The organism is Erythrobacter sp. BLCC-B19, from assembly GCF_028621955.1.
In the GTDB taxonomy this organism is placed as follows: Bacteria; Pseudomonadota; Alphaproteobacteria; order Sphingomonadales; family Sphingomonadaceae; genus Erythrobacter.
Genome location: NZ_CP117516.1, coordinates 2432966 through 2659106, shown reverse-complemented (window position 1 = coordinate 2659106; position 226141 = coordinate 2432966). Strand labels below are relative to the sequence as shown.

Genomic DNA, 226141 nt, shown 5'->3' with positions numbered 1-226141 from the left:
TCAGCGCGGTCGGCATCCCGGCGCGGGCGAACAAGTCTGTCTGGGTGCGCGCCCCCCGCGGGGGCGTGACGCACCGGGTGCGCAAGAGCGGCGCTCCGGTGAGGAAGGGCGATCTGCTCGCCCGCGTGGCCGGGCTGTTCGGCGAGGATGCGCAGGATCTGGTCAGCCCGACCGACGGCATCATCATCGGCCATGCGACCCTGCCGGTGGTGCATCAGGGCGACGCGCTGTTCCACATCGCGGCCATCGCGCACCCCGAACGGGTCGGCCGCCAGATCGACACCATCACCGACGCCATTCTGGCAAGCGAGCCGGAGGGCAGCGCGGAAAAACTGCTCGACGAAGACGAAGTGGTCTAGGCCGGGAGCACGCCCGCCGACACCAGCGCCTCATCGACCGCGCGCTTGGCCTCGTCCGAGCATTCCACCAGCGGCAGGCGCACTTCGGGCTCGATCCAGCCGTGGACGCGGGAGAGCGCATATTTCACCGGTGCAGGGGAAGCGTCGGAGAACATCGCGTAGTGCAGCGGGAACAGGCGGTCGTTCAGCTGGCGCGCCTTCTTCAATTCGTTGGCGGCAATGGCCTCGTGGAATTCCGCGCACAGCTTGGGTGCGACATTGGCCGTCACCGAGATGCACCCGCGCCCGCCTGCGGCCGCATGGGGCAGCCACAGCTCGTCATTGCCCGACAGCTGGCAGAACTCGCGCCCGATCCCCATGCGGTGATCCGCCACGCGCGACAGGTCGCCCGACGCATCCTTGATGGCGATAATCCGGTCGGGATACTTGCGCACCAGCTCGACCACGGTGTCGTCGAGAATGTCGGTCACGGTGCGCGCGGGCACGTTGTAGAGCACGATCGGCAGGTCGCAATTCTCTGCCAGATAGCTGAAATGCGCGATCAGCCCGCGCTGGCTCGGGCGGTTGTAATAGGGCGCGACGCACAGGCCTGCTGCCGCGCCTGCCTTCTTGGCGAAGGTCATGTGGAGCTGGGCGTTGCGCGTGTCGTTCGATCCGCAGCCCGCGATCACCGGCACGCGGCCCGCGGCCTGTTCGATGCACACCTCGATCACGCGGTGATGCTCGGCGTTGGAGAGGGTCGAGGCCTCCCCCGTCGTCCCGCACGGCACCAACGCCGCAGAACCGTTTTCGATCTGCCAGTCGACCAGCCGCCGGAAGGCGACCTCATCGAACGCTCCACCGCGAAAAGGAGTCACCAGAGCGGGTATCGAGCCGCTGAACATTGCCTTTGTCCTGCCTTCATCTCTAGATAGTCAGCCAAGTGGGCACCCCCGCCCCCTCTCGTTCACCGCCTGATAAGGAGCCGATCGGCACTATGTCCAGCATGGTCCGTAACATTGTCATGTCTTCACGGATTTATGCGGCGGCGCTGGGCCTTGGCGTGAGCATGGCGGCGGGCGCTCCGCTCGCTGCGCAAGGGACAGGTGGGAACGATCTGGTCGCGCGCCAGCCGGGTGCGATGGACGCCGCGATTGCCCGGTGGGAAGTGCTGCAAGCCAGCCGCACGCACGCCTTTGCCGACTATGCCGGGTTCGTGATGGCCTACCCCAGCTTCCCGCGCACCGATATCCTGCGCCTCAGGGCCGAAGCGGCGCTGGATAACGAAGCCCCGCCGCAGGCCGATCTGCTGGCGTTCTTCGATGCCTACCCCCCGCTCACCAATCCGGCCCGCGCGCGCTATGCCCTTGCGCTCGCCGCAGCGCAGCGGCCCGAGGCGCTTGCCGAGGCGCGCAAGGCGTGGCGCGGCGGGCAGATGGCCGACGCGGTCGAGCTCTATATCTCGCAGATCTACGGGGCCGCGTTCACGCCTGAGGATCACGCCCTGCGCGCCGACGCGCTGCTGTGGCAGGGCAAGGCCGATGCCGCCGGGCGGCAGATGCTCAACCTTGACGATGCCGACCGCCCGATGGCGCTTGCCCGCCTGTCGCTGGTGCGCGGCAGCAGGCCCGAGGCGGCCGGGATCGCTGTCCCCGCCGGGGCCGAGGCCGATCCGGGCTATGTCTTCAACCTCGTGAAGTTCCTGCGCGCCAGCGGCCAGACGGGCGAGGCCGCGCGGGTCTTCTCCAACCGCCCGGCCTTCAACCGCCCGGCGCGCGATCCTGAGGCCTTCATTGGTCAGCTGCTCGATCTGGCCGAGGCCAGCGGCAGTCAGTGCGCGCTATGGCGATGCCGCCAAGACCCCGCTGACCAAGGCCAAGGGCTATTTCTGGGCGGGCCGTGCTGCGCGCGCCGCAGGCGATCAGGCCGCGGCCACGCGCTACTTCGAAATGGCCGCACGCTGGCCCGATTACTACTACGGCCAGCTTGCCCTGTCGGCGCTTGGCCGCCCCATGCCGGGTTTTGCCGGCCTGCCCCAGCCCGCCATGTCCGCGGGCGAGCGCGCCGATTTCGAAGCGCGCCCGCTGGTCAAGGCGATCCGCAGCCTCGCCCGCAACCGCCGCGACTGGCGCACCGAGCGCCGCTTCTTCGAGGCCTTGGGCGACGAGGCCAAGACCCCCAACGAAATGCTCATGGCCGCGATGCTCGCCAACGAGGTGGGCCTCGACGAAATGGCCGTGGTGCTCGGCATGAAGGCGGGCGAGAACGGGATCTCGGGGCTTGAACGCATCGGCTTTCCGGTGGTCGGTACCCCGCCCATCGTCAACGACTGGGTGATGGTCCACGCCATCGCGCGGCAGGAAAGCGAGTTCGACCAGACCCGCGTCAGCCATGCCGGCGCGCGCGGGATGATGCAGCTGATGCCGGGCACCGCGCGCGAGCAGGCAGGCAAGCTCGGCGTGCAATATCTCGCCGCCGATCTGACCGCGACGCCGAACTACAACATCCAGCTCGGCGATGCCTATTTCGCGCGGATGATGAACTATTACGGCGGGGCCTATCCGCTGGCCGTGGGCGCATACAATGCCGGGCCGGGGCGCGTGAACGAATGGCTGCGCAAGAACGGCGACCCGCGCACCGGCGCGATCGACTGGGTTACCTGGGTCGAGAAGATCCCCGCCAATTTCGAAACCCGCTATTACATAATGCGCGTGATCGGCAATGCGGTGACCTATTCGCATATGTATCCCGAGCAAGCCGGTCTGCCGCGCCCGGTCGATACCTTCCTGCGCTGACGGAGCACATGGGGGTGAAACCGGCGGGGCCACCGATCACGCCAGCGGGGATGGCGGCCTTGAAGGCGCGCTACGACCACCTGCTCGGCACCGAACGCCCGGCGATTGTCGAGATCGTCAGCTGGGCGGCGGGCAATGGCGACCGTTCCGAGAACGGCGACTATCTCTATGGCCGCAAAAAGATGCGCGAGATCGACCGCGAGCTGGCGCACCTCGCCCGCCGGATGAAGGTGCTGCGGGTGGTCGATCCGGCGGCGGCGGTGGACCGGAAGCGCGTGTTCTTCGGCGCGCGCGTGACCATCGCGGACGAGGATGACAACCACCAGACCGTGCAGCTGGTGGGCGATGATGAACAGGACGCTGCCGCAGGCCGGATCGGCTGGAACGCACCGCTGGCGCGCGCGCTGCGCGGCGCGGCTGTGGGCGATGTGCGAGTGGTCGCCCTGCCCTCGGGCAGCCGCGAGTGGGAAGTGATGGCCATCGCCTATGACTAGGTTCGTTGCCCTTGCCCTCCTCGCCCTCGCCGCGCCGCTGGCTGCGCGCGAGAGCCTTGGCGTCTATGACAGCTGGGCGGCGTTCAAGGATGCCGCGCCGCTGCGCTGCTATGCCATCGCCAAGGCGCAAGGGACGCCTGCCGCGCCGGCCTATGCCACGGTCTCGCACTGGCCCGACAAGGGGGTGCGCGGCACGGTGCATCTGGTGCTCTCGCGCGAGGTGCCCGCCAAGGCCGCCGTGCGCCTGACCGTGGGCGACAAGCGTTTCGATCTCGTCGCCAAGGGCCGCAATGCGTGGGGCGCGGATACGCGCGCGGACGCGGCGATTGTCGCGGCGATGCGCTCTGCTGCCCGCATGAGCGTTTCGGGGCCGGGCTTCACCGATCGCTACACGCTGGCAGGCGCGGCAACCGCCATCGACGCAGCCACCGTGGGATGTGCCAAGCGCTGACTCGCCAAACCGGCGAAGGCGCACTATATGGCCGCCACCCATGGCCGATACCGCACTCATGTCCATTCCGGGCCTCGTCGACCCGGTTCCCGCCGCGCGCGACATCACGCCGCGCGCCGATGGCCGCGTCGACCTGATCGGCCTGCCCCGCCCGCGCATCCGCGAACTCTTTGCCGAGGCGGGGCTGGACGACCGTCAGGCCAAGCTGCGCGCCAAGCAGGTGTTCCACTGGCTCTATCACCGCGGCGTCACTGATTTTGAGGCGATGACCGACATCGCCAAGCCGATGCGCCCCTGGCTGGCAGAGCGCTTCGTGATCGGCCGCCCCGACGTGGTCGAGGCCCAGCACTCGGTCGACGGCACCCGCAAATGGCTGCTGCGCACCGCTGACGGCCACGATTTCGAGATGGTGTTCATCCCCGACGAGACGCGCGGCACCCTGTGCGTCTCCAGCCAGGTGGGCTGCACCCTCACCTGCTCCTTCTGCCACACCGGCACGATGAAGCTCGTCCGCAACCTCACCCCCGGCGAGATCGTCGGTCAGGTGATGCTCGCCCGCGACGCGCTGGGCGAATGGCCGCGCGGGACGATGGTCTCGGACGCCGACGCGATCGACGAGGATGACGAGGCGGGCCACTACACCGCCGATGGCCGCCTGCTCACCAATATCGTGATGATGGGCATGGGCGAGCCCTTGTATAACTTCGACCACGTGCGCGATGCGCTGAAGCTGGTGATGGACGGCGACGGCCTCGCCCTTTCCAAGCGCCGCATCACGCTGTCGACCAGCGGCGTCATCCCGATGATGGAGCGCTGCGGCGAGGAGATCGGGGTGAACCTCGCGGTCTCGCTCCACGGCGTGCGCAAGGAAGTGCGTGACGAGCTGGTGCCGCTCAACAAGAAATACGGCATCGACGATCTGCTTCAGGCCTGCGCCGACTATCCGGGCGCGAGCAATGCGCGGCGGATCACCTTCGAATATGTGATGATCAAGGACAAGAACGACAGCGACGATGACGCGCGCGAGCTTGTCCGCCTGCTGCGCGAATACAACCTCCCGGCCAAGGTGAACCTGATCCCGTTCAACCCATGGCCGGGTGCAGGTTATGAGACCTCCGCGCCCGAACGCATCCGGCGCTTTTCGGAAATCGTGTTCGAGGGCGGCTTTTCAGCCCCGGTGCGCACTCCGCGCGGGCGCGACATTGACGCGGCTTGCGGCCAGCTGAAGACCGCCGCCGAGAAGAAGTCGCGTGCCCAGCGTGACCGCGAAGCCGCTGCTGCGGCTGCGGCTGCCGAGGGCGCTTGAGCACCGACCCCGACACCATCGCCTTCTATCAGGCCCGCGCGCCGCACTGGGTGTTCCATTCGGGCGAGGCGCCCAGCCACCAGCTCGATGCCTTCCTTGATCGCCTGCCGCCGGGTAGCGCGGTGCTGGAACTGGGCTGCGGCGGCGGGCGCGATGCCGACCATATCCGCAAGCGCGGCTTCATCATCGATGCCACCGACGCCACCCCCGCCCTCATCCGGCGCACCAACGAGGCCTTCGCGCTCGGTGCGCGGGTGATGGCGTTCGACGAATTGGACGCCGAGGCCGCCTATGCCGGGGTCTGGGCCCATGCGAGCCTGCTCCATTGCCCGCGCGCCATACTGCCCGATGTCCTCGCCCGCATCCACCGCGCGCTGATGCCCGGCGGCTGGTTCTTCTCGAGCTACAAGCTCGGCGACTCGGCCAACCCTTCCGAGGGCCGCGATCTGCTCGGCCGCCTGCATAATTTCCCCTCCCCCGAATGGCTCTTTGCCGCATACGCCGATGCCGGTTTCACCATCGAGTCGCACGAGACCTACGCCGGCAAGGCCAGCGACGGGACGCAGCGCGACTGGATCGATCTTATCGTGAGGAAAGCATGACCCGCTGGACTATCGAAGCCGTCTGCACCGGCACCGCCCGCCCCTTCCACGGCGCCGAACTCAGCGCCTTTGCCAAGCGTCCGCGCGAGGGCGCGGTGCAGGTGCTTGAAGAAGGGCTCGCCCCTGACGAACAGGCCGACCGCACGGTTCACGGCGGGCCGGAACAGGCGCTGCATCTCTATCCGCTCGATCACCATGCCTGGTGGCGCGAGCGGATCGGCGATCATCCGGCCCTGGACGAGCCGGGCGGCTTCGGATCGAATCTCGCCGTCACCGGGTTGACCGAGGAACACGTCCACATCGGCGACCGCTTCGCCTGCGGCAGCGCGCTGATCGAAGTCAGCCGTCCGCGCAGCCCGTGCTGGAAGATCGAGCACCGCTTCGGCCACAAGGGCATGGTCGCCGCCATCGTCCAATCGGCACGTTGCGGCTGGTATTTCCGGGTGATCGAGACCGGCACCGTCGCAGCGGGCGATTCGCTCGAACGGGTGGCCATCGGCGCGGCCGAATGGAGCGTGGCGCGGGTGTTCCGGGCGTTCAATGGCGGCAAGGCCAGCCCGCAGGACTATGCCGCGCTGACTGATCTCGAAACGCTCTCGCCCTATTTGCGGGCCAAGGCCGCAGCCAAACGCAGCTGAGGCACGGTTCATCCCGAACCCGCCTAATCTGAACAAATCCTTCTGTTTCCTGACCGCATCGTTCAGCCAAGGTTCGTCCAACCTGAACGAAAAGGGGGTCGCTCCATCGGGGAGCCGCTACAAGGAAACGACCATGAAGAACCTCCTCCTGATCGCAGCAGCCGCCGGCTCGATGCTGGCCGCCACTGCCCCCGCGCAGGCCGCCGAACTCCCCGCCGCGCCGTCACCGCTGTTCGCCAGCTACAACGCCGCGCCCGCGGGTTTCACCCAGGTCGCCGCCTTTGGTGACGACTGGCGCGAAGACCGCCGCGACTGGAAGCGCGAACGCCGTGCCGACCGCCGCGACTGGCGCGAGGATCGCCGCGACTGGCAGCGCGAGCGTCGCCTGAGCCGCAATGACCGCGTGTGGCGCGGCAATGACGGCCGCTATTACTGCCGCCGCGACAACGGCACCACCGGCCTGGTGGTCGGTGCGGTCGGCGGGGCTCTGCTGGGCCGCACGGTCGACACCCGCGGCGACCGCAGCCTCGGCACCCTGCTCGGCGCCATCGGCGGCGGCCTGCTCGGCCGCGAGATCGACCGCGGTGAGGCCCGTTGCCGCTAATGCGTGACGGGGCGGGGCCGGACAGCGCCTAGGGCGCACCGGCCCCGCCCTCTCACACCCGCTTAACCTCCTACCCTTCCAATGCAGACAAACCGAAAGGACCTGTCATGAAGAAGCTCGCCCTTATCGTTGCCACGGCCAGCATGGCCTTGCCGATGGGTGTCCCCGCCGCTCAGGCTGCCGAACTGCCGCGCGCGGCTGCACCGGCCCCGTCCGCCTTTGCCGCGACCGATGCCAACTCGCTGCCGCTGACGGCCGACATCGCCGAACACCGCAAGCGCAAGCGGATCTACGATGATCGCGGCCGCTACTACGAGCCGCGCCGCCTGGGCCGCAATGACCGCATCTGGCGCGATGGCAACCGCTACTACTGCCGCCGCGACAACGGCACCACGGGCCTTGTGATCGGCGCCGGTGTCGGCGCGCTGCTCGGCCGCACGGTCGACACCCGCGGCGATCGCACCGTCGGCACGCTGCTCGGCGCGATCGGTGGCGGTCTGCTCGGCCGCGAGATTGACCGGGGCGAGCTGCGTTGTCGCTAAGCGCGCCGTAATCGGCAGGAGGGCCGCGCGCCGCTCCCCGATTGAAGCGCGGCCCCCGCACTGATAGCGCTGGCGTCATGCCCGACATGACCGCCGCAGCGCCCCACACTCCCCGCCCCGCCGTTCTTGTGACCGGCGGGGCGACCCGTATCGGCGCAGCGATCACGCGCCGCTTTGCCGAGGCCGGATGGCACGTGGTGATCCATTACCGCGCCTCTGCCACCGCTGCCGATGCGCTGGCCGCAGCGCTCCCCTCTGCCGAGACGATCGGCTTTGACCTGCTCGACGATGACGCTGCCGTCGCCGCCATCACCGCGCTGGCCGCGCGGCTGCCCGGTTGGCGGTGCCTCGTCAATTCGGCATCAGTTTTTGATTATGACAGTGTAACCGCACTCGATCCCGCAACGAACCGGGAGGCGATGCAAGTCAACGCTCTCGCCCCGGCCCGGCTGGCCCAGGCCTTTATCGCCCTCACCGGGGGGCGTGACGGCGTGCGCAGCGTGATCAATGTCACCGACATGAAGATCGAGAACACCAACCCCGATTTCTTCAGCTACACCATGTCCAAACACGCACTGGCAGCGACAATCGGGATGCTGGCCAAGGGCAACGCTGGCAGCGGCGCCAGGATCTACGGCATTGCCCCCGGCGCCATTCTCGCGAGCCACGACCAGCGCGAGGAAGAGACCGAGATTTCGCACCGGCTCAACCTGCTCGGGCGCAAGACCGGCCCGGACGAGATCGCCGATGCGGCGCTGTTCCTGGCGAGCGGCGCGCTGGCGAGCGGGCAGAGCCTGTTCATCGACAGCGGACAGCACCTCATGGATCAGCCGCGCGACGTGATCTGGCTGGCGCGTGAGGAGGGACAAGGGGGAACGGCATGAAACGACCGAAGCACGCTCTATCGACACGCCTGTGGCACTGGATCAATGCCGCCGCGATCATCGTGCTGTTCATGACCGGGCTCAATATCTCCAACGCCCACCGCCACCTCTATTGGGGCGATTACGGCTTCGATCCCAAGGACGCATGGCTGCACGTCATCAAGTTCCCCGGCTGGGGGACGATCCCGCAGCATTACAACCTCGCCGTGGCGCGCGACTGGCACATTACCGCCGCCTGGCCATTCGGGCTGGGCGTTGCCTTCATCTGGATCGCGATGCTGGTGAATGGCCATTTCCGCCGCGATCTCACCACCCGGCCCTCCGACTGGACTCCGCGCGCCGTGCTTGCCTCGATCAAGGCCCATGCGCCGGGAGGGGCCGCGCATGGCTACAACCCGGTGCAGCGCATCCTTTATGGCATGGTGTTCGGCGTGCTGCTGCCGCTGATGCTGTTCACCGGACTGGCGATCAGTCCCGGCTTTCAGGCGGTCGCGCCGTGGCTGCTCGACCTGCTCGGCGGCCGGCAGAGCGCGCGTTCGCTCCATTTCATTGCCGCCTGGGGGATTTTCGGCTTCTTCGTCATTCACCTGTTGCTGGCGCTGACCGATTGGCGGCTGATCGTTGAAATGTTCACCGGAGGCAAGCGTGACGAGACGGCGCCCGCGCCCCCGCCGCCTGCCCCGCCTCCACCCGTCGCCGACACCCAGGAAGGAGTGCCCGCTCATGGTTGATCTGCCGCGCCGTTCACTGCTTGCCGGGATTGCCGCGCTGGGCGCGAGCGCCTGTTCCAAGATCAACCAGAGCGAGACAACCCAAAGCCTGTTCGAGGCTGCCGAGGACGGGCACCGTGCCGTCCACCGCGCGCTGGCGGGCAAGCAAGGCCTCGCGCCGGAATATACCCGCGCCGAACGTTCGCCCACCTTTCGCGGCAATGGCTCGGTGACGGTTGAAGACCCGTTCTACAAGGCGCAGCTGGCCAGTGGCTTTCCCGATTGGCGGCTGGAGGTGCGCGGGCTGGTGGAGGTGCCGCTCGCCCTGACGCTGGCGGAGCTCAAGGCCATGCCGCAGCGCACCCAGATCACCCGCCACGACTGTGTCGAAGGCTGGAGCGCGATCGGCGAGTGGCAGGGGCCGCAGCTTTCCGCGCTGCTCGATGCCGCCAAGGTGAAGCCCGAGGCGAAGTTCCTCGTCTTCCGCTGCGCCGATACGCTCTATGGGCGCGACTATTACGAGAGCATCGACATGGTCGATGCCTATCACCCGCAAACGATCATCGCGCACAGCCTCAACGGCGAACCCCTGCCCGAGAAGAACGGCGCGCCCTTGCGGATGCGGATCGAGCGGCAGCTGGGCTACAAGCAGGCGAAATATGTGAAGGCGATCGAGGCCGTCACCAGCTTTGAACAGATCGGTCAGGGCAAGGGCGGCTTCTGGGAGGATGTGGCCGGATACCAGTGGTACGCGGGCGTCTAGCTTTCGGGAAACAGCCGCATCATCGCGGCCCAATCGGCAGCGATGATTTCCTCCAGCACGCCGAGGTCGATATCGCCCAGCTTGTTCACGTAAAGACAGCTCTTGCCGGTGGTGTATTTGCCCAGCCGCATCAGTTTTTCATCACGACCCGACCCGGTCACGGGATCGCAATATCCGCCCATGAAATAGAGCGAATGCTTGGCCTTTCTCGGAGAAAAGCCGGTGCGCATCCAGTGCACGGCGCGCCCGCTTTCGTAGGTGGTGCGATATTGGCCATAGCCGATGATGGTCGGGCCCCACATTTTGGGCACCTCCCCCGTGACCTTGCGGAACAGGGCATCGAGCAAGCGGCCCTCCTCGCGCTTGGCCGGTGGTTCGACGCCCTCAAGAAACGCCTCGACCGTTACCTCGGTGATCTTGGTCTTGGCTTCAGCCATTCTCGCCCTCCCCCCGCAAGCGCGCGTCCGCGTGGCCGCGCCGATGTGAAACCACAATAACACGCGCGCGTTTCATTCACGAGCCACGAAAGGAGCCCCATGAGCAAGCCTCTCCTCGACCGGTTTCTCGCCCGTGCCGTCAAGCAGGGGCGGCTCGGCGTCGTCTTTGCCGATGGCAGCGCTGCGACCTATGGCCATGCGGCTGACGGCTTTCCGGACATCGTGATCCGTTTCACCGACGCCCACGTTCCGCGCGACATCATCCTCGATCCGCGGCTGGGCGCGGCAGAGGCCTTCATCGCTGGGCGTCTGGTGATCGAGGAGGGCGACGTGATGGGCCTCGTCAGCCTGCTGCGTGCCAACAACCCCTGGGACAAGGGCGGTGATCTCGGACGGCCCAGCCGGATCAAGCGGCTTATCGGCCGCGCCAGCTTTGCCGCCGAGCAGATCAACAATGCGATAAGCTCCAAGCAGAACGTCGCGCACCATTACGACATCGGCAATGATCTCTACGCGCTGATGCTCGATGCCGAGCACTGGCAGTATTCCTGTGCCTATTGGCGCGAGGGTGTTACCTCGCTGGCCGAGGCGCAGGGGGCCAAGCTCGCGCATATCGCGCGCAAGCTGCATCTGTCGGCAGGGCAGGAGGTGCTCGACATCGGCTGCGGCTGGGGCGGCATGGCGATCCAACTCGCACGCGAACACGGCGTGCGGGTGACCGGGATCACGCTATCGGAAGAACAGGCCGCGCTCGCCCGGCAGCGGGTGCAGGCGGCAGGGGTGGCCGACCGGGTGACGATCCTGCTGGAAGATTACCGCGATACCGCCGCCAGTGGACGGCGGTTCGACCGGATCGTGTCGGTCGGGATGTTCGAACACGTCGGCCGCGCGCAGTTCGACACATTCTTTGCCGCCTGCGCAAGGATGCTGGCCGACGACGGGGTGATGCTGCTCCACACCATCGGCCGCTTCGGCGGGCCGGGCACCACCGATGCCTTTACCCGCAAGTACATCTTCCCCGGCGGCTATATCCCGGCCCTGTCCGAGACGCTGGCCGCATCGGAGAAAGTGCGGCTGATCGCGGCGGACGTGGAGACGCTACGGCTCCACTACGCGAAGACGATCCGCGCCTGGTATGCCAATTGCCTCGCTCACCGCGATGCAATCATCGCCCTCCATGACGAGACGTTCTTCCGGATGTGGACGTTCTATCTCGCCGGTGCTGCGACCGTGTTCGAGCACGGGGGGATGGGCAATTACCAGATTCAGTACGTGCGCAGCCGCCACGCCCTGCCGATCACGCGCGACTATCTGATCGGCAGCTAGGCCGGCTCGCCGCTCGATCCGGGCCGGTTGCGCGGGCGATAGACCGGGCCGAAGCCCATCATCGCCGCGCCCAGCAGCGGCAGGGCGATCACCCACAGGCGCACGCCGGTGACGCCTTCGGGGCTGGCAATCGTCAGTCCCGCGGTCGCTCCCAACCCGGCGCAGATCGCTAGCACCCCCAGCACCGCGCGCAGGCGCGGCACCGTGCGCCCGCCGCGGATCGGGCCGAAGCTGCGCTCATGCCGCGCGAAGATCGCGATCATCGGCAGCAGCGCGAGGATATAGATGCCCAGCCACAAGGGGCGCGAGAGCCACCACGCCGCGCTCCCCGGCACGGTATCCAGCCCCGCTCCGCCAAAACCAAGCCACGCCACCGTCATCACCAGCACGAAGGCGGTGAGGTGCCACAGGAACACCGTCATGATCATGCCGTTCATCAGCACGGTCGCGGTCCACAGGCGCACGCTGCCCAGCATCCGCCGCCCCAATGGCTCCAGCCCCAGCACAAGCCCCACCTGCACCATCCCCAGCGCCAGCAGCGCCAGCGTCGGCGGCAGCGAGTTGGAAAAGCCACCGGGCGCACTCACCATCGACACCGGGTAGAACCCGAAAACCGTGATCCGCACCAGCACCGCAAGCCCCACGCCAAACCAGCCCCATGCCAGAAGGCGATTGTCGAACTTGCCCGCCCGCCACGCAAAGCCGAGCTGGTGGATCGCGAGGAACACCCAGAGGAAATTGGTGAAATTGACCCATGGCACCTTGGCCGTGAAGGTCAGCCAGTCGGTCAGCATCGCAAGCGGGATCAGCGCGGCAAAGCTCAGCCACCCGAAGCGTTGCCATGCGCGGAACATCACCGGGGTGCAGGCCGTGACCAGCAGATAGACCGCAAGGAACCACACCGGGATCAGCGCCGCCTCGGTCGCCATGCGGATCTGTGTCCGAGGCAGGCCTACCTGCGTCAGGATCAGCGCCAACGCGGCCCACAGCAGCAGCACCGGAAAGGTCGGGGTGATCAGGCGCTGCACCCGGCTCGCCAGCCAGTCGCGATAGACGCCCGGCTGATCGGGCGCAGCCTTGCGCGTCACCGCATCCCAGCTGACCGAGTTGGAATAGCCGCCGACAAGGAAGAACACCGGCATCACCTGGAACCCCCAGGTCAGCCAGTGCGCCCATTGCGACACCGACAAGAGATCGCCGCGCGTCAGCTCGCCCGCTTCGTTAACGTAGAGCCCGGCCATCAGCCAGTGGCCGAACACCACCGCCAGAATCGAGACCGCGCGCAGAAAATCGACCCAGCGATTGCGCTCCGGCGGGGTTGCCACCGCCATCTCGCGCGCCTTGCTCCACATTGTCAGCATCAATGACCCCTGATTGACCGCGCGGATAATACGCCATCGCGCGAAGCTCTTAACAGGTAATCCTTAGCGGCCGATTGCCAAGATGCCGCGCCGCGTAGCCCGCGCGCGAAAGCGCGATTGCCCCCGCGCGCCCGCGCTGTTAGGGGCGCGCCGCGCATTCATTCCCCAAGGAACCTCTCCCATGACCCAGCCCCAGAAAGTCGTCCTCGCCTATTCGGGCGGTCTCGATACCAGCGTCATCGCCAAGTGGCTGAGCGTGGAGCGCGGGCTGGAAGTCGTCACTTTCACCGCTGACTTGGGGCAAGGCGAGGAAATCGAACCCGCGCGCGCCAAGGCCCGCGCCATGGGCATCCCCGATGATCACATCTTCATCGAGGATGTGCGCGAGGAATTCGTGCGCGATTTCGTCTTCCCGATGATGCGCGCCAATGCCCGTTATGAAGGCGACTACCTGCTCGGCACCTCGATCGCGCGTCCGCTGATCTCGAAGCGCTTGGTCGAGATCGCGCACCAGACCGGCGCAGACTTCATCGCCCACGGCGCGACCGGCAAGGGCAATGATCAGGTGCGCTTCGAGCTGTCGGCCTATGCGCTCGATCCCGACATCAAGGTGATCGCCCCGTGGCGCGAGTGGAACCTCACCAGCCGCACCGCGCTGATCGCCTGGGCCGAAGCCCATCAGATCCAGGTGCCCAAGGACAAGCGCGGCGACAGCCCGTTCTCGACCGATGCGAACCTGCTGCACACCTCGTCCGAGGGCAAAGTGCTGGAAGACCCGTGGGAGGAGACCCCCGACTACGTCTACAGCCGCACGGTCAATCCCGAAGACGCGCCGGATCAGCCGGAATACATCACCGTCGATTTCGAGAAGGGTGACGGCGTGGCCCTCAACGGCGAGGCCATGTCGCCTGCCACCTTGCTCGCCGCCCTCAACGATCTCGGCCGCAAACACGGCATTGGCCGGCTCGACCTCGTCGAAAACCGCTTCGTCGGCATGAAATCGCGCGGGATGTACGAAACCCCCGGTGGCGAAATCTACGCCCGCGCGCATCGCGGGATCGAGCAGATCACGCTGGATCGCGGCGCGGCGCATCTCAAGGACGAGCTGATGCCGAAATATGCCGAGCTCATCTACAACGGCTTCTGGTTCTCGCCCGAGCGCGAGATGTTGCAGGCGGCGATCGACCATTCGCAGGACAAGGTCACCGGCACGGTGCGCCTGAAGCTCTACAAGGGGTTGGCGAGCGTGGTTGGCCGCAAGTCGCCCTACTCGCTCTATTCCGAAGCGCACGTCACCTTTGAGGATGACGCGGGCGCCTATGACCAGAAGGACGCCGAGGGCTTCATCAAGCTGAACGGCCTGCGTCTGCGCCTGCTCTCGCGCCGCAACCGGGACGCCTGATCGCCCATCCGAGCCGTGGAAAACCGAGTCGCCGCGCTCGTCGCGGCGGCGGGTGGGCATTAACGTGACAATTTGAGGGCGGTTTCGTTCCCGCTCTTCGCGCGCGTCGTGACAATTGCGACGAAGCGTTGAGTTATCCACGCGTGTCCACAGGCTAAACTGCCTGAAGTGGAAAAGTCGCCAGCCGGAATGTTGTCAGAACGCCGATTCAGGCGCACTTTGAACCTGTCTTCGGGAAACGAGACAACCGGAACGGAAAGCCGCAAGGCCTTGAAGAACCGGAGGTTTTTATCCCAAGGATGGCGGTGACATCTGTCCACGCGCCGATCTGGAGACGGTTTGCAGAAGGCTTCGGCCAAAGGCAAGTCGGCCCCATTCAAGGATCGGAGCGACGCGGTGGCACCGGACAGGCTGAGAACCTGGCTGATTGGAAGTGCAACGGACACGGCGAAAGCCCCCAAACCGCGGCTCTTGTGAACAGTAAAGGGACGAAAGCCTCGGCGGACGCGAACCGCACGGCAGCGAAAGACGAAGGGCGAAAGCCGGACGACGGACGCAGCGGACGGGGAGCGAAAGCCGGATGCCGGCGCGAGCGCCGGTGACAAATCTCTTGGCAGCCAGCCGCAAGGCCGGGCAGCGAGAGGCTAGACATCGGGCGCCAAGCATGGCCCCACGCGGATGAAGCGGAAGGTTCGCCGGACGCAGCACGAGCGAGGGTCATCCACACGCCGGTGAGAGTGGGGTCGGCAGCAATGCCGGCCCCATTTGCATTGCGCACTGGTTGCATTGCGCACTGTGCGCCGGCCACCGACTACCAGCGACACCCCATTTTGGGTCCAAGACCCGAGTCGCCCCCTGCCCGCACCCGTATTTCTCCCAGCTGCGGCGCCGCGTCATTCAACGCTTCGTCGCGTTTCCGGCTCGACTCGTTCCCGAGTGGACGGTTCACGGCGATGAATGAAGCCGCCGGTTTGCCTTCCGTAAACCCGGCCCTGTAACGGCGCTCGTCATGCGGAGGGAAAATCGCATACATGGCCTCGGTGCCCGCAGCCTCGCTCAGCGCAGCGTGCAGGCCGCCGCGATTGCCGCGCTGTTCGGCCTTGCGCCGATCGCCGCTTCCACCGCCGCGACCACCGAAACCGCGACCGCTGCCGCGATCGAGCCTGCCGCGAGCGCGGCCCTCATCGAACTGGTGCCGGTGCAACCCGCCGCCGACGTTACCCTTCCCGCCGCGATCGTCGAAGCCCCCGCCCCCTCGGCCCCGCAGGAAACCGTGCTCGGCCGGGGCAGCGCGTCCTATTATGCCGCCAAGTTTGACGGTCGCCGCACCGCCAGCGGCGAACGCTTCGACAATGACGACATGACCGCCGCGCACCGCACCCTGCCCTTCGGCACGCTGGTGCGCGTCACCAATGTCGCGACGGGGCGCAGCGTCGTGGTGCGGATCAATGATCGCGGGCCGTTCACCCGCGGTCGCATGATCGATGTCAGCCGCGCCGCCGCCGAAGAGCTCGGCCTCGTCGCGCGCGGCCATGCCACGGTCGAACTTGCCGTCATCGAGGATTGATCCGGCGCGCTTACGGGTTGGCCGAATAGGTCATCCCGAGGCTCGACGTGTCCCCCGTCACCTTCAGCTTGAGCCGGGCCATCTGCTGGCCTGATGTGTTGCGCAAGAGCGCCATCTCGCCCGCCGCGAATTTCGCATCGATCTTGCCGCCGGGTTGAACCGTCCCGCGCACCTCGGGCGCACTGCCCTCGCGCTGGCCGAGCACCACCACTGCGACCGGCCCTGTGTTGGTGCCCGTGACGACAAAGCCGCCCTCCTGCCCGCCGCCCAGCTCGAAGGTCTTTCCCGCTTCGATCTGGAGGTTGGAATTGATCGTCCCGGCCTCGGCCACCGCGGTGAGAGAGAGCGCGGCGGCGAGGATGAATGCGGCAGATATGCGAGCCAATGACATAAGCGGCGCTTCCTTGCGCTTGCCCCGTCCGCATCGAGCTACGCCGCCATGCGCAAGGCGGATGCAGCGGGCTGACGATAGCGCCTGATCTGGGCCTTGCGATCATGCGGCGCGCGGTTAGGGTCTGGCGCCAAACTGATCGACACCGCCGTGCCAGCGACAGGGGCTGACCGGCGGGACAAGTGTGGGGGCCACCGCCATTTCGCTGACGCTCGTGCTGATCCTCGCCTATGTCGCGGCCCAGATTGCGCTTGCCATCTGGGCCGGACGCGGGGCCAAATCCGATGCCGATTACCTCGTCGCGGGCCGCAGCCTCGGGCCGTTTGCGGTGGGGATGAGCCTGTTTGCGACCTGGTTCGCCTCGGAAAGCCTGATCGCCACCTCGGGCGAAGTCGCGCGCGATGGCCTTGCGGGCGCACGGGCCGAACCCTTCGCCTATGCCATCGGGATCCTCGCCATCGCGCTGTTCTTCGCGCACCGCTTGCGCAGCGGCGGGTTCATCACCATTGCCGATTTTCTGCGCGACCGGTTCGGGCCGGGCACCGAGAGCCTTGCCGCCGCCGTGATCGCCTTGTCGGCCACCACCTGGTCAGCCGCGCAGCTGTTCGCCTTTGCCACGATCATTGCGAGCGCCTCGGGCCTCGACTTCACCCCTGCGCTGATCGGGGCGACGCTGCTGGTGATGGGCTACACCCTCTATGGCGGACTGGCCGCTGATGTCGTGACCGACATCCTGCAAGGCATTGTCATCATTGTCGCAATCCTGATCATGTTCGCTCTGATGGTGGCGGCCCACGGCGGGTTCGGGCCGATGTGGGCAAGCACGCCGCCAACCGTCTGGAGCTTCACAGCACCGGGGGAAAGCTGGGTCGACAGGGCCGAGCTGTGGCTCATCCCCATTGCCGGCACGATGGTGAGCCAGGAGGCGCTCGCCCGCACGCTGGCCGCGCGCTCGCCTGAGGTGGCGCGCACCGGAGCGTTGTGGGGCGCGGGGATCTATCTCGCAGCCGGGCTGATCCCGGTCAGCTTCGGCCTGTTCGGCCCGCAGCTTGGCCTGTCGCTGGGCGCTGACGAGGCCTACCTGCCCAGCCTTGCGACAGCGCTGCTGCCTGAATGGCTGATGGTGGTCTTTACCGGAGCGCTGGTGTCCGCGATCCTATCCTCGGTCGATTCCGCGCTGCTGGCCGTTTCCGCCGTTGTCACAGAAAGCGGCTACAAGCGCTTGAATCCGAACGCCTCCCCCCTCGCCCTGCTGCGCGCCGCGCGCACCGCGACGGTGGGCGCGGCGGCGCTCGCAGCGTGGCTGGCGATGCAGGGGGAGAGCTTGCGCAACCTCGTTCTCGATGCAGGCGCGATTGCCGCGGTGCTCGCCGTGCCGATCATCGCCGGCCTTGCCGGATGGCGCCGCCCCCGCGCGGGACTGGCTGCGATCGTGGTGCAGACTGGCGTGCTGGCAGTGCTCGACTGGAGCCTTGGCCTGCCCGGTGCCTTCTTGTGGATGATCGCGAGCGGGACGCTTACCTTCGCCGCCGTCAGCGTGCTGGATCGTCCGGCGGCTGCCAGCGCGGATTGAGGCTCAGCGGATCGTGCGGCACGCGGACGCGGCAAGCCCCGCCGCTGTGCCCCGCCGCCAATAGGCCGTGCCGGCCTTGGCGCGCTCCGCCGGCCCGTAGTGCGCCGCGAGGAACTCCCGCAGCGCCGGGTCGCGCAGCAGGAACGCCTCGAAACTGAACGCCCCGTCCGCGCCGCGGGTCCCCGGGGTTGCCTTGAACAGGATCAGCTGCGGCGGATGGCAGCGGATGTCCTGCGATGTCGCCGCGAGCACCTCGCCCCGCAGCCGGGCCAGCGCTGGAGTCACCCGCCCCTCGGCCTCAGCAGCGGTGATCGCCTGCACCATCCACAGCGAATAGGCGCGCGAGACCCACACCAGATCCTCGCGTCCGCGCCGCCAGATCGCGCCGGCGTTGAAGTCGGCGATGAATACGCCCTCGCCCGGCGCGACCCGATCCAGCAACGGCTCCTCGGGAGCGGGGCGGGGATTATAGGGGTACATCAGCCACACCAGCGCGGCCAGCATCGCCCCCCCGATCGCGCGGGCAGGCCATGCCTCGACCCGCCACGCCCGCAGCCCCACCGCCACGCCCATCGTCCCGGTCGCCGCGATGCTGTGATAATTCCACCCGCGGCTCTGCAGAACATAGCCCAGCGCAAAGGCGCCCCACGTCAGCACCAGCGCCGGGATAGCGGCTTCGGCGGCAGGCGACACCGCGCGCAGGGGCAGCTTGCGCGTCGCCCACAGGAAGCCGCCCGCCACCACCCAGAACAGCACATAGGGCTTCACCAGCGTGAAGACGAGCGTTGCCTGCGAGCTGAAATAGGCGGCCTCGACCATCGGCAGGATCACCGAGAAGAACGCCGGGGTAAGCACCACCACCGCCGCCGCATAGGCCGCCGCCAGCCCCGCCAGCACCGCGACCTCGGGCCGCCACGGACGCCATGCGCCACGCTGGCGGGCGATCAGCCACAGCTCGAGCACCAACGGCACCGCGACAAAATAGTGTTTCAACGCAAAGCCATAGGCCGCCAGCAGCGCCACGCCTGCCGCGAGCAATCCGGGCACCGCCACCCCGGCATGGCGCCGCGCGATCAGCGCCGCATAGGGCAGGCTCACGATCAGGGCGAGCGGTTCGCGCTGGCCGGTCTGGCTGGCGGGGAGGATCACCGTCATGGCGAAGACCAGCAGCCCCCACACCGCGCGCTCCATCGCCGAGCGGGGGCCGAGCAGATGCGCCGTCAGCCCCGCGCACAGCGCCCCCAGCCCCGCCACCGCGCCTGCCAGCACCGCGCCCCACGGCGCCCCGGTCTGCTCGGCCACCCACGCCAGCGGCATTGCCGACCAGAACCACAGCGGCGGATTGACCTCCCAGATCTCGGCGTAAAGCTCTGTTCCGCCGAGCATTTGCCGCGCCGTCCAGAATTGCCAGCCGACATCATGGGGCAGCACCATATCGCGCAAGGCCCACCACGCCCCCAGCATCGCGAGCGCGAGGAGGATCGCCGGATAGGTCTTGTCCGAAAGGCGTGTCACCGGCCCCGCTCCCCTGGCGCGCCCTGCCGCCTGCAAGGCCAGCGCGGGCTATGCAGCCCCCCGCCCGAGGGGTCAAGCAGCCCGCGCCAGCGCCGCACAGGCCTTGCGCAAAACCGGTTATGGGAGGGGAAAACCCGCACAAGGGCGCGCAAGGACAGTCAACAGCTGCGCAAACGCCGGACCGAATTCCGCACCCGTGGGAGAGGCCGCAGCGGCGCGTTACCTCCCGCCGAGCGACGCAGACCGCCCCCGCCGCCCGCCCCCGGCCTCAGCCAAGAATGGTGCGTTGCCGCCCGAACATCAGCCGCTCATTGGCAAGCACAATCGCCCGCGCCTCGGCATTGAACGCCCGGGCCTCGGGTTGCTCTGGGGTAGGCGCACGGGGATCGGCCTCAGGTCGCGAAACGGTAGGCCCACAAGAACCCCCGCCGATCCGCCCCGCCTCGACATGGCCGAGCCATGCGGCGACAAACCCAACCTCCCCGGCATCGCCCACCGGCGCAGACCCGACAGGCAGCTTGCGCGTGTTGTCATAGGGCTGCGGATCGAAGGAGGCTTGGTTGATGCGGTTCATGGGCGGAGGCTCCTGCCAGGCGGCAAAAACGCCGCAACGCGCGCCGAACCTGCTGGCTCTCTGTGTCACCACGCGCCCGAGACCCCTGCCCCCGTGGCAGCGCGCCGAGGGGCTGGCGGGGAGGAAGGCTTGGCGGGAGAGAGCCGCACAGGGCCGACGCTTGGGTGGGAGGGTATGTTGGGGTGGGGGTGTAGGAAAGGGGGGATGGAACGAGAGGACAGGCAAATGTCATCGTAGCCAGCACCAAAAATCCTCCACAGAAAATCGATAAAAATCGAACCTTCGCGGCATGGATCTACAGCAACTGCTTGACAGAACGAATCACAACTAAGCTAATGTACCAACCATGATTGATACAGTTAACCTACAACCGGTAACCCTCGGCGTTGTTGAGTTCCTGACGAATTCTGGACCTGCCAAAATCCCTATCAAAACTGGCGACGCCTTCATGGTCGCCGGGCCAAATGGGGCAGGTAAATCAGCCTTACTCTACACCATTTATCGTTCAGTCGGAGCCGGACGAGCAGAGTATTATCCCGGGCATAGACAAATTACATTCAATAACGGCTGGGACAACCTTGCTCAAGATATTAATCAGCTCCGCACAAATATGTTCACTCACGTTGATGTATTTAATAGATATAAGAATCAGTGGGCCGAAGATTTATTCAAATCTGTCGTGAGGCGACTCGCCAACACTGACGCGGCTTACAATGCGGAACTCGTACGCTTGCTCGGGAATAATCCTGATGAGGCGCAAGCGGAACATAAGGCCCAACCCGGCCCGGTGGAGACGCTCAATCGCGTCTTTCAAGCTGCCCGCATGGCAGTCCGCTTTAAATCTAGTGGGCGCGGATTGCGGGTGGTCAGAGAAAACAATGAATACGACATTGACCAACTTTCTGACGGAGAAAGGGCAGCACTCTTTGTTGCCGGAGCTGTTATTGTTCAAGACCCGTATACTGTCATCGCAATTGATGAACCGGAGCGCAATCTTCATCCAAGTATAGCAGCACCACTTGTTAACTCCCTTATCACAGCAAGGCCTGATGTCGCATTTCTTTTTGCAAGTCATGATGTTAATCTAATTTCAGGCACCAACGTTGACAGAATATTATATGTCAAAAATTCGAGTGTGATCTCTACCCGCCCCGAAACAAGAAGCTTCGATGTCGAAATTTTATCAGAACTAGAAAATATTGATGAGTCGATTAGACTTGATCTCCTAGGTAGTAGGCAGAAATTATTGTTTGTTGAGGGAACAACAAACTCTATTGATTTCAAGATTTATAATTGCCTCTTTCCCGACTGGAAAATCACTCCCAAGGGCGGTGCACAAGATGTAATTGATGCCGTAAAGTCGCTCAGAAGAAACCAGCAGCTTCACTGGGTTGAGGCTGCGGGCTTGATTGACCGCGATGGTCGCACCGAATCCGAGGTTCAGACTTTAGAGAGTGAAGGAATTTATGCCCTGAGATGCCCAACGTCTGAGAACCTACTCTTCCTTGAGAAGGTGTCAGAGACTGTGGCCACAATTCTCTTTCAAAGCGAGGGTGGCTTAGAGGTTCAAGCACGCCTCGCTGCGGCACAGTCTGCCGCCCAAGAAGCTCTGAATATTGCAACTCCTGAGATTTCTGCGCGGCTCGCAGCTTGGCGTATCAATAGGGAATTGGCAGAAGCTAAAGTCAGCGTATCCCAAATTCGCGAAAGCGAGACCATAAAAGAGTCATTCGATTTTTCATCAATTATTGAAAATACAAATGACGAAATCTCGAATATTGCAGCATCCTCTGTGGGAATAGACGGCATACGGGGCATTCCGATTAAGAATACCATCATTGGCAGCCGGATTTCAGCGGCTCTGGGATGCGATCTGAAACGTTATCAAAAAATAGTTTTTCGGCAACTTGAAATAAATAACGATCTAGGAGAATCAATAAAATTTGAAATGTTGAAATATATACCGACATTCTAAAATAAAATTTTCTTCATATAAAATTTATAGAAATATTCCTTCAGTTTATTAACTATGTTTTCGTTCTATCTCTATAATTTTCTATAGAACCATTCTTCCCCTAGCGACGCGAACGTTTGCTGCAGATTGGATGAAGAAACTAGTTAAGCATGACGAGGCTTGTGAACAGGAGCGTCCTGATCAGCGGCGCTCACCGCTCCACCATCAGTTCGACAGGCTCAGGACTGCCCCCTCTCCGTTCCGGGAAGGATTACCCCCCAACAACGGCGCCAGATACCGCCCCGTGAACGACCGCGGCTCCTTCACCACCTTCTCCGGGGTGCCCTCCGCGACAATCTCCCCCCCGCGCACCCCGCCCTCGGGGCCCAGATCAATGATCCAGTCGGCGGTCTTGATCACGTCGAGGTTGTGTTCGATCACCACCACCGAATTGCCCTGCTCCACCAGCCGGTGCAGCACTTCGAGGAGTTTGCGCACGTCCTCGAAATGCAGGCCGGTGGTCGGCTCGTCGAGGATGTAGAGCGTCTGCCCGGTCGAGCGCCTTGCCAGTTCCTTCGCCAGCTTCACCCGCTGCGCCTCGCCGCCTGACAGCGTGGTCGCCTGCTGGCCGACCTTGACGTAGCCGAGGCCGACCTCGTTCAGCATCCGCATCTTCTCGCGGATCGGGGGGACGGCCTTGAAGAATTCCTCGGCGTCCTCGATCGTCATGTCGAGCACGTCGGCGATCGAGTGACCCTTGAACTTCACCTCGAGCGTCTCGCGGTTGTAGCGCTTGCCGCCGCATTCCTCGCAGGTGACGTAGACGTCGGGGAGGAAGTGCATCTCGATCTTGATGAGCCCGTCGCCCTGGCACTTCTCGCAGCGACCGCCCTTGACGTTGAAGGAGAAGCGCCCGGGCTTGTAGCCGCGCGCGAGGCTCTCCGGCAGGCCGGCGAACCAGTCGCGGATCTGGGTGAAGGCGCCGGTGTAGGTGGCGGGGTTGGAGCGCGGGGTGCGGCCGATGGGGGACTGGTCGATCTCGATGACCTTGTCGCAGTGCTGCAAGCCCGTGATCTCGTCATGCGCACCCGCGATCACCCGCGCGCCGTTGAGCACGCGCGAGGCGCCCGCCTGCAAGGTGTCGATGGTGAGCGAGGATTTGCCCGAGCCTGACACGCCGGTGATGCAGGTGAAGGTGCCGAGCGGGATCTTGGCGGTCACGCCCTTGAGGTTGTTCGCCCGCGCGTTCTTGACCACGATGTGATGCCCGTTGCCCTTGCGGCGCTTGGCCGGCACGTCGATCTTGCGCTTGCCGGTGAGGTAATCGGCGGTGAGAGAGCCCTTGGCCTTGAGGATCTGCTTGAGCGTCCCTTCCGCAACCACCTGCCCGCCATGCACCCCCGCACCGGGGCCGAGGTCGACGATATGGTCGGCGGCGCGGATCGCGTCTTCATCATGCTCGACCACGATCACGGTGTTGCCGAGATCGCGCAGGCGCTTCAGCGTTTCCAGCAGCCGGTCATTGTCGCGCTGGTGGAGGCCGATGCTGGGCTCGTCGAGCACATAGAGCACGCCCGACAGCCCGCTGCCGATCTGGCTGGCGAGGCGGATGCGCTGGCTCTCACCCCCCGACAGCGTGCCGGAGGTGCGGTCGAGGTTGAGGTAATCGAGCCCCACGTTGTCGAGGAAGCCCAGCCGCTCGTTGATCTCCTTGAGGATGGCCTTGGCGATCTGGCTCTGCTGCGGGGTGAGATACTGGTCGAGATCGAGGAACCACGCCTTGGCATCGGCGACGCTCATCTGCACCGGGGTGGCGATGTCGGTCGGCCCGTTCGCGCCGGGGATCTTCACCGACAGCGCCTTCTCGTTGAGGCGCTTGCCGCCGCAGGTCTCGCAGGGCTGCGCGGTCTGGTACTTGCCCAGCTCCTCCTGCATCCACGCGCTTTCGGTCTGGAGCAGGCGGCGATTGAGGTTGCCGATCACGCCCTCGAACGGCTTGTGGACGGTATATTCGCGGCGCCCGTCCTTGAAGGTCAGCGGCACCGGCAGCCCGCCCGTGCCGTGGAGGATGATGAGCTTCTGTTCGGGCGCGAGGTCTTTCCACGGGGTCGTCAGGTCGAAGCCATAGGCCTTGGCGAGGCTGGCGAGCACCTGCATGTAATAGGGCGACGGCGGGTTGGACTTGGCCCAGGGCACCACCGCGCCCTGCTTGAGGGTCAGCGCCTCGTTGGGCACCACCAGCTGCGGGTCGAACAGCATCTTCTCGCCGATCCCGTCGCAGGCCGGACACGCGCCTTGCGGGGCGTTGAAGGAGAACAGCCGCGGTTCGATTTCCTCGATCGTGAAGCCGCTCACCGGGCAGGCGAATTTCTCGGAAAAGACGATGCGGTTCGCGGGCAGGCCTGCACCCTTCATCGCGCCGCCCTGTTCTTCGGCCTCGCGCCCCGGCACCACGCCGTCGGCAAGGTCGACATAGGCCAGCCCCTCGGCGAGCTTCAGCGCGGTCTCGAAGCTTTCGGCGAGGCGGGTCTGGAGGCCGTCCTTCACCGCGATCCGGTCAACCACCACTTCGATGTCGTGCTTGAACTTCTTGTCGAGCGCAGGCGCGTCCTCGATGGCGTAGATTTCGCCATCGATCCGCACGCGGGTGAAGCCCTGCCGCTGCCATTCGGCGATTTCCTTGCGGTATTCGCCCTTGCGCCCGCGCACCACCGGCGCGAGCAGATAGGCGCGCGTGCCCTCGGGCAGCGCCATCACCCGGTCGACCATCTGGCTGACAGTCTGCGCGCTGATCGGCTCGCCGGTGGTGGGTGAATAGGGCGTGCCGACCCGCGCCCACAAGAGGCGCATATAGTCGTAGATCTCGGTCACCGTCGCGACCGTGGAGCGCGGATTGCGGCTCGTCGTCTTCTGCTCGATCGAGATCGCCGGCGAGAGCCCGTCGATATGCTCGACATCGGGCTTCTGCATCATCTCGAGGAACTGGCGCGCATAGGCGCTGAGGCTCTCGACATAGCGCCGCTGGCCCTCGGCATAGATGGTGTCGAACGCCAGCGAAGACTTGCCGCTGCCCGAGAGGCCCGTGACCACGATCAGCGCATCGCGCGGCAGATCAATGTCGATACCCTTGAGATTATGCTCGCGCGCACCGCGCACGGAGATTTTGGTGAGGCTCATGGGCGTGACGTGTTCCGGAAATGTTCGCGCGGGTCAAGGGCGGGGTGTGGGAAAAGACACAGGACCGATGTGGCCCCACATACGCGACTTAACGCGGCAGATGAGGGATTGATCCGGGTGGGGTGGCTGACGACTGCACGCACGCAGTCCGCGTTCGTGGCGCGAAGATAGCAGCCTAGGTTGAACAATCAGGGGGCGTCATGAAAAAGTCGGTACTGTTCGTCGCAATCTCAAGCGTCATCCTGCAAGGCTGCACCACGCTGAAGGTGCATCACTTTAACGAGGGCAAAGCGCCCTCGCGGCAGGGTATCGCCTATTTCTTGCCCGTCACACAATTTGAGACGAAGCTGTCCTGGACAGCGAGCTGCGGAGAGAACGACAAGGCCCTTACGTTAACGCCGAAGGCCGAAATGACATCGGCGACCGCTGCGGATCCCGATGGCCTCTACGTCATTGATTATGCGTCGCTTGATGCCTTCACCAAGACGAGCAGCGTCAAGGTCGATTTCTATGACAACGGCGCGATCAAGAGCATCAACGCGTCGGCCGACGACAAGACCGGCGAATTGTTGACCACATCGCTCACGGCTGTCGGCGCGCTTGGCCGAATGATGGCCTTTGGCGACGGGCGTGATGGTCAGAAACCGATCCAGCTTGTCTGTTCAGCTGAACTCATCGACGCCCTCAAAAAGGTCAAGGAGGCCAAATCGGGCAAGACCTTGGATGGCGGTCGCTTCGTTGATGGCGTTGACCAGAAGACAGATAAACTGAAGGCAGCCACACAGAGTCTTGAAGCATATGGCAGCGTCATTATCAGGGCAGGAGCATCAATTACCGATGCCCAGAGGAACGAGCACTTCAGACTGATCAACGAGGTTTCTGCTGCACAGCACGAACTCGACGGCGCATCGAAGGTTTTGGCTGAAGCCCAGAAGGGCATCACCTACACCAAGACCATCCTTGTCTCTGAAACAAAGGCGGGATCAGCAGGTGCTGAGGAGCACATGATCGATCCCGACAAGCTGCTGAAATGGATCGAGACTGATCCGCTCAAGTATTGCTCTCAAGATGACAAGATTTGCGCGGCAGCGATCAAGAATGTCAATTTTGACGACGAGGCCAAGAAGCTGGCGACGAAAAACTCGCTCTACTTGGATTTGGCTGTCAATTCGCGTTTCGCTGATCGCTACACCGGGGGCGAAAGAGGAGACGCTGCAAGCGGCGTGAGGTATAGGATCGCCGTTCCTGCTACCCTGACGGTGTGTGCGGCATCAAAATGTAGCAAGCCAGTGGTAGGCGGTGCCCCTGGCGACGGCGGAGCAGCGAAGGCCAATGTCGTCAAGGCGTTTCCCGTTCAGATGATGAACGCCGACACTACGTTTTTCCTGCCGTTCAAGAGCGCCATGTTCACCAACGCGACGCTATCTGCCACCTTCTCGCAAAGCGGCGTGCTTACCAGTGCGGGTTACGAACAGAAGCGCGCGCAGAGCGACGCTGCCGCCGGCGTTGTCAAAACACTGCTAGGCGAAGTCGAGACAACTATCGGGCAATCCCGCAAGGCCGACCTGAACGAAGTCAAGCGCCAGGAGGAACTCGCAAAGGCCAGAGAAGCGCTGGCCAAAGCAAAAAAGGGACAAGCGGACGCCGAGGCTGCGCTTGTTGAAAAGACCCTCGACCCGAATGACGAAGCCATCAAGGCGCTCGCTGCTAGTACCGCATTGCGGAAGGCCGAGACCGCCAATTCCGAGGCCGCACTCGCCAAGCTTGAAGCGGAGAGGCGCTATGCCGAAGCGACCGCGCCAAAGTAGCGCGACGCCATAACAGGTGACGATCAGACCAAGTGGGCGAGTGTGGCAATGACAGACGAACAACCATTATCCGGCGCTGGGTGGGCAAGAGTTGAAGGCATACCCGAATTCGATCCGGCAAAGCTACGGTTCAAGGCTGTGCCCTTCGGTCGAACATCAGGCCGCAAATTCAGCTGGAGGAACCGGGGCGTGCTGCCGCCAGTCGCGGATCAGGGAGAACACCAGACTTGCTTTTCTCATAGCCTGGTTGCGGCGCTTCGTGCCCGGCGGCAGATTGTGGAAGCACCCATTCCTCCCCTTGATGCGGAGATGTTCCACGCCTGCACCATGGGCCTACCGCTTTCTCAAGGGAACTATCTGGTAAAGCGCAGCCTGGACAATCTTTGTGATGTGGGCGCGCCGCGCGCGGGATCCGGATATGCGCCGGGGCTCGCGTGCAAGGACTTCACGCCCAGTGTGGTGCGCGCAGCCAGCTATAACTCAGCAAGCACCCCGGAGTTGGTGAAGGGTATTCTCGCCACATATGCGCCCTTGGTCGCTCTCGTGTCCGCAGGTGAAAGCTTGAAGCACATCAGAGATGACAGCATTTATCGAGACCAGATCGGCGAAGCAAAAACATTCAACCACGCCATGTTGCTGATCGGCTACGACGATGAGGAGCAGTGCTGGATCGTGCAGAACAGCATGGGTTCGCGATGGGGCCAGAAAGGATTTGGACGCATCGCATATGGAAGCGCCAGCATCCTCGTCGGTGATTTCTGGTGCTACGTGGTGGAATGAGATCATCCGGTCAAAAAGCTGCGGCTTGAACCGCTGAACCTCAAGGTTTCATTTTTTTCAATGGTTTGCAACAAATCCGCCCACCCTACAGAAAATCTGAAGTCGCCAGAATCCCCTAGGCCCGCCATAAGAACCCCCTCTTCGCGGTTCTCCCGCCGGGGCCTTCAGGGTCGCATCCTGGCTTGGCTTGAGAGACCCGGTCTGGGGCCGGGACATGGTTGATGGGGCCCCGAAATCCCCGCCTTCCTGTTCCGGTTTCCCGGCCTCTTTTCCCGGGCTTGGGGTGCTAGCCGGTCACCAGCGCCATCGCGCCGGGTGTGCCGATCCAGCGGGCCTTCACGTCCCAGCCTTGCGCAATCATCTCCGGCGCCAGTGCTGTCTGTGGCGGGCCGTCGGCGATCAGCGCGCCGTCCTTCAGCACCAGCACCCGGTCGGCATGGTTCATCGCATGGGCGAGATCGTGGAGCACCACCACCACCCCCTGCCCTGCGCCGGCGCAGGCCTTGAGATGGGTGATCAGGCGCAGCTGATGGGCAAGGTCGAGCGCGGCGAGCGGCTCGTCGGCGAGGATCCAGCGCGGGCTTCCTGCCAGCACCCGCGCAAGCAGCACCCGCGCGCGCTCGCCGCCCGAAAGCTGGCTGACGGGGCGATGGCGCAAGTCCTGGCAATCGAGTGCAGCGAGCGCGGCGGCCACCTCGGCCTCGCCCCGGTCACCCCATGGCAGGCGGCCCAGCGCCACCAGCGCCTCGGTCGCGACGTCCCAGGCGATCTCGGGGCTCTGCGGCAGATAGCCGACGGCCCGCGCCCGATCGCGCGGATGACGCGCGGCAAGGGCGGCGCCGTCCAGCATCGTATCGCCGCCAGCGGGGCTAATCAGGCCCGCCAGCCCCAGCAGCAGCGATGATTTGCCCGCACCATTGGGACCGACGATCGTCGTGATCTGCCCCGGCAGAAGCGCCGCCGTGACATCGCGCACCACCGCGCGGCCGCCGCGTCGCAGGGTCAGGCGTTCCGCTGCGAGGGTCATAGCTGCCCCTTCCGCATCTGCAGCAGCAGCCAGCCGAAAAATGGCGCGCCGATCAGCGACAGGGCGATGCCGAGCCGCAGCTCGGTCACCAGCGGCAGCACCCGCACCACGCTGTCGGCGAGCAGCACGAGACAGGCTCCGGCGAGCGCGCTCGGCAGGATCAGGCTGGAGGGCAGCCGGTCGGTCAGCGGGCGCACCAGATGGGGGACGACGAGGCCGACAAAGCCGATGATCCCCGCCACCGCCACCCCCGCGCCAACCGTCAGCCCCACGCCTGCCACCAGCAGCGCCAGCAGCCGCCCCGGCGCAACGCCGAGCGAGCGGGCCGTCTCCTCGCCCAGTGTCAATGCATCGAGGCTGCGCGCGGCGAGCGCCAGCACCGCGACCCCGCCAAGCGTCAGGGGCGCGGCGATCCACACCTCGCGCCACGACCTGTCAGTCAGCGCGCCGTTGAGCCACATCACGATCTCGGAGAGGGCAAAGGGATTGGGCGCGAGCGTGATCGCGAGCGCGGTCAGGGCGCCTGCAAGGCTCGCCAGCATCAACCCCGCGAGCGTGAACAGCGCGATGCCGCCCCCTGCCCCGCCCGCCGCGTCGCTCGACGTGCGCCCGGCAATCAGCGCGAGGGCGGCCATGCCCAGCCCTGCGCCTGCGAGCGCCATCAGCGGCAGGCTCCACGCCGCCCACGCTGGCGGAATGGCGCTGCCAAGCCAGAAGCTCGCCACCGCGCCCAGCGCTGCCATCGGCGCGATGCCGAACAGGCCGGGGTCGGCGAGCGGATTGCGCAGATAGCCCTGCATTGCGGCACCCGCGGCCCCCAGCCCCGCGCCGATGGTCACCGCCAGCACCGCGCGCGGCAGGCGCAGGTCGGCAAGGATCAGCAGCGTGTTGCCAGGGCCGAAGTCAGCGGGCGCAATCCACACCCGCCCCGCCAGCAGCGAAAGCGGGAACAGCATCGCGAGCAGGGTCGCGAAAACGAGATTGGCGCGGGTCATATCCGCGCCTCGGCCCTGGCGCGGATGGCACGCAGGCGGGCGCGCGCCTTGGGGATCGTCGGCCCGCCGCAATAGATCAGCGAAGGGTCGAAATCGGCGACCACCATGCTCTTGTAGACATCGGCGACCAGCGGATGGCGCTGCCCCGGCGCATCGCCCGCCACCAGCAGCACGCGCGGCGGATCGGCGAGCAGGGCTTCGAGGCTGACCCGGTCGGCCTGTTGCAATCCGCGCGCGGCGGCATGGCTGGCAAAGCCTTCCTGCCGCAGCAGTTCGGCAATCAGGGTCTGCTCGCCCGCGACGATCTCGCCCTCCTGCCACAGCAGCGCGTCGATCGGCGCGCCCGCCGCCTGGGATGGCGCGGCAATGCGCTCTGCGAGCGCCTCGCCCGGTTGCGCGCGCCCCGCCAGTCGCGCAACCTCTCGCACCTGTTCGGCACTCTCGGCGATGGTCAAAGGGCTGCCGAAGGTTTCGACCCTGAGCCCGGCGCGCTCCAGCGCGGTGCGGGTCGGCTGGGGGAGGAAGATCGAGGCGAGCACGAGATCGGGCCGCGCGGCGATCACTTCCTCGGCGGTGCCCCCGGTGACGCCATAGCGCGCGGCGACTTCGGCCGGGATCGAGCTGGAGGCGGTATCGCGGCTGTAGTGCGACAGCGCCAGCACCTGCCCCGGCGGGGCGATTTCGACCAGGATCGCATCGAGGCAGGGGTTGAGGCTGACGATGGTCGGATGCGCCGGATCGTCGCCGCGCACCGATGCTGCGGGCGCGCAAGACCCCAGCAGCGCCGCCGCCAGCAGCACGCCTGCCCCCCAAAACCTGATGCGATCCCGCGCCATATCTCGCCCTCGCGATAGGGCGGCGCTGGTCGCTGCGCAACGGATTAACGCCTGCCCGCGCGCTGTCCTGAAACGGGACGCGGGGGTGCACCGCCCTCGCCCCGCGGCGCCCCGGCGCGTAGAGCGGGCCGCGAACATGGCTGCTGCGCGCTCCCCTTCTTCTGGCTTCATGCCCTCGGCTTCGGCCAAACGCCCGGCCCGCCGCTGGCGGCTGCCCGCGGCCTTCAGCAGCACGCTGTGGCGCAAGCGGATCGCGGTGCTGATCGCGGCCATCGCCGTGCCCGCAATGGCCGCCCCGGGCCTCACCGATCGCGGGATCACGACCCTTCCCGGCAACGCGGTCGAAAGCACCGCCGCGCTCGCCACCCGCAAGGCGGCCGAGGCTGCGCTGCCGTTCGAGCGGCCCGGGATGAGCTTTCCCGGCTCCGCCTATTTCTACATGGCCGACCCTGCGGGCACCGCGCTGGTCGCTCTGCCGACCGACGATCCGATGGGCCTCGGCGCGGAAAGCGGGCGCGAGCTTGGCGCGCTGATCGATGTCGGCGCGGCGGCCAAGCCGTTCTTCGGTGCCGGCAGCGGCATCACCCAGATGCGCGCCGCCGAATGTCTTGCGCAGGCCATCTGGTACGAGGCCGCCAGCGAGAGCGAGGCCGGACAGCGCGCCGTCGCGCAGGTCGTCCTCAACCGCGTCGCCCACCCCAGCTGGCCCTCGAGTGTGTGCGGGGTCGTCTATCAGGGTTCGGAGCGCAGCACCGGGTGCCAGTTCACCTTCACCTGCGACGGCAGCCTGGCGCGCCGTCCGGGCGGGGCGAGCTGGGCGCGCGCGCAAGCGATTGCGAACGAGGCGCTGAACGGCGCGGTCTATGCCCCCGTCGGCCTTGCGACCCATTACCACACGCTCTGGGTCAATCCCTATTGGGCCGCGAGCCTCGACCATATCGGCACGATCGGCGCACACCGTTTCTACCGCACCCGCGGGGCGAGCGGGCAGGCGGGCGCCTTCAGCAGCGGCTATGCCGGGCTTGAACCGGTGGTGAGCGGGCGGACCTCTCCTGCCCCTGCGGCTGCCACGCCGCTCCCCGCCAACGCGAGCGCCGGAGCCAGCCGCCCGGTGATCGCCTATGATCTCGGCCCCGTGCCGGTGCGCGCGCAGGCCGAACGCGCAGGCAAGACCCCCGCACCCGCCGCCGCCCCCACCTCGGCTCCGGCCGAAGCCTATGCCGGAACGGGCGCTGTGAAGAGCGAATATGCCCGCGCCGGGCAGTGGAAAGCCCAGCCGGGCGCCGCCCCCTCGCCGGGCAACTGACGCACCGCGGAACACGGTTAAGACGTTGGCAACCCTGTTGCCACACCAAGCCTTAGCGGCACGGAGCCTAGAGAATTGTGACGCGCCGGCGCATTTTTGTTGCCAGCGCTCACAAAAAACAGGAACCGCCCGCCGAATGTCTGTCCGCTTTGCCTCCGCCAATAATCCCGCCCGCCGTCTCGGGTGGCGCGCGGCAGGACGCGGGCTGGTCGCCCCGGCGCTGGCGCGGGCGGCCAATGACAATGGCGACACGGCAGTCGGCGGCGTGCGGTTCGATCCGCTGCTGACAGAGGCGCTCAAGCACTTTGCCGTCCACGGGCTGGCCGCTGCCGAAGCCGCGGTCGATCTCGCCGCCGAAGCCGGCGCGCGCGACGATGCCGATGCGCGCGATCATTGGCTGGCGGTGACCCGGATGTTCGACCGCCGCCTCGCCGCGCGGGCCGAGCGCAGCCTCGAACCGGCCTGATTGCTCCCCCCACTGCCGCTTACCTTACGGCACCGCCTCAGGGCGTTCCCTTAGTGCGCCCGCTCCACGCATTAATGCAATTGCGAACTGTTTGCAAAGATAGTTGCCGCTTACGACTTTTTGACGGTTGCAATCGTGTTTTGAGCGGCCTACCGCGCCTCATGTAACGGGTGCCCAGCCGCTTGGGACGGGGGTGGGCACTGGCGCCACGCTTGTTCATGCGCGCTTCATCGCTTCGTCCCGAGGATCAGGGAAGGAAGTCCTAAAAATGGCCCGCAAGAAGATCGCCCTCGTCGGCGCCGGCAATATCGGCGGCACGCTCGCTCACCTCGCGGCTCTGAAGGGCCTTGGCGACATCGTCCTGTTCGACGTCGCGGAAGGCATCCCGCAGGGCAAGGCGCTCGATCTCAGCCAGTGCGGCCCGGTCGAGGGCTTCGATGCGAGCATCACCGGCTCGAACGACTATGCCGACATCGCGGGCGCGGACGTCGTGATCGTCACCGCGGGCGTCGCGCGCAAGCCCGGCATGAGCCGCGACGACCTGCTCGGCATCAACCTCAAGGTGATGAAGGCGGTCGGCGAAGGCATCCGCGACAACTGCCCCGATGCCTTCGTGATCTGCATCACCAACCCGCTCGACGCGATGGTCTGGGCGCTGCGCGAGTTTTCGGGCCTGCCCGCGAACAAGGTCGTCGGCATGGCGGGCGTCTTGGACTCGGCGCGCTTCGCCACCTTCCTTGCGTGGGAATTCGGTGTTTCGGTGAAGGACGTGAACGCCTTCGTGCTCGGCGGCCACGGCGACACGATGGTGCCGGTGTTGTCCTACTCGACCATCAACGGCATCCCCGTTGCGGACATGGCCAAGATCAAGGGCATTTCCGAAGCGCGCCTCGGCGAGATCGTCCAGCGCACACGTTCCGGTGGCGGCGAGATCGTCGCGCTGCTCAAGACCGGCTCGGCCTTCTATGCCCCCGCCACCAGCGCCATTTCGATGGCCGAAGCCTACCTCTACGACCAGAAGCGCATCCTGCCCTGCGCGGTGCAGGTTGACGGCAAGTATGGCGTCGACGGGCTCTATGTGGGCGTGCCGGTGGTGATTGGCGCAGGCGGCGCGGAAGAGGTGATCGAGATCAACCTCACCGATGAAGAGAAGGCCAACCTCCAGGTTAGCGTCGACGCGGTCAAGGAACTGCTCGAGGCGTGCAAGGCGCTGGATAGCAGCCTTGCTTGATTTTCTCCCTCGTCATCCCGGCGAAGGCCGGGACCCAGTTCTGCCCTCGCTTCTGGGCCCCGGCCTGCGCCGGGGAGGCGACTAAGGACTACGATGGAATACGGCGGCTACGTCTACATCATGGCAAGCCGCCGCAACGGAACGATTTACATCGGTGTCACCAGCGATCTTGCGAAGCGCGCGTGGGGGCACCGGGAAGGACTGATTGACGGCTTCACGAAGAAGTATGGCTGCAAGATGCTGGTCTGGTTCGAACACCACGGCACCATCGAAGCAGCCATCCTCCGCGAGAAGCAGATGAAGGAATGGCGGCGGGCGTGGAAGCTGCGCCGCATCGAAGAAATGAACCCCGACTGGAACGACCTGTTCGAGTTGGTTTGCCACTAAACTGGGCCCCGGCCTTCGCCGGGGTGACGATAATGGAGAGATGAGTTGAGCATCCTCGTAAACAAAGACACCAAGGTCATCACCCAAGGGATGACCGGCAACACCGGCACCTTCCACACCCAGGCCGCGCTCGATTACGGGACGCAGATGGTCGCGGGCGTGACGCCGGGCAAGGGTGGCACCACCCATATCGGCCTTCCGCAGTATGACACCGTGCGCGAAGCCAAGGCCTCGACCGGGGCGACTGCCTCGTGCATCTACGTCCCGCCGCCGTTCGCCGCCGACGCGATCTGCGAGGCGATCGATGCCGAGATCGAGCTGATCATCTGCATCACCGAGGGCATCCCGGTGCTCGACATGGTCCGCGCCAAGCGTGCGCTCGCGGGCTCCAAGTCGCGCCTGATCGGCCCCAACTGCCCCGGCGTGCTGACCCCCAACGAGTGCAAGATCGGCATCATGCCGGCCAACATCTTCAAGAAGGGCAGCGTCGGCATCGTCTCGCGCTCGGGCACGCTCACCTATGAAGCCGTGCACCAGACCACCATGGCGGGCCTCGGCCAGACCACCGCGGTCGGCATCGGCGGCGATCCGGTCAACGGCACCAACTTCATCGACGTGCTCGACCTGTTCCTCGACGATCCGGAAACCGAGAGCATCATCATGATCGGCGAAATCGGTGGCTCGGCCGAAGAGGAAGCCGCCGCCTTCATCAAGGCCGAGGCTGCCAAGGGCCGCAAGAAGCCGATGGTCGGCTTCATCGCCGGGCGCACCGCCCCTCCGGGTCGCCGCATGGGCCACGCGGGCGCGATCGTCTCGGGCGGCCAGGGCGGCGCGGAAGACAAGATCGCGGCGATGGAGGACGCGGGTATCCGCGTCTCGCCCTCGCCCTCGCTGCTCGGCGAGACGCTGGCGGCGATGCTGAAAGAAAACGCCTGAGTTAACGACGCGTGCTCCCCGGCGTTCTGAGCGCCGGGGGACCGCCCTCCCCTTATTGCTTCCTCCTCCCCAGGAGTCCCCCCGATGGGCAACGAACCGCAGAACTTCATCCCCGCCTTCACCGATCAGGAAGGCCCGCAGCCCGGCCCCTCGTGGGCGAAGCGCGGCTGGCTCGACACGCTGGCTGACAGCGGCGCGGACCTCACCGCCGCGATGGACCCGACCGAGATGAAGCTCGCGGTCGCCAAGGCGGCGAAGGATGCGGGCAAGGCCTCCGACCCCGCAGCGGTCGAGAAAGCCGCCAAGCTTTCGATCGCGGCGATGACGCTGGTGCGCCTCTACCGTGTGCGCGGGCACATGGCGGCGGACCTCGATCCGCTCGGCCTGTCGAACCGCGAAGGCCCGGCTGACCTCACGCTCGAATGGCACGGCCTTGCGGGCAAGGAGAACGAGGAAGTCTATGTCGGCGGCGTGCTCGGCATGGAGTGGACGACGGTCGGCAAGCTGCACCTGCGCCTGCGCGAAGTGTACTGCGGCAAGGTCGGCCTCGAATATATGCACATCGCCGACACCGAGGAACGCCGCTTCCTTCAGGACAAGTTCGAAAAGCCCGGCGAGACGATCCAGTTCACCCCAGAGGGCAAGAAGGCGATCCTCGCCGCGGTGCTGCGCGGGGAAGGCTACGAGGAATTCCTCGCCAAGAAGTATGTCGGCACCAAGCGCTTCGGCCTCGATGGCGGCGAGTCCATGATCCCGGCGCTCGAAGCCGTGATCAAGCACGGCGGCAGCGCGGGCGTGCGCGAGATCATCTACGGCATGGCCCACCGCGGGCGTTTGAACGTGCTCGCCAACGTGATGGCCAAGCCCTACCGCGTGATCTTCCACGAATTCTCGGGCGGCTCGGCCAACCCCGACGATGTCGGCGGTTCGGGCGACGTGAAGTATCACCTCGGCACCTCGACCGACCGCGAGTTCGACGGGATCTCGGTGCACATGAGCCTTGTGCCCAACCCCTCGCACCTTGAAACGGTGAACCCGGTGGTGCTGGGCAAGACCCGCGCGCAGCAGGCGATCCGTGACGACCTGAAGAAGAAGGACCAGGTGCTCCCTGTGCTGATCCACGGCGATGCGGCCTTCGCGGGGCAAGGCGTGGTGTGGGAGAGCCTCTCGCTCTCGGGCGTCCCCGGCTACGACACCGGCGGCTGCGTCCACTTCATCATCAACAACCAGATCGGCTTCACCACGAGCCCCAAGTTCGCGCGCTCCTCGCCCTATCCGAGCGATGTCGCCAAGGGCGTGATGGCGCCGATCCTCCATGTGAACGGTGACGATCCCGAGGCGGTGACCTTCGCCTGCAAGCTCGCGGTCGAATATCGTCAGACCTTCCACCGCGACGTCGTGATCGATATGTGGTGCTACCGCCGCTTCGGCCACAACGAGGGTGACGAGCCCAAGTTCACCCAGCCGGTGATGTACGACAAGATCCGCCAGCACCCCAAGGTCAGCGTCAGCTACGAAGCGCGCCTGATCCGTGAAGGCGTGGTCGAGCCCGGCACGCGTGATCGGATCGCCGCTGAATTCACTGCGCTGCTCGAAGCAGAATTCGAGGCCGGCAAGAGCTACAAGCCCAACGAGGCCGACTGGTTCGGGGGCCGCTGGGCCGGGCTCAACAAGCCCGCCGACCCTGAAACCGCGCGCCGCTCGGTCGAAACCGCGATCGAGCCCAAGACCTTCGACGCATTGGGCCGGGTGCTGACTGAAGTCCCCGCCGATCTCGAAGTCCACAAGACGCTCGACCGAGTGCTCGCCGCCAAGCGCGAGATGTTCGCGACCGGTGAGGGCTTCGACTGGGCGACCGCCGAGGCGCTGGCTTTCGGCAGCCTCATCATGGAAGGCTACGGCGTGCGCCTGTCGGGGCAGGATTCAGGTCGCGGCACCTTCTCGCAGCGCCACGCGGTGTGGGTCGACCAGAAGTCCGAGCGCAAATACGTGCCGCTCTCCACCCTGCCCCACGGCAAGTTCGAGGTGCACGATTCCACCCTGTCGGAATATGGCGTGCTCGGCTTCGAATACGGCTTTGCCATGGCCGATCCAAAGAGCCTCGTGCTGTGGGAAGCGCAGTTCGGCGATTTCGCCAACGGCGCGCAGATCATGATCGACCAGTACATCGCCAGCGGCGAGAGCAAGTGGCTGCGCGCCAACGGCCTCGTGATGCTGCTGCCGCATGGCTATGAAGGCCAGGGGCCGGAGCACTCGTCTGCCCGTCTGGAGCGTTTCCTCCAGCTGTGCGCCGACGACAATATGTGTGTGTGCAACATCACCACGCCGGCCAACTACTTCCACGTGCTGCGCCGCCAGATGCTGCGGTCGTTCCGCAAGCCGCTCATCATCATGAGCCCCAAGTCGCTGCTGCGCCACCCGATGGCCAAGAGCGAGAAGAGCTCGTTCCTCGGTGATCGTCAGTTCCGGCGCATCCTGTCCGACCCCAAGCCGATCGCCGACGACAAGGTGCGGCGTCTGGTGCTGTGTTCGGGCAAGGTCGCCTATGACCTGATCGAAGCGCGCGATGCGGCGGGCAAGGATGATGTCTCGATCGTGCGGATCGAGCAGCTCTTCCCCTTCCCCGGCGATCCGCTGGCACTGCGTCTGGAACGCATGACCAATCTCGAAGAGGTCGTGTGGTGCCAGGAAGAGCCGCGCAACAACGGCGCTTGGTTCTTCGTCAACGAGCGGATCGAGGAATCGCTGACCAAGGCGGGTCATGCAGGGATGCGGCCGAGCTATGCCGGACGCGATGCCGCCGCCTCGCCCGCCACGGGCCTCGCCAGCCGCCACAAGGCCCAGCAGGAAGCGCTGATCGCTGCCGCGCTGGGGCTGTAACCGGCCCGCCCTTTCTTCAGACACGATGTAAGCAAGTTTCAGGAACCCATTCCAATGGCCACCGAAATCAAAGTTCCCGTCCTCGGCGAATCCGTCACCGAAGGCACCATCGCCGAATGGCTCAAGCAGCCCGGTGAGGCTGTCGCCGTGGACGAACCGATCGCCAGCCTCGAGACCGACAAGGTCGCGGTCGATGTGCCCTCGCCGGTCGCAGGCGTGATGAGCCAGCACGTGGTCGCTGTCGGCGACACGGTCGAAGTCGGCGCGGTGATCGCGATCATCGAGGATGGCGCGGCCGCCCCGGCTCCCGCCGCTGCCAAGGCTGACCCGGCCCCGGCCCCGGCGGCCACCGGCGAACTGCTCACGCCTGCCCAGACCATGTCGCCCGCAGTGCGCCGCGCAGTGCTCGAACACGGGGTTGATCCCTCGACCATCAAGGGCACCGGCAAGGACGGCCGGTTGACCAAGGAAGACGTCCTTGCCGCGGCTGAGGCCAAGGCCAAGGGCGGCGCTGCCCCCGCTCCGGCGCCTGCCGCCGCCCCCGTGGCGCCAGTCACCAGCGGCTCCGGCGCACGCGGCACCGAGCGCGTCAAGATGACGCGGATGCGCCAGACTATCGCCAAGCGCCTCAAGGCCGCGCAGGACAACGCAGCGCTGCTAACCACCTTCAACGACGTCGACATGAGCGCCGTCATCGAAGCGCGCGACAAGTACAAGGACCTCTTCGCCAAGAAGCACGACATCCGCCTCGGCTTCATGGGCTTCTTCGCCAAGGCCGCGTGCCTTGCCCTGAAGGACGTGCCCGCGGTCAACGCCTATATCGACGGCGACGAGATCATCTATCACGACTATGTCGACATCTCGGTCGCGGTCTCGGCCCCCAACGGCCTCGTCGTCCCCGTGATCCGCGACGCCGACAAGAAGGGCTTTGCCCGGATCGAGCAAGACATCGCCGATTTCGGCGCGCGCGCGAAGGCGGGCACGCTGACGATGGAGGACATGACCGGCGGGACCTTCACGATCTCGAACGGCGGCGTGTTCGGCTCGCTGATGTCGACCCCGATCATCAACCCGCCGCAGAGCGCGGTGCTGGGCCTCCACCGCATCGAAGACCGCCCGGTGGTGCGCAACGGCCAGATCGTGATCCGTCCGATGATGTATCTCGCCCTGTCCTACGACCACCGCCTGATCGACGGGCGCGAGGCGGTGACCGCATTGAAGATCATCAAGGACGCGATCGAAGATCCTACCCGGATGCTCATTGATCTTTGATCATTCGACCAAATATCCGTTCGGGCTGAGCTTGTCGAAGCCCTGTCCTGCTTCATGGACCGACGGACAGAAGAAAGTGCAGCCCTTCGACAAGCTCAGGGCGAACGGAGTTTTTGGAAATGGCTGACCATTCCTACGATTACGACGTCCTCATCATCGGTGCCGGCCCCGGCGGCTATGTCGCGGCGATCCGCGCGGCGCAGCTGGGGCTGAAGACCGCCTGCGTCGAAAGCCGCGCCACGCTCGGCGGCACCTGCCTCAATGTGGGGTGCATCCCCTCCAAGGCGCTGCTGCACGGCTCGGAGCTGTTCGAGGAAGCCGCGGGCGGGCATTTCGCCACCTGGGGCATCACTGCGACCCCCACCCTCGACCTCGGCAAGATGATGGCCGAAAAGACCAAGGCCGTGGGCGAGCTGACCGGCGGGATCGAGTTCCTGTTCAAGAAGAACAAGGTCACCTGGCTCAAGGGCCATGCGGCCTTCGAAGATGCGCACACCGTGGATGTGGCGGGCCAGAAGGTCACCGCCAAGGACATCGTGATCGCCACCGGCTCTTCGGTGACGCCGCTGCCCGGCGTGACGGTCGATAACGCGGGCAAGCGCATCGTCGACAGCACCGGCGCGCTCGATCTCGATGAAGTGCCCGAACACCTCGTGGTGATCGGCGGCGGCGTCATCGGGCTGGAGCTTGGCTCGGTGTGGCGCCGCTTGGGCGCGAAGGTCACCGTGATCGAATTCCTCGACCAGCTGCTCCCCGGCATGGACGGCGAAGTGCGCAAGGAAGCGCAGAAGATCTTCAAGAAGCAGGGCATGGACATGATGCTCGGCCACAAGGTCACGGCTGCGAATGTGGACGGCAAGACCGTCACCCTGACTGTCGAACCGGCAGCGGGCGGCGAGGCCAAGACCGTCACCGCCAGCCACGTGCTGGTTGCCATCGGCCGCCGCCCGAACACCGAGGGGCTGGCGCTGGAAAAGGCGGGCCTCACCCTCAACAACCGCGGCCAGATCGAAATTGACCACGACTTCGCCACCGCCGTCCCGAACATCTGGGCGATCGGCGACGTCGTCCCCGGCCCGATGCTCGCGCACAAGGCCGAGGATGAGGGCATCGCGGTCGCCGAGAACATCGCGGGCCTCACGGGCATCGTGAACCACGATGTGATCCCGAGCGTCGTCTACACCGCGCCCGAAATCGCGGGCGTCGGCATCACCGAGGAGCAGGCCAAGGAGCGCGGGCTCGCGGTCAAGGTCGGCAAGTTCCCGATGATGGCCAACAGCCGCGCCAAGGCCAACCGCGACACCGACGGCTTCGTCAAGGTGATCGCCGATGCGGAAACCGACCGCGTGGTCGGCGTGTGGATGATCAACTCCCTCGCGGGCACGATGATCGCTCAGGCCGCGCAGGCGATGGAATTCGGCGCGACGTCCGAGGACATCGCCTATACCTGCCACGCCCACCCCACCCATGCCGAGGCCTTCAAGGAAGCGGCGATGGCGGTGACGGGCAAGCCGATCCATATGTAATGGCGAAAGGGTGAGCGGGCCTGCCTTTGATCGCTGGCGGCTCACCCTGCCCCTTGCCATCCCGGTGCTGGCCGGGCTGCTCTACCTCTGGGCCTTTGGTGCGCCCGCGCGGCTGATCGCGGTCAATGCCGCGGCCCTGGCGGCTGGTGTGGCGTGGGTGCTGGCCGGACGGGCGCCTCGAAACGACACCACCCGCCTTGCACTGGGCATACTCGCGGCGCTTGCACTCAATCTTCCTGTGATCCTCGGCCCCGTGGTTGGCGGGGTATCGCGCTGGTTTCCGGCAGGCCCGATGATGCTGCAATCCGGGCCGCTGCTGCTGCCGCTGATCGTCGTGCTGGCTGGGCGGCTCTCGCGGTGGGTCAGCGCAGCGCTGCTGGGGCTGGCGGGCGCGGCGCTAACGCTGCAACCGGATGCGGCGGCGCTGGCCGCCCTGGGGCTCGCGGGCGGGGTGCTCGCTGCCATGTGGCGCAGCCCCGCCCACGCCCTTGTGAGCCTTGCTGCATTGGGTCTGGCGATGGCAACCTTCGATGCAGGCACGCTCGAACCCCAGCGCTTTACCGAGGGCGTGCTGGCCCATATCGCAGAGCATTCGCCATGGCAGGCGGGGGTGCTCGCGATCCTGTTGTTCTTGGTGCCCGTGTGGTTTCTGATGACCGCCCCCCGGCTTGCGCCCGAACAGGGCTGGCCGCTCGCCGCGCTGCTGATCGGGCTTGGCGCGGTTGCGGTGATGGCCCCCTTCCCCTTTCCCTTGATCGGTTACGGCGCTGCCCCGATCCTGGGCTTTGCGCTGGCGCTGGGCGTCGCCGAACGCCTTCCCCCACCACAGGTTTAGCGCACTTTCACGCAAGGTCTTGATCCGCTATCGCTTATTGCGACAGGCCAAAGCGGGGAGGATGGCGTGGGCGCGCTCGGCAGAATGATGATCGCGGGCGCAAGCGCGGCCCTGCTGCTGCTGGCGGGGTGCGGCAATGCTGCCGATCCGGCAGGCGGTGGCCCGCCGCGCGCGACCGACCCGATCATCTTTCCCAAGGAAACCTCGCAAGTCGCGGTCGATCTCAAGGTCGATCTGGCGCAGCTCGAAGCCGCGCTCGAACGCGAGGTGCCGCGCAAATTGTGGCAGATCGACCGGCCGGGGAGCGAATGTGTCGCCTCGAAGAAGGTCGATCTTGAACTGTTCAAGATCAAGTCGCCGCGGATCGAGTGCCACATCATCGGCACGGTCACGCGCGGAAAGCTGCGGCTGAGCGGCAAGGGCGAATCTCTGTTTGTCACCCTGCCGGTGAGGGGCACGATTGCCGCGCGCGATGTGGCGGGGATCTTCAAGGGGGAAACCGCTACCGGCGCGGCTGAGGTCACGCTGGCTCTCACGCTCGATCTGGCCCCCGACTGGCGGCTGATGAGCACCACCCGGCTCGATTACCGCTGGACGCGCGAACCGGGGATCGACTTCATGGGCCAGCGCATCACCTTCACCTCGGAAGCCGACCGCGAGCTGCGTCCGGTCAAGCGCGAGGTCGAGCGTATCGTTGCGCGCGAACTGGCGCGGCTGCCGGTGCGCGATACGGCCGCGGAAGGGTGGAAGGAAGCGCACAGGGTGTTCGTGCTCAATCGCAAGAATCCGGCGGTCTGGGGCCGCATGACCCCTGAGCGGTTCCGCTTCGGTGGCTACGCCGTTGAGGGGCGCGCCTTGACGCTGCGGCTTGGGCTCGATGCGCTGCTCGAGACCTTTGTCGGCACCAAGCCTGAACGCCCTGCGATGAGCGATCTGCCTGCCCTTGCCCGGCGGGAAAAGTCGCTCCCCCTGTCCGACCTCCATGTGCCGGTGATCGCCGACTATGCCGTCCTCGAGCCCGTCATCGCCGAGGCGCTGGCCAAGCGCGCCCAGCGGCCCTTCGTCATCCCGGATTACGGCAGCGTGACCGCGCGCTTTGAGGAGATCAGGGTCTACGGCACCGGCGAGGGCCGCATCGCGGTGGGCGCGCAGATCAGCGCCACCTCGGACATGGCGATGATCGACAAGGCCTCGGGGCGGATCTGGCTGAGTGCGCGCCCCCTCACCGAGGCCGGATCGCGCATGGTGCGCTTCGCCGATGTCACGATCACCGGCAGCACCGACCTTGTGGGCGAGGAGTTTCTCTTCGCGCTCGCCAATTCGCCCGGCTTTCAGGACGCCATCACCGCGGCGCTGACCCAGAATTTCGAGAAGGACTTCGCCGAACTGCGCGGCAAGATCGACCGCGCGCTGGCAGCGCCAAGGGGCCGGCTCACCGATACCAGAGCAACGATCCTCTCGCTCCAGACCGGAGAGATTCGCGCGCATGGTCAGGGGCTCTATCTGCCGGTCGACCTTGTCCTGCGGGTTGATTCCCGGTTGCAGCGATTGAATTAGGCACCCCCTCAATTATCAGTCTTCCAGCCTGCCGCGCGTCCCGATAGAGCCTGCTGCGGGAGACAGGGGAAACATCGCCGCATGGCCTATCCGCAACTGACTGACAAAGCCGGGGTTCTGCAAACCGCGCTGGCGATCCGCACGCGCAAGCTGAGTGTCGCGGAAGCCGTCGATGCGGCGATCACCCGCGCCGGCCGGCTCGATGCCGAACTTGATGCGATCGCCGTCACCGATTTCGAACGCGCGTATGAAACCGCGCGGGCGATGGACAAGCTGCAGCGGCGGCTCGACCAGCCACTCTTCGGCGTGCCGATGACGGTGAAGGAGAGCTTCGATGTCGCGGGCCTGCCTACCACCTTCGGCCACCCGCAATATCGCGACGCCATCGCCCCGCGCGATGCGCTGCTGGTGCGGCGGCTGAAGGCCGCAGGTGCGGTGATCATCGGCAAGACCAACGTGCCGGTCGACCTCACCGATTGGCAGAGCTTCAACCCGGTCTATGGCCGCACCCGCAACCCGCATGATCCCGAGCGTTCCCCCGGAGGATCGTCTGGCGGCAGCGCCGCGGCGGTCGCGGCCGGGATCGTGCCGGGGGAATATGGCACCGACATCGGCGGATCGGTGCGGGTGCCCGCGCATTTCTGCGGGGTGTGGGGGCACAAGACGACCTGGGGGCTTGTCCCTAAGCATGGCCATGATTTCCCGGGAATGTCGCGCGCTGATGGTTTCATCGCCGCAGCCGACAGTCCGCTCAGCATCGCCGGGCCGCTGGCCCGCAATGCACCCGATCTTGCCGCGCTGGTCGAGGTCGGTGCCGACATGCCGCTGCGCCGCCGCCCCAAGCCGCTGAAGGACTGCCGCCTGCTCGCCGTCACCTCCCTGCCCGGCGCAGAGGTAGACGCGAGCGTCGCCGGCCCGACCGAGGCGGCGCTCCAGGCCCTTGCACGCGCAGGCGTGACAATCGACAGGGCCAGCGATCTGCTGCCCGATCAGGCTGTGCAATACCGCGCCTATCTCAAGATGATGAACATCGTCATGGCGCGCGGCGCGCCTGCCCCCGATGGCAAGCGGGCCAGCGCGACCGACTGGTTCGACCTGCTCGACGCGCAGGCCGCTTCCATGGCGCGGTGGGAGGCGCTGTTCGAGCTCTATGACTTCGTGCTCGCCCCGCCCGCACCGGTGCTGGCCGTCCCCCATGCCGATACTGCGGTGTTTCGCGGCACTCTGACGATCAACGGAGCCGAACACCCGGGCAGCAGCGGGCTGGTGTGGTCAGGCATGGCGACCTTCCCCGGTCTGCCCGCGACCATTCTGCCCATCGGCAGCGGCACCTATCTCGGAAGCGAATTGCCGTGCGGGATGCAGGTGATCGGCCCGCGCTGGCGCGATCTCGATTGCATCGCGGCGGCAGAGGCGATCGGCCAGGTGTTGCACCACTGATCGGCCTCGGCCATGGCTCGCAGCATGAAGATCACCATGCGCTCGCTTGCAAAATGGCACGTCTGGCTCGGCTGGCTGGTCGGTGTTCCGATCGCGATGTGGCTGGCGACCGGCCTGTTCATGGTCTCGCGCCCCATCGAGGAGGTGCGCGGCGAGCATCTGCGGCGTGAGATCGCCGCGCAGCCACTCGCCATTCCCGGCAGCACGCTCGCCGGTGCCGAGGCGAAGCTCGCTGCCATGCACGTCACCATGCAGAATGGCCGGGCCGTGGCCATCCTGACCGGGCTCGACGGGACCACCCGCCGGGTCGACTTCGCAACCGGCACGCCCCTGCCCCCGCTCGATGCCGCCGCCGCCCGCGCGCTGGTGGCGGCGCGGATCGTGGGTGGCGACAAGACCGCGCGGGTCACGCTGTTCCCGGCTGACCAGACCCCCTTCGATTTCCGCCGCCCGCTGACGGTGTGGCAGGTCGCGCTGGCGGACGGGACAAATGTCTATGTCGGGCGCGACACCGGCGAAATCGAGGCGGTGCGCACCCGCTGGTGGCGCGCCTTCGACCTCGCATGGGGCTTGCATATCATGGATCTGTCGGAGCGCGAGGATACCAGTCACCCCCTGTTGATCGCGTTTGCCGCCCTGTCGCTCACGGGCGCGCTGATCGGCTGCGTGCTGATGTTCCGCCGCCGCAAGGCCCGGCCTGCTCCCACCACGCCTGCCGCATGACGCCAGCTGCCGTCCTCACCCCGATCCTCGACTGGCTCGACATCGCCGGGATCGCGCTGTTCGCCCTGTCCGGTGCCGTGCTGGCCGCGCGCCTGAAGCAGACCTTCGTGACGATGGGCTTCTTTGCACTGGTGACGGGTGTCGGCGGCGGCACGGTGCGCGATCTGCTGATCGGGGCGCCGGTGTTCTGGATCACTGACGCCTGGGTCGCGGTGGTCTGCCTCGGCACGGCGCTGATCGCATGGTTCACACCTGTTCGCTGGTGGCAGGGCAAGGGCTTCGACTATGCCGACGGCGCGGGGCTCGCCGCCTATGCGGTGCTGGGGAGCGCCAAGGCGCTGGCCTATGGCATTCCGCCGGTGCCCGCCGCGCTGATGGGGGTGATCACCGGCTGCGTCGGCGGCATCATCCGCGACGTGGTGGCCGGCCGCCCGTCGATCATCATGAGCCCAGAGCTCTACGTCACGCCCGCCGCACTCAGTTCGGCGCTGTGCGTGGCGGGGATGCTGGCCGCACCGTCGCTGGGCTTGCCGGATTCGGCCGCATGGAGCCTTGCATTTGCCTGCGGCTTTGCACTTCGCAGCGCTGCGATCCGCTGGGAATGGGGGCTGCCGAGCTACGGCGGCCCCGCACAGTCAAGCTAGCCGCCGATATCCTCGTCGATCGTTTCGGGGATCACCTCGCCCGGGATCGGCCCGCCCGGATAGGCAGGCATCGCGGTGCTGGCGGCGCGGCGCGGGATATCGACCGACGCGCTCATATCGGCTTCGCTCACCGCAATATCGGGGCGCACCGTGCCGCCCACTGCCGCACGCGCGCTGGCATAGCGGGCATCATCCCACTGACCGGGAGCGGGCACCGCTGCGGCCTGACGATCATCGCGCCAATCGGCTGCGCCAAAGCTGCCGCTGTAATCGATCGTCTCGATCCGCCCGTCATTGCCGATGCGGCAGGTAAACCCACTGCCATTGAACAGCGAACCGGTGACCTGCCAGCCCGCACCGGTGCGCTGCACATTGTCGACCGCATCGACACGCACGTCACGCTCGATCCGGTCGAGACACATATTCACCGCATTATCGAGGCCCGCCGATCCGGTGCCGCGCGGTGCCGCGCGCCGATCATCGCGGCGTTCGTCACGGTCGCGGAAATCGGCGTCGCGCTCGACAATCACGACATCGCGCTCCCGCTCGCGGCGGTTGTTGGAGCTGAGGATCGCGGCAATCCCGCCGATCACCACCGCACCCAGGATCACGTCGCCCGCATCAACCCGGTCGCGCCGCCAGCCCCGGCGGCCGCAGCCCCAGCCCCGGCAGCGCCAGTCGGCAACCGCGTCGGCGGGATCGTAGCGGCTTGCGGCCAGAATGTTCTGGGGCGCGCTGAAGGACGGCGCCGAAGATAGCGGCGCTGCCAGAGCAGGGGATGCGATCAAGGTGGAACCCACAAGCGCGCCCGCCATCGCAGCCGCGCGAACCATCAGAGCCATTGCGCTCTCTCCTGTTGCCGTGTGCGGCGCCCACCAACGCCCCGATACGCGCAAGACTAACCGTGCCGAGCTTGCGCTGGGCTGAACCGTTCACACGAAAAACCGCCCCGCGCCGGGTGTCGGCACGGGGCGGCAAGGATGCGCGCGCCGAGGCAAAGGGGGGAGAGGGCGGCGCGCGGCAGGGAACAGGGCGATCAGCGCAGGCCGCGGATGCCGCTGAAGTCGATCAGAGGGGCGCCCCGACCATCGAGGCGGCAGGTGAAGTTGCCGCGATCATTGCGGTTCCAGCCACCACCGACATCGATCCGGCCCCGCACGCGGAACCCGTCACGGGTGCGGTCGATATCGCGCACGTCGATCACATCGGCATAGCGATAGCCGCCAAAGCGCCGGGCCTGGTTTTCGGCGGCGCGCACGCAGCGATCCACCGCCGCGCGGGGGCCACCGGCAAAGCCGTATCCGCCGCGATCCCAGCGGTCACCGCGATCCCAGCGGCCGCGGTCGTCCCAGCGGTCGCGGTCACGGTCGCCGTCGAAGGCCCCGGCCAGCGCCGCAATGCCGCCGATCACCACTGCGCCAGCGATGATCTCGCCCGCGCTGATGCCGTCGCGGTCACGATCGCGCGCCTGCGCAGGCGTGACGGAAGCAGCGGTCAGCGCAGTCGCCGCGACCGCGCCGAGGACAAGCCGGGCCGATTTGCCGGAGGCCAGCCGGTTGGTCTTGGTGGTCATCGAAACATTCCTCGTCTGGCACCTGAGGCGGGATTGCCGTGGGTGTCGAGGATGCTTTTGCGCGATTCGGACTGATGCGAAGCTGAATTGGCTTGGCAGGAATTGTTAATGTTGGAGGCTCTTTTACTGAACGGCGCCTATTAGTCGCCCCCCAGCCCCGCCAGCACATCGCGGGTAAAGGCGGCAATATCGAACCCAGCCCCCGCCGGATCCTCACCCCGCCGCACGATCACCACCCCGCGCGACGGCACGATCACCACATATTGCCCCCGGTTGCCGATCGCCGCGAAGGTATCGGGGGGAACGCCCTCTTCCTTGTTCAGCAGCCAGAACCCCGCCCCATATCCGAAGGTGCCGGTGGGCGGCTGCGGGCCGGACGGGGTGCTGACATACTTCACCCAGCCTTCCGGCAACACCCGCTCGCCCGAAGGCAGCTTGCCGTCATTGAGGTAAAGCTGCCCCAGCTTCGCCAGATCGCGCGCCGTGGTCCAGACCTGCGAGGAAAGGATGTAATTGCCCTTCCAGTCGGTCTCCGCGACCGTGTGCGTCATCCCGAGCTTCGCGAAGAAACCGGCCGGCGGATAGAACTCGAGCCACTGCTCGATTGCCTTCACCGCAATCAGCGTATCATTGTTGGCATAGCGGAACACCGTGCCTGGCGGGTGCAGGATCGGCCAAGCGGTCGCCGTTTCATCCACGCTCGATCCGCCATAATAAAGCGGATCGGTGCGATTGCCCGGCGTGTCGGAATAGCGCCCGCTCGCCATGCGCAGCGCGTGATCAATGGTGATGGCATTGCGCGGATCAATCCCGCCGCCTCCGCGCCAGTAATTCAGCCCGACCGGGTCTTCAACGCTCGCATCCCCAGCCTTCACTGCTGCACCAACCAGCGTCGCTGCGATGCTCTTGGCGACCGACCAGGTACGCTGCGGCACATTCTCTTCGAAGTCGGACTGGTATTGTTCGACGATATTGCCCCGATGCGACACCAGCACCGCCGTGGTGCGCGTGCCCGTGCCGTAGCGATCCTCAAAGGCAGAACCGACCGCATCGACAAGCGCTGGCGACACTTCCTGCGACGCTGCGAGCGCAAGCAAGGTGCTGGGTCTGGCAGGCTTCGTCGCGGCTGAAGGCTCGCCACCCTCGACCTTCGCGCCGATCGGGAGCGCGGAGCAACCGGTGTCTGCGCCATAGTTGACCGCCACCCTCGGAGCCATGTCTGTCGCCCATTCGACCGCCACCTGCGCGACCTCGCCCTCGGGCCCGCGCCGGATGGTGAACGGCAAATCACGGATCACCGCATCAAGCGGCGCCTGCACGCCGGTCAACTCCCAAGCCGCGACGCTCTCGGGCGACCGGCTTGCTCCGTTGCGCTCGGCAATAGCGATGGCGCTGCACAGCATCAGCGCCTTGTATCCCGCCGCCAGCGCGCGGTCGTGGCGGGTCTCGAGCGCCTCCTGCTGGGTCTGGGCAACGGCCGGGGAGGCAGCGATAAGCAGCGTGGCTGCGGCAAGGGCGGTGCGGATCATGGCGCACAGCCTAGGCTGGCGCGCACAAAAGAAAAGGGCCACCCGAATGTTTCGGGCGGCCCTTCTGATACGTTCGTCGAAGCGCGGCTTACGCGTCTTCGTATTCGTCTTCCGACTGCACCGGGCCAGAATCCTGACCCTTGGCATCTTCGTCACGATCGACAAATTCGATGATCGCCATCTGCACCGCATCGCCCGCGCGCACACCGGCGCGCAGCACGCGGGTGTAACCGCCTTCACGGTCGCTGTAGCGCTCGGCGAGCACTTCGAAGAGCTTCTTCAGCTGGGTCTCGTCACCCAGACGGCTCATGGCGAGACGACGGTTCGAAAGACCGCCACGCTTGGCCAGCGTGATCAGCTTTTCGACATAGGGACGCAGTTCCTTGGCCTTGGGCAGAGTGGTGGTGATCTGCTCGTGCTTGATTAGCGCAGCCGCGAGGTTGCGCAGCAGCGCGTGACGGTGACCCGTCTTGCGGCCAAGCTTGCGGCCCGAAATACCATGACGCATTCTTCTTACTCCGTTCGAAAAGGGGCCGTTTCAGGTACCCCAGTGCTGGTCGAAAAGGGTCCGACCTTCCCTGAATTGTCATTCCCGCGAAAGCGGGAACCTAGAGCGGCTAGGCACTGGATCCCCGCTTTCGCGGGGATGACAGTGGTGATCAGCCGAGCAGCTCCTGCTCGAGCTTCTTGGCCATCTCTTCGATGTTCTCGGGCGGCCAGCCCGGGATGTCCATGCCGAGGCGCAGACCCATCGAGGAGAGCACTTCCTTGATCTCGTTGAGCGACTTGCGGCCGAAGTTCGGCGTGCGCAGCATCTCGGCTTCGGTCTTCTGGACCAGATCGCCGATGTAGATGATGTTGTCGTTCTTGAGGCAGTTGGCCGAACGCACCGACAGTTCCAGCTCGTCCACCTTCTTGAGAAGGTAACGGTTGAGCTGGTTGGCGTCGCTTTCTTCCGGCTGCACGGCATGGCCGATCATCTGGCCGACCGGCTGCGGGATGCCGTCTTCGAAGTGGACGAACAGCGTCAGCTGGTCCTGAAGGATGCGCGCAGCATAGGCCACGGCGTCTTCCGGGGTGACGGTGCCATCGGTCTCGACGGTCAGCGAGAGCTTGTCATAGTCAAGCTCCTGCCCGACGCGGGCGTTCTCGACCTTGTAGCTCACCTGACGCACGGGCGAGTAGAGCGAGTCGACCGGGATCAGACCGATCGGCGCATCGACCGGACGGTTCTGCACAGCCGGCGCATAGCCCTTGCCGGTGTCCGCGGTCAGCTCCATGTTGAGCGTCGCGCCTTCATCGAGGTGGCAGATCACGAGGTTCTTGTTCATCACCTCGATGTCGCCGGTGACGGCAATGTCACCCGCGCGCACTTCGCCCGGGCCGGTCGCCGAAAGCTGGAGCCGCTTCGGCCCTTCGCCTTCCATCTTGAGCGCGATCTGCTTGACGTTCAGGACGATGTCGGTGACGTCTTCACGCACGCCGGCGAGCGACGAGAATTCGTGCAGCACGTTCTCGATCTTGATCGAGGTGATCGCGGCGCCCTGCAGGCTCGACAGGAGCACGCGGCGCAGCGCATTGCCGAGCGTCAGGCCGAAGCCCCGCTCGAGCGGTTCGGCCACGAAGGTCGCCTTGCGTTGACGATCGCCGCCATCCTTGATTTCCAGGGAGTTGGGTTTCTTGAGTTCCTGCCAGTTCTTGGTGTTGACGGACATGGATTTCCCCTAATTCGCCTTGTGGGCGGTTCAAATTTGGGCGGGCCGGATGCGCAGCAGCGACGCGGCATCAGACCCGTTCGGGCGGCGGAGGCGACACGCACCCCCGCCATCCCGGCGGATCAGACGCGGCGACGCTTGGAGGGACGAACGCCGTTGTGCGGGATCGGCGTAACGTCGCGGATCGAAGTAATGTTGAAACCGACAGCTGCAAGACCCCGCAGCGCGCTTTCGCGCCCCGAACCCGGGCCCTTCACTTCGACTTCGAGCGTGCGCACGCCATGTTCGGCGGCCTTCTTGCCGGCATCGTCCGCTGCCACCTGAGCGGCATAGGGGGTCGACTTGCGGCTGCCCTTGAAGCCCATCATGCCGGCCGACGACCACGAAATGGCGTTGCCCTGTGCATCGGTGATGGTGATCATGGTGTTGTTGAAGCTGGCGTTGATGTGCGCAACGCCGCTGGTGATGTTCTTCTTGTCACGGCGCCGGATACGGCCTGGTTCGCGTGCCATCTTAGATTGTCCTTGTGCTCGTCAGAAGGAAAAAGCCTGTGCGGAAGTCCCGCTGGCTTACTTCTTCTTGCCCGCGATGGGCTTGGCCTTGCCCTTGCGGGTGCGGGCGTTGGTGTGAGTGCGCTGACCACGGACGGGCAGACCCGCACGGTGACGCAGGCCGCGATAGGCGCGCAAATCCATCAGGCGCTTGATGTTCATCGCGGTGTTGCGACGCAGGTCGCCTTCCACGGTGAAATCGGCATCGATGGTTTCACGGATGCGCAGGATTTCCTCATCCGAGAGATCCTGAACGCGCGCGGTGTGCGCAATGCCCAGCTTGTCAGCAATCTGGACGGCGGTGGTACGACCAATACCGTGAATATAGGTCAGCGCGATGATCACGCGCTTGTTGGTGGGGATATTGACCCCGGCAATACGAGCCACTTATTTCTCCATGCTCCACAGGGGCTTGAGGCCATCGGTGGGCCACCCCTATCTCAACGCTCAATTCATTCTCGTGTTCGCTTGCCGAGTGGCCTGCAGGTCGCAAGTGCACAAACGGCAAAAAGTCCGGTCGGCACGCGCAAGGCGATGCCTGCCGAACTTGGTTCGAACGTGTCGAATGAGGCGCGCGCATAGGCTGATTCGCGCGGGCCGTCAACCGCCAGCGCCCTTGCCGGGTGATCTCACCCTTGGCGGCTTGCGTTTCAACAGAACAACGCCCTGTGCTGCGTAACGCGATCTGGCCAGTAATCAGCGCTTGGGCGGCTTGTCCGCAAGGTCACCGAAGGCCTCTGCCACCGACGGCGATTTGGTTGCCGGCTTCGTCTCGGGTTTGGCTGCAGGCTTGGCTGCCGGAGCAGGCGTGGGTGCTGTTGGCTTGGCCGCAGGCGCACTCACCGGCTTTGGCTCCACTGGCGCAGGCACAGCGCCGGCCTTGGGTGCGGGTGTCGCTTGCGTCTGGCCTGACGGTGTCTTCGCAGGCGCCGTGGAAGCCGAAGCGCCGGGCACAGCAGGCGGCGGCGCAGCGGCGGGCTGCGGCGTGGGCGCAGGCGGCGGCGGGGGTGCCGGCACTTCGACCACCTCAAGTGGCTTGGCCAGCGCCATGAGCTGCGCGCCCATCACCCCGTCCACTGCCTTGGAAATGACCGGCACCTCATAACGCATCGGCCCGCCGACATTATACTCCCAGACAATCCGCGTGCCCTTAGGAGTCTTGCTGATCGCGATCGTCAGCACGCCACTCACCGGCTCGCTTTGAAGTGGCCCCAAAGCGCCGACCATCCGCAACGCGGTTTCTGGATAGGCTTGCACCACGCGCATATGCTCGACGCTGCCTTCGAGCGTAAAGCGGCCCGGCTCGTCGACTTCGGGGATCGTCTCGCAGAAACACCCACCAGCCTTGGGCATGAGCGACAGGTTCTTGGCATCGCCTGACCAGGTATGTTCGGATGTCCACCAGTCAGCCGGAGAGATCAGCGCCAGCCACACGTCCTTGGGACTGGCCTTAACAATCACCTCATGGCGCGAGACAAAGCTGGTGTCGGTGGCCCGCGTGACCTCAGCCGAAGCAGGCGCGCAAAAAGCAAGACCCGCCGCGAGCAGCGCCGCACTGGCCGCCTTCAATTCCGCCTTCATCGAACAACCTCCCAAGCGCCTTCATCGCAGGCAAGGCTGCGCGAAAAACACGGCCGCTGCAAGAGGCCTGCCGCCTGCCTTCAGCCCTTGAGGATCGCGTCGATCTGATTGGCGACCGTATCGATCGCCGCCATCCCGTCGACCCGGGTCACAATCCCGCGGGCTTCATATCCGGGCAGGATCGGTGCGGTCTTGGCGCGGTATTCCTGCATCCGCATCCGGACGGTTTCCTCGTTATCGTCCGGACGACGCTTGAACTCGGTGCTGCCGCAGGTGTCGCACACGCCTTCCTTGGCAGGCGGATTGGCCGTGTCGTGGTAGAGCGCGCCGCAGTTGCCGCAGGAAAAGCGCCCCGTGATCCGCTCGACCAGCGCATCCTCGTTCACTTCAAGCTCGATCACATGATCGAGGCTCCGGCCATTGCGCGCCAGGATCGCATCGAGCGAATCCGCCTGCGCTGCGGTGCGCGGATAGCCGTCGAAAATCGCGCCGGTTTCAGGGCCCATTGCGGCCAGCTCGGCATCGATCAGGTCGGAGACGATCTCATCCGAGACCAGTTCACCGCGCTCCATCACGGCCTTGGCCTTGAGACCGACGGGCGTGCCGGCCTTGACCGCCGCGCGCAGCATATCGCCCGTGGAAAGCTGGCGCATCCCGTGCCGCTCCACCAAGCCTGCGCTTTGCGTGCCCTTGCCTGCGCCCGGAGGACCAAGAAGAATGATATTCACGAACCGTCCCCCATAATCACCCCGGTTCTGGCCGCGGCGTATGCTTTCAGACAAGTGGGTTCAACCAACAGGCGAGCCGCGTCAAGCCGACTATTGTCGGATATCAGCGCATCCGTCCCTTGAGCTTGGCCTTCTTGATGAGATCGCCATATTGCAGCGCCAGCAGATGTGACTGGATCTGGCTGATGGTATCGACCGTCACGTTGACCACGATGAGCAGGCTCGTGCCGCCGAGGAACAGCGGAATCTTGGTCTGCGCGATCATGTATTCGGGCAGCACGCAAACCAGGGTCAGGTAGAGCGCGCCGATCACCGTGATGCGGGTGAGAACATATTCCAGATAGTCCGCAGTCCGCTTGCCCGGACGGATTCCGGGGATCGAGCCGCCGTTCTTCTTCAGGTTATCCGCCGTCTCCTCCGGGTTGAAGACAACCGCCGTGTAGAAGAAGCAGAAGAAGATGATGCCGATCGCATAGAGCGTCATGTAGAGCGGCTGGCCATGCGCCAGATACTGGTTGAGCGCCTGCAGCACCGTGTAGAACTGGCTGTTGGTATCGACCGAGTTGCCCGCGAACTGCGTGATCGTGAGCGGCAGGAGCAGCAGCGAGCTCGCAAAGATCGGGGGGATCACGCCGGCGGTGTTGATCTTGAGCGGCAGGTAGGAACGCTCCGCCTGCATCATCCCGCGCTGGGTCGCGCGCTTGGGATACTGGATCGTCAAGCGGCGCTGGGCGCGCTCCATGAAGGCGATCAGCAGGATAAGCGCCACCACCATGGCGATGAAGCCGATGATCACGAAAGACGAGATCGCCCCCGTGCGGCCACCTTCGAACAGGTTGGAACCGAAGCTCGGGAACTGGGCGACGATGCCCGCCATGATGATCAGCGAAATGCCGTTCCCGATCCCGCGGCTGGTGATCTGCTCACCCAACCACAGCAGGAACATGGTGCCGCCAACGAGGTTGATCACGGCGACGATGCGGAACAGGTAGCCCGGATCGACGACCGCTTGCAGTCCCTGCTGCGAGGCGAAGCTTTCAAGCCCCACGGCAAGGAAATAACCCTGGATCGCGCAGAGAAGCACCGCGCCGTAACGGGTGTACTGATTGAGCTTCTGCCGCCCGCTCGCGCCTTCCTTCTTCAGCGCCTGAAGTGCCGGGTGCAGCGCCGAGGCCATCTGCACCACGATCGAGGCGGTGATATAGGGCATCACGCCGAGCGCGATGAGGCTCATGCGCTCAAGGCTACCGCCCGAAAAGGCGTTGAAAAGATCGAGGATCCCGCCGCGGGTCTGGCTGTAGAGCTCGCTCAGGATAAGCGGATTGACACCCGGCAGCGGCACGAAGCTCAGGAAGCGGAAGACAATCAGCGCCCCGATGGTGAACCAGATGCGCTGCTTGAGCTCGGTCGCCTTGGCGAAATTGCCGAGGTTCAGGTTGCTCGCGATATTGTCGGCGCGTGATGCCATGTCGTTCTGTCGATCCTAGCTCTTGATCCGGCGCTGGCGACCGCTTGTCGCCCTTCCCGAACCCATCATCGCGCGCCTGACTTGGTGCCAGACCGACCCCTGATCGAAGTCGCTGCGGCGCGCGGGAGCGTAAATAGGGAGCGCGGGGGCTCTTGTCGAACCCCCGCGCGCCACCTTTTGTCGATTACTTCGCGCGTGCCGCCTTGTTGGCGTCGCGGCGGGCGAGCTTCTTTTCGTGCTCGGGCGTCGCGGCCGGGGCCACTTCAACGCTGCCGCCGGCCTTTTCGACCGCGGCAATCGCGCCCTTGGTCGCGCCGGTGACGGCGAAGGCAACCTTGGCGGTGATCTCACCCTTGCCGAGCAGACGCACGCCGTCCTTGCCGCCGCGCACCAGACCCGCTGCACGCAGCGCGTCTTCGGTCACGGTCGCCTTGGCATCGAGCTTGCCGGCGTCGATGAACTTCTGGATCATGCCGATGTTCACTTCGGCGTAGTCCTTGGCGAAGGGATTGTTGAAGCCGCGCTTCGGCAGGCGCATGTGGAGCGGCATCTGGCCGCCTTCGAAGCCCTTGATGGCCACGCCCGAACGGGCCTTCTGGCCCTTCTGACCGCGTGCCGAGGTCTTGCCCTTGCCCGAGCCGATACCACGGCCGACACGGATGCGGCCCTTGCGGGCGCCGGCATTGTCGCGGATGTCATTCAGTTTCATTGTGTGCACTCGCTTTCGCTTTTGTCGCGCTGAGAGAAAGGAAGGCCCCGACTTAGCGGGGCCTTGCCTGGTTTTAGTCGATCACCTGCACCAGATGCGGGATCTTGGCGATCGCGCCGCGCACCTCGGGGGTGTCCTGACGCTCGACGATCTTGTGCATCTTGTTCAGCCCCAGACCGATGAGGATCTGGCGCTGGCTGGCGGGGCGACGGATCGGCGAGCCGATCTGCTTGATCTTGATGGTAGCCATCTGGGATTACTCCGCAATCGCGGCAGCGTCGGCTTCCGCCTCGGCTGCGCTGGCCCCGCCGCGACCCAGGAGGTCGGCAACCTTCTTGCCGCGACGCTGGGCGACAGACTTCGGCGAAGTCTGGTCCGAGAGCGCGTCGAAGGTGGCGCGGATCATGTTGTAGGGGTTCGAGGTGCCGACCGACTTGGTCACCACGTCGGCAACGCCGAGGCTCTCGAACACGGCGCGCATCGGACCGCCGGCGATGATGCCGGTCCCCGGAGGCGCGGTGCGGACGGTCACCTTGCCCGCGCCGAAACGGCCATTGCCGTCATGGTGCAGGGTGCGGCCTTCCTTGAGCGGAACGCGGATCATCTTCTTGCGCGCCGAAGCGGTCGCCTTGGTGATCGCTTCGGGCACTTCGCGCGCCTTGCCGTGGCCAAAGCCGACGCGGCCCTGGCCGTCGCCGACAACCACGAGCGCAGCAAAGCCGAAGCGCTTGCCGCCCTTCACGGTCTTGGAGACGCGGTTGATGTGCACCAGCTTCTCGATGATGCCGTCATCTTCTTCCTGCTTGGGCCCGCGACGGTCGTCACGACCCCCGCGACCACGACCGCGGCCTTCGCCGCCTTCGCGGTTGCCGCCACGGCCCCGGCCACGACGACCCTGCGCCTCACCGGCGTCGCCGCCGATGTCGCCGGCAACGTCCGGGGTTTCGATGGTGTTTTCGTCAGCCATGATCAGAACTCCAGCCCGCCTTCACGGGCGGCATCGGCCAGCGCCTTGACGCGGCCATGGAACAGGAACCCGCCGCGATCGAACACGACAGTCGTCACGCCAGCCTTCTTGGCGGCCTCGGCGATCGCCTTGCCGACTTCGGCAGCGGCATCGACGTTCGCGCCGCTGGTCTTAGCGCCAAGCGTCGAAGCGGCAGCAACGGTCTTGCCGGCCGCATCGTCGATGATCTGGGCGTAGATGTGACGGCCGGTGCGATGCACGGACAGACGGGGCTTGCCACCGGCACGCGCACGAAGCGCAGTGCGAACCCGGCGACGGCGACGTTCGAAAAGGGAAAGCTTTGCCATCTTATCTCTTCTTCCCTTCCTTGCGGAAGATAAACTCGCCCTTGTAGGCAATCCCCTTGCCCTTGTAGGGCTCGGGCTTGCGCCAACGGCGGATCTCGGCGGCAAACTGGCCGACGGCCTGCTTGTCGGTGCCGGAAATCTCGATCGTGGTCTGATCCGGGGTCTTCACCTCAAGACCGGCGGGCACAGGCAGATCGACATCGTGGCTGTAGCCGAGCTGCAGCTTCAGGGTCGAACCCTGCGCATTGGCACGGTAGCCAACACCCTTGATGACGAGCACCTTGGTGAAGCCGGCGCTGACGCCTTCCACCAGGTTCGACACCAGCGTGCGCTGCATACCCCAGAAAGCGCGGGCCTGCTTGCTGTCGTTGGCCGGCTTGACCGAAATCTCACCTTCGCCAAGCGAATAGGTGATGAGATCGGACAGGCCCATGGTGAGGGTGCCCTTGGGCCCCTTCACGCTGAGCGTGCCATTCTCGATGCTGGCCGTCACCCCACCGGGGATCGCGACCGGCTTCTTACCGATGCGGCTCATCAGAACACCTCCGCCAGCACTTCGCCACCGACGTTGTGGCTGCGCGCTTCGGCATCCGAAAGCACGCCGCGCGGCGTCGAGACGATGGTGATGCCAAGGCCGTTGCGGATCGTCGGAAGTTCCTTGGAACCCGAGTAAACGCGGCGGCCGGGCTTCGAAACGCGCGCCACGTGCTTGATCGCGGGCTCGCCTTCGAAATACTTCAGTTCAATTCGCAGCGCCTTGTGCTTGCCCGAATTGTCTTCGCTGAAGCCACGGATGTAGCCTTCACGCTGAAGCACTTCGAGCACGCTTGCACGCAGGTTGCTCGCCGGGGTCAGGACGGAGTCCTTCTTGGCGCGCTGGCCGTTGCGGATGCGGGTGAGCATATCACCCAGAGGATCGGTCATTGCCATTGTCTTGTCCTCACCAGCTCGACTTGGTCAGGCCCGGAATCAGGCCCTTGTTGCCGAGGTCGCGCAGTTCGATACGGTTGATGCCGAACTTGCGGTAATAGCCGCGGGGGCGGCCGGTGGTGGCGCAACGGTTGCGCACCCGGGTCGGGTTCGCGTTGCGCGGAAGCTCGGCCATCTTGAGCCGGGCCATGAGGCGCTCGGTCTCGTCGAGGCTTTCATCATCGGCAATCGCCTTCAGCTTCTCGTACTTCGCAGCGTACTGCTTGACGAGCTTCTTGCGACGCTCATTCTTGTTGATGGAACTCAGTTTCGCCATGGACTTAAGCTCTCTGCTTTCGTGTCACTAACGGGAGGCGGCTTACGCCGCTTCCTTCTGTTCGGTCTTGGCTTCGCCCGCGAAGGGGAAGCCGAAAAGACGCAGCAGCTCGCGCGCCTCTTCGTCGGTCTTGGCGGTGGTGGTGACGATGATGTCCATCCCACGCACCTTCTCGATCTTGTCGTAGCTGATCTCGGGGAACACGATCTGTTCCTTCAGCCCCATCGCGTAGTTGCCGCGGCCGTCGAACGACTTGGCGTTCAGCCCGCGGAAGTCGCGGATGCGCGGCATGGCGACAGTGACGAGACGGTCGAGAAATTCGTACATCCGCTCACGGCGCAGAGTCACCTTGCAGCCGATCGGCATGCCTTCACGCAGCTTGAACTGCGCGATCGACTTCTTGGCGATGGTGATGACCGGCTTCTGGCCGGCGATCAGCGCCATTTCCTCGGCGGCGGTCTGAACCTTCTTCTTGTCCTGGCTCGCCTCGCCTACGCCCATGTTGAGCGTGATCTTCTCGAGCTTGGGCACTTCCATGCGGTTCTTGTAGCCGAACTTCTCGGTCATGGCCTTGACGATTTCGTTATCGTACTTGGCCTTCATCCGGGCGGTGTAATCAGCCATCGATGGTCTCCCCACTCTTGACAGCAACGCGCACCTTCTTGCCGTCCTTCATTTCGAAGCGGACGCGGGTGGCCTTGCCGGTCTTGGGATCAGCGAGAGCAACCTTCGAAATGGCCATCGGCGCGGCGAAGCGATCGATGCCACCCTGAGGGTTGGCCTGGCTGGGCTTGCGGTGACGGGCGACGATGTTGACGCCATCGACAACGACTTTGCCGTCCTTCGGCATGACCTGAGCGACCGTACCGGTGCGGCCCTTGTCCTTGCCCGACAGCACGACGACGCTGTCACCCTTCTTGATCTTAGCGGCGGCCATTACAGCACCTCCGGCGCGAGCGAGATGATCTTCATGAAGCCCTTGCCGCGCAGTTCGCGCACCACCGGGCCAAAGATACGGGTGCCGATCGGCTCCTCGTTCTTGTTCACGAGCACCGCAGCGTTGGTGTCGAAGCGGATGACGGTGCCATCCGGACGACGCACGTCCTTGCGGGTGCGCACGATCACCGCACGGTGAACGTCACCCTTCTTGACCTTGGTGCGCGGCTGCGCCTCCTTGATGGAGACGACGATCACGTCCCCAACGCCTGCGGTACGACGCTTCGAGCCACCCAGCACCTTGATGCACTGGACGCGCTTGGCGCCGCTGTTGTCCGCGACGTCGAGATTGGATTGCATCTGGATCATTGATCCGTCTTCCTTCTCATTGGCTTACCGGGACGCCCGATCCGACCGGGGCCCGGCAGTTCCGTCTACGTTTCAGTTACCGGCAGCTGCGACGTCGAGGTCGGCTTCCACCGCCTGCACGCCACCCGCCACGACCCGGTCCTTGACGATCCAGGTCTTGGTCTTCGACATCGGGCGGGTCTCTTCGATCCGCACCACGTCACCCACGGTGTATTCGTTCAGCTCGTCGTGCGCGTGATACTTCTTCGAACGACGGATGATCTTCCCGTAGAGCGGGTGACGCACCTTGCGTTCGACCTTCACGGTCACGGTCTTGTCAGTCTTGTCGGAGGTCACAGTCCCGACGAGGATGCGCTTGGGCATTGTGCTTACTCCTTACGCCTTGGCGGCGGCGGCCTTGGCCGCACGCTCGCTCTGCAGCGTCTTGATCTGCGCGATGGTCCGGCGCACCTGACGGATGCGCGAGGGAGCCTCGAGCTGGTTGGTCGCAGCCTGGAACCGCAGATTGAACTGCTCGCGCTTGAGCTCGGTGAGCTCGGCGGTCAGCTGATCATCGGTCTTGGTGCGAAGGTCCGCGATATCGGCCATTATTCGCCTCCCAGGTGGCTGGTGTCGCCGAGACGGGCGACAACCTTGGTCTTGATCGGCAGCTTCATCGCTGCGCGCTCGAACGCTTCAGCGGCCAGCGGGCCGGCAACGCCGTCGAGTTCGAACAGGATGCGGCCCGGCTTCACCTTGGCAGCCCAGTATTCGACCGAACCCTTGCCCTTACCCTGACGGACTTCGGCAGGCTTCTTCGACACGGGCACATCGGGGAACACGCGGATCCAGAGACGACCCTGACGCTTGATGTGGCGGGTGATCGCACGGCGAGCCGCTTCGATCTGGCGGGCGGTGACACGCTCGGGTTCCAGAGCCTTCAGCCCGTAGGAACCGAAGTTCAGGGTGGTGCCGCCCTTGGCATCGCCCTTGATCCGGCCCTTGAACTGCTTGCGGAACTTGGTCTTTTTCGGTTGCAACATGGCTATCTACCTCAGCGAGCCGGACGGACGCCGGAAGTCTGGGCTTCCATCATCAGGCGGTCCTGCGCGGTCGGATCGTGAGCGAGGATCTCGCCCTTGAAGATCCACACCTTGATCCCGATGATCCCGTAGGCGGTCAGCGCCTCGGTCTCGGCGTAATCGATGTTCGCACGCAGGGTGTGAAGCGGCACGCGGCCTTCGCGATACCATTCGACGCGGGCGATTTCCGCCCCGCCGAGACGGCCACCGCACACGATCTTGATGCCTTCGGCACCCAGACGCAGCGCCGACTGCACCGCGCGCTTCATCGCACGGCGGAACGCCACGCGGCGCACCAGCTGATCGGCAATGCCCTGCGCGACGAGCTTCGCGTCAATTTCCGGCTTGCGGATCTCGACGATGTTCAGCTTCACGTCGCTCGCGGTCATGGTCGCCAGCTTCGAGCGCAGCTTTTCGATGTCCGCGCCCTTCTTGCCGATGATGACACCCGGACGCGCCGCAAAGATCGAAACGCGGCACAGCTTGGCCGGACGCTCGATCACCACCTTCGAAACCGCCGCCTGCGGCAGGTTCTTCATGATGTACTTGCGGATCGCGATGTCTTCCTTGAGCAGCTGGGCATAGTCACGCCCTTCGGCGTACCAGCGGCTGTCCCAGGTGCGGTTGATCTGCAGGCGCAGACCGATCGGATTGCTCTTCTGACCCATCTTAGGCCTCCTCTGCTTCGCGAACGACGATCCGCAGACGCGAGAACGGCTTGAGGATCCGGGTCGACTTGCCGCGACCACGGGTGTGGAAGCGCTTCATCGTCACCGACTTGCCCACGCTCGCTTCAGCGACGATCAGCGCGTCGACATCGAGGTTGTGGTTGTTTTCAGCGTTGGCGATCGCCGAAGCGAGCACCTTGCTCGCATCGCGCGCCATCGCCCGCTTCGAAAAGGCGAGGATGTTCATCGCCTCTTCGGCCTTCTTGCCACGGATCAGGGCCGCAACGAGGTTGAGCTTCTGCGCCGAACCACGGATCGTGGTGCCGACGGCCAGCGCCTCGTTGTCGCCCACGCGGCGGGGTGCCTTAGCCTTGCCCATTAGCGCTTGCCCTTCTTGTCGGCAGCGTGACCGGGGAAGGTGCGCGTGGGCGCAAATTCACCAAGCTTGTGGCCGACCATTTCTTCCGAAACCGAAACGGGAATGAACTTGTGCCCGTTGTAGACATTGAAGGTGAGCCCGACGAACTGCGGCAGGATCGTCGAACGCCGCGACCAGGTCTTGATCGGCTTGGCATTCGTGGTTTCCTGCGCCGTTTCTGCCTTCTTGAGCAGGCTCAGCTCGACAAACGGACCTTTCCAGACGGAACGTGCCATCGTCTCTTACCTCTTCTTCTTCGCGTGACGCGAACGGATGATCATCTTGTCCGTCTGCTTGTTGTGGCGCGTGCGGGCACCCTTGGTCGGCTTGCCCCACGGGGTCACCGGATGGCGACCACCGGAGGTCCGGCCTTCACCACCACCGTGCGGGTGGTCGACCGGGTTCTTCGCAACGCCGCGAGTCAGCGGACGCTTGCCCATCCAGCGCGAGCGGCCGGCCTTGGCAAAGTTCTGGTTGGCGTTGTCGGGGTTCGACACCGCACCCACCGTGCCCATGCAATCGGCGCGCAGGTAACGCTGTTCGCCCGAGTTGAGGCGGACGATCACGAAAGCGCGGTCACGGCCGACGACCTGCACATAGGTGCCGGCCGAACGGGCGATCTGGCCACCCTTGCCCGGCTTCATCTCGACGTTGTGGCAGATCGTGCCGACCGGCATCTGACCCAGCAGCATCGCGTTGCCCGGCTTGGTGTCGACCTTTTCGCCGGCCACAACCTGGTCACCGACAGCAAGACGCTGCGGCGCGAGGATGTAGGCCTGCTCACCGTCTTCGTACTTCACCAGCGCGATGAAGGCGGTGCGGTTGGGGTCATATTCCAGACGCTCGACGGTGGCCGGCATGTCCCACTTGCGACGCTTGAAGTCGATGAAGCGGTACTTCTGCTTGTGGCCCCCGGCGATCCCGCGCGAGGTGACGTGACCCTTGTTGTTGCGGCCACCGGTCTTGCGCTTACCTTCGGTCAGAGCCTTGACGGGCTTGCCCTTGTACAGCGCCGACTTGTCGACCAGAATCAGGCCGCGACGGGCGGGACTGGTCGGCTTGTAGTTCTTGAGTGCCATTGTTCGTTTCCTGTCCCTTGGCCTCAGATACCGCTGGTGATGTCGATCATTTCACCCTCGGCGAGGGTGACAATGGCCTTCTTCACGTCGGAACGCTGGTAGGCCTTGCCCTTCCAGCGCTTGGTCTTGCCCTTCTGGACCAGGGTGTTCACGGCGACGACCTTCTTGTCGTAGATCGCCTCGATCGCTTCCTTGATCTGCGGCTTGGTCGCGTCCTTGGCGACCTTGAAGACCACGGCGTTGTTTTCCGACGCGAGGGTCGACTTTTCGGTGATGTGCGGCGCGATGATCACATCGTAGTGACGCGCGTCGACGGTCTGCTTCTTAGCCATTGAAACGCGCCTCCAGCTTTTCAACCGCAGCCTTGGTCAGCACCAGGGTGTCGTGGTTGAGGATGTCGTAGACATTGGCACCGATCGCGGGGAGCACGTTGATGCCCGGCAGGTTGCCGGCGGCCTTCTTGAAGCCCGCATCGACCTGCTCGCCGTCGATCACCAGCACCTTGCCGGTCAGGCCGGCCTTGGTGAGGTGACCCTTGAGCGCCTTGGTCTTGGCGTCGGCGAGTTCGAGGCTGTCGACCACGACGAGGCCGTTCTTGGCCTTGGTCGAGAGCGCCATCTTGAGACCCAGCGCACGGACCTTCTTGTTGAGCGACTGCTCGAAGTCACGCTTGCGGGCGCCGTGGGCCTTACCGCCGCCGATGAAGATCGGAGCCGCGCGGTCGCCGTGACGGGCGGTGCCGCCGCCCTTCTGCTTGCCGAACTTCTTGCCGGTGCGGGCCACGTCCGAACGCTCGCGCGTCGGGCGGGCGGTGCCGCGGCGGTTTTCGAGCTGCCAGGTCACGACGCGGTGCAGGATGTCGGCGCGCGGCTCGATGCCGAACACGTCATCCGACAGTTCGATGTCGCCCGAGGCCTTGCCGCCTGCGATGTTCTGAACCTTGATCTTCATGGCTCAGCCTTCCTTGTTTTCTTCGGTGGCCGCGGTGTCGATTTCGACAGCCTCGACAGCCACGGGGGTCTCGTCAGCGACGGGAGCCTTGTTCTTGTCGAGCACAGCACCCGGGAACGGCAGATCAGCCGGAGCCTTGAGCTTCACCGCGTCGCGCACGAGCAGCCAGCCGTTCTTCGCGCCCGGGACCGAGCCCTTGACGAACAGCAGACCGCGCTCGGCGTCGGTGCGGACGATTTCGAGGTTCTGCTGGGTGCGCTGACGGTCGCCCATGTGGCCGGCCATCTTCTTGCCCTTGAACACGCGGCCCGGATCCTGACGGTTACCGGTCGAACCATGGGCACGGTGCGAGATCGAAACGCCGTGGGTGGCGCGCATACCGCCGAAGCCCCAGCGCTTCATCGCGCCCGCAAAGCCCTTGCCCTGCGTGTGGCCGGTGATGTCGACCATCTGGCCCGCGACGAAATGTTCGGCGCTGATCGTGGCACCGACGGGGACGAGCGCATCTTCGCTGTCCACGCGGAATTCCGCGACCTTCTTCTTCAGGCCGACATCGGCCTTGGCGAAATGTTCACGCTGCGGCTTGGCAACGTTCTTCTGCTTGGCTTCGCCCGCGCCGAGCTGGACGGCGTAATAGCCGTCGCGGTCTTCGGTGCGATGCGAGACCACCTGGCAATCTTCCAGCGACAGAACGGTCACAGGCACGTGCCGTCCGTCCTCCTGGAAGAGGCGGGTCATCCCGACTTTCTTTGCGATAACGCCGGTGCGCATCGTCAGTTCACTCCTCAACAGAGGCACCTGACAGACCATCCGCCAGGTGCGTGTGAGACCGCAGACACAAATGCGCCTGCGGCCCCGTTCAGCCCATAATTTGATGCATCGCCCCGTCCGGGCTGAGTGCCTCCGCTGGCCGGGTGGCCGCTGGAAGCGAGACGGGGGACGCAGCCCGGAGAGTTTCTCCGGCGGTATCCACCCTATCGTCAGGCGGGGCGCTTATGGCCCCAACGATAGAGGCCCCTTGCCGAAGCGAGGGGCATTTCGGCTAGCCTTAGGCCAGCTTGATCTCGACGTTCACGCCGGCAGCCAGATCGAGCTTCATCAGCGCGTCCACGGTCTGGGCGTTGGGCTGCACGATGTCGAGCAGCCGCTTGTAGGTGCGCACCTCGAACTGCTCGCGCGACTTCTTGTCGACGTGCGGGCCGCGGTTCACGGTGAACTTCTCGATACGCGTCGGCAGGGGAATGGGGCCGCGAATAAGCGCGCCGGTGCGGCGGGCCGTGTCAGCGATCTCACCAGTGGCCTGGTCGAGAACGCGGTGGTCGAACGCCTTGAGGCGAATACGGATATTCTGAGCTTCCATGTCCTACTACCGATGCGAAAGAGCCAAGGAGCAACCGGTTGCCCGGCATTTCCCAAAAACAAAGACCGCCCCGCTTGCTTCGGTTTCCCGTGAGCGGGCGGCCTTCCTCAAAACTCGTGCCGTCGAGAGACGAATCTCCGTCAGGGATGCGCGCCTATACGGGGCGAGTTGGATTCTGGCAAGGGCGTTCCGACCGAAAATTACATGACCGTGAAACGACTGCAATTTCGGGCCAAAAAGGCGCCCTGCCCTGCCCTTTTTGGTCGCGCGGTCGAACCGGAAAAGTGGTTCCCACTTTTCCTGACCGCACTCCCACACAAAAAGGCCCGGCAGCTCGTGAGAGCGCCGGGCCTCTTCATGTTCAGTTTCGCCCCTTAGCGGAGCAACACCTTACTTGGTGATCTTGGCGACGACGCCCGAACCCACGGTGCGGCCACCTTCGCGGATCGCGAAGCGCAGACCTTCGTCCATGGCGATCGGCGCGATCAGCTTGACGCCGATGGTCACGTTGTCGCCCGGCATCACCATTTCGGTGCCTTCGGGAAGGATCACTTCGCCGGTCACGTCGGTGGTGCGGAAGTAGAACTGCGGGCGGTAGTTGGCGAAGAACGGCGTGTGACGGCCACCTTCGTCCTTCGACAGCACGTAGACCTCGGCCGAGAACTCGGTGTGCGGGGTCACGGTGCCCGGCTTGGCGAGAACCTGGCCGCGCTCGACTTCTTCACGGGCCACGCCGCGGATCAGGGCGCCGACGTTGTCGCCAGCTTCACCGCGATCGAGCAGCTTGCGGAACATTTCCACGCCGGTGACGGTGGTCTTGCGGGTGTCCTTGATGCCGACGATTTCGACTTCGTCGCCGACGTTCACGATGCCGGTTTCGATACGGCCGGTCACCACGGTGCCGCGACCCGAGATCGAGAACACGTCTTCGATCGGCATCAGGAAGCTCTTGTCGACCGGACGGTCGGGCTGCGGGATGTAGCTGTCGACGGCTTCGATCAGGGCGATGACCGAGTCCTTGCCGATGTTGTCATCACGGCCTTCGAGAGCGGCCAGAGCCGAACCCTTGACGATCGGAATGTTGTCGCCGTCGAAGTCGTACGAGCTCAGCAGCTCGCGCACTTCCAGTTCGACGAGCTCGAGGATTTCCTCGTCGTCAACCTGGTCGACCTTGTTCATGTACACGACCAGCGCCGGCACGCCGACCTGACGGGCGAGCAGGATGTGCTCACGGGTCTGGGGCATCGGGCCGTCAGCGGCGTTCACGACCAGGATCGCGCCGTCCATCTGGGCGGCACCGGTGATCATGTTCTTCACGTAGTCAGCGTGACCCGGGCAGTCGACGTGCGCGTAGTGACGGGCAGCCGATTCGTACTCGACGTGCGCGGTCGAGATGGTGATGCCGCGCTCGCGCTCTTCCGGAGCCTTGTCGATGTTGGCGAAGTCCACGGCGCTGCCGCCGTAGGTTTCAGCCATCACCTTGGTGATCGCGGCGGTCAGGGTGGTCTTGCCATGGTCAACGTGACCGATGGTGCCGATGTTGCAGTGCGGCTTATTCCGCTGGAACTTTTCCTTGGCCATTTCTCTGGTGTACCTTCTTGGATGAAAACTGTGTGTTCGCGGGAGAGTGGCGGCACCCGCAGAATCAGGCGCCGCCCCTAGACTGCCGAGGCAGCTTAGGCAAGTTTCTCCTTGACCTCGGCTGCGACGTTGGCCGGAACCTCGTCATAGTGCGAGAACTGCATGGTGTACTGCGCACGCCCTTGCGTGAACGAACGCAGTTCATTGACGTAGCCGAACATATTGGCGAGCGGCACGAAGGCTTCGACCGCCTGGGCATTGCCGCGCGTGTCGGTGCCCTGGATCTGGCCACGACGGCTGTTGAGGTCGCCGATGACGTCACCGAGGTAGTCATCGGGGGTGACGACTTCAACCTTCATGATCGGTTCGAGCAGCTTGATGCCCGACTTCTGGGCAACTTCGCGCATGGCACCGCGGGCGGCGATTTCGAACGCGATCGCGCTCGAGTCGACGTCGTGGTAGGCACCATCGGTCAGCTTGATCGAGAAGTCGATGATCGGGAAGCCCACGAGGTGGCCGCTTTCGGCCTGCTCGCGGAAACCCTTTTCGATCGCCGGGATGTATTCGCGCGGAATGTTCCCGCCCTTGATCTGGTCTTCGAAGATCACGCCCTGGCCGCGTTCACCCGGGGTGACCGTGACCTTCACGCGGCCGAACTGGCCCGAGCCGCCCGACTGCTTCTTGTGGGTGTAATCGACTTCGACTTCGCGGGCGAGGTATTCGCGGTAGGCCACCTGCGGCGCGCCGACATTGGCTTCGACCTTGAACTCGCGGCGCATGCGATCGACGATGATGTCGAGGTGGAGTTCGCCCATGCCCTTGATGATCGTCTGACCGCTTTCGTGGTCGGTCGACACGCGGAACGAGGGGTCTTCCTGCGCCAGACGATTGAGCGCGATGCCCATCTTTTCCTGGTCGGCCTTGGTCTTGGGTTCCACCGAAAGCTCGATCACGGGCTCGGGGAATTCCATGCGCTCGAGGATGATCGGCTTGGACGCATCGCACAGGGTGTCCCCGGTGGTGGTGTCCTTCATGCCGGCCAGCGCGACGATGTCGCCGGCAAACGCCTCATCGATGTCCTCGCGGTTGTTCGAGTGCATCAGCAGCATGCGGCCGATCTTTTCCTTCTTGTCCTTCACCGAGTTCAGGACCTGGCCCTTGGTGAGCTTGCCCGAATAGATGCGGGTGAAGGTCAGCGAGCCGACGAAGGGGTCGTTCATGATCTTGAACGCCAGCGCCGCGAAGGGCGCATCGTCGCTCGAAGGACGCTCGTCTTCCTGATCGCTGTCGGGCAGCACGCCCTTGATCGGCGGAATGTCGAGCGGCGACGGCATGTAGTCGACCACGGCGTCGAGCAGGGGCTGCACGCCCTTGTTCTTGAACGCCGAGCCGCAGGTCACCGGCACGAAGGCGCGCGCGATGGTGCCCTGACGGATCAGCTTCTTGATCGTCGGGACATCGGGCTCGTTGCCTTCGAGATAGGCTTCCATGATCTCGTCGTCCTGCTCGACGACGAGCTCGATCAGGCGCTCGCGATATTCGGCGGCCTTGTCGGCGAGGTCAGCGGGGATTTCGATGAACTCGTACTTCGCGCCGAGGCTCTCGTCCTTCCAGACGATGCCGCGGTTGTTGACGAGGTCGACCACGCCCTGCAGCTGGCTCTCAGCTCCGATCGGGAGATAGAGAACAAGCGGCTTGGCACCCAGACGATCGATGATCGACTGGACGCAGTAGTAGAAATCCGCGCCGGTGCGGTCGAGCTTGTTGATGAAGCACATGCGGGGGACGCCGTACTTGTCGGCCTGACGCCAAACAGTTTCGGACTGCGGCTCCACGCCGGCCACGCCGTCGAACACCGCGACGGCACCGTCCAACACGCGCAGCGAGCGTTCAACTTCGATGGTGAAGTCGACGTGGCCGGGGGTGTCGATGATGTTGATGCGGTGCTTGGGCTGGCCCTCACGCAGCGCGTCGGGATCGCTCATCGGGTCCATCGAGGAATCTTCGGCGGTCCAGAAGGTCGTGGTCGCCGCCGAGGTGATGGTGATGCCGCGCTCCTGCTCCTGCTCCATCCAGTCCATCGTCGCGGCACCATCGTGCACTTCGCCGATCTTGTAGGACTTGCCGGTGTAGTAGAGAATACGCTCGGTCGTGGTGGTCTTGCCGGCATCGATGTGCGCCATGATGCCGATATTGCGATAGCGCTCCAGCGGATACTCGCGGGCCATATCAGGTTCCTTAGGTATGAGAGGGCCGCCGGGGTGCGGCACGGCCCCATATAGGGAAGATTGTGACAGCCGGAAGACCCCGTCCCCCGGCTGCCCACAATCCGCGAGGGTTTACCAGCGGTAGTGCGAGAACGCGCGGTTCGCATCCGCCATGCGGTGCGTGTCTTCGCGCTTCTTCACCGCGTTGCCGCGGTTGTTCGCCGCATCGAGCAGCTCGCCCGACAGACGCGCGGCCATGGTGGTTTCCGGACGACCGCGCGCGGCATTGATCAGCCAGCGGATCGCGAGCGCCTGGGCACGCTCGGGGCGAACCTCGACCGGCACCTGATAGGTCGCACCACCGACACGGCGGCTGCGCACTTCGACCTGCGGCTTCACGTTGTTCAGCGCATCGTGGAACAGCTGGATGGGATCGGCCTTGGCCTTGGCTTCGACCGTGGCGAGCGCGCCATAGACGATCTTTTCGGCAACAGCCTTCTTACCGTCGAGCATGAGGTTGTTCATGAACTTCGACAGGATCTGATCCCCGTACTGGGGATCGGGCAGGATGACCCGCTTTTCGGGACGACGACGACGTGACATATCTGAAAACTCCTTCGGAGTGGTCGCTCACCTCCGTGAGCGCCCTGCGGCTCCGGCCCGCTCCGTTCTCCGGCCCTTTGGCCGGCCACCCAAATGCCTACCTCGTTAGGGTAGCCGGGTGGGGGAACGTGCCGAACCCGCGCCTGAACCTTACTTGGGCCGCTTGGCGCCGTACTTCGAGCGCGACTGCTTGCGGTCCTTCACGCCCTGCGTGTCGAGGACGCCGCGCAGCACGTGATAGCGCACGCCCGGAAGGTCGCGCACACGCCCGCCGCGGATCAGCACAACGGAGTGCTCCTGCAGGTTGTGGCCTTCGCCCGGGATGTAGCTGATGACTTCGCGCTGGTTGGTGAGGCGGACCTTGGCCACCTTGCGCAGCGCCGAGTTCGGCTTCTTCGGGGTCGTCGTGTAGACGCGGGTGCAGACACCGCGCTTCTGCGGGTTCTGTTCCATCGCAGGGACCTTGCTCTTGGCCTTCTGCGGAACGCGGCCCTTGCGGACCAGCTGGTTGATCGTCGGCATTAAGTTCTCACTTCACCAGGTTGATGGTGAGCACGGGTGCCGGACGATGGGGGAGAGAGTGCGTTGGCCTCAGCCGTCATCCCGGACTTGATCCGGGACCGCTCGCCGCCAGCACATTGCCAGCGGGAAAGAACCGGCCGAAGCCGGCATGACGTCCAAGCCGAAACGCTCCACCCACATGGTCAGGCCCTTCGGCCACCGGGTTACTTTGACGGCTGCCCCTCTGCTGGAGAGAGACGAGGCCGCCAATGTTCAGCTCGCTTTCCGAGGGAGACCCCCGAAAGGATGCGCGCCCTTAGGCGGGTTTGGGCGGGGGGTCAAGGGTGTGGGCAATTAGGGCACGACAGTTGCGGGAACGGCCAGAAAGAGCAATTCTGCAAGCATGCTTTACGGCTTTGATATCTCTCGGTTCCGAAACTTTGGCTCAGAACCAGACCTCGTTGGGCCCCTCGGGAAAATTAACGTCTTCATTGGCGCCAACAATTCAGGAAAATCGAACATCCTACGGTATGTCAGAGATTTTCTGGTGCCCACGCTAAACGTGCAGAGAGGATCTCCGCCATCTCTCAGCGCGGTAAATCGCCCACTTCTATATGACGGCGAAGCGACCCATTTCAGTCTTCTCGTTCCATTGGAAGAAGGATTTCTCGTTAACCGATTTCCGTTTTCAAGGCCATTCCAAAAGGATGAGATGCTTTCGTTTTTTCGAAGTTTGCCAAACTGTATTGGCGGAGAATACCTAAGAATTTCTCTTACTGTGTCCGCAGATAGTGGGAGAAAGGTATTCGTCCCCAATCAGGATTTATCGGAAATCGATGCGAATCAGGCTCAGGCGATCGCTCATTCCATTAACAAAAATCGAGGAAGTCTATCTGACATAATGGCGGAAGTATTTTCCGCAATATATGAAAACTACAAATTGCAATCTGAAACAAAGTACGTTCCTGCTTTCAGGCAGGTAAAAACTAAGTTGCGTGAGTTCTCATCAGAATACGAAACTTTAACCGGGTCAGATCATATCACGAACGATTTGATAAAATTCTCAAATCCAACATATGAAAATCAAGACCAGAAAAAAATATTCGCGAAACTTACGCATTTTATTCGCGAGATAACCCAAATATCAGATCTCGAAATCGAGATCCCTCACGACCTCTCGACGATAAACGTCTCGGCCAATGGCATCTTGCGGCCCCTAGAAGCGCTCGGCTCGGGCGTCCATGAGCTATTCATGTTGGCCGCAGAGATCATCCTAAACCAAGGTAAAATCGTTCTCTTGGAGGAACCCGAGACTCATTTGCATCCCGAGTTTCAGAGGAAGTTAATGCACTTCTTAACGAACGAGGTCGATGGACAATTTTTTATAACTACTCACTCTCCGGTTATAATTGATACGCCGAACGCGAAAGTTTTTGGCGTTTCAGCAATCGATGGGTCAGCAAGGGTTTACCCCCTTCTTACCAATCAGGAAAGACGACAAGCCTGTCGTGAACTTGGATATCGTGCAAGTGACCTTTTGCAATCAAATTGCATTGTCTGGGTTGAAGGCCCCTCTGATCGCATATACTTGAAACATTGGATAACACAAAAAGATCCATCCCTTCGCGAAGGCATTGAATACAGTATAATGTTTTATGGCGGGCGACTTCTCAGTCACCTTACGGTCGATGACGATCAAGTTAACGACTTTATACAACTTTTACCGATTAACCGATCGGTTGCCATTCTTATTGACAGCGACCTGGGTGCAGCGGGACAGTCACTTCGGACCACGAAGACCCGAGTTGAGTCAGAGGTAAACAGGATTGGAGGCTACTCGTGGGTGACAGATGGTCGAGAGATCGAGAATTATGTTTCCTACGACATTCGTGAAATGGCAGTTAAAGAAGTACACCGAAATTGCGATCGATTATCGGGCGCTCGCCATAAATTCGGCAAACCTCTTGAATATCGTAAAACAGATGGAAAAGTGCAGGCAGATGGATTTGATAAGCTTGCAATCGCGAAAGCGGTAACCAAGAATCCTGTTGACTGGTCGGTGTTGGATCTTGACCAGAGGGTGACCGCGCTCGTCAATTTTATCCGCAGCCAGAATTAACGTCATTCCACCACAATTTATCTTGCACGCCCTCCCGTCTCTCCGGGTCACCGTCTGCAACCCTGCCGAGAACCGGCGCGCCCGGCTCCGCCCGCTGTTCTACACTAGCGAGAGCGCTCTGCGCGCGCTCGCTTTTGCCACCGGCAGGGCGGGGTTGGACGCGGGGGTGGTGGCTCCCCATTCTCGTCATTGCGAGCCGAAGGCGTGGCAATCCATGACCTGTCCTCGCCCCATACCGCGACCTCGGTCCATGGATTGCCGCGGCCCTTGCGGGCCTCGCAATGACGCGGTGCAGGAGGTGGCGCGCGCTGCCTTCTTTGCGTCCTCGCGTCTTTGCGTGAACCCGAAGAAAGCGGGGCCCCGGATCAAGTCCGGGGAGACGAAGGGGGGTTGGACGCTGGCGTTGTGGCTCCGCGAGTCTTTTGTTTTCGCCCTCAGGCGCCGGGCGCGGGCCGTCCGGCCCGCTTGGCTACGCGCCATAAGGCGCGGCGGCCGGTCGGCCTTGCGGCGCTCCGCGCCGGTTCATCGCCACACGCGGTGTTAGTGGCTCCGCGCCCACCCCTAGCCCCTCCCGTGAACGGGAGGGGGATTTGTGGCGTTGATCGTCCCTCCCGCTTGCGGGAGGGGAGCGAGACTTGCCAGCTTGCTGGCTAGTCGCAGCGGGGTGGGCCTCCTCGGCCTTGTGGCTCCGCCCCACCCTCGCGCGAGCGGGAGGGGCGATTAGGTTTTCCTACTCCCCCGAAACCTGCAATCTCCCCCTGCGTCATGAGACAGCGTACCCCCTCCCCCGCCCCGCCGCCCCGCGACACGCTGCTCGTCAACAAGCGCAGGCACACGCGGCAGGCGACCTCGCGGGTGGCGTTTGCGGAGATGCTCATTCCCGACGATGATCCGCTGCTCGACTTCCGGCCCTATTGCCACAGGCGGCCGCGGAGCAATTCGATCACGCCGGAGGTCCAGCGCGCCTTCATCTATCAGCTGGCGATGACGGGCATCGTCAAGCAGGCGGCGACCAAGGTCGGCAAGAGCATCGAGGCGCTCTACAAGCTGCGCGAGCGGCCGGGGGCGGAGGATTTCCGGCGGGCGTGGGACGCGGCGCTCGAATGGGGGCGGCTGCGGCTTGAGGATTGCGCGATGGAGCGGGCGATCCACCAGGGCGCGCACAACCCGCGCGCCAATTCGATGATCTGCTGGGTGCTCGAGCACCGCTCGCGCTTTATGGTCGACAGCCGGGAGGTGAAGCGCGGCCACTGGCTGTGGGAGCGGGTCCACCACGAGATCACCGGGCGGTGGCCGAATGATGATGCGGAAGCGGAGGCGTAACCCTCAGCCGGCGAGGTAGGCGACCAGCGCCTTGACCTTCTTCGAGCGCCATTGCGGCGCAGGGGCGAGGAGCCAGTAGGCGCGCTGGGCGGGCTCGGGCTCGGTGAGCGCGGTGAGGCGGGTTTGCGCGATCGCCGCCTCGGCCAGCGCCAGCGGGAGGATCGTGCGGCCCATTCCGGCGAGCGCCGAGGCGAGCGCCTGTCCGGGCGATCCGGCGCGGATGCAGGGGTTCACGCCATCGGGCAGCGGCATCCCCGGCCAGTCGATCCAGGCATCGCGATATTCGGGCGCGGCGACGGTCACGCGCATGGCAGGCGCGAGCTGCACCCCCTGCCAGTCGCCCGGCCCGTCGACCAGCCGGATCGCGAGATCGAGGTTCGCCTCGGTGAAGTCGGCGTGTTCGTCGGGCGCGAGGATATATTGCACCCCCGGCGTCCCCGCCTGGAACACGGCAAGGCGCGGGGCGAGCCATTCGGCGAAGAATTCGCGCGGGGTGGCGATGGTGTAGCGATCGGACGCCTGCCCCGCCTGCATCGCGGCGACGCTTTCCTCGAACCTGAGGAACCCCTCTCGCAAGGGATCAAGCCCCGCCTCGCCCTCGGGCGTGAGTTCCAGCCCCTTGGAGGTGCGGCGGAACAGGACGACGCCCAGCACATCCTCGAGCGCGCGGATCTGCTGGCCGACCGCGGCCGGGGTCACCGCCAGCTCGTCCGCAGCGCGGGTGAAGGAGAGGTGCCGCGCGGCGGCATCGAACACGCGCAGGGCGTTGAGGGGCAAGTGGGTGCGCTTCACGGCGCGTGAATTAGGCGCGCCAGCCGCTTACCGCAAGGGTCAGCGCGGCGTGCGGCCCTCGGCGGTCTCAGGCGCGGCGAGCGGGAAGAAGGGGATGCGCACTTCGGCCGGCGAGCCATCGGCACGCTCGAAAGTGTAGAAGCCCTCCATCGAGCCGAACGGCGTCGTCAGCGGGCAGCCCGAGACGTAGTCGTGGCTCTGGCCCGGAGCGAGCAGCGGCTGTTCGCCGACCACACCCTCGCCATCGACATGGTTCACCATCCCGCGCCCGTCGGTGATCCGCCAGTGCCGGGTGCGCAGGCGCAGCGGCTCGTGCGAGGCGTTCTCGATGCGGATGTGATAGACCCAGAACCACTTGCCCGCCTCGGGATGCGACTGCTCCGGCAGGTAGTTGACGGCGACCCTCACGGTGACCCCGTCGGTGGTGGCGGCGTGCTGGAAGAACTCTTTCATGACGCCTCCAAGGTTAGCGATTCTTTATGCGCTCACAAGAGGGGCAACGCGCTTAACCCCGCCTGTATCCCGCGCCTCATGCGGATTTCATGGTGGGCGCGCCGAAGCGCTGCGCCTATGCGTCGTTCGGACAAGGAGCGCAGGGCACGATGAGCGGAAACGGAAGCGGCCGATTTTCACGGCGCGGGGCATTGGGCGCGCTGGGTGCAGGCGCGCTGGCGGGCTGGCTTGGCGCCTGCACACCGCGAAGCCTTGCCGAGCCCCCTTCCCCGCTCGCCCTTCCCCACGACCCTGCGGCTACCGCAAGGCCCGATCTGGTCGACCTTGCCCGGCACGACCCGCGCCTGAAGCTCGACATCCGCTATGCAACGCCCGCCAATTTCATGGGCCGCACGCTCTATCCCGTCGCCCGCGCGGTCGCCCAGCGCCCGGTCGCCGAGGCGCTGTCCAAGGTGCAGACCCGCGCCGAGGCCGCCGGCTATGGCCTCCTCATCTTCGACGCCTATCGCCCGTGGCGGATCACGAAAATGATGTGGGAGGAAACCCCGCCCGAGAGCCGCGAATTCGTCGCCAACCCTGCGACCGGATCGCGCCACAACAGGGGCTGCTCGATCGACCTCAGCCTGCACCGCAATGGCGTGGAAGTGCCCATGCCCAGCCCCTATGATGACTTCACCCCGGCCGCCTACCGCTCCAACACCGCCGCCCCGCCAGAGGCGCTGGCCGCCAGCCGGATGCTGGAGGAATGGATGGTCGCCGAGGGCTTTATCCCCCTCCCCAACGAATGGTGGCATTACGACTGGGCCGAGTGGCGGCGCTATCCGATCATGGACACAGCGCTTGAGGATGTGACAGCGGGGTGAGGTGAGCCGGCGGTTCAGCTCGCCAGACCCACAGCCAAGCCGCCCAGCCCCGCAACCGCCAGCACGCGCAGCACCGACCACTTCAATCCAAACGCGAGCACGCCCGCGATCCCTGCCAGCAGCCCGGCGCGCCAATCGAAGCTCGCCGGATCGGGCCAGTAGAGCCGCAAGGGGCCGAACTGCCGCTGGCCGACGTCGGCAAACAGCACGTGCAGCGCAAACCATGCGGTGAGGTTGGCGATCACGCCCACCACCGCCGCCGTCACCGCCGCCAGCCCGCCTTTCAGCCTTACCGCCTGCCCCAGCCGGTCGATCCACGGCGCAAAGGCAAAGATCCACGCAAAGCACGGGGCGAAGGTCACCCAGGTCGTGAGGCCCGCCCCCAGCAAGCCCGCCACCAGCGGCGAGAACGGCTCGGGCGCTCGGAAGGCGGCAAGGTAGCCGACGAACTGCGTCACCAGGATCAGCGGCCCCGGCGTGGTTTCGGCCAGCCCCAGACCATCGGCCATCTCGCCCGGACGCAGCCAGCCGAAGCCCTGCACGGCCTCCTGCGCCATATAGGCGAGCACCGCATAGGCGCCGCCAAAGGTGACGACCGCCAGCTGCGAGAAGAACGCGCCGATCTCCCACAGCACATGATCCTGCCCCAGCGTGACCGCGATCAGCGCCATCGGCGCGGCCCAGACCGCGCCCCACACGGCGAGCGAAAGGAACGTGCTGCGCCATGGCCGGCCGGGCACAGAAGCGCTGGCGGCGGCAGGCTTGATGGCGAGAAGATCGGGACGCACGGCCGCAACCGCCATGCCGATCACGCCTGCGCCCAGCACGATCAGGGGAAAGGGCAGATCGAACAGGAACAATCCGGCAAAGGCCGCCGCCGCCAGCGCGCGCTTCAGCCCGGTATCGAGCGCCCGCCCCGCGATCCGCAGCAGCGCCTGCACCACTATCGCAAGCACCGCCGCCTTCACGCCCAGAAACAGCGCCGCGACCCATGCCAGATTGGCGGCAATGGCATAAAGCACCGACAGCGCCAGAATGATGAGCGCGCCGGGGATGACGAACAGCAATCCTGCTGCCAGCCCCCCGCGCCAGCCATGCAGCCGCCAGCCGATCCAGGTGGCCAGCTGCTGGGCTTCAGGGCCGGGGAGCAGGTGGCAGAAATTGAGCGCGTGGAGGAAATCCTCCTCCGCGATCCATTGGCGTTCATCCACCAGCTCGCGGTGCATGAGCGCAATCTGCCCGGCAGGCCCGCCAAAACTCAGCAAGCCGATCCGGGTGAAGGCCCGCAGAAGATCAGGAAAGGTTACAGAAGGGGGAGAAGCCAGAGATGCCAATTCAACCTCGCACAATGCACCCTGCCGACACCGGCAAGGCTACGAGGCAACGCTTGGGCTTGTCTCGGCCTGGACGGGAGGTTGCTTTACCCCGTGCGCGCGATTTCTAGAAGGCCGGGCCAGCGCCAGCAAGAGCAAATCCGGCGCGCGGCGCGGCGGGCCTTACTCCGCTGCCGTTGCCGCCTCTGCCGGTGACGGTTCGGCAGGGTCGGCAGAATCGGCAGGGTTGTGCTGGCGCAGGAACTGGTCGAGCGCGTCGTACCAGCGCTTCTCGTTGGCGGCGAGGGAGAAGCCGTGTCCCTCACCTTCGATCACCAGCGTCGTCAGCGGTGCGCCGCTCGCGCGGGCAGCCTTCTCCATGTCGACATATTGTTCGATCGGCACATTGTCATCGAGCGTGCCGTGCGCCAGCAGCACCGGGCGCGACAGGCTCGCCGCGCGGCGCATGGGCGAGACGTCCTTGAGATCGAGCTCCTCCTCGCCTTCGATCTGCGCCGTCCAGCGCTTGCCTGCACTGCGGGTCAGCACCCGGCGATCATAGCGCAGCATCTTGTCCCAATCGGTCACCCCTGCCCAGCTGGCGGCGCAGCGATAGCGTTCAGGGTTGCGCAGCACCGCCCACAAGGCGGCGTAGCCCCCGTAGGAGCCGCCCACCACGCAGACCCGCGCCGGATCGGCCAGCCCTTCGCCCACGGCCCAGTCCATCGCATCGTCGAGATCATCCTGCATCCCGCGGCCGACCTGGCCATTGCCGAGGTTGTAGAACGCCTCGCCATATCCGCCTGATCCGCGGAAATTGGGCTGCAAGACGGCATAGCCGCGATTGGCGAGCAATTGTACCTGATCGTCGTAACGCAGCGAATCGCGAATGCCGAAAGGCCCGCCGTGCGGCATGATGATGAGCGGCAGGTTCTTCGCCTCGCGCCCGCGCGGGAGGGTGACATAGGCCCGGATCGGGGTGCCGTCGCGCGCGATGTAGGTGATCGGCTGGGGCTTGGCGAGCACCCGGAAATCGAGCGCCGGACGAGTCTGAAGCATCTCCTTCAGGGACTGCGCCTCGGCATCGTAGAAGTAGAGCACGCCCGGGTCATCCTCGGCCCCGGCCCGTACCAGCATTCGCTTGCCGCTGTCGGACCTTGCGGAGATCCACAGGTCAGCCGCACCGGTCGCCTGGCGCAGCTTGTCGTAGCTGTCGCGGTAGCTCTGATCGAGCCACACCACCTGCTCGCGGTCATCGGTGTAGAAGGCAGCGATGGGCTTGCCGTCCTCGATCCAGACATCATCGACATCCCATTGGGGGTGTTCGTAGATCGTCTCGGTGACTTCGCGGGTGAGATAATCGAATACCCTCAGCCCGACGCGGCCATTATCGCCCTCGTCGAGCACATAGCCCTTGCCCGTGCCGCTGATGATCGCGAGCGCATCGAAGTAGCTGTCGGTCTTGCCCGGTCTGATCCGGGCGATCGGCTTGAAGCTGTCGGCCTCGCTGGCGCGGTACTGGATCTGCCACGCCCCTTGGCGCCAGCCCATGCCGACCCGCACGACGCCCGCATCATCGGCAATCCACTGGGTGATGCCGACCTTGGGTTCGATCACCTTGGTCACCGCGCCGCCGGGCTTCAGTTCGTAGCGGAACACGCTGGGCTGCCACAGCCGCCCATCGCCGCGGTGGGCAATGAGTGCTGTCTCGCCATCCGGGGCGACGTGCAGCACCTTGCCGCCATTGAGGCCGCGGGCATTCTCGACCAGGAACTCGGCCTTGCCCTCGCGCGGATGGGCCAGCATCAGGCGGTTCATCGGCAGGATGTATCCGCCCGCAGTCAGCACGCGCGCATAGGTATTGATCAGCATCCGGTCAGGGCTGATCCAGCGCGTCCAGTCGACATGGGTGCCATCGCCGAACACAATCGCGTTGATCGGCTGACCGGTGTCCGACGAGACCACCACCAGCCGCGTGCGGCCCTTGGACATCGGCTGGAGATAGGACATCGCCGTGCCATCGGGCGAGAGCGACTCCCCCCAGAAGGCGCGGCGCTCGGCGAAAACGTCAGTGGCGATGATCGGCGGCACCAGTGCATCGGGCGCAGGCGCGAGATCGGCAAGCCGGGTGGTGGCGGGCGCGGGCGCGGATGCCGCTGCGGGGGCAGGCGCGGCTTCCTGCGGCGGCCCCTCGTCCTGCGCGGCGAGCGCTCCTGCCGCAAGCGTCAGGCCAGCGCCAAGCGCGAGCGCCGCCAACCGGCTCGGCAAGCTGTTGCGCCGGATCATTGCTGCCCTCTCCACCGCTCAGGATCCCGTGCGCGCTGCGACAGCCACCGGTGCCGGGTCGGCCGGATTGTGCTTGTCGAGGAAGGCCTCCAGCGCGTCATACCAGCGCTGTTCGTTCTCGGCCTTGGAAAAGCCGTGGCCTTCGTCCTTGATCACCAGCGTGTCGGGCTTCACGGGCGCGGAGCGGGTGGCTTTCTCGAACAGGTTGTACTGGCTGAAGGGCACCACCACGTCCTTGGTGCCATGCGCCAGCAGCAGCGGGCGCGAGAGGGTTTCGGCGCGGGCGACGGGGGAGACGGTCTTGACCTCGGTCACGCCCGCCCCGCGCACCCGGTCCTTCCAGCGCTTGAACCCGCCGCGGGTGAAGGATTGCCCGTCATAGCGCAGCTGCTTTTCCAGATCGGTCACGCCCGCCCAGCTGGCGGCGCAGCGGTAGCGTTCGGGATTGCGCAGCACGGCCCACATCGCCGCATAGCCGCCATAGGAACTGCCCACGACGCACACCCGCGCAGGGTCTGCCAGCCCCTCCTTCACCGCCCAGTCCATCGCGTCGTCGAGATCGTCCTGCATCTTGCGCCCGATCTGCCCGGTGCCCAGCTCGAAGAAGGCATCGCCATAGCCGCCCGAGCCGCGGAAATTGGGTTGCAGCACGGCATAGCCGCGATTGGCGAGCAGCTGCACCTCGTCGTTATATTCAAGCTTGTCGCGGATGCCGTAAGGCCCGCCGTGGGGCATGATGATGAGCGGCAGCCCCTTGGCCGCGCGCCCGCGCGGCAGGGTGAGATAGCCGCGGATCACGGTGCCATCGCGCGCGGTGTATTGCATTGGCCTCGGCCGGGCGAGCGCGTTGAAATCGAGCGCGGGGCGCAGCTGCGAGACTTCCTCCATCCGTCGCGCGGCAGGTTCAAACAGGTAGAGCACGCCCGGATCGGCCTCGTTCCCGGCATAGACCAGCATCCGCGCGCCATCCTTGGCGCGGCTGGGCACCCACACCTCGACATCGCCCAAGGCCTTCTTCATGCGCGCGTGCTGCTTGGCGGCGGCCTCGTCGAAGTAATGCACCTCGTCGCGGTCGGCGGTGTAGTAGGCGGCATAGAGCTTGCCGTCCTTGAGGGTCACGCGGTCGATGTCCCATTCGGGATGTTCATAGATCGTCTCGACCGTCTCGCGCGTGGCGAAGTTGAAGCGCCTGAGGCCGACCCGCCCGCTTTCCCCTTCGGACAGGACATAGCCTTCGTCCGAGCCGTTGAGGATTTGCAGCGCGTCCCAATAGCCTTCGGTCTTCTCGCCCTCCTTCAGCCGGGCGATCAGTTCCAGTTTGCCGCCGGGCTGCGAGCGGTAGAAAATCTTGAGCCGCCCGTCCTTCCAGCCGGTGCCCATGCGGACATTGCCCTCGTCGTCCGCCGTCCAGTTCCACACCCCGTCGCGCGGGGGCTCGACCGTGGTGACCTTGCCGTTCGCCACCAGATCGTGACGCATCACCGAAGGGTAATCGTAGATCGACTTCTGGATCGCGACGAGCATATAGCTGCCGTCCTCGGCGACGTGAATCACATTGTCGCCCTGCACCACGTCCGAACGGTTGAACATCGGCGACATGGTGCCGCTCGACAGTTCGATCAGAACCAGCCGGGTGTAGCGCACATCCTCGCCGAAAAACGTGCCTGCGCGCGACAGCGACAGCAGGATCTTGTCGTCAGTGACCCAGCGATACCATTCGAACTGGTCGTCGGGATCGGTGGTGAAGGCGCGGATGATCTTCTTGTCATCGACCCCGGTGACAAGGAACTGCGCGATCCCCTCGCGGCGGCGCATGAAGGACAGCATCGCCCCATTGGGCGAAAGCTGCGCGTCCCAGAAGGCCGACCGGCCAGCGAAGTGGGCGGTGGGGATTTCGGGCGGAGCGGTATCGGTGGTGGCGGTTTGGGTGGGGGCTGGCGCAGGTGCGGCGGCCTCCTGCGCTGCCGCCGGCGTGCCCGCCAGCGCCAGGCCGAAGCACATGACCAGCTGCGGCCCCCAACCGGCCAGCGCCCGTGCATAAGATTTCACATCGACCCCCGTGCTTCCCTGATTCGCCAAGCCTATGATTTGGCGCTGGAATGGCAAGGGGCTTGCGATGGATCGCCGCGCGGACGGTCAACCCTTGGCGAGCAGTTCCTCGATCTGGCCGAGGCGTTCCTTGCCGAAGAAGATTTCGCCCTCGCCCCCCGAACCCTTCGACGCGCCCACGAACATCGTCGGGATCCCGAAAGCCCCGCGCGCGACCACGGCATCGGTGTTGGCGGCAAGGCCTTGCTTGACCGCGTCGGTCTGTGCGCGGGCGAAGAGGTCGGCGGCATCGAAGCCCGCTTCCGCCAGCACCGCGCCGATCGCCTCGGGCGAGGCGATGTCCAGTCCGTCTTCCCAGATCGGGCGCAGCAGGCCTTCTGCAAACTGCACCCCGCGTCCGTCCTGATCGGCGGCGTAGAGCATCCGCTGGAGCAGGATCGAATTGAAGGGGAATTGCGGATGCAGGCGATAGCGGGTGAGGCCGTGCTTCGCGATGAAACGCTGCATTTCCAGCATCGCGTATTCGTTCTTGCCCTTGACCTCGGCGTCACGGATCATCGGCGGGGCATTGCCGGTGAGCTTGTGCATCCCGCCGAGGAAGACGGGGATCACGTCGAGTTCGGCCTCATAGCGATCAAGCAGTTCGCGCAGCGGCCACCAGATCAGGTAGGCATTGGGGCTGACGAAATCGAAGACGAGTTCAACGCGTTTGGTCATTCCATCATGTCTCCTGCATGGCAGCTCAGCGCGATCAGGCCCCGTCGGGCCCTCAACGCCGAATTGTCGTAGGTCGCCATTTCAAAGCGGGTGTTCCGGCTGGCCGGTTCGATCTTGCAGCGCTGCGCCTCAGCGAATCGCTCCACGGCGGCGCGATCACCGCCCGGTGCCAATATGAGTGTCACGCCGTCATTGACGCAGCAACCCACGATTCCAGCGCGCATTTCCTCGGCGAAAACAAGCGCGACGTCGTAGCCGAGGAAGCGCAAGGGGCGGCGCGGGGTGATCCAGCCGAAATGGTCGACCTGGCCGTCGAAGCCAGCGCCCGCCAGCCCGGCGTTCCGCAGTGGCGCGAACACATCGTCGGGGCGGGCCGAAGTCGCTTCGGGGTCGTCGCTGCCGAGGCTGCGGGCAACAGCGGTGACGGCATCAGCGAAGGCCTGTTCGGTCGGCGTTGCCTCTTCATCGCGGCCCAGCGAGGCCGCGGCAGATGCAACGCTAGGAGAGGGGGAAGGCATGGCGGCAGGTTCTGACGGTTCGGCGGCGCGATAAACCGCGTTCCCGCACCCCGCTGGCGCCAGCGCAATGAGCGCCAATAAGAGAGTCCGCCCCCCAGTCACATCCCCGCCGCCGCGAGCGCCTGGTCCATGTCTTCGGTGAGGTCCTCGATGTCCTCAAGGCCCACATTGATGCGCAGCAGGCCTTCGGTCACGCCCATCGCCTTGCGCGCATCGTCGGTCAGGCCGGCGTGGGTGGTCGAGGCCGGGTGGCACATCAGACTGCGCGCATCGCCGATATTGTTCGAGATATCGACCAGCTTGAGCGCATCGAGGATCGCAAAGGCCCGCGCGCGGGTGCCGACATCGAGCGCGAAGATCGGACCCGTAGCGTCCATTTGCGAGATCGCGAGATTGTGCTGCGGGTGGCTCGGCAGGCCGGGGTGGAGCAGATGGCCGCCCGCCGCTTGCACCCGCGGTTCGAGGAACTGGCCGAGCGCGACTGCTTGCTCCGACTGCTTGAAGGCGCGCATCGGCAGCGTCTCCAGCCCCTTCAGCACCACCCAGGCGTTGAAGGCCGAAAGCGTCGGGCCGGTGTTGCGCTGGAACGGCATCAACACCTCGTCGATCCACTGCTTGCTCGCACAGATCGCGCCTGCCAGCACGCGGCCCTGCCCGTCCATCAGCTTGGTGGCAGAATAGGCCACCACATCCGCGCCGAACTCCATCGGGCGCTGGAGCACGGGCGAGGCGAAGGCATTGTCGACCACAGAGGTGATCCCGTGCGCGCGGGCGAGGCCGCAAACGTAAGCCAGATCAACCACATCGAGCGTCGGGTTGGCGGGCGTCTCGAAGAAGAACACCTTGGTATTGGGCCGGATCGCGGCTTCCCACGCGGCGTTATCGGCGCTGTCGATCACGGTGGTCTCGATCCCGAACTTCGGCAGCAGGGTATCGACCAGCCAGCGGCACGAGCCAAACGCGGCGCGCGCGGCAACGACATGATCGCCCGCCGAAAGCTGGCACAAGAGCGCCGCCGTCATCGCCGCCATCCCGCTCGCCTGCGTGCGGCAGGCTTCCGCCCCCTCGATCAGCGCGATACGTTCTTCCAGCATCGCCACCGTCGGGTTCTGGAGGCGCGAATAGGTCATCCCCTCGGCCTCGCCCGCGAAGCGTGCGGCGACCGTCGCCGCATCGTCATAGGTATAGCCCGAAGAGAGGAACAGCGCCTCGCTGGTCTCCCCATGTTCGGAGCGCCAGGTGCCGCCGCGCAGCGCGCGGGTTGCGGGGCGCCAGTTCTTTGTGGCGGCGCGGTCCATGCCGGTGGTCTTCTTCATGGGGCGCGTCTCTAGGACGGGGCGCGCCCGCCCGCAAGCAGACCTGCTTCGATTCCGTCACGCGCCACATCGGCATGGCCGATTGCCGCCAGCATCAGCGTGCCCTCGATCAGCGTCAGCAGATAGCGCGCGCCGCCTTTGGGGTCAGGATCGCCTTGCGGCATCTGCCCTTCGAGCCAACCGAGCAGTTCGGCCATCATCGCATGGGCGGCCGGACGATAGCCCTCGACCCCGCGCGCTGCACCGGCGACGATTTCCCACCAAAGCTGCATGAAGGGGAGCATATCGGGGCCGCGTGCGTGTTTCAGAATGCGCGCCAGCGCCTGCCCGCGTGTCTGCGGACGCTCGCCCGCCAGCGCGGCATCGAGCGTGCCTGCATAGATGCGCGCAAGATAGGCCAGCAGGTCGGCAATCAGCGCCTCCTTGGTGCCGAAGTGGTAGAGCAGCATCCGGTCGCTCGTCCCCGCCGCCTTGGCCAGAGGACGCAGGCTCGCCCCGCCCAGACCATGCGCAAGGACATGGGCAGCCAGCAGCGGCAGCAGCGTGTCTTTCGACATCGGCAGTCTGGCAGAGGGGCGGCGGGCAGTCTCGCGCATTGCCCTCTTGTAGCGTTCGCTACATCACGCTACAAGCCCGCGTAGCACTCGCTACATATTCAGAGAGAAACCGCCATGCCCGAAAGCCTGACCCCCTTCATTGCGCTTGCCGGTGGCGGGCTGGTGTTTGCCGTTGCCGCGATCCTGTCCATCACCCTGCGCCCGCAAGCGCCGGGCAATGCCGTGCTGGCAGGGGCGCTGGCCGCGGGCTTTGCCGCTTTCACTGCCGTCACCATTGCGAGCGAAGGGGTGATGCCGGTGATCGTCAATCACACCAGCAACCTGTGGGGCGTGCAGGTGTGGTGGGATCTGCTGTTTTCGCTGAGCATCGCTGTCTTCCTGATCCTGCCGCGGGCGCGTGCTGTCGGCATGAACCTGTGGGCGTGGGTGCTGTTGATCCTCGCCACCGCCAGCATTGGCCTGCTTGCGATGGCCGCGCGACTGTTCTGGCTGGAGCGGCAGGCAGGCCCGCGCGCAGACTGATCGCGCTTGCTCTCGGGGCTGTCGCTGCCTAAGCGCGGCCCCGCCATGGCCGAAGCGCAAGCGCCCTCCTCTCCCGCCGCCGCCCCGCCGCCGCCGCGCCCGCGCGATCCGCTGCGGTGGTGTCTCGCGCTGACCGGGCTCTATGCCCTTGTTGCCGGGTGGCGGCTGGCGACCCCGTCGATCCCCTATTTCGACGAGGTGCACTACCTTCCCGCGGCGCGCGAGATTCTCTCGCTGTGGCAGACGGGCGAGGGCGCCTATATCAACCGCGAGCATCCGCTGTTCGCCAAGACGCTGATCGCGGCAGGGCTTGCTCTGCTGGGCGACAATCCGCTGGGCTGGCGGATCATGCCGTGGCTGTGCGGCGTGCTCGCCTTCATCGCCAGCGTTCGCGCGCTGTGGCACGCCAGCCATGATCGCTTCGCCACGCTCGCCTTCGCGGTGCTGCTGGGAACGGGCTTTCCGCTCTTCATCCACACCCGCATCGCAATGCTCGACATCGTGATGGTGACGGCGCTGGCGGTCGCCGCATGGCAGTTCGCGGTTGCCTGCGCCCGGCCAGAGCAAGGCCGCTGGCGGCTGGCGCTGACGGGGATTGCCATCGGGCTGGCGCTGGGGGCGAAGTGGAATGCGATACCCCTCGCGATGGTGCCGGGGCTGACCTTCTTCGCCGCCCGCGCCATGGCCGGACGCCGCCGCCTGCTGCTCAGCCGCCGGGGCGCGCCGGTGCCGGGGGTGACGCTGATCGAGGCCTTCGTGTGGCTCGGCCTGCTGCCGCTGGCGACCTATGCGGCGACCTTTGCGCCGGGATATTGGCTGGCGGAGTATCTCCACCCCTCCCCGCTCGCCGAGCAGGGCTTGATCGCCTTCCACCGCGAAATCTTTGCCTTGCAAAGCCAGCTGATGACCCCGCACCGCTACATGAGCACCTGGCCGCAATGGGTGCTGAATGCGCGCGGGATCTGGTATCTTTATGAACCCGTCGACGGGGCACAGCGCGGGGTGCTGCTGATCGGCAATCCGGTGACGATGCTGCTCGGCCTGCCGGCGCTGGCGTGGTGCCTGCTGCGCGGGGTGTGGGCGAAAGATTGGGCGCGGCTGGCGGCGGCGCTGGGCTATGCCGCCAGCCTCGGCCTGTGGCTGATCGCGCCCAAGCCGGTGCAGTTCTACTACCACTATTTCGCACCGAGCTTCTTCCTGCTGGCGGCGCTGGCGCTGGCGTGCAGCGACCTCAGACGCTGGCGGCGCGGCAAGTGGCTCGCGCTCGGCATCCCGGCGGCATCAGTGGCGGTGTTCGCATGGTTCTTCCCCATCCTCGCCGCCCTGCCGCTCGCCGGGCCGGACAGCTACACCCTGTGGATGTGGTGGGATGGGTGGAGGTGAGGTAGCCTCGTCATTGCGACCCCGGACTTGATCCGGGGGAAGCAATCCATGGACTAAGAACTCAACTCGAAGAACAAATCCCGCCATTCAGGATTAGCCGCCTCGATCAGCGCGATCTTCTTGCCGCGTGAACCGCCCTTGATCTGCTTCTCGCGCATGATGGCGTATTCCATGGTCGAGTGAAGCTCGAACCAGACCAAACGTTTGCAGCCATATCTGCGGGTAAAGCCCTCGACTACACCTTCACGGTGCTGCCAGGCTCGCTTGGGCAAGTCGGAAGTGACGCCGACGTAAATCGTCCCGCTCTTGTGGTTCGCCATGATGTAGACGGCGGGCTGGAAATGCCGGTTCCGGTCCATGGATTGCTTCGCTTCGCTCGCAATGACGAGGGGTCAGAACCTCCCCCACACGAACCGGCTCGACAGGGCGTAGTTCCACACCGATCCCACCACGATCCCCGCCAGCGCAGCGAGCGCCCAGAACAGGCCCTTGCCTTCCAGGAAGGTCGCAATCGCCACGTTGGCAAAGCCGCCCACCGCGCAGGTCGCGATAAAGCCCAGCCAGCCGCGCAGCAGCGCCGCCCAGCCCACCAGCCGCTTGTCGCGATAGGTCAGCCAGTTGTTGAGCCAGAAGTTGAAGCTCATCGCCACCAGCACCGCCGCGGTCTGGGCGATGGCGAAGCGGTGGCCGATGGCGAACAAGAGGCTCGTCAGCACCGCAAAGTGCACCACCACGCCCAGCGCGCCGACGGTGCCGAACAGGGCAAAGCGGGTCGGGATCACCTTGCCGAGCGTCTTGTCATACAGCCCGGCGAGGAAATCGAACAGAATGGCGCGGTCCAGCTTGCTTTCTCCTTCGCGGCGGGCGGCGAAATTGAGCGGAAATTCCCTGACCCGCATGGTCGTGTCCGAGGTTGCCAGCAGGTCGAGCAGGATCTTGAACCCGATCCCCGTCAGCCGCGGCACCAGCGCGCGCGCGGCATTGGCAGGCAGCATGAAATAGCCGCTCATCGGGTCGGTCAGCTCCACGCCGGTGATCTTGCGCGCCAGAGCATTGGCATAGGTCGAGAGCCGCTCGCGTTCGGGCGCGGCCCATTCGGCGGTGCTGGCGCCCTCGGCAAAGCGGCTCGCCACGCAGATGTCTGCCTCGCCCGCCTGCAAGACCGCGAGCATCCCCGGCAGCAGCGCCGGATCGTGCTGGTGGTCGGCGTCCATCACCGCCACATAGGGCGCAGCCGTGGCGCAGAAGCCTTCGATCGCCGCGCTCGCCAGCCCCCGGCGGCCGATCCGCTGGATCACCCGCACCCGCGGATCAGTGAGCGCCAGCGCGCGCGCTTCGTCCGCCGTGCCGTCCTTGCTGTCATCATCGACGATGATGACCTCCCACCGCGCCGCCGACCCGATGGCACGGTCAATCCGCTCCACCAGCGGGGCGAGATTGCCGCGCTCGTTGAGGGTCGGCAGGATGATGGCAAGATCGAGGCTCATGGCGCTTACAGGCGTTCCCGCACCGCAGCGCCGATCGCCGCCGTGCCGTGGCTGCCGCCCAGATCGCCGCCAAGGATGCCGTCAGCCAGCGTCCGCGCGACCGCCGCCTCGACCCGGGCGGCCTCAGCCTCCAGCCCGAAGGAATGGCGCAGCATCATCGCGGCAGAAAGGATCGTTGCCATCGGATTGGCCTTGCCCTGCCCGGCAATGTCGGGCGCGGACCCGTGGATCGGTTCATAGAGACCGAAGGTGCCATGCGCCGTCTCGCGTTCACCCAGCGAGGCCGAAGGGAGCAGGCCGATGGAGCCAACGGCAGCGCTCGCCAGATCGCTCAGAATGTCGCCGAACAGATTGCCGGTCAGCACCACGCCGAAGCGGTCAGGGTGGCTCACCACCTGCATCGCGGCATTATCGACATACATATGATCGAGCGCGACATCGGGGTATTCCGCCGCAACCGCGATCACCACATCGCGCCACAGCTGGCTGGTTTCGAGGACGTTGGCCTTGTCGACGCTGGTAAGCGGCAGGCCCGCTGCCGCCGCCGCGCGGAACGCGACATGGGCGATGCGGCGCACCTCGCTGTCGGCATAGGACATCGCGTCCCACCCCTCGCGCTCGCCGCTGTCGGTGGTGCGCTGGCCTTTCGCACCGAAATAGACATCGCCCGTCAGCTCGCGCACGATCAGCATATCGAGCCCGCCGGCAATGTCGGCGCGCAGGGGAGAGAGGTGTTCCAGCCCCGCAAACACCCGCGCCGGGCGCAGGTTCGCAAACAGGCCGAGGTGCTTCCTGAGACCCAGGATCGCCTGCTCGGGCCGCAGGTGGCGTTCGAGCGCGTCGCAGGTCGGATCGCCCACCGCGCCGAACAGGATCGCATCGGCCGCGCGGGCGAGGCTGAGGGTTTCTTCGGGCAGCGGGTGACCATGCTTGTGATAGGCCGCCCCGCCAACGTCGGCGGCGGTAAGGGCAAGGCCGGGCAGGCCCAGCGCCTCAAGCACCGCCACGGCCTCAGCCGTGACTTCGGGGCCGATCCCGTCGCCGGGCAGGACTGCAATCTTCATACGTGTGGTTCTCTCACCCGATCCGCTGGAGCCGCTCGGTCAGCAGCCGCCGTGCGCCCATAACATCGCGTCTGTCGCCTGCAAGCAGGTAGGTCGAGAGCTGGCGTTCGAGTATCCCCAGCATGGCCAATTGCTGAGGCCAATCCGCAGCCGGAAGCGGTGCCTGTCCGCCATAGCCGAGCTCGCTCAGCAGCAGCGTCTCAAAGGCCGCCAGTCCCCCCACCCAGCCCCGCGCCGATGGGGCAACGGCAATCGCGGCAAGCAGCCCGTCGAGCGCTTCGGCAAGCGCGGGGTAAGGCTGGCGTTCGGGTAGCACGGCGGCCGTGAGTGCGCAGACCCACTGGATCGCGGCGGCAGGAAGCGGCTCGGTCATAAGCGCGGCGCGGGACTGTTCCAGCTCCAGCCGGGCGAAGGGCAATTGCGAACCGGGGCGCCAGGCGAATTCCGCCGCAACCCGGTTGCCCGGGACCATCACCGCGCGCATCTGGCGCCCGCGCCCGCCTGCGACATAGGCCGCGACCAGCCCCTGATCGGCCGTCAGCAGCCGCGCCATCGCCCCCGTCTCGCCCTGCGGACGGCTGGCCAGCAGAATGGCGGAGGCGCGCAGGGTCATGGCTGCGCGCCTCGCGCGTTACTTCTTGGTGGATTTGGCTTCCAGCGCGGCGAGTCGCGCTTCGAGGGCGTCGGCCTGTTCGCGGGCCTTCTGGGCCATCGCCTTGACCGTCTCGAACTCCTCGCGGCTGACGAAGTCGATGCCGCCAAAGGCCTCCCGCATCCGCTCACGCGCGCTTTCGCGGGCTTCGCGGGTCATGCCGGCCATGGTCCCGGCCGCAGAGTTGGCAAGTTTGACGAGGTCGGCGATGATCGGGTTCTGGCTTTGCATTTTTTCTTTTTGGGGGTGCTTGCACCGAAGTGCAAGCACCCTCCTCGCTCATGCGATCTAAAGATCGCGTCGCTGCGGGCGGCCGGTCGGCCTTGCGGACGGGCTTCGCCATGTGTTTCTTGTCTTGCGAAGGCGCATCCGCGCCTTCGTCCTCGGCGCTGTTTCGATCCTTGCAGGATCGAGCGCCTGCGGGCGGCCGGTCGGCCTTGCGGACGGGCTTCGCCGTCCGATCACCGCATTGATAGCCGTCCGGGTTGGCCGCCTTTTTGCCTCGCCCTGCCCGCTTACAACGTCACCGTCATCTCTGCCCCGTCGGCGTTCTGCGGGCCGCCGTCGGGGTTTGCGGCGAGGAACTGGTAGTTGAGCACCAGCGCAAAGCACAGCCACGCCAGATAGGGCAGCAGCAGCAGCCCGGCGCTGCGGCGCACCCGCCACACCAGCGCCAGGGCGATCAGCAGGCTCGCGATGCCGAAGCCCAGAACCATCAGCCCGGCGATCATGTTCTGCATCCCGAAAAAGACCAGCGTCCAGCCCTGCGTGACAATGAAATGCACCGCGAACACCGCCAGCGCGAGACCGCGTCCATGCGCGCCCCAGGCGCTTGCCACCAGCGCCATCGACAGGCCGATCAGCACGAACAGCGTCGTCCAGGCGATCGGAAAGGCGATGGTCGGCGGGAAGATCGCGGGCTTTACCAGCCCGGCAAACCACGGCGTGTCCGGCCCGCCCAATTGCCCGGCGGAAAAGCCGATCAGCAACACCAGCGGCACGGTAAACAGCGCCCAACGGAAAAAACTCGCGCGCAATTGCGCAGGTGAGGCAAGGACGTTCATGGTCTCTCCGTGGGCGACACGCCGACGATCCTATCGGAACTGCCGGAAGCGCGCCATTACCAGAGCCCCCCCGCCAATGCCAAGCGCACCGTCGGATCACGCATGGCGGCTGGCAAGAACCATGGCGCTGCTTGCTCCGCAATGAACCACCTTGACACGCGTTGCCCGCGCCGGCCGGAAAAATTGTGGTGAAAATTGGGCAGACCTGCGCGAAAGCCTTTGGGGTCTGCCAAAACCTCTGCTAGATGCTGCCACATTCCTGCCGTGATTCGAAAGCGCGTTGGCGGTGGGGAGATACGAATAACGCGCTTGTGCTCATTATCGGCCCGCGAGGGCCAAAGGGAACAGAACCATGAAGAAGATCGCTCTCGTCGCCGTCGCCGGCCTCGCTCTCGCCACCGCCGCTTGCTCGAAGCCGGCTGAAGAAGCTGCCACCGAAGCCGACACCAGCGCCGTTGCTGAAGAGCCCATGGCTGCCGAAACCCCGGCTGCTGACGCCACCGCCGCGGCTGAAGAAGCCCCGATGGCTGCCGAAACCCCGGCCGAGTAAGCCTTAACGGCTTTTCGGCCTCGATCTTCGGATCGGGGAACGGAACACGAAAGACCGGTGGCAACCTTCGGGTTGCTGCCGGTTTTTTCTTTTGTCAGCTATCGGCGGGTGGCGCTGATCAGGAATTCGACATTGCCCTGCGGCCCGGTGATCGGGCTGGTGGCGATGCCCTGCACGTCCCAACCAAGCCCTTCGATCCAGCCGCGCACCTCGTCGCACACGCGGCCGTGCAGCGCGGGATCGCGCACCACCCCGCCCTTGCCGACCTCCTCGCGCCCGACTTCGAACTGCGGCTTGATGAGCGCGACCAGCTGGCATTCGGGCGCGGCGAGGCGCAGCGGCACCTCCAGAACCTTGGCGAGGCTGATGAAGCTCGCATCGCACACCACCCAGTTGCACGGGCGGTTGATATGCTCGGGCGTGAGCAGGCGGGCGGAGAGCTGTTCGAGCACCGTCACGCGCGGGTCTTCGCGCAAGCGCCACGCCAGCTGGTTGGTGCCGGAATCGACGCAGAAGACGTGGCTCGCCCCGTGGGTCAGCAGCACATCGGTGAACCCGCCGGTGGATGATCCGATATCCATCGCCACCGCGCCCGCCGGATCGAGGCCGAAGTGCTCGATCGCATGGGCGAGCTTGATCCCGCCCCGGCTGACCCAGGGATGATCGCGCCCGCGCACATCCAGCGCGGCATCCTCGGCGAGCTGATGGCCCGGCTTGTCGATCTTGGTCTCGCCGGCAAACACCAGCCCCGCCATCACCAGCGCCTGCGCCCGCGCGCGGCTTTCAGCCAGCCCGCGCTCGACCAGCAATTGATCGACACGGCGCTTCTGCGCTTTCGGGGGACGAGGCGGATGGTCGGGCATGGGCTTTCCGGGGGTGGACAGGCACGGCCCCTAGCGCGCAAAGTGCGGGGATGAAAGCTGGTCTGCCCTTCCTCGCCCTTACGCTCGCGCTGGCGGCCTGTGTGCCTGCATCAAAGCCGCCTACCGCCGCCCCTGCCCCTGTCGCCCGTCCGGCCCCCACGCCGACACGGCCCGCGCCTGCCACGCCGCTGCCGGTGAGCCCGAGCGTGGGGTGGATGGATGCGGCCCTGACGCCGGGAGCCTGGACTTATCAGGACTTCGGACCGGGCAACGGCAAGCGCGCCTTGTTCAGTTTTGCCGATGGCACGGAGTATTTCGGCCTCGACTGCGTGACCTATCCCAACGGGCCGGAAATTCTGTTCAACCGCACCGGCAGGCCCGCCCGGCCCAATCTGACCATGACCATCCGCACCGAAACGATGGACCGCGCGCTCGCGGCACAGCGGGGGGGCGCGCAGATGACCGCTGTCGCCGTGCCCGCCAACGATCCGCTGCTCGATGCGATGGCGCTCTCCAAGGGGCGCTTTGCCGTGGAGGTCGAGGGGGAGCCGCCGCTCTACCTGCCGAGCTATGCCGAGGTCAGCCGGGTGATCGAGGATTGTCGCTGAGCCTCGTCATTGCGAGGAGCCTCGCAGAGGCGACGCGGCAATCCATGGACTGTCGTTGCACCCAATTGAAACAGCAGTCCATGGATTGCTTCGCCTGCGGCTCGCAATGACGAAGGGGAAACCGATTCCATACATTAATATCCACAGGCTCATCCCCAGCCTGTCCACACCCGCGCCGGAAACGAAAAACGCCCGAGGTTTCCCCCGGGCGGCCAGTCCGCATCCTTTGTGCGGCGAGGCGTGAGTATGACGCCGGAAAAGATTATTTCAAGTCTTGCCTGTGCCCCCGCAATGACTCACATTGCACCCGAGGCCAGCGGCGAACGCGGCTCTCGGCCCCCGGTGAAACGCGGGGTCTGGCTCACAAGCGCGAAAGGAGGTGATCCGATGTCTCATGGTTCAGTAGCGAGGTCGGTGAAGATCCCTACGGAGCATACTCGGTAATCATCCTTCTGAGTAAGGCACCGTGAGCGGCACTTCCGGCCGCTGACCATGTTGAGGGCAGCTTCCCGACGGGCGAAGCTGCCCTTTTCATTTTTTGTTTTTCGAACCTGCCTCCGCAGGTTCGTCCTCGGTGCGTTTCGATCCTTGCAGGATCGAGCACCTGCGGCTCGCGCGCGTGCGCTCGCGGTCGCTGCGCGACCGATGCGCCGCCAAAGAGTAATCTTGCTCTCTCTCCCGCGCAGGATTAGGCGCAATCCATGCAACTCACACGCCTGCCCCACCCCTCGCCCACGCCCGATGCCACCCGTGAAGCCCTGGTCGCCGATCCGGGCTTCGGCACGGTGTTCACCGATCACATGGTGGTGATCGACTATGACGAAGCCTTGGGCGGCTGGCAGAACCCCGTCCTCGGCCCGCGCCAGCCCATCGCGCTCGATCCGGCTGCGAGCGTGCTGCATTACGCGCAGGAGATCTTCGAAGGCCTCAAGGCCTATCGCCACCCCGATGGCGCGCTCGGGCTGTTCCGGCCCGAAGCCAACGCCGCGCGCTTCAACGCCTCGGCCGAGCGGCTCGCCATGCCTGCCCTGCCCGAAGAGCTGTTCCTGGGCGCAATCCGCGCGCTGCTTGAGGTTGACGGCAACTGGTATCCGGCGGTGGACGGCGGCTCGCTCTATCTGCGGCCCTACATGATCGCGACCGAGGCCTTCCTCGGGGTGCGTCCGGCCAAGCAATACAAGTTCATCGTCATCGCAAGTCCGGCCGGCAACTACTTCAAATCAGGCGCCAAGGCGGTGAGCATCTGGATCTCCGACTACACCCGCGCCGCCCCCGGCGGGACGGGTGCGGCCAAGTGCGGGGGGAACTACGCCGCCAGCCTCGTGCCGACAGGGCAGGCCTTCGCCAAGGGCCACGATCAGGTGCTGTTCCTCGACGCGGCCGAACACAAGTGGGTCGAAGAGCTGGGCGGCATGAACCTGTTCTTCGTCTTCGCCGATGGCACCGTCATCACCCCGCCGCTGACCGGCACGATCCTGCCCGGCATCACCCGCAACTCGCTCATCACCCTGCTGAGCGAGCAAGGCCTTACCGTCTCCGAAGCGCCCTATTCGATCGACCAGTGGCGCGATGATGCGGCGAGCGGCCATCTGGTCGAGGTGTTGGCCTGCGGCACAGCGGCGGTCGTCACCGCGGTCGGAAAGGTCGCGGGCGCCGAGGGCGAGTTCACCATCGGCGCAGGCGGCATCGGCCAGACCACGGCGGCTTTGCGCGAAACGCTGGTCGGCATCCAGACCGGCCGTATCGCAGATACCCATGGCTGGGTGACGCGGATCTAGGAGAACACGGACATGATCGCATCACTGACCCTTGCCGCCCTTGCCATGCTCGATCAGGGCGCTGCGATCATCTGGAAGAATGACGGCAGCTTCGAAGTGTCGGTCACCTTCGCAGCAACGGATCCCGGCAATCCCTTTCCGCAAGGCGAGGCGCTGCTGAAGGCCAAGGCCGCCGAGGCCTGCAAGGACAAGGGCACGGCGACCCCGCAGGGCGAGCCGGTCGTGACCGGGATCGCCATGGCGGGCGGCAAGCCGCAAATCGCGATGAGCGGGATTTATGCCTGCCGCAAGAACTGAGCCGGGCGTCAGCGTTGCCGCGCTCTACCAATTCGCGCGGTTTGATGATCCCCATGCGCTCCAGCCTGCGCTGCTGAGCCTGTGCGAGGCGGCGGGCATCAAGGGCACCTTGCTGCTCGCGCGCGAGGGGATCAACGGCACGATTGCCGGCGCGCCAGAGGGGCTTGAGACCGTCCTCACCCATATCCGCACGCTGCCGGGCTGCGCCGGGCTCGACGTGAAGTTCTCGCGCGCGCCGGACATGCCATTCGGCAAGCTCAAGGTGCGGGTGAAGCGCGAGATCGTCACCATGGGCGAGCCTGCCATCGACCCCATGCTCAGCGTCGGCACCTATGTCGAGGCGCAGGACTGGAACGCGCTGATCGCCGATCCCGACACGGTGGTGATCGACACCCGCAATGATTACGAGGTCGCCATCGGCACCTTCAGCGGCGCGGTCGATCCCGCGACGCCAAGCTTCCGCGACTTTCCCGCATGGTTCCGCACCCACCGCGAGGAACTTCTGGCGGGGAAAAAGAAGGTCGCGATGTTCTGCACCGGGGGCATCCGCTGCGAGAAATCGACCGCCTTCCTGCGCGCCGAGGGGGTGGAGGAGGTCTACCACCTCAAGGGCGGGATTCTGAAGTATCTCGAACAGGTGCCTGAAGATCAGAGCCTGTGGCAAGGCGAATGCTTCGTGTTCGACGAGCGCGTGAGCCTCGGTCACGGGCTTGCCCAGGGCACCCACACCCGCTGCCAGCCTTGCGGACGGCCCTATCCGGTGGGTGGAAGCTGCCCCGTCTGTTCAGCGTGAGCCCCGCGCCCATCCTCTATTCCTTCCGCCGCTGCCCCTATGCGATGCGCGCGCGCATGGCGCTTTGGGTGGCGGGGGTGAGGGTGGAATTGCGCGAGGTGAAGCTCGCCGCCAAGCCTCCCGCGCTGATCGCTGCCAGCCCCAAGGGGACAGTGCCGGTGCTGGTGCTCGCCGATGGAGAAGTGATCGACCAGAGCCTCGACATCATGCGCTGGGCGCTGGCGCAAAGCGATCCCGAAGGCTGGCGACTGCGCGACGATGCCGACCTGATTGCGGTCAATGACGGGGTGTTCAAGCACCACTTGGACCGCGCGAAATATCCCGGGCGCTACGAGGAGGACGGCGTGACAGACCACCGCGCCGAAGCCCTCGCGCTGCTCGCCCCGCTGGAGGCGCGGCTGGCGGATGCGCCGTTCCTCTGCGGGCAGGCGCGCGGCCTCTCCGACATCGCGCTTGTCCCCTTCATCCGCCAGTTCGCCGCGATCGACCCGGCGTGGTTTGCGGCCCAGCCCCTTCCCCGCCTTCAGGCATGGCTCGACAGCCTGCTCGCCGCCGATCTGTTCGGCAGCGTCATGGGCAAATTCGCGCCTTGGGCCGAAGGCGATGCGCCGGTGTTTTTTGGGCCCCATTCCGTCACCCCAGCGCAAGCTGGGGCCTAGGGCCCAAAGGGCAACGCCTGCCGCTCTAGGCCCCAGCTTGCGCTGGGGTGACGGCAGTGGAGGAAGCGGGACACGCCGCCAACCCCTCGCGGAACGCATCGACCAGCCAGCTTGCCGCCGGGCCAAGCCGCGTGTCGCGCCGCCACAACGCGCTGAGGCGATATTGCGCGCCCGGCTTTTCGGGCAGGTCGAGCTCCACCAGCGTGCCCGCCGCCAGATCGCCCGCCACCATCCCGCGCGGCATATTGCCCCAGCCCAGCCCCTCTTTCAGCAGCGCGTGCTTCGCCCCCAGATCCCCCAGCCGCCATGTCAGCGGCGAGAGCACCGAGAACTCCCGGCCTTCGGTCAGGGGCGAGCGGTCGGTCAGCACCAGTTGCAGATGGCGGCGGCTCTCGCCAGGCCCAACGCCGCGGCGTGCCAGCGGGTGAGAGGGCGCTGCGACGGGGATCAGGTCAACCTCGCCCACGGCCTGCCGCTCCAGCGTCGGCTGATCGCCGATCACCGGGCCGCCGATCGCCAGATCCGCCCCGCCTTCTATCAGGCACGACGCGACCGCGCCCAGCCCCTCGATCCGCAGCGTCAGCGCGCAGGTGGGGAACATCCGCCGGAATTCGCCGAGCACATGGGCGGCGACATCGCCCGGCAGCATCACGTCGATCACCAGCGTCAGCGAGGGTTCCTGTCCGGCATGGAGCGAGCGCGCCTTGGCGAGCAGCGCATCGGCCCCATCGGCGATGGCGCGCGCCTCGGCCAGCAGCCCCTCGCCCGCCTGGGTCAGCACCGGACGGCGCGAGCCCTCACGGTCGAACAGGCTGAGCGCCAGCTGCGCCTCAAGCTGCGCGATGCCGTAAGACACCGCCGAAACCGCGCGCCCCATCGCTTTGGCCGCCCCGCCAAAGCTGCCGTGATCGGCCACCGCGATGAAAAGCCGCAATTGATCGAGCGAGGGTTCACCGAGTTTCATCGGCGTTATGTTCGAATATATTGAACATTATGGCAAGTTTTATCGCACTTATCCAAATGCGCCGCGTGGCCTATCTCCGCCCCATCAAACAGGAGATACGCCATGATCGAACTGCGTCCCTTCAACACCCTCGGTGCCGCCAACCACGGCTGGCTCGACGCGCACCATCATTTCTCCTTCGCCAGCTACCACGATCCGGCCCGCGTCCACTGGGGCGCCCTGCGCGTGTGGAACGACGATGCGATCGCGCCGAAGAGCGGCTTTCCGACCCATCCGCACAGCGACATGGAGATCATCACCTATGTCCGCACCGGGGCGATCACGCACCGCGACAGCATGGGCAACGAAGGCCGCACCGAAGCGGGCGACGTGCAGGTGATGAGCGCCGGGACCGGCGTGGCCCATTCCGAGTTCAACCTCGAGGATGAGACCACCACGCTGTTCCAGATCTGGATCATCCCCGATGAACGCGGCGGCCAGCCCGACTGGGGTGCGCGCAAGTTCCCCAAGAACGACCGCGCCGGCAGCTTCGTGCCGCTCGCCAGCGGTGTGGCGAACGACAATGATGCGCTCAGGATCCGCGCCGATGCCCGCGTACTCGGGGCGACGATCAAGGCGGGCGAGAGCGTGACCTACACGCCCCGCAGCGCTGACCGCCACCTCTATCTGGTGCCCGCCACCGGCAAGATCCGCATCGACGATGTCGAGGCCAATGCCCGTGACGGTGTCGCGATCACCAAGCTTGCCGAAGTCACCATCACCGCGCTCGAAGACAGCGAAGTGGTGCTGGTCGACGCGGCGTAAGCCCTCCCGGAGCCGGCCGGCTCTCCCCCCCTCTCCCCCGCCCGGCCGGCTCCACCCCCTCTCCCTCCCGACAAGGAACCAAGCCCATGAGCAACATTCTCACCATCACCGCCAGCATCCGCTCGGACGCGGACAGCATTTCGCGCGGGCTCGGCACCAGCATTGCCGAAGGTCTCGCCGCGAAGACGGGCGCGAGCATCACCACCCGCGATCTTGCCGCGAACGACCTGCCCTTCGTCAGTGCGGAGCGCTTTGCCGCGAACCTGACCCCGGTGGCCGAACGCACCCCCGAGCAAGCCGAGCTGGCGGCCATCGCCGACCAGCTGATCGCCGAGCTGCAGGCGGCCGACACCATCGTGATCGCAAGCCCCGTCTACAACTTCGGCCCGCCCGCCACGCTCAAGGCCTGGGCCGATCTGGTGGCCCGCGCCGGCACCACCTTCCGCTACACCGCAACCGGGCCGGAAGGGCTGCTGAAGGGCAAGAAGGCCTATCTCGCCATCGCCAGCGGCGGGACGCCGGTGGGCAGCGACATTGATTTCATGAGCCGCTGGCTGGTCTTCTTCCTCGGCTTCCTCGGGATCACCGATGTGGAGATCGTCGCGGCTGACGGGATCATGGGCGCCGATGGCGAAGCCAAGATCGCCGCCGCGAAGGAAGCCGCGCTGAAGCTTGCTGCCTGATCGGCAGCACCGATGGGCGGGGGACGGACGACAAGGATCGCACCGTCTCCCGCCCACCCTCATGCCTGCACCAATGCCAGCCTTGGGCGGACTTTGCGCAGATCGTGGCGGGTCTTCAGCGCGTCTTGTCCGCGCGTGTCACCCCATGACGCTCCGTAACGGCAGGAAGTGGGGCATTTCCGCCCGCTCAGAGCTTGGGGCGCATCAGCTGCCATTTGAAGAAGGTGCGGCTCGGGCGGATGACGATGATCGCCACCCCGGCGAGCGCCATCGACCCGCCGATGATCAGCGGCCAGCCGATCGTGTCGCCCGTCAGCCATGTCCCGAAGGCAATCGTCAGCAGCGGGGTCAGCAGCGTGAGCGGCACGATCAGGTTGGCGTCATACCGCTGGAACAGATTGAAATAGGCCGAATGTGCGCCGACCGAGACGACCACGCCGGCAAACAGCACGCACCCCGCCACGGCAAGCGGGGCAGCGGCGACCGCGGCGATCTGCCCGCTCTCCAGCGCCAGCGTGGCCGGCAGCATCACGCCCAGTGACGCGAGCCCGGCCCATGCCTGCAAGGCAACCGCGCCAATATCGAGCCGCTTGACGAAGACCGAGGCAAAAGCCCCGATCAGCACGCCCGCAAAGGCAAACCCCAGCCCCACCGGATCGCCCGCTTCCGACGGCGCGCCGATCGCGAGCCCCACGCCGCCCAGCGCCAGCGCCATCCCCAGCCCGCGCCGCCAGCGCACCTCTTCGCCGAGGAACAGGATCGCAAACAGCACGGTGAGCGGCGCGCCCGAAAGGTTGACGATCCCGACCGCCGAGGGGCTCGCCGTCTGAAGCCCCACGAATTGCAGCCCGAAACTCCCGCCGGTGATGGCAAAGCCGATCAGCAGCACCAGCACCAGCCGCTCAGGCTTCCCGCGCAGCAGCAGCGGGAACAGCACCGCCAGCACCGTTGCCGAACGCAGCACGGTGTAGAACAGCGGCGGCAGGCCAAGGCTCGTCACCGCGATCTTGCTGACCACGACATTCATGGCCCAGGCGACATTGCAGAACAGCATGATTCCGAGCGCTGAGAGAGGCAGGCTCCGGGGCATCAGGGGGCGAGATCGCGCCCGATATCGTCCGGCAGGCCTTCGCGCAGCTCCTCGCGCCACACGCTCGCCACCGCATCGGACGGCGCGCGCCAATCCCCGCGCGGAGACAGCGCGCCGGCCGAGGAGACCTTGGGCCCGTTGGGCAGGGCCGACCGCTTGAACTGCGAAAAGCCGAAGAACCGCGCGCAGAACTTGTCGAGCCAGCGGGCGATCGTGGCAAGATCATAGGCGTTCTTGCGCTCTGGCGGGAAGCCCGCAGGCCACATCCCCGCGCCCGCCTCCTTCCATGCGTGCCACGCGAGGAACGCGACCTTGGACGGGCGCTGGCCGAAGCGGATGATGTGGTGGAGGAAGAAGTCGTTCAGTTCGTAGGGGCCGACCAGGCTCTCGGTCGATTGCACCTGCCCGTCCGCGCCGGGCGGCACCAGCTCGGGGCTGATCTCGGTGTCGAGCACGGAGCCCAATACCTCGGCGCAAGCGTCGGTGAATTGCCCGGTGCGGATCACCCAGCGAATAAGGTATTGGATCAGGGTCTTGGGCACGCCCGCATTGACCCCGTAATGGCTCATGTGGTCGCCCACGCCATAGGTGCACCAGCCCAGCGCCAGCTCGCTGAGGTCGCCGGTGCCGACCACAAAGCCGCCGTGCTGGCCCGCAAGGCGGAACAGGTAATCGGTTCTAAGGCCCGCCTGCACATTCTCGAAGGTGACGTCATGCACCGGCTCCCCGCTGGCAAAGGGGTGGCCGATGTCTTCCAGCATCTTGGTCGCCGCCGGGCGAATGTCGATCTCGCCCGCGGTGATCTCCATCGCTTCCATCAGGCGATGCGCGTTGCCCTTGGTATGATCGGAGGTCGCAAAGCCCGGCATGGTATAGCCGCGAATGGTGCTGCGCGGCAGGCCCAGCCGGTCGCAGGCCTTGGCCGCGACGATCAGCGCATGGGTGCTGTCGAGCCCGCCGGAAATGCCGATAATCAGCGACTTGGCACCCGTGGACTGGATCCGCCGCATCAGCGCATCGACCTGGATGTTGAAGGCCTCGTAACAGTCCTCGTCGAGCTTTTCGGGCCGGTCGGGCACGAAGGGGAAGCGCGCCACCGGGCGCACCAGGCCGATGTCGCCCGCTGCGTAATGGTGCTCGAACACGATCTTGCGATAGCTGTCTTCCGGCCGCCCGGCCCATTCGGCGGCGTCGGCAAAGGTCTGGTTGCGCATCCGCTCGGCCGCGAGGCGTTCGGTGTCGATGTCGACGATGGTGAGCTCGCCGCTGCGGTCGAAGCGCTCGGACTGGGCAAGGAGCGTGCCCATTTCGTAAATCACCCCCTGCCCGTCCCACGCGAGGTCGGTGGTGCTTTCGCCATGCCCACTCGCCGAATAGACATAGGCCGCAATCGCGCGGCTGGCCGAGGAGCGGCAGTGCAGATGCCGGTCATCGGCGCGCCCGATGGTGACGGGCGAGGCCGAAAGGTTGCACAGGATCAGCGCACCTGCGAGCGCGGCCTGCATCCCCGGCGGGATCGGGGCCCAGAAATCCTCGCAGATTTCAACGCCGAACCGGAATCCGAGGAGGTTGGCGGCAGCGAACACCAGATCGGTGCCGAACGGCACTTCCTCGCCTGCCACGCCGATCCACAAATCGGTGCAACCGCGCCCGTGGGCAAAGTGGCGCTTCTCGTAGAACTCGCGGTAATTGGGCAGGAAGCTCTTGGGGACAACCCCGAGGATCTGCCCGCCCGCAATCACCACGGCGCAGTTGTAGAGCTTGTCCGCCCGGCGCAGCGGCGCGCCCACGATCAGCACCGGGTGAAGCTCGGCCGAGGCCGCCACGACTTCGGCAAGCGCCTGCTCCACCCGCTCGATCAGCGCGTGTTGCAGCAGCAGGTCGTCAATCGCGTAGGACGACAGCGTCAATTCCGGGAACACCACCAGATCGACATGGGCGGCGTGCGCCTTCTTCGCTTCGGCCAGCACGCCTGCGGTGTTGTAGGCGACATCGGCGGTGCGGCTGCAAGGGGTCGCGGTTGCCACGCGCACGAAGCCGTGTTCGTGGCAATCGAAGAAGGGGTGCGAGGTCGCGCTCATGTTCGGTCGGCCGCTCCGGATGGCAGGGCTTTGGCCTCTAGCCTCTAATCGCCATGCTTCCTAGCGCAAGGCCGCAAAAGTCCTGCTTTGCCGCGCGATAGCCATTCGTTGCGCGCGTCCGGCTTGCACGCTTGCGCGCCAGCCCCCAAGTGTGGCGCCAGCACAAACAGGAGCCCCGCGTCATGGCCGATCCCACCTATATCCCGCCCGCCGTCTGGAGCGCCGACACCGTATCGGGCGGGCGCTTTGCCAGCATCAACCGCCCCACCGCCGGCCCGCGCGAGGACAAGGCGCTGCCGGAGGGGGACAATCCCTTCCAGCTCTACTCGCTCGCCACGCCCAACGGGGTGAAGGCGACGATCATGCTCGAAGAGCTGATCGAGGCCGGGCACAGCGGCGCTGAATATGACGCCTGGACGGTCAACATCTCTGCCGGCGAGCAGTTCACCAGCGGCTTTGTCGGCGTGAACCCCAATTCCAAGATCCCTGCCCTGCTCGACAAGAGCGATCCGGCCGCCCCGTTCCGCATCTTCGAGAGCGGCGCGATCCTCGTCCACCTTGCCGAAAAGTTCGGGATGTTCCTCCCCTCCGACCCGCAGGCCCGCGCCGAGGTCTTGAGCTGGGTGTTCTGGCAGGTGGCATCCGGCCCCTTCATCGGCGGCGGTTTCGGCCATTTCTACGCCTATGCGCCCGAGAAGTACGAATACCCGATCAACCGCTATGCGATGGAGACCAAGCGCATCTTCGACGTTGCCGACCGGCGGCTGGCGGAGAGCCGGTTCCTCGCGGGCGATGAGTACTCGCTCGCCGACATTGCCAATTTCCCCTGGCTCGCGCCCTTCACCGAAGGGACGATCTACAACGACGCCAAGACTTTCCTCAGCATCGACGATTACACCAACGTCGCGCGATGGGTGGCCGAAATCAAGGCGCGCCCGGCTGTCCAGCGGGGGCGGATCGTCAACAAGGTGTGGGGCGATGAGGACACCCAGCTGAAGGAACGCCACTCCCCCGCCGACTTCGAAGGCAAGCGGCTCGGCTGACAGGCCTCTCCAACCAAAAAAGGGGGCGATCAGGCGTTTTCGCCCCCTTCACAACCCCGATTGAGCCGCTATAGAGCGCGGCTCTTGCTGGGGCGTAGCCAAGCGGTAAGGCAGCGGTTTTTGGTACCGCCATGCGAAGGTTCGAATCCTTCCGCCCCAGCCAGTCTCCCGAAATCACCGACAAACCCACCCACAAGGCCACGCGCCTTGCGGCCTGCTGCCTGCTGCGCGCATCGTTGTGCCAAAGATTGAACCGATGTCGCCTGATCGCCGGGAGGAAGTGGTGGACAGGGCTGGATTCGAACCAGCGTACGCTTGCGCGGGCAGATTTACAGTCTGCTGCCTTTAACCACTCGGCCACCTGTCCACACAGTCCCCTGCATCGAGGGGGGCGATCCTGAGCCGCGAGGGGCTCCGAAATTGCGCGAGTCCCGCTTGGGGCCCGCCGCCGAGAGGCGCCCCTTTGGCGAAGCACTGCTTGCCTGTCAATGGCCCTGCTGGCAGGGGGCGCATTTGTAACACCGCAGGCGGGACAGATAATGAGCAAAGGTGAAAAAAAGCGCGCTCTCAGAGGCCGGGCTGGTCGGATGAAGGGCGGGCGCGGGTCGGGCCGCGCGTCGAGCGGACAGGTGCGCCTGTGGGGTCGCCATGCGGTTGAAGCCGCGCTCAAGAACCCCGAACGCCAGCACCGCAAGCTCTGGGCGACTCCCGAGGGGCTGGAGAGCCTCGACGGCGAACTGCCGCCCGATTTCCCGATCGAGCACGCGCAGGCGGCTGACCTCGCGCGCCTCGTCGCCAAGGATGCGCCGCACCAGGGGCTGGTGCTGGAATGTGCGCCGCTGGAAGACGTGTTCCTCGATGAGGTCGCGCTGGGCGAGGTGGCGCATCCCATCGTGGTGCTCGATCAGGTGACCGATCCGCACAATGTCGGCGCGATCCTGCGCTCGGCGGCGGCCTTCGGTGCGGCGGCGATCGTCACGCAGGATCGCCACGCCCCGCCCGAGGGCGGCGTGCTCGCCAAGGCGGCCTCGGGCGCGCTGGAGAGCGTGCCCTGGGTGCGCGTCGTCAACCTCGCCCGCGCGCTGGAGGAGCTGGCTGACGCCGGATACTGGCGCATCGGGCTGGCGGGCGAGGCCGAAGCGGTGCTCGCCGACATCATGCCCACCGGGCCGATCGCGCTGGTGCTCGGCGCCGAGGGCGAAGGCCTGCGCCACAATATCGCCGCGCATTGCGACGTGCTGGCCAAGCTGCCGATCGCCTCGGCAATGGAAAGCCTGAACGTTTCGAACGCGGCCGCGATTGCGCTTTATGCGGCGGCCACGCGCGGGTAGAAGGCGGCGAGAGGGAGGGAGTTTCCATGACCATGTTTTCCACGATCCGTCTGCGCGCGGGCGCGCTGCTGGCGGGCTTCGCGCTCGCGCTGAGCGGCTGTTTCATGACACCGGGCAAGTTCACCTCCGAACTTGCCATCACCGGGCCGGACAGCTTCACCTTCAGCTATGAAGGCGAGATCTTCTTCCTCGGCCTCTCCAAGCTGGCGCAGATGGATGCGGCGAACGAGAGCTTTACCGCGAGCTGCTTCAGCGAGGAAACCTACGAAAGCCGCGATTGCACGCCCGAGGAAGAAGCCACCCAGCGCGAAGAGTGGGAGGCCGGCGCAGCCTACCGGGCTGAGGAGGCCAAGAAAAAGGCCGATCAGATGGCCGCGCTGATGGGCGGGATCGATCCGAGCGATCCCAAGGCCGCCGACGAGCTGGTCAAGCTGCTCAGCCGCCAGAAGGGTTGGGAGCGCGTGGTGCACAAGGGCGACGGCGTGTTCGACGTCAGCTACCGGATCTCGGGCACCATGAGCCACGATTTCACCTTCCCGATGATCGAAGGCTTCCCGCCGACCAATCCCTTCGTGCAGGTGTACCTGCGCAAGGGCGGACAGGTGCGGATCAATGCTCCGGGCTTCTGGGCTCAGAACGGCGACACCGGCGGTCTGGGCACGCTGCTGGGCGCAGGCTCGTTTGCAAGCCTCGCCGCGATGGGTGCTGCCGAAGAAGCCGCCAAGGCAGGCAATGATCCTGAGGCCATTCCCGGCGTGCCGGTGCTCGACGGCACCTTCACCATCCGCGTCGCGCCGGGGATGCGCATCCTTGCCAACAACACCGATGAAGGCCCGGTGGCCGATGCTTCGGGCGAAACGCTCATCTGGCGCGTCTCGCCGCGCACGACGCAGGCACCGACCGCGCTGATCGCCGCCGCGCCCTGATCAGCCGCATCGCCGGCAAAGAGAAACCCCGCCAGCCACAGGGCTGACGGGGTTTTCTCATGCCCCGGCGCGAGGCCGGAGGCGCGCGTCAACGGTGATTAGTTGACGGCGTCCTTCAGACCCTTGCCCGCCTTGAACTTCGGCTGGTTGGAGGCCTTGATCTTCATCGGCTCGCCCGTGCGCGGATTGCGGCCCGTCGAGGCCTTGCGCTTGGCGACCGAGAAGGTGCCGAAGCCCACGAGGCGGACTTCGTCGCCGCCCGAGAGCGCCTTGGTGATCGCATCGAAAACGCTTTCGACCGCGTTCGAGGCATCATTCTTGGAAAGACCGCTGGCGTCGGCAACGGCGCTGATAAGGTCGTTCTTGTTCATCTGGGAACCCCCTCAAGTCAGGATTTCGTTGTGTCGGTGAATCGCGCTCGTCGAAAGCGGGCAACTTGAGACCTTTTTGCAAGGGCTGTCAAAGCCAAATAGCCTTGGTCACCAAGCCTGCAAAAAGGACAGAAACTTAGCCCATCGCACCGCTGGCCGAAGCCGCGGGCGAGATGGGATCCATCTTCCGGAAGAAAGCGACCCTGCCGCGAATCACGGCAAGTGGCGCCCTTCTAGCGCCTCAATGCGCGGTTGGCACCTCTCCAGACGCGGGGGTTGCGCCCGAAGGAGCCGCCGGGCCAGGTTGACTGGCGAGATCATCGGCCTCGGTCCACTCGATCGCCTCCAGCGGGGCCACCAGCGCGCGGGCCAGCACCTCGTCGACATGGGCGACCGGGATGATCTCCAGCCCTTCCTTGGCGTTGGCCGGGATTTCGGCGAGGTCCTTGACGTTCTCCTCGGGGATGAGGACGGTCTTGATCCCGCCGCGCAGCGCGGCAAGCAGCTTTTCCTTCAGTCCGCCGATCGCCAGCACCCGGCCCCGCAGCGTGACCTCGCCGGTCATCGCCACATCGGGGCGCACGGCGATGCCGGTGAGGGTCGAGACGATCGAGGTGACCATCCCGATGCCTGCACTCGGCCCATCCTTGGGCACCGCGCCTTCGGGCAGGTGGATGTGCACATTCTTGCGATTGAACAGGCTCGGCTTGATCCCGTAGGCGGGCGCGCGTGCCTTCACGAAACTGAAGGCCGCCGCGACGCTCTCGTTCATCACCTGCCCGAGCTTGCCGGTGGTCTTGACCTCGCCCTTGCCCGGCGTGGTGACGCTTTCGATGGTGAGCAGCTCGCCGCCGACCGACGTCCATGCAAGACCGGTGACCGCGCCGACCTGCGGTTCGGCTTCGGAAACGCCGTGCTTGAAGCGGCGCACCCCCGAGAAATCGGCGAGATTTTCGGGCGTAATGGTCACGCTCTTGGTCTTGCCTTCGAGGATCTGCCGCAGGCTCTTGCGCGCCAGCTTGGCAATCTCGCGTTCCAGCGTGCGCACCCCGGCTTCGCGGGTGTAGTAGCGGATCAGATCGCGCAGGGCGTCTTCCTGAAGGGCGAATTCACCCTTCTTCAGCCCATGCGCCTTGACCTGCTTTTCGATCAGGTGGCGCTGGGCGATTTCGACCTTCTCGTCCTCGGTATAGCCTTCGAGCCGGATGATCTCCATGCGGTCAAGCAGCGGCTGCGGCAGGTTGAGGCTGTTCGCGGTGCACACGAACATGATGTCGGAAAGGTCGAGATCGAGTTCGAGGTAGTGATCCTGGAACTTGGCGTTCTGTTCCGGGTCGAGCACTTCGAGCAGCGCCGAGGCCGGATCGCCGCGGAAGTCCTGCCCCAGCTTGTCGATCTCGTCGAGCAGGAACAGCGGATTGCTCGTCCCGGCCTTGCGCAGATTGGCGACGATCTTGCCCGGCATCGAGCCGATATAGGTGCGCCGGTGACCGCGAATCTCGGCCTCGTCACGCACCCCGCCCAAGGACTGACGCACGAATTCGCGCCCGCAAGCCTTGGCGATCGACTTGCCCAGCGAAGTCTTGCCCACGCCCGGCGGGCCGACGAGGCACAGGATCGGGCCTTTCAGCTTGTTGGTGCGCGCCTGCACCGCGAGATACTCGACGATGCGGTCCTTGACCTTCTCGAGCGCATAGTGATCGGCATCGAGCACGGCTTGCGCGGCGGCAATGTTCTTCTTCAGCTTCGACTTCTTGCCCCACGGCAGGCCGAGCAGCACATCGAGATAGTTGCGGATCACCGTCGCCTCGGCGCTCATCGGCTGCATCGAGCGCAGCTTCTTCAGCTCGCCTTGCGCCTTGGCCTTGGCTTCCTTGGACAGCTTGGTGTTTTCGATCTTCTCGGCCAGTTCGGCAAGCTCGTTGCCCTCGCCATCGTCGCCCCCGCCCAGCTCCGACTGGATCGCCTTCAACTGTTCGTTGAGGTAATATTCGCGCTGGGTCTTCTCCATCTGACGCTTCACGCGCCCGCGGATGCGGCGTTCGACCTGCAGCACCGACAGCTCGCCTTCCATGAAGGCCATCACCAGTTCGAGCCGCTTCAAGGGATTGCTCTCGGTCAGGAGGCTCTGCTTGTCGGCCACCTTGGCGCTGATTGCGGCGGCGATGGTGTCAGCCAGCTGCCCGGCATCATCAACCTCGCTGAGGTCGGTGCCCGCATCCTCGCCCATCTTCTTGTTCAGTTTCACATATTCGCCGAACTGCTCGGTCACCTGCCGCATCAGCGCGGTGACTTCGCTGCCCGAGACGGTTTCCGGCTCGATGGCCTCCACCTCGGCGAGCAGATAGGCGCCGATGTTTTCGAGCGCCGAGAGCCGCGCACGGGTCTTGCCCTCGACCAGCACGCGCACCGTGCCGTCGGGCAGCTTCAAGAGCTGGAGCACCTGCGCGATCACGCCGACGTCATACAGATCATCGCCCTCCGGATCGTCACAACCCGGATCAAGCTGGGCGAGCAGGACAATGTCTTTGGAGGCTTCCATCGCGGCTTCGAGCGCCGCCACCGACTTGTCGCGCCCGACAAACAGGGGGACGACCATGCCGGGGAAAACGACGATGTCACGCAGGGGGAGAAGGGGGAACGTCTGGGTCATGTTGGAGATATGGGAAGCGCCCTCGCGCCCTGCAACAACTTATCCCATTCGGCTGTGGATGGGCGCGCGATTGGCCCGTGGTCAGCGGCGCGTGATGGCGATTTCGGCGGTGACGCGGTCACCCAGCCCGACCCCTTCGGCCCGCTGCACCGCGACCTTCACGGGCAGGAAATAGGTCTCGCCCCGCGGGAAGAGCGAGGTGGTGAAATCGGTCACCCCGATCCTTGCAGCCACAGGGACGCAGCCCCACCCGTAACTCGCCTCGCGCGCGGCATAGCGCAGTTCGGCGAGGTGCTCCTCGGGCACCGGCACGAACAGAAACGGCGCAGGGCCGCGCCATTCGACGACCTCGCCCGCAAACGCGATCCGGGCGAGGAGGTCGGTCACAATGGGCAAGGATCCGAAATCACCGGGCCCATCCTGGCGGAACGGCGTGAATAGTCATCTTGAAGAAGGTTGGCTGGGCTGCCTCGCCCTTGCGGAAGCGGAACTTGCCGCGCTCTTTCAGCACGTCGCATCCGAACTGCTCGAAAGCGGCGTCGTGCGGCAGATCGACATAGCGGCAGGAGCTCACCTTCCCCTTGCCATCGAGGTAGAGAAGGAAGCTGATGAAGGTCGCCTTGCCATCAGCGAATAGAGCACGCGGGGCGCGGGTGAGAATGTGGCGGGACAGCTCGGTCCGGTTGGTCATCTCGGCGCGGCTGTCCGAACGATTCTCGTCTGCCGGATCAACCCCCATCGCTTCCAGCATCTCGGCAATACAGTTATCTCGCGCGGCGATCACGCCGTCCATCGGTCCAGTGGCGAACAGCAAGGGTCGCTCGAACGCTCCGTCGACAAGGAAGGTCTGGACCGAACGCTTGAACGTAATCGGCCCAACGATCTCCCCCTGCTCGTCGCGTTGCCAGTAGGCAGCGTATTCCGGCGATCCTTCCTGAGGCAACTTTGCGTCCCACAGGCCGTGGTGGAACAGCACCTGAATGCCGCCGTCCTGCGGGTTCCCGGTCGCGGCATTTGCGCGAGTGACGAACCGCCCGTCGGGTAGCCAGCCCGCGCGGAAAGCCGTGCCGGTTGGCGCATATCTCTGGCTGAAGATTCCGACGTCGAAGCCGCCGTCCCAAGGGTCGCGGTTGCGCAAAACCAGCGTCGTTGGCCGTTCGCGGTCACCGAAGCTGCGCGAGATCGTGCAGGTGTCGCCCACCCGCTCGGTCTGCCACTCGGTGATCGGATTGAGCCGGATCGCGTTGACCAGCTCTGCGGCGGCAGGAACAACCCACAGCCAGCCGGCGAAGAGTGCAAGAACGACGCTGCGCCCCGCCATGCGTATCACCCCATGCCGGGCAGATTGAACCCCGGCGGCAGGCCCATCGAGCCCTGCATTTCGCGCATCTGCTGTTCCGACACGCGGTCCGCCCGGTCGCGGGCGTCATTGAAGGCGGCAGCGACGAGGTCTTCGAGGATCTGCTTGTCGTCCGGCGTCATCAGGCTGTCGTCGATATGCACGCCCAGGATGCGGCCCTTGGCGCTGGCGCGGACTTTCACCAGCCCGCCGCCTGCGGTGCCCTCGACCTCGATCGAATCGAGCTTCACCTGCATTTCGTTCATCTGCTTCTGGATGGTCTCGGCGGCCTTCTGGGCTGCGGCCATCATTTCTTCCATCGACTTCATCGGGGGACTCCATCAGTTCCAGGGGGGGCTGCCGCCAGCGGCGGCCTTGGCGGGGGGGATCAGTTCGGCATCGGGGAAGGCCTCGAAGGCGGCCATCACCAGCGGATCGGCGCGGATGCGCGCTTCCTCTGCCGCAGCAGCCGCCTCGGCGGCTTCGCGCAAGGACGGCTGGGCCTCGCCCGCGCCGCGCTCGATCAGCCAGCGCTTGCCGGTCACCTTGAACAGCGCCTCGCGGATATCGGGCGCAGGATCATCGGGGAAATTGTCGGCCTGCTGATAGACGAGCCGTTCCGGGCCAAGTTCGATCACCCGCACCCGATCACGCATCATCTGGGCGACGCGCAGCTGGCCGGAGGCATCGACCTGTTCGACCAGCGCGGCCCAATCCTGCGAGGGCGCCGCGGCCACCGGAGCCATTGGCGCAGGGGCAGCGCCCTCGCCAGCCGGCGCGGCAGCAAAGCCGCTCGCCGCAAGCTCCTCGATCCGCCGCGCAAGCTTGCCGGGATCGGGCATCTGCGCCGCGTGGAGAATCCGCAGCAAGGCCATCTGGAGCGACACCAGCGGATCGGGCGCGGTGCGCACCTCGTCATGGCCCTTCAGCAGCAATTGCCACAGCCGGTGCAGTTCAGCCGCCCCCAGCCGCTTGGCAAAATCGCCGAGCGCCGCGCGCTCTTCCTCGGTTGGCGCTTCGGGCGCATCGCCTGCGACCTGCGCCAGCGTGATCCGGTGGGTCAGATCCATCAACGCGCGGATCAGCGCCAGCGGCTCGACCCCCAACGCATATTGCTCGTCAACAGCGGCCAGCAAAGCCTTGGCATCGCCTGACAAAAGGTGCCCCAGCAAGCGGCGCTGCGCGCTCTTGTCGGCAAGGCCCAGCATATCGCGCACACGGGCCGCGGCGACCTTGCCCTCCCCGTCCAAGTCGGCATGGGCAATCGCCTGATCGAGGATCGAGAGCCCGTCGCGCACCGATCCTTCGGCAGCATTGGCGATGATGCTGAGCGCCTCGCCCTCGGCCTCGACCCCTTCGAGGCGGCAGACATTGGCGAAGTGCTCTGCCAGCAGCGGCGCCGGAATCCGCCGCAGATCGAAGCGCTGGGTGCGGCTGAGCACCGTCACGGGAAGCTTGTCGACCTCGGTGGTGGCGAAAAGGAACTTCACGTGCGCGGGCGGTTCCTCAAGTGTCTTGAGCAAGGCATTGAAAGCATTGCGCGACAGCATGTGGACTTCGTCGATGATATAGATCTTGTAGCGCGCCGAGACGGCGGCATAGCGCACCTGCTCGATGATCTCGCGCACATCATCGACCCCGGTGTTCGAGGCCGCGTCCATCTCGATCACGTCAATATGACGGCCCTCGGCGATCGAGGTGCAGGCCTCGCACACCCCGCAAGGGTCGATCGTGGGCCCGCCCTGCCCGTCCGGGCCGATGCAGTTCAGCGCCTTGGCGATCAGCCGCGCGGTCGAAGTCTTGCCCACCCCGCGCACCCCGGTCATCAGGAAGGCATGGGCGAGCCGGTCGCGCGCAATCGCATTGGCGAGGGTGCGCACCATCGCCTCCTGCCCGATCAGTTCGGAGAAGGTCTGCGGGCGATATTTGCGCGCGAGCACGCGGTATGGCTGGCTGGCCGACGCCGGCGCGGGCTTGGATACGGGCGCTGAATCCGGCGTTGCGGGCGCGGCGGCCGGCGGCGGCGGCGCCGGATCGCCGAACAGGGCGCTTTGCCCCGCCGCCTCAAGCTCGGCAGCGGTCGGGCCGGAGTCGTCCTCAGCCAGTTCGGGATCGGAATCGTTCATGGTGCCAAGCTAGGCGCTCGGGCCGCATTTGTCATGCCGGGCATGGCAGCGATGTCGTTGAAAAGGAGCCGGGCGACCCGCCGCAATCCACCTGTGCTGCTGCCTTCCGGCCCTGACACGGTGAGCGGACGCAAACGTCCACCCGACTCCCGGTGCGGCATATGGCGGGAGATGCTGGAGAATTCAAGCAGGCATTGCGCGCGATTGCGCGCCCGCTGCTCTGCTGCGCGCCGAGCGAAGACACAGCCCCGGACGGGGCTGCGCAAAACGATCAACGAAAATTATCGGCGTAGGCTTGCAGCTTGAGCCGCTTGGGCGGGGTCGCGTGAACGCGCGCGGCAATGCCATACTTGGCGGCATAGGCCTTGGCCGCATCCTTGTCGGGGAAGGTCAGACGCACTTGCGACTGGGTGTCGCCGGTGCCTGTCCAGCCCATCAGCGGATCGGCAAAGCGCGCCTGCGACTGTTCGAACTCCAGCACCCACTCATCCGTGTGGGCCTTGCCGGACTGCATGGCGTGTTTGGTCTTCTGATAAATTCTCGCGCTCATGGCCCGCCCTTTTCGTCAGGCCCGCTCAGAAATCAAGCGGTGAATCGGAACGCTGCGCGTTCCGCAAGCCCGACCGGGCGCCCGCAGCGACCAACGGGAGCGAGGACAGCCAAGGCCGCGGAGGCGGCCGCCGGCGCTTGAGGCTAACCTTTAAACGCGTTTTTGGTCTTCATGCTCGGCTTTTCGAGCCACGGCTGGTCGGGCCAGCGGTGCTTGGGATAGCGGCCCTTCATGTCCTTCACCACATCGCGCCAGCTGCCGCGCCAGAAGCCGGGGAGGTCGCGGGTCGATTGCACCGGGCGCCCGCCGGGGCTGGTGAGCTTGAGCAAGAGCGGCGTGCTGCCGATCATCGGGTGCGTATCGAGCCCGAACACACCCTGCACCCGCACCTCGACACTCGGCGCGTCGTCGCCGGCATAGTCGATCGCATGGCGGGTATCGGCGGGCGAGGTGAAGTGGGTCGGCGCGGCACGGTCGAGCGCTTGACGCGCGTTCCAGTCGAGCAAGCCGAGCGCGGCCTCGGCAAAGCGGTGCGGGGGCAGATCGCAATCGCGGCGGCCTGAGAGCAACGGCACGAGCCAGTCGGCAGCGCGGGCGCGAAGGCTCTCGGGCGAGAGTGCATCGACCCCGGCAAAGCGGGCACGGGCGAGAAAGCCGGGGGGCAGCAGTTCCCCCAGCTTCTCCAGCGCCTTCTCCACAAGGATATCCACAAGCAGCGCGGGATCGGGCGCGGGTTCGGGGGTGCTCGCCAGAACGATCGCCCCAAGTCGCCGTTCGCGCCGCGCCTCGACCCGGTTCTTTTCCTTGTTCCAGCGGGTTGTGATGCGCTCTGCAAGTTCCTTGGCAAACAGGGCACCGATCCGGTCGGGGGAGAGTTCCGCCCCTGCCGTGATCCGCGCGCCCTTGGCCTGCCCCTGCGCATCGCCAATCACGATCCACTCAGCGCGGGCGAGCGGCGCGGCGGGATCGAGGATGTAGCCCCGCCCCCCGGCGCTGATCCAGTGCTCGCCCGAAGGATCGCGGCGGCGGGCGACGAAATCGGGGCGGGCCAGCGCCAGCGCTTCGGCGGCGTCCTGCGCGCCGGCTTCGCCGATCACTCCGGTGAGCTTGGCCGCCTGCCCGGCCCAGCCGCGCGCGATCCCTGCCGCCGCGGTGCTGCGCGGCGCGCGGTCGCTGCGCCAGCGCGCGAGGCGTTGGAGCAAGTCCTCGCCGCGCCCGCCCAGCCCGCGCTCCTGCAACAGCATCACCAGCCGCGCCGCATCCTCGCCCACGCCCGCCGCCGCACCGTGGAGCACGGCAGCGGCCTGATCGGGCGACATCGGAAGCGCAGCGATGGCCTCTCCCAGAGCGGTAATCCGCCCGCCCGCATCGAGCGCGCCCAGCGCCTCCAATGCGCGCCGCGCGGCGGCGACGGAGGGTTCGGGCGGCGGATCGAGCCAGGGCAGGCTGGCCGGGTCTGCCGTCCCCCACTTCGCAAGCCGCAGCAAAAGCGGGGCAAGGTCGGCCTGGATGATTTCGGGCGGCGCGAAAGGCGGCAGACCCGCGTGCGCGGCCTCCTCCCACAAGCGGTAAGCCACCCCCGGCCCCTGCCGCGCCGCACGCCCCGCCCGCTGCGTTGCTGACGCTTGCGAGGCGCGGCGGGTGACGAGGTGGGTGGTGCCCGCCGCGCGGTCGAACTCGGCGAGTCTTGCAAGGCCGCTGTCGACCACAACACTCACCCCGTCGAGCGTAAGCGAGGTTTCCGCAATCGCTGTCGCCAGCACGATCCGGCGCCGGCCATCGGGATCGCGGCGGATCGCGGCGCGCTGGGCAGCAGGTTCGATCTGGCCGTGGAGCGGGTGGATCGGGGTGCCGGCGAGGCGCGCCTCCAGCCGTTCGCGCACCCGCTCGATCTCGCGCACGCCGGGCAAGAAAGCGAGGATATCGCCACTCTCCTCGCCCCATGCGGTCATCACCGCCGCCGCCATGCGATCCTCGATCGCGAGCGAGGCATCGCCGCCAAGCCATTTGATTGTCAGAGGAAAGCTACGCCCCTCGCTTTCGATGATCGGCGCGCCCTCGCCCAGCAGCCGAGAGAAACGCGCGCCGTCGATGGTGGCCGACATCACCAGCACGCGCAAATCCTCGCGCAGCACGGCGCGCGTTTCGAGCGCGAGCGCGAGCCCGAGATCGCTGTCGAGCGCGCGTTCATGCGCCTCGTCGAACAGCAGCGCGGACACGCCGGGAAGCTCCGGGTCTTCCACCAGCCGGTTCACGAGAATCGCCTCGGTCACGACAAGGATGCGGGTCTTCGAAGAGACCTTGCTGTCGAGCCGGGTCATGTAGCCGACCGTCTCGCCCGGCTTCTCGCCCAGCATTTCCGCCATCCGTTCGGCCGCAGCGCGGGCGGCGACGCGGCGGGGCGAGGTCATGATGATCTGGCCGCTGCACCACGCCTCGCCCAGTATTGCGGGCGCGACCGCGGTGGTCTTGCCCGCTCCCGGCGGCGCGATCAGCACGCCCGCACCTTCGCCCGCTAGCGCGGCGCAGATTTGCGGCAAAACGGCGTGGATGGGAAGGTCGAGGCTCACGCCCCGCCCGATAGCCTGCTCAGTGCCCCCGCGCGACCGCGAATTGCGCCGCTTCGGCCATCGCCGCACGCGCCTTGCTGTCGGGGAAGATCGAGATCGCGTCGATCGCCCGGTGCGCGAAGTGCCGGGCGCGCTCGCGTGTATCCTCGACCGCATTGTGCTTGCCGATCAGGCTGATCGCGTGCGCGAGGTCATCGTCCGAGGTGCGGTGGCCGATGATCGCGTCCTTCCAGAACTTGCGTTCGTCCTCGCCCCCTCGGGCGTAGGCGAGAATCACCGGCAGGGTCATCTTGCCTTCACGGAAATCGTCGCCCTGGTCCTTGCCCATTTCGGCAGCGTCGGAATCGTAGTCAATCGCATCATCGACCAGCTGGAAGGCGACGCCAAGGTTGCGGCCATAGGCCTCGAGCGCGCGCTCCTGCTCTTCCGAACATTCCGCCACCACCGCGGCAATCTGGCTGGCCGCGGCGAAGAGCGCGGCGGTCTTGGCGCCGATGATGTGGAGGTATTGTTCTTCGCTGGTGTTGATCTGGCGCTGGGCGGAAAGCTGCGAGACCTCCCCTTCCGCGATCACCGCGCTGGCGCGCGAGAGGATCGAGAGCACCCGGAGCGAGCCATCCTCGGTCATCAGTTCGAAGGCGCGGCTGAACAGGAAGTCGCCGACCAGCACGGTCGCCGGATTGCCGAAGATGATGTTGGCCGCAGCTTTGCCCCGGCGCAGTTCGCTGCCGTCGACCACATCGTCATGCAGCAGCGTGGCGGTATGGATGAACTCGACCGCCGCGGCGAGCTTGTGGTGGCGGGTGCCCTTGTAGCCCACCAGTTCCGCCCCGGCGAGCGTCAGCATCGGCCGCAGCCGCTTGCCCCCGCCGCTGATGAGGTGCCCGGCCAGACGCGGGATCAGCGGGATCTCGCTCTGCATCCGGTCGAGGATCACCGCGTTGACGGAATTCATGCCGCCTGCTGTCAGCGACAGCATCGGATCGAGTGTCGGTGCCTTGCGCGGCAGGGGAATGATGTCGGCACTCATGCTGGAATGGCTCCTAGGGCCGCCCGCGCGTGCTTGGCAAGCGCAGAATTGGTGCTAGTTTTGCGGCCTATGGCGCATGATCCGCAAACCCCCTCCGCACCCGACCCGGTGCTTGCAGGCTTTCGCAAGAGCATCGACAATATTGATGCGGCCCTCATCCATATGCTCGCCGAGCGGTTCCGGATCACCCAGGCGGTGGGGGAATACAAGGCGAAGGCGACCCTTCCCCCGGCCGATCCCGACCGCGAGGCACGGCAGATCGCGCGGCTGAGGAAGCTCTCGGAAGAGGCTGATCTCGATCCGGAATTCTCCGAGAAGTTCCTGCGTTTCATCATTGAAGAGGTGATCCGCCACCACGAGCGCGCAGCGGCAGGCTAGGGCTTGTCGGTGTCTGCCTCGCTGTCCATCGTCGGCAGCGTGGGCTGCGGAGGCGGTGGCGGCGGCGGTGTTTCGGTCGCGGCCGGGGGTGGCTGGCTCACCTGACGCAGCAGTTCGGCCCGTTCGCGCAGGATGCGGCGCTGGTTGCGGTTGAGGCCGGCGGTCGCTGGAACGCGGCCGTTCCGGGTGATTGGCACGCCAAGGCAGGTCGCATCCTCGCCGCGCGCGACATTGCATTGCGGCCCGATCCCGGTGCGGTCGATCACGGGCACGGCGTAAGGATTGTTGAAGACCGTGCGCTGCCCTTCGAGCGGATCGGGCGAGGCGCAGGCTGCCAGCATCAGGGCGGCAAGGGCGATGGTGCTGCTGCGCGCAATCATGCTGGTGGTTCCCCGATCAATATCGCCAAATCAATCGCTTGGGACGAGTGAACCGGGACTGAACCGGGGCCATTGCCCAAAAAAGGGGGCACGCAGCGGGTCAAGGACTGCGTGCCCCCTGGCAAGGGCCGACCGTTCCACCAGACCGGCCAGCTCCTGCCGTCATGCGCGCTCCATCGGGGTGGCGGGCGAAGCGGGGCCGCATCGCCTGCCGAAGCGGCGCAATCGGATGGGCGATCAGCCGCGCGGACGGCGGGCGCGCGGCGGGCGGCTGACGCCCTCGGCGCGGGTTGTGGTGACGGTGCGGCTCACTTGCCCGTCGGCGCGGGTGGTAACCCGGTCGCGCGCGGCGAGCGTGCGTCCATCGCTATCGGTCACGCGCTGGCTGGCTTGCGAATTGCCCTGCCCGTCGCGGCTACGGCTGCCTTCAAGCCCGTAGGTCTCGCCGCCGCGCCCCGTGGCAGTGCCGGTGAAGGTCGATCCGTTTTCGGTGCGAGTGCGCTCGCCTTCGAGGCTGCGGGTGCGGCCCCGGGTGCCGGTCTGGGTCACGTCGATGGTCGCGCCGGTATCGGTGCGCTGGCGCACGGCGGTGCTGGTTGCGGTCTCGCCAGTCGCGCGGTTGGTCGCTGCGCGGTCGCGGGTCGCGGTGCCGGTTTCGGGGTTGACCGTGGTGGTCTGCGTGGCGGTGTATTTCTCGCCTTCATAGGTCTTGGTGCGGATCTTTTCCTGGGCCGAGAGCGGCGCGGCGAGAGCCAGCGCGGTCAGCGATACGAGCAGCAGGCGGGTCGTGTTCATGGCGCAATTCCTCCTTGCGATCATGGGCTTGCGGGGTCTGACCGGTGGCGGGGGTCGTTGCCGCCGGTGACAGTGAGGAAACGTCGCAGCGCGCTCCACCCTTCGCGCGGGCTTGCGCATTTTTTCCTATTCGGCGGGGGACGCCTCAGGCGCAGGATCGGAGGTAGCCGGTGCGCTGGTCGCCACCCCGCCAGCACGCCGCGCGCGGAAGTCCTCGATCAGCGCGCGGCGTTCTGCCGGTGGCAAGCGGCGCAGCGCCTCGCGGCGTTCTGCGGGCGGCAGGCGGCGCAGCTGGCGCAGCTGTTGTTCACGTTTGAGCGCCTGCGCATCCTCGCGCAGCGGCTGGAGCACATCCTTGCGGGTCAGCGCCTCGCCGCTTTCGACCTTGCGCGCCATTTCTTCGCGGCGGGCGGCGACCCGCGCGTCAACCTGCTCCTTGCGGCGTGCCTCGGCAGTCTCGATTCGGGCGCGCAGCCGCGCTTCTTCCTCGGGCGTCGGCACCCGGAGCCCGGCTGCGCGGCGGCGCTCGATCTCGGCATCAATCCGCTGGTCGATGCGCTGCTGGCGCGCGGCGTAGCGGCCTTCGCGCACATCGTCGATCCGGCGGAAGGCTTCGGACAGTTCCTCGGGCGTGTCGATCGGGCCGATGATTTCGACAGGCGCGCGCATGGCCGACGCCGTGCTGGCAGCGGCAGGCGCAGGCCGCGCGGAGGCGGGCACAGCGGTGGCTGCGGCAGGCTTGCCGGTGATGCTCGCCCAGACCTTCTCGGCGGACGGCACGGGAATATTGAGCTGTTCGAGCAGCCCTGTCGCCGCCGCCGCGCTCGCCAGCACGCCAAAGCTGGCGATCCCGATGGCGATGCGCTGGCCGATCCGCCAGCGGCGTGCCGAGCGCGCCGGGCGGCGCAGTTCGGGCAGCGGCGCAGGCCGCGCTTCGGCAGCGGCCAGAACGCGCGCTTCGAAATCCGCCGACAAGGCGGGGACGGCGAAGTCATCCAGCTTGCGCGCGAGCGGGCTGCCGCGCGTGATCGGCGCGCCGGGGTCTTGCGGGGTGCCGCTCATAAAGCGCCTCCTTGCGCCGCAAAGGCCTGCCGCAGCGCCGCGCGGGCGCGGTGGAGCAGGCTTTCGAAGGCCTTGATGTTCATCTCCAGCGCCGCGGCCGCCTCGGCATTGGGCAATTCCTCGTAATAGGTCAGCACGATCGCCGCGCGCTGGCGATCGGGCAGCGCGGTAACCAGCGCGCGGGTCAAGCCTTCGCGCTCGTTCGCCTCGATCAGCGCATCGGCGAGCGGGCTGTCGTCCTCGGTATCGGGCACTTCCTCGCCCGCGAGCCGCCGGGTGCGGCGCAGGCGATCAATCGCGAGATTGGTCACCACCCGCGACAGCCAGCCGCCGAGGCGCAAGCTCGCCGCGCCCTGGCTCCCCACCCGATGCCGCTCAGCGATCTTCGGTGCCTGATCCCACAATCTCAGCAGAGCTTCCTGCACAATATCCTCGGCCTCTTGCGCCTCGCCGATCATGCGAAAGGCGATGCGGTGGAGCACGGCTGCATGGCGCGCGATGACCTCGCGCAGCGCCGCTGCATCGCGCGCTGCCAGCCGCGCAGCCAAACCCGCCTCATCGCCGGTGTCGGCGGTGCGTTGGGCGCTATGGGAAGGCTCGCCGCTGGCTGTCATACTGTCTTGCGCAAATGGCCCCGTTTGCGTGTCGGGCTGGTGGCCCTGTGAAGGCTTTAACGGCCGACTTGCCAAAACCCTTCGCGGGGCCAGCCGCCCGATCAATCCGCGCGCGGCAAGCGCAGTTCGACCAGCAGCCCGCCCAGATCCTCGCTCTCGCCCAAGGTGACGCTGCCGCCATAGATTTCCGCGACATCACGCACGATCGCAAGGCCAAGGCCGGTGCCGGGCTTGCCGGTATCGAGCCGGACGCCGCGATCGAAGATGCGGATGCGCTCCGCTTCGGGGATACCCGCGCCGTCATCCTCAACCCAGATCAGGCACATCTTGGGATCGCGCGGCGCGCAGTCCTCGTCGGGGTCGATGGTGACGAACACCGAGCCCCCGCCATACTTGGCCGCGTTCTCGATGAGATTGCCGAGCAATTCGTCGAGGTCCTGCCGTTCGAGCGAGACAGTCGCCGTCTTGTCGCCCGCAATGTCCAGCCGCCCGTTGGGATAGAGCCGCTCGACCGCGCGGCGCACGGCGGTGGCGCTCGCCATCACATTGGTGCGCGCATGGCCCACCGCGCGGCGGCCCACGGCGCGGGCGCGGGCCAAGTGGTGGTCGACATGGCGCTGCATGGTGCGGGTCTCGCGCATCACCGCCTCGCCCAGATCGGGCGCGCGGGCGGTGGCGGCATTGGTCAGCACCGTCAGCGGGGTCTTCAAGGCATGGGCGAGATTGCCCGCATGGCGGCGCGCTTCCTCAGCCTGGCGCTCGGAATGTTCGAGCAGCGCGTTGAGCTCCTCGACCAGCGGCTGCACTTCGAGCGGTAGCGGCTCGGTAATCCGGCCCGCCCCGGTGGTGCGCAGGTTCTGGATCGCGGCCCGCACCCGGCGCAAGGGCGAGAGGCCATAGCGGATCTGGAGCAGCGCCATCACCAGCAGGCCAAGCCCCAGGACGGCAAAGCTCCAGATCAGGATCAGCCGCACACGCCCGATCTGCGAATCCATCTGCTCGGTCGCGCTCGCCACGGCAAAGGTCCAGCGCGTCTCGCTGCCGGGCAGGATCACGGTGCGTTCGGCAATCCGCAGAGGCTCGCCCTTGAACTGATCGGAGTTGTAGAAGTGCACCTCGCTGTCGAAGTGCTCGCCTTTCTCCTCGACGCCGTGGAGCTTCAGCGTCCTGTCCCACAGGCTGCGCGAGGGCCAGGGATCGAAACTGCCGCCGCTGATCTGCCAGTACAGTCCGCTGCCCGGCTCAAGGAAGCGCTGGTCGCCGAGCGTGCGGTAGAAATAGACTTCGCCCGCCGGGTCGATCTCGGCCGAGGCGATCATGGCGGTCAGGATATAATCGAGCTGCTCGTCGAAATTGCTCTCGACCTGGCTGGTCAGCGTGCGTTCGAGCGCGATGCCGCCGCCCAGCAGGAGCACGAAGATCCACCCCGCCGCAATCAAACCCATGCGCCGCGCAAGGCTGGCACGGGCGGGCTGAGGCGGGTCTAGAATGTCCGGGGCGGACAGCGCCGCATCCTCGGCCTCGCCGCCGGGCAAGGGCGAGCGCGCGTCGCCGCCCGGCGTCCCGGCTCCGGCCGCTGCCTCAGGCGCGCGGCTGGTCGGCGGGGTCGTCGAGGCTGTAACCGAGGCCACGGATGGTCGTGATCACGTCTGCACCCAGCTTCTTGCGAATACGGGTGACAAAGACTTCGATGGTATTGGAATCGCGGTCGAAATCCTGATCGTAGATGTGCTCGATCAGTTCGGTGCGGCTGACCACCTTGCCCTTGTGGTGCATCAGGTAGGAGAGCAGCTTGTATTCCTGCGCGGTCAGCTTGACTGGCTCGCCATCGAGCGTCACGCGGCCCGAGCGGGTATCGAGCCGCACGTCGCCTGCGGTCAGCTCCGAGGACGTGTTGCCCGAAGCGCGGCGGATCAGCGCGCGCAGGCGGGCGATCAGTTCTTCGGTCTGGAACGGCTTGGCGAGGTAATCATCGGCGCCGGCATCGAGCCCGGCCACCTTGTCCGACCAGCTGTCACGCGCGGTCAGCACCAGCACCGGGAAGGTGCGCCCTTCGCGGCGCCACATCCCGAGCACGGTCAGCCCGTCAATCTCGGGCAGGCCAAGATCGAGCACCACTGCGTCGTAATCCTCGGTCGAGCCCATGAAGTGCCCGTCTTCGCCATCGACCGAAAGATCGACGGCATAGCCCTGCCCCTCCAGCGTCGACTTGAGCTGCGCGCCAAGGGTCGGTTCGTCTTCGACGATCAGAATGCGCATATTCCACCATTTCCAAGCATTGCGTTAGCCGGGGTCGTGCGCCTTTGGCGTTCAGCCGTCAAGCAAGCCTGACGCGCCCAACCCGCCGCTGTCCCCCGCTGATAAAGCATGAGAGCCCCCGCCGTCAGCGCGAGCGGCCGATGATGCGCCCGGTGCGGGCATCGACATCGACATAGGTGACGCGGCCATCCTTGATGAATTTGAGCCGGTAGGCGCGCGCGGTCGAATCATAGGCAAAGCCGAGATATTCGGCATCCCGCATCATCGGCAGGATGCGCGCCTCGATCTCGCCCGAGCGCATGATGTTGCCAGCCTGCGCCTCGCGCCGCGCCTCGCCCTGGTCCCCGCGCGTCTGGTCCTGCGCCATCGCGGGCGCAGGGGCCAGAGCAAGGGCAGCAAGCGTGCCGAGCATCAAGGCGGTTAGCTGTTTCATCACAATATCATGCCTAGCCAGCGTCCATTGAACAAGCCGTGAATGGCTTTACTTCGATCCCGCCGCCGGGTTCCCGACCAGTTCGAAGCTGATCGAGAGCGCCACGCCGGTCGACACCATGCCCGGCTGCACCGGAGCCTCGGTCGACATGGCTTGCACGAACCCGAACTCGCCGCCGCGCTTGGCGTCCATCGAGCCGCGGCCCTCCAGCGCCTCGTTGATCATCAGCACCCGGATGTCGGCATAGCCGAGCATCTTGGCATAGTCCCTCGCCTGCGCCTGCGCCCGCTCAACCGCGCGCTTGCGGGCGAGGATCTTGGCCTCGGTATCGTTCTCGATGCTGAAGTACGGCCCGCTGAGGTCATTGGCCCCGGCTTCGACCAGCGCGTCGAGCACCTTGCCGGTATCGTCGATCTTGCGCAGGATCACGCTGACCGTGTTCGACGCGCGATAGCCGCGGAACACCTGGCGTGAGGTGGCCTGATCATATTCGTAATTGGCGTTGAGGTTGATGCCGGCGGTCTGGATGTCCTTCTCGGCAATCCCCAGCGTCTTGAGGCGCGCGATAACCTTCTGCATGGCCGCCGAATTCTGGCGCATCGCCTCGCTCGCACTGGTCGCTTCGGTGGTCACGCCCGCGCCTACGGTGGCGGTGTCGGGCGCAATGTCGATGCTTTCATAGACGGTGAGCTCGACAACCGGGCCGGTGGCCGCAATCCCGACCTCGGCAGCGGCAAGGTTGCCAAGGGGCAGCGCTGCGGCAGAGGCGGCGAGAAGGATCAGGACATTGCGCATTGAGAGTATTCCTCCACTATTCACCGCGCCTGTGCACCGGTTCAGCTTTCACGGGTCTGAACCGTATGTCGCTGGCCAGCAAGGTTTGCCCGCAGTCTGCCTTGCACGCGCAAGGCTTGTCGCGCGCCCGTGCACAGCCTAGGTGGCGCATCCCATGGCACAGCCCCCGATCTTCTCGCTTGAAGGCGTCGCATTGCAGCAAGGCGGCCGCTGGCTGTTTGGCGGGCCAACGCCCACCAGCGGCGCGGCGCCGATTGATCTTCACGTCCTGCCCGGTGATCGCCTCGCGCTGATCGGACGCAATGGGGCAGGGAAGACCACCCTGCTGCGCCTCATCACCGGCAGGATCGAGGCTGACCGAGGCCAGCGCCGGATCAAGCCGGGGACACGGATCGTGTTTCTGGAGCAAGAGCCTGATTTCACGCCCTTTGCCACGCTGATGGACTTCGCCACCCACGGCGAGGATGCCCCGGCTGCCCACGAAGTCGAGGCGATTGCCGGCCAGCTCGGCATCGACATGAGCCGCGACGCACCGACTGCGAGCGGGGGCGAAAAACGCCGCGCCGCAATTGCCCGCGCGCTGGCGCAGGAGCCTGATCTGATCCTCCTCGACGAGCCCACCAACCATCTCGATCTCGCCGCGATCGACTGGCTGGAGGACTGGCTCTCGCGCTATCGCGGGGCGTTCATCACCATTTCCCACGACCGCACCTTCCTCACCCGCCTGACGCGGGCGACCCTGTGGCTCGACCGGGGCACGCTGCGGCGCAAGGAAGTAGGCTTTGGCGGCTATGAGGCGTGGGAGGAGAGCGTCTATGCCGAGGAAGCCCGCGCCGCGGAACGCCTTGATGCCAAACTGAAAATCGAAGCCCACTGGTTGGAGCGCGGGGTCACCGCGCGGCGCAAGCGCAATCAGGGGCGGCTCGAAAAGCTCTACCAGATGCGTGCCGTCCGGGCCTCGATGATTGCCGGGGCAGGTGCGGCCAAGCTGAAGCTTGCCTCCGATGACGACTTCAAGTCCAAATCGGTGATCGTTGCCGAAAATATTTCAAAGACTTACGGAGAGCGCGCGATCATCAAGCCGTTCTCCCTGCGCATCCAGAACGGCGACCGCATCGGGATTGTCGGTGCCAACGGCGCGGGCAAGACCACCTTGCTGAAATTGCTCACCAAAGAGATCGAGAGCGACACCGGATCGGTCACCCATGCCAAGACCCTGACCGGCGTGATGATCGACCAGCAAAGAAAGCTGCTGGAACCGGGCGCCACCGTCCGCCAGATCCTCGCGCAAGGGGGCGACTGGATCGATGTGCGGGGGGTCAGGAAGCACGTTCAGGCCTATCTCAAGGACTTCCTGTTCGATCCGGGTCTGGTCGACACCAAGGTCGGCATCCTGTCGGGCGGGGAGCGCTCGCGGCTGCTGCTGGCGCGTGAATTCGCCCGCACCGCGAACCTGCTGGTGCTCGACGAGCCGACCAATGATCTCGACCTTGAAACCCTTGATCTGCTTCAGGAAGTTATCGCCGATTTCGACGGCACCGTGCTGATCGTCAGCCACGACCGCGACTTCCTCGACCGCACGGTGACGATCACGCTGGGCCTCGACGGATCGGGCAAGGTGGATATTGTCGCAGGCGGCTATGCCGATTGGGAAGCCCGGCGACAGCCCCGCAAAGACCCGACAAGACCTGCGCAAAACCCGCGTAGCGCCGCGCAAGCCGCGACTCCGGCAGACCAGGGCAAGGCCGCGCCCGCATCGGCCAAATTGTCCTACAAGGATCAGCGCGATTACGAAATCCTGCCCGCCCGCATCGCCGAACTCGACGCCGCAATCGCCAAGGGCGAGGCCTTGCTGAGCGACCCCGAACTCTACACCCGCGACCCCAAGCGCTTTGCCACGATCAGCGCCGGGATCGCCAACGCCCGCGCCGAGAAGGACGCGGCCGAAGAGCGCTGGCTGATGCTGGCGGAAATGGTCGAGGGCTGATCGGCCTTGGCCCGGCCCTCACCTGATCCGGTAATACTCCGCCACCCGTTCGAGCGCGATTTTCAGCACCAGCTTGCCGCTGCGCGTGGGCCAGCCCAGCGCCTTTTCGGCCTCGGGCAGCGCCTCGCCTGCGCAGACCACCCGCCACAGGATGTCCTCCAGCCCCTTGCCCGCCGCGGCGATGGCCCCGCTGAAACGCTGGCGGGCGGCGATCTGCTTTTCCGTGGGAGAAAGGCCGCGCTCGCCGGTGGTCTTCACCCGCACCGGATCCCAGCGCATGGTGATGCTCGCGGTCATGGCGCTGCGCTCGTAATCGGCGCGCAAGGCCTCGCCTGCATCGAGCAGCCGGTCGGAGATGTGGCCGCGCGCGTGGAGCCACACCAGCGGGCTTTCGGCAAGGTTGACCGTCACCGTGCGGCGCGGGCGCGGGCCGGATTTGATGCGTCCCCGGCGCGGGCCTTCGGGGGTGAGTTCACGTTCGGCGAGTTGGCGAGTCATCGAGGTTCCTCCGCTTGTTGCGCGAGGGACTTGCCAAGAGCGCACATCTGTAGGAAAGAACAAACCAATCCGGTTAAATTGAAAGGGTGTTCCTGACACCCTACCGGTTCACTACTTGAGGGCGTTCCTGACGCCCTACCGCTTCGCTACATGAGGGCGTGATATGACCAACCGCATCCGCGACATCCGCAAGGCCAAGGGGCTGACGCTCGCCGATCTCGCCGCCGCCTGCACCCCGCCCACCACCGCGCAGACCATCGGGCGGCTGGAGACGGGAATGCGCCAGCTCTCGCTCGCATGGATGAACAAGATCGCCGCCGCGCTCGACGTCGATCCGGCGATGCTGATGCGCGCGGAAGGCGCAGCGCCGGCCATGATCATTGCCGAACTCGGCGCCAATGGCCCCGAAGCGCTTGCCACCCCGCGCGAGGCGCTGCTGCCGAGCGCGCTCGCCGCTGACGACGGCCCCGCCCCGCTCGTCCTCGCCATCACCGCGAGCATCGGCGAGTATCGCGCGGGCGACCTTGTGTGGCTGCGCCAGATCGCCCCTGATGCGGCGCAAACGGCCATCAACCGCGATTGCCTTCTCCCCCGCCCCGGCGGACGCTTTGCCTTCGGGCGGCTGATCGACCGCAAGGGCACGCTGATCGGCCTGTTGCCGCCCGGCATGGGGCAGAAGCAGGTGGTGGTCGATAATCCGCCATGGATCGCGGTTGCCGCGATGCTGGTCAGGCCGCTTTAACGCACAGCTGCTAGACCCGGCCCGTGAAGCACGTCCTCGCCCTCTCCACGCTCTATCCCAATCCGGTCAACCCCCGGTTCGGCACCTTTGTCGCCCGGTCGCTGGAGGCGCTGGCAAAGCGGGGGGATTGGCGGGTGACGCTGGTCAATCCGATCGGCCTGCCGCCGCTGGCGCTGGGCCGCTATCGCCCGCTCGCCGATCTGCCCGCGCGCGCCGAGGAAGGCGGGATCACCGTCCACCGTCCGCATTTCACCCTGATCCCGCGCATCGGCGCGCGGCGCAATGCCGCCGCCATCGCCCGTGCCGTGCTGCCGCTGGTCGAGCAGATCCATGCCGAAACGCCGATCGACGTGCTCGACGCGCAATTCTTCTTTCCCGATGGCCCCGCCGCTGCCGCCATTGCCCGCAAGACCGGCCTGCCGCTGTCGATCAAGGCGCGGGGGAGCGACATCAGTTTCTGGGGCGAGCAAGGCTTTGCCCGGGCGCAGATGCTCGATGCTGCACGCACGGCAACCGGCCTCTTGGCCGTCAGCCGCGATCTGGCCGGACAGATGGCGGCAATGGGCATGGCGGCGGAGAAGATCACCGTCCATTACACCGGGCTTGATCGCGACCGTTTCCGCCCGCTCGATCACACCCAGTTGCGCACCCAGCTGTCGCGCGAACTGGGCTTCGCCATGCCCGACAGCGCGCCGCTGCTCGCCTGCGTTGGCGCACTGATCGAGCGGAAGGGTCAGGCCATCGCCATCCGCGCCCTGCGCGATATTCCGGGCGCGCGACTGGTGCTGATCGGCAAGGGCGAGGACGAGAGCCTGCTGCGCGCCCTTGCCGCGAGCGAGGGGGTGGCTGACCGGGTGTACTTTGCCGGCTCGGTCGATCACGATCTGATGCCGCTGCTGCTCTCGGCGGCGGACGTGATGGTGCTGCCGACAGTGAGCGAGGGGCTCGCCAATGCCTGGGTCGAGGCGCTCGCTTGCGGGACGCCGGTGGTGACCTCGGATGTCGGCGGCGCGCGCGAGCTGATCGCGTGCGACACCGCCGGGCGCCTGGTGGCGCGCAATCCCGCAGCCGTGGCGGCGGGGATCAACGCGGTGCTCAACGCGCCGCCCCCGCGCGAGGCGGTGGCCGCGCTGACCGAGCATTTCAGCTGGGAGGCCAATGCGGCGGCACTTGCCGCGCATTACGAGACCCTGGCCACCGCCTGAGATCGGCGCAGGCGCGGCGGCTCAAATCTCGCCGCGCGCGATCTTTTCCTGACGATCCACCGCGCTCTCGGTCTGGACGAAGCTGTTGGTCGTCACCCCCATCCAGATCAGCAGCGGCCCGGCCATGTAGATCGACGAATAGGTGCCGATGAACAGGCCCACCGTGATCGCCGCGACCATGCCGAACAGGCTCGGCGGGCCGAAGAACAAGAGCGGGATCAGCGCCACGAACAGCGTCAGCGAGGTCATCACCGTGCGCGCCAGCGTCTCGTTGACCGACAGGTCGAGCAGGTCGCCCATCTCCATCTTGCGGTACTTCTTCAGGTTCTCGCGGATGCGGTCATAGACGACGATGGTGTCGTTCAAGGAATAGCCGATGATCGCGAGGATCGCCGCGACGATCTGGAGGCTGAATTCCATCTGCGTCAGCGCGAACAGGCCGACCGTCACCGATACGTCGTGCACCAGTGCGAACATCGCGCCGACGCCAAACTGCCATTCGAACCGCACCCAGATATAGAGCGAGACCGCCGCCATCGCCGCCAGCAGCGCAAGGATCGCCTGATCGCGGAACTCGCCCGCGACCTTGCCCGACACGGTGTCATTCCCGTCCACGCGCGCATCGGGATAGGTGCCCTTGACCGAGGCGATCACCTTTTCGCCGATCGCCTTGGCGGCTTCGGGATTGTCTTCCGTGCCATCGGGCAGCGCGACGCGGATCGAGACCTGGTTCTTGGCGCCGAATTCCTGCACCACCGGCTCGCCGAAGCCCAGCCCGGCGACCTGTTCGCGCAAGGACGGGATCGGCGCGGTCTCGGTCTGGGTGAAGGTCATGCGCACTTCCTGCCCGCCGGCAAAGTCGACGCCGAAGTTGAGGCCATTGACCGCCACCGCCGCCCAGCTGCCGAAGATCAGCACAAGGCTGAGCACGAAGAACGGCACGCGCAGCTTCAGGAACTTGATGTTGGTGTTGTCGGGGACGAGTTTCAGGAGTTTCATGTGGCGAGCCTCCTCAGATATTGATGTCATTGGGGCGCGCCTTGCGCAGCCACCCGGCAACAAACATTCGGGTCAGCGTCACCCCGGTGAACACCGAGGTGATGATGCCGATGATCAGCACGATCGCGAAGCCCTTGACCGGGCCCGAGCCGAACGAGAACAGCGCCACGCCCGAAATCACGTTGGTGAGGTTCGCGTCCCAGATCGCGCGGCTGGCTTCCTTGTAGCCGGTCTCGACCGCGGCCACGACCTTGCGGCCGCGCGCGCGCTCTTCGCGGATACGCTCGTTGATCAGCACGTTGGCATCGACCGCCGCGCCGATGGTGATGACGAAGCCCGCAATCCCCGGCAGGGTCAGCGTGAAGCCGCCCAGCGCCATCAGGCCGAGCAGCATCAGCACGTTGAACACCAGCGCGACCGTGGCGTAGATGCCGAAGCGGCCATAGGTCGCGACCATCAGCGCGATCACCGCAAAGCTGCCGATCGCCATTGCGAGCAGCCCCTTGCGGATCGAATCCGCGCCAAGGTCAGGCCCGACCGTGCGCTCTTCCACCACCACCAGCGGCACCGGCAGCGCGCCCGAACGCAGCGCAATCGCCAGCTCGTTCGCGCTTTCGGGCGTGAAGCTGCCCGAAATCTGCGCGCTCCCGCCAATGATCGGGGTCTGGATCGTCGGGGCCGACAGCACCTGCCCGTCGAGGATGATGGCAAAGGGCTTGCCGACATTCTCGGTCGTGAGCTTGGCGAACTTGGCCCCGCCCTGCGCGTCGAAAGTGATGTTGACGACATTGCGGTTGTTCTGCGGATCGACCCCGGCCTGCGCATCGGTAAGGCTCTCGCCGCGAATGCCGCCAAGGCGCTTGACCGTCACGAATTGCCCGTCGAGCCCTTCGCCCGGCGCATAGGGGAAGGTTTCCAGCCCCACCGCCGCGGCGCCCGGTTCGGCGACGAGCTTGAATTCGAGCTGCGCGGTCTTGCCGAGCAGCGCCTTCAGCGCTTCCGGGTCTTGCAGGCCCGGCACCTGCACCACGATGCGGGTGTCGCCCTGACGCAAGATGGTCGGCTCGCGCGTCCCGAGCTCGTCGATACGGCGGCGCACCACTTCCGTGGCGCTGTCCATCGCATCATCGATCGCCTGATTGATGCCCGCTTCGGTCGGCTTGAGCTGCACGCGCTGGCCATCGACCACCGTCAGCTCCCACTCGCGCACCGTCGTCTGGCCCTGCATCGCCGGCTCGATCAGCCCGCGCGCCCGATCAATGTCGGCGGCGTTTTCCAGCATGAAGGACAGCTGCCCGTCGGCGGTCGAAACATCGCCGATGCGGATACGCGGCTTGGCGTTGCGCATCAGCTGACGAACGCTTTCCTCCATCGTCTCGAGCCGCTGCTTGCGCACGTCCTCGGACTTGGCTTCAAGCAGGAGGTGCGAGCCGCCGGCAAGGTCAAGCCCAAGGTTGACCTGCGGGTTGGGCAGCGACGCGGGCCAATCCAGCCCCGCGACATTGGCAAGGCTGGGCAGCGCCAGCAGCGAAGCCGCGAGCGTCACCGCCCATAGCGAGAGCTTCTTCCAGAGGGGAAAGTCGAGCATTGCGTCAGGATCTCATGCGCAGGAGATGAAGTGCGGCCAGCGCCACATCAGTCGTTGGCGGGCTTGCCGCCCGGCGGGATGATGTCGCCCAGCGTCGCCTTGATCGCCTTGACGCGAACATTGGGGCCAAGGTCGAGCTCGACATAGACATCGTCGACCTTCACCACCTTGCCGACGAGGCCGCCGGCCGTCACCACCTGATCGCCCTTCTTGACGGCGGCGATCTTTTCGCGGTGCTGCTTCTGCTGGTTCATCTGCGGGCGGATGATCAGGAACCAGAAGATCGCGATCATGCCGATGATCGGAAGGAAGGTCATCCATGCGGGCGGCGCTGCAGCAGCACCTGCCCCGGCAGCGGCGGCAAGAAGATCGATGGTCATGCGATAGTGCCTGTGAGATCCCGTGAAATTCGTGTCAGGGCAGCCGCCCTGTCGTCCAAGTGGGCGCGCCTAGCAGTATTGCAAGGATGTCGCAATGATTGGGGCCACCTTCGGTGGCGCAGACCTCCTGCCCCGCCTCCCCACCCGGCCACCAACGATACCATCAGGCTATGGTGGCCGGGCGAGGAGGCGGGCGGGAGGTCTGTATCGCGCGCCAGCGCGATCCCAAAACAAACACGCCCAAACCCGCTTGCCAGCCCCGCCCGCCACGCCTATAGGCCCCGCTCCACTGGTGACGGGACGTAGCGCAGCCTGGTAGCGCATCACACTGGGGGTGTGGGGGTCGGAGGTTCGAATCCTCTCGTCCCGACCAGTGGACTTATCCTTCTTATCAGGATTCCAGCCGCACCGCCGGGCGATTGCGCCGGTGCGCGGGGCGGATTAGGCTGGGTGCGCTATCCCGCCTGTCACGAAAGCCCCCTTCCCCCATGACCCGCTGGCGTCTGGCCGCCCCTGTCGACGATATTCGCGAGGCGCTGCTGGGCCTGTCCGCGCGGCCGGAGCGCTTTGCCATTGCCACGCTGGTGGCGGTCGATGGCTCGGCGCCGCGCGATGTGGGGGCGCAGATGCTCATCACGCCGGACGAGCACTGGGGGTTCCTATCGGGCGGCTGCATCGAGGATGATGTCGCCAGCCATGGCCGCGCGGTGCTGGCCGAGGGCGCGGCGCGGCTGCTTCGCTATGGCGAGGGCAGTCCGTGGATCGATATCAAGCTCGCCTGCGGTTCGGGAATCTCTGTGCTGGTCGAACCGGTCGCCGCCAGTGAACCCGCGGTGGCGGCGTTGCTGGAGGGCTGGCACGCGCGCCGCCCGGTGCTGTGGTCGAGCGATGGCAGCACTCGCACCGCTTCGTCTGCGCCCGATGCACCCGTCGCCGACAGCTGGGACGGCGCGCGCTATACCCGCCTGTTTCTGCCCCCCTTGCGGCTGGTGCTGATCGGCGAGGATGGCGCGACCCTTAGCGCCGCCGCGCTGGCGCGCGACATGGGCTGGCAGGTGGTGCTCGTCACCCCCGGAGGGCCGGAAGCGCCGCCGATGGAGGGCATTGCCTACCACCGCAGCGACCCCGCCGAAGCGCTGGCCCGCATCGGGATCGACCGCTGGAGCGCCATCGCGGTGCTCTCGCACGACCGCGAGGATGACGAGCGCGGGCTGGCGGCGGCGCTTTGCTCCGAGGCGTTCTATGTCGGCGCGATCGGGGCGCGGGTGCGGCTTGACCAGCGCACCATGCGACTGCGCGGGCATGGCGTGAACGAGGCGGCGCTGGCGCAGCTGCACGCCCCCATCGGCCTTCCCGGCTTTGCCAAGGCGCCGCGCGATGTCGCGCTGTCATTGGTGGCCGAGGTCGCTCAGGCCTTCCACGCGGTGACAGCGAGGGCGAGATCGTCGGGCGTGTCGATATCGAGCAGCGCGCCGGTGTCGGCAGTGTCGACATAGGCGACCGCCTCGGGCCGCGCCTTCAGCAGCGCTGTGGCGCCCTGATCGCCATGCAAGGCTATCAGATCCGCAAAGGCCGCGCGGGTGAAGGCGACCGGGTGGCCGGGCTGCGCTGCGACCCTTGGCCTTGCGGCATAGCCTGCGCCCTGTGCTGCTTCGACCAGCGCCGGGCACAGGCCCACCGGCGCCAGAGGCATATCACCGAGGAACACGCACACCCCCGCCGCCTGCGGTGAGAGCGCGGCGATGCCAGCCCTGAGGCTCGCCGCCATGCCTTCGGCCCAGTCGGGCGCCTCGCTTACGAACACATCGGCACCCGCGAGCGCGGCTCTGATGGCAGCGCCTTGCGAGCCGGTGACGGCGATCACCTCGGCAAATCCACCAGCGCAGACCCGCTCGGCCACCCGCCGGATCACCGGCGCGCCGCCAAGATCGGTGAGCAGCTTCCCCCCGCCAAACCGCCGCCCCGCTCCGCCGGCGAGGATCAGCGCGGACCAGCCGTTCACCTCACGCCTTGGCCTGTGCCAGCACCGGCAGGTTGCGGATGCGCTTGCCCGTGAGCGATGCCAGCGCGTTCGCCAGCGCAGGCGAGGCAGGCGGCAGGCCCGGCTCGCCAATCCCGCCGGTCTTGGCCCCGCTGTCGATGAAATGCACATCCACCTGCGGCGGCGCATCGGCGAGCTTGAGGATCGGATAATCGCCGAAGTTGCTCTGGACCACCGCGCCCTTGTCCAGCGTCACCGCCTCGCCCATCGCCGAGGACAGCCCCATGATGAGGCCGCCTGCAATCTGCGCTTCGGCGTTCAGCGGATTGATCGTCGTCCCGCAATCGACCACCGCGAAGGCGCGCACGACCTTGGGGGTGCCGTCGTCCTTCAGAGTCACTTCGACCACTTCGCCAACGATCGTGTCGAAGCTTTCGACAATCGCGATCCCGCGCCCGACGCCTGCGGGCAGGGGCGAACCCCAGCCCGCGCGCTTGGCGACTTCATCCAGAACCTTCTGATGCCGCCCGCCGTCGGCCAGATGCTTGCGCCGGAACTGGTAGGGGTCCGCCCCTGCCGCAGCTGCGAGTTCATCCATGAAGCTTTCGGTGTAGAACCCGATCTGCGTCGCATTGACCGAGCGCCACGGCCCGTCGATCTGGTTCGACTGGTAGGCGTAATGCCGCCGCGATGTCGCGGGCAGGTTGTAGATGAAGGGCACCTCGCCCTCGGCACTGCCGCTCTGGACATAGTCCATCTGCATCGCGGTGATCGCGCCGTCCCTGAGGCTGGCCTTGAGCAGCGCCGAGGATTGCGGGCGATAGGTGCCGTGGGTCACCTCCTGCTCGCGGCTCCAGATCAGCTTGACGGGGTAAGGCACCTGCTTGGCCAGCAGCGCCACCTGATCGATGATCTCGACCAGATCCGGGAAGCGCCGCCCGAACCCGCCGCCCATGATCATCGGCGAGAACTCGACCGCATCGACCTCCAGCCCGGCGGCCTTGGCGGCCTTGACGCGGGTGGAGAGTGGATCCTGCATCCCGCCCCACAGCTTGAGCTTGCCGTCCTTGAAATGGCCGGTGAGCGCAAAGGGCTCCATCATCGCATGGTGGAGGAAGGGGACGCGGTATTCGGCCTCGACCAGCTTGACGCCGCCAGCACCGAAGGCCGCATCGACATCGCCTTCACCGCCCGTGTTGTCGGGCTTTTCGGCGGTCTGGCGCAGCTTGGCCTGCGCGGCATAGATCGCCGGGGTCGAAACCGCCGCATGGCCGCCGTCGCTCCATTGGGGCGCGAGCGCATCAAGCCCCTTCTTGGCCTGCCAATATCCCTTGCCGACGACGATCACGGCATCGGGCAGCTTGACCACCTTCTCGACACCCTTGACCGCCATCGCGGGGGCTTCGTCGACGCTTTGCAGCGTGCCGCCGCGCACCGGGGCCATGGCGATGGTCGCCACCCGCATATCGGGGAGCGTGAAGTCGATCCCGTAAACCGCCGAGCCATCGACCTTGGCCGGAATGTCACGCCGGAACACATCCTTGCCGATCAGCGTCCACTGATCCGGGGTCTTGAGCACCGGATCGCTCGAAAGCGAACGCTCCGCCGCGCCTGCCGCGAGCTCGCCATAGCGCAGCGACTTGCCCGACGCGGCGTGAGTGACAACCGATTTGGCGGTGGTGAGTTCGCTTTCCGGCACCCCCAGCCGGTCCGCCGCCTCGGCCAGCAGTACCGCGCGCACCGCAGCGCCCGTGCGCCGCATCGCGACCTCACCGGTAAAGCGGATCGCCGAGGAGCCGCCGGTGATCATCAGCGGCATCGAGCGCGCCATCATCCCGATCACCGCATCGGGGATCAGCCCGGCGACGAAATCGCCCGTCATGCTCGGCAGGAAGCCCTTTGCGAGCGCGGCATTGGCGAAGGACATATCCGCCGGAGCCTGCTCGATCCTGACCTTGTCCCAGTCCGCGTCCAGCTCGTCAGCGAGCATCTGGCCGAGCGCGGTGTGCGAGCCCTGACCGAAGTCGATATGGGGCGAATAGACCGTGACGGTGTCGTCCTCGCCGATGGTCATGATGCTGCCGAAGGGCTGCTGCCCCTTGCCGCCGATCAGCGAATTGGCGCGCGCTCTGGCGCTGCTGTCAGTCCACCACACGCCGAAGATGCCGCCGCCGACCACCAGCGCGGAACCGGCGAGGAAGATGCGGCGCTTGATGCCCTTGCGCTTGGGCTTGGCGGCGGGGGTTTCGGTTTCCGGCAGGTCGACGTCGGGGGTCGGATTGTCGGCCATCACGCGGCTCCCTGATCTGCGGCAGCGATGCCAGCGACCGCGAGGATCGCCTTGCGGATGCGCGGATAGGTGCCGCAGCGGCAGATATTGCTCATCGCCTCGTCGATCTGCGCGTCGGTCGGCGTGCCGACCGCCTCGATCAGCGCAACGGCAGCCATGATCTGGCCCGACTGGCAGTATCCGCATTGCGGCACCTGCGCCTCGATCCAGGCTTGCTGCACCTTGTGGAGCACGCCGTCGGCACCCTTCAACCCTTCGATGGTGGTGACGGACTTGCCCGCCAGCTCGCCCACCGGCACGCTGCACGAGCGCGTGATCGCTCCATCGACATGCACCGAACACGCCCCGCAGGCCGCGATCCCGCAGCCGAACTTGGTGCCCGTCATGCCGAGATCGTCGCGCAAGACCCATAGCAGCGGGGTATCGGCCTCGGCCTCCACCTCGACTGGCTTGCCGTTGACTGAAAATGCGATTGCCACGCTGGAGGCTCCCCCGAAGGTTGTCGTTTCCGGTTGTGTATAGCAACCGAACAGGATCGGGGCCAACGGAAACAACCGGCGGTGCGACAAGCCTTTGCGGGGGAGGCATGCCAAGTGGTCAGATGACGCAGGCGCGAGCGCTCCTGGGGCGTATCGGTTAAATCATTTTCCTACATGAACCGATTTGGTCATTTGTTGCGCGACTCACCTGCACAGGAGCGCACCCCATGTCCCTCGTCGACGTCCTTATCGGCCCCATTGCCTCGATTCTCGACAAGGTCATCCCCGACAAGGAAGCCCGCGCCAAGGCCAAGCTGGAGCTGATCGCGCTCGAAGGCACGCAGGAAATGCAGATGATCGAGGCGCAGCTGAAAGCGATCGTCGCCGAGGCCAATTCCGCCGACCCCTGGACCAGCCGCGCGCGCCCGAGCTTCCTTTATGTGATGTATGTGCTGCTGCTCGCGTCGCTGCCGATGGGGGTGCTCTCCGCCTTTAGCCCGGCGACTGCGCATGAGATCGCGGCGGGGATGAACGCCTATCTCGCCGGCCTGCCCGAACCGCTCTACGCCCTCTTCGGCACCGGCTACCTCGGCTACACCGCCGCGCGCCAGTGGGGGAAGGTCAAGGGGGTGGACCGGTAGGGCGGCCACCTCGCCGTGCCGTCAACCCAGCGAAGGCTGGGACCTAGAGCGGCGAGTGCTGTGCTGCTATCCTGATCGGGTGCACACACCAGCTGCTCCTGACGAAAGGCTCTATGAAGAGTTTCTCCGCTGGCAATCGCTCGGCGCGAAAGCGAAGGCGACGGCAGCGTTACGCGCCTTTCTGGATAGTTTTCCTGACTTTGCTGCCAAAGCCAAGTGGACCAATGCCAATCTCGAAAAACTGCATACCAATAGGCACGCCCGCATTCGGCATGAACTGTTTGAGGAAGTGATTTTTCCAGTCTTGATCAGCCGGATCGAGGCAGGCGATCCCGAAGCGATGTTCCAGCTCGCGCGACACGATCAGAACCTGTTTGGCGCGACACATCTCTGGAAGCAGATGGAGTATGTGAGCCCGAGGGAACTCCTCCAGCGCGCACATGAAGCAGCGCCGCACGAGGATCGCTACCGAAAAGCTCTACTTCAAGACCTGGTGGGTGCATTCAACTACCTCGATCACGAATGGCCGCTTGCCATCCTTGTGGATGCTCGAGAGCCTGATGTCTGGGACACGCTTTCCGAGCTGATATCCAAAGCGCGCATACTCGACATGGAGGGGGCAATGGCCGACCGGCTGGCCGAGTTCGAAGACCGCGTTAGGCAGTATCGCGCGCGCATTTCCGCCAAGAACGACAATTCTTGAATTCACCCAAGGGGGCAATCGGACTTCGCGTTGCGCCAAACATTGGGAAGACCTTCCCCGCCCCGCCCCTTCCCGCTAAGCGGCTGGCCATGACCAACCTCGTCTACGTCCTCAACGGCCCCAACCTCAATCTCCTCGGCACGCGCGAGCCGGAGATTTACGGCACCACCACCCTCGATGACATCGCAGGGATGCTGGAAGACCGCGCCCGAGAACTCGGGTTCGAAATCGAGATGCGCCAGACCAATCACGAGGGGATGCTGGTCGATTGGCTGCATGAGGCGCAGGCGGAGGGCGCACGGGCGGTGTTGCTGAATGCCGCCGCCTACACCCACACCTCCATCGCGCTGCTTGACGCGATCAAGGCGATCCGCACGCCGGTCGTGGAAGTCCACCTGTCCGACCCCAAGACCCGCGAGAGCTTCCGCCACCTCTCCTATGTGGGCATGGCGGCGGCCAAGACGGTCGAAGGCCACGGCGCGCGTTCCTACCTCATCGCGCTCGAAGCCGTAGCGTCGGGCGAGGTCTGAGCCGCCGGCTCTTATCGTCATCCAAGTTTCACATTTTGCGCCGCTGCCACTTGCCTGCCGCAATTGGCGGCAATAGACGCGCGGACTTTACGGTCGCATTGCATTCTACAAGGGGCATACATGGCAAACGACGCTGGCCAATCCGGCAAGGCTAACGGGCGCAAGTCGGGTGGTATGAACATCGACACCGCGCTGGTGCGCGAACTCGCGGAACTGCTCAACGAAACCGGCCTTACGGAAATCGAGGTCGAGGATGATGACCGCAAGATCCGCGTGTCGCGCGGGGCGGTCGCCGCTGCCGCGCCGGTCTATGCCGCAGCGCCTGCACCCGTGGCGGCTGCGCCTGCCGCCGCTGCTGCCGCGCCTGCTCCGGCAGAACCGGCTGCGCCCGCTGGCCCTGACCTGAAGAACGCGGTCAAGTCGCCGATGGTCGGCACCTGCTATCTCGCCGCCGAACCGGGGGCTGCGCCCTTCATCGCGGTCGGCAAGGCCGTGAAGGAAGGCGATACTCTGCTGATCGTCGAGGCGATGAAGGTTATGAACCCGATCACCGCGCCCAAATCCGGCACGGTCAGCGCCATCCTGATCGAGAACGCCCAGCCGGTCGAATTCGACCAGCCCCTCGTGGTGATCTCCTAAACCCATGGGCATCAAACGCATCCTGATCGCCAACCGCGGCGAGATCGCGCTGCGCATCCACCGCGCGGCGCATGAAATGGGGATCGAGACGGTCGCGGTGCACTCCACCGCCGATGCCGACGCGATGCACGTGCGCCTCGCCGACCACGCGGTGTGCATCGGCCCGCCGCCTGCCTCCGAGTCCTATCTCAACATCGCCAACATCATCTCGGCGGCCGAAATCGCGCAGTGCGACGCGATCCACCCCGGCTACGGCTTCCTGTCGGAGAACGCCAAGTTCGCCGACATCGTCGAAGCGCATGACATCATCTGGATCGGCCCAAAACCCGAACATATCCGCACTATGGGCGACAAGATCGAGGCCAAGCGCACTGCGGGCGCGCTCGGCCTGCCGCTGGTGCCCGGCTCGGATGGCGCGGTGTCCGATATCGCCGAAGCCAAGGCGATTGCCGAGGCCGCGGGCTATCCCGTCATCATCAAGGCCGCGAGCGGCGGCGGCGGGCGCGGGATGAAGGTGTGCAACAGCCCCGACCAGCTTGAAACGCTGATCCAGCAAGCCGGCTCCGAGGCCAAGGCCGCTTTCGGGGACAGCACGGTCTATATCGAGAAGTATCTCGGCAACCCGCGCCACATCGAATTTCAGGTGTTCGGCGACGGGCAAGGCAATGCGATCCATCTGGGCGAGCGCGATTGCTCGCTTCAGCGCCGCCACCAGAAGGTGCTCGAAGAAGCCCCCTCCCCCGTGATCAGCGCTGAAGAGCGCCACCGCATGGGCGAGGTTTGCGCGCAGGCGATGCGCGACATGGGCTATCGCGGTGCGGGGACGATCGAGTTCCTGTGGGAAAACGGCGAGTTCTACTTCATCGAGATGAACACCCGCCTGCAGGTCGAACACCCGGTGACCGAACTCATCACCGGGGTCGATCTGGTGCGCGAGCAGATCCGCATTGCCGAAGGCCGCCCGCTGTCGGTGAGCCAGGACGAGCTGGAATTCCACGGCCACGCGATTGAGTGCCGGATCAACGCCGAAGACCCCTTCACCTTCGCCCCCTCGCCCGGTCTCGTGACCTATTATCACGCCGCGGGCGGGATGCATGTGCGCGTCGATTCAGGGCTTTACGCCGGCTACAAGATCCCGCCTTACTACGACAGCATGATCGCCAAGCTGATCGTCTATGGCCGCACCCGCGAAGGCTGCATCATGCGGCTGCGCCGGGCGCTTGAGGAAATGGTGGTCGAGGGCGTCAAGACCAACATCCCGCTCCACCAGGAACTCCTGCGGCAGGATGATGTGCTGAACGGCGACTATTCGATCAAGTGGCTGGAAAACTGGCTGGAGAGCCGCGAGGTCTGACGCGCGTCAGGCCTCGCCTTCCATCCCCCTCAGCACGCCGAGGATCAGCTTCTCCACATCGGGCAGCGGCTGGCCGCTCCCACGCAGGCTCGCGACCGCCAGCTGCGTCATCAACGCGTTGACCAGCCGCGCGGCGAGGGGCTGGTCGATGCTGCCGATCTCCCCCGCCTCCGCCGCCCGCGCCAACTGGCGTTCGAACAGGGTGAGGCTGTTGGCGTTCTCGATACGCTGCGCTTCCTCCACCCCGAGCGCGGCGGGGCCGATGCGCAGGAGGATCGCGGCGACATCGGGCGCGCGGATTTCCTCCAGCCACGCGGCGCACATCGTGGTCAACTGGGCAAGCGGCGAGACCGCCCCCGCCTGCTCGGCGCGGGCCAGCGCGCGGGCGATCGCGCCCTTGGATTCCGCCTTGTAGATCGCCGCGATCAGCTCGGTCTTGCTGGCGAAGTGGTGGTAGAGCGCGCCCTTGCTCAGCCCCGTGCGCGTCAGCACCGCCGCCATCGTGGTCGCCTCCGTCCCCTCGGCCAGCAGCAGCGCGCGGCACGCCGCCAGCAGCGCCTCGCGCGTCGCATCGGATCTCTGCTGCTGGGTCGGCATGATCGCCCCTTTACTCTTGGCGCGGCTTCACACAAAACAAACCGCTGGTCGGTTTATGGAGTCGAAGATGCCCGCTTACGAAACGAACCTCAAGACGATGCTCGAAATCTGGAACACCCCCGATCCCGAAAAGCGCCGCGCGATGGCCGAGGCGTCGATGGAGCATAACGTCCATTTCGTCGATCCGCGCCACAACATCATCGGGCGCGCGCCCTTCCTCGCGATGGTCGCGGACACCCGCGCCGCCTTCCCCGCCGCCGTCTATCGCCATGCCAGCCGGATCGAGATGCAGAACAATTTCTGCCGCCATCACTGGGCGATCGACATGGATGGGAAGACCGTGATGGAGGGTTTCGACGTCACCGAGGTCAATGATGCGGGCAAGGTTGTGAAGGTGATCGGCTTCTTCGGGCGGCTCGATCCGGGCGATTGACGCGCGCGCCTGTGGCATTCATGCTGCACTGCAACACAAGTTGCATGAAGCCACGTTGATTTGGCGCGCAATTGTCACCCGCACCCGCTAACAGGGGCGCGGGATTGCGCTGGACGATGTGTGCCAAGGAGTGCCGAATGAACCGCAAGACCCAGATTGTCGTCGTCGGCGGGGGCGCGGGCGGGCTTGAGCTGGTCCGCAGGCTCGGCGCCAAATACGGGCGCAAGAAGCACGACATCATTCTGGTCGACAAGAACCTCTCCCACATCTGGAAGCCGCTGCTGCATGAGGTCGCGGCAGGCTCGCTCGACGCCAATCTCGACGAGGTCGGCTATCGTGGGCACTGTTTCCGCTGGGGGTATCGCTTCTTTCAGGGCAGCCTTGAGGGTGTTGACCGGCAGGCGAAGACGATCCGGCTCGCGCCCGTGAAGGACGAGGATGGCAGCGAGCTGATCGCCGGCCATACCATCCGCTATGACATTCTGGCGCTGGCGATGGGATCGGTCTCGAACGATTTCGGCGTGCCGGGGGTGAAGGAGCATTGCCTCTACCTCGACAGCCGCGAACAGGCCGACCGCTTCCGCACGCGGCTCCTGAACCACTGCCTACGCGTCAGCCGGGCGATGCTGCGCGATCCGTCGGCCGACGAGCAGGTGCGCGTCGCCATCGTCGGCGGCGGGGCGACGGGGGTGGAACTCGCCGCCGAACTCTACAACGCGGCAGGCGCGCTCAGGCACTACGGGCTGGAAGTGTTCGACGAGAGCCGGATGCACGTGACCCTGCTTGAAGCCGGCCCGCGCATCCTGCCTGCCCTGCCCGACAAGCTCGCAGCGGCGGCCAAGCATGAACTCGAAGTGCTGGGCGTTCACGTGCGCGCAGGGGTGCAGGTGGTCGAAGCCCGCCCGCGCCAGCTTGTCACCAAGGCCGGGGAAGTGATCGAGGCCGATCTGATCGTCTGGGCGGCGGGGGTGAAGGGCGCGGAGTTCCTGACCACTCTGGGGCTGGAGACCAATCCGAGGAACCAGATCCTCGTCACCGACACGCTCCAGACCACGGTCGATCCGGATATCTTCGCGCTGGGTGACTGTGCCAGCTACACCCCGCCGGGCGAAGACCGCCCCGTCCCCCCGCGCGCGCAGGCCGCGCACCAGATGGCGGGCACGGTGTTCACCAACATCGTGCGGATGCAGCAGGGAAAGCCGCTCACGCACTTCACCTATCACGACAAGGGCTCGCTGGTGTCGCTCTCGCGCTTCTCGACCGTGGGGAGCCTGATGGGCAACCTGATCGGCGGCAGCATGGCGATCGAAGGGCGGCTGGCGCGGTTTATCTACACCTCGCTTTACCGGCTGCACCTGATAGGCATTCACGGCTGGATCAAGGCGACCTTCCTGATGGTGATCGGCCGGGTGAACCGAATCGTGCGGCCCAAGCTGAAGCTGCACTGAGAGCGCTGCGTCAGAAGTCGATCTTCAGCCGCACTTCGCCCCCTTGCGCGTTGATGCCGCCCACCGCAGGCGCGGTCGCATTGGCTTCGGCCTCGGCGCTTTCGGACAGCTTGATCCGGGCCCGCGGGATGGCGCTGCCGAACTCCTCGTCCATCGGGCCGACCACGGGCCCAAGGCGCGGCGAAGTGCCGCTGTCGGCGCAGACCACGATTTCGGAATTGAGCGGATCGGCAGGTGCGTCGGTGCATTGCTCGGAGGGCGGCGGGGGGACGAACTGTGTGAGATCGATCACCACCTTCGTGTCCTCGGCCGGGACTTCTATGAGCGGGAACGGCTCGCACAGCACTTCGCCCGGGCGGGCCGGGTCGATCCTGTAGCTGGCGCACTCGTGGCGCGGCGGCCACGGTAGCGGCTCGCCGAGGATCGTCACCACTTGGCCCGATGCATCATGGGTTTGTGAAGGGGGCGGCGGTTCGTCGAACATCGGCACTCCCCTCCCCTTGCGCTTCTATCCGAAGCTGAGCCCCTGCGCCATCGCCTCGGCGATCACTTCGGGGCCGGTTTTCATCGGGCTTTCCTGAAGAATATCATACCAATCGGGCTTTTCGTCGACGAAAATCTGCTGCTCGATGCCGAAGCCCGGCGGCAGGTCGAACAGCCCGGCGAGGAAGCTGCGCCCGCCGGTGGGAAGAAAACGATACCACAGGTTGCTGCCGCAGGTGCCGCAGAAGGCGCGTTCGGCCCAGGGGCTTGAGCGGTAGACGGTGATCGCGTCCTCGCCCGCAACTTCGGCAGCCTCCCCCTTCACCCCCGCATAGAACGCCCCGCCCCAGCGCTGGCACATCGCGCAGTGGCAGATATCGACCTCGGCCTGCATCGCGGTGACGGTGATGGAGACGGCGCCGCACAGGCAGCGCCCGGTGACAGGCTCGGCAAGGCGAGCCGCTTCGGTCACAACGGAACGCCGGGTTCCTGCTTGGCAGTGCGGATGGTGAGCGAGGTTTTGACGCTTTCCACATTGGGCGCGGGTGTCAGCTTGCCGGTCAGGAATTCCTGGAAGCTCTGCAAGTCCTTGCTGACGATCTTGAGGATGAAGTCGATCTCGCCGTTGAGCATATGGCACTCGCGCACTTCGGGAAGGGCGCGCATATGCTCCTCGAATTCGCGCAAGCTGCTCTCGGCCTGGCTCTTGAGGCTGACCATCGCGAAGACGGTGATCGCGAAGCCCAGTTTGGAGGGGTCGAGATCGGCGTGATAGCCGCGGATCACGCCGTCTTCCTCAAGCCCGCGCACGCGGCGCAGGCACGGCGGCGCGGTCAGCCCGACACGCTGGGCGAGTTCGACATTGGTGACGCGGCCTTCTGCCTGCAGTTCCGCCAGCAGACGGCGGTCGATATCGTCGAGATTGGCCACGTGGTCAAAGCTCCCCTGGCACGGCTGCGTTCACTCGGCGGCAACGCGCGTGCGCTATGATCCCAAAGAAACAAGTCGCGCGGGTGAGTGCCCGCTTGGCTAATATTATTAGGTCTGCCAGCAATTGTCCCGCTTTGCAACGCGCCTTTCGCGTCAGACTGTGACAATTGCTCCATCCTGATAAGACGAACAGGCTGGCGCGGCGTATCACTGCCGCGCAAAGCCCGCAGGCGGGCGCGATTCGCGCTGGCGTGAGGGCGTGTGAGGAGACGTTTTTGTTTTTCGATGATCGCCTTGCCACCGTGCTGCGCCAGCGCGCCACTGGCGAGGCGAGCGCGCGCACCCAGTATCGGCAATTGCTCGATCTGCTGGGCAAAGATCGCCAGCAGGCCAAGGGCAGCGATCCGAGCCTGATGGCGGCGGCATGGCTGCGGCTGGATGCGCTGGCGGAAGCGATCCCCTCGGCCAAGCGGGCTGCGATGATCCGCGAGGCGAGCTGGCGGTTCCGCAACCCCGACCTCGCCCTGCATCTGGCCGATCAGGAGCCCGACGTGGCCTCGGCGGCGCTCGGGCGGGCCGATCTGTCGAGCGAGGACTGGGCCGCGCTGATCCCGCGCCTGCCGGTGCGCGCGCGCGGTTTCCTGCGGTTGCGCCGCGATCTGCCGGTTGATGTCGAGACGCTGCTGGAGCGACTGGGGGTGCATGATCGCGGCCTGCCGGCACCGCGTGAGGCGGGCGAGGCGGCAGGCGTCGCCGTGCCGCCGTCCGTCCCGCCCGGCGAAAGCCCCGCGCACCAACCGCAAGCCCCGCTCGTGCTGGACAAGGCCCGTGCCACCCCTGCCCCGCCCCCTGTTCCGCCCCCGCTGCCGCGCGACCGTGACGACACGGGCCGCACCGAGATTTCAGCTCTGGTCGAGCGGATCGCGCAGTTTCGCCGTGCGCGCGGAGAAGCGCCGCTCGATCTCGAGCGCTCGCCGCGCCTTCCGCTTGGCGAACTGCCCGAAAGGCCCGAACGCGCGGTCACCAGCTTCGGCTTTGCCGCCGACACCGCCGGCCGGATCGGCTGGGCGACGAGCGAGGTCGCGTCGATGGTGATCGGCACCCGGCTGTTCGCCGCTCACCCCGACGCGCCCGAAAGCGCCGCCCTCGCCCGCGCCTATGCGCGCCGTCAGCCGATCAACCGCGCCGCGCTGACGCTGCAGGGCGCGCCTGCCGTTGCGGGAGACTGGATCCTCGATGCGCAGCCGCGCTTCAGCGAGGAAGGGCACTTCACCGGCTATTTCGGCCGGTTCCGCCGCCCTGCTCCCGCCAGCGCCAAGCCCACCGGCCCGGAAGCGCGCGAGGCGGATCGCATCCGCCAACTGCTCCACGAATTGCGCACCCCCGTCACCGCTGTGCAAGGCTATGCCGAGGTCATCCAGCAACAGCTGTTCGGCCCAGCCCCGCACGAATACCGCGCGCTCGCCGCCGCGATTGCCGCCGATGCGGCGCGGATTCTGGCCGGGTTCGAGGATCTCGACCGGCTGGCGCGGCTGGAAACGGGCGCTGTGACGATCGAGCAGGGCGAGGCCGACCTGACGGCTCTGGTGTTGCGCATCGCCGCGCAGCTGGAGCCAGCGCTCGGCCCGATCGGTGCGGGCCTCGCGCCCGACTTTGCACCGACGCAGAGCGTGCTGACCGCGCTCGATGCCGAGGATGCCGAAGCGCTGCTTTGGCGCGTTCTGGCGAGCCTTGGCGCGGCAGCAGCACCGGGCGAGCAATTGGCTGTGCGCCTTGCCCCGCTGCTCGGCCCGCGCGGCGCGATGGTGCGCCTGACCTGCGCGCTGCCGGCCGCGCTTGCGGCGCAGGACAACCTGTTCGCGGCCACCACCCGCACCGGGGAAAGCACGATCAACGCCGGATTGTTCGGCACCGGCTTTGCGCTGCGCCTCGCCCGCGCCGAGGCCCGCGCGGCGGGCGGCGGCCTGCAACGCGCCGGGGCCGAGCTGGAACTGACACTGCCGCTCTTGACCGGCTCCGAGGCTCTGCCTAGCCCGATGCAGGGCTAGGGTTACGGGGCGATCGGAATCAGCCGGGGGACAAGCGGGGACATGACCACAGCATCAATGCTCGCCGTGCCGCCTGCCGGGCGCAGCGCGACCTTTGCGCCTGATTTCGGCCAGCGGGTGCTGCTGACGGTCGACACGGAGGAAGAATTCGACTGGACCGGCCCGTTCCGGCGCGATGGCTATGGTCTTCGCCACGTCGAGGCGATCCCGCGCTTTCAGACCTTCTGCGAGGGGCTGGGCGCGCATCCGGTCTATCTGGTCGACTGGCCGATCGTGCAGGATCCGCGCGCGGTGGAGATTATCGGCGATGCGGTGCGGCGCGGGACGGCCGAAGTCGGTGTCCAGCTCCACCCCTGGGTCAACCCGCCGTTCGACGAGGAGGTGAGCGTCTTCAACTCCTTCGCCGGCAATCTGCCTCAGGAGCTGGAGGCGGCCAAGTTCATGGCCCTGCGCGATGCGATCGAGGCCAATTTCGGGACGGCGCCGCTGATCTACCGCGCGGGCCGTTATGGCCTGGGGCCGCACACGGCGGGGCTGCTCAAGACTGCAGGCATCAGAATCGACACATCGGTGCGGTCGCTGTTCGACTATTCGGATCAGGGCGGGCCGGATTATCGCGCCCATCCGCTTGCGCCCTATTGGGTGGACGGGGCGATGCGCCTGCTCGAACTGCCGGTGACGAGTGTCCATTCCGGTCTCTTGCGCGGGGCCGGACGCCCGGTGCAGCAGCTGGGCGAGGCTTTGCCCAAGGGGATGGGCGTGCTCTCGCGCCTCGGCCTGCTCGAACGCATCGCGCTCACCCCCGAAGGTGTCAGCGCCGAGGAAGCCCTGCGCGGGGTCGATATTGCGGTGGAGGCCGGGCTGCCGGTGCTGGTGCTGTCGTTCCACAGTCCGACGCTGGCCCCCGGCTTCACCCCCTATGCCGCCGATCAGGCCGCGGTCGAGGCCCTCTACGCCTGGTTCGAGGCGATCTATGCCCGCTGCGCCGCGCGGGGGCTGCGCCCTTGCACCGTCTCCGACATCATCGCCGCGACCGGGGGGTGATGGGCGAGCTTTGGCGCGCCGCCGGTTTGCGCGCTTGTCTCAGACCGATGCGCAGAGTAGGGGCGCAGGCGCACCTGTCTTCCGGCGCCCTGTTCCCAAGGGGCCTGTAGCTCAGCGGTTAGAGCTGGCCGCTCATAACGGCTAGGTCGCGGGTTCGAATCCTGCCGGGCCCACCAGGGGCGGGCACGGAAGCGCGGGTGAAAAAGGCGTCGGGGAGTGGCGCAGTCCGGTAGCGCGCTTGCTTTGGGAGCAAGATGTCGCAGGTTCGAATCCTGTCTCCCCGACCACTTTTCCTCCCCTTCCCGCGCGTGTGGCCAGCCCGTTAGCCGATCCGCGCGCGCCGGGCGGCGTCGGCCAGTGCTGCGGCCTGTGCCGGGGGCGCTCCGAGGCCGGTGAGGCCGAGCAGCAGCATATCACCCAACTGCCGCGCCGCCTCCTCGTGCGAGGGGCGCGTTTCGATGAGGTGCATCATCAGCACCTGACACAGGCCAAGCCAGTAGGGCACCCCCGCCTCGCGAGCCTCAGGCCGGATCAGTCCCTGTGCCAGCGCCGCCTCGATATCGTCCTTCAGGCCGCGGTTCAGCGGGTGGGACTGGCTGGTGGCAGGCGCCATGCTGCGCAGGAGCGCCATCATCCGGCGAGGCTGCTCGACCGCGGCCCGCGCTGCGACGGCCATACCGCCAGCAATCCGTGCGACCGGATCGGCAATCCCTGCATTGGCCGCGCCGACCAGCGCCTCGACCTCGAGCCGCACCTCGGCCGCCACGGCAGCGGCGAAATCGTGCTTGTCGGCAAAGTGGTTGAAGAAGCTCCCCTTGGCCACGCCTGCACGGGCGACGACATCGTCGATCGGAATGGCGTCGATTGGCCGATCGAACAGCAGATCAAGCCCCGCGGCAATCAGCGCCGCACGGGTGCGCTGCGAACGGGGCGATGCGAGGGGTTTGCCGGCCATGGCTGATGCATACTTGACCAAATAGTCATATTCAAGATATTTGACCAAATAGTCAAAATTGATTCGCCGGATCGACGGCGGGCGCGCGGGAGGGGATCATGGCCATCATCAAGGTCGAAGACATCGCGCACGTCCGCTTTGCCGCGCCCGATCTGGGGCTGATGCGCGGCTTTCTGGAAGATTTCGGCCTGACCTGTTTCGAGGAGGGCGGCAGGCTTTACGGCAAGGGCAGCGACGGGCGGGCGTTCGTCCATGTGACCGAACAGGGCGAGCCGACATTCCTTGCCGTGGGCCTGCGCGCTGCAAGCCTTGCCGATCTCGAACGCCTCGCCGCCCATGAAGGCGCGCAGGTCGAGCCGCTGGGCGAACCGGGCGGGGGCATGGTCGTGCGGCTCACCGATCCTGACGGCTACCGCGTCGAAGTCGTGGCGGGTCAGGAGAGCGGCACACCGACCCCCTGCCCGCCCCCGCAGTTCAACAGCGCCGCTGACAAACCGCGCCAGCGCGCCACCATCCGTCTTGAACCCGCGCCTGCCCATGTTCGCCGCATCGGCCATGCGGTGCTGAAGGTGAGCGACTTCCGCGCCTCGGAGCGGTGGTGGAAGGAGCGCTTCGGCTTTCTCACCTCGGACGAGATCGAGGCCGCGCCGAATGTGCCGCTCGGCGCCTTCATGCGCTGCGACAGGGGCGATGTGCCGTCAGACCACCACACGATCTTCCTCGCGCAGCTCCCCGGCAAGCTCGGCCTGCTCCACGCCGCCTTCGAGGTCGAGAGCCTCGATGATCTGATGTGCGGCCACGAATGGCTGAAGGCCCGCGAGCGGCAGGCGGCATGGGGCGTGGGCCGGCACATCATGGGCAGCCAGATCTTCGACTATTGGAAAGACCCTTTCGGCAACGAGCTCGAACACTGGACCGATGGCGACCTGTTCACCGCCGCCGATCCGCCGGCGAAGCAGACCATGCAGGCGCTGCTGGCGGTGCAATGGGGCAGCCCCCATCCGATGTTCGCGGGCAAGGCAGCCCCGCCCCCCGGCCTCGTCGCCTGGATCACCGCCATGCAGCTGCGCATCAAACGCCTGTTCTCCCGCACGCCCAAGGAAGCCTGACGCCATGAAACTCTGCACCTTCACCCACGCCGGCAGGACCCGCACCGGCATCGTCGTCGGCGATACCGTGGTCGAGACCGGCGTGCCGGGCACGATGATCGACCTGATCCGCGACTGGGAGGCGCTGAAGCCCGGCCTTGAGGCCAAGGCGGCTACGGGCGAGGGCATCCCGCTGGCGCAAGTAAAGCTCGAAGCCCCGGTGCCGCGCCCCGGCAAGATTTTCGCGATCGGGCTCAACTATGCCGATCACATCGCCGAAAGCGGCCTCGGCACGCCGGAACGACAAGTGTGGTTCACCAAGGCGCAGACCTCGGTCAACGCCCCCTATGATCCGATCCTGATCGCGCGCGGCACCATGACGCCGGATTACGAGGCGGAACTGGTCGCGATTATCGGCGCAGGCGGCAAGCACATCGCCGCCGCCGATGCGCCTGCCGCAATCTTCGGCTACACCGTCGGCAATGACGTGACCGAGCGGATGTGGCAGCACGCCGTGCCGCAATGGTCGCTGGGCAAGAGCTTTGACACCCACGCCCCGATGGGCCCGTGGATCGTCACCGCCGACGAACTGGGCGATCCGCACGACCTCGGTATCCGCTGCTTTGTGAATGGCGAGGAGCGGCAGAATTCGAACACGCGGCACCTCGTCTACAACGTGTGGCAGCAGGTCGAGCACCTCTCCGTCGGCATGACGCTGGAGCCGGGCGACTGCCTGTTCACCGGCACCCCGGGCGGCATCGGCGCGGCGATGGACCCGCGCCAGTTCCTGAAAGCCGGTGATGTGGTGCGAACCGAGATTGACGGGATCGGCCATATCGAAGGCACGATGGCGGCCGAAGGCTGAGCGCGTGTCCGGGGGCTACGACTGCGATGTGCTCGTCATTGGCGGCGGGCCGACGGGGGTGACGCTCGCCGCGCTGCTAGCACGGCGCGGGATCAGCGTGATCGTCGCAGAGAAGGACGCGGACATCTTTCCCCTCCCCCGTGCGGCCCATATCGACCATGAAGGGATGCGCATCCTGCAGGAAGCAGGCGCCGCCGCAGCGGTGATGGCGACCAGCCGCCGGGCGGATCGCTACGAGTTCCGCAACGCGAAGGGCAAGGTGCTGATGGCCTTCAACGGGGCGGAAGCGACCGGCCCTGGCGGCTGGCCGATTGCCAACATGATCCATCAACCCTCGGTCGAAGCGGCGCTGCGCCGCGCGCTGCTCGAGCATGAGACCGCCGATCTGCGCAAGGGCTGGACGATGGAGAGCTTCACGCAGGATGAAGCCGGGGTCTCGGCGGTGTTTGCCACCCCCGAGGGCACCCGCAAGGTGCGCTCGCGCTGGCTGGTGGGCGCTGATGGGGCGCGCAGCCCCGTGCGCAAGGCCTGCGCGATCACCTTCGAGGATCTCGGCTTCGAGGAGCCATGGCTGGTGGTCGACGTGCTGGTCGATGATCCCTCGCGGCTGCCCACCGCCAACCTCCAGATCTGCGACCCGGCACGCCCCACCACCTGCGTGCTGATGGGGGAAGGACGGCACCGCTGGGAGTTCATGATCCTGCCCGGCGAAACCCCCGAAACGGTCAGCGCGCCCGCCCATGTCGAACGCCTGCTGGCCCCTTGGAACGTCGCAGGCGCGGTGCGGATCGAGCGCACCGCGGTCTATACCTTCCGCGCCCGGATTGCCGAAGAATGGCGCAAGGGACGCGTCTTGCTTGCCGGAGATGCGGCCCATCAGACGCCTCCCTTTGCCGGACAGGGGATGTGTTCGGGGCTGCGCGATGCGGCCAACCTCGCGTGGAAGCTAGCGGCGGTGACCAGAGGCGAGGCTGAGGCGGCGCTGCTCGATACCTACCAGCCCGAACGTGGGCCGCACCTGCGCGCGACGATCGACATGGCCGTGATGATGGGGCGGATGGTGTGCACCACGAGCCGCTTCGGCGCTGCATTGCGGGACGCGAAGTTCGCGCTGGCGCGGGCGCTCGGCAAGCTTCCTGACGGTCCGCCGGCCTATCCGTCGCTGACAGCCGGAGGCCTCATCGCAGGATCGCCGGGCGCCGGGGACTATTTCCCGCAGGTGCTTGCCAGCAACAGCGCGCGGCTCGACGATGTGCTGGGCGAGGGAATGTGGCTGATCGAGCGCGCGGGCCTTTCGGGAGATCGCCTCGCGCCTTTTGCGCAAGGCTTGCGGCAATGGCTCGATGACCATGCGGTCGAAGCGGTGCTGGTGCGGCCGGATCGCTATGTCTTCGGCAGCGGGCGGGCGTCCGACCTCAGGCGGCAATGGGAAGCGGCGCTGGCACCGGTCGCAGCGGCGGCCTAGAGCCAGCCTGCTGCCCAGGCGATCACCACCGCCGCCGGCACCAGCATCACCTGCGCCAGCAGGGTGCCTGCAAGCCGGCTCAGTGAAATCCAGATCATCGCGCGGCGGAAGGTCGCTTCACTCACCGAGCCATCGACCACGTCATCGGTCAGCGCGGAGATCTGCGGGTCGATCAGCGCGAACAGCAGGATCGTCGCAAAGCCGTTGATGATCGCGGTCATCTGCGAGGCGGTGACGCGGAATTCGGGGACGAGGTATCCGGCGTAGAGCGAGGCGATCACGCCCACCGCCAGCAAGCCTTGGGCGAGCGCATTGGCGACGAGCACGCTCCAGCTGACCCCGCGCTCGCCCTTCAGCGACTTGAGCGTATCGCCCGAGGGTATCGCGACCGAATCGCGCAAGGTCGCCAGGCCCGATGGCGTCATGCTCCGCAGGATCAGCTTCGTGGTCGAACGGCTCTGCTGGAAGTAGGTGATCGCCGCGGCAAAGACGCGCTGGCCGGTCGGCACCAGCGCGATCCCCAAGGCCACCGAGACGGCAGCGGCCAGCAGCACCAGCCGCAAGTCCCAGATCAGCATCTCGCCCCTTCCCGTCGCCAGCGCAGTTTCAATCCGCTTGGCGAGGAAGGGGCCGAGGAAGCCGTTGGAGGTGCGGCTGACCAGCAGCAGCACGTTGAACAGCGCGAAGGACAGCGCGATGCGCCCGGTGCGCACCCCGGCGATGCGCGCCGCATAGGCCAGCGCACCGATCAGGTTGATCACGCCGGTCAGGGCGCAGATCAGCAGCAGCTCGGTATCCATCGGCGATCCCTCACGCTAGATGATCGGCCACGCCTTATAGATGCTGAAGGCGCTGGTGGCGATCAGCACCAGAGACACTGCGAAGAGCAGCACACGCGGCTGCACGCGGCTGGCCAGCACGGCCCCGAACGGCGCGGCGATGACACCGCCAATGATCAGTCCGATGGTGATCTTGGTGAAGGCGGCAAGCCCGAGGGTGAGCAGGAAGGTGAGCGAGATGGACAGGGTCAGCAGGAATTCCGCGGTATTGACCGTTCCGATCACCTTGCGCGGATCGCCGCCCTGGATCAGCAGATTGCTGGTCACCACTGGCCCCCAGCCGCCCCCGCCTGCTGCATCGAGGAACCCGCCGACGAGCGCCAGCGGGCTGGTGTACTTGGGATCCTCGAACTTCGGCTGCGCCAACCGTATCGCGCGCCACAACAGGTAAAAGCCGATCCCGGTGAGGTAGAGCATCACGAAAGGCCGGGCCGCGCTCGCGTCGATGTTCGAGAGCAGATAGGCGCCGGTGATCCCGCCCAGCACGCCGAACGGCACCAGGCGCCGGAACAGCCCCCAGTCGACGTTGCGCTGCCAGGCATGGCTCAGGCCCGAGGCACCGGTGGTGAACAGCTCGACCAGATGGACGCTGGCAGACGCGCTTGCCGGGGGAACACCCATTGCGCTGACCAGCAGGGTCTGGGTGGTGACCCCGAAGGCCATGCCCAGCGCCCCGTCGATCATCTGCGCGGTCAGACCGATGGCGATGAAGGGCGCGATGTCGATGAGGAACTGGGTGATGTCAGGCATGAGGTATGTCCTCTTTGCGAGGGTTGGAGAGGGTATGAGGGCAGGTCAGAAGGTGATCGCAGCGGTCGCACCCCAGGTGCGCGGGTCGCCCGGCAGCCCCGCGATCAGCCCGGTGTTGCCGGGGCCGACGAAAAGCTGTTCGAAATAGTCCGCGTCAAAGGCATTGCGCAGCCAGGCAAACAGGTTGAGCCCATCATCGGTGCGAAAGCCAATACGGAAATTGGACAAGCTGTAGCCGTCGATGAAGGTGTAGGCAGACGGCGAAGGGTTGGACGAGAAGTTCGACCTGTAGGTGCCGTCATAACCCAGGTACACCTCGCCCTCTTTGCCGAGGAACGTCGCAGGGACATTGCCCTCCGCCCCGAAGGAAAACGACCACTTGGACACGCCCGGCAGACGCTGGCCGGAAATGTCGCAATTGGCCGGGCTGATGCCGCCGGGGGTGCCGGGAGCCGAGGGGGTCTGGCCTGCGGCCGCGGTGGTGCCGCCCGACAGTTCCGGCGGGCACGGCGCATCGATGAAGCGCACATATTTCGCGTCGGTGTAGGCCGCGTTGGTATAGGCGGTGAAACGCGCGCTCGGGCGGATCTGGAAGTCCGCCTCGATCCCCTGCGAGCGCACCTTGCCCGCATTGGCGAGGAACCCGCGCAGCACCCCGAACTGGCCGTTGTTCACGGTTGCCTGATAGTCGCGGATGTCGGTGCGGAAGGCCGCCAGGTTCAGCGTCGCCTTGCGATCCCAGAACTGGCTCTTGAGGCCGATCTCGAAGTGATCGACCTTTTCGGGCCGGATCGTGCCCGCCGCCGCAATCGGCACCCCGGCCGCATCGGTCGGAAGGCCGTTCTGGTTGATCCCGATGGTCTTGAAGCTCCTCGCATAGGTGCCGTAGGCGAGCACATCGGGCGCGAGTTCGTAGCTCGCCGTCAGGTCATAGGTGAGGTTCCAGTCGCTGTCGGACGGCGCGCTGGTCTGCGGGGTGAAGACGCCAAGCTGCGCGCGGGAACGGGCGTCAGTCTCGGTGCCGGTCAGCTCCACCCCGGTGCCGGTGAACACCCGCCGCTGATAGAAGCCCGACTTCTTGTCGTAGTTGAGCCGCACGCCCGGCTGGATCGTGAAGGCGTCGGTCACCTTCCATGAAAGCTGCCCGAACAGCGCCGCGCTGGTGCTCTTGAGGAACTGGAGATTGCGCGCGGTGAGGCCGTTCAGCACGCTGGGGTCGTTCGACAGCGCGTTATTGGGGGCAATTGTCCAGCGACTGGAATTGATGCCGTGCGCCTCGGTGCCCTGCGTGTCGATCCGCTGGTTGAAGGCGAAGGCACCCAGCACGAAGTCGATGCTGTCACCGCTATAGGCGTAGCGGAATTCCTGCGTGTACTGATCCTGCTGCGAAGGGTTCTGCGACAGGGCGACGATCGAAAGCCCGGTGAAGTCACGGTCGTTCTCGGGCTTCCAGTCCCAGTATCGCCAGGCGCTGACCGAGGTGAAAGTGCCCGGACCCACGTCCCAGGTGATCTTGAGCGCCGCGCCCGCGATCACGTTGCCCGCGTTAAGGTTGGAATCGAGATCGGTCAGGCGATCGAAAGGATTGGTGCTGGGCGGCGCGTAGTTCTGCGCGGCGGCAAGGGCTGCAAACTGGCGGTTCAAGGGCCGCTGGGTCGCCCCGGTGCGCACGAACACCGATCCGCAGCACACCGCATCCTGCTTGTTGTAATCGCCCACCAGCTTGATCTTGAGGCTGTCGGTCGGCTCCCACAAGAGCTGGGCGCGCAGGCCGATATTGTCGAGGCTCTGGATGGCCTCGCCAGTGGTGACATTGCGGATCGTGCCGTTGCGGCTGGTGCCCGAGAAGGCCACACGCGCGGCAACCGTCTCCGACAGCGGGCCGGACACCGCAAGACGCGCCTGCTGGAAGTTGTAATTGCCCAGACTCACCTCGGCGCGGCCCTCGAAGTCGAAGGTCGGCTGATTGGTCTGGATGTTGATCGCGCCCGCAGTGGTGTTCTTGCCGTAGAGCGTGCCCTGCGGCCCGCGCAGCACTTCGATCTGCGCCACATCGAGGAAGTCGAAGGTCGCCGAGGCAACGCGCGAATAATAGACATCGTCCACGTAAATGCCGACGCCCTGTTCGAACCCGTCGCTGGTGAGGCCGAAGGGCACGCCAAGGCCGCGGATGTTCACCGCAGTGTTGCGCGGGTTCGAGGAATAGAATTGCAGGGTTGGCGCAAGCTGCTGGAGGCGGTTCACGTTGAACGCCCCGGTTGCATCGAGCTGCTTTGCGTCAAGCACCGAGACCGCCAGCGGAATATCCTGCGCGCTTTCGGTGCGACGGCGGGCGGTGACGATGATGTCATTGCTTCCGGTCTCCTCTGCAGCGTCTGGGGTGGCGGTTTCGGCGGCGTTGTCGTCCTGCGCGTAAGCAGGGGCACTCAGCAGCGCAGACAAAGCCGCGCCGTGCAGCAGCGCGCTGCGCAGAAAATTCGGATGCATGATGTTCGCCTTGTGGAGCGGACGTGCATCCGGTGATCCGGTCTGCTGGTCCCTGTTGCAGGTATGTTCGGGGTTGGTTTTGGCCGGCCGGTCAGTCGGTCAGCCGCTTCCTTTCGGTCACGTCGATCTGCATGACCTTGCCGTCGTGCACGGTCAGCTGAATCGCGCCGTAGCGCAGCCGGCCGAGCGCATCGCTGACAAGCGCCAGCGCCTCGGGCAGCACGCGGGGCGTGGTGCTGTGTTTCTCGGGATGGTCCATGGGTGGGCCTTTCGTTGCGCGGAGCGTCTCCGCTGCGAACGGATTAAACTCAAGTGAATTGCTTGACAATAGGGTCTGCGCAGAGATTTTCTTCGCTACGCCGAAAGGTGGGCTTTTTGCGGCGGGCGGGACGCGCCGCCCCCTCAGACCGAGTCCTCGGCGAACGAGGGCACTGGCTCAATCGGATCGGAAAGACGAATTCCATCAAGGATTTGCGCCGTCCGGTCGCGCACATCGAGCATCAGCGCGCGAGTGCGGCACGCGCCCTCCTCCAGGCAGTTCTTGCACTTTTCGTGGGCGTAGCGGCTGGCGCAGGGCACCAGCGCGAGGCTGCCGCGCATATGGCGGATAAGGTCGCCATAGGTGATGTCGATTGGCGGGATCGCCAGCCAGTAGCCCCCGTCTCGCCCGCGCTGCGATTCGACCAGCCCGGCGCGGGTCAGTTCCGAGAGAATCACTGTCAGGAACTTGGCGGGGATCTTCTGCTCGTCGGCAATCATCGCCAGCTGAACCGGCCCCTCGCCATAGTGGTCGGCCAGGTGCTGCATCGCGCGGATCGCGTAGCGGGTCTTTTGGGACAGCATCGCGAGATTGTCTATCTGCCGGGTAGGCAAACAGGTCAAGCCCGGCGAAGATGCTATCCCCCTCAGAGCGAGGCTGTCAGCCCACCATCGACCTTGATCGCGCAACCGGTGATGTAGCTGGCCCGCGGACTGGCGAGGAAAGCGGCAAAGTCGCCGAACTCCTCGGGCCGCCCGAAACGGCCCGCCGGAACCGCAGCCATCGCATGGGCCATGACCGCGTCGGCATCCATTCCGGCGGCGGCGGCGCGGGCATGGTGGAGGCTCGAGAGCCGGTCGGTCGCGATCTGGCCGGGCAGCAGCAGGTTGACGGTGACACCCTCGGCGGCGACCTCTCCGGCCAGTGTCTTGCACCATGATGCGAGCGCTGCGCGAATGGCATTGGACAGCACCAAGCCGGGGATCGGTGTGACGACGCTGGTCGAGGCAACCGCCAGAATGCGGCCAAACCCGCGCTCCCGCATTCCCGGCAGCAGCGCTTGGGCAAGGGCGAGCTGGGCATTGAACATCCGCCCGAACACCGCCGCGAACTGATCTGGCCCGGTCGCTGCGGCTGTCCCGGTCGGCGGGCCGCCGCTGTTAAGCACGAGAATGTCGATGGTGGCACCCGCCTGCTCAAGCGCGGCGAGGATCTGCGTGGGCGCGGCGGGATCATCAAGATCGGCAATGATATGGCGCGCACCGGCATCGGCACTGCCCGAACGGGCCACCGTGGTCACCGCCGCGCCTTCGGCTGCGAGGCTGTCGGCAATGGCCCTGCCCAGCCCCTTGCTCGCGCCGAGCACCAGCGCGCCCTTGCCATCCAGTTGCAGATCCATCGCCTGTTTACCCTTGCGCCTTGCCGCTCCAACGTGGTGCGGTCTGGGCATCTGCCATCGGCAGTGCGGCGGTCAACTGCAACTGTTGAATACGCTGATCGCGGTCAGCCCCACAGCTCGCCTGCGAGCTCAGGCAGGGCGGCGGCATAGCGTGCAACATCCTCGAGCCGCCCGGTGCTGACGCGCGAATAGCCCTTCCAGCTGCCGTAGGCTCCACGAATGGCGATCCCGCGTCCGGCCATGGCATCGCGCAGGGCATCGGCATCGGGCACCTCGACGAAGACGAAATTGGTCTGCGAGGGCAAGGCCTTGAGCCCCGCCTTGGCGACCGCATCGAGGATCATCGCCCGGCCCTCCAGGACCGCCGCGCGCGACTGGGAGAGGAAGCCTGTATCATTGTAGCTGGCAATCGCTGCGGCCACCCCGGCCAGATTGCCGCCAAAGCTCATCAGATGCGACTTGATCAGCTTGGCATTGGCCTCCGACGTGATCGCATAGCCCACACGCAGGCCGGCCATGCCGTAGATCTTGGAGAAGGTGCGGCACACGATGATGTCGGCACCGCCGCGCACCAGGTCGATCATCGAATTGTCGTCGGGCCGGTCGGACAGTTCGTTATAGGCCTCGTCCACCAGCAGCGTCGCCTTGGGCGCGACGTCTGCGGCAAAGCGGCGCAGGTCTGCGGCAGGGATCAGCATCCCCGTGGGGTTGTTGGGGTTGCAGATCTGGATCAGCGAGACCCCTTCGCCGACCTTGCTCGCCATGGCAGGCAGATCGACGTTCATGTCGGCGGCAAGCGGCACGCGGATCGTCGCGACGCCCTGCCGTTCGCCATAGAGCACGGTCGTATCCCAGAACAGATCGGGACACAGGATCGCCCCCTTGCGCCCCCAGGCGAGCGCGATGGCGCACAGGATCTCGGTCGATCCGTCGCCGATCACGACCTGCGCCGGGCTGACCATGTGCCGCTCGGCAATCATCGCGGTCAGGCGTTCGTGGCCGCGGTCGGTGTAATAGCAACCCATGCTCGCCGTCTCGCTGATCGCCTGAAGCGCGGAAGGGGCCGGGCCATAGGGGTTCTCGTTGCGGCTCAAGAGCGCCTGCCCGAGCTTGGGGCCGAATACCGGCTGCTTGTCCGGCCCGGTCATGCCCGTCGCGCTCAGCGCCGAAAGCGGCAGCGTGCCTAGTCCGCCAGCCAGGCTGGCTCCGGCGAGGAAAGATCGGCGCGTGGTCGGCATGGGAAATTCCTCCTAGCGAAAGGTCAGATGCGGGCGATCATCACCACCCCGATGACAGTAAGATAGAGGCCGAAGGCGCGGCGCAGCAGCGCGGGCGCAAGGCTGTGCGCCGCCGCAACGCCTAGCGGCGCGGCAATCACCGAGGTCGCGATCAGCGCAAGGGCGGCCGGAAGATTGACATAGCCGAGCGAGCCCCAACCCAGCCCCGCCTCACCCATGCCGATGATCACGAATCCGATCGTAGCCGGCACGGCGATGATCGCGCCCATCCCCGCCGCCGTCCCGATCGCGCGGTGGATCGGCGTGCCGCAGACTGTCATCGTCAGCGTCGTCAGCGTGCCCCCGCCGATCCCCAGCAGTGTCGAGAAGGCGCCGAGCGCGCTGGCGATCCCGGCGCGCGGCAGGCCCGAAGGCAGCGCTGCAAACAGGGGCGCGCCCTGCCGTTCGGGCAGCAGGAAATAGACCGCGAACGCCAGCACGCCGGTCCCGAAAATGGCCGTCAACCCCTCGCCCGTGACGACGCTGGCAAGCACGGTGCCACCTACCGTGCCCAGCATCACCCATGGCGTCCAGCTCCGCAGCAGTGCGAAATCGACCGCCCCGCGCCGCGCGTGGCTCGCCGTGGCGCGGAGCGAAGTGACGATGATCGAGGCAAGCGAGGTGCCGACCGCGACGTGCGCGATCTGATCGGGCACGATGCCGATCAGCGGGAGGAGGAGCATCAGGGCCGGCACCACTACAAATCCGCCGCCAATGCCGAACAGCCCGCCGGCAAAGCCTGCCGCGGCCCCTGCCAGCAACAGGGCCGGCACTGCAAAGACGAACGGGGAGAGGGCACTCATCGGCGTCAGAATGCCGTCACGCACGCCAATCGCAAAGGAGATTGTTGCATTGCAGCATGGGGTAAATACCCCATGGCCAATCCCCCGTCCGGAGGCTTTCACGGTCAGCACCTGTCTGACAGCGCGGGAAAGCGGTCAGATGAGCCGAGCAATTGCCAGCGCAGTTCTGTGACTAAACTGCAACATTCGGCGCAAAAGCCGCATCGAAATGTAGTTTTGTTGCGTCTGGCTCGCACTCCCGCGCGTTTGAAGGTTCGGGAACAACACAACGAAAGGGTCTCGCCATGCGTATTCGCACCATTCTTCTCTCCTCCCTCGTCATGCCGCTGGTGCCCGCGGCCCCTGCTTTTGCGCAGGACGCGGAGGTCATGGAGGAGGCGCTGGCAGCCGAAGAACCCGGGCAGACGATCATCGTCACCGGTTCGCGCCGCGCCGACCGCACTGTCGGCGACAGCGCCGTGCCAATCGACGTGATCGGCGCTGAACAGCTCAACAATTCCGGCTTCACCGAAACCGCGCGCCTGCTGCGCGATCTGGTGCCGAGCCTCAACTTCCCCCAGCCCTCGATCACCGACGGCACCGACGTGATCCGCCCGGCCACGCTGCGCGGGCTTGGCGCGGATCAGACGCTGGTGCTGATCAACGGCAAGCGCCGCCACGCCTCGGCATTGCTCAACATAAACGGATCGGTTGGGCGCGGGACGCAGGCGGTCGACATCAACTTCATCCCGGCCTCGGCCATCAGCCAGATCGAAGTCCTGCGCGACGGCGCGGCAGCGCAATATGGCTCTGACGCGATTGCGGGGGTCATCAATTTCCAGCTCAACAATGCCAACCGGGGCGCGACCTTCAGCGCGACCTATGGCGGTTATGTCACGTCAATCGATGGGGTGAACGAGATCACCGGACTGGTGCTCGGCGCAAATGGCCAGCCGACCCTCGCGCCCGATGGCACGCTGGCGGTCAATGACACCGGCAAGAAGCTCGATGTCAGCGACGGCGGCGTGCTGACGCTGTCGTCGAACTTCGGCCTGCCGCTAGGCGATGAGGGCTATCTCAACCTCACCGCCGAGTATCGCGACCGCGACGACACCAATCGCACCGGATACGACCGGCGCACGCAATATAACATCGTCGGAGGTTTGCGCGATGCGCGCGAGGCGACCTTCGACCGCCGCTCGCACCGTTACGGCGATGCACGGACCGAGGATTTCTCGCTGTTCGCCAACCTTGGCGTTCCGCTCGATGATCAGGTCGATTTCTACGCCTTTGGCGGCTACGGCGAGCGGCGCGGCAATTCGGCCGGGTTCTACCGCATCGCCTCCGACACCCGCAACGTCGTAGCGATCTATCCCGACGGCTTCCTGCCGCAGATCGGCTCGCTTTCGAAGGACTGGGCGATCACCGGGGGTATCCGGGGCGAGCTTGGCGGCTGGGACTTCGACCTGTCGGCGCAATATGGCCAGAACCAGATCGATTACACCGTGCTCAACTCGCTTAACGCCTCATTGGGCGCGGCGAGCCCGACCGAGTTTCAGGCGGGCGGACTGACCTATACCCAATGGGTCAACAATTTCGACATCAGCCGCGACATCGAAGGCCTGTTTGATCGCACAACATTCGCCTTCGGCCTCGAATACCGGCGCGAATCTTTCCAGGTGCGCCCCGGCGAGCCGGACAGCTTCCGTTCGGGCGGGGTGCGGATCAATCAGAACAACCCCCTCAACACCAGCACCGCTGGTGCCGCGCCGGGCGCGCAGGTATTCCCCGGCTTCCAGCCGACCATCGGCGGCGTATCGGTGGTGGGCACCAATGCGCGCGAGAACTTCTCGGCCTATGCCGAACTCGACATCGACATCGTCCCGCAGTGGAACGTGCAGCTGGCGGGCCGCTACGAGGACTATTCGGACTTCGGCAGCGACTGGAACGGCAAGGTCGCAACCCGGCTTGAACTGACCGATTGGGCCGCGCTGCGCGGGGCGATCTCGACCGGCTTCCGCGCGCCGGGCGTGGCGCAGCAATTCTTCGCCGCAGCGGCCACCAACAATGTCGCAGGCGTGCTGGTGGACGCGGTGACCCTGCCGGTCGGCAACCCGGTGGCGCAGGCCTTGGGTTCCTCGCCGCTCAAGCCCGAAACCGCGGTCAACTGGTCGGTCGGCACGGTGCTGAGCCCGTTCGAAGGCTTCAACCTCACCGTCGACTGGTTCCAGATCGACATCGACGACCGCATCGTCCTGACCGAGAACCTCTCGGCCACCCGCGATGCGGCAGGCAACCCCAGCGGAACGGGCGCAGGCCGGGCGATTGCGCAGATCCTCAATGATGCGGGCTTCAACACGATTTCCGCTGCGCGCTTCTTCATCAACGGGATCGACACCCGCACGCGCGGGATCGATGCCATCGCGACCTATCGCATGGACGTGGGCGATGCCGGGCGGATGACGCTGACGGCGGGCTACAACTGGACCGACAACACAATTACGGGCCGCAACGATGTGCCCGGCGCGCTCAATCAGGTGCCGGGGATCGTGCTGTTCGGGCGGCTGGAATCGCTGCGGATCGAGCAGGGCCAGCCGCGTGACCGGGTCAATCTCGGCCTCGATTACGAGCAGGGCTGGGCCTCGTTCACGCTGCGCGCCAACCGCTTTGGCGAGGTGCTGGCACCGGGCACGGACGCCTTCACCGACCTGACGATCAAGCCCGCCTGGGTGCTCGATGCCGAAGTGCGGGTCGAACCGGTGGACGGGCTGGAGCTGGCGGTCGGATCGAACAACCTGCTCGACAAGTATCCCACCGCCAACCCGGTGGGTGTGGGCACCGATCCGGTGACGGGCAACCCGCGCAACTATTCGCCCAACAACTACTTCCTGCCCTTCTCGAGCTTCTCGCCCTTCGGGTTCAACGGGCGGTTCATCTATGGCCGGGTGAGCTACCGGTTCTGACCCATCGCAGGTCGAGGGGGCAGCCGCGCCCCCTCCGCCTCACACCGCCGACCAGCCTGCGTCGATCATCAAGGCCGATCCCGTCACCACCCGCGCGGCCTCGCTGACGAGATACATCAGCGGGGCGGCGGCCTGTTCGGGGGTGATCTTTTCCTTGATGAGATGCGGGGTGAGCTGCAACTCGTAAGCCGCCTCGACGCTGAGGCCGTGGGCCGCGGCGACCTCGTCGGTCGCATGGGCGACCATCGGCGTGTCGACCAGCCCCGGGCAGATCGCATTGACCGTGATCTTGTGCGCGGCAAGCTCGCCCGCCATCGCCCGGGTGAGGCCCATCAGCCCGTGCTTCGCGGCGCAGTAATGGGCGTAGCCAGGCGTGCCGACATGCCCTGCAACCGAGGCGATGTTGACGATCCGCCCGCCCTGCCCTTGCGCGATCATCGGCCCCGTCACGCCGCGCGCCATGCGCCAGGCGCCGGTCAGGTTGACGTCGATCATCGTCGTCCAGGTCGCATCGTCCAACTCGTGCGCGGGCTTGCCGCCGCTCAGGATCCCGGCGTTGTTCACCAGAATGTCGATCCGCCCGAAGGCCGCCAGCGTGGCGGCGATGAAGGCATCGACCTGCGCCTGATCGCGCACATCGCAGGCCATCGCCAACGCGCGCACGCCATGGGCCTCGATCCCGCGCGCGACCGCGTCCAGCGCGCCGCCCATGGCATAGCCGACCGTCGGAATTCCCGCCGCGCCGACATCGCAGATCGCCACATCCGCGCCCGCTGCCGCCAGCGCGAGCGCGAAGGCCCGTCCCTGCCCGCGCGCCGCGCCGGTGACGATCGCCGCCTTGCCTGCGAGTGATCCCTGCATTGCCCTGTCCCTTCCCTTGCCAGTCCCGCGCCAAGGCTAACCGGCGGCGCGAAAATCCCAACGGGCGGAAGTATTAGGGTCAGATACGACAAACCCGCCCCTGCCTTGCTGGCGGAGGCGGGTCTGCCTTGTGCCGGTAAGCGGCGTCAGAAGCGGACTTGCAAGGTCGCCCGTGCGCCGTGATCGGTCTGGCTGGAACCGATGAGGCCGGTGTAGCCGACCGAGATCGACAGGTTCTCCTCCAGCGTCAGTTCGGCATCGAGGCGGGCGGCGAACGCCCACTTGTCGAGCTGCGCGCCCTGCACTGCGAAGGCCTGCTGCGGTGCAGCCGCCAGCGCGATCAGCGCCTGCGGATCGCGGTCGCCCAGCTGCCCGCGCGCCGCCAGCGTGCCATCGAGCCGCAGCGACTTGCTGACCGGCACCGCCGCATCGATCCCGCCGGTCACCGTGCTGGTGTCGTAGCTCTGCGAGCGCACCACCAGCGCCGCCGCACCGCCCCGTTCGGTCAGCGCATCGAGCTTGAAGCTGCCCAGCGACCCGGCAACGAAGGGCCGGATCTGCGCATCGCCTGCTTCGATCGTGTAGGACAGTTCGGCAAACGCCTGACGCGCCTCACCCTGGGTGCTGCCGACATTGGTTTCGGCAAAGCCCGGCAGGCTGATGTTGCGGAAGGCGCGCAGATCGACCTCGGTGAGATAGCCGCCCAGCGCCACGCCGAAGCCGCCGGTGTTGAGCGAGGCATAGGCCCCGCCGCCCGCCTGTCGCACTTCGGCTGCCGAAACGCGCGCATCGATCGTCACATCGCTCTGCACCCGCATCCCGAACACGCCCGCGCGCCAGCTGCCGTTCTCGCTGGCATTGCCGTAATCGAGGCCGGTGACAAAGCCCATGCGATCCGCGTCGAAGGCGGCGGCATTGCCGTCGCTCTCGCCGTCACCCCAGCCGCCGAACAGCTGGCCCCAGGCGCCCACGCCCTTGCCGCTGTCGGGGTTGGCGCGCGCTGCCTTCGCCGCAGCGCCGGTGCGGCCGAGCACCGCTTCGCGCAGCAGCCGCTCCTGCTCGATCCCGACGCCCGCAGCCGTGGCATAGGCCTCGCCCGAAAGCTGGTCGAAGGCCGCGACCAGCTGCGCGGTCGGCAGGGCATAGATGTTGAACAGCGGCTGCGGGTTGTAGCCCGCGGTCACCGCCCCATCGATGCGGTTGACGACCGAACGCTGGTTGGGCGTCAGCGCGGCATTGCCGACGATGTTCGACAGCAGATTGGGCGCCATCCGCAGCCGCACCTGATTGGCCGAGTAGACCAGTTCGGGGCGATAGAGGATGCCGAACCCGGCAAAGCCGGTGGTGCCGGCAAAGGTGCCCGTGCGCCCGCCATCGGCCTGCAGCAGCACATATTCGCTGTTGAAGGCATAGGTGCCGCCGAGGTTGGTGAAGGCCGCGGTGCCGCCAAGGTTCGCCCCGCCGGTCGCAACCAGCGCGTCCGAAAGCCCGGTGGCGTTGATCTGGAGCTGGAGCGTGCTGCCCGCCGCCAGATTGATCGCGCCGTTGACGCCGAGAACGCCTGCCCCGTTAGCCCCCGGTGCAACGGTTGCGCCGCTGTTGGCAACCAGCCCGCCGATCACCCCGGTGCCGGAAAGCGTCGCGCCCGAAAGCACCGTCACCTGCGAATTGCCGAGCTGCCCCAGCACCCGAAGCTCGCCCGCCCGCACGAAAGTGGCGCCGGTAAAGCCGTTGGAGTTGCCCGTCAGGCTCAGCATCCCCGCGCCGGTCTTGTCGAACAGCCCGGTGCCGAACAGCTGCCCGGCAAAGGTGCCCGCGGTGCCCTGTGCGAATTCGAGCGCGGCGTTGTTCTGGATCACGCCCTGCAGCGAGGTGGTGTTGCCCACCAGCCTGCCGCGGCTGATCAAGGTGCCCCCGGTGTAGGTGTTGGCGCCCGTCAGCGTGGTGGTGCCGGTGCCATCCTGCACAAACATCCCAGTGCCGCTGATGACCCCTGCAAAGGTGTAGGCATCCGAACGGTTGACCACCAGCGCGCCGTTGTTGAGCACCGGCCCGATTATCGAGCCGCCCGCGCCGCCATCACCCAGTTGCAGCACGCCGCCGCTGATGGTGGTGCCGCCGCTATAGGTGTTGGTGCCGGTCAGCACGAGCCGTCCGGTGCCGGTCTTGACCAGATTGCCGGTGCCCGAAATCACCCCGCTGAAGGTCGAGGCGACCCCGTTGGTGCCGGTGCTGAGCGTCGCATCGCCCAGCGCAATGCTGCCCGCGCCGTTGATCACGCCGAGGGTCGTGTCGAACCCGGCAAGATCGAGGATGCCAGCCGCCGTCTGATCGAAGATGTCGATGCCGGTGGTGGTGCCGGTCAGCACGATGCTGCCGCGGTTGATCACCGTGCCGTCAACCACGCCTTCCAGCGATGCGGTGCCGGAGTTGTCGAGCCCGCCGCCCAGGGTGCCGGTCGAAACCAGCGTGCCGCTGTTGAACACCGCGCCGGCGATGACGCCGTGGTTGCTGGCGCTCGCTCCGGCGTTGTTCTGCACCTGACCGAGGATCGTGCCGTTGTTGATGAGCGTGGCGTTGTTGACGACATTGCCCGCAATCACCGCGCCCGAAAGCATGGTGGCCATGGTGGCGAAGGGCGCTTCTTCCGGCGCGGCGGCGAGCGTCACGGCAGCTTCGGCACCCGGTGCCATGCTGATCGCCGTGCGGCCGTTCGACAGCCCGCCCTCGCCGCGCGTCAGCAGCGAGCGTGCGGCCGAGGGTGCTGCGGCGGCCACCGTTTCTGGCGCAGGCGTCGGCGGCGGCGGGACGACCGCCCCGCCATCGCCCACCACCAGCGTGCCGGCATTGACGAAGGTCGTGCCGGTGTAGGTGTTCACGCCCGAAAGCGTGAAGGTGCCGGTGCCCTGCTTCACCACCCCGCCGCTGCCCGAGATCACTCCGGCAAAGGTCGAGGAGGTGTCGTCGCCGCCCACAATCAGGAACGGCGCGGTGATCTGGATCGTGCCATCGCCCGCCAGACTTCCGAGGGTCGAGTTGAACCCGGCAAAGCTCGCGCTGGCTCCGGCGATCTGGGTGAAGCGGCCGAGGAAGTTGCCGCCGGAGCTGCTGGTGAAGACCCCGTTGTTGAAGACCGGGCCATCGATCTGGCCGTTCAGATCGGCGGTGCCGTTGTTGGTCACACTGCCGCGGATGCGGTTGAAGCTCGACATGGTGCCGTTGTTGGTAACGTCGCCGCCCACGATGCCGCCGTTGATGAAGTTGGCGTTGACCAGCACCGAACCGGCAATCTCCCCGCCAAAGTCGAGCAGCAGGGTGCCGCCATCGACCCGGGTCAGGCCGGTGTAGGTGTTGACCCCTGCAAGGCGCAGAAAGTTGCCGCCCGTCTTGGTAAGGCCGCCGCTGCCGGAAATGACCCCGCTAAAGCTCCGGTTGAAGTCTCCCGAGGTCACCGTCAGCGTGCCCGAACCGAGCGTCACCGATCCGCCGCCGGAAATCAGCTGCACGCTGGTGTCGAAACCGGCGAGATCGAACACGCCGGTGTCGCCCTGCGTGAACAGGCCGATGCCGGTGGTGGTGCCGGTCAACGTGATGAGGCCGAGGTTGTCGACCGCGCCGCTCACCACACCCGACAGCCGCGCCGTCGCGCCCGCCGCGTTGAACAGCCCGCCAAGAAGGCGGCCGGTCGATGTCAGGCTCGCATTGTTGACGACCAGCCCATTCACGCGCCCGCGGTTGGTGAAGGTCGCGTTGTTTTCGACCATGCCCGCCAGCACGCCATCGGTGGCCAGCTCGATCGAACCGCCGTTGATGACCGTCGGGCCGGTGAAGGTGTTGGCGCCCAGCAGGCTGAAGCTGCCCGTGCCGATCTTGACCAGCGCGCCCTGCCCCGCGATCACCCCGGTGAAGCGCGCGTCGGTGTTGTCGCTGCCCACAGTCAGCGTTCCAGTGCCGAGATTGACGGTCCCCGCCCCGTTCAGGCTGCCAAGCCGGGTGTTGAAGCCCGCAAGGTTGAGGCTGGTGCCCAGGCTCGCGCTCTGCTCGAACCGGCCGAGGAAGATGCTGTTGCCGATATTGGTGATCGTGCCGTTGTTGAGCGTGAACCCGTCAACCTGGCCTGCAATCTGCATCGTGCCGACGTTGTTGAGTTCGCCGAACACCCGCCCGTCGAGGATGAAGGTGGCGGTGTTGCGCACCGATCCGGCAAGGCTGCCATCGGCGACGACGAGCGTGCCGCCGAGGATCGCGGTTTCACCGGTATATTCCATGTCGCCGCTGAGGATCTGGGTCGCCGCGCCCTGCTTGGTCAGACCGCCGCTGCCGGTGATCGTGCCGAGGAAGGTGGTGCTGCCGCTCGCCCCGATCAGCGTCAGGTCGCCGTCGCGCAGCAACACCTGACCTGCGCCCTGCAGCGCGCCGATCCGGGTGTCGAAGCCGCCGATGTCGAACGCGCCGGTCGAGGTCTGGTCGAGCGTGCCGATGCCGGACGTGCTGCCGGTCAGCGAAATCTGGCCGCTGTTGAAGACATTGCCGTTGAGGATGCCCGACAGGCTCGCCCCTGCGCCCTGCTCGTTGGTGAGCTGGCCGTTGATCGTGCCACCTGATGACAGGTTGCCGCGGTTGAGGATGTTGCCGGTAATCGTGCCGGCATTGCTGAGGCTTCCGCCGCCCAGCACGCTGAACGAGCCCGTCCAGATGCCGCTCGCATCGTTCTGGATCACCCCGCCCGCATTGACCAGCGCGCGCGCCGTGACCGTGCCGGCATTGCTGATGATCCCGTCGCCGCCGACCTGCAATTGCTGGTTGCTGGCGAGCGTGATCGTCCCGCCCGAACGGTTGGCAAGTCGCGCATCGGCCCCGAACACCGAAACGCCGTTGCCGCTGAGGGTGCCGAAGTTTTCGAACAGGCCGCTGCTGACCGACGAGATGTCGCCCGCATTGTCCCAGATGCCATTGTTGATGACGAGCCCGCCCGCGCTGATGCCGAACGATCCGTTCCAGCGGTTGTTGTTGGTGACGGTCCCAAAGCCGTGCGACAGGATGCCGTTCCAGGTGCCGTTGTTGTCGATCGTGCCCAGATTGGTGACATCGGCATTGACGAGGCCGTTGTTGTTCACCCGCCCGCCTTCATTGGTGAAGAAGCGCGAATTGAGAATGCCGCCGCTGTTGATCGTCAGCGTTGCCCCAGCGCGGTTGATCGAGAAGCCGCTGTTGATGACGGTCCCGGCGATCACGAAACCATTTGCATTGGTGCTGACGTTGTCGAACCCGCCGACATCCCAGCGCGCGCCGCTCTGCACCAGAATGGTGCCCGTGCCGGTGTTCGACACGAAGCCGTCGCTGGCGAGATTGCCATTGACGGTCAGGCTTCCTGCCGTGTTGATCGCGCCGTTGATCGTGCCCGACACGGTCGCTTGCGCTCCGGCGAACTGGGTCAGCCCGCCGTTGATCCGGCCGGTCGAGGTCAGGGTGCCGAGGTTGACCACCGAACCCTGCACCGCGCCGGCATTGGTAAAGGTCGCTTCGTTGCGCACCTGCCCGGCGATCACGCCGCCCGATGCCAGCGCCAGCGTGCCGGCATCGACCCGCGTCTGTCCCGCATAGGTGTTGACGCCCGAAAGCGTCATCGTGCCGGTGCCGGTCTTGATGAGGCCGCCGCTCCCGTTGATCACGCCGCTGAAGGTGGTGGAGGTATTGTTGCTCCCCGCCGTCAGGCTCGCCGCCCCGAGATTGATCGTGCCGCTGCCCGAAATGCTGCCAAGGCCGGTGTTGAACCCGTTGAGGTTGAACACCCCGAACCCGCCCTGCACCAGCGACGCATTTCCCAGCAGCGTGCCGGTCAGATTGATCGTGCCCGGGTTGGTGATCGTGCCCAGCACCGTGCCCGACAGCTCCGCGCTGGCGCTGATCGCGATCAGTTCGAGGCCCGATTGCAGGGTGCCGGTCGAACGGAAGCTGCCTGCCGACAGCATCGTGCTGGCGATCGTCCCCTCGTTGACGAGGGTCGCGCCGCCGCCATTGATGATGTTGACGCCCGCGCTCAGCGTGCCGCCCGCAGCAATGAACAGGTTGCCGCCGAACTGGTTGATGAACTGGCCGGTGGTCGACAGCGCGCCGTTGATGGTGAAGGCGTTCGCCGCCGTCCCCTGGTTCGAGACATTGCCGGTGACATTCGCCGTCGCTCCGGCATTGATCGTCACCAGCCCCGAAGGCGTATTGTCGAGCGGGCCGCCCACCATGAGGTTGCCGGTCACGGTCATCGTGCCCGAATTGCCGATCTGGCTGGTCGAGCCCGCCAGATTGGCCACCGCGCCCGCCTGATTGAGCAGAATCCCGCTCAGCGTACCCGTAGAGGTCAGGGTGCCGCCATTGCGAACGGTGCCGTTGATCGTCCCGTTGTTGACGAGGGTGCCCGCGTTGTTCAGCCCGGTTCCGGTCGAAAGCGAACCAGTCGCGCCGATCAGCACCTGCGAGGTGCCGTTGTTGTCGAATTGGCTGGTGGTCGACAGGCTGCCATTGATGGTGAAGGCGTTGGCCAGCGTGCTGTTGTTGGAGACGAGGCCGGTGACATTCACCGCCGCGCCTGCATTGACCGTCACCAGACCGCCCGCGGCATTGCTGAGGCCCGCCGATCCGGTCAGGTCGCCCGTGACAGTAAGTGTGCCGAAATTGTTGATCTGCGCGGCATTGCCCGCAAGCTCGGCGGTCGCACCCGCACTGTTGATGAAGGTCGCCAGCAGCGTGCCGGTCGAGGTGAAATCGGCCATGTTGGTCACGGCGCTCGCAAGAGTGCCGCTGTTCACCAGCGTGCCGCCCATCACCGTGGTGTTGCCGGTGTAGGTGTTGACCCCGCTCAGCGTCAGCGTGCCCGCGCCGGTCTTGGTCAGCGAGCCTGCGCCCGAGATGATCGCCGAAATCGTCGCGCCGACATTGCTCGCCGTGTCGACCCCGGTCGCACCCGTCAGCTCAAGGCGCGAGGCCGCATTGCCGCCGGTGATCGTGTAGCCATCGACAAGGAAGGCCAGACCGCCCGGTGCAACCGTGGTGTCGGCCGCGATGGTGACAGTGCCGCCGGTGCCGCCGAACACGGCGTTGAAGCCATTGCCCGCCCACGCGCCGCTGAAAACGCCATCATTCTCGGTGAAGTTGCCGTTGACGAGGTTCCAGGTTCCGCTGCCGCCCACAACCGCCCCGGTCGGCGCGAAGGTCGAGCCGTTCCAGAAGATCAGGTCTTCAGGCGGCGCGGCGTTGAGCACGATGGTATTGCCATCGACCGCGAGCGTGCCGATGAACCCGCCATCGAGCGGGTTGAGCGTGAGGTTGCCCAGCGCACCGGCCAGCGTGCCGAATTCGAACAGGGTGTATCGCCCGCTGCCGAAGCCCGTGCCGCGCACGATGCCGATGTTCCCGCCATTGAGCGTCAGCGCGCCCGCCACGCGGATGAGATCGTTGTTGGCCCCGCCTGCAACGCCTGCCTCGGCGAGTTCGAAGGTGGTCAGCGATCCGGCATTGAGCGTCAGGCTGCCCACCGTCAGGGTGCCCGGGCTGTTACCCGCCGCCAGCGTGCCGCCGCTGTTGACGACCACCAGGCCGCCGATGGTTCCCGAGCCGCCCAGCGTGCCGCCGTTGATCGTGACGCCCGAACCCAGCGACCCGTCGACGACCAGCCTGCCGCCGCTGATGGTGGTGCCGCCGCTGAAGGTGTTGACGCCGGTCAACGTCAGCGTACCGGTGCCGCTCTTGACCAGCTTGCCGACACCGCTTGCGTCCACCATTTGGCCGCTGAAGGTCGTATCGAAGGAACCGGCGACATCAAGTGCGCCGCCGAACTGGAGGAAAATCAACCCGGCCCCTTCGAGGCCGCCGATGGTTTCGGTGCTGAATACCGCCTGGGCGGAAGTTCCAGCTTCAAGGATCAGGCGGCCCGTGTCGGACAGCGCATTGCCACCGGCAAACTGGAAGTTACCCGCCTTGACGTGCACATCTCCGGTAAAGGTGTTTCTGCCGGACAGTCCGAGGATCCCGTTGCCTTCCTTGATCAAGGAGCCCGAACCGGTCGCGATGGCACCATTGATGATGATGTTGCCGGTCGAGGCAATGGTGATGGTCCGGTTGGTGCCCGAGATTCCCCCGTTGATCGACATGGTGCCCGCCGAATCGGCAGAGATCAGCACGTCCGATTCCAAGGTGATCGCGCCGTTCACGTTCTGCCCGTCGAACACGCTTCTCAGCACGCCGCCCCCGCCGAAGCCGGTGCCGCTGAGGCTGAGAGCATCGGCAACCGACACCCGGCCCGACAAGGCCAGCGTCGCGCCATTTTCGACGATCGTGCCCGCCGCCGCGCTGCCGAGCGTGCCGGACGTCACGAGCCCGGGGCTGGCGGTCAGCGTCAGCGTCCCGCCCGAAATCGTGGTCAGCCCGTCATAGGTATTGTCTCCGCTCAGCGTCAGATTGCCCGCGCCTAGTTTGGTCAGGCTGCCGGTGCCGCTGATGACATTGCTGACCGTGAAATCGTTCGAGCGGTTGAACACCAGAGCGGCGTTGTTCGTCACCGCCCCTGTGCCAAGCGATCCCGTCGTCCCGCCGTCGCCGATCTGCAACGTGCCGCCGCTGATAGTGGTGATGCCGGAATAGGTGTTTGCGCCGGTCAGCGTGAATGTGCCGGTGCCGGTCTTGGTCAGGCGCCCGCCGGTTCCGAAGATGCCCCCGGCGAAGGTCGTCGAGGTGTTGTTGCCGCCGGTGGTGAGAACAATTCCGTTTCCGATATTGACCGAACCGGCCCCTGCCAGCGAGCCGATGGTTTCGCTGCTGACAATATCGAACCTGGCACCACTGGCAATCGTGACCGCAACCGAATCCGCCAGCGCTGCCCCGCCGCTGACCGAGGTAATCCCGCCATTGATCGCAAGCGGCCCCGTAAACGTGTTCGCGCCGTTCAGTTCAAGCAGCCCGGGGCCAGTCTTGGTCACGCCGCCGCTGCCGGAAATCGCGGCATTGACCCGGGTGGTCGAGTTGCCGGTCTGCTCGGAGGCAAAAGTGAGGGTCGAGGTGCCGAGGTCGATGCCGGTGCTGGTGAAGCTGAGCAACATCCGGTCGGTGTTCGTGATCGTCGCATTGGCTGCCAGCGTGACACCGCCCGTCAGATTGACGGCCTGGAAGCCCGGATTGGCATTGGGCTCGATCCGGATCGCGCCGCCACCGTTCACGCCCGTGCCGCTGATCGCCAGCGCTTCACCGAGGTTGAGCGTCGGCGAGGATCCCACGATCAGCAGGGTGGCCCCGCTGTTGACGGTCGTGCCGGCTGCCGTGGTGCCGAGCGCGCTCGCATTGGTGATCCTGAGCGTGCCCGCGTTCACCGTGGTCAGCCCGGTATAGGTGCTCGCGCCCGTCAGTGTCAGGATGCCGCCATTGTGCCTGAGGCTCAATGCGCCCACGCCGTCCACGAAACGGCCGTTGAAGGTCGTGTCGACGCGCAGGTTGCGCGTGGTCACCGTCGCGGCGCCGCCGCCTGTGGCGACTTGGCCTGTGCCGGTCAACTGGTTGAGCGTCAACGGGAAGTCGACGACTTCGAGCCTGCCATCGACATTGACACCGCCCTCAACATTGCCCCCGGCGCCGCTGACAAAGCCGGTGCCGCCCAGCGAAAGACGCAGCGTGCCGCCATCAACGCTGATGTTCAGCGGATCGCCCAACCCTGCACCGCTGAACGCGAGAGCGACCGTGCCGGTGTCGGTCGCGTTACCAAACCGCGTAATGCCGCCCCCGCCGTCATTGGGGCTCCCCGTCAGCCGCAATGTCGTCCCGGCCGCGGCCGAGAAAGTAACGTCGGCACCGGGGCTAATGATGAACCCATTCGTAAGGGTCACGTCAGCCCCGCCGCGCAGATTGCCGCCAGAGAACGTGATCGTGCCCGTTCCCAGCGCACCCGAGGCGTTGACTTGCAGCGTGCCCGACGAAATCCTGGTGCCGCCCGTATAGGTGTTGGCGGAAGTCAAAATCAGGGTGCCGGTGCCCGCCTTGGCCAGGACACCGCCGCCCGAAACGACGTTGCCCAGCGTCTGCGTGTTGGCGATGTCGAAGGTGGTTGTGCCCGAAGTGATCTGGACCCCGCCGGTCAGGGAGCCGATATTGGTGATGACGTTGCTGCCCGACAGCTGGAGCGCCAGCGCCTGTGCGCCGCTCCCATTGGTCCCGCCGCTGATCGAGCCGAGGTTATTGAGCGCAATCCCGCTGCCAAGCAGGCCGACGCCGCCCAGACCCTGAACCGAACCCGAGCCGCCATTGCCACCGGTGATCTGGCCGCTGCTGTTCACCGTGCCGCCGGTCAGGACGAGACCGGCACCGCCATTGCCGCCACGCCCGACAGACACGCCAGACCCGCCAATGCCGCCATTCCCGCCAACAAGGCCCGCCGCTGCTTCGATCGTGACCGTAGCCGAGCCCGAGCCGGTGAACGCGGCTCCGCCGTCGCCACCATCGCCGCCGGCGCCAGTGACGCCGCCATTGCCGCCATTGCCGCCAGCACCGCCGCTCCGCACGACAGTGGTCACCACCGTGGCCTCTATGAAGTTGTCGATCGCCCAGGTCGCGCCAGCACCACCGCCGCCGCCCGCTCCGGAACCCGTGCCCTGACCGCCATTGCCGCCCCGTGCGGAAGAGGCGGTGTCTACAAAGATAACGCCTTCGTTGGTGAAAACCCAACTGGCCGCACCGGCACCACCACCGCCGCCGCCGTTGGCCACTGTCGCATTCGCGCCGTTGGCACCTTGGATAGCTGGGTTAATACTGCCGGTGCCACCAGCTGCGCCGCCATCCCCGGCACCGCCACTGCCACCCGTGCGCCCGGATCCGCCGCCACCGCCGCCCGAACCGGCGGCAACGCCATCACCGCCAGCGCCGCCCGTGCCGCTCGCGACCACGTTCGATTCGCCCCCGGCGCCGCCGCCGCCGCCGCCATCTCCGCCGGTCGATTGTGCAAAGGCAGCGCCCGGCATCGCCAGCAGTCCGGCAGCCGCAAGGGCGCCCGCGACGGGTATCAGTGCGGTGGAACCCAAAAGCCCCGACGTGGCCGACCGATTGAACGAACGACCCTTGGCGCGGAAACCACCGCGCGCGCGCACTACCGTCATTGATTGCCCCCCAAAATGGATGGAGGATCGGTAGCGCGTGATTAACGGCTCACATAGTGCGAATTTCTCAATTCAGGACATTTGTTGAAAATTAGCGGCCGATTTGCGGGAATTTTTGAAATATTCGACGCCTCGCCGCACTCAGCCAGCCGCGTTGGTCTGTTCGAGGATCCATTCTGGAATCGCCTCCTGCCTGAGATCGGCAAGGTCCGTGCCCTGCGCGCGCACCGCATCATACCGGTCGCGCGGGGCATAGTCGGCGGGGCGCTGGTGGAAGACGATGCCCTTGGTCTCGGCCAGAATTCCCAGCCCGCGCACGCCATCCGTGCCGCTGCCGGTCAGCAAACCGCCAAGCGCCGGCAGGCCGCTGCGCGCCAATGATCCGAACAGGAGATCGGCCGAAGGGCGGCAGCCATTGATCGGGTCGCGATCGACCAGGCGCAGACGCGGAGGCTCGCCCGCTTCGACGATCACATGGCGGCTGGGATCATACGCCAGCCACACCTTGCCGACCTCCAGCGACACCCCGTCCACCGCGTCGCCCAGCTGGCACGGCAGCGAATGGCGCATCGCGCGCACCGCATTCTCGACCGCAGCCTGATCGGCGTCGAACAGCACGATAGTGGGCGGGCAGGCGGCATCATAGGCGGCGAGCACCTGCCGCGCGCTCTCGATCCCGGCCGCCCCGCAGGCGAGCGCGACGATCCGCCCGTCAGAGCGATAGCGCATCCCGGCACCCGCCTCGCCCGGTGCGCCCTCGCCGCCCGGCTTCAATTCGCCCGCCGCCGCCTTCAGCACGATGTCGCCGAGCTGGCGAACGGTCGCGTCGAACTCCTCGCGCGAGGTGTGCAGCGGCTTGGGAAAGCAATGCACCGCCCCCAGTTCAAGCGCGCGCCGCGCAGTGCCAGTGCCTGCCTGCGTGATCGACGACAGCATGATCACCGGCATCGGCCGGGTGGTCATCACCTCTTCGAGAAACTCCATCCCGCTCATGCCCGGCATCTCGACATCAAGCGTCAGCACATCGGGCTTGAGCGCATCAAGCTGCGCGCGGGCCTCGTCGGCATTCTTGGCGGTGCCGCACACCGCAACGCCCTTGGCATTGTCGAGAATGTCGCAAAACAGCGCCCGCATCGCGGCGGAATCGTCGACTACCAGCACTCTGACATTGGCCATGTTTCGCTCAGCCTCTTGGTTGCGATCCAGCGCCGGCACTGACCGGCGCGGCGCACCAAAGGGCGCGCCTGTGGATGCTGCCCTAATCGCCAATCGCCCAACAAATCTGCGCCGCAGTCCTAGGGGCTTGCGCATAGCCCCCGATCAAAACGCACTTATGCAAGTCGCTGTTAGAGCCGATCCTGCAACACGCCCGTGCACCTCTCCCGCGGCGGGCCTTCGCAGGGTAACGCAACATGACGATCGAGAAATATTCGAAGTACGGTGCGATGATGCTGGGCGGTGTGGTCGCAGCCATCCTGCTGGTGGCCGGCATCGGCATCAATCACATCCGCAACGGCGGCGCGCTTGATACCGAGGAGCAAACGCTCTCCGATTTCCGTGCCGACATCCTGCCTCCGCCGATGTTTCTGGTCGAGGCTTTCGGCAATGCCAGCATCATGACGCTCCACCGCGATGCCTACAACATCAACGAGACGCGCCTTGCCAAGCTGGAAGAGGAATTCTGGGCGGCCGAAAAGCGCTGGGCCGAAGCAGCGATCGACGATCAGCTCAAGGCAGGCCTCGCCGAAAATGCACGCCAGACCGGCAAGGCGTTCTGGAACGAGATCAACAATGAACTCAAGCCTGCCGCAAAGGCCTGGGATCAGCCCGCAATGCTCGCTTCGCACAGACGCCTGCTGCAGATCTACCGCGACCATCGCAAGGCCAATGATGCGCTGGTGGCGCAAAGCGAACGCCACACGCAGGATGCCATGGCAGAGAACGCGGTCGTGCAGACCATGATCATCGCCGGAGCCTGTCTTGCGGTTCTGCTGGTGCTCGGCTGCCTTGCCGCGGCCTATCTGGCCTTCCGCCGCAAGGTGCTCTGGCCGATCTACACCGTGGGCGAAACCATGCGCGATATGGCGGCTGGCGATCACGATGCAGGGATCACCACCCACCACCGTCAGGACGAGATCGGCACCATGACCGGAGCCATCGAGACCTTCCGCGCCGCGCTCAAATCGGACAAGGCCCGCTCGGATGTGCAGGCCGAGGTGGTGGAGACGCTGAGCGACGCACTGTACCAGCTCGCCGAGGGCGACCTCACCTATCGCATTACGTCGATGCCGCCGGGCGAGCATGAGCGGTTGCAGGAGGCTTTCAACACCTCGGTCGCCAAGCTCGAAACCATGATCGGCGCGGTGCGGGCGACCGCAGGGGGCGTGCGCACCTCGTCGGACGAAATCCGCGCTGCCTCGGAAGACCTCGCTCTTCGCAACGAGCAGCAGGCCGCCAGCCTTGAAGAAACCGCCGCCTCGGTCGGCGCCACGGTCGCACTCACACGGCAATCGGCCGACAACGCCGTCGCCGCCAGAAGCGCGATCGCCCAGACCCACCAGCGCGCCACCGAAGGCGGCGCCGTGGTCGGCAAGGCGGTCGCGGCGATGGGCGCGATCGAGCAATCCGCGCGCGAGATCACCCAGATCATCGACGTGATCGACGGCATCGCCTTCCAGACCAACCTGCTCGCCTTGAACGCAGGCGTCGAGGCCGCCCGCGCAGGCGAGGCCGGCAAGGGCTTTGCCGTGGTCGCCAACGAGGTGCGCGCGCTCGCCCAGCGCTCCGCCGATGCCGCGCGCGACATCAAGGCGCTGATCGGCAAGTCGACCGCGCATGTGGGCGACGGGGTGAGCCTCGTCGGCGAGACCGGCACGCTGCTTGCCGAGATCGTCGCGCAGGTCGGCAGCGTGACCGCGCAGGTCAACGAGATCGCCGAGACCACCGCCGCTCAGGCGACCAATCTCGAACAGGTCAACTCCGCCGTCGGCACCATCGACCGCATGACCCAGCAGAACGCCGCGATGGTCGAACAATCGACCGCCGCCACCCGCAGCCTCTCGAGCGAGGCCCAGCGCCTCTCCGAGCTGGTCGCCCAGTTCCGGGTGAGCGCCGCAGGGCAGATGCTCGCCAGCCATGCTGGCGGGCATGACACAGCACCGCGCATGGCTCCGGCTCCGGCCCCGGCCCGCCCTGCGGCCGCCCGCAAACCCGCTGCACCCCCGCCGCCACCAGCGCCAACGCCCATCATCACCGGCAACCTCGCCCGCAAACCCGCGCCCACCCAAGACCCCAGCGACGACGACTGGACCGAATTCTGATCCCGCCGCGCCCCTGCTTGTCTTGCGCCCCACCTACGTGATTGGCCGGAGGTGAGCGCAGCCAAACGCAAAGGGCGCGGCACTATGCTTGACACCCAACCCAAGGGCAGGGCCAACCATCATGCTGAAACACATCGCTGTCTCGGATCTGGAGCTGGGGATGTTCGTCCACAAGTTCGAAGGCGGCTGGTTCGATCATCCCTTCTGGAAAGCGAAGTTTCTGGTCGAGGACGCGGACAAGCTGGCGACGATCAAGGCAAGCCGGCTGCGCGGGGTGGTGATCGACACCTCCAAAGGCAGGGATGTCGCCGCCGCCCGCCCCTCCGCAGCGTCAGTGCCTGCCCGCGAACCTGCCAGCGCAAACGGGGCGCAGCGCCGGATCCGAAGCATCAAGCAACGCACCGCCGAACAGCTCAAGGTGGCCGAGCCGACCAGCATGGCGCAGGAAATCGGCACCGCAGCCGCGATCGCCCATCAGGCGCGTGACAAGCTGGGCAAGACCTTCATCGCTGCCCGGCTTGGCAAGGCGCTCGACGTGCGCAAGGTCGAGCCGGTGGTAAGCGATATCCTTGCCTCGGTGCGGCGCAACCCGCAGGCTTTCAGCGGGTTGATGCGCTGCAAGCTCAAGAACGAGGCGATCTTCCGCCATGCGCTTTCGGTCAGCGCGCTGATGGTGGCGCTGGCTGATCGCATGAAACTGCCCGCCGCTGACATCCACAATTGCGGCCTCGCCGGGCTGCTGCTCGATATCGGGGTGAATTACCTTCCGGGTGCGGGCGAGCCGCCGATGGGCGATTTCCGCCATGCTGATGAACGCATCTGGCAGCAGCACGTGATGCTCGGCTACCGCGCGCTGCAGAACGACAGTGATCTGCCGCAACTGGTGCTTGATGCCTGTCTCATGCACCACGAACGCATGGACGGGCGCGGCTATCCGCAGCGCTGCGCGGGGGACCAGATACCCGTGGTCGCGCGCATGGCGGCGATCTGCGACAGCTTCGAGTTCCTGCTGGCCGGCAGCGACACCGCCCCCGGCCTCGACCCGGCCAGCGCGGTCGAGGCGCTGCGCGCCCAGTCTGGCGCCTTCGACGAGGACATTCTGCGCCTGTTTGTCGAGGTGGTCGGGCTCTATCCGGTCGGCGCCTTTGTCGTCCTGCGCAGCCAGAAGCTCGCCATGGTCATCGACGAGGATCGCCGCGATCCGTTGCGGCCGGTCGTGCAGGCGTTCTTCTCGCTTGCCGCGGGCGAACGCATCCTGCCGCATCGGATTGCGCTGGCGGAAAGCAATGACAATGAACGGATCGAGGGGATTGCCGATCTCAGCGGTCTGGGCCTGCCGAGCGATGACCAGCTGCGCGAACTCGTGTTCCTCAGCGCCTATCGCAACGCCAAGCACGACTGACACAGCCCAAACGAAAAGCGGGCCGGAGATCGCTCTCCGGCCCGCTTTTTGTTTGCGTCACTGAGGTTCAGAAGGCGAGGCGCAGCGAGGCCTGCACCGTGCGCCCGTTGGCGGCGCGGGCAAATCCGATGCCATTGGCAGGCACACTCGCCTGGTTGACTTCGAAGATGCCGAGCGTGTCGAACAGGTTCTGCGCGCTCACCGTCAGCCGCAGGTTCTCGGCCGGTTGCACCTCGACATAGGCACCCACGGTGGTGAAGCCCGGCATTCGCAGCTGGTTGCTGTCCTGCGAGAAGGAACCGGTGATGGTGACGATGTTGGCACCGGCTGCAAAGGTGCCGAAATCGACCTGCGGAACGGCAACAAACACCCAGTCAGGCTGGTGACGCGGTTCCTTGCCGGTAAAGACGCCGCCAATCCGGTCTTCGACAATCTTTGCCTCGGTATAGGTCGCTGCAAGCATCAGGCTGAACGGCCCACGCACGATGTTGCCTTCCAGTTCGACCCCCTGGGCTTCGTAGACCCGGTTGGTGGCATTGGCCGCGCCATTGAGCACGTTCTGGTCTTCCGCCTCGACATGGAAGACCGTGCCGTTGACGGTGATGCCATTGCGGCGCAGCTTGAAGCCCGCCTCGTATTGGATCACATCGTCCTGCCGGTCGCCGCTGGGGACGTTGCCGGTGAGCGGGTTGACGGTCGGCGTGAACAGCACCTTGTCCGCCGCCGCCCGCGCGCCCTTGCTGTAGCGCGCAAACACCGAGAACGGCTCGGCAACGCGGTAATTCACCCCGACCGAATAGTTGAGATAGCCGTAATCGTAATTGACCGGTGCGGGGCGGTCGAGCGGCAGGAAGGCGGTGCGTGCCTCGGCCGGGTTGATCACGCCATCGCGGTTGAAGTCGAAACTGGTGAGCCCTTGCCTCCCGCCGCCCAGATCCGCGCCGAACAACTGGCCGCGCACGCGCCCGCTGTCGTAACGCAGTGACCCGCCCACGGCGAGCTTGCCGATATGGAAGTTGACCGAGCCATAGGGCGCGAGCACGCGGTAATCGACATCGAAGATCCGCCGGAACAGACTGCTCTCGCGGCCGAAGGCGAAATAGCCATTCAAGGTCTGCGGCTGACCTGCGGCATTGACGATATCGACCTGCGCGACCTCGCCGCCACCATTGGCATCGACGATCATCGCGGTGTGGAGCCAGGTCGTATCAAGCTCCTGCGTGGCGAAGTACAGCCCGGCAGTGGTGGTCAGCTTGCCGCCGCTTACATCCCACACCTTGCTGGCGCGCAGATCATTGGTGAAGTTGTCGAGCGACCTCGCGCGCACGAAGCTGACGAAGTAGAGCGACAGCAGCCCGTTGCCATTGATCAGGCTCCCGCCCGGGATTGTCTGCCCGGCCAGCGGCCCGCTGGCATAGACCGCGCTCGATCCTGCACCGCCGATGGAGTTGGCGAAGGCCGAAACGGTGTTCTGGCGGTTGGGAAACATCCGGCTGAAATCGCCGCCATTGACGGCGTAGCGCGCCTTTTCGGTGATCGTCCAGCCGCCCAGCTCGAACTGCGCCTCCAGCCCGATCGACTTCGACTTGGCGCTCTGCCCGGTGCTGATCGGAAGGGCGACGGGATTGTTGTTCCGGTCGAGCGTGAGCACAGCCCCAAGATACGGCGACAGCGTCGAATCCCGCCTGAGGTCAAAACCGGGAAAGCTCCGGATCGTCGGATTGTCATTGGTGCCGGTGATGTTCACCGCATAGGGCGCGAAGGTCGGCGAGCGGTCGTCGAGCAGCTTGAAATAGGCCCGCACATAGCCCTTGTCGAAGGTGCGGGTGATGTTGGCCTTGATCTGCCCGCCGCGCCAGCCGGTGAAGCCGATATCGCGCGGCCCTTCCCCCTGACGGTAGAAGCCGCCGACATACATCCGGGTGTTCTCGCCCAGCTTGGCGCCGTAATCAAAGTCGATGCGCTTTTCCTCGAAGTCGAGACCAGCGGTCACCTGCACCCGGCCGCCCTCCTGCTCGCCGGTGCGGGAGATCACATTGACGATCCCACCCGGCGAATTGGAGGCGAAGGTCGAGGCCGATCCGCCGCGGATCGTCTCGATCGCGCTGACGCTGAAATCGTTGCGCAGATACACATCGGTCGCAACGTTGAAGAGGTCGCCGAATTCGAGCACCGGCAGACCATCTTCCTGAAACTGCATATATTTGGAGCCGCCGGCCGCCAGTGGCAGGCCGCGCACGGTGTAGTTGTTGTTGCCTTCGCCGATGCCGGTCGCCACCCGCAGCCCCGCCATGGTGCGCAGCACATCGCCAAGCGGGCGCGGGCCGAAACGGTCGATGTCGTCGCCCTTCAGCGAGGATGTCGAAGTCGCGCTGTCGAGCCGGTCGCGACCCTTGGCCATGCCGGTCGAGAAGACCTCAGCCGCGGGCGTCTGGGATGGTGCCGGGGGCGCGGCGCTTTCGGCCGCGCTGGCCTCGGCGGTTTCCTCGGTCTCGCCCTCAGCCATGGCCGGCGTGGCCAACGCCCCGAAGGCAGCACATAGCAGCAATTGGGATTTCACTCGCATGGCATACTCCCCACGCTTTGTCGGACCCCTGTGCAGTCCGGCTTCATCGCGTGCAGCCTGCCGGATAGGCCTGCATGGCTTGGCAGGTTTGAAACCGACCCTTAGGCAATCACGCGAGGGTCAGGCCGGCAGCCCGCGCCAGTCGATCCATTCGCCATAGGGATGGCAGATCGCCGCCAGATGCGGCGTGCCGTGATGCGCAGCGCCGTCCCAGCGCGCGATCCTGAGTTCGACCGCCCGGCGATCGTGGCTCCATTCGACGCTGACGCGGGCGATGGGGCGACGTTGCGAGGCTCTGGTGGCAGCAGCGGCAAAGGCTGCGTCGATGGCGCTGCGTTCGGCCGGGGACGCGTATTGCAAGACCATTGAATGGAACACCACGCGCCGCACCCCTTCAGCCTGCGGTGCGGCGAGCTGACGGTTGAGCCAGTCGCTCGCCAGCCCCGGCTCGACCTGCGGAGGATGGTGTTGCGCGATGGCCAAGGCGGCGCGCAGCCGCTCTGCCCGCGCGGCTTCACCCGGCCAGATATAGGCTGCAAGGCTCTGGCGATCGGCCGGGTTGCCGATGTCGAGCGGATGCAGATCGACACCGCGCGCCGAGGCAATGTTGATCACGCCAGCTGGCACCGCCGCGCCGCGCCAGTCCGGCGCGAGCGTGACTGTGCTCGTCGCGGCGCAGGCAGCCACGCCCCCCAACCGCACCGCATAATGCGCCAGATTGAGGTTGAGGCCCGCGCTCGCCCCCAGTTCCAGCAGTTCGCATGGCAGGGCGGCCTCCTCGCCCAGCGCCAGCAGCGCGGCGGCAAGCCCTGCGGCGCGGGCGACTTCGTTGGTCTGGGTCGGGTGCGCAAGCCAGCCGAGCAAAGCGTCGGCCTCCATCGTCAGGACATCTGTGAGCGCTGTGTCGAGTTGTCGCGGCGGCACCTGCCGACCCTCACCATAAAGCGCCGCAAGCCCGCCTGCCCGGCCCATCAAAGCCAACGCGTGCAGCCCGGCATTCAATCGGAAGATCACACCGTCCGAGGCCAGATCGCCCGGCCAGCCTTCGATCCGCTCGAACACGGGTCCGGCGCCCGGCAACACCCGCGCAAGCGCCTGCATCAAGGCCGCAGCCAGCGGCTTGCCGAACTCTTCCGCCTTGCGCGCCTCGATCAGGAGCTGCCGAACCGACCGCAGTGCTGTGGCGGGCGGCGAAGCGAAGGCATCAGGATGAAACAGAATGGTCAAGCGCTGCGGCCCTATGGATATCAACGAAGCGCCCAAGCATAGGCCCGCGCCGCCAAGATGATTTCCCGCCAACCTAAGGGAAAGCGCGCAGGCCAGGGCCGCGCTCAGCGCGTCCACGCGCCCCGTATCATTACCGATGAGGCGCAATTCTGCCGGTTAAAACCCGCGGGCCTATCGCCACGCTCAGAAATCTGTGTTGCCAACCGGAGAATTTTTCTGATGCGTTTCCGCTCTGCCTGCCTTGTCGCCTTGCTTTCTGGCACCGCTGCGGTGCCCGCCTACGCCGAAACCGGCTCGGATGCCGAGACCTCGTCCGACGCGGCTGCGACCGCCGACAGTGCCCCTGCCCCTGCCCCCACGCCCAAAGCCTTTACCACCGGCGTTGCCAAGGGCCGCGACCTGCTCGACACCGCGATTTCTGCCAGCACGCTTGACGAGCATGATCTTGCCAGCCTGTCGGTCAGCTCGATTGCCGGGATCATGCAGAACATCCCCGGCATCCGCTCCGAGACATCGGACATCGACGGCTTCTCTGCCATCACCATTCGCGGCCTGCCGCTGGCGGCGGAAGGCTCGAAGTTCCTCCAGCTTCAGGAGGACGGCCTGCCCGTGCTCGAATTCGGCGACATCCAGTTCGCCGGGATCGACCAGTTCCTGCGCGCCGACCTGACGCTGTCGCAGGTGCAGGCGATCCGCGGTGGTTCGGCTTCGACCTTCGCGTCCAATTCGCCCGGCGGCCTCATCAACTTCATCTCGCGCACCGGTGAGACCGCGGGCGGGCTGATGCAGGTATCGAGCGGCCTCGGGCATGATCTGAAGCGCATCGACTTTGCCTATGGCAGCCCGCTGGGTGATGGCTGGCGCTTCCATGTCGGCGGCTTCTACCGCACCGGCGAAGGCCCGCGCGAGATCGGCTACACCGGGTTCAAGGGCGGCCAGTTCAAGGCCAATGTCACCAAGGACTTCGATGGAGGCTATATCCGCTTCTACGCCAAGTATCTCGACGATCAGCAGCCGATCTACGGCACCGCGCCCGTCACCATCACCGGCACCGATGCCGACCCGCAGATCGGCTTCCTCCCCGGCTTCGACATCCGCGAGAACGGCTACGCCTCTCCGCTGACCGCAAGCTACGCCGAGGTCGATCGCAACAACAACCCGACCCTTATCGACGGACGCGATGGGTTGGCGGCGCAGGTGAAATCCTTCGGGATCGAGGCGCAGTTCGACATCGCGGGATGGAGCGTCACCAACCGGTTCCGTTTCTCCGATGTCAGCGGCGAATACAACGACAACACCCCCTTCGTGACCGCCCCCGCGCCGTTCTTTGCCGGCTTCGGCGGGCCGGGCGCGAGCCTTAGCTATGCCGCCGGGCCGCAAGCGGGCAGCGCGATCACCGATGCACGCCTGCTGGCGCTGTCGGCGCGGATCTATGCCGATCTCGAAAGCCTCGACAACGTCACCAATGATCTGCGCGCGACCCGCGTGTGGGATGCTGGCGATGGCAAGCTGACGACGACCGCAGGCCTTTACAGCGCGCGGCAGGACATCGCGATGTTCTGGAACTTCACCAGCACCTTGCAGGACATTCAAGGTGGCGGGCAGAGCGCGCCGGTCAATCTCACCGCGGGCAACGGCCTGCGTCTGACGGATGGCGGAACCCTCGCCTATGGCTTCGCCGTCGGCCTTCCTTTCGGGATCTACCACAACCGTTACGACGTCGATTACGACATCGTCGCGCCCTATGGCTCGGTGAACTACCAGATCGGCAAGCTGGCCATCGGTGCCAGCCTGCGGTGGGACAAGGGGCAAGTGAATGGCCAGGTGTTCTCCGCCAATTTCGGCGGCGGCCGGGTCGGGGTCGCCCCCATCGACGTCAATCGCGACGGTCAGGTGTCGGTTGCCGAGAGCCGGGTTGCGATCCTGCCGCTCACTCAGCCGGCGCCGGTCGATTACGATTACGACTACCTGTCCTATTCCGCCGGGGTGAACTACCGCTTTGCCGACAGCCTGTCGGCCTTTGCACGCTACAGCCGCGGCGGGCGGGCGAGCGCCGAGAACGCGATCGGCACCGAAACGCTCAACCCGCTGACGGGCCGTCCGACCGATCCGGCAGTGCAGGTGTCGGTCGTCAAGCAGGCCGAGGCCGGGGTGAAGTTCCGCAAGGACGGGCTCAGCGCCTTCCTCACCGGCTTCTGGGCCTCGACCGACGAGCGCAATTTCCAGATCACCGCCAATGCCAGCGGTCAGGCCTTCGTGGTGCCGGTCAACCGCACCTACAGCGCCAAGGGGCTCGAGTTCGAGGGCGAGTGGCGCAAGGGTCCGTTTGCGATCACCGTCGGGGCGACCTTCACCGATGCGAGCATCGACAAGGACGCCAACAACCCGGCCTTCGACGGAAACACCCCGCGCCATATCCCCGACTTCGCCTTCTTCGCGCGGCCCGAAGTTGCGCTGGATAAGGTCACGTTCGGGGCGGTCATCAACGGCACCACCAAAAGCTTCGCGCAGGATACCAACCAACTGGTGCAACCCGGCTATGTGCTGGTCAGCCCCTATGTCCAGTATCGCCCGGCAGACGGCCTGACGGTCGCGCTCAATGCCTTCAACGTCTTCGACGAGCTGGCCGTGGTGCAGATCGGCGCGCCGACGATCCCGGCCTCCGGGATTGCCAATGTGCAGGTGATGAACGGCCGCACCGTCACCGCATCGCTGCGCTACGCCTTCTGAGAGGCAGGACGGATCGCAACAATGGACGAGAGGAACTCCACCCATGCTTGACCGGATGAGCATCCCCCGCCGCCTCGGCGCATCCTTCGTGCTGCTCAACGTGGTCGCTGCCGCAGTCATGATCGCCTGCGGGATCAGCCTTGCCATGATATCCTCGGTCACTGCCAGGAACACCGAGACGCAGGCGGTGCTGGCCAATGTGCTGGGGCTTGAAACCGCGCTGCTGCGCCAGAACAGCCAGCTGCGCGGGTTCCTGGTCACCGGCGACGAGAGCTACCTCAAGTCCTATTATGAAGGCCGCGATGACTATGATCGGATGTCGGCGGAGCTGGAAACCCAGCTGACCGATCCTGTCCTGCAGGAAAAGACCCGCCTCAGCCGCGCCGAGACGCTCAAGTGGCGGCGCGACTGGGGCGACCGATACGTCGCCGAGGTCAAGGCCGGCAATCGCGATGCTGCGCAGGCAGCAATCCGGGCGGCGGGCAAGAAGGTGCTGGTCAGCGACGCCGTAAACCCCTTGCGCGACATCCGCGATGCGCAGCACGCCGCAATCGAGGAGCAGAGCGAACGGCAGGCCGGGGTGATTACCATGGCGTGGATCGCACTCGGGCTTGGCGCGGCCATCCTGATTGGTCTCGCGCTGGTCCTCGCGCGCGGCCTGACCCGCTCGATCGCACAGCCGATCGTGGCACTGACCCGCGCCGTCACCGACCTGTCCCGCGGTGCCAACAGCATCGACATCCCGGGCACCGACCGCAGCGATGAACTGGGGGCAATGGCGCAGGCGATGCTGGTGTTCCGCGATGCCGCCATCGAGCGCCAGCGCGCGGTCGCCGAGCGTGAGGAAGCGGTGGCCCGGATCGGCCAGCGGCTGGCGGCCGTGGCCGATTCCGATCTGACCGTGCGTCTCACCGATATGCCCCCTGCCTTCCAGCCGCTGGCGCGCGACTTCAACGGCGCGATGGAGCGGCTCGCGCAGGCGATGGGCGCCGTCAACGAGAGCATCGGCTCGATCAACCTGACCTCCTCCGAGATCGAGCACGCGATGACCGATCTTGCCAGCCGCAGCGAGGATCAGGCAGCCCGCCTGCAGGTGTCCTCGACCAGCATGGTCAGTCTCACTGCCAATATCGAGGCCAATGCCAGCCTCGCTGTCGGGGTCAGCAGTTCGATGCGAGATGCCCGCGAGGAAGCAACGAACGGCGGCGAAGTGGTGGGCCGCGCGATCCAGGCGATGGGCCAGATCGAAACGGCGAGCGAGGAAATCTCCGACATCACCGCGATGATCGACACCATCGCCTTCCAGACCAACCTGCTCGCGTTGAACGCCGGGGTCGAGGCCGCGCGGGCGGGTGAAGCGGGCAAGGGCTTCTCGGTGGTTGCCTCGGAAGTGCGCGCGCTCTCGATGCGGGCCACGGAAGCGGCAAGCGAGATCAAGAAGCGCGTCGAGGCGGTCAGCGGCCATGTCCAGACCGGGGTATCGCTGGTGCACGAGACCGGCTCTGCGCTCGAGACGATCATCGCCCGCGTCGGCGAAGTGACCGAGGCCGTCACGCGCATTGCCGAGGCCGCGAGCGAACAGAGCGTGGCGCTGCGCCGAGTGTCGGAAACCATCGGCGCGATGGACAAGATGACCCAGCAGAACGCGGCCATGGTCGAGGAAACCAACGCCGCGACCCGCAACCTCAACAACGAGGCGCGGCATCTGGCGGCGACCTTTGCGGGCTTTCGGATCAGTGCGGATCAATCAGCGGCAGCCAGTGACAGCCCGCCCCGCATGGCAAAACGCCAGCACGCGAGCCCGCGCTCGGGCCGGCGAGCCGCCTGATCCGGGCCATCCCTAAGGGCTTGCCCCAAGCGCCTTTGCAAGCAGCCTTTCAGCCCTGCGGCACATGATGGCCGCCAGACGACCCCAAGGAATACCCCATGCTCACCTGGTTCACCAAGCACGCCCCGATCCGCCGCAAGTTCACGATTCTCATCGCCGCGACTCTGGCGATCGGTCTGTTCCAGCTGCTCGGCAGCGTCCTGGTCATGTCGGGCTCACTCGCGCCGTGGGTTGGAACGGCGATGTCGCTGCTTGGCGTGGTTTCGACTGTCGGAGGACTGCTGCTGGCAAAGGAGCTGGTGTGCCGCTCCTATGTCGAGACCGTGGTGCGGATGGAGGGGCTTGCCGCGGGCGACCTCACCTCGCCGGTGCGCCGCATCGACCACACCGACTGCGTCGGGCGGATGACCAAGGCGATGGAAACCTTCCGCTCCGATGCCCTGCGCCTGCAGGAAGCGATTGCCGACCAGTCAGGCGTTATCGTCGAGACCCTGAGCGATGCGCTCGAACGCCTCGCCGAAGGCGATCTGACCTATCGCATTACCTCGATGCCGCCGGGCGAGCATGAGCGGTTGCAGGAGGCCTTCAACACCTCGGTCGCCAAGCTCGAAACCATGATCGGCGCGGTGCGGGCGACCGCGGGGGGCGTGCGCACCTCGTCGGACGAAATCCGCGCTGCCTCGGAAGACCTCGCTCTTCGCAACGAGCAGCAGGCCGCCAGCCTTGAAGAAACCGCCGCCTCGGTCGGCGCCACGGTCGCGCTTACACGACAATCGGCCGACAACGCCGTCGCTGCCAGAAGCGCGATCGCCCAGACCCACCAGCGCGCCACCGAAGGCGGCGCCGTGGTCGGCAAGGCGGTCGCGGCGATGGGCGCGATCGAGCAATCCGCGCGCGAGATCACCCAGATCATCGACGTGATCGACGGCATCGCCTTCCAGACCAACCTGCTCGCCTTGAACGCCGGCGTCGAGGCCGCCCGCGCAGGCGAGGCCGGCAAGGGCTTTGCCGTGGTCGCCAACGAAGTGCGCGCCCTTGCCCAGCGCTCCGCCGATGCCGCGCGCGACATCAAGGCGCTGATCGGCAAGTCGACCGCGCATGTGGGCGACGGGGTGAGCCTCGTCGGCGAGACCGGCACGCTGCTTGCCGAGATCGTCGCGCAGGTCGGCAGCGTGACCGCGCAGGTCAACGAGATCGCCGAGACCACCGCCGCTCAGGCGACCAATCTCGAACAGGTCAACTCCGCCGTCGGCACCATCGACCGCATGACCCAGCAGAACGCCGCGATGGTCGAACAATCGACCGCCGCCACCCGCAGCCTCTCGAGCGAGGCCCAGCGCCTGTCCGAGCTGGTCGCCCAGTTCCGGGTGAGCGCCGCAGGGCAAATGCTCGCCAGCCACGCTGGCGGGCATGACACAGCACCGCGCATGGCTCCGGCCCCGGCCCGCCCCCCGGTAGCCCGCAAACCCGCCGCACCCCCGCCAGCGCCAGCGCCAGCGCCCATCATCACCGGCAACCTCGCCCGCAAACCCGCGCCCACCCAAGACCCCAGCGACGACGACTGGACCGAATTCTGATCCGCTTGACCACCGCCAGCCCCCTCGCAGCACGCGCAAAAGGCCTGCCCCATGATCACCCTTCCCCCCGTTTGCGACCGTAGCGCCGCTGCGGCGCTCTATCCCGAACTCACGGAAAGCCTCGGCCCCGCGCCGCTGGTGATCGATGCCGGTCGGGTCGAGCGGATCGGGCAGGCGATGCTGCAAGTGCTGGTTTCAGCGGCCCGCAGCGAAGCCGGGATCCTGGTGCAGAACCCCAGCGCGGCCTTCACGGCCGCTCTCACTCTGACCGGCCTCGATCATGCCGTCATGGAAGGGATCGCCGCATGACCGAAGATGACATCAAGCAGATCTTCTTCGTCGAGTGCGAAGAGGCGCTGGAGGCCGCAGAAGCCGGGCTTGCCGCCTGCCGCGACGGCACCCACGATGCTGAAACCATCAACGCGATCTTCCGCGCGGTGCACTCGATCAAGGGCGGCGCGGGTGCCTTTGGCCATACCGCGCTGGCCGCCTACACGCACGGCTTCGAGAACCTTCTGGGCGAGATCCGCGAGGGTCTGGTTCCCCTCGATCCGGCGCTGGTCGATCTGCTGCTGCTTGCGCTTGATTGCCTGCGCGATCATGTCGAGGCCGCCCGCGGGGGCGGATGCCCGCCCGATGATGCCGAACTTCTCGCCCGGCTTGAAGCCGCGCGGGCGGGCAACGGCGGGGCGGTTGCCGCCTCCCCGCCCGCGCCTGCCCCTGCCCCTGCCCCTGCTCCAGTGCCGGCGCCGGAACCCGCATTCGACGATCTCGACGCGCTGCTCGATGAGTTGTCAGCCCCCGCACCCGCGACTGCGCCACCGGCGCCCGAAACCTGGCTTGTCCATATCCGGCCCCATGCGGGCGCGATGACCAAGGGTAGCGAGCCATTGCTCTGGCTGCGTGAACTCACCGACCTCGGCGGCACCTGCGAGCTGTGCGACATCACCGCTGTCCCGACCTTCGAGCGCCTGCTGGTCGAGGAAGGCTATCTTGGCTGGACATTCCGGATGCCGGGCCATGTCAGCCGCGAGGCAGTTGCGGAGATCTTCGATTTCGTCGGCGACGAAGTGTCCGTTGCCTATGGCCCTGATGGCACGATGCCGTCCCCGCGCATTTCCGGGTCAGCGGCACCCTTGTCCGGATCCACAGCAGCGCCATCCCTGCCTGCCGCCGCGCCCGCTCAACCCGCAGCTGCGCCGCCCGCCGCCACGACGGCCGCGACCCCGGCCGCTGCTGCGCCAGCAAATCAGTCGGTACGGATCGACCTCAGGAAGCTCGATATGCTGATCGACGGCGTGGGCGAGCTGGTGATTGCGCAGGCCATGCTCGCACAGCGCCTCGCCAACGAGAACCTCGCCCATGTCGAGGAACTGGCATTGATCGAAACGCTGGTGCGCGATGTGCAGGAACACGCGATGGCCTTTCGCGCCCAGCCGATCAGCTCGGTCTTCGGGCGTGTGCCCCGCCTGCTGCGCGAACTGGGCACCAGCACCGGCAAGCACGTCAAGCTGGAAGTGGCGGGCGAGACCACCGAGCTCGACAAGACCGTGATCGAGCGCCTGTCCGAACCGATGACCCACCTGATCCGCAACGCGGTCGACCACGGGATCGAGCCGCCGGAGGAGCGCCGCGCCGCAGGCAAGGACCCCGAAGGAACGCTCACCCTATCGGCTGAACAGAAGGCCGGACGCATCATCATCCGCATTGCTGACGACGGCCGCGGGATCGACCGGGAACGGGTGCTGGCCAAGGCCATCGCCAATGGCCTTGTCGCCCCGGACGCCCAGCTTTCGGACGACGAGATCAACCTGCTGATCTTCGCCCCCGGCTTCTCCACCGCCGCGCAGGTCTCGAACATCTCGGGCCGGGGGGTAGGGATGGATGTGGTCAAGCAGAACGTGAAGGAGCTGGGCGGCCGCATCACCATCGAAAGCACGCCCGGCAAAGGCACCACCTTCAGCCTTGCCCTGCCGCTGACGCTGGCGATTTCGGACGGCATGATCGTGCAGGTTGGCGATCATTCGCTGGTGATCCCGCTCACCCATGTGATCGAGAGCCTCCGCCCCACCCCGGCCGACGTCAAGGGCATGGGCACCCGCGCGCAGATGCTCAACGCGCGCGGCAGCTTCGTGCCGATCGTGCCGCTTGGCCCTCTCACGGGTGCGCAGAATGCCGTCTCCAATCCGTGCGAGGGTGTGCTGGTGCTGGTCGAGACCGAGGGGCATGGCCGCGCCGCGCTGCTGGTTGATGCCATCACCGATCAGCGCCAGTTCGTGATCAAGGCGCTGGATGCGCATTACCGCCAGATTGAAAGCGTCGCAGGCGCGACCATCCTCGGCAATGGCAAGGTCGCGCTGATCGTCGACGTCGACTTCATCGCCAGCACGGCAGCCCGATCAATGGGAGCCGTCGCACTGGCGGCGGCTGCGTGACCATGCACGACCACGCCCCCGGCACGATTGCCGACGACAACATGGTGCCAGGCGTCAGTCCGGCGATCTACAGCGAAGCCGACTTTCGCCGCATCGCCGACCTGATCCATGCGGCCAGCGGCATCGTGCTGTCCGATCGCAAGAAGATGCTCGCCTATTCGCGGCTCGCCCCTTTGGTGCGGCGCAGCGGGCTGACGAGCTTTGGCGCCTTTCTCGACACGCTCGCCTCCGATCCTGCCGGGCTCGACGAGGTCATCACTGCGCTCACCACCAACCACACCTACTTCCACCGCGAACCCCACCACTTCGATCATTTCGGCGATGTGCTGCGCGGCGATCTGGTGGCCCGCGCACTGGCCGGCGAGCCGGTGCGGATCTGGTCGGCGGGCTGTTCGAGCGGCGAGGAAATCTGGACGCTGATGATGGTGCTGCTAGGCTCGGATCGCACTGCGGGCCTGACGATCGCGCGCAGCAATGTGCTCGCACTGGCGAGCGACATTTCGGCCACGGCGCTCGCTGGCGCGCGGGCGGCGACCTATCCGGCGCGCGCGCTTGACGCCCTGCCCGAAGCCTTGCGCCGCAACTGGTGCGTGCCGATCGACAGCAAGGGCGAGCCCTGCCTCGCGATCGATCCCGAAGTGCAGGCGCTGGTGCGCTTCCGCACGCTCAACCTGATGGGCGACTGGCCGATGCGGCGCCCCTTCGAGGTGATCTTCTGCCGCAATGTGATGATCTATTTCGACACCCCCACCAAGGAACGTCTGCTGGAACGCTTCACCCGTCAGCTGATGCCGGGGGGATATCTCTACATCGGTCACTCCGAAAGGGTCAGCGGGCCTGCCGCCGCGCTGCTCGAACCGGTCGGCCCCACCATCTACCGGCGAAAGGGCGCGGCATGAGCATCAGGGTTCTGATCGTCGATGATTCGTCGCTGATGCGCGCGCTGCTCCAGCACCGACTGGAGCGCGAGAAGGACATCGAAGTGGTCGGCCTCGCCGCCCACGCAGGCGAAGCACGCCAGCTGATCAAGGCGCTCGACCCTGACGTGGTGACGCTCGACATCGAGATGCCGGGAATGGATGGCCTGTCGTTCCTCGAGAAGATCATGGCCCTGCGCCCGACCCCGGTGATCATCGTTTCGGGCGCGACCGAGGCAGGGGCTAGCGCCACCGCGCGCGGCCTGCAACTGGGCGCGGTCGGCTGCATCGCCAAGTCGCAGCTGGGCATGACGCCGGGCGCGCGCGATGACAGCGCGCTGGTCGACATGGTGCGCGAAGCCGCCAAGGCGCGACGCAACGCGCGCCCTGCGCCTGCGCCAGCGCCCGCACCTGCACTGCTCGGTCAGGCAAGCGCATTATCCGGTATGCGGCCTGATGTGATCGTGATCGGCGCGTCAACTGGCGGGGTCGAAGCGCTGCACACGCTGCTTGCGGGCTTCCCTGAGGATTGCCCGCCGACCTTGATTGTCCAGCACATCAATGGCTGCTTTGCCAGCGCCATCGCCCAGTCCTTCGACCGCGCGGTGCGTCCGCGCGTCGTGCTGGCGGAAAGCGATATGCCGCTGGAGACCGGAACCATTCTGCTTGCGCCGGGCAACGAACGGCACTTGCAGGTCGCATCGGCCGGCACGCGGGGCTTGCGCTGCGTGCTGCGCGACGGCGATCCGGTCAGCGGGCACCGTCCCAGCGTCGATCGCCTGTTCGCCTCGCTCGCCTCGACGCTCGGAACGACGCGAGGCGAAAATGCGCTCGGCATCCTCCTTACCGGTATGGGGCAGGACGGGGCGCAGGGCATGGTCGCGCTCGCCAGCATCGGCGCGCGCACCATCGCACAGGATCAGGCGAGCTGTGTCGTCTTCGGAATGCCGCGCGCCGCCATCGAACTGGGCGCGGCGCGCGAGGTGCTGCCGCTGGCGCGCATTGCCCCTGCGGTCTTCAGCACCGCCGCCAAGGCCGCCGCCGCATGAGCGTGCTCACCCCCCACAGCCCCGACTTCGGGGCGCCGTCCGATATCCTGCGGGTCACCATTGTTCAGGGCGAGGCCAAGGCAAGCACCGACGCACGTGTCGAAATGAGCACGATTCTCGGCAGTTGCGTTGCCACCTGCCTGTTCGATCCGGTCGCGCGCGTGGGCGGGATGAACCACTTCCTTCTCGCCGAACCGCCCCGGCACGTCCGCCATCAGGAATTCGACAGCGATTACGGCCTGTTCCTGATGGAGCTGCTGATCAACGAGATGCTCGGCCTCGGCGCGCGCAAGAACCGGATGCGCGCGCGGCTCTATGGCGGGGCTAACCTCAATCCCGATCTGTCGCCGATCGGCACGGCCAATGCTGCCTTCGCCCGCCAGTTTCTCAGCCGCGAGAGCATCCCTTGCGTGTTCGAAGATCTCGAAGGCACCCAGGCGCGACGCATCCAGTTTCGTCCCGCCAGCGGGCAAGTCCGCGCACGCCTCGTCCCGGCCGAAACGGCGCCTACGCAAAAACCGCTGGGCCGCCCGCAATCGGCGCTTGGGACAGTCGAACTATTCTAGAGCCAAACGGAGCCTCTCATGCAAGCCAGCAACCCTGCCCCCATCCGTGTGCTCACGGTCGATGACAGTGCCTCGATGCGCGCGCTGCTACTCGGCGCGCTCACCTCGCGGGGCTTTGCCGTGGAACAGTGCGAAGACGGGCAGGAGGCGCTCGAATGGCTCGCCTCGAACGAGGTCGACGTGATCATCACCGACATCAATATGCCGCGCCTTGATGGCTTTGGCCTCATTGAAAAGCTGCGTTCGAGCGCGCTCCACGCCGAGCGTCCGATCCTCGTGCTGACCACGGAAAGCTCCGACGAAAAGAAACAGCGGGCGCGCAATGCCGGGGCAACGGGGTGGATCGTCAAACCATTCGATGCCGACAAGCTCACCGCCGCCCTGCGCCGCGTCATTCACTGACCCCGAACGAGGAGCACCGCCCATGCGCCACGAACTCATCACCTTCGGCATCGCCAGCCAGCGCTTCGGCATCGACATCATGACAGTGCGCGAGATCCGCGCCTGGTCGCCCGTCACCCGCCTGCCGCGCGTGCCCGATTATGTTGCGGGCGTGGTCAATCTGCGCGGCGCGGTGCTGCCGGTGATCGATCTGGCCGCCCGTCTGGGATGGGAACCCACCGACGCCACCCCGCGCAACCCGATCATCGTGATCGAACATGACGGCCAGATGCGCGGTCTGATCGTGCATGATGTGGCCGACATCGTCGGAATCGAGTCCGGCACGCTCCAGCAGCCCGATGCGATGGGACAGGAGACGATCACCCACTTCCTTGAAGGCATCGCCCCGCTGGGGGACGACATGGTGATGGTGCTCGATCTCTCCCGGCTGATGGCGGACGAGCCGATCGAGCTGGCAGCCTGACCATGGCGCAGGGTTTGCCCGCTTGCGAGGCTCTGCCGCCCGCGCCGCCATCGCCTCCCCTTCTGGCGGGGATCGCGGCGCAACTGGCGCATCTTGCCGCTGAATCCGAAGAATTCGGCTTGGTGCTGTGTAGCGACCCCGAGGTCGCAGGCCGGTATCTGGTGCAGCTCCAGCAGATCGATCGCCTCGCGCAGTCGCTGCGCGAGATGGCGAGCGTACTGACCGCCCTCGATCCGGCCGCAGCGGTGGCTGCAATCAGGCTGGGCGATTTGCGCAGCGCACTTGAGGCAGCCTATGCGGTCTGACCGCGCGAACCAATCCTTTCCCCGCTGAGTATCGTCACGCCGGGAATGGCTTCGATTGCCAAGCCGCCGACCTGAAACTGGCTACCTGTTCGGGTGCTTCGCGGCGCGGGCCTAATTGCTCTGCATGATCGCCGGGGCCGCGGGGATGGGCGTGCCGGTGAGGATTGCAGTCTCCTCGTTAGCGAGGATGCCCACCACCTGCGTCCACACCGCGACATTCTGGCGCAGCTGGACGATGTCGATCTTGTCGAGCGTGTCGTCAGGCGTGTGGTGCAGGTCGAAATAGCGGGTGCCGTCCTGCTGCAGGTCGATCAGCGCGCCCTTCTGATCGCGCACGATGTTGAGATCGGCCCCGCCGCCTGCAACATCGGTGCCGCTCGACACACCGAAACGGGCGACGGCTGACGCGATTTTCTTGTGCAGCACCGGGTTGGTTTCGCGGAAGTTCGAATCGAAGCGCCAGATGCGGTCCGCGCCGAAATCGCTTTCGATCCCGACAGCAATGGGCTCGGCAAGGTGCGCCTTGCTATAGGCAGTCGAGCCGAACAGCCCGACTTCCTCCGCACCTGCCAGCAACACCCGGATGGTGCGCAGCGGGCGGCCGGATTCGGCCACGCTGCGCGCGGCGGCAATGATGATCCCGCATCCTGCCGCATCGTCGAAGGCGCCCGGCGCGTTCCACCAGCTGTCGATATGGCAGGCGAGCAGCACTGGCGGGAGCGACGGGTTGCGCCCGACGATCTCGCCGACCACATTGCCGCTTTCCTTCGGGCCAAGCTGGCGCGGGTTCATTTCCAGCCGCAGCGTGATCGGACGGCCCTTGGCGCGCGCGAACATCCGTTCGAGATTGGCGGCATCGGGCAGGCTCAGTGCGCCCGCAGGAATTGGCGTGATCCCATCGGGGAAACTGGTGCCGCCGGTGTGCGGATTGCGGTGATTGTCGGTGCCGACCGACTTGATCACGGCGCCGACCGCCCCCTTGCTCGCAGCGATCCCTGCACCGACCCAGCGCGCGGGGCCGGCAAAGCCGTACTGGCTGCCGTCCTGCGTGCGCGACATGGCGTGGCTGATGAAGGCGATCTTGCCCTTGAGGCTGCCATCGGGCGCAGCCCGCAGTTCATCGACATTGCGGAAATAGACCACCTCGGCCTCGATCCCGCCCACCGGGGTCGCCGCCGAATTGCCGAGCGGCAGCACCTCGAGATCCTGCGCGAACGGCCCCGTCACCCGCGCGTGGGCAATGTCGCCGGGCACCCAGGTGTCCATCATGAAGGGCTCGATCGCGATGTTTTCAAAGCCATATTGCTTGAGCCACTCCACCGCCCAGGCGCGTGCCCGCGCTTCGGCCTCGGTGCCGGCCTGTCGCGGCCCGACTTCGGTCGTCAGGCCTTCGATGAAAGCATAGGCATGATTGTCACTCGCCAGCGCAAGATCAGCCCGCTGCGCCAGATCGAGCGGCGGCGGAACATTGGCTGCGGCGGGGACACAAAGCGAAAGGGCGACAAGCGCGGTCAGGGTACGGTTCATGGCGCAAGGTGCTATCGCCGCCCCTCGCCCAAGTCTAGCCGCTTGCCCTTCCCCCTCCCCTTCCCTATCTGCGCAGCCAAACTTCCAGACCCGTTACGAGGACCCTCCGATGGCCGCCCAATACGCCTATGTCATGAAGGGCATGACCAAGACCTTCCCCGGCGCGCAGAAGCCGGTGCTGAACAACATCTCGCTCCAGTTCTATCAGGGCGCCAAGATCGGCATTGTCGGCCCCAACGGCGCGGGCAAATCGACCCTGATCAAGATCATGGCCGGGATCGACAAGGATTTCACCGGCGAGGCCTGGCCGGGCGAGAACATCACCGTCGGCTATCTGGAGCAGGAGCCCGAACTCGATCCGACCAAGACCGTGCTCGAGAACGTCCGCGAAGGCGCCAAGGAAACCGCCGATCTCGTCGCGCGCTTTAACGAAGTGTCGGCGCTGATGTGCGAGCCCGATGCCGATTTCGACACGCTCGGCGCGGAGATGGGCGAACTGCAGGACAAGATCGACGCGGTCGATGGCTGGACGCTCGACAACCAGCTCGAAGTGGCGATGGAAGCCCTGCGCTGCCCCCCGGGCGACTGGCCGGTGAAGGACCTGTCGGGCGGCGAAAAGCGCCGCGTCGCGCTCACCCGGCTGCTGATCCAGAAGCCCTCGATCCTGCTGCTGGACGAGCCGACCAACCACCTCGATGCTGAATCGGTCCAGTGGCTCGAAAACCACCTCAAGGACTATGCCGGCGCGGTGCTGATGATCACCCACGACCGCTACTTCCTCGATAACGTGGTCGAGTGGATCCTCGAACTCGATCGCGGCTCCTACTACCCCTACGAAGGCAACTACTCGACCTATCTCGAGAAGAAGGCCAAGCGCATGGAGCAGGAAAGCCGCGAGGAAAGCGGCAAGCAGAAGGCGCTGGCCCGCGAGCTCGAGTGGATCCGGCAGACCCCCGCCGCGCGCCAGACCAAGTCCAAGGCACGTATCCGCAAGTTCGAAGAGCTCCAGAACAGCCAGGACAACCGTCAGGTCGGCAAGGCGCAGATCGTCATCCAGGTGCCCGAGCGCCTTGGCGGCAAGGTGATCGAGGCCAAGGGCGTCACCAAGGCCTATGGCGACAAGCTGTTGTTCGAAAACCTCTCCTTCATGCTCCCCCCGGGCGGGATCGTCGGTGTGATCGGGCCGAACGGCGCGGGTAAGTCGACGCTGTTCAAGATCCTCACCGGCAAGGAAACGCCCGACAGCGGCACGATCGAGATCGGTTCGACCGTGCGCCTCGGTTACGTTGACCAGAGCCGTGACCACCTCGACCCCAAGAAGAACGTCTGGGAGGAAATCTCCGACGGGCTCGATTACATGAAGGTCAACGGGCAGGACATGAGCACGCGCGCCTACGTGGGTGCGTTCAACTTCAAGGGTGCCGACCAGCAGAAGAACGTCGGCAAGCTTTCGGGCGGTGAACGCAACCGCGTGCACATGGCCAAGATGCTCAAGCAGGGCGGCAACGTTCTCCTGCTCGACGAGCCTACCAACGACCTCGACGTCGAAACGCTGGCTGCATTGGAAGACGCGATCGAGAACTTCGCGGGCTGCGCCGTGGTCATCAGCCACGACCGCTTCTTCCTCGACCGTCTCGCCACCCATATCCTGGCGTTCGAAGGCAACAGCCACGTGGAGTGGTTCGAAGGCAACTTCGAGGCCTACGAGGAAGACAAGCGCCGCCGCCTGGGCGACGCGGCGGATCGTCCGACGCGGCTTGCCTACAAGAAGCTGACCCGCTGACAGGCACAGGCGGTTGGCGGCGCCAGCCCCAATCGCCTGCCAGAGCCTGCGCCTTTACGCTCTCTTAATCAGCGCTACGTCAATCTGCTTGGCAATAACAAGCAGGTCGCAAAGGGGACGTGGGGCGTGGCAACGGGGATAATTGTGCCGCTGGAGCTGGCCGTACCGATGTTCGCGGGGGCAGCAGTGCTGGGCGTGTGGTTTGGAGAACGGCGCGCCAATCGCCGACTCGATCCGCGACGCCACAGCCTGCGTGAACTCCTCAAGCCTTCGGTCTTGGAACAGGCCGTCGATCTGGCCGCCCGCCGCAACGCCCTGCGCTCGGGCTCGCACGCCGTGCTGCATGGGCGAATTGACCAGTTTGCCGCGCTCCGCAGCGAATGGGATGCCGATACCAGCAATCAGGTGCGCGAGCATATTGCCGCAGTCATGCGCGCTGGCCTGCGTCGCCATGACCGTATCGCGCTCGCCGAGGGCGACGGCTTCACCATTCTCATCCCTGGCGCCGACGAACGTGCCGCCGTGCGGATTGCCGATCGCCTGCGCGCCAAGCTCGCGCAGTTGCGGCTCCACCAGTTCGGCAATGAGGCACGGCTGACCGCAAGCTTCGGGGTCGCTGCCGACCGCGCCGGCGAGAATATCGACATCATCGACCACCGCGCGCGCCGCGCGCTCGATGCTGCGGTCGATCAGGGCGCGGATCATGTCGTGCCGGCGAGCGAAATCGAGGAAGTGATATTGCTCCCGGCGCCCGGCCCCGTCTCTGCCGCCTCTGCCGCCTAGGGCGAAACCCAGCGCCCCTCCCATGCCCCGTCGTCGGCGCGGGTAAACTGCGCGCGGACATGGCCGGTGTGGGCGAGATAGAGCCAGTCGAACGCGTTAAGCGCAATCTTGAGGAGCGCAAAATTCTCGCGCGCCGGGATCAGCTGTGCCTCGTCAGGCTCGACCCCTTCGAATTCGGGCGGCAAGCCCGAGGTCGGTGTGGCTGAGGCCGCGCCCGGCCCCTCCCCCAAATAGCAGCGCCGCGCAAAATTGGTGGAAGCCGCCCAGGCCGCATCGACCTCGGCCCCTTCACGCATGATCGTTCCGGTGCCGCGGGCGCGGATCTGGACTTTGGCGCCCTTGTCATAGAACAGCACCGCCACGCGCGGGTCGGCGCCGATCACCTGTGCCTTGGGCGAACGCGAATCCGTGTGAAGCCGCAGCGACCAAGCGCTCGAATCGAAGGCGCGCAGCACCATCACCCGCGCATCGACATCGCCGGTCACGATCACCGGCGTATGCATCGGCGCCTTGCGATCGCGCGGCGCGCGAATCAGGCGGTTGCGACAATCGGTGAGAACATCGTCGAGCGTTTCGAACATGGCGAGCGCCTTTGGCCGCAACGCCGCCCTCGTCAAGCGCCCTAGGGGCTTATTCATTCTGAGCGCATTTTTTCTGAACATCGGCGAACCGGTTCATCCCTGCGACAGTCTGCGTGGGGTAATCGCGGCACTACCAACAAGCCGCTTGTGGTGGGCGGGCGATACAGGAGGCAATGCAATGAGGAACCTGTTTGCAGGTGGCGGATCGCTGGCGGCGCTGGCCGCGGCGCTCGCGCTGGTCCTGCCCACCACCGCCGCTGTCGCTCAGGACCGGCGCGAGGCCCGCGCCGAAGCGCGCGCTCAAGTGCGGGCGGAGCGTCCGGCCATGCGCAGCGAAGTGCGCGGCGGCCCGGCTCGTGCCCCGGCCCCGCGTTTTGAAGCGCCCCGGCCTGAACGTGTCGCAGCAGCCCGGCCCGAGCGGGCGGCCGCGCCGCGGCCCGAGCGTGTGGCTCCGGTGCGTGCCGAACGGGTAGCGCCGCCCGCGCCTCGCCCCGAGCGGGCCGCGCCGCAGCGCTTTGAACAGCGTCCGGCCACGGCCGCGCCGACGCGCGGTTTCGGCGGCGAAGTTGTCGCCCGTACCCGCGCCGCCGAGCGTGCGGCACCGCCTGCGGGCGGACGCGCCGACCGGATCGACCAGCGCAGCGAAGTCCGCGCCGATCGCGTTGATCGCCGCAGCGAAGTGCGCGCCGATCGCGTTGATCGCCGCAGCGAAGTGCGGGCTGACCGGGTGGAACAGCGCGGCGACGTCCGTTCCGACCGGCTCGACTGGCGCGGCCGGGATGCCGCCGCAGACCGGGTCGACCGCCGCACCGACCGACGTGCCGACCGCATCGAGGATCGCGGCGACAGGCGCAGCGACCGCATCGAAGATCGCGGCGACCGCAGGGCCGACCGGATCGAAGATCGTGGAGATCGCCGGGCTGACCGCGTGGATGATCGCGGTGATCGCCGTGCGGATCGGCGCGACAGCGGCTGGGGCTCGGGCGTGCGCGACGCGGTGCGCGAGGACCGTCGCCGTGACGGACGCGATTGGCGTGATGGGCGCGATGGGCGCGGCGAATGGCGCGGCGATGGCCGGCGCGGAGACTGGCGCGATGACCGGCGTGGCTGGCGGCGCGACGACTGGCGCTGGGGCTGGAACGGTCGCCCGGGCTGGGACAACCGCGATTTCCGGCGCTGGGATCGCGGCTGGCGCGACAACCGCCGGTTCGGTTGGAGCGACTGGCGGCGCAGCAACCAGTTCCTCTATCGTCCGGGGCCGTACTACGCCCCGTTCCGGTCGCACCGTTACAGCCGGTTGAGCATTGGCTTCTTCCTCGACAGCCTGTTCTTCCAGCCGCGCTTCTTCATCAACGACCCCTGGGCCTACCGTCTGCCCCCGGCTTACGGGCCTTACCAGTGGGTTAGGTATTATGACGATGTCCTGCTGGTCGATATCTACACCGGCGAAGTGGTTGATGTGATCCACGATTTCTTCTGGTAGGTCTCCGCCAGAGGCAAACAGGAAGCCCCGTCGGAGCGATCCGGCGGGGCTTTTTCCTTGCCCGTCAGATGGCTTGGCCGCGGCGGGCCGGCTTGCTAGGCTGGCAGCATGACGATGCCAGCGACCGTTCCCGACCAGCCCGCCCTTGCCAGCCTCGGCGTGGCGGTGCGCGCACGGCTGGCGGCGCATCCGGCTGTCTACAAGGTGCCGAGCGACACCGTGGAGCTGTTCGCCATCGGCGGCTTTCTGGACGATGCCGAATGTGCCCGCCTGTGTGCCATGATCGATGCGGTTGCTCGCCCCTCCTCGCTGCACGAGATCGATTATGCGAGCGGCTTTCGCACGTCCTATTCGGGCGACCTTGATCCGCATGATGCCTTTGTCGCCGGGATCTCTGCCCGGATCGATGCGCTGCTCGGGGTCGAGGCCAAGATCGGGGAGCCGATCCAGGGGCAGCGCTATCTGCCGGGTCAGCAATTCAAGGCGCATAACGACTGGTTCTACACCACCGAAGGTTACTGGCCGCAGGAAGAGGCGCGCGGCGGGCAGCGCAGCTGGACGGCGATGGCCTATCTCAACGCGGTCGAGGCGGGCGGTGCCACCGCCTTCACCAAGCTCGGCATCCAGATTGAGCCCAAGGCCGGCGCACTGCTGGTCTGGAACAACGCCCTGCCCGACGGCCGCCCCAATGAGGCGACGATCCATGCCGGGACGCCCGTGGTGCGCGGCGCCAAGTACATCATCACCAAATGGTATCGCACCCGCGAATGGCGATAATCAGCCCGCGACGAATTCGACCCACTCTTCCTTGACCCAGCCCCAATCGCACGGGCCGAGATAGGGGCGCGGTTCGCCTTCGGGACTGCTGATCCCGCAATCACGATCGGGGTCGCGCGAATAGACGATGCCGTACCAGCCCTCGGAACTGTCGCAGATCCACACGGGAAAGCCGTGTTCGAGCGTGTCGACATAGGCGAGCTCGGTCGAGTCGCCCGGAAACACCATCACGGCGCCGACATCAGGGCCGGTCGGCGGGTCATTGATCATGCCGAGCGCACAAGGGTCGAGCCCTTCCTCCGGGCTGCTGATCGTCACCGGACGGTTGCCCATCGTGGACATCGGCTGCGGTTGCCCGGCCGGGGCCAAAGCCAGCGCGACGAGGGCAGCAAGGTTTGCCAGGGGTGATCGGCGCATCCGCCTATTCTCCTCGATCTTCCGCCAGCGCCCTAACATCGCGCGCCAGCGCCTCGACCCGGTGCGACAGGCGCAGGATTTCGAGCTGGGTGCGCAGGTTCACCTCGTAATCGTGGCGCGCGGTGATGCGGTCTTTCATCGCCTGCCGGTTCTGGCTCATGAGGATCACCGGCGCTTGCACCGCTGCCAGCATCGAGAGCATCAGGTTCAGGAAGATGAAGGGATAGGCGTCAAACGGGCCGAACCCCATCGCCTGCAAGGCCCCGCTGTTGAGCCCGGTCCACACCACCAGCACCACGCCGAAGCCGACAATGAAGCTCCAGCTTCCGCCCACGGCTGCAACCCGGTCGGCGAGGCGGTCTTTCCACGTCTCGTGCGCCTGCGCCAATTCATCGGCATCGCGCCCGGTGAAAGTTCCTGCCGCCACACGCTTGATGACCCGCTGCTCGTCCGCCTCAAGCTCGTCGAAGTCGCGGCCGAGCAGGTCGCGCGCGAGCTTGTGGGGATCGACGGCATGGGTCATGCGCGCCTCATGCCTTGGCCAGCGCCTCGGCGATCAGCGCGCGGGTGGGCGCGATGCCATAGAGCGCGATGAAGCTGCCCATGCGCGGGCCTTGTTCGGAGCCGAGCAGGGTCTCGTAAAGCGCCTTGAACCAGTCCCGCAGGTTCCCGAAGCCGAACTCCTCGATCTTGCCGATCTCGTAGACGATGGTCTGCAAGTCTTCCGCGCTGGTCGCGGGATCCGCGGCGGCGAGCGCGGCGTCCAAGGCCTTGAGCGCAGCCACTTCCCCGCCCACCGGCGCGCGCTTGGCCAGCGTGGGTGCGACAAAATCGCGGTTATAGGCCAGCGCCCGGCCCACCAGCGCATCGAGTGCCGGGTGCTTGGCGGGATCGGCGTCCTCGACATAATTGCCGAGATAGGACCACACCGCCTCCCGCGTCGCGCCTGCGCCCAGCACGCCCACAAGGTTCAGCAGCAGGCTGAAGGGCACGGGCAGCGTATCGCCCTGTCCCGGTGCGTCGGCGCCTTCATGGCGCTCATTCGCGCGCAGCAGGTGCCACACGGGATTACCGAGCCGCTTGTCGATGTCCTGCCCGGGAATGGCGGCGCGGAACTGCCAGTAATCATCCACCGCCTTGGGGATCACCCCGGCGTGCAGCTGCTTGGCGCTCTTGGGATTGGCGAAGATGTAGTAGCCAAGGCTCTCCGGGCTGCCATATTCGAGCCATTGCTCGATCGACAGGCCATTGCCCTTGGTCTTGGAGATCTTCTCGCCCTTGGCATCGAGGAACAGCTCGTAGATCAGGCCTTCCGGCTTGTGGCCACCCAGCACGCGGGCGATCTTGCCCGACTGGATGCCGCTGTCGGTCAGGTCCTTGCCATACATCTCGTAATCGACGCCCAAGGCCACCCAGCGCATCGCCCAGTCGACCTTCCACTGGCACTTGGCCATGCCGCCCAGCGCCGATTGCTCGACCACAGAGCCGTCCTCGTCGGTGAAGCGGATGATTCCGGCGGCGGCATCGACGACTTCGATCGGCACCTGCAACACCGCGCCGGTGGTGGGGCTGATCGGCATGACGGGGGAGTAGGTCTTGCGCCGCTCTTCGCCGAGGGTCGGCAGCATGATGTCCATGATCGCGCCGAAATTGGTCAGCACCGCCCTCAGCGCCTCGTCGAACCGGCCCGAATTGTAGCAATCGGAGGAACTGACGAATTCGTAGTCGAACCCGAAGCGGTCGAGGAAGTCGCGCAGCATCGCGTTGTTGTGCGCGGCGAAGCTTTCGAACTTCTCGAACGGGTCGGGGATACGTGACAGGGGCTTGCCGATGTGCTCGGCCAGCATCGCCTGATTGGGGACGTTGCCGGGCACCTTCCTGAGGCCGTCGAGATCGTCCGAGAAGGCCACCAGCCGGGTCGGCGCGCCGCCGGTCAGCACCTCGTAGGCGCGGCGGACGAGGCTGGTGCGCAGCACTTCCTGAAAGGTGCCGATATGCGGCAGGCCTGAGGGGCCGTAGCCGGTTTCGAACAGCACCCCGCCGGGCTTGCCCTCCGGCAGCCGCTTGGCAAGGCGCTGCGCCTCCTGAAACGGCCAGGCCTTGGAGTTGGTCGCTGCGGCGATGAGGGCGTCTTGCGTGATGGTCATAGTGGGGCGGCTATTAGGGATAGCGGACAGCCATGCAAGGGTGCGTTTACATCGCTGCGGCCCTCGCCCAATGATGCGGGCGTGACCGCCCCCGATCCGCTTCTCCTGCCCGCGCTCCACGCCAGCCATGGCGGGCATTGGCTGCGTAGCCACGACGGCGCAACGCAGGCCGTGCCGAAGGGCGATGCGATCATGGCCGCCGCCGATACGCCGGTGCTGCTTTTGAACGCCCCGCTGGTGGCAAGCCGCCTGGGCTATCCTGACCTCTCGGGCCTCGATCTGCTGGAGGCCTTCGCCTTCATCCACCCCGCGCGCTTCTGCGTGCCGACCCCGCGCGGCCTCGCCGAGGCGCTGGGGCTGCCCGTGCCCGAAAACGACGCCGCAGTGCCCGAAATGCTCCAACGCGCGGCGGGCGCTCTGGCAGCGATGTGCCGCGCGCCCGACTGGCCCGAGCGCGAGGGGGCGTGGAGCGCGCTGCAATCCTTGGAGCGCCTGCGCTGGCCATGGGCACAGGTCTTGAAGCCGCACATCGCCAAGCCCGAACGCGCCGAACGCTGGCTGTTCGCGCGCCTGCCCGAGTGGGAGGAAGCGGGCGAGCGCCCCGCCCCGCGCCAGGTGGAACTCTCGCCCGAGGCTGTGCAGGCGCAGCTCGCGCGGCTGACCGGCGAAGGGGCGGAACAGCGCGAGGGCCAGCGCGCCTATGCCGCCGATGTGGCGAAAATCTTCGCGCCCCGCTCGGCCCCGGGCAGGCCGCATCTGGCGCTGGCGCAGGCAGGAACGGGGATCGGCAAGACGCTGGGCTATCTCGCCCCTGCCTCGGTCTGGGCGGGCCTCAGCGGGGGCACGGTGTGGGTCTCGACCTTCACCAAGAACCTGCAACGCCAATTGCGCGCCGAAAGCCGCCGCGCCTGGCCGGTGAAACGCGCCGACGGCACCCCGCCGGTGGTGGTGCGCAAGGGCCGCGAGAATTATCTCTGCCTCCTCAATCTCGAAGACGCGCTGCAAGGCGGCTTTGCCGGGCGGCCTGCGGTGCTGGCGCAGCTGGTCGCGCGCTGGGGCGCCTATACCCGCGACGGCGACATGATCGGCGGCGATCTGCCGGGGTGGCTGGGCACGCTGTTCCGAAAGCGCGGGATCGCGGCGCTCACCGACCAGCGCGGCGAGTGCATCTATGCCGGGTGCCCGCATTACCGCAAATGCTTCATCGAGCGCGCGGCGCGGGATAGCGCGCAGGCCGATCTGGTGATCGCCAACCATGCGCTCGTCATGGTCAATGCCGCGCGGGCGAGAGACCCCAACCAGCGCCCGACGCGGCTGATCTTCGACGAAGGCCACCATGTCTTCGACGCCGCCGATTCCACCTTTGCCGCGACTCTCTCCGGGCAGGAGACCATCGAACTGCGGCGCTGGATCATCGGCCCCGAAAAGGAATCGCGTGGTCGCCGCCGAGGGCTTTCGGCGCGGCTCGCTGACCTTGCCAGCTATGATGATGCGGGCGCGGAGGCCATCGCCGCGGCGTGCAAGGCGGGCCAGCTGCTGCCCTCCGATGGCTGGCTCCAGCGGCTTTCCGAAAATAGCCCCTTTGGCCCGGTCGAAACCCTGCTCGCCGCGGTGCGAACCGCCACCTATGCGCGCGACGAAAGCGGCGGGGTTGATGCGGGCTACGGAATCGAGACCGAGGCGGCGGGCCTGCCGGGTGAAGTGATCGAGGCGGCAGGTGCGGCCAGCGAGGCGCTCGCCAGCATCCGCGTGCCGCTGATCCGGCTGGGCGGGCGGCTGGAAGCGATCCTGTCGGAGCCGCCCGACTGGCTCGACGCACAAGGCCGCGCGCGGATCGAAGGCGCGCGGTTTGCGCTCGCATGGCGGATCGATCTGATCGCGGCGTGGGAAGCGCTGCTCGACCGGCTCGGCGGCCCGGCCGATCCGGAATTCGTCGATTGGCTTGCGGTCGACCGTTCCGACGCGCGCGAGTTCGATGTGGCGATCCACCGCCGCTGGCTCGACCCGATGAAGCCCTTTGCCCGCGTGGTGCTCGAACCCGCGCATGGTGTGTTGCTGACGAGCGCGACGCTGACCGACCGGACGGACGATGATGACCGCTGGGCCTCCGCCATCCAGCGCTCCGGCGCGGCCCATGTCGAGGTCGCACCGCTGCTGTCGGAGGCGACCAGTCCCTTCGATTACGCCTCGCGGGCCGAGGTGCTGATCGTCACCGACATCGCCAAGGGCGATCTGCCCGCGCTGGCGGGGGCCTATGCGCGGATCATCGAGGCATCGGGCGGCGGCGTGCTCGGCCTGTTCACCGCGATCCGCCGCCTGCGCGCTGTGCATGGCCGCATCGCCGACCGGCTCGCGCGGGCGGGTCTGCCGGTCTATGCCCAGCACGTCGATCCGATCGACACCGGCACTCTGGTCGACATTTTCCGCGATGATCCGCGCGCCAGCCTGATCGGCACCGATGCGCTGAGGGACGGTGTGGATGTGCCCGGCCATTCGCTGCGCTGCGTGGTGATGGAGCAGGTGCCCTGGCCCCGCCCCGATATCCTCCACAAGGCGCGCAGGCTCGCAGGCGGCGGCTCGGCCTATGACGACCGCATCATCCGCGCGCGGCTGGCGCAGGCCTTCGGGCGGCTGATCCGCAGCAAGGACGATTGCGGGCACTTCATCGTTCTCAGCCCGGCCTTTCCCACCCGGCTGCTCTCGGCCTTCCCCAAAGGCACGCCCGTGCAGCGCGTCACGCTCGATGAGGCTTTACAACGCCTCTCGGCTGGTGTTGTGCAAGCGGCGAGCGAGCACGCGGGAGGAGCCTTGCCCTTATGAAGATTCTCGGCCTCCTGCGCCATGCCAAGTCCGATTGGGACGACACCGCCCAGCGCGACTTCGACCGCGGCCTCAATGCGCGCGGGAAGAAGGGCGCAGGTCTGATCGGCCAGCATATCCGCGACCACGGGGTCAAGTGGGACAAGGTGCTCGCCAGCCCGGCGGTGCGGGTCAAGCTCACGCTGGAAGGCGCGCTGCCCGAGGTGGAGCCGATCTACGATCAAAGGCTCTATCTCGCGAGCTTCGACACCATCGTCGAGACGATCGAGGCCCATGCGGGCAGCGGTGAAGACGAGGCCAAGGCGATCCTCATTTCCGGACACAACCCCGGTCTGCAAGACGTGCTTCTGGAACTGGTCGCGCCGGGCAAGGAGAACGCGCTGTTCAAGGAAGCGGTCGTGAAGTTTCCGACCGCTGCCTATGCCGTGCTCGAATGCGACATCGCCCACTGGAGCGAGCTCAAGCGCTATTGCGCCGAGCTCGTCCACTTCGCGCGGCCGAGAGACCTCGATCCGGCGCTGGGGCCGGAGGGCTAGCTCCGTCCCCTCACGAGGGGCGTCTGCCCCCTAATTCACCGCCACCACATTATCGTCCGAATCCCGGTCGATGTAGAAGTTGTAGGGATCGATCCCGGCGAAGGCGGGCTTGGCGCCCTTGGTCACCACCTCGACTAGCTGCTTGCCGCCGCGCAGGGACACGCGCTTCATCGACAGCACCTTGGCCTTGTCGAAGGCGCCCGTGCCGGGGCGTTCGGTGAAGACCCCGACTTCGATCGCCTCGGCGAGCGGCGCAGGCGTCTCCTTGCCCTTGCCGCCAGCATAGAACTTGGCGGCGTCAATCGTGATGCGTGTGCGCCAGGTCAGATCGGCCTGCTGCCTGGTCACAGCCTCCTTGGCCTTGAGGTCGTAGATCGTGATCTTCTCGAACAGATCGGTGATCAGCGCCTGATCCTCCGGCGTCTTCGCCTCCTTGCGCAATTCCGCGATCAGATCGAGGCTGCGCGGATAGGGCGCGCTCTTGAACTTGAAGCGTGCCACCAGCCGCGCCAGCGCGCGGTTGACCGCATCCTCGCCCAGCCGTTCGGCGAGGAGATACATCGCGAGGCTGCCCTTGCGGTAATGGATGTGCTGCTGGTTCTCGACCCGGATCAAGGGCTGCTCGTCCAGCACATCGCCCTTGCGCCCTTCGAGATAGCGGTCGAGCTCGAACTTGAGGAAGCGCCGGATCTTGTCCGGGCCGTAGATCTCTTTCATCACCATCAGCGCCGAATATTGCGCCAGCGTTTCCGACAGCAGGGTCGACCCTTGCATATCCCCGCCGATGACCTGATGCGCCCAATATTGGTGCCCCACCTCGTGAGCGGTGACATAGGTGACGTAGTCGATCGTCTCGGGATCGCGCACGTCGGCGGCAAAGCCGATGCCTTCGGAATAGGGCATGGTGCCGGCAAAGGCCTGCGCGAAATCGGCATAGCCCGGAAACTCGATGATCCGCGCATAGCCGAACTGGTACGGCCCGAAATTGCGTCCGTAGTAGGCAAGCGAGGTCTTCATCGCGCGCATCATCGCTGGCACGTTCCACGCGTGGCGCGGGTCGTGATAGACCGAGTAGAGGATGCCGCCCGCGCGCTCCTCGGCCACGGCATAGCGGGCCGATTGCACCGAGAAGTAATTGAGAATCGGCGCGGGCGACTGGAACACCGCTACCCGGCGGCTACCCTCGACCTTGTCCGACAGCTTGTTGCCGGGCGCAATCGGCACCTGATCCGCCGCGGTGCTGACGGTGATGCGCGCGTTGACCCAATCGGCATGGACATAGTTTTCACGCTGCGCAGCTGCATCCTCAAGCTTGGCCATGCGCTGCTCGTCCGGCAGACCCTGACGGCGGCGCGCGGTGCGATCCTGCAACAACCCGCGCCGATCCATCCCGATCACCGGCGCAAACACGGTGTTGTTCACGAAGGTGCCGTTGTCGACGATGTCGGTCGCTGCCTCCCGGTTGGCAAAGCCGCGCCGCCACACCTGCGAGGTGAAGTCCATCCGCGTGACAGCGCCGGGTGCCAGCGGCGTGTCGAAGCGGTAGATGCGGTGGAAATGGCGCGCGTCGTTGCTGACCAGCTTCGCGCCGAGCAGATCGAGCTTTGCAAAGACCACGCCATCATCGCCCTGCCGCACGTGCAGCTCGCGGATCGGGACGCCGCTGTCATTGCGCAACATATAGCTGCCCTTGGCATCGATCCGCCGCGCTGCCGGGTCGATCGCCACGTCCAACACAACGTCGGTGACCACGGGGCGCGGCAGACCGGCATATTTAAGATATTTGCGCTCATACTCGGCGATCCGCGCCTCGGCCTCGTCGGCGGTTTCATAGGCGTTGAGCACCTTGATATTGTGGTGGATCACAAGGCCGGTGCCGACCATGCCCGCCAGCGCCGCGACCGCGATCCCGCCCGAGGCGAGCGTCACCCGCCGGGCCATCCCCTTGAGGCGGGGCACCACCGCCACCACCGTTCCGCGCGGCCAGGCCCAGTGCGAGGCCACCAGCAGCAGCACAGCAAAGCACGCCCAATAGGCCCGCGCGATCAGCCCCCCGACCCAGAAGCCGCCCGTGCCGTTCATGTCGGAGAGCGGCTCGCCCGGCCCGCCGCCAAAGTTGTAGAGGATATTGGTGTAGCCAAGGTTCGACAGGAAAATCCGCGTCAGGAACCACACCAGAAACAGACCCCAGCCGACATACTTGTTGGGGCTCAAGACCTGAAAGAACACCGCCAGCACCGCAAACAGCAGCAGATCGACGCTCTGGGGCAGCACGAAGGCGGTGAGATAGAGGCCGAAGTCGATGCTCGGCGCGCCCTTGGCCAGCTGAAAGCCGATCCCCTGCGCCATCCCGGCCAGCGACATGGCCAGCAGCACCACGAAGATCGCCAGGATCTTGGGAACGAACATCACCCACGCCGGCACCGGGGTCGCATCGACGATCTCGCCGATCTTCACGTCGCGCTCGCGCCAGACCAGCTCGCCGCCGTAGAACACGGCAACGATCAGGCTGAACAATAGCATATTGCCCAGCACGGTGCTGATGACATTGGCGGTCAACGGGTAGGACGGGGTGCCGTAGATCGTCTGCGCAAAGGACAGGTTGATCTGCGTCAGCGCCAGCGCCAGCGCGAGCAGCACGATCAGGCCAGGGCTCTTGAGCACCAGCAGCACCTCGGTCCGCAGCCGCACACCGAAACTGGCGAGCGCGTGGCCCATGCCGAAGCTGCGGGTGACAGGCGCGGTCAGTGCGCGGGGCGGCACGGCCTCGGCTCTGGCCGCGGCGGCCGCCTGCTTGGCCAGCCGCCGCTGCCGCCAGCGCGACGGCGCGCGCTCGGTCATGCTGAAGCGTACCCAGGCAAGGCCGAGGAACAGCGCCGACAATCCCAGCACGAACAGGCGATTGAACAGCAGGTTGCCCTCGAGCGCGACTAGCTTGGTGTTCATTTCAGCTGCCGTCCAGTACCGCGTCACCTCGCCAAACGCTCCCATGCCGAAGGGCTCGTAGCGCGCGATCGCGTCCTGATAGGATGGATCGCTCGACAGGATGATGCTGATGCTGAGATAGCCCATCACCAGCACCAGCACGCCGATATAGCTTGCCAGCATCGACCGGGTGATGGTCGCGAGGCTGAACAGCAACGCCGAAGACAGGATGATGTTGGGGATGGCGATGATGAGGAACGGCCAGGCATAGATGGCAAGCCCGCCCGGCCCCACGGTCTCGGGATCGACCCAGGGCATCGCCGTCCCCAGCGCAATCCCCAGCGGCACGGCAAGAAAGCCCAGCACCGCAATCGCCAACCCGCCGAAAAAGCGCCCGGCCAGAAAGCTCGACCGACCGACCGGGGTCGCGCGGATCATCGGGCCGAACTTGGTCGCATCATCGCGCACCACCGCATTGGCGACGAATGACGTGATGACGAAGAGATAGAAGGTGCCCATCAGCCCCATCGCGAAGGTCACGGCATAGGGCGAGTTTTCGTGCACCGATCCCGGCGTGCCGACGCTGACATTGTCGCTGGCAGAAAGGCCGAAACCGATCAGCAGGAAGATCGCCACTGAAACCCAGAACACCGGGTTACGCAGCTGATAGCGGATTTCGAACGCAGCAAGGCTGGCGGTCAGCATGGCCCCTGTCCTCCCTTACGCGGCCTGAGCGGCAGGCGCGGTGCGGCGGGATTCGGCAAGGGTGGCGAAATAGACATCCTCCAGCCCCCCGCTGACCGGGGCGAAACCTTCGGGCTGGCTCTCGGCAAGGACATGGACGACGATCTCGCCCGCGAAGAAGCGGTGCGAGATGACCTCGTGGCTGGCCTGCATTTCAGCGAGCTGGGTGTGAGGGATGGTCTTCTGCCAGACGCGGCCCTGCGTGCTGGCGATCAGTTCGCGCGGGGCACCCTCCAGCCGCACCCTGCCGCCCGCCAGCACTGCCATGCGGGGGCACAGGTCGGCGACGTCATCGACGATATGGGTCGAAAGGATCACCACGACATTCTCCCCGATCCCGGCCAGCAGGTTGAGGAAACGGTTGCGCTCTTCCGGGTCGAGCCCGGCGGTGGGCTCGTCGACGATGATGAGTTGCGGCTCGCCGATCAACGCCTGCGCGATGCCGAAACGCTGGCGCATCCCGCCCGAAAAGCCGGCAATCGCCTTGGCCCGGACGCTCCACAGGTTGGTCTGATTGAGCAGGTGCTCGACCATCGCCTTGCGCTCTCCGCGGTTGTTCACGCCCTTGAGCACCGCCATGTGATCGAGCATCTGGTAGGCCGAGACCCGCGGATAGACGCCGAAATCCTGCGGCAGATAGCCCAGCGTGCGGCGCAGCCGATCAGGCTCGGCCAGCACGTCGATATCGCCGAAGCGGATGGCGCCTTGGGTCGGCGCCTGCAAGGTCGCGATGGTGCGCATCAAGGTCGATTTGCCCGCCCCGTTCGGCCCCAGCAGCCCGAACATCCCCTTGGGGATCGTCAGGCTCACATCGTCGAGCGCGTGGGTGCCATTGGGATAGACATGGCTGACATGGCTGAGTTCGAGCATGATGCGTCCCCTGATGAATTCCGGCGAGACAATATCACGCAGTGCGCGCGGATAAAGCCGTATTAGTGGGATAACACACGTCGTTGATCGACGCAGCTCGTCGTTCGTCGACCACTCTTGACCGCAGGCCCGATCAGGCCAGCAGCTTGCGCGCGCCCGGCCCTTCTGCGCCCAGCCGGTCGTCCGGGTTCCAGATCGCGCAATGGCTGAGGCTGAGGCAGCCGCAGCCGATGCACCCGTCCAGCCTATCGCGGGTGCGGGTGAGGTCGGCGATCTGCGCGTCGAGCCGCGCGCGGATGGCGGCGCTGATCGTCTCCCAGTCCGATGCCGTGGGCGTGCGGCCATGCGGCAGGCTGGCGAGCGCCGTGCGGATCTCGCCAAGGCTGAGGCCGAGCTTCTGGGCGATCAGGATGAAGGACAGCCGCCGGATGTCCGACCGCAAGAACCGCCGCTGGTTGCCGCCGGTGCGCACCGGCTCGATCAGGCGCTGATCCTCATAGAACCGGATCGCCGAAACGCTCAGCCCGGTGCGGCGCGCGACGTCGCCGATGGCAAGCAGGTCGGTCGTCTTGAGGCGGCGGGTGGCGGTCATCCTTGGGGCGCTCCGAATAAGCTTGACCTCAAGTTAGGTTGAGCTTGCAAACTCGGCAAGTTCATTGATTCGCATCATGCAGAAGAAGGATACCTCCCATGCCCCACGGCTATCTCGAACACATCAACATCACCGTCAGCGATATCGAACGCAGCGCCGCCCTGCTGGAGCGCCTGATGGGCTGGCACATCCGCTGGCGCGGGCCTTCGCAACTCGGCGGCGAGACAATCCATGTCGGCAGCGCGCGGGATTACATCGCGGTCTACACCAAAGGCGCTGCCCTCGCCGGGCGCCATGCCAAGGGGCTGCCGCTCAACCATGTCGGGCTGGTGGTTGATGATCTCGATGCAGCCGAGGCGGTGGTCAAGGCGGCGGGGCTCGAGCCGTTCAACCATGCCGATTACGAACCCGGGCGGCGGTTCTACTTCTTTGACTGGGACGGGATCGAGTTCGAGATGGTCAGCTATGCCTGAAACAGCCCCGGCTGGGCGGGCGGCGGCGGCACTACGGACTTCGCCCAGGGCTCGCCGGTTCGCTCGATGGTGAGCGCCCCCGTCCACCCCCGGCACACGCCCAGCGCCTCCTGCGGCGAACCTGCAAGCCAGCGGGCCTGATCGTCCGGCGCGAGCAGCACCGGCATCCGTTCGTGCACGCTGGCAGCATCGGTGCCTTCGCTGTCCGTCATCACCATCGCATAGCAATCGCCCCATTCGTCCGAGCGTCGCCACACGCCTGCCGCTGCGAACAGCGGTGCATCGGGGCGCGACAGCCAGGTGCGGGTCATCCGCCCCTTAGCCCCTTGCGCCTCGGCCCAGGCGGTCAGCGGGATCAGGCACCGGCGCTGTTCGAACGAGTGCCGCCAGAAGAAGGTCGCAAGCTTGTCGGAACGCGCATTGTTGACCGGCTTGGGCTTCAAGGGCTGCCCCTGCTTGCCTTTCAGCACCAGCGGAAAGCCCCAGGTCATGGGCCGCACCGCGCCCTCGGCAACCACGAGGCCCGTGTAGCCCGGATAGACCTCGGCCGCGAAGTTCGCACCCCCTGCCCCTTCCACCGCATCGAACCACGCCGCAACCTCGGAGGCGTTCTTCGTCATGCGGTAGAGGTTGCACATCCCCTCAGGCGTTCCCGACCACGAAACACGCCGCCGCCATCAGCGCGCCTGCCCAGCGGTTCGCGCGGAAGCGGGTGAGCGGGTTGTCCGGATCGGCGGCATCAAGCGTCGCCACCTGCCAGACGAAATGCCCCGCCACCGGCAGCAGCGCGAGGCAGGCGAGCCAGTCCTCGCGGTAGAGCCACACAGCGAGCGCCCAAAACGTGATTGCAAGCGCGTAAAACGCGCCGACGCCTGCCGTCACGCGCGATCCCATCGCCAGCGCAGAGGAACGGATGCCGACCATCGCATCATCCTCGCGGTCCTGCAGGGCGTAGATCGTGTCATAGCCGATCACCCAGCAGATCGCGCCCGCATACAGGCAGGCGAGCACCTCCCAGTTGTCCCAGCGCAGCTCAGTCCAGCCCACCAGCAGACCCCAGGTGAACACCATCCCCAGCCACGCCTGCGGCCACCAGGTGATGCGCTTCATGAAGGGATAGGCCGCAACCAGCGCAAGGCTGCCGAGCGCGATCAGCTGCGCCTGCCAGCGCAGTTGCAACAGCACGACAAGGCCGACGAGGCACAGGCTCACCAGCCAGATCCACGCCGCCTTTTTCGATACCCGCCCGCTCGCCACCGGACGCAGCGCCGTGCGCGCCACGCGGGCGTCGAGATCGGCATCGACGATGTCATTATAGACGCACCCCGCCCCGCGCATCGCGATGCTCCCCAGCAGCAGCCAGCCGAGCAGCGGCAATTGCCAGCCCGCCCCGGCAAGCCACACCCCCCACACGCAGGGCCAGAACAGCAGCCACCATCCGATCGGCCGGTCGAACCGGGCGAGCAGCGCCAGGTCGCGCGGCAGTTGCGGCAGGCGTGCGACAATCCCGCGATGTTCGCTGTCGGGGACGACCTGATCGGTCATGCCGCTGCCTCCGCCGCCGCCTCACGCGATGCCGCGCGCCACCCGAGCACCGCCAGCACCAGCATGGTCACGTTCCCCGCAAAGTCGAGCATCCCGATGCTGGTCAGCACCGGCACCTCGTAATGGAACCAGTAGTTGAAGCCGAAGAACGGCAGCAGCAGCACGGCGAAAACGGCAAAGCTGCGCGCGCTCCAGCGGGTCACCAGCGCCATCAGGCCGAACAGCACCGCCTGCGCGCCGAAGCACGCCATCGTGAAGCGGGTGAGATAGGTGCTGTCCCGATAGGCCTCGGTCACCCCAAGCGCGATCACGCTGCCCGGCGCGAATAGCGCCCAGCCGCCAAGGATCAGGAACACGGCAGCGATCAGGAATTGAGCGGTTCGCGCGGACATGACTTGCTCCCTAGCGCCGCAAGCGCTTAGTGCAAAGCCATGCCCGCCACCCCCGCCTGGCCCCCCAAAAGCGCCCCGCGCCTGTTCGTCGCCGATCCGCTCGCGGCAGGGGCGAGCGTGCGGATCGAGGGCAATCCCGCGCACTACCTCGCCCGCGTCATGCGCGCGCAGCCCGGCGACATTGTGATCCTGTGCGATGACGTGACCGGCGAATGGGCCGCGCGGGTCGCCGACGTCGGCAAGCGCGATGTGGTGCTGGAGGTGGCCGAGTTGCTCCGCCCGCGCGAGGCCGTGCCCGACCTGTGGCTGTGCCCCGCGCTTTTGAAGAAGGATCGCTTCGACCTTGTGCTGGAGAAGGCGACCGAACTCGGCGCGGCGCGCATCCAGCCGCTCGTCACCCGGCGGTGCGTGGCCGACAAGCTCAACCTCGACCGCGCCCGCGCCATCACCACCGAAGCTGCCGAGCAATGCGCCCGCACCGCGCTGCCCCAACTGGCTGATCCGGTGAAACTCGATGCGCTGCTGGGCGATTGGCCGGAAGGCCGCGTCCTGTTCTTCGCGGACGAGAATGGCGGCGAGCCTGCCGCCGCCGCCTTTGCCGGACATTCCGGCCCTGCCGCCATCCTCACCGGCCCCGAAGGCGGCTTTGACGAGGCCGAGCGCGCCGCGATCCGCGCGCATCCTGCCGCACGCCCCATCACCCTCGGCCCGCGCATCCTGCGCGGCGAGACGGCCGCACTCGCCGCCCTGTCGCTGTGGATGGGCACCGCGGGCGACTGGTAACGATCGCGCGGCGCATTCGCGATTTTGCAAGACAAACGGCCTTCCCTTGCGCAAAGGCGAATTTGCCTTCCCACCGGCAAATCAGTTTTCTAAAGCAACCGGCCAAAGAGGGCCACTTCGATGAGCACACGCGAAGCTTCCACTGCCGACGATCCGGTGATCGAAGGCTTCGACCAGCTGGTCGCCCCCATGATCGGCGGCGAAAAGCCGCCCGAGCGCTGGCGCATCGGCACCGAGCACGAAAAGCTGGTCTACAAGCATTCCGATCACCGCGCGCCTTCCTATGATGAGCCCTGCGGTATTCGTGACCTGCTGAAAGGGCTGGAAAAATTCGACTGGGCACCGGTCGAGGAAGGCGGCAACGTCATTGCGTTGAAGGGCGCGGACGGGGCGATCAGCCTTGAACCGGCGGGCCAGCTGGAACTGTCGGGCGCACCGCTCGAAAACCTCCACCAGACCTGCGCGGAAACCGGGCGGCACCTGGCGCAAGTCAAGGAAATCGGCGAGAAATGCGGGGTCGGCTATCTCGGCCTCGGGATGTGGCCCGACAAGACCCGTGAAGCGCTGCCGATCATGCCCAAGGGGCGCTATGACATCATGCTGCGCCACATGCCGCGGGTTGGCAGCATGGGCCTCGACATGATGCTGCGCACCTGCACCATTCAGGTGAACCTCGACTACCAGAGCGAGGCCGACATGGTGCAGAAGTTCCGCACCAGCCTCGCCCTCCAACCGCTCGCGACCGCGCTCTTCGCCAATTCGCCCTTCACCGAAGGCAAGCCCAACGGTTTCCTCTCCTACCGCTCGCACATCTGGTCGGACACCGATCCGGCGCGCACTGGGATGCTGCCCTTCGTCTTCGAGGACGGCTTCGGCTATGCGCGCTGGGCCGAATATATGCTTGATGTGCCGATGTATTTCGTCTTCCGCGACGGGAAATATATCGACGCGGCGGGGCTCTCGTTCCGCGATTTCCTCGAGGGCAAGCTCTCCGTGCTGCCCGGCGAGCGCCCGACCCAGAGCGACTGGTGGGACCACCTCTCGACCGCCTTCCCCGAAGTGCGCCTCAAGAGCTTCCTCGAAATGCGCGGGGCCGACGGTGGCCCGTGGAGCCGCATCTGCGCGCTGCCTGCCTTCTGGGTCGGATTGCTCTACGATCAGGGCGCGCTCGATGCGGCGTGGGATCTGGTCAAGGGCTGGTCGATGGAAGAGCGCGAGCGGCTCAGAAACGAAGTCCCCCGCCTGGCGCTCGCCACGAAATCGCCCGATGGCGGCACCTTGCAGGATCTGGGGCGCGAAGTGCTGAAGATCGCCCATGCCGGGCTGAAGGCGCGCGCGCGGCTCAATGCGGCAGGCGACAACGAGACCGGCTATCTCGAAACCCTCGACGAGATCGTCGCCAGCGGCAAGGTGCCCGCCCAGCGCCTGCTCGACGCCTATCATGGCGAGTGGAACGGCGACATCACCCGCGTTTATGAACAGGCCTTCTGAGGAGAGCCAAGATGCTGATCGTACTCGCAAAAGCCAAGGTTAGTGCAGACGCGCTCGCGGCAGCCAAGCCCGCCATCGCCGCCATGGTGGCCGCCTCCAATGCCGAGGAAGGCTGCATCGCCTATGCCTTCACGCAGGATCTCGGCGATCCCACGATCATCCACATCGTCGAGAAGTGGGTCGATGATGCCGCACTCGCGGCGCACTTTGCCACCCCGCACATGGCGGCCTTCGGCGCGGCGATTGCCGCGCTCGATTTTCAGGTCATCGAAGCGGTCAAGTTTGCCGCCGATGATGGGGCGCCGGTGATGTAATCCTATTCGGCGGGGAAGGCGTGCGGCTGATTGGCCTGCGCCGCTCCGCTGCCGCCGGTCACCATCTGCTTCAGCCGCACCAGCGGCGCGGTGATCAGTCCGTGGTGTTCCATCCAGGCGTGATACTCGCGATACTTCGCATCCTCGGCGAGCAGATGCGCCTCCTCCGTCCGCGCGCGCCAGTAATAGAGGGCGTTCACCGCGAGCAGGAACACGCTGTTGCGCACCCCTTCGACCACCGAACCATCGGCAACGAGGAAGGGTAGCACGCTCGCCCACCAGAACAGGTTCTTCGACAGATAGGCCGGGTGGCGGGTGAAGCGATACGGCCCGTGGGTCAGCACGCCGCGATAGGTGAGGTTCGAAAAGCGGATGCCGAACACCACCGTCGCCCAGGCGTAGACGCCTGTCAGGAATACCAGAATGGCACCCCAGCCCCACAGCAAGGCGTCCTGCCCGGCAAACCAGTGCGCCCAGCCCGGCGTGCCGGTCTCGTAACTCAGCACCTGATTGTCAGGCCCGATGATCCCCCACACGAAGGGCGGATAGCACAGCAGCGCGGCGAGCCAGCCTGCAAGGAACGGGTTGCCCGACCGGATGTGCGAGTCGAGCGGACGCAGGGTCAAAAGATAGCCCACCGTGCCGATCTGCACGTCGATCACGAACAGCAGCGTCACCAGCAGCATCACGAATTCGACAGGCCGGGCAACGAGTTGCGCCGGATCGGCCTCGACCACCTGGGCAAAACCGGGCGGCAGAATCGAGATCATGAAGGCGCCGAAAAAGCCCTTGATGATCCATGCCCGCCAGTGCTTGGCGAGCGCGGCACGATCCCACTGGTCACGCCCGATCACCCCGCCGCCGAGGACGAAGGCGCCGAACTGGTAGCACCCGTCGCGTGGCTCGACCAGATAGCGGTCTAGCCAGATTACATAGGGAACCGAAAGGGTTACGAGCGGCAGGATGGCGATGCTCAGCACCTCCATCGCAAACAGGTAGTTGCCTGACCAATACCACCGCGCCAGCGCATAGAACGCCGCCAGCAGCGCCCAGGTCGCCCACAGCCCGACCAGCTTGACCACCGCCACCGGCATCACCTCGGGCAGGGGACGCTTCAGCGACCAGTCGATCCCGGTCGAGGGGCGCAGGTGCACCTTGTCGACCAGCACCGACCACAGGGCCATCGGCACGGCGGTGAAGAGCATCGCCGCCAGCGCCGCGTATGGCCCTGACAAGACGCCTCTTTCTCCGGAGAACACCCCGGTGAAGCGGAACACGCCGGCGATCTCGGGATAGGAGCGGCAGAAGGCGATCCACAGCATCAGACCGGCCAGCCCGACAAGGCCAACGCCGGTCGAAACGTCACTGACCGGAGGGGCAGCACGCAGGGTTGGATCGGGAAAGGCAGGCGCAGTCATGGCCGCCCTGCCCTACACACAAAGGGTTAACAGCCCGGCAAAGTCCGCGCAAAACCCGACACAGGATGCCAGAAACGGCAATGGCCCGCCCGGATCACGGCACCGCGGGGCGAAAGGCCGCGATGGCCCGGCGCCCCGGTCGGAACCTACTTCCAGGCGTGGATCGTGCCGGCATCGTCCAACAGGTAGAGCATCCCGTCCGCCACCACCGGCGCAAGGCTGACCGGCGCGCCGACATCGGCGAACAGCGTGGCCGACCCCTCGCCCGCGCTGACCTTCCACACCTCGCCGCGCGAGCTGGCGACCCACAGCTGGCCGCCTGCCAGCACCGGGCCGGTCCAGAAGATCGGGCCTTCCTTGTCCTTCTCGTCCTTGTAGCGCTGCAATTGGGCAATCCAGCGCACCCGGCCCGAGGAACGGGCGATGGCGAGCAGGCGTGCGTCATCGGTGAGGGTGAAGATCCACTCGCCCGCGATGGCGGGGGTGGAGATGCCTGCGAGGTTCAATTCCCAGATGCGCTGGCCGGTGACCAGTTCATAGGCCGCCATGCGCCCGCCCTGCCCGAGCGCGTAGACCCGGCCCGAATCGATGATCGGATCGGCGTCGATGTCGGTGATGGTGCCGACCGTGGTCGAGATATTGGTGCGCGCCAGCGCGTCCGACCACAGAGTGCGGCCATTCTCGTAACGATAGGCCGACAGCTCGCCGCTCGAATAGCCAGCGACGATCGAGCCCTGCCCGGCCGCAGGTGCGGCAACCCCGAACACGCCCGACTGGGTGTTCGATCCGCTCTCATCCCACACGAGCGAGCCATCCTTGGTGCTGAGCGAGATGATCTGGTTGTCCTGCGTCATCACATAGAGCTGGCCAAAGGCGATGGTCGGCGATCCGCGCAAGGGGCCGGAGGGCTTGACCTTCCAGATCACCTCGCCGGTGTCGGCATTGACCGCCTTGACCTCGCCCACGCCGTTGGTGGCATAGACGATGCCCGCCTCATAGCTGACCCCGCCGCCGAACGCCGAGGGCGCCTGGTCCTTGGTCATGTCGCCATCGCCAAGCGACCACAGGCGCGCGCCGGTGGCCTTGTCGAAGGCGACGATCACGCCGTCGGTCCCCTCGGCAAACAGCTTGCCGCCGCCCACCACCGGCGATGCGGCAAGGCGCATCCGGTTGCTGGAACCGGCGACCTTGGCGGTCCACGCCTTGGTAGGGTTTTCCGACAGGGTCAGGTGGCCATAGGACTTGCTCGCCGAACCACCGGCCTGCCCCCATTCGGGGTTGGTGCGCTGCGGCGGCAGGACGACGCTGATCCCGGCGAGCGCAGGATCGACTTCGGCCCCGCTCTCGATCCGCGACAGGATCGGCATACGGTTGCCCACGGTGGGCGTGGTCTTTTCATCCCCGCCGCCGAACAGCCCGCCCTTGCAACCGGTCAGCCCGGCCGCGAACACGCCTGCCAGCAAGGCGGCGCGTGCAATCTTGATACCCGTCATTCGCGTCCGTTCCATCCCTCTCGTCCTATTCGGCCGCGGCATCGCTGCCGCCTTCTGCCCCGGACGTCTTGACCCCCTGGTCCTTGAGCAGCTTGTCGACATCGACCACCGCATCGACCCCCATCAGCCCGGCCATCTGGCGCGCGCGGCTGCGCAGGGTTTCGGGCAGGTCTTCCTGCTGGGCGATATCGGCGAAAATCTTGCCTGCCGCGGCGCGGTTGCCGGCCTCGACATGGGCCATGGCGACCAGCTCTCCAGCCGATCCGAAATAGGGGTTGCCGGGCTTGGCGAGCGGGCCGAGCTGAGCGATCACGTCCGCCGGCTTCATCGCATCGAAATTGAGGCTGACATCACGGATCTTGGCCAGATCGCGCAGCGCCGGGGGCGCATCGGCATCATTGGCGACCTGCTTGTAGAGCCCGCTTGCCGCCTGGGTGTTGCCCTCGGCCAGCGCGGCGCTCGCCTGAATGAACCGCGCTGCCGCGCGAGCGGCCGGGGTGGAATCATCGCCGAGCAGCGGGGTGACCTTCTGCGAGGCGGTCTTGAAATCACGCTGGCGCGCATAGTCGAGCGCCGAGACCAGCGTTTCGGACTGGGTTTCGAGCGACTTTTCCGCGTAGTGATCCCAGATCAGCCAGCCGCCCAGCGCGGCAAGCCCGGCCAGGATCACGCCCAGCACCTTCATCCCGTGAACGCGCAGGAAGGTCAGCAGCGCATCTTCGCGCACTGCCTCGTCGATCTCGCGGATCAGCACCTCGTCTTCGGGATTGATCGACGGGTTGGGTGTTGTGGGCGTGCGCGCCATGGGTGTCGTCTCGTCCTCGTATCAGTCAGGCACCGCGCGCAGGCGGTGGGGCGTTGCGCGCTCTTTAGGCAGGTGTGCCCTGCCGCGCAATGGCACCTTGCGCGGGCCAAGGGGAATGCGCGAGGGCAATTGAACGGGGGATGAAGCGCATTTGCGCAGATTGGCAGGTATCAGAAGACCCGCCCCATCGCCTGCGCGTAAACCGCCTCGTAAGCGGCGCGCATCGCGGCGATATCGAACTGCGCCGCAGCGCGGGCGGCGTTGGCGGCGCCGAGCCGTGCACGCAGGGCGGGGTCAGCGGCCAGCGTGGCGAGCGCCGCAGCGAGCGCGGGCACATCGCCTGCCGGGGTGACAGAGGCGCGGTTTTCCTCGGCAAGGATCATGCGGACATCGCCGACATCGGGCGCAGCCACCGGCAACCCGGCTGCCATCGCCTCGACCACTGAAAGCGGGAACTGCTCGGAGGCGGATGAGAGCGCGAAAATGTCGAACAGGCCGACCACGCGGGCCGGATCGACCGCGCCGGGCAGATGGACGCGCCCGGCGATCCCATGGGCCTCGGCAGCGGCGAGGATCGCAGGCCGCTCTGGCCCCTCGCCGCAGATTACAAGGTGCCAGTTGTGCGGCAGCGCGGCGCAGGCGGCGACCAGATCGGGCAGGCGCTTGACGGGGCGCAATCCGGCGAGCGTGCCGACCCAATGCTCGCCCTCGCGCTTGGCGATGGGGAGCGCCCCCGCGTCAGGCGGCGCGGCAAAGGCGGCGGTGTCGATGCCGTTGGCGATGCGGTGCAGGCGCGCAAGGGGCTGGTGCCAGACGTCGCGGGCGATCGCCTCCAGCCCGGTGGAGGGCACGATCAGCGCCGCCGCTCCGGTCAAGGCGGCGCGGCGGTAGAGGTTGCGCAGCGGGTTCAGCCGTTCGGCCTCGTCTTCGTTGAAGCCGTCCTCGTGGTGGATCAGCGGCGGCAGGCCGAAGCTCTGGGCGAACAGGCGGTGCGCCATCACCACATCCATCGCGCCCCAGTTGTAGGTGCAGATGAGGTTATAGCCGGCCAGCGCCCGCGCCAGCGCGGCGAGCCGTCCGGGGGTGGGCCTGCCCTTCAGCGAGGGGAAATCCGCCGGGTAGCACACCGGCACGCCCGGCTCGATCAGCGCGGCGGCGGCCATGGCCTCCGGCTCGGCGGAGATGACGGTATGGTGGAGCCGCCCGCCCCAGCCGTTCATCAGCCGGGCGCAGCGCACCTCCTTGCCCCCGGCACTGAAGGTCGAATGGCAGTGGAGGATGCGGGGCACCGCAAGCCCCGCAATCTGGCTCACTCCGCCGCGTCCAGCAGCGCGGCGATGGCGGCGCGCACCTCGGGCTCGTCGAGCGTGGGCGCATGGCCCACCCGCGGCACGGTGATCGCGCGCATCGCCGGGTTGCGCAGCCCCATCTGCTTGACCGTGTCCTCGCTCAACAGGTCGGACAGCCCGCCGCGCACCAGCAGCATCGGCACGCCGCTGAGCGCCTCGAAGGCGAGCCACAGGTTGGGCGGCGCGGCGTTGCCGGGCTTGGCGAAGGGCTCGGCGATGGCCATGTCATAGTCGAACACGATCCGCCCGTTCTGGCTCACCACCATCGTGCGCTTGGCCATCTCGAGCCACTGGTCGAGGTCATAATCGGGGAAGGCTGCGCCATGCGCCTCGGCCAGCCCGCGGGCAGCATGAACCCAGGTGGGATAGGAGCGGCCCTGCCCGACATAGCCCGAAATGCGCTGCAAGCCGGCCGCGTCGACTTCGGGGCCGATGTCGTTCATCACCACCGCGCTCATCCGGCCCGGCTGTCCGGCGGCCATCAGCATCGTCATCAGACCGCCCATCGAGGTGCCGACCACGGCAAAGCGGCTGATGCCCTCCTCGGCGAGCAGCTTTTCCACGTCGCCCACATAGGTGATCGGCGAGTAGGTGTCCGAATCCGGCGCGTAGTCACTCATCCCCCGCCCGCGCATCTCGGTGACGATCACGCGGCGCGTCGCGCTCAACTCCTCGGCCAGCGCGGCAAAATCGCGGGCGTTGCGGGTGAGGCCGTGCATACACAGCACCGGCAGCTTGGCGGCACCCTCGCCGCCTGCCTGGGGGCCGGGGTAATTGCGATAATGCAGGTTCAATCCATCGCTGCTGGTCCAGTAGCGGTCTTCGTAGGTGGCGGCCATGGACGGCGTAATTCCCTCTGATCCAAGTGGCACGGCTTGCAGGGCCGCGCGCTTGCCCCCACTATCGCGGGATGATCGAGCCTGCGCAACCCGCCGAATGTGATGTCCCCTATCGCCCCGACCCGGCGATCCTGCCGCTGTCCGAATGGCTGGGCGACATGGTCGAGGCGGCCGACTTCCCCGAAACCCGGTTGCGCTGGCGCAACGACAAGGCCGCGGCCAGCATTGGGCTGGCGGGCCTTTCTGACGAGGCGTGGACGCAGCATTTCGGGCGTTTCCAGCCGCTCGACGGCAATATCCCCCAGCCGCTGGCGCTGCGTTATCACGGGCACCAGTTCCGGGTGTACAACCCCGAAATCGGCGACGGGCGCGGGTTCCTGTTTGCACAGATGCGCGGGGCCGATGGGCGGCTGATGGATCTTGGCACCAAGGGATCGGGCCAGACCCCGTGGAGCCGCTCGGGCGATGGCCGGTTGACGCTGAAGGGCGCAGTGCGCGAAATCCTCGCGACCGAGATGCTGGAGGCTCTCGGCGTCAACACCTCCAAGACCTTCAGCGTGATCGAGACCGGCGAGAGCCTCTATCGCGGCGATGAACCCAGCCCCACCCGGTCAGCTGTGCTGGTGCGCCTCAGCCATTCGCACATCCGTTTCGGCACCTTCCAGCGGCTGTTGTCGCTCGAGGCGGCGGACGAGATGGAATACCTGATCGACTACTGCCTCCAGAACTTCCCCGCCCCGCCCCCGCCCGCAGACGCGCCCGACCGGGACAATCCCGCGATCCGCCTGATGCACGCCGTGACCGAACGCATGGCCGACCTTGCCGCGAGCTACATGGTCGCAGGCTTCGTCCACGGGGTGCTCAATACCGACAACATGAACATCACCGGCGAAAGCTTCGACTATGGCCCCTGGCGCTGGCTGCCGGCGTGGGAGCCGGGCTTTACCGCCGCCTATTTCGACCACGGCGGGCTCTATGCCTTCGGCCGCCAGCCCGAGGCGTTGCACTGGAACTGCGGGCAGCTGGCGGTCGCGCTGCGCCTCCATGCCGACACCGCGCCGCTGGTCGCCGCGCTCGAACGCTTCGGGCCGCTTTACATGGCCGCCGTCGCGCGGCGGTGGTGCTGGCGGCTGGGGGTACAGAGCCAGGGGCCGGAGGAGGATGCCCAGCTTATGGCCGGGTGCGAGGCGCAAATGCGCGCAGGGAGCGTCCAGCCCGATGCCTTCTTCTTCGCCCATCGCGGCGGGCGCGGCCTGCCCGAAGCCTTCCGCCATTATCAGCCCGTCGCCGATACGCACGAATACTGGGCCGACCCCGCCCCGCAGTCGATGCTGATCGACGAGGTCGAGGCGATCTGGGCCGCGATAGCCGAAAACGACGACTGGGCTCCGCTCCACGCCAAGGTCGCCGCGATCCGGCGCATGGGCGCAGCCCACGGCCCTGCACCCCTCCCCTGGGGCCATGCCTCGGTTTCAGACCCATAGAGCACTTCCCCCCCTATCTTTTGCGGGCGTGCCGCGATAGGGCCGGGAAAGATTGCGGGGGCAAGAATAACAGACAGGTAAGGGCACGATGACAGGCGGCGTGACCGATCAGGTGCTGATCTCGATCGAACCGGCGAGCGGCGAGGAGCTGTGGCGCGGGCCGATCAGCGATGTCGATGCGGCGGTCTCTGCTGCGCGCGGCGCATGGGCGGGCTGGGCCGCGCTGCCGCTCACCACCCGGATCGAAACCATGCGCGCCTTTGCCAACACGGTGCGCCGCGATGCCGAAGCCCTCGCTGAACTGATCGCGCGCGAGGCGGGCAAGCCCCTGTGGGAAGCCCGCACCGAAGTCGACGCGGTGGTGAACAAGGTCGACATTTCGGTGCAGGCCTTTGCCGAACGCACCGGCAAGAAGAAGCTCGATGCCGGGCTGAATGCGAGCGCCGCCCTGCGCCACAAGCCGCATGGGGTGATGGCGGTGCTCGGCCCCTACAACTTCCCCGCGCACCTGCCCAACGGCCATATCGTGCCTGCGCTGATCGCGGGCAACGCGGTGGTGTTCAAGCCTTCGGAAAAGACCCCGGCGGTGGGCGAGGCGCTGGTCGCCGCCTTCCACCGTGCTGGCGTGCCCGAAGATGTGATCCAGTGCGTCATCGGCGGGCCGGAACAGGGCAAGGCGCTGGTCGCCCATCCGGGGATCGACGGCGTGCTGTTCACGGGTTCTGCGCAGGCAGGGATCGCGATCAACCGCAAGCTCGCCAGCAATCCGGGCAAGATCGTCGCGCTGGAAATGGGCGGCAACAACCCGATCGTGGTGATCGACACCCCCCGGCTTGACGACGCCGCCGCGCTGATCCTCCAGAGCGCGTTCACCAGCGCCGGACAACGCTGCACCGCCGCGCGGCGGCTGATCGTCAAGGAAAGCCTCTACGATGATCTGATGGCCACCCTGATCCCGCACGCACGCAAGCTGATGGTGGGCGATCCGCTGGGCGAACCGCAGCCCTTCATGGGCCCGGTGATCGACAACGACACCGCCGACCGCCTGATGGAAAGCTTCGTCGCGCTGCTCACCGCCGGTGGCCGCCCGCTGCTGCATATGCGCCGCACCGTTCCGGATCTGCCCTATCTCAGCCCCGGCATCATCGACGTGACCGACGTGCCCGAACGTCCCGACATCGAGCTGTTCGGCCCGCTGCTGCAAGTGATCCGCGTGCCCGATCTCGACGCCGGGATCGCCGAGGCGAACAACACCCGCTTCGGCCTCTCAGCCTCGCTGATCGGGGGCACCCCGGATGATTACGGGCGCTTCTGGGCGAATATCCGCGCCGGGATCATCAACTGGAATTCGCCCACCAACGGGGCTTCGTCCAAGGCACCCTTCGGCGGGATCGGCCTTTCGGGCAACCACCGCCCGGCGGCCTATTACGCCGCCGATTACTGCGCCTACCCGGTCGCCAGCACCGAAATGGATCAGCCGCGCGCGACGATCATGGTCGGGATGCGGCCCTAGGGCGCGCGGTAGATCAGATCCACACCGGTCAGCCCATGCAAGGCCGGGCGCGCATGGACTGTCAGCGCCTCTGCGCCCTTGCCGCGCGCCCGGATGATCGCCTCGGGCTCGTCATAGCGGGTGGCTTTCATCCCGGCGCGCCGGGCCTTGGCATAGTGATATTGCAGCACATCCTCAGGCCGCGCAGCCGTGGTGTAGCGCACGATCCGCACACCGCAGCCCGCCCCGTCTGCCCCGCCTGCCTGGCGCACCATGCCCAGCGGCGGCAGTACAGCCGGGGGCGGCAGGCTGGCGGCAAGCGCGAAATCCTCGCGCAGCCCTGCCGCACAGGTCGCAGGCGCACCGACCGCGTCGAGCAGCTCTGCCGCGCCCGCCATCGGCCCGAGCGCCTTCAACGGCGCAGCGCCCTCGGCGCGCTCGCGCGGGAGGGGCAGATCGGGGATCGGCCCATCGGCAAGCAGATCGAGCCGCAGCGCCTCACGCGCGGCGCTGGCATCGGCTCCGCTGGCGACGATCACCGGCAGGGCGTGGCTATCGGCAAAGCCCAACGCCGCATTGGCCTCGTTGCGGCTGGCAAGATCGGGGTCGCTCATCAGCGGATCGTTGAGCGCGCGGGCGATCACCGGGTCTTCCCCCACCAGCGCCGCGCGGTCAGACACCTCGCGCACGGCGTCATCGCCGCAAGCGGTCACAGCAAGGCAGATCAGGGCAAGGGCCGCCGTACGCATCGCATCGCCTTGGCACAGGATGGTTAATTTCCCCCTCGCCCGCCCCACATGAAAACGCCTCCGGATGCCGCAAGGGCGATCCGAAGGCGCTTTCCGCGAAGAGCTGGACGCCGCTTCGCG

Annotated in this window: 215 protein-coding genes, 5 tRNA genes and 1 other RNA gene (1 of these 221 only partly in view); 95 read left to right on the top strand and 126 right to left on the bottom strand. The window is 66.2% G+C overall.

What is annotated here, in order from left to right; all coding sequences use genetic code 11:
• A protein-coding gene (locus tag PS060_RS12410) for a succinylglutamate desuccinylase/aspartoacylase family protein (protein ID WP_273983556.1) crosses the window boundary here: on the top strand, positions 1 to 359 show its 3' end. 706 nt of this gene lie to the left of the window's left edge; the window shows 359 of its 1065 coding nt (coding positions 707–1065); its start codon lies off the left edge, out of view; its stop codon occupies positions 357 to 359.
• Here PS060_RS12410 and dapA read toward each other — a convergent pair.
• Both dapA and PS060_RS12400 read right to left on the bottom strand, forming a co-directional pair.
• On the bottom strand, positions 356 to 1243 hold the full coding sequence (gene dapA, locus PS060_RS12405) for a 4-hydroxy-tetrahydrodipicolinate synthase (RefSeq protein WP_273983555.1): 888 nt from the start codon (positions 1241 to 1243) through the stop codon (positions 356 to 358). The two genes, PS060_RS12410 and dapA, sit on opposite strands and share 4 nt — an antisense overlap.
• Positions 1244 to 1368: 125 nt before the next feature.
• Entirely contained in the window at positions 1369 to 1839 is a 471-nt protein-coding gene (locus tag PS060_RS12400; protein WP_273983554.1) for a hypothetical protein, read from the bottom strand.
• Positions 1840 to 2131: 292 nt separating this feature from the next.
• Between PS060_RS12400 and PS060_RS12395 the strand changes: the two genes are divergently transcribed.
• The 11 genes from PS060_RS12395 to PS060_RS12345 all read left to right on the top strand — a co-directional run bounded on the left by PS060_RS12395 (position 2132) and on the right by PS060_RS12345 (position 10127).
• Complete coding sequence (locus PS060_RS12395) at positions 2132 to 3133, top strand: lytic transglycosylase domain-containing protein (protein ID WP_273983553.1); 1002 nt, start codon at positions 2132 to 2134, stop codon at positions 3131 to 3133.
• An 8-nt stretch (positions 3134 to 3141) separates the two neighbouring features.
• Entirely contained in the window at positions 3142 to 3627 is a 486-nt protein-coding gene (locus PS060_RS12390) for a GreA/GreB family elongation factor (RefSeq protein WP_273983551.1), read from the top strand.
• Positions 3620 to 4078: a hypothetical protein gene (locus PS060_RS12385; RefSeq protein WP_273983550.1), complete on the top strand. Its 459-nt coding sequence runs from the start codon at positions 3620 to 3622 to the stop codon at positions 4076 to 4078. The genes PS060_RS12390 and PS060_RS12385 overlap by 8 nt, the downstream gene beginning before the upstream one ends.
• Positions 4079 to 4118: 40 nt before the next feature.
• The gene (gene rlmN / locus PS060_RS12380) at positions 4119 to 5384 is read left to right on the top strand and encodes a 23S rRNA (adenine(2503)-C(2))-methyltransferase RlmN (RefSeq protein WP_273983549.1); all 1266 of its coding nucleotides are present in this window, start codon (positions 4119 to 4121) and stop codon (positions 5382 to 5384) included.
• Positions 5381 to 5986, top strand: a complete 606-nt coding sequence (locus PS060_RS12375) for a class I SAM-dependent methyltransferase (protein ID WP_273983548.1) — start codon at positions 5381 to 5383, stop codon at positions 5984 to 5986. Before rlmN ends, PS060_RS12375 begins: the two co-directional genes overlap by 4 nt.
• Positions 5983 to 6624: an MOSC domain-containing protein gene (locus PS060_RS12370; RefSeq protein WP_273983547.1), complete on the top strand. Its 642-nt coding sequence runs from the start codon at positions 5983 to 5985 to the stop codon at positions 6622 to 6624. The genes PS060_RS12375 and PS060_RS12370 overlap by 4 nt, the downstream gene beginning before the upstream one ends.
• 133 nt (positions 6625 to 6757) lie before the next feature.
• Positions 6758 to 7228 carry a glycine zipper 2TM domain-containing protein gene (locus PS060_RS12365; RefSeq protein WP_273983545.1) on the top strand — a complete coding sequence of 157 codons (471 nt, stop codon included), beginning with the start codon at positions 6758 to 6760 and terminating at the stop codon, positions 7226 to 7228.
• Positions 7229 to 7335: 107 nt separating this feature from the next.
• Positions 7336 to 7770 (top strand): glycine zipper 2TM domain-containing protein, encoded by a 435-nt coding sequence (locus tag PS060_RS12360; protein ID WP_273983544.1) that lies wholly within the window; start codon positions 7336 to 7338, stop codon positions 7768 to 7770.
• A gap of 77 nt (positions 7771 to 7847) precedes the next feature.
• A complete protein-coding gene (locus tag PS060_RS12355; protein ID WP_273983542.1) occupies positions 7848 to 8654 on the top strand; it encodes an SDR family oxidoreductase in 807 nt (268 codons plus the stop codon).
• On the top strand, positions 8651 to 9385 hold the full coding sequence (locus tag PS060_RS12350; protein WP_273983540.1) for a cytochrome b/b6 domain-containing protein: 735 nt from the start codon (positions 8651 to 8653) through the stop codon (positions 9383 to 9385). The genes PS060_RS12355 and PS060_RS12350 overlap by 4 nt, the downstream gene beginning before the upstream one ends.
• A complete protein-coding gene (locus tag PS060_RS12345) occupies positions 9378 to 10127 on the top strand; it encodes a molybdopterin-dependent oxidoreductase (protein ID WP_273983539.1) in 750 nt (249 codons plus the stop codon). Before PS060_RS12350 ends, PS060_RS12345 begins: the two co-directional genes overlap by 8 nt.
• Here PS060_RS12345 and PS060_RS12340 read toward each other — a convergent pair.
• On the bottom strand, positions 10124 to 10564 hold the full coding sequence (locus PS060_RS12340) for a DUF1801 domain-containing protein (RefSeq protein ID WP_273983538.1): 441 nt from the start codon (positions 10562 to 10564) through the stop codon (positions 10124 to 10126). The genes PS060_RS12345 and PS060_RS12340 overlap by 4 nt on opposite strands.
• 99 nt (positions 10565 to 10663) lie before the next feature.
• Here PS060_RS12340 and PS060_RS12335 point away from each other — a divergent pair, with 99 nt between their 5' ends.
• A complete protein-coding gene (locus tag PS060_RS12335) occupies positions 10664 to 11890 on the top strand; it encodes an SAM-dependent methyltransferase (RefSeq protein ID WP_273983535.1) in 1227 nt (408 codons plus the stop codon).
• Here the strand turns inward: PS060_RS12335 and PS060_RS12330 are convergent.
• A complete protein-coding gene (locus PS060_RS12330) occupies positions 11887 to 13251 on the bottom strand; it encodes an acyltransferase family protein (RefSeq protein ID WP_273983533.1) in 1365 nt (454 codons plus the stop codon). The genes PS060_RS12335 and PS060_RS12330 overlap by 4 nt on opposite strands.
• Positions 13252 to 13432: 181 nt before the next feature.
• Here PS060_RS12330 and PS060_RS12325 point away from each other — a divergent pair, with 181 nt between their 5' ends.
• Together PS060_RS12325 and PS060_RS12320 are read left to right on the top strand one after the other, a co-directional pair.
• On the top strand, positions 13433 to 14653 hold the full coding sequence (locus PS060_RS12325; RefSeq protein WP_273983531.1) for an argininosuccinate synthase: 1221 nt from the start codon (positions 13433 to 13435) through the stop codon (positions 14651 to 14653).
• A 1009-nt stretch (positions 14654 to 15662) separates the two neighbouring features.
• Positions 15663 to 16220, top strand: a complete 558-nt coding sequence (locus PS060_RS12320) for a septal ring lytic transglycosylase RlpA family protein (RefSeq protein WP_273983529.1) — start codon at positions 15663 to 15665, stop codon at positions 16218 to 16220.
• Positions 16221 to 16230: 10 nt separating this feature from the next.
• Here PS060_RS12320 and PS060_RS12315 read toward each other — a convergent pair whose 3' ends face one another.
• Positions 16231 to 16611 carry a hypothetical protein gene (locus PS060_RS12315; protein WP_273983527.1) on the bottom strand — a complete coding sequence of 127 codons (381 nt, stop codon included), beginning with the start codon at positions 16609 to 16611 and terminating at the stop codon, positions 16231 to 16233.
• Positions 16612 to 16795: 184 nt separating this feature from the next.
• Between PS060_RS12315 and PS060_RS12310 the strand changes: the two genes are divergently transcribed.
• Positions 16796 to 18184: a sodium:solute symporter family transporter gene (locus tag PS060_RS12310; RefSeq protein WP_273983526.1), complete on the top strand. Its 1389-nt coding sequence runs from the start codon at positions 16796 to 16798 to the stop codon at positions 18182 to 18184.
• 3 nt (positions 18185 to 18187) lie between these two features.
• Here PS060_RS12310 and PS060_RS12305 read toward each other — a convergent pair whose 3' ends face one another.
• Both PS060_RS12305 and PS060_RS12300 read right to left on the bottom strand, forming a co-directional pair.
• The gene (locus PS060_RS12305; RefSeq protein WP_273983525.1) at positions 18188 to 19699 is read right to left on the bottom strand and encodes a hypothetical protein; all 1512 of its coding nucleotides are present in this window, start codon (positions 19697 to 19699) and stop codon (positions 18188 to 18190) included.
• 268 nt (positions 19700 to 19967) lie between these two features.
• On the bottom strand, positions 19968 to 20273 hold the full coding sequence (locus PS060_RS12300) for a hypothetical protein (protein WP_273983524.1): 306 nt from the start codon (positions 20271 to 20273) through the stop codon (positions 19968 to 19970).
• Positions 20274 to 20619: 346 nt separating this feature from the next.
• Between PS060_RS12300 and PS060_RS12295 the strand changes: the two genes are divergently transcribed.
• Positions 20620 to 22248 (top strand): AAA family ATPase, encoded by a 1629-nt coding sequence (locus tag PS060_RS12295; RefSeq protein WP_273983523.1) that lies wholly within the window; start codon positions 20620 to 20622, stop codon positions 22246 to 22248.
• Between the two features lie 204 nt (positions 22249 to 22452).
• Here the strand turns inward: PS060_RS12295 and uvrA are convergent, their stop codons facing one another.
• Positions 22453 to 25404 carry an excinuclease ABC subunit UvrA gene (uvrA, locus tag PS060_RS12290; protein ID WP_273983522.1) on the bottom strand — a complete coding sequence of 984 codons (2952 nt, stop codon included), beginning with the start codon at positions 25402 to 25404 and terminating at the stop codon, positions 22453 to 22455.
• Between the two features lie 200 nt (positions 25405 to 25604).
• Here uvrA and PS060_RS12285 point away from each other — a divergent pair, with 200 nt between their 5' ends.
• Complete coding sequence (locus PS060_RS12285; RefSeq protein WP_273983521.1) at positions 25605 to 27212, top strand: hypothetical protein; 1608 nt, start codon at positions 25605 to 25607, stop codon at positions 27210 to 27212.
• 48 nt (positions 27213 to 27260) lie between these two features.
• Positions 27261 to 27992: a C1 family peptidase gene (locus PS060_RS12280; RefSeq protein WP_273983519.1), complete on the top strand. Its 732-nt coding sequence runs from the start codon at positions 27261 to 27263 to the stop codon at positions 27990 to 27992.
• 286 nt (positions 27993 to 28278) lie between these two features.
• On the opposite strand, the gene PS060_RS12275 is transcribed toward PS060_RS12280, so the two are convergent.
• From PS060_RS12275 to PS060_RS12265, 3 genes are read right to left on the bottom strand one after another with little or no spacing between them, the layout of a single operon-like run.
• Positions 28279 to 29019, bottom strand: coding sequence for an ABC transporter ATP-binding protein (locus PS060_RS12275; protein WP_273983517.1), 741 nt, complete (start codon positions 29017 to 29019; stop codon positions 28279 to 28281).
• Complete coding sequence (locus tag PS060_RS12270; RefSeq protein ID WP_273983516.1) at positions 29016 to 30014, bottom strand: FecCD family ABC transporter permease; 999 nt, start codon at positions 30012 to 30014, stop codon at positions 29016 to 29018. The genes PS060_RS12275 and PS060_RS12270 overlap by 4 nt, the downstream gene beginning before the upstream one ends.
• Positions 30011 to 30850, bottom strand: a complete 840-nt coding sequence (locus tag PS060_RS12265) for an ABC transporter substrate-binding protein (protein ID WP_273983514.1) — start codon at positions 30848 to 30850, stop codon at positions 30011 to 30013. The genes PS060_RS12270 and PS060_RS12265 overlap by 4 nt, the downstream gene beginning before the upstream one ends.
• Before the next feature lie 136 nt (positions 30851 to 30986).
• On the opposite strand from PS060_RS12265, the gene PS060_RS12260 reads away from it, so the two are divergent.
• From PS060_RS12260 to PS060_RS12200, 13 genes are all read left to right on the top strand, one after another.
• Positions 30987 to 32156, top strand: a complete 1170-nt coding sequence (locus tag PS060_RS12260; protein ID WP_273983512.1) for a cell wall hydrolase — start codon at positions 30987 to 30989, stop codon at positions 32154 to 32156.
• 136 nt (positions 32157 to 32292) lie between these two features.
• Positions 32293 to 32622, top strand: a complete 330-nt coding sequence (locus PS060_RS12255; protein WP_273983510.1) for a hypothetical protein — start codon at positions 32293 to 32295, stop codon at positions 32620 to 32622.
• A 268-nt stretch (positions 32623 to 32890) separates the two neighbouring features.
• Positions 32891 to 33853: a malate dehydrogenase gene (mdh, locus tag PS060_RS12250; RefSeq protein ID WP_273983508.1), complete on the top strand. Its 963-nt coding sequence runs from the start codon at positions 32891 to 32893 to the stop codon at positions 33851 to 33853.
• A 93-nt stretch (positions 33854 to 33946) separates the two neighbouring features.
• Positions 33947 to 34240, top strand: coding sequence for a GIY-YIG nuclease family protein (locus PS060_RS12245; RefSeq protein WP_273983506.1), 294 nt, complete (start codon positions 33947 to 33949; stop codon positions 34238 to 34240).
• A gap of 45 nt (positions 34241 to 34285) precedes the next feature.
• Positions 34286 to 35176 carry a succinate--CoA ligase subunit alpha gene (gene sucD / locus PS060_RS12240; RefSeq protein ID WP_273983504.1) on the top strand — a complete coding sequence of 297 codons (891 nt, stop codon included), beginning with the start codon at positions 34286 to 34288 and terminating at the stop codon, positions 35174 to 35176.
• Positions 35177 to 35260: 84 nt separating this feature from the next.
• A complete protein-coding gene (locus tag PS060_RS12235) occupies positions 35261 to 38056 on the top strand; it encodes a 2-oxoglutarate dehydrogenase E1 component (RefSeq protein WP_273983502.1) in 2796 nt (931 codons plus the stop codon).
• A gap of 54 nt (positions 38057 to 38110) precedes the next feature.
• Positions 38111 to 39328, top strand: coding sequence for a 2-oxoglutarate dehydrogenase complex dihydrolipoyllysine-residue succinyltransferase (gene odhB / locus PS060_RS12230; RefSeq protein WP_273983501.1), 1218 nt, complete (start codon positions 38111 to 38113; stop codon positions 39326 to 39328).
• Between the two features lie 119 nt (positions 39329 to 39447).
• A complete protein-coding gene (gene lpdA, locus PS060_RS12225; protein ID WP_273983499.1) occupies positions 39448 to 40854 on the top strand; it encodes a dihydrolipoyl dehydrogenase in 1407 nt (468 codons plus the stop codon).
• A gap of 10 nt (positions 40855 to 40864) precedes the next feature.
• Entirely contained in the window at positions 40865 to 41689 is an 825-nt protein-coding gene (locus PS060_RS12220; protein WP_273983497.1) for a hypothetical protein, read from the top strand.
• Between the two features lie 84 nt (positions 41690 to 41773).
• Positions 41774 to 43246 carry a DUF4403 family protein gene (locus PS060_RS12215; RefSeq protein ID WP_273983495.1) on the top strand — a complete coding sequence of 491 codons (1473 nt, stop codon included), beginning with the start codon at positions 41774 to 41776 and terminating at the stop codon, positions 43244 to 43246.
• An 81-nt stretch (positions 43247 to 43327) separates the two neighbouring features.
• Positions 43328 to 44686 (top strand): amidase family protein, encoded by a 1359-nt coding sequence (locus PS060_RS12210; RefSeq protein WP_273983493.1) that lies wholly within the window; start codon positions 43328 to 43330, stop codon positions 44684 to 44686.
• Between the two features lie 24 nt (positions 44687 to 44710).
• Entirely contained in the window at positions 44711 to 45409 is a 699-nt protein-coding gene (locus PS060_RS12205; RefSeq protein ID WP_273983491.1) for a hypothetical protein, read from the top strand.
• Positions 45406 to 46053: a trimeric intracellular cation channel family protein gene (locus PS060_RS12200; protein WP_273983490.1), complete on the top strand. Its 648-nt coding sequence runs from the start codon at positions 45406 to 45408 to the stop codon at positions 46051 to 46053. The genes PS060_RS12205 and PS060_RS12200 overlap by 4 nt, the downstream gene beginning before the upstream one ends.
• On the opposite strand, the gene PS060_RS12195 is transcribed toward PS060_RS12200, so the two are convergent.
• From PS060_RS12195 to rpsL, 35 genes are all read right to left on the bottom strand, one after another.
• The gene (locus PS060_RS12195) at positions 46050 to 46895 is read right to left on the bottom strand and encodes a hypothetical protein (protein WP_273983488.1); all 846 of its coding nucleotides are present in this window, start codon (positions 46893 to 46895) and stop codon (positions 46050 to 46052) included. The genes PS060_RS12200 and PS060_RS12195 overlap by 4 nt on opposite strands.
• A 194-nt stretch (positions 46896 to 47089) precedes the next feature.
• Positions 47090 to 47626: a hypothetical protein gene (locus tag PS060_RS12190; protein WP_273983487.1), complete on the bottom strand. Its 537-nt coding sequence runs from the start codon at positions 47624 to 47626 to the stop codon at positions 47090 to 47092.
• Positions 47627 to 47766: 140 nt separating this feature from the next.
• Positions 47767 to 49155, bottom strand: coding sequence for a serine hydrolase domain-containing protein (locus PS060_RS12185; RefSeq protein ID WP_273983486.1), 1389 nt, complete (start codon positions 49153 to 49155; stop codon positions 47767 to 47769).
• Positions 49156 to 49243: 88 nt separating this feature from the next.
• A complete protein-coding gene (gene rplQ / locus PS060_RS12180) occupies positions 49244 to 49663 on the bottom strand; it encodes a 50S ribosomal protein L17 (protein ID WP_273983484.1) in 420 nt (139 codons plus the stop codon).
• Between the two features lie 151 nt (positions 49664 to 49814).
• Positions 49815 to 50870, bottom strand: a complete 1056-nt coding sequence (locus PS060_RS12175; protein ID WP_273983482.1) for a DNA-directed RNA polymerase subunit alpha — start codon at positions 50868 to 50870, stop codon at positions 49815 to 49817.
• 122 nt (positions 50871 to 50992) lie between these two features.
• Entirely contained in the window at positions 50993 to 51382 is a 390-nt protein-coding gene (gene rpsK / locus PS060_RS12170; protein ID WP_017666383.1) for a 30S ribosomal protein S11, read from the bottom strand.
• Between the two features lie 57 nt (positions 51383 to 51439).
• The gene (gene rpsM / locus PS060_RS12165) at positions 51440 to 51808 is read right to left on the bottom strand and encodes a 30S ribosomal protein S13 (RefSeq protein ID WP_273983481.1); all 369 of its coding nucleotides are present in this window, start codon (positions 51806 to 51808) and stop codon (positions 51440 to 51442) included.
• Between the two features lie 309 nt (positions 51809 to 52117).
• The gene (locus PS060_RS12160; RefSeq protein WP_273983480.1) at positions 52118 to 53002 is read right to left on the bottom strand and encodes an SRPBCC family protein; all 885 of its coding nucleotides are present in this window, start codon (positions 53000 to 53002) and stop codon (positions 52118 to 52120) included.
• A gap of 80 nt (positions 53003 to 53082) precedes the next feature.
• Entirely contained in the window at positions 53083 to 53730 is a 648-nt protein-coding gene (locus PS060_RS12155; protein WP_273983478.1) for an adenylate kinase, read from the bottom strand.
• 103 nt (positions 53731 to 53833) lie between these two features.
• Positions 53834 to 55198: a preprotein translocase subunit SecY gene (secY, locus tag PS060_RS12150; RefSeq protein WP_273983477.1), complete on the bottom strand. Its 1365-nt coding sequence runs from the start codon at positions 55196 to 55198 to the stop codon at positions 53834 to 53836.
• 184 nt (positions 55199 to 55382) lie between these two features.
• Positions 55383 to 55907: a 50S ribosomal protein L15 gene (gene rplO, locus PS060_RS12145; protein WP_273983476.1), complete on the bottom strand. Its 525-nt coding sequence runs from the start codon at positions 55905 to 55907 to the stop codon at positions 55383 to 55385.
• Positions 55908 to 55980: 73 nt separating this feature from the next.
• Entirely contained in the window at positions 55981 to 56157 is a 177-nt protein-coding gene (gene rpmD, locus PS060_RS12140) for a 50S ribosomal protein L30 (protein ID WP_017665127.1), read from the bottom strand.
• 6 nt (positions 56158 to 56163) lie between these two features.
• Complete coding sequence (rpsE, locus tag PS060_RS12135) at positions 56164 to 56874, bottom strand: 30S ribosomal protein S5 (protein WP_273983473.1); 711 nt, start codon at positions 56872 to 56874, stop codon at positions 56164 to 56166.
• Between the two features lie 2 nt (positions 56875 to 56876).
• Positions 56877 to 57221: a 50S ribosomal protein L18 gene (gene rplR / locus PS060_RS12130; RefSeq protein ID WP_104942665.1), complete on the bottom strand. Its 345-nt coding sequence runs from the start codon at positions 57219 to 57221 to the stop codon at positions 56877 to 56879.
• A 1-nt stretch (position 57222) separates the two neighbouring features.
• Entirely contained in the window at positions 57223 to 57756 is a 534-nt protein-coding gene (gene rplF / locus PS060_RS12125) for a 50S ribosomal protein L6 (RefSeq protein ID WP_273983470.1), read from the bottom strand.
• Positions 57756 to 58151, bottom strand: coding sequence for a 30S ribosomal protein S8 (gene rpsH, locus PS060_RS12120; RefSeq protein ID WP_273983468.1), 396 nt, complete (start codon positions 58149 to 58151; stop codon positions 57756 to 57758). The genes rplF and rpsH overlap by 1 nt, the downstream gene beginning before the upstream one ends.
• Positions 58152 to 58161: 10 nt before the next feature.
• Positions 58162 to 58467, bottom strand: coding sequence for a 30S ribosomal protein S14 (gene rpsN / locus PS060_RS12115; protein WP_273983466.1), 306 nt, complete (start codon positions 58465 to 58467; stop codon positions 58162 to 58164).
• A 42-nt stretch (positions 58468 to 58509) separates the two neighbouring features.
• Positions 58510 to 59091 (bottom strand): 50S ribosomal protein L5, encoded by a 582-nt coding sequence (gene rplE / locus PS060_RS12110; protein WP_267619824.1) that lies wholly within the window; start codon positions 59089 to 59091, stop codon positions 58510 to 58512.
• Positions 59084 to 59404: a 50S ribosomal protein L24 gene (rplX, locus tag PS060_RS12105; RefSeq protein ID WP_273983464.1), complete on the bottom strand. Its 321-nt coding sequence runs from the start codon at positions 59402 to 59404 to the stop codon at positions 59084 to 59086. The genes rplE and rplX overlap by 8 nt, the downstream gene beginning before the upstream one ends.
• Positions 59404 to 59772, bottom strand: a complete 369-nt coding sequence (gene rplN, locus PS060_RS12100) for a 50S ribosomal protein L14 (protein ID WP_017665135.1) — start codon at positions 59770 to 59772, stop codon at positions 59404 to 59406. Before rplN ends, rplX begins: the two co-directional genes overlap by 1 nt.
• A gap of 72 nt (positions 59773 to 59844) precedes the next feature.
• Positions 59845 to 60135 carry a 30S ribosomal protein S17 gene (rpsQ, locus tag PS060_RS12095; protein WP_273983462.1) on the bottom strand — a complete coding sequence of 97 codons (291 nt, stop codon included), beginning with the start codon at positions 60133 to 60135 and terminating at the stop codon, positions 59845 to 59847.
• Positions 60136 to 60147: 12 nt separating this feature from the next.
• Positions 60148 to 60360 carry a 50S ribosomal protein L29 gene (rpmC, locus tag PS060_RS12090; RefSeq protein ID WP_069310547.1) on the bottom strand — a complete coding sequence of 71 codons (213 nt, stop codon included), beginning with the start codon at positions 60358 to 60360 and terminating at the stop codon, positions 60148 to 60150.
• Positions 60360 to 60794, bottom strand: a complete 435-nt coding sequence (gene rplP, locus PS060_RS12085) for a 50S ribosomal protein L16 (RefSeq protein WP_017665138.1) — start codon at positions 60792 to 60794, stop codon at positions 60360 to 60362. Before rplP ends, rpmC begins: the two co-directional genes overlap by 1 nt.
• A gap of 11 nt (positions 60795 to 60805) precedes the next feature.
• A complete protein-coding gene (rpsC, locus tag PS060_RS12080; RefSeq protein WP_273983460.1) occupies positions 60806 to 61501 on the bottom strand; it encodes a 30S ribosomal protein S3 in 696 nt (231 codons plus the stop codon).
• A 1-nt stretch (position 61502) separates the two neighbouring features.
• Entirely contained in the window at positions 61503 to 61880 is a 378-nt protein-coding gene (gene rplV / locus PS060_RS12075; protein WP_069310550.1) for a 50S ribosomal protein L22, read from the bottom strand.
• A complete protein-coding gene (rpsS, locus tag PS060_RS12070) occupies positions 61880 to 62155 on the bottom strand; it encodes a 30S ribosomal protein S19 (protein ID WP_088914647.1) in 276 nt (91 codons plus the stop codon). Before rpsS ends, rplV begins: the two co-directional genes overlap by 1 nt.
• Positions 62156 to 62161: 6 nt before the next feature.
• A complete protein-coding gene (rplB, locus tag PS060_RS12065; RefSeq protein WP_086739454.1) occupies positions 62162 to 62998 on the bottom strand; it encodes a 50S ribosomal protein L2 in 837 nt (278 codons plus the stop codon).
• Positions 62999 to 63021: 23 nt separating this feature from the next.
• Complete coding sequence (locus PS060_RS12060) at positions 63022 to 63330, bottom strand: 50S ribosomal protein L23 (protein ID WP_267619807.1); 309 nt, start codon at positions 63328 to 63330, stop codon at positions 63022 to 63024.
• Positions 63323 to 63949: a 50S ribosomal protein L4 gene (gene rplD / locus PS060_RS12055; RefSeq protein WP_273983457.1), complete on the bottom strand. Its 627-nt coding sequence runs from the start codon at positions 63947 to 63949 to the stop codon at positions 63323 to 63325. The genes PS060_RS12060 and rplD overlap by 8 nt, the downstream gene beginning before the upstream one ends.
• Before the next feature lie 3 nt (positions 63950 to 63952).
• On the bottom strand, positions 63953 to 64720 hold the full coding sequence (rplC, locus tag PS060_RS12050; protein ID WP_273983456.1) for a 50S ribosomal protein L3: 768 nt from the start codon (positions 64718 to 64720) through the stop codon (positions 63953 to 63955).
• Positions 64721 to 64997: 277 nt separating this feature from the next.
• On the bottom strand, positions 64998 to 65309 hold the full coding sequence (rpsJ, locus tag PS060_RS12045) for a 30S ribosomal protein S10 (protein WP_017665146.1): 312 nt from the start codon (positions 65307 to 65309) through the stop codon (positions 64998 to 65000).
• A gap of 390 nt (positions 65310 to 65699) precedes the next feature.
• Complete coding sequence (gene tuf / locus PS060_RS12040; protein ID WP_017665147.1) at positions 65700 to 66890, bottom strand: elongation factor Tu; 1191 nt, start codon at positions 66888 to 66890, stop codon at positions 65700 to 65702.
• 95 nt (positions 66891 to 66985) lie between these two features.
• Positions 66986 to 69118 carry an elongation factor G gene (fusA, locus tag PS060_RS12035; protein ID WP_086739463.1) on the bottom strand — a complete coding sequence of 711 codons (2133 nt, stop codon included), beginning with the start codon at positions 69116 to 69118 and terminating at the stop codon, positions 66986 to 66988.
• Between the two features lie 111 nt (positions 69119 to 69229).
• Complete coding sequence (gene rpsG, locus PS060_RS12030) at positions 69230 to 69700, bottom strand: 30S ribosomal protein S7 (RefSeq protein ID WP_273983452.1); 471 nt, start codon at positions 69698 to 69700, stop codon at positions 69230 to 69232.
• Positions 69701 to 69850: 150 nt separating this feature from the next.
• Positions 69851 to 70222, bottom strand: coding sequence for a 30S ribosomal protein S12 (rpsL, locus tag PS060_RS12025; RefSeq protein WP_006831873.1), 372 nt, complete (start codon positions 70220 to 70222; stop codon positions 69851 to 69853).
• A gap of 382 nt (positions 70223 to 70604) precedes the next feature.
• Here rpsL and PS060_RS12020 point away from each other — a divergent pair, with 382 nt between their 5' ends.
• The gene (locus PS060_RS12020) at positions 70605 to 72320 is read left to right on the top strand and encodes an ATP-binding protein (RefSeq protein ID WP_273983439.1); all 1716 of its coding nucleotides are present in this window, start codon (positions 70605 to 70607) and stop codon (positions 72318 to 72320) included.
• Positions 72321 to 73085: 765 nt separating this feature from the next.
• Positions 73086 to 73643: a hypothetical protein gene (locus PS060_RS12015; RefSeq protein WP_273983438.1), complete on the top strand. Its 558-nt coding sequence runs from the start codon at positions 73086 to 73088 to the stop codon at positions 73641 to 73643.
• Positions 73644 to 73646: 3 nt separating this feature from the next.
• On the opposite strand, the gene PS060_RS12010 is transcribed toward PS060_RS12015, so the two are convergent.
• Positions 73647 to 74435: a LysR family transcriptional regulator gene (locus tag PS060_RS12010; protein WP_273983436.1), complete on the bottom strand. Its 789-nt coding sequence runs from the start codon at positions 74433 to 74435 to the stop codon at positions 73647 to 73649.
• Between the two features lie 39 nt (positions 74436 to 74474).
• Positions 74475 to 74888, bottom strand: a complete 414-nt coding sequence (apaG, locus tag PS060_RS12005) for a Co2+/Mg2+ efflux protein ApaG (protein WP_273983434.1) — start codon at positions 74886 to 74888, stop codon at positions 74475 to 74477.
• A gap of 149 nt (positions 74889 to 75037) precedes the next feature.
• Here apaG and PS060_RS12000 point away from each other — a divergent pair, with 149 nt between their 5' ends.
• On the top strand, positions 75038 to 75751 hold the full coding sequence (locus tag PS060_RS12000; RefSeq protein WP_273983433.1) for a M15 family metallopeptidase: 714 nt from the start codon (positions 75038 to 75040) through the stop codon (positions 75749 to 75751).
• Between the two features lie 14 nt (positions 75752 to 75765).
• On the opposite strand, the gene chrA is transcribed toward PS060_RS12000, so the two are convergent.
• The 7 genes from chrA to PS060_RS11965 all read right to left on the bottom strand — a co-directional run bounded on the left by chrA (position 75766) and on the right by PS060_RS11965 (position 84546).
• Complete coding sequence (chrA, locus tag PS060_RS11995) at positions 75766 to 77085, bottom strand: chromate efflux transporter (protein ID WP_273983432.1); 1320 nt, start codon at positions 77083 to 77085, stop codon at positions 75766 to 75768.
• Positions 77086 to 77247: 162 nt separating this feature from the next.
• Entirely contained in the window at positions 77248 to 79350 is a 2103-nt protein-coding gene (locus PS060_RS11990) for an alpha/beta hydrolase family protein (protein ID WP_273983431.1), read from the bottom strand.
• An 18-nt stretch (positions 79351 to 79368) separates the two neighbouring features.
• Positions 79369 to 81399: an alpha/beta hydrolase family protein gene (locus tag PS060_RS11985; protein ID WP_273983430.1), complete on the bottom strand. Its 2031-nt coding sequence runs from the start codon at positions 81397 to 81399 to the stop codon at positions 79369 to 79371.
• A gap of 87 nt (positions 81400 to 81486) precedes the next feature.
• Positions 81487 to 82116, bottom strand: coding sequence for a 2-hydroxychromene-2-carboxylate isomerase (locus PS060_RS11980; protein ID WP_273983429.1), 630 nt, complete (start codon positions 82114 to 82116; stop codon positions 81487 to 81489).
• Complete coding sequence (locus tag PS060_RS11975; protein WP_273983427.1) at positions 82113 to 82634, bottom strand: hypothetical protein; 522 nt, start codon at positions 82632 to 82634, stop codon at positions 82113 to 82115. Before PS060_RS11975 ends, PS060_RS11980 begins: the two co-directional genes overlap by 4 nt.
• 98 nt (positions 82635 to 82732) lie before the next feature.
• On the bottom strand, positions 82733 to 83950 hold the full coding sequence (locus PS060_RS11970) for a trans-sulfuration enzyme family protein (protein WP_273983426.1): 1218 nt from the start codon (positions 83948 to 83950) through the stop codon (positions 82733 to 82735).
• Between the two features lie 11 nt (positions 83951 to 83961).
• Positions 83962 to 84546 (bottom strand): TetR/AcrR family transcriptional regulator, encoded by a 585-nt coding sequence (locus PS060_RS11965; RefSeq protein WP_273983425.1) that lies wholly within the window; start codon positions 84544 to 84546, stop codon positions 83962 to 83964.
• Between the two features lie 75 nt (positions 84547 to 84621).
• Between PS060_RS11965 and PS060_RS11960 the strand changes: the two genes are divergently transcribed.
• Together PS060_RS11960 and PS060_RS11955 are read left to right on the top strand one after the other, a co-directional pair.
• Positions 84622 to 85029, top strand: coding sequence for a hypothetical protein (locus tag PS060_RS11960; RefSeq protein ID WP_273983423.1), 408 nt, complete (start codon positions 84622 to 84624; stop codon positions 85027 to 85029).
• Positions 85030 to 85074: 45 nt separating this feature from the next.
• Positions 85075 to 86412: a phospholipid carrier-dependent glycosyltransferase gene (locus PS060_RS11955; protein ID WP_273983421.1), complete on the top strand. Its 1338-nt coding sequence runs from the start codon at positions 85075 to 85077 to the stop codon at positions 86410 to 86412.
• A gap of 53 nt (positions 86413 to 86465) precedes the next feature.
• On the opposite strand, the gene PS060_RS11950 is transcribed toward PS060_RS11955, so the two are convergent.
• From PS060_RS11950 to PS060_RS11925, 6 genes are all read right to left on the bottom strand, one after another.
• Positions 86466 to 86771, bottom strand: coding sequence for a GIY-YIG nuclease family protein (locus PS060_RS11950; protein WP_273983420.1), 306 nt, complete (start codon positions 86769 to 86771; stop codon positions 86466 to 86468).
• 33 nt (positions 86772 to 86804) lie between these two features.
• Positions 86805 to 87899: a glycosyltransferase family 2 protein gene (locus tag PS060_RS11945; RefSeq protein WP_273983418.1), complete on the bottom strand. Its 1095-nt coding sequence runs from the start codon at positions 87897 to 87899 to the stop codon at positions 86805 to 86807.
• 5 nt (positions 87900 to 87904) lie between these two features.
• A complete protein-coding gene (leuB, locus tag PS060_RS11940; protein ID WP_273983416.1) occupies positions 87905 to 88963 on the bottom strand; it encodes a 3-isopropylmalate dehydrogenase in 1059 nt (352 codons plus the stop codon).
• Positions 88964 to 88976: 13 nt separating this feature from the next.
• Positions 88977 to 89576, bottom strand: a complete 600-nt coding sequence (gene recO / locus PS060_RS11935; protein WP_273983415.1) for a DNA repair protein RecO — start codon at positions 89574 to 89576, stop codon at positions 88977 to 88979.
• An 18-nt stretch (positions 89577 to 89594) separates the two neighbouring features.
• Positions 89595 to 89846: an accessory factor UbiK family protein gene (locus PS060_RS11930; protein ID WP_273983414.1), complete on the bottom strand. Its 252-nt coding sequence runs from the start codon at positions 89844 to 89846 to the stop codon at positions 89595 to 89597.
• Positions 89847 to 90130: 284 nt separating this feature from the next.
• Positions 90131 to 90679 (bottom strand): TspO/MBR family protein, encoded by a 549-nt coding sequence (locus PS060_RS11925; protein ID WP_273983413.1) that lies wholly within the window; start codon positions 90677 to 90679, stop codon positions 90131 to 90133.
• A 352-nt stretch (positions 90680 to 91031) separates the two neighbouring features.
• On the opposite strand from PS060_RS11925, the gene PS060_RS11920 reads away from it, so the two are divergent.
• Positions 91032 to 91229, top strand: coding sequence for a hypothetical protein (locus tag PS060_RS11920; RefSeq protein ID WP_273983412.1), 198 nt, complete (start codon positions 91032 to 91034; stop codon positions 91227 to 91229).
• A gap of 98 nt (positions 91230 to 91327) precedes the next feature.
• Here PS060_RS11920 and PS060_RS11915 read toward each other — a convergent pair whose 3' ends face one another.
• Positions 91328 to 92092, bottom strand: coding sequence for a TlyA family RNA methyltransferase (locus PS060_RS11915; protein WP_273983411.1), 765 nt, complete (start codon positions 92090 to 92092; stop codon positions 91328 to 91330).
• 50 nt (positions 92093 to 92142) lie between these two features.
• Here PS060_RS11915 and PS060_RS11910 point away from each other — a divergent pair, with 50 nt between their 5' ends.
• The 5 genes from PS060_RS11910 to PS060_RS11890 all read left to right on the top strand — a co-directional run bounded on the left by PS060_RS11910 (position 92143) and on the right by PS060_RS11890 (position 96227).
• A complete protein-coding gene (locus PS060_RS11910; RefSeq protein ID WP_273983410.1) occupies positions 92143 to 92700 on the top strand; it encodes a hypothetical protein in 558 nt (185 codons plus the stop codon).
• Positions 92701 to 93401: 701 nt separating this feature from the next.
• Entirely contained in the window at positions 93402 to 94478 is a 1077-nt protein-coding gene (locus tag PS060_RS11905; protein WP_273983409.1) for a branched-chain amino acid aminotransferase, read from the top strand.
• Positions 94479 to 94490: 12 nt separating this feature from the next.
• Positions 94491 to 94775: a hypothetical protein gene (locus PS060_RS11900; protein WP_273983407.1), complete on the top strand. Its 285-nt coding sequence runs from the start codon at positions 94491 to 94493 to the stop codon at positions 94773 to 94775.
• A complete protein-coding gene (gene trhO, locus PS060_RS11895; protein WP_273983406.1) occupies positions 94756 to 95568 on the top strand; it encodes an oxygen-dependent tRNA uridine(34) hydroxylase TrhO in 813 nt (270 codons plus the stop codon). Before PS060_RS11900 ends, trhO begins: the two co-directional genes overlap by 20 nt.
• The gene (locus PS060_RS11890; RefSeq protein ID WP_273983404.1) at positions 95565 to 96227 is read left to right on the top strand and encodes a glutathione S-transferase N-terminal domain-containing protein; all 663 of its coding nucleotides are present in this window, start codon (positions 95565 to 95567) and stop codon (positions 96225 to 96227) included. Before trhO ends, PS060_RS11890 begins: the two co-directional genes overlap by 4 nt.
• Before the next feature lie 25 nt (positions 96228 to 96252).
• Here PS060_RS11890 and PS060_RS11885 read toward each other — a convergent pair whose 3' ends face one another.
• Positions 96253 to 97191: a LysR family transcriptional regulator gene (locus PS060_RS11885; protein WP_273983402.1), complete on the bottom strand. Its 939-nt coding sequence runs from the start codon at positions 97189 to 97191 to the stop codon at positions 96253 to 96255.
• A 102-nt stretch (positions 97192 to 97293) separates the two neighbouring features.
• Here PS060_RS11885 and PS060_RS11880 point away from each other — a divergent pair, with 102 nt between their 5' ends.
• A complete protein-coding gene (locus tag PS060_RS11880) occupies positions 97294 to 97995 on the top strand; it encodes a pirin family protein (protein ID WP_273983400.1) in 702 nt (233 codons plus the stop codon).
• Between the two features lie 86 nt (positions 97996 to 98081).
• Positions 98082 to 98678 (top strand): FMN-dependent NADH-azoreductase, encoded by a 597-nt coding sequence (locus tag PS060_RS11875; RefSeq protein WP_273983399.1) that lies wholly within the window; start codon positions 98082 to 98084, stop codon positions 98676 to 98678.
• A 187-nt stretch (positions 98679 to 98865) separates the two neighbouring features.
• On the opposite strand, the gene PS060_RS11870 is transcribed toward PS060_RS11875, so the two are convergent.
• Entirely contained in the window at positions 98866 to 99732 is an 867-nt protein-coding gene (locus PS060_RS11870) for a DMT family transporter (RefSeq protein WP_273983398.1), read from the bottom strand.
• A gap of 35 nt (positions 99733 to 99767) precedes the next feature.
• Complete coding sequence (locus PS060_RS11865; RefSeq protein ID WP_273983397.1) at positions 99768 to 101849, bottom strand: NAD(+) synthase; 2082 nt, start codon at positions 101847 to 101849, stop codon at positions 99768 to 99770.
• A gap of 182 nt (positions 101850 to 102031) precedes the next feature.
• Between PS060_RS11865 and yghU the strand changes: the two genes are divergently transcribed.
• Both yghU and PS060_RS11855 read left to right on the top strand, forming a co-directional pair.
• Entirely contained in the window at positions 102032 to 102892 is an 861-nt protein-coding gene (gene yghU / locus PS060_RS11860; protein WP_273983396.1) for a glutathione-dependent disulfide-bond oxidoreductase, read from the top strand.
• 88 nt (positions 102893 to 102980) lie between these two features.
• A tRNA-Gln gene (locus tag PS060_RS11855) sits at positions 102981 to 103055 on the top strand.
• 118 nt (positions 103056 to 103173) lie between these two features.
• On the opposite strand, the gene PS060_RS11850 is transcribed toward PS060_RS11855, so the two are convergent.
• Positions 103174 to 103259: transfer RNA gene (locus PS060_RS11850), tRNA-Tyr, on the bottom strand.
• Positions 103260 to 103431: 172 nt separating this feature from the next.
• Between PS060_RS11850 and rlmB the strand changes: the two genes are divergently transcribed.
• Together rlmB and PS060_RS11840 are read left to right on the top strand one after the other, a co-directional pair.
• The gene (gene rlmB, locus PS060_RS11845; RefSeq protein WP_273983394.1) at positions 103432 to 104223 is read left to right on the top strand and encodes a 23S rRNA (guanosine(2251)-2'-O)-methyltransferase RlmB; all 792 of its coding nucleotides are present in this window, start codon (positions 103432 to 103434) and stop codon (positions 104221 to 104223) included.
• 26 nt (positions 104224 to 104249) lie between these two features.
• Positions 104250 to 105149 (top strand): hypothetical protein, encoded by a 900-nt coding sequence (locus PS060_RS11840; RefSeq protein WP_273983393.1) that lies wholly within the window; start codon positions 104250 to 104252, stop codon positions 105147 to 105149.
• A gap of 98 nt (positions 105150 to 105247) precedes the next feature.
• On the opposite strand, the gene PS060_RS11835 is transcribed toward PS060_RS11840, so the two are convergent.
• From PS060_RS11835 to PS060_RS11790, 10 genes are all read right to left on the bottom strand, one after another.
• A complete protein-coding gene (locus PS060_RS11835; protein WP_086740315.1) occupies positions 105248 to 105520 on the bottom strand; it encodes an HU family DNA-binding protein in 273 nt (90 codons plus the stop codon).
• A gap of 241 nt (positions 105521 to 105761) precedes the next feature.
• Positions 105762 to 108173: an endopeptidase La gene (lon, locus tag PS060_RS11830; RefSeq protein WP_273983391.1), complete on the bottom strand. Its 2412-nt coding sequence runs from the start codon at positions 108171 to 108173 to the stop codon at positions 105762 to 105764.
• An 81-nt stretch (positions 108174 to 108254) separates the two neighbouring features.
• The gene (locus PS060_RS11825) at positions 108255 to 108560 is read right to left on the bottom strand and encodes a DUF1905 domain-containing protein (protein ID WP_273983389.1); all 306 of its coding nucleotides are present in this window, start codon (positions 108558 to 108560) and stop codon (positions 108255 to 108257) included.
• 19 nt (positions 108561 to 108579) lie between these two features.
• The gene (locus tag PS060_RS11820; protein WP_273983388.1) at positions 108580 to 109494 is read right to left on the bottom strand and encodes a hypothetical protein; all 915 of its coding nucleotides are present in this window, start codon (positions 109492 to 109494) and stop codon (positions 108580 to 108582) included.
• Positions 109495 to 109499: 5 nt separating this feature from the next.
• A complete protein-coding gene (locus PS060_RS11815) occupies positions 109500 to 109841 on the bottom strand; it encodes a YbaB/EbfC family nucleoid-associated protein (protein WP_273983387.1) in 342 nt (113 codons plus the stop codon).
• 12 nt (positions 109842 to 109853) lie between these two features.
• Positions 109854 to 111638 (bottom strand): DNA polymerase III subunit gamma/tau, encoded by a 1785-nt coding sequence (locus PS060_RS11810; protein WP_273983385.1) that lies wholly within the window; start codon positions 111636 to 111638, stop codon positions 109854 to 109856.
• 58 nt (positions 111639 to 111696) lie between these two features.
• Positions 111697 to 111791: signal recognition particle sRNA small type (ffs, locus tag PS060_RS11805), an RNA gene on the bottom strand.
• 118 nt (positions 111792 to 111909) lie between these two features.
• Positions 111910 to 112188 (bottom strand): NADH dehydrogenase ubiquinone Fe-S protein 4, encoded by a 279-nt coding sequence (locus PS060_RS11800; RefSeq protein ID WP_273983384.1) that lies wholly within the window; start codon positions 112186 to 112188, stop codon positions 111910 to 111912.
• A gap of 143 nt (positions 112189 to 112331) precedes the next feature.
• Positions 112332 to 114758 carry an ATP-dependent helicase HrpB gene (gene hrpB, locus PS060_RS11795; protein WP_273983382.1) on the bottom strand — a complete coding sequence of 809 codons (2427 nt, stop codon included), beginning with the start codon at positions 114756 to 114758 and terminating at the stop codon, positions 112332 to 112334.
• Between the two features lie 19 nt (positions 114759 to 114777).
• Positions 114778 to 115788, bottom strand: coding sequence for a polyprenyl synthetase family protein (locus PS060_RS11790; RefSeq protein ID WP_273983381.1), 1011 nt, complete (start codon positions 115786 to 115788; stop codon positions 114778 to 114780).
• A gap of 69 nt (positions 115789 to 115857) precedes the next feature.
• On the opposite strand from PS060_RS11790, the gene PS060_RS11785 reads away from it, so the two are divergent.
• Entirely contained in the window at positions 115858 to 116166 is a 309-nt protein-coding gene (locus PS060_RS11785) for a chorismate mutase (RefSeq protein ID WP_273983380.1), read from the top strand.
• On the opposite strand, the gene PS060_RS11780 is transcribed toward PS060_RS11785, so the two are convergent.
• The 8 genes from PS060_RS11780 to PS060_RS11745 form a co-directional block, all read right to left on the bottom strand.
• On the bottom strand, positions 116163 to 116546 hold the full coding sequence (locus PS060_RS11780) for a hypothetical protein (protein WP_273983378.1): 384 nt from the start codon (positions 116544 to 116546) through the stop codon (positions 116163 to 116165). The two genes, PS060_RS11785 and PS060_RS11780, sit on opposite strands and share 4 nt — an antisense overlap.
• A gap of 237 nt (positions 116547 to 116783) precedes the next feature.
• Complete coding sequence (locus PS060_RS11775) at positions 116784 to 117341, bottom strand: hypothetical protein (RefSeq protein ID WP_273983377.1); 558 nt, start codon at positions 117339 to 117341, stop codon at positions 116784 to 116786.
• A gap of 126 nt (positions 117342 to 117467) precedes the next feature.
• Positions 117468 to 118403 (bottom strand): hypothetical protein, encoded by a 936-nt coding sequence (locus tag PS060_RS11770; protein ID WP_273983376.1) that lies wholly within the window; start codon positions 118401 to 118403, stop codon positions 117468 to 117470.
• Positions 118400 to 119017, bottom strand: coding sequence for a sigma-70 family RNA polymerase sigma factor (locus tag PS060_RS11765; protein ID WP_273983375.1), 618 nt, complete (start codon positions 119015 to 119017; stop codon positions 118400 to 118402). Before PS060_RS11765 ends, PS060_RS11770 begins: the two co-directional genes overlap by 4 nt.
• Positions 119018 to 119118: 101 nt before the next feature.
• The gene (locus PS060_RS11760; RefSeq protein ID WP_443112382.1) at positions 119119 to 120648 is read right to left on the bottom strand and encodes a sensor histidine kinase; all 1530 of its coding nucleotides are present in this window, start codon (positions 120646 to 120648) and stop codon (positions 119119 to 119121) included.
• Complete coding sequence (locus PS060_RS11755; RefSeq protein ID WP_273983374.1) at positions 120599 to 121276, bottom strand: response regulator transcription factor; 678 nt, start codon at positions 121274 to 121276, stop codon at positions 120599 to 120601. The genes PS060_RS11760 and PS060_RS11755 overlap by 50 nt, the downstream gene beginning before the upstream one ends.
• Positions 121277 to 121400: 124 nt before the next feature.
• Positions 121401 to 121709: a PepSY domain-containing protein gene (locus PS060_RS11750; RefSeq protein ID WP_273983372.1), complete on the bottom strand. Its 309-nt coding sequence runs from the start codon at positions 121707 to 121709 to the stop codon at positions 121401 to 121403.
• A gap of 48 nt (positions 121710 to 121757) precedes the next feature.
• Positions 121758 to 122504 carry an SIMPL domain-containing protein gene (locus PS060_RS11745; protein WP_273983371.1) on the bottom strand — a complete coding sequence of 249 codons (747 nt, stop codon included), beginning with the start codon at positions 122502 to 122504 and terminating at the stop codon, positions 121758 to 121760.
• A 154-nt stretch (positions 122505 to 122658) separates the two neighbouring features.
• Here PS060_RS11745 and PS060_RS11740 point away from each other — a divergent pair, with 154 nt between their 5' ends.
• Entirely contained in the window at positions 122659 to 124491 is a 1833-nt protein-coding gene (locus PS060_RS11740) for an ABC-F family ATP-binding cassette domain-containing protein (protein WP_273983370.1), read from the top strand.
• Positions 124492 to 124509: 18 nt separating this feature from the next.
• Here PS060_RS11740 and PS060_RS11735 read toward each other — a convergent pair whose 3' ends face one another.
• Positions 124510 to 124989 (bottom strand): DUF6456 domain-containing protein, encoded by a 480-nt coding sequence (locus tag PS060_RS11735; RefSeq protein ID WP_273983369.1) that lies wholly within the window; start codon positions 124987 to 124989, stop codon positions 124510 to 124512.
• A 163-nt stretch (positions 124990 to 125152) separates the two neighbouring features.
• Between PS060_RS11735 and PS060_RS11730 the strand changes: the two genes are divergently transcribed.
• On the top strand, positions 125153 to 125731 hold the full coding sequence (locus tag PS060_RS11730) for a helix-turn-helix domain-containing protein (protein ID WP_273983368.1): 579 nt from the start codon (positions 125153 to 125155) through the stop codon (positions 125729 to 125731).
• Positions 125732 to 125754: 23 nt separating this feature from the next.
• Complete coding sequence (locus PS060_RS11725; RefSeq protein WP_273983367.1) at positions 125755 to 126936, top strand: glycosyltransferase; 1182 nt, start codon at positions 125755 to 125757, stop codon at positions 126934 to 126936.
• A 21-nt stretch (positions 126937 to 126957) separates the two neighbouring features.
• On the opposite strand, the gene secF is transcribed toward PS060_RS11725, so the two are convergent.
• From secF to yajC, 3 genes are read right to left on the bottom strand one after another with little or no spacing between them, the layout of a single operon-like run.
• A complete protein-coding gene (gene secF / locus PS060_RS11720) occupies positions 126958 to 127935 on the bottom strand; it encodes a protein translocase subunit SecF (RefSeq protein ID WP_273983365.1) in 978 nt (325 codons plus the stop codon).
• A gap of 13 nt (positions 127936 to 127948) precedes the next feature.
• Complete coding sequence (gene secD, locus PS060_RS11715; protein ID WP_273983363.1) at positions 127949 to 129523, bottom strand: protein translocase subunit SecD; 1575 nt, start codon at positions 129521 to 129523, stop codon at positions 127949 to 127951.
• Between the two features lie 47 nt (positions 129524 to 129570).
• The gene (gene yajC, locus PS060_RS11710; RefSeq protein ID WP_273983362.1) at positions 129571 to 129903 is read right to left on the bottom strand and encodes a preprotein translocase subunit YajC; all 333 of its coding nucleotides are present in this window, start codon (positions 129901 to 129903) and stop codon (positions 129571 to 129573) included.
• A gap of 296 nt (positions 129904 to 130199) precedes the next feature.
• Here yajC and PS060_RS11705 point away from each other — a divergent pair.
• A tRNA-Pro gene (locus PS060_RS11705) sits at positions 130200 to 130276 on the top strand.
• A 115-nt stretch (positions 130277 to 130391) separates the two neighbouring features.
• A complete protein-coding gene (locus tag PS060_RS11700) occupies positions 130392 to 131399 on the top strand; it encodes an XdhC family protein (protein ID WP_273983360.1) in 1008 nt (335 codons plus the stop codon).
• On the opposite strand, the gene PS060_RS11695 is transcribed toward PS060_RS11700, so the two are convergent.
• From PS060_RS11695 to PS060_RS11685, 3 genes are read right to left on the bottom strand one after another with little or no spacing between them, the layout of a single operon-like run.
• Positions 131312 to 131905, bottom strand: coding sequence for a nucleotidyltransferase family protein (locus PS060_RS11695; RefSeq protein ID WP_273983359.1), 594 nt, complete (start codon positions 131903 to 131905; stop codon positions 131312 to 131314). The genes PS060_RS11700 and PS060_RS11695 overlap by 88 nt on opposite strands.
• Before the next feature lies 1 nt (position 131906).
• Positions 131907 to 134174: a xanthine dehydrogenase family protein molybdopterin-binding subunit gene (locus PS060_RS11690; RefSeq protein WP_273983358.1), complete on the bottom strand. Its 2268-nt coding sequence runs from the start codon at positions 134172 to 134174 to the stop codon at positions 131907 to 131909.
• Entirely contained in the window at positions 134174 to 134653 is a 480-nt protein-coding gene (locus PS060_RS11685) for a (2Fe-2S)-binding protein (protein WP_273983356.1), read from the bottom strand. Before PS060_RS11685 ends, PS060_RS11690 begins: the two co-directional genes overlap by 1 nt.
• Positions 134654 to 134880: 227 nt before the next feature.
• Between PS060_RS11685 and PS060_RS11680 the strand changes: the two genes are divergently transcribed.
• The 5 genes from PS060_RS11680 to accC all read left to right on the top strand — a co-directional run bounded on the left by PS060_RS11680 (position 134881) and on the right by accC (position 138520).
• Positions 134881 to 135294, top strand: a complete 414-nt coding sequence (locus PS060_RS11680; protein ID WP_273983355.1) for a holin family protein — start codon at positions 134881 to 134883, stop codon at positions 135292 to 135294.
• 79 nt (positions 135295 to 135373) lie between these two features.
• The gene (locus PS060_RS11675; RefSeq protein WP_273983354.1) at positions 135374 to 135997 is read left to right on the top strand and encodes a hypothetical protein; all 624 of its coding nucleotides are present in this window, start codon (positions 135374 to 135376) and stop codon (positions 135995 to 135997) included.
• A gap of 89 nt (positions 135998 to 136086) precedes the next feature.
• The gene (locus PS060_RS11670) at positions 136087 to 136527 is read left to right on the top strand and encodes a type II 3-dehydroquinate dehydratase (RefSeq protein ID WP_273983353.1); all 441 of its coding nucleotides are present in this window, start codon (positions 136087 to 136089) and stop codon (positions 136525 to 136527) included.
• A 120-nt stretch (positions 136528 to 136647) separates the two neighbouring features.
• Positions 136648 to 137166, top strand: coding sequence for an acetyl-CoA carboxylase biotin carboxyl carrier protein (gene accB / locus PS060_RS11665; protein WP_273983351.1), 519 nt, complete (start codon positions 136648 to 136650; stop codon positions 137164 to 137166).
• A gap of 4 nt (positions 137167 to 137170) precedes the next feature.
• Positions 137171 to 138520, top strand: a complete 1350-nt coding sequence (accC, locus tag PS060_RS11660) for an acetyl-CoA carboxylase biotin carboxylase subunit (protein ID WP_273983350.1) — start codon at positions 137171 to 137173, stop codon at positions 138518 to 138520.
• A gap of 6 nt (positions 138521 to 138526) precedes the next feature.
• Here the strand turns inward: accC and PS060_RS11655 are convergent, their stop codons facing one another.
• Complete coding sequence (locus tag PS060_RS11655) at positions 138527 to 139117, bottom strand: TetR/AcrR family transcriptional regulator (protein ID WP_273983348.1); 591 nt, start codon at positions 139115 to 139117, stop codon at positions 138527 to 138529.
• 67 nt (positions 139118 to 139184) lie between these two features.
• On the opposite strand from PS060_RS11655, the gene PS060_RS11650 reads away from it, so the two are divergent.
• Together PS060_RS11650 and PS060_RS11645 are read left to right on the top strand one after the other, a co-directional pair.
• Positions 139185 to 139550, top strand: coding sequence for a hypothetical protein (locus tag PS060_RS11650; protein ID WP_273983347.1), 366 nt, complete (start codon positions 139185 to 139187; stop codon positions 139548 to 139550).
• A gap of 137 nt (positions 139551 to 139687) precedes the next feature.
• Complete coding sequence (locus PS060_RS11645; RefSeq protein ID WP_273983346.1) at positions 139688 to 140998, top strand: NAD(P)/FAD-dependent oxidoreductase; 1311 nt, start codon at positions 139688 to 139690, stop codon at positions 140996 to 140998.
• A 10-nt stretch (positions 140999 to 141008) separates the two neighbouring features.
• On the opposite strand, the gene PS060_RS11640 is transcribed toward PS060_RS11645, so the two are convergent.
• Genes PS060_RS11640 through PS060_RS11630 form a run of 3 tightly spaced genes read right to left on the bottom strand, consistent with a single transcriptional unit; the run spans position 141009 to position 142411 of the window.
• Positions 141009 to 141482 (bottom strand): hypothetical protein, encoded by a 474-nt coding sequence (locus PS060_RS11640; RefSeq protein ID WP_273983344.1) that lies wholly within the window; start codon positions 141480 to 141482, stop codon positions 141009 to 141011.
• A 24-nt stretch (positions 141483 to 141506) separates the two neighbouring features.
• Positions 141507 to 141953, bottom strand: a complete 447-nt coding sequence (locus PS060_RS11635) for a GFA family protein (RefSeq protein WP_273983343.1) — start codon at positions 141951 to 141953, stop codon at positions 141507 to 141509.
• Positions 141950 to 142411, bottom strand: a complete 462-nt coding sequence (locus PS060_RS11630) for an Lrp/AsnC family transcriptional regulator (RefSeq protein ID WP_068862764.1) — start codon at positions 142409 to 142411, stop codon at positions 141950 to 141952. Before PS060_RS11630 ends, PS060_RS11635 begins: the two co-directional genes overlap by 4 nt.
• A gap of 275 nt (positions 142412 to 142686) precedes the next feature.
• Between PS060_RS11630 and PS060_RS11625 the strand changes: the two genes are divergently transcribed.
• The 4 genes from PS060_RS11625 to PS060_RS11610 all read left to right on the top strand — a co-directional run bounded on the left by PS060_RS11625 (position 142687) and on the right by PS060_RS11610 (position 145790).
• The gene (locus PS060_RS11625; protein ID WP_273983341.1) at positions 142687 to 144459 is read left to right on the top strand and encodes a histidine kinase dimerization/phospho-acceptor domain-containing protein; all 1773 of its coding nucleotides are present in this window, start codon (positions 142687 to 142689) and stop codon (positions 144457 to 144459) included.
• A 42-nt stretch (positions 144460 to 144501) separates the two neighbouring features.
• Entirely contained in the window at positions 144502 to 145503 is a 1002-nt protein-coding gene (locus PS060_RS11620; protein ID WP_273983339.1) for a polysaccharide deacetylase family protein, read from the top strand.
• Positions 145504 to 145603: 100 nt separating this feature from the next.
• Positions 145604 to 145679 (top strand) — tRNA-Ile (locus PS060_RS11615).
• A 34-nt stretch (positions 145680 to 145713) separates the two neighbouring features.
• Positions 145714 to 145790, top strand: a tRNA-Pro gene (locus PS060_RS11610).
• A 35-nt stretch (positions 145791 to 145825) separates the two neighbouring features.
• Here PS060_RS11610 and PS060_RS11605 read toward each other — a convergent pair.
• Positions 145826 to 146458: a TetR/AcrR family transcriptional regulator gene (locus PS060_RS11605; protein ID WP_273983338.1), complete on the bottom strand. Its 633-nt coding sequence runs from the start codon at positions 146456 to 146458 to the stop codon at positions 145826 to 145828.
• Between the two features lie 98 nt (positions 146459 to 146556).
• Between PS060_RS11605 and PS060_RS11600 the strand changes: the two genes are divergently transcribed.
• From PS060_RS11600 to mhpA, 3 genes are read left to right on the top strand one after another with little or no spacing between them, the layout of a single operon-like run.
• Positions 146557 to 147567, top strand: coding sequence for a VOC family protein (locus PS060_RS11600; protein ID WP_273983337.1), 1011 nt, complete (start codon positions 146557 to 146559; stop codon positions 147565 to 147567).
• Between the two features lie 4 nt (positions 147568 to 147571).
• Complete coding sequence (locus PS060_RS11595; protein WP_273983335.1) at positions 147572 to 148411, top strand: fumarylacetoacetate hydrolase family protein; 840 nt, start codon at positions 147572 to 147574, stop codon at positions 148409 to 148411.
• Between the two features lie 4 nt (positions 148412 to 148415).
• Positions 148416 to 149876 carry a bifunctional 3-(3-hydroxy-phenyl)propionate/3-hydroxycinnamic acid hydroxylase MhpA gene (mhpA, locus tag PS060_RS11590; RefSeq protein ID WP_273983334.1) on the top strand — a complete coding sequence of 487 codons (1461 nt, stop codon included), beginning with the start codon at positions 148416 to 148418 and terminating at the stop codon, positions 149874 to 149876.
• Here mhpA and PS060_RS11585 read toward each other — a convergent pair.
• The 8 genes from PS060_RS11585 to PS060_RS11550 all read right to left on the bottom strand — a co-directional run bounded on the left by PS060_RS11585 (position 149873) and on the right by PS060_RS11550 (position 157690).
• The gene (locus PS060_RS11585; protein ID WP_273983333.1) at positions 149873 to 150676 is read right to left on the bottom strand and encodes a lipid II flippase Amj family protein; all 804 of its coding nucleotides are present in this window, start codon (positions 150674 to 150676) and stop codon (positions 149873 to 149875) included. The two genes, mhpA and PS060_RS11585, sit on opposite strands and share 4 nt — an antisense overlap.
• Positions 150677 to 150691: 15 nt before the next feature.
• The gene (locus tag PS060_RS11580; RefSeq protein WP_273983332.1) at positions 150692 to 151465 is read right to left on the bottom strand and encodes a sulfite exporter TauE/SafE family protein; all 774 of its coding nucleotides are present in this window, start codon (positions 151463 to 151465) and stop codon (positions 150692 to 150694) included.
• Positions 151466 to 151510: 45 nt separating this feature from the next.
• Positions 151511 to 153952, bottom strand: coding sequence for a TonB-dependent receptor (locus PS060_RS11575; protein ID WP_273983331.1), 2442 nt, complete (start codon positions 153950 to 153952; stop codon positions 151511 to 151513).
• 91 nt (positions 153953 to 154043) lie between these two features.
• Positions 154044 to 154211, bottom strand: a complete 168-nt coding sequence (locus PS060_RS11570; RefSeq protein ID WP_273983330.1) for a YezD family protein — start codon at positions 154209 to 154211, stop codon at positions 154044 to 154046.
• Positions 154212 to 154354: 143 nt separating this feature from the next.
• Complete coding sequence (locus PS060_RS11565; RefSeq protein WP_273983329.1) at positions 154355 to 154795, bottom strand: RrF2 family transcriptional regulator; 441 nt, start codon at positions 154793 to 154795, stop codon at positions 154355 to 154357.
• A 62-nt stretch (positions 154796 to 154857) separates the two neighbouring features.
• Positions 154858 to 155610, bottom strand: a complete 753-nt coding sequence (locus PS060_RS11560) for an SDR family oxidoreductase (RefSeq protein ID WP_273983328.1) — start codon at positions 155608 to 155610, stop codon at positions 154858 to 154860.
• A gap of 104 nt (positions 155611 to 155714) precedes the next feature.
• Entirely contained in the window at positions 155715 to 156848 is a 1134-nt protein-coding gene (locus PS060_RS11555) for a pyridoxal phosphate-dependent aminotransferase (protein WP_273983327.1), read from the bottom strand.
• A gap of 23 nt (positions 156849 to 156871) precedes the next feature.
• Complete coding sequence (locus PS060_RS11550) at positions 156872 to 157690, bottom strand: sulfite exporter TauE/SafE family protein (protein ID WP_273983326.1); 819 nt, start codon at positions 157688 to 157690, stop codon at positions 156872 to 156874.
• 284 nt (positions 157691 to 157974) lie between these two features.
• Between PS060_RS11550 and PS060_RS11545 the strand changes: the two genes are divergently transcribed.
• Positions 157975 to 160632 (top strand): TonB-dependent receptor plug domain-containing protein, encoded by a 2658-nt coding sequence (locus PS060_RS11545; protein ID WP_273983325.1) that lies wholly within the window; start codon positions 157975 to 157977, stop codon positions 160630 to 160632.
• A gap of 39 nt (positions 160633 to 160671) precedes the next feature.
• Here PS060_RS11545 and PS060_RS11540 read toward each other — a convergent pair whose 3' ends face one another.
• From PS060_RS11540 to PS060_RS11530, 3 genes are all read right to left on the bottom strand, one after another.
• On the bottom strand, positions 160672 to 161493 hold the full coding sequence (locus tag PS060_RS11540; protein WP_273983323.1) for an SDR family NAD(P)-dependent oxidoreductase: 822 nt from the start codon (positions 161491 to 161493) through the stop codon (positions 160672 to 160674).
• 146 nt (positions 161494 to 161639) lie between these two features.
• A complete protein-coding gene (locus PS060_RS11535; protein WP_273983321.1) occupies positions 161640 to 172622 on the bottom strand; it encodes an autotransporter-associated beta strand repeat-containing protein in 10983 nt (3660 codons plus the stop codon).
• A gap of 141 nt (positions 172623 to 172763) precedes the next feature.
• Positions 172764 to 173798, bottom strand: a complete 1035-nt coding sequence (locus tag PS060_RS11530) for a response regulator (protein ID WP_273983319.1) — start codon at positions 173796 to 173798, stop codon at positions 172764 to 172766.
• 236 nt (positions 173799 to 174034) lie between these two features.
• On the opposite strand from PS060_RS11530, the gene PS060_RS11525 reads away from it, so the two are divergent.
• Positions 174035 to 175942 (top strand): methyl-accepting chemotaxis protein, encoded by a 1908-nt coding sequence (locus tag PS060_RS11525; RefSeq protein ID WP_273983317.1) that lies wholly within the window; start codon positions 174035 to 174037, stop codon positions 175940 to 175942.
• 121 nt (positions 175943 to 176063) lie between these two features.
• Positions 176064 to 177344 carry an HD-GYP domain-containing protein gene (locus PS060_RS11520; protein WP_273983316.1) on the top strand — a complete coding sequence of 427 codons (1281 nt, stop codon included), beginning with the start codon at positions 176064 to 176066 and terminating at the stop codon, positions 177342 to 177344.
• A 67-nt stretch (positions 177345 to 177411) separates the two neighbouring features.
• On the opposite strand, the gene PS060_RS11515 is transcribed toward PS060_RS11520, so the two are convergent.
• Positions 177412 to 179850 carry a TonB-dependent receptor domain-containing protein gene (locus tag PS060_RS11515; protein ID WP_273983314.1) on the bottom strand — a complete coding sequence of 813 codons (2439 nt, stop codon included), beginning with the start codon at positions 179848 to 179850 and terminating at the stop codon, positions 177412 to 177414.
• Positions 179851 to 180030: 180 nt separating this feature from the next.
• Positions 180031 to 181137 carry a DUF2332 family protein gene (locus PS060_RS11510; protein ID WP_273983313.1) on the bottom strand — a complete coding sequence of 369 codons (1107 nt, stop codon included), beginning with the start codon at positions 181135 to 181137 and terminating at the stop codon, positions 180031 to 180033.
• 219 nt (positions 181138 to 181356) lie between these two features.
• Between PS060_RS11510 and PS060_RS11505 the strand changes: the two genes are divergently transcribed.
• From PS060_RS11505 to PS060_RS11455, 11 genes are all read left to right on the top strand, one after another.
• Positions 181357 to 183867: a TonB-dependent receptor domain-containing protein gene (locus PS060_RS11505; RefSeq protein WP_273983311.1), complete on the top strand. Its 2511-nt coding sequence runs from the start codon at positions 181357 to 181359 to the stop codon at positions 183865 to 183867.
• A gap of 43 nt (positions 183868 to 183910) precedes the next feature.
• Positions 183911 to 185695, top strand: a complete 1785-nt coding sequence (locus PS060_RS11500) for a methyl-accepting chemotaxis protein (RefSeq protein WP_273983309.1) — start codon at positions 183911 to 183913, stop codon at positions 185693 to 185695.
• 98 nt (positions 185696 to 185793) lie between these two features.
• Positions 185794 to 187272, top strand: coding sequence for a methyl-accepting chemotaxis protein (locus PS060_RS11495; protein WP_273983306.1), 1479 nt, complete (start codon positions 185794 to 185796; stop codon positions 187270 to 187272).
• Positions 187273 to 187323: 51 nt separating this feature from the next.
• Positions 187324 to 187581, top strand: coding sequence for an STAS domain-containing protein (locus tag PS060_RS11490; protein ID WP_273983305.1), 258 nt, complete (start codon positions 187324 to 187326; stop codon positions 187579 to 187581).
• A complete protein-coding gene (locus tag PS060_RS11485; protein ID WP_273983304.1) occupies positions 187578 to 189707 on the top strand; it encodes a chemotaxis protein CheA in 2130 nt (709 codons plus the stop codon). Before PS060_RS11490 ends, PS060_RS11485 begins: the two co-directional genes overlap by 4 nt.
• 2 nt (positions 189708 to 189709) lie before the next feature.
• Positions 189710 to 190606, top strand: a complete 897-nt coding sequence (locus PS060_RS11480; protein WP_273986912.1) for a CheR family methyltransferase — start codon at positions 189710 to 189712, stop codon at positions 190604 to 190606.
• Positions 190603 to 191673 carry a protein-glutamate methylesterase/protein-glutamine glutaminase gene (locus PS060_RS11475; RefSeq protein ID WP_273983303.1) on the top strand — a complete coding sequence of 357 codons (1071 nt, stop codon included), beginning with the start codon at positions 190603 to 190605 and terminating at the stop codon, positions 191671 to 191673. The genes PS060_RS11480 and PS060_RS11475 overlap by 4 nt, the downstream gene beginning before the upstream one ends.
• Positions 191670 to 192239, top strand: coding sequence for a chemotaxis protein CheD (locus PS060_RS11470; RefSeq protein ID WP_273983301.1), 570 nt, complete (start codon positions 191670 to 191672; stop codon positions 192237 to 192239). The genes PS060_RS11475 and PS060_RS11470 overlap by 4 nt, the downstream gene beginning before the upstream one ends.
• Before the next feature lie 18 nt (positions 192240 to 192257).
• Entirely contained in the window at positions 192258 to 192641 is a 384-nt protein-coding gene (locus PS060_RS11465; protein ID WP_273983300.1) for a response regulator, read from the top strand.
• 22 nt (positions 192642 to 192663) lie between these two features.
• Positions 192664 to 193104 (top strand): chemotaxis protein CheW, encoded by a 441-nt coding sequence (locus tag PS060_RS11460; RefSeq protein WP_273983299.1) that lies wholly within the window; start codon positions 192664 to 192666, stop codon positions 193102 to 193104.
• Between the two features lie 2 nt (positions 193105 to 193106).
• Positions 193107 to 193409, top strand: a complete 303-nt coding sequence (locus PS060_RS11455; protein WP_273983297.1) for a hypothetical protein — start codon at positions 193107 to 193109, stop codon at positions 193407 to 193409.
• Between the two features lie 111 nt (positions 193410 to 193520).
• On the opposite strand, the gene PS060_RS11450 is transcribed toward PS060_RS11455, so the two are convergent.
• Entirely contained in the window at positions 193521 to 194936 is a 1416-nt protein-coding gene (locus tag PS060_RS11450; RefSeq protein WP_273983296.1) for a M28 family peptidase, read from the bottom strand.
• A gap of 109 nt (positions 194937 to 195045) precedes the next feature.
• On the opposite strand from PS060_RS11450, the gene ettA reads away from it, so the two are divergent.
• Together ettA and PS060_RS11440 are read left to right on the top strand one after the other, a co-directional pair.
• Complete coding sequence (ettA, locus tag PS060_RS11445; protein WP_273983295.1) at positions 195046 to 196719, top strand: energy-dependent translational throttle protein EttA; 1674 nt, start codon at positions 195046 to 195048, stop codon at positions 196717 to 196719.
• A gap of 126 nt (positions 196720 to 196845) precedes the next feature.
• On the top strand, positions 196846 to 197502 hold the full coding sequence (locus PS060_RS11440; RefSeq protein WP_273983294.1) for a GGDEF domain-containing protein: 657 nt from the start codon (positions 196846 to 196848) through the stop codon (positions 197500 to 197502).
• Here PS060_RS11440 and PS060_RS11435 read toward each other — a convergent pair.
• The gene (locus PS060_RS11435; protein WP_273983293.1) at positions 197499 to 198083 is read right to left on the bottom strand and encodes a pyridoxamine 5'-phosphate oxidase family protein; all 585 of its coding nucleotides are present in this window, start codon (positions 198081 to 198083) and stop codon (positions 197499 to 197501) included. The genes PS060_RS11440 and PS060_RS11435 overlap by 4 nt on opposite strands.
• A 178-nt stretch (positions 198084 to 198261) precedes the next feature.
• On the opposite strand from PS060_RS11435, the gene PS060_RS11430 reads away from it, so the two are divergent.
• Complete coding sequence (locus PS060_RS11430) at positions 198262 to 199566, top strand: RcnB family protein (protein ID WP_273983291.1); 1305 nt, start codon at positions 198262 to 198264, stop codon at positions 199564 to 199566.
• A gap of 108 nt (positions 199567 to 199674) precedes the next feature.
• Positions 199675 to 200343 (top strand): prolyl hydroxylase family protein, encoded by a 669-nt coding sequence (locus PS060_RS11425; RefSeq protein ID WP_273983289.1) that lies wholly within the window; start codon positions 199675 to 199677, stop codon positions 200341 to 200343.
• Here PS060_RS11425 and PS060_RS11420 read toward each other — a convergent pair whose 3' ends face one another.
• From PS060_RS11420 to PS060_RS11410, 3 genes are read right to left on the bottom strand one after another with little or no spacing between them, the layout of a single operon-like run.
• Complete coding sequence (locus PS060_RS11420) at positions 200344 to 200760, bottom strand: hypothetical protein (RefSeq protein ID WP_273983287.1); 417 nt, start codon at positions 200758 to 200760, stop codon at positions 200344 to 200346.
• Positions 200761 to 200764: 4 nt separating this feature from the next.
• Positions 200765 to 201283 carry a DUF1003 domain-containing protein gene (locus PS060_RS11415; protein WP_273983285.1) on the bottom strand — a complete coding sequence of 173 codons (519 nt, stop codon included), beginning with the start codon at positions 201281 to 201283 and terminating at the stop codon, positions 200765 to 200767.
• 7 nt (positions 201284 to 201290) lie between these two features.
• Positions 201291 to 202907, bottom strand: coding sequence for a lysine--tRNA ligase (locus PS060_RS11410; protein WP_273983283.1), 1617 nt, complete (start codon positions 202905 to 202907; stop codon positions 201291 to 201293).
• Between the two features lie 192 nt (positions 202908 to 203099).
• On the opposite strand from PS060_RS11410, the gene PS060_RS11405 reads away from it, so the two are divergent.
• Together PS060_RS11405 and PS060_RS11400 are read left to right on the top strand one after the other, a co-directional pair.
• Positions 203100 to 205727, top strand: a complete 2628-nt coding sequence (locus PS060_RS11405) for an ATP-dependent DNA helicase (RefSeq protein WP_273986911.1) — start codon at positions 203100 to 203102, stop codon at positions 205725 to 205727.
• A complete protein-coding gene (locus PS060_RS11400) occupies positions 205724 to 206263 on the top strand; it encodes a SixA phosphatase family protein (RefSeq protein ID WP_273983281.1) in 540 nt (179 codons plus the stop codon). The genes PS060_RS11405 and PS060_RS11400 overlap by 4 nt, the downstream gene beginning before the upstream one ends.
• A 30-nt stretch (positions 206264 to 206293) precedes the next feature.
• Here PS060_RS11400 and PS060_RS11395 read toward each other — a convergent pair whose 3' ends face one another.
• From PS060_RS11395 to soxR, 3 genes are all read right to left on the bottom strand, one after another.
• Positions 206294 to 209893 (bottom strand): ABC transporter permease/M1 family aminopeptidase, encoded by a 3600-nt coding sequence (locus PS060_RS11395; RefSeq protein WP_273983279.1) that lies wholly within the window; start codon positions 209891 to 209893, stop codon positions 206294 to 206296.
• Positions 209894 to 209908: 15 nt separating this feature from the next.
• Positions 209909 to 210802: an ABC transporter ATP-binding protein gene (locus tag PS060_RS11390; RefSeq protein WP_273983278.1), complete on the bottom strand. Its 894-nt coding sequence runs from the start codon at positions 210800 to 210802 to the stop codon at positions 209909 to 209911.
• Positions 210803 to 210935: 133 nt separating this feature from the next.
• Positions 210936 to 211394 carry a redox-sensitive transcriptional activator SoxR gene (gene soxR, locus PS060_RS11385; protein WP_273983277.1) on the bottom strand — a complete coding sequence of 153 codons (459 nt, stop codon included), beginning with the start codon at positions 211392 to 211394 and terminating at the stop codon, positions 210936 to 210938.
• Between the two features lie 98 nt (positions 211395 to 211492).
• Between soxR and PS060_RS11380 the strand changes: the two genes are divergently transcribed.
• The gene (locus PS060_RS11380; protein ID WP_273983275.1) at positions 211493 to 211867 is read left to right on the top strand and encodes a VOC family protein; all 375 of its coding nucleotides are present in this window, start codon (positions 211493 to 211495) and stop codon (positions 211865 to 211867) included.
• Here the strand turns inward: PS060_RS11380 and PS060_RS11375 are convergent.
• From PS060_RS11375 to PS060_RS11365, 3 genes are read right to left on the bottom strand one after another with little or no spacing between them, the layout of a single operon-like run.
• Complete coding sequence (locus tag PS060_RS11375) at positions 211858 to 212505, bottom strand: SOS response-associated peptidase (RefSeq protein WP_273983273.1); 648 nt, start codon at positions 212503 to 212505, stop codon at positions 211858 to 211860. The genes PS060_RS11380 and PS060_RS11375 overlap by 10 nt on opposite strands.
• A gap of 4 nt (positions 212506 to 212509) precedes the next feature.
• Positions 212510 to 213412: a 4-hydroxybenzoate octaprenyltransferase gene (gene ubiA, locus PS060_RS11370; RefSeq protein WP_273983271.1), complete on the bottom strand. Its 903-nt coding sequence runs from the start codon at positions 213410 to 213412 to the stop codon at positions 212510 to 212512.
• Positions 213409 to 213804 (bottom strand): hypothetical protein, encoded by a 396-nt coding sequence (locus PS060_RS11365; protein WP_273983269.1) that lies wholly within the window; start codon positions 213802 to 213804, stop codon positions 213409 to 213411. Before PS060_RS11365 ends, ubiA begins: the two co-directional genes overlap by 4 nt.
• Positions 213805 to 213843: 39 nt before the next feature.
• On the opposite strand from PS060_RS11365, the gene PS060_RS11360 reads away from it, so the two are divergent.
• From PS060_RS11360 to PS060_RS11350, 3 genes are all read left to right on the top strand, one after another.
• Positions 213844 to 214587, top strand: coding sequence for a 16S rRNA (uracil(1498)-N(3))-methyltransferase (locus PS060_RS11360; RefSeq protein ID WP_273983267.1), 744 nt, complete (start codon positions 213844 to 213846; stop codon positions 214585 to 214587).
• A gap of 120 nt (positions 214588 to 214707) precedes the next feature.
• The gene (locus tag PS060_RS11355) at positions 214708 to 216078 is read left to right on the top strand and encodes a glutamate--cysteine ligase (RefSeq protein WP_273983264.1); all 1371 of its coding nucleotides are present in this window, start codon (positions 214708 to 214710) and stop codon (positions 216076 to 216078) included.
• Positions 216079 to 216089: 11 nt separating this feature from the next.
• On the top strand, positions 216090 to 216392 hold the full coding sequence (locus PS060_RS11350) for a putative quinol monooxygenase (RefSeq protein ID WP_273983263.1): 303 nt from the start codon (positions 216090 to 216092) through the stop codon (positions 216390 to 216392).
• A 2-nt stretch (positions 216393 to 216394) separates the two neighbouring features.
• Here the strand turns inward: PS060_RS11350 and PS060_RS11345 are convergent, their stop codons facing one another.
• The 5 genes from PS060_RS11345 to PS060_RS11325 all read right to left on the bottom strand — a co-directional run bounded on the left by PS060_RS11345 (position 216395) and on the right by PS060_RS11325 (position 222296).
• Positions 216395 to 217810: a methyltransferase family protein gene (locus PS060_RS11345; RefSeq protein ID WP_273983261.1), complete on the bottom strand. Its 1416-nt coding sequence runs from the start codon at positions 217808 to 217810 to the stop codon at positions 216395 to 216397.
• A gap of 146 nt (positions 217811 to 217956) precedes the next feature.
• Positions 217957 to 219303: a PQQ-like beta-propeller repeat protein gene (locus PS060_RS11340; RefSeq protein ID WP_273983260.1), complete on the bottom strand. Its 1347-nt coding sequence runs from the start codon at positions 219301 to 219303 to the stop codon at positions 217957 to 217959.
• A 25-nt stretch (positions 219304 to 219328) separates the two neighbouring features.
• Positions 219329 to 220108 carry a tetratricopeptide repeat protein gene (locus PS060_RS11335; RefSeq protein WP_273983258.1) on the bottom strand — a complete coding sequence of 260 codons (780 nt, stop codon included), beginning with the start codon at positions 220106 to 220108 and terminating at the stop codon, positions 219329 to 219331.
• A 170-nt stretch (positions 220109 to 220278) separates the two neighbouring features.
• Positions 220279 to 221412 (bottom strand): glycosyltransferase, encoded by a 1134-nt coding sequence (locus tag PS060_RS11330; protein ID WP_443112420.1) that lies wholly within the window; start codon positions 221410 to 221412, stop codon positions 220279 to 220281.
• Positions 221413 to 221417: 5 nt separating this feature from the next.
• Positions 221418 to 222296: an alpha/beta fold hydrolase gene (locus PS060_RS11325; RefSeq protein WP_273983256.1), complete on the bottom strand. Its 879-nt coding sequence runs from the start codon at positions 222294 to 222296 to the stop codon at positions 221418 to 221420.
• Positions 222297 to 222367: 71 nt separating this feature from the next.
• Between PS060_RS11325 and PS060_RS11320 the strand changes: the two genes are divergently transcribed.
• Entirely contained in the window at positions 222368 to 223780 is a 1413-nt protein-coding gene (locus PS060_RS11320; protein WP_273983255.1) for a protein adenylyltransferase SelO family protein, read from the top strand.
• A gap of 88 nt (positions 223781 to 223868) precedes the next feature.
• On the top strand, positions 223869 to 225293 hold the full coding sequence (astD, locus tag PS060_RS11315) for a succinylglutamate-semialdehyde dehydrogenase (protein WP_273983254.1): 1425 nt from the start codon (positions 223869 to 223871) through the stop codon (positions 225291 to 225293).
• Here astD and PS060_RS11310 read toward each other — a convergent pair.
• Positions 225290 to 226021 (bottom strand): hypothetical protein, encoded by a 732-nt coding sequence (locus tag PS060_RS11310; RefSeq protein ID WP_273983253.1) that lies wholly within the window; start codon positions 226019 to 226021, stop codon positions 225290 to 225292. The genes astD and PS060_RS11310 overlap by 4 nt on opposite strands.
• Positions 226022 to 226141: the final 120 nt, after the last annotated feature.

What these genes read in the sequence shown, in the direction of transcription:
- PS060_RS12200 (WP_273983490.1), top strand. Translation starts at nt 45,406, where the DNA reads ATGACGCCAGCTGCCGTCCTCACCCCGATCCTCGACTGGCTCGACATC.
- PS060_RS11885 (WP_273983402.1), bottom strand. Translation starts at nt 97,191, where the DNA reads ATGAAACTCGGTGAACCCTCGCTCGATCAATTGCGGCTTTTCATCGCG.
- PS060_RS11345 (WP_273983261.1), bottom strand. Translation starts at nt 217,810, where the DNA reads ATGACTGCGCCTGCCTTTCCCGATCCAACCCTGCGTGCTGCCCCTCCG.
- PS060_RS11740 (WP_273983370.1), top strand. Translation starts at nt 122,659, where the DNA reads ATGGCACAGCCCCCGATCTTCTCGCTTGAAGGCGTCGCATTGCAGCAA.
- PS060_RS12275 (WP_273983517.1), bottom strand. Translation starts at nt 29,019, where the DNA reads ATGACCCTCGCAGCGGAACGCCTGACCCTGCGACGCGGCGGCCGCGCG.
- PS060_RS12190 (WP_273983487.1), bottom strand. Translation starts at nt 47,626, where the DNA reads ATGACCACCAAGACCAACCGGCTGGCCTCCGGCAAATCGGCCCGGCTT.
- PS060_RS12280 (WP_273983519.1), top strand. Translation starts at nt 27,261, where the DNA reads ATGACAGACGAACAACCATTATCCGGCGCTGGGTGGGCAAGAGTTGAA.
- PS060_RS11775 (WP_273983377.1), bottom strand. Translation starts at nt 117,341, where the DNA reads ATGAACACGACCCGCCTGCTGCTCGTATCGCTGACCGCGCTGGCTCTC.
- PS060_RS11595 (WP_273983335.1), top strand. Translation starts at nt 147,572, where the DNA reads ATGAAACTCTGCACCTTCACCCACGCCGGCAGGACCCGCACCGGCATC.
- astD (WP_273983254.1), top strand. Translation starts at nt 223,869, where the DNA reads ATGACAGGCGGCGTGACCGATCAGGTGCTGATCTCGATCGAACCGGCG.
- PS060_RS11495 (WP_273983306.1), top strand. Translation starts at nt 185,794, where the DNA reads ATGCTCACCTGGTTCACCAAGCACGCCCCGATCCGCCGCAAGTTCACG.
- PS060_RS11785 (WP_273983380.1), top strand. Translation starts at nt 115,858, where the DNA reads ATGGCGCATGATCCGCAAACCCCCTCCGCACCCGACCCGGTGCTTGCA.
- PS060_RS12255 (WP_273983510.1), top strand. Translation starts at nt 32,293, where the DNA reads ATGTCTGTCCGCTTTGCCTCCGCCAATAATCCCGCCCGCCGTCTCGGG.
- rlmB (WP_273983394.1), top strand. Translation starts at nt 103,432, where the DNA reads ATGAGCAAAGGTGAAAAAAAGCGCGCTCTCAGAGGCCGGGCTGGTCGG.
- PS060_RS11570 (WP_273983330.1), bottom strand. Translation starts at nt 154,211, where the DNA reads ATGGACCATCCCGAGAAACACAGCACCACGCCCCGCGTGCTGCCCGAG.
- rplQ (WP_273983484.1), bottom strand. Translation starts at nt 49,663, where the DNA reads ATGCGTCATGGTATTTCGGGCCGCAAGCTTGGCCGCAAGACGGGTCAC.
- PS060_RS11925 (WP_273983413.1), bottom strand. Translation starts at nt 90,679, where the DNA reads ATGAACGTCCTTGCCTCACCTGCGCAATTGCGCGCGAGTTTTTTCCGT.
- PS060_RS12195 (WP_273983488.1), bottom strand. Translation starts at nt 46,895, where the DNA reads ATGGCTCTGATGGTTCGCGCGGCTGCGATGGCGGGCGCGCTTGTGGGT.
- PS060_RS12350 (WP_273983540.1), top strand. Translation starts at nt 8,651, where the DNA reads ATGAAACGACCGAAGCACGCTCTATCGACACGCCTGTGGCACTGGATC.
- PS060_RS11730 (WP_273983368.1), top strand. Translation starts at nt 125,153, where the DNA reads ATGACCAACCGCATCCGCGACATCCGCAAGGCCAAGGGGCTGACGCTC.
- PS060_RS12335 (WP_273983535.1), top strand. Translation starts at nt 10,664, where the DNA reads ATGAGCAAGCCTCTCCTCGACCGGTTTCTCGCCCGTGCCGTCAAGCAG.
- PS060_RS11690 (WP_273983358.1), bottom strand. Translation starts at nt 134,174, where the DNA reads ATGGCCGACAATCCGACCCCCGACGTCGACCTGCCGGAAACCGAAACC.
- PS060_RS11470 (WP_273983301.1), top strand. Translation starts at nt 191,670, where the DNA reads ATGAGCGTGCTCACCCCCCACAGCCCCGACTTCGGGGCGCCGTCCGAT.
- PS060_RS11360 (WP_273983267.1), top strand. Translation starts at nt 213,844, where the DNA reads ATGCCCGCCACCCCCGCCTGGCCCCCCAAAAGCGCCCCGCGCCTGTTC.
- PS060_RS11680 (WP_273983355.1), top strand. Translation starts at nt 134,881, where the DNA reads ATGTCCCTCGTCGACGTCCTTATCGGCCCCATTGCCTCGATTCTCGAC.
- rplB (WP_086739454.1), bottom strand. Translation starts at nt 62,998, where the DNA reads ATGGCACTCAAGAACTACAAGCCGACCAGTCCCGCCCGTCGCGGCCTG.
- PS060_RS11490 (WP_273983305.1), top strand. Translation starts at nt 187,324, where the DNA reads ATGATCACCCTTCCCCCCGTTTGCGACCGTAGCGCCGCTGCGGCGCTC.
- PS060_RS11505 (WP_273983311.1), top strand. Translation starts at nt 181,357, where the DNA reads ATGCGTTTCCGCTCTGCCTGCCTTGTCGCCTTGCTTTCTGGCACCGCT.
- PS060_RS11950 (WP_273983420.1), bottom strand. Translation starts at nt 86,771, where the DNA reads ATGGACCGGAACCGGCATTTCCAGCCCGCCGTCTACATCATGGCGAAC.
- lon (WP_273983391.1), bottom strand. Translation starts at nt 108,173, where the DNA reads ATGACCCAGACGTTCCCCCTTCTCCCCCTGCGTGACATCGTCGTTTTC.
- PS060_RS11515 (WP_273983314.1), bottom strand. Translation starts at nt 179,850, where the DNA reads ATGGCTGAGGGCGAGACCGAGGAAACCGCCGAGGCCAGCGCGGCCGAA.
- PS060_RS11880 (WP_273983400.1), top strand. Translation starts at nt 97,294, where the DNA reads ATGATCGAACTGCGTCCCTTCAACACCCTCGGTGCCGCCAACCACGGC.
- lpdA (WP_273983499.1), top strand. Translation starts at nt 39,448, where the DNA reads ATGGCTGACCATTCCTACGATTACGACGTCCTCATCATCGGTGCCGGC.
- PS060_RS11530 (WP_273983319.1), bottom strand. Translation starts at nt 173,798, where the DNA reads ATGGCCAATGTCAGAGTGCTGGTAGTCGACGATTCCGCCGCGATGCGG.
- PS060_RS11410 (WP_273983283.1), bottom strand. Translation starts at nt 202,907, where the DNA reads ATGACCATCACGCAAGACGCCCTCATCGCCGCAGCGACCAACTCCAAG.
- PS060_RS11400 (WP_273983281.1), top strand. Translation starts at nt 205,724, where the DNA reads ATGAAGATTCTCGGCCTCCTGCGCCATGCCAAGTCCGATTGGGACGAC.
- PS060_RS12330 (WP_273983533.1), bottom strand. Translation starts at nt 13,251, where the DNA reads ATGCTGACAATGTGGAGCAAGGCGCGCGAGATGGCGGTGGCAACCCCG.
- PS060_RS11325 (WP_273983256.1), bottom strand. Translation starts at nt 222,296, where the DNA reads ATGGCCGCCACCTACGAAGACCGCTACTGGACCAGCAGCGATGGATTG.
- PS060_RS11755 (WP_273983374.1), bottom strand. Translation starts at nt 121,276, where the DNA reads ATGCGCATTCTGATCGTCGAAGACGAACCGACCCTTGGCGCGCAGCTC.
- PS060_RS11525 (WP_273983317.1), top strand. Translation starts at nt 174,035, where the DNA reads ATGACGATCGAGAAATATTCGAAGTACGGTGCGATGATGCTGGGCGGT.
- rpsE (WP_273983473.1), bottom strand. Translation starts at nt 56,874, where the DNA reads ATGGCTGACGAAAACACCATCGAAACCCCGGACGTTGCCGGCGACATC.
- PS060_RS12235 (WP_273983502.1), top strand. Translation starts at nt 35,261, where the DNA reads ATGGGCAACGAACCGCAGAACTTCATCCCCGCCTTCACCGATCAGGAA.
- PS060_RS11815 (WP_273983387.1), bottom strand. Translation starts at nt 109,841, where the DNA reads ATGAAGTCGATGGAAGAAATGATGGCCGCAGCCCAGAAGGCCGCCGAG.
- PS060_RS12390 (WP_273983551.1), top strand. Translation starts at nt 3,142, where the DNA reads ATGGGGGTGAAACCGGCGGGGCCACCGATCACGCCAGCGGGGATGGCG.
- rpsN (WP_273983466.1), bottom strand. Translation starts at nt 58,467, where the DNA reads ATGGCGAAACTGAGTTCCATCAACAAGAATGAGCGTCGCAAGAAGCTC.
- PS060_RS11520 (WP_273983316.1), top strand. Translation starts at nt 176,064, where the DNA reads ATGCTGAAACACATCGCTGTCTCGGATCTGGAGCTGGGGATGTTCGTC.
- PS060_RS12265 (WP_273983514.1), bottom strand. Translation starts at nt 30,850, where the DNA reads ATGGCGCGGGATCGCATCAGGTTTTGGGGGGCAGGCGTGCTGCTGGCG.
- PS060_RS11580 (WP_273983332.1), bottom strand. Translation starts at nt 151,465, where the DNA reads ATGCCTGACATCACCCAGTTCCTCATCGACATCGCGCCCTTCATCGCC.
- rpmC (WP_069310547.1), bottom strand. Translation starts at nt 60,360, where the DNA reads ATGGCCGATATCGCGGACCTTCGCACCAAGACCGATGATCAGCTGACC.
- PS060_RS11500 (WP_273983309.1), top strand. Translation starts at nt 183,911, where the DNA reads ATGCTTGACCGGATGAGCATCCCCCGCCGCCTCGGCGCATCCTTCGTG.
- PS060_RS11455 (WP_273983297.1), top strand. Translation starts at nt 193,107, where the DNA reads ATGGCGCAGGGTTTGCCCGCTTGCGAGGCTCTGCCGCCCGCGCCGCCA.
- PS060_RS11430 (WP_273983291.1), top strand. Translation starts at nt 198,262, where the DNA reads ATGAGGAACCTGTTTGCAGGTGGCGGATCGCTGGCGGCGCTGGCCGCG.
- PS060_RS12345 (WP_273983539.1), top strand. Translation starts at nt 9,378, where the DNA reads ATGGTTGATCTGCCGCGCCGTTCACTGCTTGCCGGGATTGCCGCGCTG.
- PS060_RS11955 (WP_273983421.1), top strand. Translation starts at nt 85,075, where the DNA reads ATGGCCGAAGCGCAAGCGCCCTCCTCTCCCGCCGCCGCCCCGCCGCCG.
- PS060_RS11460 (WP_273983299.1), top strand. Translation starts at nt 192,664, where the DNA reads ATGCGCCACGAACTCATCACCTTCGGCATCGCCAGCCAGCGCTTCGGC.
- PS060_RS12340 (WP_273983538.1), bottom strand. Translation starts at nt 10,564, where the DNA reads ATGGCTGAAGCCAAGACCAAGATCACCGAGGTAACGGTCGAGGCGTTT.
- PS060_RS11655 (WP_273983348.1), bottom strand. Translation starts at nt 139,117, where the DNA reads ATGCCGACCCAGCAGCAGAGATCCGATGCGACGCGCGAGGCGCTGCTG.
- rplV (WP_069310550.1), bottom strand. Translation starts at nt 61,880, where the DNA reads ATGGGCAAGGCTAAGGCACCCCGCCGCGTGGGCGACAACGAGGCGCTG.
- PS060_RS11480 (WP_273986912.1), top strand. Translation starts at nt 189,710, where the DNA reads ATGCACGACCACGCCCCCGGCACGATTGCCGACGACAACATGGTGCCA.
- PS060_RS11865 (WP_273983397.1), bottom strand. Translation starts at nt 101,849, where the DNA reads ATGAGCGCGACCTCGCACCCCTTCTTCGATTGCCACGAACACGGCTTC.
- PS060_RS11900 (WP_273983407.1), top strand. Translation starts at nt 94,491, where the DNA reads ATGATCGCATCACTGACCCTTGCCGCCCTTGCCATGCTCGATCAGGGC.
- PS060_RS12205 (WP_273983491.1), top strand. Translation starts at nt 44,711, where the DNA reads ATGAAGATCACCATGCGCTCGCTTGCAAAATGGCACGTCTGGCTCGGC.
- PS060_RS11535 (WP_273983321.1), bottom strand. Translation starts at nt 172,622, where the DNA reads ATGACGGTAGTGCGCGCGCGCGGTGGTTTCCGCGCCAAGGGTCGTTCG.
- rpsQ (WP_273983462.1), bottom strand. Translation starts at nt 60,135, where the DNA reads ATGCCCAAGCGCATCCTCGTCGGGACTGTGACCTCCGACAAGACTGAC.
- accC (WP_273983350.1), top strand. Translation starts at nt 137,171, where the DNA reads ATGGGCATCAAACGCATCCTGATCGCCAACCGCGGCGAGATCGCGCTG.
- PS060_RS12215 (WP_273983495.1), top strand. Translation starts at nt 41,774, where the DNA reads ATGATGATCGCGGGCGCAAGCGCGGCCCTGCTGCTGCTGGCGGGGTGC.
- ubiA (WP_273983271.1), bottom strand. Translation starts at nt 213,412, where the DNA reads ATGACCGATCAGGTCGTCCCCGACAGCGAACATCGCGGGATTGTCGCA.
- PS060_RS11540 (WP_273983323.1), bottom strand. Translation starts at nt 161,493, where the DNA reads ATGCAGGGATCACTCGCAGGCAAGGCGGCGATCGTCACCGGCGCGGCG.
- PS060_RS12245 (WP_273983506.1), top strand. Translation starts at nt 33,947, where the DNA reads ATGGAATACGGCGGCTACGTCTACATCATGGCAAGCCGCCGCAACGGA.
- PS060_RS11990 (WP_273983431.1), bottom strand. Translation starts at nt 79,350, where the DNA reads ATGATCCGGCGCAACAGCTTGCCGAGCCGGTTGGCGGCGCTCGCGCTT.
- secF (WP_273983365.1), bottom strand. Translation starts at nt 127,935, where the DNA reads ATGAAACTCCTGAAACTCGTCCCCGACAACACCAACATCAAGTTCCTG.
- apaG (WP_273983434.1), bottom strand. Translation starts at nt 74,888, where the DNA reads ATGAAAGAGTTCTTCCAGCACGCCGCCACCACCGACGGGGTCACCGTG.
- mdh (WP_273983508.1), top strand. Translation starts at nt 32,891, where the DNA reads ATGGCCCGCAAGAAGATCGCCCTCGTCGGCGCCGGCAATATCGGCGGC.
- PS060_RS11875 (WP_273983399.1), top strand. Translation starts at nt 98,082, where the DNA reads ATGAGCAACATTCTCACCATCACCGCCAGCATCCGCTCGGACGCGGAC.
- PS060_RS12300 (WP_273983524.1), bottom strand. Translation starts at nt 20,273, where the DNA reads ATGAACCGCATCAACCAAGCCTCCTTCGATCCGCAGCCCTATGACAAC.
- yajC (WP_273983362.1), bottom strand. Translation starts at nt 129,903, where the DNA reads ATGACCATCGATCTTCTTGCCGCCGCTGCCGGGGCAGGTGCTGCTGCA.
- PS060_RS11575 (WP_273983331.1), bottom strand. Translation starts at nt 153,952, where the DNA reads ATGCATCCGAATTTTCTGCGCAGCGCGCTGCTGCACGGCGCGGCTTTG.
- PS060_RS11380 (WP_273983275.1), top strand. Translation starts at nt 211,493, where the DNA reads ATGCCCCACGGCTATCTCGAACACATCAACATCACCGTCAGCGATATC.
- PS060_RS12015 (WP_273983438.1), top strand. Translation starts at nt 73,086, where the DNA reads ATGAGACAGCGTACCCCCTCCCCCGCCCCGCCGCCCCGCGACACGCTG.
- PS060_RS11980 (WP_273983429.1), bottom strand. Translation starts at nt 82,116, where the DNA reads ATGACCAAACGCGTTGAACTCGTCTTCGATTTCGTCAGCCCCAATGCC.
- soxR (WP_273983277.1), bottom strand. Translation starts at nt 211,394, where the DNA reads ATGACCGCCACCCGCCGCCTCAAGACGACCGACCTGCTTGCCATCGGC.
- PS060_RS11425 (WP_273983289.1), top strand. Translation starts at nt 199,675, where the DNA reads ATGACGATGCCAGCGACCGTTCCCGACCAGCCCGCCCTTGCCAGCCTC.
- PS060_RS11405 (WP_273986911.1), top strand. Translation starts at nt 203,100, where the DNA reads ATGGCCGCCGCCGATACGCCGGTGCTGCTTTTGAACGCCCCGCTGGTG.
- PS060_RS11930 (WP_273983414.1), bottom strand. Translation starts at nt 89,846, where the DNA reads ATGCAAAGCCAGAACCCGATCATCGCCGACCTCGTCAAACTTGCCAAC.
- PS060_RS11585 (WP_273983333.1), bottom strand. Translation starts at nt 150,676, where the DNA reads ATGGATACCGAGCTGCTGCTGATCTGCGCCCTGACCGGCGTGATCAAC.
- PS060_RS11555 (WP_273983327.1), bottom strand. Translation starts at nt 156,848, where the DNA reads ATGCCGACCACGCGCCGATCTTTCCTCGCCGGAGCCAGCCTGGCTGGC.
- PS060_RS12060 (WP_267619807.1), bottom strand. Translation starts at nt 63,330, where the DNA reads ATGGCTAAGAAGCAGACCGTCGACGCGCGTCACTACGATGTGATCATC.
- PS060_RS11970 (WP_273983426.1), bottom strand. Translation starts at nt 83,950, where the DNA reads ATGAAGAAGACCACCGGCATGGACCGCGCCGCCACAAAGAACTGGCGC.
- rplO (WP_273983476.1), bottom strand. Translation starts at nt 55,907, where the DNA reads ATGAAACTGAATGACATCCGCGACAATGCCGGCGCCCGCAAGGGCCGC.
- rplR (WP_104942665.1), bottom strand. Translation starts at nt 57,221, where the DNA reads ATGGCAAAGCTTTCCCTTTTCGAACGTCGCCGTCGCCGGGTTCGCACT.
- rpsC (WP_273983460.1), bottom strand. Translation starts at nt 61,501, where the DNA reads ATGGGTCAGAAGAGCAATCCGATCGGTCTGCGCCTGCAGATCAACCGC.
- PS060_RS11960 (WP_273983423.1), top strand. Translation starts at nt 84,622, where the DNA reads ATGCCCGAAAGCCTGACCCCCTTCATTGCGCTTGCCGGTGGCGGGCTG.
- rplF (WP_273983470.1), bottom strand. Translation starts at nt 57,756, where the DNA reads ATGAGCCGCATCGGTAAGAAGCCGGTCGCGATCCCCGGTGGGGTGACG.
- PS060_RS11910 (WP_273983410.1), top strand. Translation starts at nt 92,143, where the DNA reads ATGAAAGCTGGTCTGCCCTTCCTCGCCCTTACGCTCGCGCTGGCGGCC.
- accB (WP_273983351.1), top strand. Translation starts at nt 136,648, where the DNA reads ATGGCAAACGACGCTGGCCAATCCGGCAAGGCTAACGGGCGCAAGTCG.
- PS060_RS11355 (WP_273983264.1), top strand. Translation starts at nt 214,708, where the DNA reads ATGAGCACACGCGAAGCTTCCACTGCCGACGATCCGGTGATCGAAGGC.
- dapA (WP_273983555.1), bottom strand. Translation starts at nt 1,243, where the DNA reads ATGTTCAGCGGCTCGATACCCGCTCTGGTGACTCCTTTTCGCGGTGGA.
- PS060_RS11450 (WP_273983296.1), bottom strand. Translation starts at nt 194,936, where the DNA reads ATGAACCGTACCCTGACCGCGCTTGTCGCCCTTTCGCTTTGTGTCCCC.
- PS060_RS12285 (WP_273983521.1), top strand. Translation starts at nt 25,605, where the DNA reads ATGAAAAAGTCGGTACTGTTCGTCGCAATCTCAAGCGTCATCCTGCAA.
- rpsH (WP_273983468.1), bottom strand. Translation starts at nt 58,151, where the DNA reads ATGGCAATGACCGATCCTCTGGGTGATATGCTCACCCGCATCCGCAAC.
- secY (WP_273983477.1), bottom strand. Translation starts at nt 55,198, where the DNA reads ATGGCATCACGCGCCGACAATATCGCGAGCAACCTGAACCTCGGCAAT.
- rpsG (WP_273983452.1), bottom strand. Translation starts at nt 69,700, where the DNA reads ATGTCACGTCGTCGTCGTCCCGAAAAGCGGGTCATCCTGCCCGATCCC.
- PS060_RS11765 (WP_273983375.1), bottom strand. Translation starts at nt 119,017, where the DNA reads ATGACAGCCAGCGGCGAGCCTTCCCATAGCGCCCAACGCACCGCCGAC.
- PS060_RS11620 (WP_273983339.1), top strand. Translation starts at nt 144,502, where the DNA reads ATGACCACAGCATCAATGCTCGCCGTGCCGCCTGCCGGGCGCAGCGCG.
- PS060_RS11485 (WP_273983304.1), top strand. Translation starts at nt 187,578, where the DNA reads ATGACCGAAGATGACATCAAGCAGATCTTCTTCGTCGAGTGCGAAGAG.
- PS060_RS11945 (WP_273983418.1), bottom strand. Translation starts at nt 87,899, where the DNA reads ATGAGCCTCGATCTTGCCATCATCCTGCCGACCCTCAACGAGCGCGGC.
- uvrA (WP_273983522.1), bottom strand. Translation starts at nt 25,404, where the DNA reads ATGAGCCTCACCAAAATCTCCGTGCGCGGTGCGCGCGAGCATAATCTC.
- PS060_RS11390 (WP_273983278.1), bottom strand. Translation starts at nt 210,802, where the DNA reads ATGCTCGAACTCAGCCATGTCAGCCATGTCTATCCCAATGGCACCCAC.
- PS060_RS11475 (WP_273983303.1), top strand. Translation starts at nt 190,603, where the DNA reads ATGAGCATCAGGGTTCTGATCGTCGATGATTCGTCGCTGATGCGCGCG.
- PS060_RS11605 (WP_273983338.1), bottom strand. Translation starts at nt 146,458, where the DNA reads ATGGCCGGCAAACCCCTCGCATCGCCCCGTTCGCAGCGCACCCGTGCG.
- PS060_RS11350 (WP_273983263.1), top strand. Translation starts at nt 216,090, where the DNA reads ATGCTGATCGTACTCGCAAAAGCCAAGGTTAGTGCAGACGCGCTCGCG.
- rplP (WP_017665138.1), bottom strand. Translation starts at nt 60,794, where the DNA reads ATGTTGCAACCGAAAAAGACCAAGTTCCGCAAGCAGTTCAAGGGCCGG.
- rlmN (WP_273983549.1), top strand. Translation starts at nt 4,119, where the DNA reads ATGGCCGATACCGCACTCATGTCCATTCCGGGCCTCGTCGACCCGGTT.
- PS060_RS11770 (WP_273983376.1), bottom strand. Translation starts at nt 118,403, where the DNA reads ATGAGCGGCACCCCGCAAGACCCCGGCGCGCCGATCACGCGCGGCAGC.
- rpsJ (WP_017665146.1), bottom strand. Translation starts at nt 65,309, where the DNA reads ATGGAAGCTCAGAATATCCGTATTCGCCTCAAGGCGTTCGACCACCGC.
- PS060_RS12185 (WP_273983486.1), bottom strand. Translation starts at nt 49,155, where the DNA reads ATGATCCGCACCGCCCTTGCCGCAGCCACGCTGCTTATCGCTGCCTCC.
- rplE (WP_267619824.1), bottom strand. Translation starts at nt 59,091, where the DNA reads ATGGCTGATTACACCGCCCGGATGAAGGCCAAGTACGATAACGAAATC.
- rpsL (WP_006831873.1), bottom strand. Translation starts at nt 70,222, where the DNA reads ATGCCGACGATCAACCAGCTGGTCCGCAAGGGCCGCGTTCCGCAGAAG.
- PS060_RS12355 (WP_273983542.1), top strand. Translation starts at nt 7,848, where the DNA reads ATGCCCGACATGACCGCCGCAGCGCCCCACACTCCCCGCCCCGCCGTT.
- ettA (WP_273983295.1), top strand. Translation starts at nt 195,046, where the DNA reads ATGGCCGCCCAATACGCCTATGTCATGAAGGGCATGACCAAGACCTTC.
- PS060_RS11700 (WP_273983360.1), top strand. Translation starts at nt 130,392, where the DNA reads ATGACCCGCTGGCGTCTGGCCGCCCCTGTCGACGATATTCGCGAGGCG.
- rplC (WP_273983456.1), bottom strand. Translation starts at nt 64,720, where the DNA reads ATGCGCACCGGCGTTATCGCAAAGAAAGTCGGGATGACCCGCCTCTTC.
- PS060_RS11780 (WP_273983378.1), bottom strand. Translation starts at nt 116,546, where the DNA reads ATGATTGCGCGCAGCAGCACCATCGCCCTTGCCGCCCTGATGCTGGCA.
- PS060_RS12270 (WP_273983516.1), bottom strand. Translation starts at nt 30,014, where the DNA reads ATGACCCGCGCCAATCTCGTTTTCGCGACCCTGCTCGCGATGCTGTTC.
- PS060_RS11415 (WP_273983285.1), bottom strand. Translation starts at nt 201,283, where the DNA reads ATGACCCATGCCGTCGATCCCCACAAGCTCGCGCGCGACCTGCTCGGC.
- PS060_RS11320 (WP_273983255.1), top strand. Translation starts at nt 222,368, where the DNA reads ATGATCGAGCCTGCGCAACCCGCCGAATGTGATGTCCCCTATCGCCCC.
- PS060_RS11965 (WP_273983425.1), bottom strand. Translation starts at nt 84,546, where the DNA reads ATGCGCGAGACTGCCCGCCGCCCCTCTGCCAGACTGCCGATGTCGAAA.
- trhO (WP_273983406.1), top strand. Translation starts at nt 94,756, where the DNA reads ATGCCTGCCGCAAGAACTGAGCCGGGCGTCAGCGTTGCCGCGCTCTAC.
- PS060_RS12000 (WP_273983433.1), top strand. Translation starts at nt 75,038, where the DNA reads ATGAGCGGAAACGGAAGCGGCCGATTTTCACGGCGCGGGGCATTGGGC.
- PS060_RS11550 (WP_273983326.1), bottom strand. Translation starts at nt 157,690, where the DNA reads ATGAGTGCCCTCTCCCCGTTCGTCTTTGCAGTGCCGGCCCTGTTGCTG.
- PS060_RS11735 (WP_273983369.1), bottom strand. Translation starts at nt 124,989, where the DNA reads ATGACTCGCCAACTCGCCGAACGTGAACTCACCCCCGAAGGCCCGCGC.
- PS060_RS11790 (WP_273983381.1), bottom strand. Translation starts at nt 115,788, where the DNA reads ATGAGTGCCGACATCATTCCCCTGCCGCGCAAGGCACCGACACTCGAT.
- PS060_RS12020 (WP_273983439.1), top strand. Translation starts at nt 70,605, where the DNA reads ATGCTTTACGGCTTTGATATCTCTCGGTTCCGAAACTTTGGCTCAGAA.
- PS060_RS12295 (WP_273983523.1), top strand. Translation starts at nt 20,620, where the DNA reads ATGATTGATACAGTTAACCTACAACCGGTAACCCTCGGCGTTGTTGAG.
- PS060_RS11870 (WP_273983398.1), bottom strand. Translation starts at nt 99,732, where the DNA reads ATGCTGTTCTGCAATGTCGCCTGGGCCATGAATGTCGTGGTCAGCAAG.
- rpmD (WP_017665127.1), bottom strand. Translation starts at nt 56,157, where the DNA reads ATGGCTACCATCAAGATCAAGCAGATCGGCTCGCCGATCCGTCGCCCC.
- PS060_RS11545 (WP_273983325.1), top strand. Translation starts at nt 157,975, where the DNA reads ATGCGTATTCGCACCATTCTTCTCTCCTCCCTCGTCATGCCGCTGGTG.
- rplX (WP_273983464.1), bottom strand. Translation starts at nt 59,404, where the DNA reads ATGGCCGCCGCTAAGATCAAGAAGGGTGACAGCGTCGTCGTGCTGTCG.
- PS060_RS11395 (WP_273983279.1), bottom strand. Translation starts at nt 209,893, where the DNA reads ATGCTGACCGCCAGCCTTGCTGCGTTCGAAATCCGCTATCAGCTGCGT.
- tuf (WP_017665147.1), bottom strand. Translation starts at nt 66,890, where the DNA reads ATGGCCAAGGAAAAGTTCCAGCGGAATAAGCCGCACTGCAACATCGGC.
- PS060_RS12365 (WP_273983545.1), top strand. Translation starts at nt 6,758, where the DNA reads ATGAAGAACCTCCTCCTGATCGCAGCAGCCGCCGGCTCGATGCTGGCC.
- rplN (WP_017665135.1), bottom strand. Translation starts at nt 59,772, where the DNA reads ATGATCCAGATGCAATCCAATCTCGACGTCGCGGACAACAGCGGCGCC.
- PS060_RS11650 (WP_273983347.1), top strand. Translation starts at nt 139,185, where the DNA reads ATGCCCGCTTACGAAACGAACCTCAAGACGATGCTCGAAATCTGGAAC.
- rpsS (WP_088914647.1), bottom strand. Translation starts at nt 62,155, where the DNA reads ATGGCACGTTCCGTCTGGAAAGGTCCGTTTGTCGAGCTGAGCCTGCTC.
- PS060_RS11465 (WP_273983300.1), top strand. Translation starts at nt 192,258, where the DNA reads ATGCAAGCCAGCAACCCTGCCCCCATCCGTGTGCTCACGGTCGATGAC.
- PS060_RS12260 (WP_273983512.1), top strand. Translation starts at nt 30,987, where the DNA reads ATGGCTGCTGCGCGCTCCCCTTCTTCTGGCTTCATGCCCTCGGCTTCG.
- PS060_RS11435 (WP_273983293.1), bottom strand. Translation starts at nt 198,083, where the DNA reads ATGTTCGAAACGCTCGACGATGTTCTCACCGATTGTCGCAACCGCCTG.
- PS060_RS12325 (WP_273983531.1), top strand. Translation starts at nt 13,433, where the DNA reads ATGACCCAGCCCCAGAAAGTCGTCCTCGCCTATTCGGGCGGTCTCGAT.
- PS060_RS11905 (WP_273983409.1), top strand. Translation starts at nt 93,402, where the DNA reads ATGCAACTCACACGCCTGCCCCACCCCTCGCCCACGCCCGATGCCACC.
- PS060_RS11835 (WP_086740315.1), bottom strand. Translation starts at nt 105,520, where the DNA reads ATGAACAAGAACGACCTTATCAGCGCCGTTGCCGACGCCAGCGGTCTT.
- PS060_RS11640 (WP_273983344.1), bottom strand. Translation starts at nt 141,482, where the DNA reads ATGTTCGACGAACCGCCGCCCCCTTCACAAACCCATGATGCATCGGGC.
- PS060_RS11560 (WP_273983328.1), bottom strand. Translation starts at nt 155,610, where the DNA reads ATGGATCTGCAACTGGATGGCAAGGGCGCGCTGGTGCTCGGCGCGAGC.
- PS060_RS11310 (WP_273983253.1), bottom strand. Translation starts at nt 226,021, where the DNA reads ATGCGTACGGCGGCCCTTGCCCTGATCTGCCTTGCTGTGACCGCTTGC.
- PS060_RS11600 (WP_273983337.1), top strand. Translation starts at nt 146,557, where the DNA reads ATGGCCATCATCAAGGTCGAAGACATCGCGCACGTCCGCTTTGCCGCG.
- PS060_RS11810 (WP_273983385.1), bottom strand. Translation starts at nt 111,638, where the DNA reads ATGAACGATTCCGATCCCGAACTGGCTGAGGACGACTCCGGCCCGACC.
- PS060_RS11840 (WP_273983393.1), top strand. Translation starts at nt 104,250, where the DNA reads ATGACCATGTTTTCCACGATCCGTCTGCGCGCGGGCGCGCTGCTGGCG.
- PS060_RS12360 (WP_273983544.1), top strand. Translation starts at nt 7,336, where the DNA reads ATGAAGAAGCTCGCCCTTATCGTTGCCACGGCCAGCATGGCCTTGCCG.
- yghU (WP_273983396.1), top strand. Translation starts at nt 102,032, where the DNA reads ATGGCCGATCCCACCTATATCCCGCCCGCCGTCTGGAGCGCCGACACC.
- PS060_RS11365 (WP_273983269.1), bottom strand. Translation starts at nt 213,804, where the DNA reads ATGTCCGCGCGAACCGCTCAATTCCTGATCGCTGCCGTGTTCCTGATC.
- PS060_RS11670 (WP_273983353.1), top strand. Translation starts at nt 136,087, where the DNA reads ATGACCAACCTCGTCTACGTCCTCAACGGCCCCAACCTCAATCTCCTC.
- PS060_RS11340 (WP_273983260.1), bottom strand. Translation starts at nt 219,303, where the DNA reads ATGACGGGTATCAAGATTGCACGCGCCGCCTTGCTGGCAGGCGTGTTC.
- PS060_RS11375 (WP_273983273.1), bottom strand. Translation starts at nt 212,505, where the DNA reads ATGTGCAACCTCTACCGCATGACGAAGAACGCCTCCGAGGTTGCGGCG.
- PS060_RS11820 (WP_273983388.1), bottom strand. Translation starts at nt 109,494, where the DNA reads ATGGCGGGGCGCAGCGTCGTTCTTGCACTCTTCGCCGGCTGGCTGTGG.
- secD (WP_273983363.1), bottom strand. Translation starts at nt 129,523, where the DNA reads ATGCTCGACTTTCCCCTCTGGAAGAAGCTCTCGCTATGGGCGGTGACG.
- PS060_RS12320 (WP_273983529.1), top strand. Translation starts at nt 15,663, where the DNA reads ATGCGGAGGGAAAATCGCATACATGGCCTCGGTGCCCGCAGCCTCGCT.
- PS060_RS12175 (WP_273983482.1), bottom strand. Translation starts at nt 50,870, where the DNA reads ATGTCCGTCAACACCAAGAACTGGCAGGAACTCAAGAAACCCAACTCC.
- PS060_RS11745 (WP_273983371.1), bottom strand. Translation starts at nt 122,504, where the DNA reads ATGCGCAATGTCCTGATCCTTCTCGCCGCCTCTGCCGCAGCGCTGCCC.
- leuB (WP_273983416.1), bottom strand. Translation starts at nt 88,963, where the DNA reads ATGAAGATTGCAGTCCTGCCCGGCGACGGGATCGGCCCCGAAGTCACG.
- PS060_RS11335 (WP_273983258.1), bottom strand. Translation starts at nt 220,108, where the DNA reads ATGGCGCGCACGCCCACAACACCCAACCCGTCGATCAATCCCGAAGAC.
- PS060_RS12370 (WP_273983547.1), top strand. Translation starts at nt 5,983, where the DNA reads ATGACCCGCTGGACTATCGAAGCCGTCTGCACCGGCACCGCCCGCCCC.
- PS060_RS11920 (WP_273983412.1), top strand. Translation starts at nt 91,032, where the DNA reads ATGAAGAAGATCGCTCTCGTCGCCGTCGCCGGCCTCGCTCTCGCCACC.
- odhB (WP_273983501.1), top strand. Translation starts at nt 38,111, where the DNA reads ATGGCCACCGAAATCAAAGTTCCCGTCCTCGGCGAATCCGTCACCGAA.
- fusA (WP_086739463.1), bottom strand. Translation starts at nt 69,118, where the DNA reads ATGGCCCGCGAGTATCCGCTGGAGCGCTATCGCAATATCGGCATCATG.
- PS060_RS11645 (WP_273983346.1), top strand. Translation starts at nt 139,688, where the DNA reads ATGAACCGCAAGACCCAGATTGTCGTCGTCGGCGGGGGCGCGGGCGGG.
- rplD (WP_273983457.1), bottom strand. Translation starts at nt 63,949, where the DNA reads ATGAAGATCAAGGTTCAGAACATCGCAGGCGGCAAGGCCTCGGGCGAC.
- PS060_RS11565 (WP_273983329.1), bottom strand. Translation starts at nt 154,795, where the DNA reads ATGCTGTCCCAAAAGACCCGCTACGCGATCCGCGCGATGCAGCACCTG.
- PS060_RS11420 (WP_273983287.1), bottom strand. Translation starts at nt 200,760, where the DNA reads ATGCGCCGATCACCCCTGGCAAACCTTGCTGCCCTCGTCGCGCTGGCT.
- PS060_RS11975 (WP_273983427.1), bottom strand. Translation starts at nt 82,634, where the DNA reads ATGCCTTCCCCCTCTCCTAGCGTTGCATCTGCCGCGGCCTCGCTGGGC.
- PS060_RS11750 (WP_273983372.1), bottom strand. Translation starts at nt 121,709, where the DNA reads ATGAAACAGCTAACCGCCTTGATGCTCGGCACGCTTGCTGCCCTTGCT.
- PS060_RS12210 (WP_273983493.1), top strand. Translation starts at nt 43,328, where the DNA reads ATGGCCTATCCGCAACTGACTGACAAAGCCGGGGTTCTGCAAACCGCG.
- PS060_RS11915 (WP_273983411.1), bottom strand. Translation starts at nt 92,092, where the DNA reads ATGCCCGACCATCCGCCTCGTCCCCCGAAAGCGCAGAAGCGCCGTGTC.
- PS060_RS12160 (WP_273983480.1), bottom strand. Translation starts at nt 53,002, where the DNA reads ATGAAGGCGGAATTGAAGGCGGCCAGTGCGGCGCTGCTCGCGGCGGGT.
- rpsK (WP_017666383.1), bottom strand. Translation starts at nt 51,382, where the DNA reads ATGGCACGCGAACCAGGCCGTATCCGGCGCCGTGACAAGAAGAACATC.
- PS060_RS12315 (WP_273983527.1), bottom strand. Translation starts at nt 16,611, where the DNA reads ATGTCATTGGCTCGCATATCTGCCGCATTCATCCTCGCCGCCGCGCTC.
- recO (WP_273983415.1), bottom strand. Translation starts at nt 89,576, where the DNA reads ATGACCCTGCGCGCCTCCGCCATTCTGCTGGCCAGCCGTCCGCAGGGC.
- PS060_RS11800 (WP_273983384.1), bottom strand. Translation starts at nt 112,188, where the DNA reads ATGAGCGCGAGAATTTATCAGAAGACCAAACACGCCATGCAGTCCGGC.
- PS060_RS12385 (WP_273983550.1), top strand. Translation starts at nt 3,620, where the DNA reads ATGACTAGGTTCGTTGCCCTTGCCCTCCTCGCCCTCGCCGCGCCGCTG.